General features: G+C 73.1%; 213 protein-coding genes and 1 pseudogene (2 of these 214 running past the window's edge). 81 read left to right on the forward strand and 133 right to left on the reverse strand.

What is annotated here, in order from left to right; genetic code table 11:
• Positions 1-214, reverse strand: partial view of a hypothetical protein gene (locus ACF08B_RS22355; protein WP_392318968.1) — the 5' portion only. It extends 275 nt beyond the left edge of the window; 214 of the gene's 489 nt are visible here — the first part of the coding sequence; it begins with the start codon at positions 212-214; its stop codon lies off the left edge, out of view.
• A gap of 424 nt (positions 215-638) precedes the next feature.
• Entirely contained in the window at positions 639-1595 is a 957-nt protein-coding gene (locus tag ACF08B_RS22360) for a DUF4344 domain-containing metallopeptidase (protein WP_392319251.1), read from the reverse strand.
• Positions 1596-1768: 173 nt separating this feature from the next.
• On the opposite strand from ACF08B_RS22360, the gene ACF08B_RS22365 reads away from it, so the two are divergent.
• The gene (locus ACF08B_RS22365; protein ID WP_392318969.1) at positions 1769-2242 is read left to right on the forward strand and encodes an SRPBCC family protein; all 474 of its coding nucleotides are present in this window, start codon (positions 1769-1771) and stop codon (positions 2240-2242) included.
• Positions 2243-2348: 106 nt separating this feature from the next.
• Here the strand turns inward: ACF08B_RS22365 and glpK are convergent, their stop codons facing one another.
• On the reverse strand, positions 2349-3863 hold the full coding sequence (gene glpK / locus ACF08B_RS22370) for a glycerol kinase GlpK (RefSeq protein ID WP_392318970.1): 1515 nt from the start codon (positions 3861-3863) through the stop codon (positions 2349-2351).
• Between the two features lie 42 nt (positions 3864-3905).
• Complete coding sequence (locus ACF08B_RS22375; RefSeq protein ID WP_392318971.1) at positions 3906-4673, reverse strand: IclR family transcriptional regulator; 768 nt, start codon at positions 4671-4673, stop codon at positions 3906-3908.
• 198 nt (positions 4674-4871) lie between these two features.
• Here ACF08B_RS22375 and ACF08B_RS22380 point away from each other — a divergent pair, with 198 nt between their 5' ends.
• Complete coding sequence (locus ACF08B_RS22380) at positions 4872-5297, forward strand: ATP-binding protein (RefSeq protein ID WP_392318972.1); 426 nt, start codon at positions 4872-4874, stop codon at positions 5295-5297.
• 147 nt (positions 5298-5444) lie between these two features.
• Here ACF08B_RS22380 and ACF08B_RS22385 read toward each other — a convergent pair whose 3' ends face one another.
• The 5 genes from ACF08B_RS22385 to ACF08B_RS22405 form a co-directional block, all read right to left on the reverse strand.
• Entirely contained in the window at positions 5445-6602 is a 1158-nt protein-coding gene (locus ACF08B_RS22385) for a PP2C family protein-serine/threonine phosphatase (protein ID WP_392318973.1), read from the reverse strand.
• A 118-nt stretch (positions 6603-6720) separates the two neighbouring features.
• Positions 6721-7479 carry an IclR family transcriptional regulator gene (locus tag ACF08B_RS22390; RefSeq protein WP_392318974.1) on the reverse strand — a complete coding sequence of 253 codons (759 nt, stop codon included), beginning with the start codon at positions 7477-7479 and terminating at the stop codon, positions 6721-6723.
• A gap of 195 nt (positions 7480-7674) precedes the next feature.
• Positions 7675-8139, reverse strand: coding sequence for an AAA family ATPase (locus ACF08B_RS22395; RefSeq protein WP_392318975.1), 465 nt, complete (start codon positions 8137-8139; stop codon positions 7675-7677).
• A gap of 62 nt (positions 8140-8201) precedes the next feature.
• A complete protein-coding gene (locus tag ACF08B_RS22400; RefSeq protein WP_392318976.1) occupies positions 8202-8444 on the reverse strand; it encodes a hypothetical protein in 243 nt (80 codons plus the stop codon).
• Between the two features lie 98 nt (positions 8445-8542).
• On the reverse strand, positions 8543-9346 hold the full coding sequence (locus tag ACF08B_RS22405) for a thioesterase family protein (protein WP_392318977.1): 804 nt from the start codon (positions 9344-9346) through the stop codon (positions 8543-8545).
• Positions 9347-9643: 297 nt separating this feature from the next.
• On the opposite strand from ACF08B_RS22405, the gene ACF08B_RS22410 reads away from it, so the two are divergent.
• On the forward strand, positions 9644-13396 hold the full coding sequence (locus ACF08B_RS22410; RefSeq protein WP_392318978.1) for a family 78 glycoside hydrolase catalytic domain: 3753 nt from the start codon (positions 9644-9646) through the stop codon (positions 13394-13396).
• A gap of 44 nt (positions 13397-13440) precedes the next feature.
• Here the strand turns inward: ACF08B_RS22410 and ACF08B_RS22415 are convergent, their stop codons facing one another.
• The gene (locus ACF08B_RS22415) at positions 13441-15057 is read right to left on the reverse strand and encodes an FAD-binding oxidoreductase (RefSeq protein ID WP_392318979.1); all 1617 of its coding nucleotides are present in this window, start codon (positions 15055-15057) and stop codon (positions 13441-13443) included.
• A gap of 72 nt (positions 15058-15129) precedes the next feature.
• Here ACF08B_RS22415 and ACF08B_RS22420 point away from each other — a divergent pair, with 72 nt between their 5' ends.
• Positions 15130-15726 (forward strand): TetR/AcrR family transcriptional regulator, encoded by a 597-nt coding sequence (locus ACF08B_RS22420; RefSeq protein WP_392318980.1) that lies wholly within the window; start codon positions 15130-15132, stop codon positions 15724-15726.
• 64 nt (positions 15727-15790) lie between these two features.
• Here ACF08B_RS22420 and ACF08B_RS22425 read toward each other — a convergent pair whose 3' ends face one another.
• Positions 15791-16645: an SDR family oxidoreductase gene (locus ACF08B_RS22425; protein ID WP_392318981.1), complete on the reverse strand. Its 855-nt coding sequence runs from the start codon at positions 16643-16645 to the stop codon at positions 15791-15793.
• Positions 16646-16746: 101 nt separating this feature from the next.
• Between ACF08B_RS22425 and ACF08B_RS22430 the strand changes: the two genes are divergently transcribed.
• Positions 16747-17247: a MarR family winged helix-turn-helix transcriptional regulator gene (locus tag ACF08B_RS22430; protein WP_392318982.1), complete on the forward strand. Its 501-nt coding sequence runs from the start codon at positions 16747-16749 to the stop codon at positions 17245-17247.
• Positions 17248-17543: 296 nt separating this feature from the next.
• Here ACF08B_RS22430 and ACF08B_RS22435 read toward each other — a convergent pair whose 3' ends face one another.
• A complete protein-coding gene (locus ACF08B_RS22435; RefSeq protein ID WP_392318983.1) occupies positions 17544-18767 on the reverse strand; it encodes a saccharopine dehydrogenase family protein in 1224 nt (407 codons plus the stop codon).
• A 129-nt stretch (positions 18768-18896) separates the two neighbouring features.
• Between ACF08B_RS22435 and ACF08B_RS22440 the strand changes: the two genes are divergently transcribed.
• Positions 18897-19658, forward strand: coding sequence for a TetR/AcrR family transcriptional regulator (locus ACF08B_RS22440; RefSeq protein WP_392318984.1), 762 nt, complete (start codon positions 18897-18899; stop codon positions 19656-19658).
• 98 nt (positions 19659-19756) lie between these two features.
• Positions 19757-20962, forward strand: a complete 1206-nt coding sequence (locus ACF08B_RS22445; protein ID WP_392318985.1) for a spore photoproduct lyase family protein — start codon at positions 19757-19759, stop codon at positions 20960-20962.
• A 33-nt stretch (positions 20963-20995) separates the two neighbouring features.
• Here ACF08B_RS22445 and ACF08B_RS22450 read toward each other — a convergent pair whose 3' ends face one another.
• Positions 20996-21634, reverse strand: a complete 639-nt coding sequence (locus ACF08B_RS22450) for a hypothetical protein (RefSeq protein ID WP_392318986.1) — start codon at positions 21632-21634, stop codon at positions 20996-20998.
• A 239-nt stretch (positions 21635-21873) separates the two neighbouring features.
• Between ACF08B_RS22450 and ACF08B_RS22455 the strand changes: the two genes are divergently transcribed.
• Both ACF08B_RS22455 and ACF08B_RS22460 read left to right on the forward strand, forming a co-directional pair.
• Positions 21874-22074, forward strand: a complete 201-nt coding sequence (locus ACF08B_RS22455; protein ID WP_198960451.1) for a DUF6229 family protein — start codon at positions 21874-21876, stop codon at positions 22072-22074.
• 68 nt (positions 22075-22142) lie between these two features.
• On the forward strand, positions 22143-24986 hold the full coding sequence (locus ACF08B_RS22460) for a type 2 lanthipeptide synthetase LanM family protein (protein ID WP_392318987.1): 2844 nt from the start codon (positions 22143-22145) through the stop codon (positions 24984-24986).
• A gap of 36 nt (positions 24987-25022) precedes the next feature.
• Here the strand turns inward: ACF08B_RS22460 and ACF08B_RS22465 are convergent, their stop codons facing one another.
• Both ACF08B_RS22465 and ACF08B_RS22470 read right to left on the reverse strand, forming a co-directional pair.
• Positions 25023-26771: a serine/threonine-protein kinase gene (locus ACF08B_RS22465; protein WP_392318988.1), complete on the reverse strand. Its 1749-nt coding sequence runs from the start codon at positions 26769-26771 to the stop codon at positions 25023-25025.
• Between the two features lie 246 nt (positions 26772-27017).
• Complete coding sequence (locus tag ACF08B_RS22470; protein ID WP_392318989.1) at positions 27018-28055, reverse strand: LysR family transcriptional regulator; 1038 nt, start codon at positions 28053-28055, stop codon at positions 27018-27020.
• Positions 28056-28268: 213 nt separating this feature from the next.
• Between ACF08B_RS22470 and snpA the strand changes: the two genes are divergently transcribed.
• Entirely contained in the window at positions 28269-28958 is a 690-nt protein-coding gene (gene snpA / locus ACF08B_RS22475; RefSeq protein ID WP_392318990.1) for a snapalysin, read from the forward strand.
• Between the two features lie 216 nt (positions 28959-29174).
• Here the strand turns inward: snpA and ACF08B_RS22480 are convergent, their stop codons facing one another.
• The 10 genes from ACF08B_RS22480 to ACF08B_RS22525 form a co-directional block, all read right to left on the reverse strand.
• Positions 29175-29603 (reverse strand): hypothetical protein, encoded by a 429-nt coding sequence (locus ACF08B_RS22480; protein ID WP_093480053.1) that lies wholly within the window; start codon positions 29601-29603, stop codon positions 29175-29177.
• 83 nt (positions 29604-29686) lie between these two features.
• Positions 29687-32086: a glycoside hydrolase family 65 protein gene (locus ACF08B_RS22485; protein ID WP_392318991.1), complete on the reverse strand. Its 2400-nt coding sequence runs from the start codon at positions 32084-32086 to the stop codon at positions 29687-29689.
• Positions 32083-32826: an HAD family hydrolase gene (locus tag ACF08B_RS22490; RefSeq protein ID WP_392318992.1), complete on the reverse strand. Its 744-nt coding sequence runs from the start codon at positions 32824-32826 to the stop codon at positions 32083-32085. Before ACF08B_RS22490 ends, ACF08B_RS22485 begins: the two co-directional genes overlap by 4 nt.
• 81 nt (positions 32827-32907) lie before the next feature.
• A complete protein-coding gene (locus ACF08B_RS22495) occupies positions 32908-33423 on the reverse strand; it encodes a GNAT family N-acetyltransferase (RefSeq protein ID WP_392318993.1) in 516 nt (171 codons plus the stop codon).
• A gap of 6 nt (positions 33424-33429) precedes the next feature.
• Positions 33430-33942: a cupin domain-containing protein gene (locus ACF08B_RS22500; RefSeq protein WP_392318994.1), complete on the reverse strand. Its 513-nt coding sequence runs from the start codon at positions 33940-33942 to the stop codon at positions 33430-33432.
• 93 nt (positions 33943-34035) lie between these two features.
• Positions 34036-34653: an SUKH-4 family immunity protein gene (locus ACF08B_RS22505; protein ID WP_392319252.1), complete on the reverse strand. Its 618-nt coding sequence runs from the start codon at positions 34651-34653 to the stop codon at positions 34036-34038.
• A gap of 68 nt (positions 34654-34721) precedes the next feature.
• Entirely contained in the window at positions 34722-36410 is a 1689-nt protein-coding gene (locus ACF08B_RS22510) for a nucleic acid/nucleotide deaminase domain-containing protein (protein WP_392318995.1), read from the reverse strand.
• Between the two features lie 217 nt (positions 36411-36627).
• Entirely contained in the window at positions 36628-38316 is a 1689-nt protein-coding gene (locus ACF08B_RS22515) for a hypothetical protein (protein WP_392318996.1), read from the reverse strand.
• 37 nt (positions 38317-38353) lie between these two features.
• Positions 38354-39223 carry a nucleic acid/nucleotide deaminase domain-containing protein gene (locus ACF08B_RS22520; RefSeq protein ID WP_392318997.1) on the reverse strand — a complete coding sequence of 290 codons (870 nt, stop codon included), beginning with the start codon at positions 39221-39223 and terminating at the stop codon, positions 38354-38356.
• A gap of 168 nt (positions 39224-39391) precedes the next feature.
• Positions 39392-39925 (reverse strand): GNAT family N-acetyltransferase, encoded by a 534-nt coding sequence (locus tag ACF08B_RS22525; RefSeq protein ID WP_392318998.1) that lies wholly within the window; start codon positions 39923-39925, stop codon positions 39392-39394.
• 280 nt (positions 39926-40205) lie between these two features.
• On the opposite strand from ACF08B_RS22525, the gene ACF08B_RS22530 reads away from it, so the two are divergent.
• The gene (locus ACF08B_RS22530; protein WP_392318999.1) at positions 40206-40595 is read left to right on the forward strand and encodes a hypothetical protein; all 390 of its coding nucleotides are present in this window, start codon (positions 40206-40208) and stop codon (positions 40593-40595) included.
• Between the two features lie 78 nt (positions 40596-40673).
• Here ACF08B_RS22530 and ACF08B_RS22535 read toward each other — a convergent pair whose 3' ends face one another.
• Complete coding sequence (locus tag ACF08B_RS22535; RefSeq protein WP_392319000.1) at positions 40674-41612, reverse strand: YcxB family protein; 939 nt, start codon at positions 41610-41612, stop codon at positions 40674-40676.
• 241 nt (positions 41613-41853) lie between these two features.
• Here ACF08B_RS22535 and ACF08B_RS22540 point away from each other — a divergent pair, with 241 nt between their 5' ends.
• The 3 genes from ACF08B_RS22540 to ACF08B_RS22550 are packed head-to-tail and all read left to right on the forward strand — an operon-like array spanning position 41854 to position 44173.
• Positions 41854-42102, forward strand: coding sequence for a hypothetical protein (locus ACF08B_RS22540; RefSeq protein WP_392319001.1), 249 nt, complete (start codon positions 41854-41856; stop codon positions 42100-42102).
• The gene (locus ACF08B_RS22545; protein ID WP_392319002.1) at positions 42092-42994 is read left to right on the forward strand and encodes a YihY/virulence factor BrkB family protein; all 903 of its coding nucleotides are present in this window, start codon (positions 42092-42094) and stop codon (positions 42992-42994) included. The genes ACF08B_RS22540 and ACF08B_RS22545 overlap by 11 nt, the downstream gene beginning before the upstream one ends.
• A gap of 60 nt (positions 42995-43054) precedes the next feature.
• Positions 43055-44173: an NADAR family protein gene (locus ACF08B_RS22550; protein ID WP_392319003.1), complete on the forward strand. Its 1119-nt coding sequence runs from the start codon at positions 43055-43057 to the stop codon at positions 44171-44173.
• Between the two features lie 21 nt (positions 44174-44194).
• On the opposite strand, the gene ACF08B_RS22555 is transcribed toward ACF08B_RS22550, so the two are convergent.
• A complete protein-coding gene (locus ACF08B_RS22555) occupies positions 44195-45079 on the reverse strand; it encodes an alpha/beta fold hydrolase (RefSeq protein WP_392319004.1) in 885 nt (294 codons plus the stop codon).
• The gene (locus ACF08B_RS22560; protein WP_392319005.1) at positions 45079-45828 is read right to left on the reverse strand and encodes a TetR/AcrR family transcriptional regulator; all 750 of its coding nucleotides are present in this window, start codon (positions 45826-45828) and stop codon (positions 45079-45081) included. The genes ACF08B_RS22555 and ACF08B_RS22560 overlap by 1 nt, the downstream gene beginning before the upstream one ends.
• A 134-nt stretch (positions 45829-45962) precedes the next feature.
• On the opposite strand from ACF08B_RS22560, the gene ACF08B_RS22565 reads away from it, so the two are divergent.
• The 3 genes from ACF08B_RS22565 to lpdA all read left to right on the forward strand — a co-directional run bounded on the left by ACF08B_RS22565 (position 45963) and on the right by lpdA (position 48647).
• A complete protein-coding gene (locus tag ACF08B_RS22565) occupies positions 45963-46658 on the forward strand; it encodes an HAD family hydrolase (RefSeq protein WP_392319006.1) in 696 nt (231 codons plus the stop codon).
• Positions 46639-47031, forward strand: coding sequence for a DUF4440 domain-containing protein (locus tag ACF08B_RS22570; RefSeq protein ID WP_392319007.1), 393 nt, complete (start codon positions 46639-46641; stop codon positions 47029-47031). The genes ACF08B_RS22565 and ACF08B_RS22570 overlap by 20 nt, the downstream gene beginning before the upstream one ends.
• A gap of 203 nt (positions 47032-47234) precedes the next feature.
• A complete protein-coding gene (lpdA, locus tag ACF08B_RS22575; RefSeq protein ID WP_392319253.1) occupies positions 47235-48647 on the forward strand; it encodes a dihydrolipoyl dehydrogenase in 1413 nt (470 codons plus the stop codon).
• Positions 48648-48670: 23 nt separating this feature from the next.
• Here the strand turns inward: lpdA and ACF08B_RS22580 are convergent, their stop codons facing one another.
• Together ACF08B_RS22580 and ACF08B_RS22585 are read right to left on the reverse strand one after the other, a co-directional pair.
• A complete protein-coding gene (locus ACF08B_RS22580; protein WP_392319008.1) occupies positions 48671-49288 on the reverse strand; it encodes a TOPRIM nucleotidyl transferase/hydrolase domain-containing protein in 618 nt (205 codons plus the stop codon).
• A gap of 49 nt (positions 49289-49337) precedes the next feature.
• Positions 49338-49715, reverse strand: coding sequence for a VOC family protein (locus ACF08B_RS22585; protein WP_093480022.1), 378 nt, complete (start codon positions 49713-49715; stop codon positions 49338-49340).
• 270 nt (positions 49716-49985) lie between these two features.
• Between ACF08B_RS22585 and ACF08B_RS22590 the strand changes: the two genes are divergently transcribed.
• On the forward strand, positions 49986-50795 hold the full coding sequence (locus ACF08B_RS22590) for an SGNH/GDSL hydrolase family protein (protein ID WP_392319009.1): 810 nt from the start codon (positions 49986-49988) through the stop codon (positions 50793-50795).
• 48 nt (positions 50796-50843) lie between these two features.
• Here ACF08B_RS22590 and ACF08B_RS22595 read toward each other — a convergent pair whose 3' ends face one another.
• Entirely contained in the window at positions 50844-51794 is a 951-nt protein-coding gene (locus ACF08B_RS22595; protein ID WP_392319010.1) for a LysR family transcriptional regulator, read from the reverse strand.
• Positions 51795-51888: 94 nt separating this feature from the next.
• Here ACF08B_RS22595 and mdlC point away from each other — a divergent pair, with 94 nt between their 5' ends.
• The 3 genes from mdlC (at position 51889) to ACF08B_RS22610 (ending at position 56385) form a co-directional block, all read left to right on the forward strand.
• The gene (mdlC, locus tag ACF08B_RS22600; protein ID WP_392319011.1) at positions 51889-53469 is read left to right on the forward strand and encodes a benzoylformate decarboxylase; all 1581 of its coding nucleotides are present in this window, start codon (positions 51889-51891) and stop codon (positions 53467-53469) included.
• Between the two features lie 76 nt (positions 53470-53545).
• Positions 53546-55000, forward strand: coding sequence for a benzaldehyde dehydrogenase (locus ACF08B_RS22605; protein WP_392319012.1), 1455 nt, complete (start codon positions 53546-53548; stop codon positions 54998-55000).
• A gap of 107 nt (positions 55001-55107) precedes the next feature.
• Positions 55108-56385: an MFS transporter gene (locus tag ACF08B_RS22610; protein WP_392319013.1), complete on the forward strand. Its 1278-nt coding sequence runs from the start codon at positions 55108-55110 to the stop codon at positions 56383-56385.
• 91 nt (positions 56386-56476) lie between these two features.
• Here the strand turns inward: ACF08B_RS22610 and ACF08B_RS22615 are convergent, their stop codons facing one another.
• From ACF08B_RS22615 to ACF08B_RS22630, 4 genes are all read right to left on the reverse strand, one after another.
• The gene (locus ACF08B_RS22615; protein WP_392319014.1) at positions 56477-58309 is read right to left on the reverse strand and encodes a GMC family oxidoreductase N-terminal domain-containing protein; all 1833 of its coding nucleotides are present in this window, start codon (positions 58307-58309) and stop codon (positions 56477-56479) included.
• Positions 58306-59745 carry a hypothetical protein gene (locus ACF08B_RS22620; RefSeq protein ID WP_392319015.1) on the reverse strand — a complete coding sequence of 480 codons (1440 nt, stop codon included), beginning with the start codon at positions 59743-59745 and terminating at the stop codon, positions 58306-58308. The genes ACF08B_RS22615 and ACF08B_RS22620 overlap by 4 nt, the downstream gene beginning before the upstream one ends.
• Complete coding sequence (locus tag ACF08B_RS22625) at positions 59742-60461, reverse strand: FadR/GntR family transcriptional regulator (protein WP_392319016.1); 720 nt, start codon at positions 60459-60461, stop codon at positions 59742-59744. Before ACF08B_RS22625 ends, ACF08B_RS22620 begins: the two co-directional genes overlap by 4 nt.
• 94 nt (positions 60462-60555) lie before the next feature.
• Positions 60556-61707: a permease gene (locus tag ACF08B_RS22630; RefSeq protein ID WP_392319017.1), complete on the reverse strand. Its 1152-nt coding sequence runs from the start codon at positions 61705-61707 to the stop codon at positions 60556-60558.
• Between the two features lie 194 nt (positions 61708-61901).
• Here ACF08B_RS22630 and ACF08B_RS22635 point away from each other — a divergent pair, with 194 nt between their 5' ends.
• Together ACF08B_RS22635 and ACF08B_RS22640 are read left to right on the forward strand one after the other, a co-directional pair.
• A complete protein-coding gene (locus ACF08B_RS22635) occupies positions 61902-62249 on the forward strand; it encodes a DUF1330 domain-containing protein (RefSeq protein ID WP_392319018.1) in 348 nt (115 codons plus the stop codon).
• Positions 62250-62483: 234 nt separating this feature from the next.
• Positions 62484-63221, forward strand: coding sequence for an SDR family oxidoreductase (locus tag ACF08B_RS22640; RefSeq protein WP_392319019.1), 738 nt, complete (start codon positions 62484-62486; stop codon positions 63219-63221).
• A gap of 76 nt (positions 63222-63297) precedes the next feature.
• On the opposite strand, the gene sigJ is transcribed toward ACF08B_RS22640, so the two are convergent.
• Both sigJ and ACF08B_RS22650 read right to left on the reverse strand, forming a co-directional pair.
• Positions 63298-64212: an RNA polymerase sigma factor SigJ gene (gene sigJ / locus ACF08B_RS22645; RefSeq protein WP_392319020.1), complete on the reverse strand. Its 915-nt coding sequence runs from the start codon at positions 64210-64212 to the stop codon at positions 63298-63300.
• A 128-nt stretch (positions 64213-64340) separates the two neighbouring features.
• Positions 64341-66794, reverse strand: coding sequence for a tetratricopeptide repeat protein (locus ACF08B_RS22650; RefSeq protein ID WP_392319021.1), 2454 nt, complete (start codon positions 66792-66794; stop codon positions 64341-64343).
• Between the two features lie 175 nt (positions 66795-66969).
• Here ACF08B_RS22650 and ACF08B_RS22655 point away from each other — a divergent pair, with 175 nt between their 5' ends.
• Positions 66970-67425 carry a carboxymuconolactone decarboxylase family protein gene (locus ACF08B_RS22655; protein ID WP_392319022.1) on the forward strand — a complete coding sequence of 152 codons (456 nt, stop codon included), beginning with the start codon at positions 66970-66972 and terminating at the stop codon, positions 67423-67425.
• A gap of 176 nt (positions 67426-67601) precedes the next feature.
• On the forward strand, positions 67602-67997 hold the full coding sequence (locus tag ACF08B_RS22660) for an iron chaperone (protein ID WP_392319254.1): 396 nt from the start codon (positions 67602-67604) through the stop codon (positions 67995-67997).
• Positions 67998-68071: 74 nt separating this feature from the next.
• Here ACF08B_RS22660 and ACF08B_RS22665 read toward each other — a convergent pair whose 3' ends face one another.
• Both ACF08B_RS22665 and ACF08B_RS22670 read right to left on the reverse strand, forming a co-directional pair.
• Positions 68072-68482 carry a hypothetical protein gene (locus ACF08B_RS22665; RefSeq protein ID WP_392319023.1) on the reverse strand — a complete coding sequence of 137 codons (411 nt, stop codon included), beginning with the start codon at positions 68480-68482 and terminating at the stop codon, positions 68072-68074.
• 118 nt (positions 68483-68600) lie between these two features.
• Positions 68601-69812 (reverse strand): S8 family serine peptidase, encoded by a 1212-nt coding sequence (locus ACF08B_RS22670; protein ID WP_392319024.1) that lies wholly within the window; start codon positions 69810-69812, stop codon positions 68601-68603.
• A gap of 480 nt (positions 69813-70292) precedes the next feature.
• Here ACF08B_RS22670 and ACF08B_RS22675 point away from each other — a divergent pair, with 480 nt between their 5' ends.
• Positions 70293-71444, forward strand: coding sequence for a glutathione-independent formaldehyde dehydrogenase (locus ACF08B_RS22675; RefSeq protein ID WP_093480010.1), 1152 nt, complete (start codon positions 70293-70295; stop codon positions 71442-71444).
• 91 nt (positions 71445-71535) lie between these two features.
• Here ACF08B_RS22675 and msrA read toward each other — a convergent pair whose 3' ends face one another.
• The 3 genes from msrA to ACF08B_RS22690 form a co-directional block, all read right to left on the reverse strand.
• Positions 71536-72057 (reverse strand): peptide-methionine (S)-S-oxide reductase MsrA, encoded by a 522-nt coding sequence (gene msrA, locus ACF08B_RS22680; protein ID WP_093480009.1) that lies wholly within the window; start codon positions 72055-72057, stop codon positions 71536-71538.
• 185 nt (positions 72058-72242) lie between these two features.
• Positions 72243-72962, reverse strand: coding sequence for an LmeA family phospholipid-binding protein (locus ACF08B_RS22685; RefSeq protein WP_392319025.1), 720 nt, complete (start codon positions 72960-72962; stop codon positions 72243-72245).
• Between the two features lie 40 nt (positions 72963-73002).
• Positions 73003-75207: an MMPL family transporter gene (locus ACF08B_RS22690; RefSeq protein ID WP_392319026.1), complete on the reverse strand. Its 2205-nt coding sequence runs from the start codon at positions 75205-75207 to the stop codon at positions 73003-73005.
• A 156-nt stretch (positions 75208-75363) separates the two neighbouring features.
• Here ACF08B_RS22690 and ACF08B_RS22695 point away from each other — a divergent pair, with 156 nt between their 5' ends.
• Positions 75364-75978: a TetR/AcrR family transcriptional regulator gene (locus ACF08B_RS22695; RefSeq protein ID WP_392319027.1), complete on the forward strand. Its 615-nt coding sequence runs from the start codon at positions 75364-75366 to the stop codon at positions 75976-75978.
• Between the two features lie 119 nt (positions 75979-76097).
• On the opposite strand, the gene ACF08B_RS22700 is transcribed toward ACF08B_RS22695, so the two are convergent.
• Entirely contained in the window at positions 76098-77711 is a 1614-nt protein-coding gene (locus tag ACF08B_RS22700) for a sigma-70 family RNA polymerase sigma factor (RefSeq protein WP_392319028.1), read from the reverse strand.
• 303 nt (positions 77712-78014) lie between these two features.
• Between ACF08B_RS22700 and ACF08B_RS22705 the strand changes: the two genes are divergently transcribed.
• A complete protein-coding gene (locus tag ACF08B_RS22705) occupies positions 78015-79202 on the forward strand; it encodes a PP2C family protein-serine/threonine phosphatase (RefSeq protein WP_392319029.1) in 1188 nt (395 codons plus the stop codon).
• A 25-nt stretch (positions 79203-79227) separates the two neighbouring features.
• On the opposite strand, the gene ACF08B_RS22710 is transcribed toward ACF08B_RS22705, so the two are convergent.
• From ACF08B_RS22710 to ACF08B_RS22735, 6 genes are all read right to left on the reverse strand, one after another.
• Positions 79228-80370 carry a DUF3103 family protein gene (locus tag ACF08B_RS22710; protein ID WP_392319030.1) on the reverse strand — a complete coding sequence of 381 codons (1143 nt, stop codon included), beginning with the start codon at positions 80368-80370 and terminating at the stop codon, positions 79228-79230.
• A 192-nt stretch (positions 80371-80562) separates the two neighbouring features.
• Complete coding sequence (locus ACF08B_RS22715) at positions 80563-81291, reverse strand: FadR/GntR family transcriptional regulator (protein WP_392319031.1); 729 nt, start codon at positions 81289-81291, stop codon at positions 80563-80565.
• Between the two features lie 69 nt (positions 81292-81360).
• On the reverse strand, positions 81361-82686 hold the full coding sequence (locus ACF08B_RS22720; RefSeq protein WP_392319032.1) for an FAD-dependent oxidoreductase: 1326 nt from the start codon (positions 82684-82686) through the stop codon (positions 81361-81363).
• A gap of 282 nt (positions 82687-82968) precedes the next feature.
• A complete protein-coding gene (locus ACF08B_RS22725; RefSeq protein ID WP_392319033.1) occupies positions 82969-83277 on the reverse strand; it encodes a hypothetical protein in 309 nt (102 codons plus the stop codon).
• 77 nt (positions 83278-83354) lie between these two features.
• Positions 83355-84173 (reverse strand): maleylpyruvate isomerase family mycothiol-dependent enzyme, encoded by an 819-nt coding sequence (locus ACF08B_RS22730; protein WP_392319034.1) that lies wholly within the window; start codon positions 84171-84173, stop codon positions 83355-83357.
• A 101-nt stretch (positions 84174-84274) separates the two neighbouring features.
• Positions 84275-86737 carry a SpoIIE family protein phosphatase gene (locus tag ACF08B_RS22735; RefSeq protein WP_392319035.1) on the reverse strand — a complete coding sequence of 821 codons (2463 nt, stop codon included), beginning with the start codon at positions 86735-86737 and terminating at the stop codon, positions 84275-84277.
• A 177-nt stretch (positions 86738-86914) separates the two neighbouring features.
• Here ACF08B_RS22735 and ACF08B_RS22740 point away from each other — a divergent pair, with 177 nt between their 5' ends.
• From ACF08B_RS22740 to ACF08B_RS22750, 3 genes are all read left to right on the forward strand, one after another.
• Entirely contained in the window at positions 86915-88978 is a 2064-nt protein-coding gene (locus ACF08B_RS22740) for a SpoIIE family protein phosphatase (RefSeq protein ID WP_392319036.1), read from the forward strand.
• Positions 88979-89292: 314 nt separating this feature from the next.
• A complete protein-coding gene (ctaD, locus tag ACF08B_RS22745) occupies positions 89293-91032 on the forward strand; it encodes a cytochrome c oxidase subunit I (RefSeq protein WP_392319037.1) in 1740 nt (579 codons plus the stop codon).
• Positions 91029-91406 carry a hypothetical protein gene (locus ACF08B_RS22750; RefSeq protein ID WP_392319038.1) on the forward strand — a complete coding sequence of 126 codons (378 nt, stop codon included), beginning with the start codon at positions 91029-91031 and terminating at the stop codon, positions 91404-91406. The genes ctaD and ACF08B_RS22750 overlap by 4 nt, the downstream gene beginning before the upstream one ends.
• Positions 91407-91492: 86 nt before the next feature.
• Here the strand turns inward: ACF08B_RS22750 and ACF08B_RS22755 are convergent, their stop codons facing one another.
• The gene (locus ACF08B_RS22755) at positions 91493-92425 is read right to left on the reverse strand and encodes a hypothetical protein (protein ID WP_392319039.1); all 933 of its coding nucleotides are present in this window, start codon (positions 92423-92425) and stop codon (positions 91493-91495) included.
• 220 nt (positions 92426-92645) lie between these two features.
• Here ACF08B_RS22755 and ACF08B_RS22760 point away from each other — a divergent pair, with 220 nt between their 5' ends.
• Positions 92646-94973, forward strand: a complete 2328-nt coding sequence (locus ACF08B_RS22760) for a hypothetical protein (protein WP_392319040.1) — start codon at positions 92646-92648, stop codon at positions 94971-94973.
• 136 nt (positions 94974-95109) lie between these two features.
• Positions 95110-96111 (forward strand): NAD-dependent epimerase/dehydratase family protein, encoded by a 1002-nt coding sequence (locus tag ACF08B_RS22765; RefSeq protein WP_392319041.1) that lies wholly within the window; start codon positions 95110-95112, stop codon positions 96109-96111.
• A 20-nt stretch (positions 96112-96131) separates the two neighbouring features.
• Here the strand turns inward: ACF08B_RS22765 and ACF08B_RS22770 are convergent, their stop codons facing one another.
• Entirely contained in the window at positions 96132-97241 is a 1110-nt protein-coding gene (locus ACF08B_RS22770) for a sensor histidine kinase (RefSeq protein WP_392319042.1), read from the reverse strand.
• Between the two features lie 2 nt (positions 97242-97243).
• Positions 97244-97975, reverse strand: a complete 732-nt coding sequence (locus tag ACF08B_RS22775; RefSeq protein WP_392319043.1) for a response regulator transcription factor — start codon at positions 97973-97975, stop codon at positions 97244-97246.
• A gap of 103 nt (positions 97976-98078) precedes the next feature.
• On the opposite strand from ACF08B_RS22775, the gene ACF08B_RS22780 reads away from it, so the two are divergent.
• Genes ACF08B_RS22780 through ACF08B_RS22790 form a run of 3 tightly spaced genes read left to right on the forward strand, consistent with a single transcriptional unit; the run spans position 98079 to position 100197 of the window.
• A complete protein-coding gene (locus tag ACF08B_RS22780) occupies positions 98079-98795 on the forward strand; it encodes a glycosyltransferase family 2 protein (protein ID WP_392319044.1) in 717 nt (238 codons plus the stop codon).
• Positions 98792-99409 (forward strand): DUF2064 domain-containing protein, encoded by a 618-nt coding sequence (locus ACF08B_RS22785; protein ID WP_392319045.1) that lies wholly within the window; start codon positions 98792-98794, stop codon positions 99407-99409. Before ACF08B_RS22780 ends, ACF08B_RS22785 begins: the two co-directional genes overlap by 4 nt.
• Positions 99406-100197: a class I SAM-dependent methyltransferase gene (locus ACF08B_RS22790; RefSeq protein WP_392319046.1), complete on the forward strand. Its 792-nt coding sequence runs from the start codon at positions 99406-99408 to the stop codon at positions 100195-100197. Before ACF08B_RS22785 ends, ACF08B_RS22790 begins: the two co-directional genes overlap by 4 nt.
• Positions 100198-100513: 316 nt before the next feature.
• Here ACF08B_RS22790 and ACF08B_RS22795 read toward each other — a convergent pair whose 3' ends face one another.
• Entirely contained in the window at positions 100514-101809 is a 1296-nt protein-coding gene (locus ACF08B_RS22795; protein ID WP_392319047.1) for a molybdopterin-dependent oxidoreductase, read from the reverse strand.
• Positions 101810-101922: 113 nt separating this feature from the next.
• On the opposite strand from ACF08B_RS22795, the gene ACF08B_RS22800 reads away from it, so the two are divergent.
• Positions 101923-103269 carry a hypothetical protein gene (locus tag ACF08B_RS22800; RefSeq protein ID WP_392319048.1) on the forward strand — a complete coding sequence of 449 codons (1347 nt, stop codon included), beginning with the start codon at positions 101923-101925 and terminating at the stop codon, positions 103267-103269.
• Between the two features lie 7 nt (positions 103270-103276).
• Here the strand turns inward: ACF08B_RS22800 and ACF08B_RS22805 are convergent, their stop codons facing one another.
• Positions 103277-105403, reverse strand: a complete 2127-nt coding sequence (locus ACF08B_RS22805; protein ID WP_392319049.1) for a SpoIIE family protein phosphatase — start codon at positions 105401-105403, stop codon at positions 103277-103279.
• A gap of 296 nt (positions 105404-105699) precedes the next feature.
• On the opposite strand from ACF08B_RS22805, the gene ACF08B_RS22810 reads away from it, so the two are divergent.
• Positions 105700-106548, forward strand: coding sequence for a DUF427 domain-containing protein (locus ACF08B_RS22810; RefSeq protein WP_392319050.1), 849 nt, complete (start codon positions 105700-105702; stop codon positions 106546-106548).
• Positions 106549-106592: 44 nt separating this feature from the next.
• Here ACF08B_RS22810 and ykgO read toward each other — a convergent pair whose 3' ends face one another.
• Genes ykgO through rpmG form a run of 3 tightly spaced genes read right to left on the reverse strand, consistent with a single transcriptional unit; the run spans position 106593 to position 107223 of the window.
• Complete coding sequence (gene ykgO / locus ACF08B_RS22815) at positions 106593-106715, reverse strand: type B 50S ribosomal protein L36 (protein WP_392319051.1); 123 nt, start codon at positions 106713-106715, stop codon at positions 106593-106595.
• Between the two features lie 36 nt (positions 106716-106751).
• A complete protein-coding gene (locus ACF08B_RS22820; RefSeq protein WP_392319052.1) occupies positions 106752-107012 on the reverse strand; it encodes a type B 50S ribosomal protein L31 in 261 nt (86 codons plus the stop codon).
• Positions 107013-107058: 46 nt separating this feature from the next.
• A complete protein-coding gene (rpmG, locus tag ACF08B_RS22825) occupies positions 107059-107223 on the reverse strand; it encodes a 50S ribosomal protein L33 (RefSeq protein WP_392319053.1) in 165 nt (54 codons plus the stop codon).
• 285 nt (positions 107224-107508) lie between these two features.
• Between rpmG and ACF08B_RS22830 the strand changes: the two genes are divergently transcribed.
• Positions 107509-109425, forward strand: a complete 1917-nt coding sequence (locus ACF08B_RS22830; RefSeq protein ID WP_392319054.1) for a glycoside hydrolase family 5 protein — start codon at positions 107509-107511, stop codon at positions 109423-109425.
• 36 nt (positions 109426-109461) lie between these two features.
• On the opposite strand, the gene ACF08B_RS22835 is transcribed toward ACF08B_RS22830, so the two are convergent.
• Complete coding sequence (locus ACF08B_RS22835) at positions 109462-110061, reverse strand: TetR/AcrR family transcriptional regulator (protein WP_073895670.1); 600 nt, start codon at positions 110059-110061, stop codon at positions 109462-109464.
• A 104-nt stretch (positions 110062-110165) separates the two neighbouring features.
• Here ACF08B_RS22835 and ACF08B_RS22840 point away from each other — a divergent pair, with 104 nt between their 5' ends.
• Complete coding sequence (locus ACF08B_RS22840) at positions 110166-110957, forward strand: SDR family NAD(P)-dependent oxidoreductase (protein ID WP_392319055.1); 792 nt, start codon at positions 110166-110168, stop codon at positions 110955-110957.
• Between the two features lie 30 nt (positions 110958-110987).
• Here the strand turns inward: ACF08B_RS22840 and ACF08B_RS22845 are convergent, their stop codons facing one another.
• The 3 genes from ACF08B_RS22845 to ACF08B_RS22855 all read right to left on the reverse strand — a co-directional run bounded on the left by ACF08B_RS22845 (position 110988) and on the right by ACF08B_RS22855 (position 112774).
• Complete coding sequence (locus tag ACF08B_RS22845) at positions 110988-111908, reverse strand: GNAT family N-acetyltransferase (RefSeq protein ID WP_392319056.1); 921 nt, start codon at positions 111906-111908, stop codon at positions 110988-110990.
• A gap of 51 nt (positions 111909-111959) precedes the next feature.
• On the reverse strand, positions 111960-112385 hold the full coding sequence (locus tag ACF08B_RS22850) for a DUF6003 family protein (RefSeq protein WP_392319057.1): 426 nt from the start codon (positions 112383-112385) through the stop codon (positions 111960-111962).
• 137 nt (positions 112386-112522) lie between these two features.
• Positions 112523-112774 carry a hypothetical protein gene (locus ACF08B_RS22855; protein ID WP_392319058.1) on the reverse strand — a complete coding sequence of 84 codons (252 nt, stop codon included), beginning with the start codon at positions 112772-112774 and terminating at the stop codon, positions 112523-112525.
• 153 nt (positions 112775-112927) lie between these two features.
• On the opposite strand from ACF08B_RS22855, the gene ACF08B_RS22860 reads away from it, so the two are divergent.
• The 3 genes from ACF08B_RS22860 (at position 112928) to ACF08B_RS22870 (ending at position 115283) form a co-directional block, all read left to right on the forward strand.
• Positions 112928-113794: an alpha/beta fold hydrolase gene (locus tag ACF08B_RS22860; RefSeq protein WP_392319059.1), complete on the forward strand. Its 867-nt coding sequence runs from the start codon at positions 112928-112930 to the stop codon at positions 113792-113794.
• A 128-nt stretch (positions 113795-113922) separates the two neighbouring features.
• Complete coding sequence (locus tag ACF08B_RS22865) at positions 113923-114450, forward strand: DUF2243 domain-containing protein (protein ID WP_392319255.1); 528 nt, start codon at positions 113923-113925, stop codon at positions 114448-114450.
• Positions 114450-115283: a cytochrome c oxidase assembly protein gene (locus ACF08B_RS22870; protein ID WP_392319060.1), complete on the forward strand. Its 834-nt coding sequence runs from the start codon at positions 114450-114452 to the stop codon at positions 115281-115283. Before ACF08B_RS22865 ends, ACF08B_RS22870 begins: the two co-directional genes overlap by 1 nt.
• Positions 115284-115296: 13 nt before the next feature.
• Here ACF08B_RS22870 and ACF08B_RS22875 read toward each other — a convergent pair whose 3' ends face one another.
• The 7 genes from ACF08B_RS22875 to ACF08B_RS22905 form a co-directional block, all read right to left on the reverse strand.
• Complete coding sequence (locus ACF08B_RS22875) at positions 115297-115785, reverse strand: MSMEG_6728 family protein (protein WP_392319061.1); 489 nt, start codon at positions 115783-115785, stop codon at positions 115297-115299.
• Between the two features lie 30 nt (positions 115786-115815).
• The gene (locus ACF08B_RS22880; RefSeq protein ID WP_392319062.1) at positions 115816-116049 is read right to left on the reverse strand and encodes a DUF2945 domain-containing protein; all 234 of its coding nucleotides are present in this window, start codon (positions 116047-116049) and stop codon (positions 115816-115818) included.
• A gap of 53 nt (positions 116050-116102) precedes the next feature.
• Positions 116103-116984: an SDR family oxidoreductase gene (locus ACF08B_RS22885; RefSeq protein ID WP_392319063.1), complete on the reverse strand. Its 882-nt coding sequence runs from the start codon at positions 116982-116984 to the stop codon at positions 116103-116105.
• A gap of 74 nt (positions 116985-117058) precedes the next feature.
• Positions 117059-117511, reverse strand: coding sequence for a hypothetical protein (locus tag ACF08B_RS22890; RefSeq protein WP_392319064.1), 453 nt, complete (start codon positions 117509-117511; stop codon positions 117059-117061).
• 115 nt (positions 117512-117626) lie between these two features.
• Complete coding sequence (locus ACF08B_RS22895; protein ID WP_392319065.1) at positions 117627-119246, reverse strand: phytoene desaturase family protein; 1620 nt, start codon at positions 119244-119246, stop codon at positions 117627-117629.
• A complete protein-coding gene (locus ACF08B_RS22900) occupies positions 119239-119730 on the reverse strand; it encodes an SRPBCC family protein (RefSeq protein ID WP_392319066.1) in 492 nt (163 codons plus the stop codon). The genes ACF08B_RS22895 and ACF08B_RS22900 overlap by 8 nt, the downstream gene beginning before the upstream one ends.
• Positions 119731-119844: 114 nt before the next feature.
• Complete coding sequence (locus ACF08B_RS22905; RefSeq protein ID WP_392319067.1) at positions 119845-120423, reverse strand: TetR/AcrR family transcriptional regulator; 579 nt, start codon at positions 120421-120423, stop codon at positions 119845-119847.
• Positions 120424-120509: 86 nt separating this feature from the next.
• On the opposite strand from ACF08B_RS22905, the gene ACF08B_RS22910 reads away from it, so the two are divergent.
• Positions 120510-121436: an SDR family oxidoreductase gene (locus tag ACF08B_RS22910; protein ID WP_392319068.1), complete on the forward strand. Its 927-nt coding sequence runs from the start codon at positions 120510-120512 to the stop codon at positions 121434-121436.
• Positions 121437-121670: 234 nt separating this feature from the next.
• Here ACF08B_RS22910 and ACF08B_RS22915 read toward each other — a convergent pair whose 3' ends face one another.
• The gene (locus tag ACF08B_RS22915; RefSeq protein WP_392319069.1) at positions 121671-122885 is read right to left on the reverse strand and encodes a dipeptidase; all 1215 of its coding nucleotides are present in this window, start codon (positions 122883-122885) and stop codon (positions 121671-121673) included.
• 335 nt (positions 122886-123220) lie between these two features.
• Between ACF08B_RS22915 and ACF08B_RS22920 the strand changes: the two genes are divergently transcribed.
• Positions 123221-125251, forward strand: a complete 2031-nt coding sequence (locus tag ACF08B_RS22920) for a phosphocholine-specific phospholipase C (protein ID WP_392319070.1) — start codon at positions 123221-123223, stop codon at positions 125249-125251.
• A gap of 3 nt (positions 125252-125254) precedes the next feature.
• On the opposite strand, the gene ACF08B_RS22925 is transcribed toward ACF08B_RS22920, so the two are convergent.
• The 5 genes from ACF08B_RS22925 to ACF08B_RS22945 all read right to left on the reverse strand — a co-directional run bounded on the left by ACF08B_RS22925 (position 125255) and on the right by ACF08B_RS22945 (position 128907).
• Positions 125255-126196: a MerR family transcriptional regulator gene (locus tag ACF08B_RS22925; protein WP_392319071.1), complete on the reverse strand. Its 942-nt coding sequence runs from the start codon at positions 126194-126196 to the stop codon at positions 125255-125257.
• Entirely contained in the window at positions 126193-126789 is a 597-nt protein-coding gene (locus ACF08B_RS22930) for an NADPH-dependent FMN reductase (protein WP_392319072.1), read from the reverse strand. Before ACF08B_RS22930 ends, ACF08B_RS22925 begins: the two co-directional genes overlap by 4 nt.
• Positions 126790-126793: 4 nt before the next feature.
• Complete coding sequence (locus ACF08B_RS22935; protein WP_392319073.1) at positions 126794-127174, reverse strand: hypothetical protein; 381 nt, start codon at positions 127172-127174, stop codon at positions 126794-126796.
• Positions 127175-127254: 80 nt separating this feature from the next.
• Positions 127255-127917 carry a ScbR family autoregulator-binding transcription factor gene (locus tag ACF08B_RS22940; protein ID WP_392319074.1) on the reverse strand — a complete coding sequence of 221 codons (663 nt, stop codon included), beginning with the start codon at positions 127915-127917 and terminating at the stop codon, positions 127255-127257.
• 141 nt (positions 127918-128058) lie between these two features.
• Positions 128059-128907 carry an RNA polymerase sigma factor SigF gene (locus ACF08B_RS22945; protein ID WP_392319075.1) on the reverse strand — a complete coding sequence of 283 codons (849 nt, stop codon included), beginning with the start codon at positions 128905-128907 and terminating at the stop codon, positions 128059-128061.
• Positions 128908-129137: 230 nt separating this feature from the next.
• On the opposite strand from ACF08B_RS22945, the gene ACF08B_RS22950 reads away from it, so the two are divergent.
• The 4 genes from ACF08B_RS22950 (at position 129138) to ACF08B_RS22965 (ending at position 131699) form a co-directional block, all read left to right on the forward strand.
• A complete protein-coding gene (locus ACF08B_RS22950; RefSeq protein ID WP_093479966.1) occupies positions 129138-129425 on the forward strand; it encodes a DUF4190 domain-containing protein in 288 nt (95 codons plus the stop codon).
• A gap of 157 nt (positions 129426-129582) precedes the next feature.
• Positions 129583-130452 carry a class II glutamine amidotransferase gene (locus tag ACF08B_RS22955; RefSeq protein ID WP_392319076.1) on the forward strand — a complete coding sequence of 290 codons (870 nt, stop codon included), beginning with the start codon at positions 129583-129585 and terminating at the stop codon, positions 130450-130452.
• Positions 130453-130583: 131 nt separating this feature from the next.
• Entirely contained in the window at positions 130584-131363 is a 780-nt protein-coding gene (locus ACF08B_RS22960; RefSeq protein WP_392319077.1) for a DUF1206 domain-containing protein, read from the forward strand.
• Between the two features lie 102 nt (positions 131364-131465).
• A complete protein-coding gene (locus ACF08B_RS22965; protein WP_392319078.1) occupies positions 131466-131699 on the forward strand; it encodes a hypothetical protein in 234 nt (77 codons plus the stop codon).
• A gap of 10 nt (positions 131700-131709) precedes the next feature.
• Here the strand turns inward: ACF08B_RS22965 and ACF08B_RS22970 are convergent, their stop codons facing one another.
• Positions 131710-133416, reverse strand: a complete 1707-nt coding sequence (locus tag ACF08B_RS22970) for an LCP family protein (RefSeq protein WP_392319079.1) — start codon at positions 133414-133416, stop codon at positions 131710-131712.
• Between the two features lie 208 nt (positions 133417-133624).
• On the reverse strand, positions 133625-133987 hold the full coding sequence (locus ACF08B_RS22975) for an ArsR/SmtB family transcription factor (RefSeq protein ID WP_392319080.1): 363 nt from the start codon (positions 133985-133987) through the stop codon (positions 133625-133627).
• A gap of 189 nt (positions 133988-134176) precedes the next feature.
• Between ACF08B_RS22975 and ACF08B_RS22980 the strand changes: the two genes are divergently transcribed.
• Both ACF08B_RS22980 and ACF08B_RS22985 read left to right on the forward strand, forming a co-directional pair.
• A complete protein-coding gene (locus ACF08B_RS22980) occupies positions 134177-134440 on the forward strand; it encodes a GlsB/YeaQ/YmgE family stress response membrane protein (protein WP_392319081.1) in 264 nt (87 codons plus the stop codon).
• A gap of 231 nt (positions 134441-134671) precedes the next feature.
• Positions 134672-135082, forward strand: coding sequence for a hypothetical protein (locus tag ACF08B_RS22985; protein ID WP_093479961.1), 411 nt, complete (start codon positions 134672-134674; stop codon positions 135080-135082).
• A gap of 16 nt (positions 135083-135098) precedes the next feature.
• Here the strand turns inward: ACF08B_RS22985 and ACF08B_RS22990 are convergent, their stop codons facing one another.
• Positions 135099-135944 carry an SDR family NAD(P)-dependent oxidoreductase gene (locus ACF08B_RS22990; RefSeq protein WP_392319082.1) on the reverse strand — a complete coding sequence of 282 codons (846 nt, stop codon included), beginning with the start codon at positions 135942-135944 and terminating at the stop codon, positions 135099-135101.
• 160 nt (positions 135945-136104) lie between these two features.
• Positions 136105-136557 (reverse strand): ATP-binding protein, encoded by a 453-nt coding sequence (locus ACF08B_RS22995; protein WP_392319256.1) that lies wholly within the window; start codon positions 136555-136557, stop codon positions 136105-136107.
• 198 nt (positions 136558-136755) lie between these two features.
• Between ACF08B_RS22995 and ACF08B_RS23000 the strand changes: the two genes are divergently transcribed.
• Positions 136756-137124 (forward strand): STAS domain-containing protein, encoded by a 369-nt coding sequence (locus ACF08B_RS23000; RefSeq protein ID WP_392319083.1) that lies wholly within the window; start codon positions 136756-136758, stop codon positions 137122-137124.
• 10 nt (positions 137125-137134) lie between these two features.
• On the opposite strand, the gene ACF08B_RS23005 is transcribed toward ACF08B_RS23000, so the two are convergent.
• The 6 genes from ACF08B_RS23005 to ACF08B_RS23030 all read right to left on the reverse strand — a co-directional run bounded on the left by ACF08B_RS23005 (position 137135) and on the right by ACF08B_RS23030 (position 144157).
• The gene (locus ACF08B_RS23005) at positions 137135-137950 is read right to left on the reverse strand and encodes a beta-glucanase (RefSeq protein WP_392319084.1); all 816 of its coding nucleotides are present in this window, start codon (positions 137948-137950) and stop codon (positions 137135-137137) included.
• A gap of 312 nt (positions 137951-138262) precedes the next feature.
• On the reverse strand, positions 138263-138859 hold the full coding sequence (locus tag ACF08B_RS23010; RefSeq protein ID WP_392319085.1) for a hypothetical protein: 597 nt from the start codon (positions 138857-138859) through the stop codon (positions 138263-138265).
• A gap of 293 nt (positions 138860-139152) precedes the next feature.
• The gene (locus ACF08B_RS23015; protein WP_392319086.1) at positions 139153-141537 is read right to left on the reverse strand and encodes a phosphoketolase; all 2385 of its coding nucleotides are present in this window, start codon (positions 141535-141537) and stop codon (positions 139153-139155) included.
• A gap of 261 nt (positions 141538-141798) precedes the next feature.
• The gene (locus tag ACF08B_RS23020; protein WP_392319087.1) at positions 141799-142242 is read right to left on the reverse strand and encodes a universal stress protein; all 444 of its coding nucleotides are present in this window, start codon (positions 142240-142242) and stop codon (positions 141799-141801) included.
• Positions 142243-142391: 149 nt separating this feature from the next.
• Positions 142392-143123, reverse strand: a complete 732-nt coding sequence (locus tag ACF08B_RS23025; RefSeq protein ID WP_392319088.1) for a TIGR03943 family putative permease subunit — start codon at positions 143121-143123, stop codon at positions 142392-142394.
• Positions 143120-144157: a permease gene (locus ACF08B_RS23030; protein WP_392319089.1), complete on the reverse strand. Its 1038-nt coding sequence runs from the start codon at positions 144155-144157 to the stop codon at positions 143120-143122. Before ACF08B_RS23030 ends, ACF08B_RS23025 begins: the two co-directional genes overlap by 4 nt.
• 202 nt (positions 144158-144359) lie before the next feature.
• Here ACF08B_RS23030 and ACF08B_RS23035 point away from each other — a divergent pair, with 202 nt between their 5' ends.
• The 3 genes from ACF08B_RS23035 to ACF08B_RS23045 all read left to right on the forward strand — a co-directional run bounded on the left by ACF08B_RS23035 (position 144360) and on the right by ACF08B_RS23045 (position 146165).
• Entirely contained in the window at positions 144360-145181 is an 822-nt protein-coding gene (locus ACF08B_RS23035) for a serine hydrolase (RefSeq protein ID WP_392319090.1), read from the forward strand.
• A 217-nt stretch (positions 145182-145398) separates the two neighbouring features.
• Positions 145399-145629, forward strand: coding sequence for a response regulator transcription factor (locus tag ACF08B_RS23040; RefSeq protein WP_093479954.1), 231 nt, complete (start codon positions 145399-145401; stop codon positions 145627-145629).
• Positions 145630-145751: 122 nt separating this feature from the next.
• Complete coding sequence (locus ACF08B_RS23045) at positions 145752-146165, forward strand: SRPBCC family protein (protein WP_392319091.1); 414 nt, start codon at positions 145752-145754, stop codon at positions 146163-146165.
• A gap of 62 nt (positions 146166-146227) precedes the next feature.
• Here ACF08B_RS23045 and ACF08B_RS23050 read toward each other — a convergent pair whose 3' ends face one another.
• The 17 genes from ACF08B_RS23050 to ACF08B_RS23130 all read right to left on the reverse strand — a co-directional run bounded on the left by ACF08B_RS23050 (position 146228) and on the right by ACF08B_RS23130 (position 167504).
• Positions 146228-147370, reverse strand: coding sequence for a sugar phosphate isomerase/epimerase family protein (locus tag ACF08B_RS23050; RefSeq protein ID WP_392319092.1), 1143 nt, complete (start codon positions 147368-147370; stop codon positions 146228-146230).
• A 12-nt stretch (positions 147371-147382) separates the two neighbouring features.
• The gene (locus tag ACF08B_RS23055) at positions 147383-148774 is read right to left on the reverse strand and encodes an alkaline phosphatase family protein (protein ID WP_392319093.1); all 1392 of its coding nucleotides are present in this window, start codon (positions 148772-148774) and stop codon (positions 147383-147385) included.
• Positions 148771-149940: a metabolite traffic protein EboE gene (eboE, locus tag ACF08B_RS23060; RefSeq protein ID WP_392319094.1), complete on the reverse strand. Its 1170-nt coding sequence runs from the start codon at positions 149938-149940 to the stop codon at positions 148771-148773. Before eboE ends, ACF08B_RS23055 begins: the two co-directional genes overlap by 4 nt.
• Before the next feature lie 3 nt (positions 149941-149943).
• The gene (locus ACF08B_RS23065) at positions 149944-150792 is read right to left on the reverse strand and encodes a TatD family hydrolase (protein ID WP_392319095.1); all 849 of its coding nucleotides are present in this window, start codon (positions 150790-150792) and stop codon (positions 149944-149946) included.
• Positions 150792-151391, reverse strand: coding sequence for an EboA domain-containing protein (locus tag ACF08B_RS23070; protein ID WP_392319257.1), 600 nt, complete (start codon positions 151389-151391; stop codon positions 150792-150794). The genes ACF08B_RS23065 and ACF08B_RS23070 overlap by 1 nt, the downstream gene beginning before the upstream one ends.
• An 85-nt stretch (positions 151392-151476) precedes the next feature.
• Positions 151477-152352: a sugar phosphate isomerase/epimerase family protein gene (locus ACF08B_RS23075; protein ID WP_392319096.1), complete on the reverse strand. Its 876-nt coding sequence runs from the start codon at positions 152350-152352 to the stop codon at positions 151477-151479.
• Positions 152349-153275 (reverse strand): SCO3242 family prenyltransferase, encoded by a 927-nt coding sequence (locus ACF08B_RS23080; protein WP_392319097.1) that lies wholly within the window; start codon positions 153273-153275, stop codon positions 152349-152351. The genes ACF08B_RS23075 and ACF08B_RS23080 overlap by 4 nt, the downstream gene beginning before the upstream one ends.
• Entirely contained in the window at positions 153272-154393 is a 1122-nt protein-coding gene (locus ACF08B_RS23085) for an inositol-3-phosphate synthase (protein ID WP_392319098.1), read from the reverse strand. The genes ACF08B_RS23080 and ACF08B_RS23085 overlap by 4 nt, the downstream gene beginning before the upstream one ends.
• Positions 154394-154480: 87 nt before the next feature.
• The gene (locus ACF08B_RS23090; protein WP_392319099.1) at positions 154481-155809 is read right to left on the reverse strand and encodes a ThuA domain-containing protein; all 1329 of its coding nucleotides are present in this window, start codon (positions 155807-155809) and stop codon (positions 154481-154483) included.
• A gap of 14 nt (positions 155810-155823) precedes the next feature.
• A complete protein-coding gene (locus ACF08B_RS23095) occupies positions 155824-158310 on the reverse strand; it encodes a PQQ-dependent sugar dehydrogenase (RefSeq protein ID WP_392319100.1) in 2487 nt (828 codons plus the stop codon).
• Positions 158311-158402: 92 nt separating this feature from the next.
• Entirely contained in the window at positions 158403-159401 is a 999-nt protein-coding gene (locus ACF08B_RS23100; protein WP_392319101.1) for a sugar phosphate isomerase/epimerase family protein, read from the reverse strand.
• 13 nt (positions 159402-159414) lie between these two features.
• Positions 159415-160653, reverse strand: coding sequence for a Gfo/Idh/MocA family protein (locus ACF08B_RS23105; protein ID WP_392319102.1), 1239 nt, complete (start codon positions 160651-160653; stop codon positions 159415-159417).
• 76 nt (positions 160654-160729) lie between these two features.
• Positions 160730-161770, reverse strand: a complete 1041-nt coding sequence (locus tag ACF08B_RS23110) for a substrate-binding domain-containing protein (RefSeq protein WP_392319103.1) — start codon at positions 161768-161770, stop codon at positions 160730-160732.
• Between the two features lie 16 nt (positions 161771-161786).
• Positions 161787-162806, reverse strand: coding sequence for an ABC transporter permease (locus ACF08B_RS23115; protein WP_392319104.1), 1020 nt, complete (start codon positions 162804-162806; stop codon positions 161787-161789).
• On the reverse strand, positions 162803-164320 hold the full coding sequence (locus ACF08B_RS23120; RefSeq protein WP_392319105.1) for a sugar ABC transporter ATP-binding protein: 1518 nt from the start codon (positions 164318-164320) through the stop codon (positions 162803-162805). The genes ACF08B_RS23115 and ACF08B_RS23120 overlap by 4 nt, the downstream gene beginning before the upstream one ends.
• Positions 164321-164582: 262 nt before the next feature.
• Positions 164583-165764 (reverse strand): ROK family protein, encoded by a 1182-nt coding sequence (locus ACF08B_RS23125; RefSeq protein WP_392319106.1) that lies wholly within the window; start codon positions 165762-165764, stop codon positions 164583-164585.
• Between the two features lie 201 nt (positions 165765-165965).
• Positions 165966-167504 carry a hypothetical protein gene (locus tag ACF08B_RS23130; protein ID WP_392319107.1) on the reverse strand — a complete coding sequence of 513 codons (1539 nt, stop codon included), beginning with the start codon at positions 167502-167504 and terminating at the stop codon, positions 165966-165968.
• Positions 167505-167837: 333 nt separating this feature from the next.
• On the opposite strand from ACF08B_RS23130, the gene ACF08B_RS23135 reads away from it, so the two are divergent.
• The 13 genes and pseudogenes from ACF08B_RS23135 (at position 167838) to hypA (ending at position 179760) form a co-directional block, all read left to right on the forward strand.
• Positions 167838-169457 carry an FUSC family protein gene (locus ACF08B_RS23135; RefSeq protein ID WP_392319108.1) on the forward strand — a complete coding sequence of 540 codons (1620 nt, stop codon included), beginning with the start codon at positions 167838-167840 and terminating at the stop codon, positions 169455-169457.
• Positions 169454-170674, forward strand: a complete 1221-nt coding sequence (locus tag ACF08B_RS23140) for a PP2C family protein-serine/threonine phosphatase (RefSeq protein ID WP_392319109.1) — start codon at positions 169454-169456, stop codon at positions 170672-170674. Before ACF08B_RS23135 ends, ACF08B_RS23140 begins: the two co-directional genes overlap by 4 nt.
• A 129-nt stretch (positions 170675-170803) precedes the next feature.
• Positions 170804-171427: a hypothetical protein gene (locus ACF08B_RS23145; RefSeq protein ID WP_392319110.1), complete on the forward strand. Its 624-nt coding sequence runs from the start codon at positions 170804-170806 to the stop codon at positions 171425-171427.
• A gap of 59 nt (positions 171428-171486) precedes the next feature.
• Positions 171487-172308, forward strand: coding sequence for a class I SAM-dependent methyltransferase (locus ACF08B_RS23150; protein ID WP_392319111.1), 822 nt, complete (start codon positions 171487-171489; stop codon positions 172306-172308).
• Positions 172309-172312: 4 nt separating this feature from the next.
• A pseudogene (locus tag ACF08B_RS23155) lies at positions 172313-172971 on the forward strand (M15 family metallopeptidase).
• Positions 172972-173177: 206 nt separating this feature from the next.
• Positions 173178-174719, forward strand: coding sequence for a hypothetical protein (locus tag ACF08B_RS23160; protein WP_392319112.1), 1542 nt, complete (start codon positions 173178-173180; stop codon positions 174717-174719).
• A gap of 144 nt (positions 174720-174863) precedes the next feature.
• Positions 174864-175952 (forward strand): hydrogenase expression protein HypE, encoded by a 1089-nt coding sequence (locus ACF08B_RS23165; RefSeq protein WP_392319113.1) that lies wholly within the window; start codon positions 174864-174866, stop codon positions 175950-175952.
• Positions 175953-176028: 76 nt separating this feature from the next.
• Positions 176029-177822, forward strand: coding sequence for a nickel-dependent hydrogenase large subunit (locus ACF08B_RS23170; protein WP_392319114.1), 1794 nt, complete (start codon positions 176029-176031; stop codon positions 177820-177822).
• Positions 177815-178372 (forward strand): NifU family protein, encoded by a 558-nt coding sequence (locus tag ACF08B_RS23175; protein ID WP_392319115.1) that lies wholly within the window; start codon positions 177815-177817, stop codon positions 178370-178372. Before ACF08B_RS23170 ends, ACF08B_RS23175 begins: the two co-directional genes overlap by 8 nt.
• Positions 178369-178965 (forward strand): DUF5947 family protein, encoded by a 597-nt coding sequence (locus ACF08B_RS23180; RefSeq protein ID WP_392319116.1) that lies wholly within the window; start codon positions 178369-178371, stop codon positions 178963-178965. The genes ACF08B_RS23175 and ACF08B_RS23180 overlap by 4 nt, the downstream gene beginning before the upstream one ends.
• A gap of 21 nt (positions 178966-178986) precedes the next feature.
• Positions 178987-179193 carry a hypothetical protein gene (locus ACF08B_RS23185; RefSeq protein WP_073895531.1) on the forward strand — a complete coding sequence of 69 codons (207 nt, stop codon included), beginning with the start codon at positions 178987-178989 and terminating at the stop codon, positions 179191-179193.
• 5 nt (positions 179194-179198) lie between these two features.
• Positions 179199-179411 (forward strand): hypothetical protein, encoded by a 213-nt coding sequence (locus ACF08B_RS23190; RefSeq protein ID WP_392319117.1) that lies wholly within the window; start codon positions 179199-179201, stop codon positions 179409-179411.
• Between the two features lie 7 nt (positions 179412-179418).
• Positions 179419-179760 (forward strand): hydrogenase maturation nickel metallochaperone HypA, encoded by a 342-nt coding sequence (gene hypA / locus ACF08B_RS23195; RefSeq protein ID WP_073895529.1) that lies wholly within the window; start codon positions 179419-179421, stop codon positions 179758-179760.
• A gap of 92 nt (positions 179761-179852) precedes the next feature.
• Here hypA and hypE read toward each other — a convergent pair whose 3' ends face one another.
• The 9 genes from hypE to ACF08B_RS23240 form a co-directional block, all read right to left on the reverse strand.
• A complete protein-coding gene (hypE, locus tag ACF08B_RS23200) occupies positions 179853-180953 on the reverse strand; it encodes a hydrogenase expression/formation protein HypE (protein WP_392319118.1) in 1101 nt (366 codons plus the stop codon).
• Complete coding sequence (gene hypD, locus ACF08B_RS23205) at positions 180946-182088, reverse strand: hydrogenase formation protein HypD (RefSeq protein ID WP_392319119.1); 1143 nt, start codon at positions 182086-182088, stop codon at positions 180946-180948. The genes hypE and hypD overlap by 8 nt, the downstream gene beginning before the upstream one ends.
• Positions 182085-182375, reverse strand: coding sequence for a HypC/HybG/HupF family hydrogenase formation chaperone (locus tag ACF08B_RS23210; protein ID WP_392319120.1), 291 nt, complete (start codon positions 182373-182375; stop codon positions 182085-182087). The genes hypD and ACF08B_RS23210 overlap by 4 nt, the downstream gene beginning before the upstream one ends.
• A gap of 3 nt (positions 182376-182378) precedes the next feature.
• On the reverse strand, positions 182379-184727 hold the full coding sequence (gene hypF, locus ACF08B_RS23215; RefSeq protein ID WP_392319121.1) for a carbamoyltransferase HypF: 2349 nt from the start codon (positions 184725-184727) through the stop codon (positions 182379-182381).
• Positions 184724-185449 carry a hydrogenase nickel incorporation protein HypB gene (gene hypB, locus ACF08B_RS23220; protein WP_392319122.1) on the reverse strand — a complete coding sequence of 242 codons (726 nt, stop codon included), beginning with the start codon at positions 185447-185449 and terminating at the stop codon, positions 184724-184726. The genes hypF and hypB overlap by 4 nt, the downstream gene beginning before the upstream one ends.
• Positions 185450-185510: 61 nt before the next feature.
• On the reverse strand, positions 185511-186089 hold the full coding sequence (locus ACF08B_RS23225; protein ID WP_392319123.1) for a hydrogenase maturation protease: 579 nt from the start codon (positions 186087-186089) through the stop codon (positions 185511-185513).
• Entirely contained in the window at positions 186086-187801 is a 1716-nt protein-coding gene (locus tag ACF08B_RS23230) for a hydrogenase maturation protein (protein WP_392319124.1), read from the reverse strand. The genes ACF08B_RS23225 and ACF08B_RS23230 overlap by 4 nt, the downstream gene beginning before the upstream one ends.
• 66 nt (positions 187802-187867) lie before the next feature.
• Positions 187868-188236: a hypothetical protein gene (locus tag ACF08B_RS23235; RefSeq protein WP_093479920.1), complete on the reverse strand. Its 369-nt coding sequence runs from the start codon at positions 188234-188236 to the stop codon at positions 187868-187870.
• Between the two features lie 238 nt (positions 188237-188474).
• Complete coding sequence (locus ACF08B_RS23240) at positions 188475-189002, reverse strand: hypothetical protein (RefSeq protein WP_392319125.1); 528 nt, start codon at positions 189000-189002, stop codon at positions 188475-188477.
• Positions 189003-189291: 289 nt separating this feature from the next.
• Between ACF08B_RS23240 and ACF08B_RS23245 the strand changes: the two genes are divergently transcribed.
• On the forward strand, positions 189292-189783 hold the full coding sequence (locus tag ACF08B_RS23245; RefSeq protein WP_392319126.1) for a DUF1360 domain-containing protein: 492 nt from the start codon (positions 189292-189294) through the stop codon (positions 189781-189783).
• A gap of 241 nt (positions 189784-190024) precedes the next feature.
• Positions 190025-190456 (forward strand): DUF2267 domain-containing protein, encoded by a 432-nt coding sequence (locus tag ACF08B_RS23250; protein WP_093695268.1) that lies wholly within the window; start codon positions 190025-190027, stop codon positions 190454-190456.
• Between the two features lie 81 nt (positions 190457-190537).
• Here the strand turns inward: ACF08B_RS23250 and ACF08B_RS23255 are convergent, their stop codons facing one another.
• Positions 190538-190687 (reverse strand): hypothetical protein, encoded by a 150-nt coding sequence (locus ACF08B_RS23255; protein ID WP_176985857.1) that lies wholly within the window; start codon positions 190685-190687, stop codon positions 190538-190540.
• A gap of 210 nt (positions 190688-190897) precedes the next feature.
• Here ACF08B_RS23255 and ACF08B_RS23260 point away from each other — a divergent pair, with 210 nt between their 5' ends.
• The gene (locus ACF08B_RS23260) at positions 190898-192070 is read left to right on the forward strand and encodes an AI-2E family transporter (protein ID WP_392319127.1); all 1173 of its coding nucleotides are present in this window, start codon (positions 190898-190900) and stop codon (positions 192068-192070) included.
• A gap of 44 nt (positions 192071-192114) precedes the next feature.
• Complete coding sequence (locus ACF08B_RS23265) at positions 192115-193296, forward strand: aromatic acid exporter family protein (protein ID WP_392319128.1); 1182 nt, start codon at positions 192115-192117, stop codon at positions 193294-193296.
• A gap of 10 nt (positions 193297-193306) precedes the next feature.
• On the opposite strand, the gene ACF08B_RS23270 is transcribed toward ACF08B_RS23265, so the two are convergent.
• The 6 genes from ACF08B_RS23270 to ACF08B_RS23295 all read right to left on the reverse strand — a co-directional run bounded on the left by ACF08B_RS23270 (position 193307) and on the right by ACF08B_RS23295 (position 198559).
• The gene (locus ACF08B_RS23270) at positions 193307-193969 is read right to left on the reverse strand and encodes a hypothetical protein (RefSeq protein WP_392319129.1); all 663 of its coding nucleotides are present in this window, start codon (positions 193967-193969) and stop codon (positions 193307-193309) included.
• A gap of 48 nt (positions 193970-194017) precedes the next feature.
• Complete coding sequence (locus tag ACF08B_RS23275) at positions 194018-194545, reverse strand: molybdenum cofactor biosysynthesis protein (protein WP_392319130.1); 528 nt, start codon at positions 194543-194545, stop codon at positions 194018-194020.
• 9 nt (positions 194546-194554) lie between these two features.
• Entirely contained in the window at positions 194555-195484 is a 930-nt protein-coding gene (locus tag ACF08B_RS23280) for a hypothetical protein (protein ID WP_392319131.1), read from the reverse strand.
• Between the two features lie 319 nt (positions 195485-195803).
• On the reverse strand, positions 195804-197021 hold the full coding sequence (locus tag ACF08B_RS23285) for a DUF2306 domain-containing protein (protein WP_392319132.1): 1218 nt from the start codon (positions 197019-197021) through the stop codon (positions 195804-195806).
• Between the two features lie 64 nt (positions 197022-197085).
• Entirely contained in the window at positions 197086-197616 is a 531-nt protein-coding gene (locus ACF08B_RS23290; RefSeq protein ID WP_093479912.1) for a PadR family transcriptional regulator, read from the reverse strand.
• 115 nt (positions 197617-197731) lie between these two features.
• Entirely contained in the window at positions 197732-198559 is an 828-nt protein-coding gene (locus ACF08B_RS23295) for an alpha/beta fold hydrolase (protein WP_392319133.1), read from the reverse strand.
• A 57-nt stretch (positions 198560-198616) separates the two neighbouring features.
• Here ACF08B_RS23295 and ACF08B_RS23300 point away from each other — a divergent pair, with 57 nt between their 5' ends.
• A complete protein-coding gene (locus ACF08B_RS23300; RefSeq protein WP_093695274.1) occupies positions 198617-199099 on the forward strand; it encodes a MarR family winged helix-turn-helix transcriptional regulator in 483 nt (160 codons plus the stop codon).
• 45 nt (positions 199100-199144) lie between these two features.
• On the opposite strand, the gene ACF08B_RS23305 is transcribed toward ACF08B_RS23300, so the two are convergent.
• The 11 genes from ACF08B_RS23305 to ACF08B_RS23355 form a co-directional block, all read right to left on the reverse strand.
• Positions 199145-200011, reverse strand: a complete 867-nt coding sequence (locus tag ACF08B_RS23305) for a lysozyme (RefSeq protein WP_392319134.1) — start codon at positions 200009-200011, stop codon at positions 199145-199147.
• 159 nt (positions 200012-200170) lie between these two features.
• The gene (locus tag ACF08B_RS23310; RefSeq protein ID WP_392319135.1) at positions 200171-202027 is read right to left on the reverse strand and encodes a M1 family metallopeptidase; all 1857 of its coding nucleotides are present in this window, start codon (positions 202025-202027) and stop codon (positions 200171-200173) included.
• Positions 202028-202377: 350 nt separating this feature from the next.
• Complete coding sequence (locus ACF08B_RS23315) at positions 202378-203034, reverse strand: 1,4-alpha-glucan branching protein (RefSeq protein ID WP_392319136.1); 657 nt, start codon at positions 203032-203034, stop codon at positions 202378-202380.
• 36 nt (positions 203035-203070) lie between these two features.
• On the reverse strand, positions 203071-203742 hold the full coding sequence (locus ACF08B_RS23320; RefSeq protein WP_392319137.1) for a spherulation-specific family 4 protein: 672 nt from the start codon (positions 203740-203742) through the stop codon (positions 203071-203073).
• A complete protein-coding gene (locus ACF08B_RS23325) occupies positions 203739-204644 on the reverse strand; it encodes an NAD-dependent epimerase/dehydratase family protein (RefSeq protein ID WP_392319138.1) in 906 nt (301 codons plus the stop codon). Before ACF08B_RS23325 ends, ACF08B_RS23320 begins: the two co-directional genes overlap by 4 nt.
• Positions 204645-204651: 7 nt before the next feature.
• On the reverse strand, positions 204652-205365 hold the full coding sequence (locus ACF08B_RS23330) for a nucleotidyltransferase family protein (protein ID WP_093479904.1): 714 nt from the start codon (positions 205363-205365) through the stop codon (positions 204652-204654).
• Positions 205366-205414: 49 nt separating this feature from the next.
• Positions 205415-206416, reverse strand: coding sequence for an SDR family NAD(P)-dependent oxidoreductase (locus tag ACF08B_RS23335; protein WP_392319139.1), 1002 nt, complete (start codon positions 206414-206416; stop codon positions 205415-205417).
• Between the two features lie 36 nt (positions 206417-206452).
• A complete protein-coding gene (locus ACF08B_RS23340) occupies positions 206453-207847 on the reverse strand; it encodes a hypothetical protein (protein WP_392319140.1) in 1395 nt (464 codons plus the stop codon).
• Positions 207844-209352 (reverse strand): GT4 family glycosyltransferase PelF, encoded by a 1509-nt coding sequence (pelF, locus tag ACF08B_RS23345; RefSeq protein ID WP_392319141.1) that lies wholly within the window; start codon positions 209350-209352, stop codon positions 207844-207846. The genes ACF08B_RS23340 and pelF overlap by 4 nt, the downstream gene beginning before the upstream one ends.
• Before the next feature lie 161 nt (positions 209353-209513).
• Positions 209514-209993 carry a hypothetical protein gene (locus ACF08B_RS23350; RefSeq protein ID WP_392319142.1) on the reverse strand — a complete coding sequence of 160 codons (480 nt, stop codon included), beginning with the start codon at positions 209991-209993 and terminating at the stop codon, positions 209514-209516.
• Positions 209994-210873: 880 nt separating this feature from the next.
• Positions 210874-212523: an adenosine deaminase gene (locus ACF08B_RS23355; protein WP_392319143.1), complete on the reverse strand. Its 1650-nt coding sequence runs from the start codon at positions 212521-212523 to the stop codon at positions 210874-210876.
• Between the two features lie 289 nt (positions 212524-212812).
• Here ACF08B_RS23355 and ACF08B_RS23360 point away from each other — a divergent pair, with 289 nt between their 5' ends.
• Positions 212813-213064 carry a DUF5133 domain-containing protein gene (locus tag ACF08B_RS23360; protein WP_392319144.1) on the forward strand — a complete coding sequence of 84 codons (252 nt, stop codon included), beginning with the start codon at positions 212813-212815 and terminating at the stop codon, positions 213062-213064.
• A gap of 289 nt (positions 213065-213353) precedes the next feature.
• Positions 213354-214271 (forward strand): SGNH/GDSL hydrolase family protein, encoded by a 918-nt coding sequence (locus tag ACF08B_RS23365; protein WP_392319145.1) that lies wholly within the window; start codon positions 213354-213356, stop codon positions 214269-214271.
• Between the two features lie 50 nt (positions 214272-214321).
• Here ACF08B_RS23365 and pgm read toward each other — a convergent pair whose 3' ends face one another.
• From pgm to ACF08B_RS23380, 3 genes are all read right to left on the reverse strand, one after another.
• Positions 214322-215962 (reverse strand): phosphoglucomutase (alpha-D-glucose-1,6-bisphosphate-dependent), encoded by a 1641-nt coding sequence (gene pgm / locus ACF08B_RS23370; RefSeq protein ID WP_392319146.1) that lies wholly within the window; start codon positions 215960-215962, stop codon positions 214322-214324.
• A gap of 95 nt (positions 215963-216057) precedes the next feature.
• A complete protein-coding gene (locus ACF08B_RS23375) occupies positions 216058-216894 on the reverse strand; it encodes a chitosanase (protein ID WP_392319147.1) in 837 nt (278 codons plus the stop codon).
• A gap of 147 nt (positions 216895-217041) precedes the next feature.
• On the reverse strand, positions 217042-218586 hold the full coding sequence (locus tag ACF08B_RS23380) for an MFS transporter (protein ID WP_392319148.1): 1545 nt from the start codon (positions 218584-218586) through the stop codon (positions 217042-217044).
• A gap of 179 nt (positions 218587-218765) precedes the next feature.
• On the opposite strand from ACF08B_RS23380, the gene mgrA reads away from it, so the two are divergent.
• From mgrA to ACF08B_RS23405, 5 genes are all read left to right on the forward strand, one after another.
• Complete coding sequence (mgrA, locus tag ACF08B_RS23385) at positions 218766-219809, forward strand: L-glyceraldehyde 3-phosphate reductase (protein WP_392319149.1); 1044 nt, start codon at positions 218766-218768, stop codon at positions 219807-219809.
• A 180-nt stretch (positions 219810-219989) separates the two neighbouring features.
• Positions 219990-220172, forward strand: coding sequence for a hypothetical protein (locus tag ACF08B_RS23390; RefSeq protein WP_392319150.1), 183 nt, complete (start codon positions 219990-219992; stop codon positions 220170-220172).
• Positions 220173-220290: 118 nt separating this feature from the next.
• The gene (locus tag ACF08B_RS23395; RefSeq protein WP_392319151.1) at positions 220291-220776 is read left to right on the forward strand and encodes a cation:proton antiporter regulatory subunit; all 486 of its coding nucleotides are present in this window, start codon (positions 220291-220293) and stop codon (positions 220774-220776) included.
• 5 nt (positions 220777-220781) lie between these two features.
• Positions 220782-222035, forward strand: coding sequence for a cation:proton antiporter (locus ACF08B_RS23400; protein ID WP_392319152.1), 1254 nt, complete (start codon positions 220782-220784; stop codon positions 222033-222035).
• Positions 222036-222068: 33 nt separating this feature from the next.
• Entirely contained in the window at positions 222069-222689 is a 621-nt protein-coding gene (locus ACF08B_RS23405; RefSeq protein WP_392319153.1) for a DedA family protein, read from the forward strand.
• A gap of 19 nt (positions 222690-222708) precedes the next feature.
• Here ACF08B_RS23405 and ACF08B_RS23410 read toward each other — a convergent pair whose 3' ends face one another.
• Positions 222709-223884 (reverse strand): GAF domain-containing protein, encoded by a 1176-nt coding sequence (locus ACF08B_RS23410; RefSeq protein ID WP_392319154.1) that lies wholly within the window; start codon positions 223882-223884, stop codon positions 222709-222711.
• A 433-nt stretch (positions 223885-224317) separates the two neighbouring features.
• Between ACF08B_RS23410 and sph the strand changes: the two genes are divergently transcribed.
• Positions 224318-225301: a sphingomyelin phosphodiesterase gene (gene sph, locus ACF08B_RS23415; RefSeq protein ID WP_392319155.1), complete on the forward strand. Its 984-nt coding sequence runs from the start codon at positions 224318-224320 to the stop codon at positions 225299-225301.
• Here sph and ACF08B_RS23420 read toward each other — a convergent pair.
• Positions 225298-226742 carry the 3' portion of an MFS transporter gene (locus ACF08B_RS23420; RefSeq protein WP_392319156.1) on the reverse strand. The gene runs 367 nt beyond the window's last position, so only the last 1445 of its 1812 coding nucleotides appear in the window; its start codon lies off the right edge, out of view — the gene reads right to left on this strand; the stop codon is at positions 225298-225300. The genes sph and ACF08B_RS23420 overlap by 4 nt on opposite strands.

A 226742-nucleotide genomic window follows, 5' to 3' on the forward strand; every position in this document is an offset into this window, starting at 1 on the left:
TGAGCGTGGACAGCGGCACGATCTCGCCCGGCCGGCGGCCGCGGGCAAGGCAGTCGTACATGCGTGCGCCGTCGGGTTGCCTGACCTCCGGACGAAGCAGAGACGTTGCGGCCACCAGCGATGTGTTGACCTCCTGCGCGGGGGCCGGGAAATAGGCCTCGTGCGCGAAGAGCAGGTACACCTCGCGGGTGGGCTCGTGGGCGGATGGGGTCACGGTCTCCTTCCAGCAGCCCTGGCACACGCACCGCGCCGTCTTCGGCCCGCCGCTGGACGCCGCGGTCAAACCGGCGTACCAGCGGGACGCCGGGCGCCTCCTACCGGGCCCGCTACAGCCACCTCGGTGACCTGCTGCCCGGGCAGGGCCCGCGCCGTGCGGAGACGGCGTCGCCGTTCGAGGGCCGGGAGGCGGACATCCACGCCATGGCGGCCCGCCTGCACGAGGGCGTCGCCCACTGGGCACAGCGACCGGCGCCGCTTCCTCCCGCGGCCCCGGTCCTGCCAGGCGCTGAGCGCGCACGACGCCGGGCAGGCGTCGTGCGAGGCGACGGAACCTCCGGCAGGCCTCGGCGCGTCAGGTCAGGCAGGTCCGCCCAGGACTCGCCGTGTACGAAGTGCTGTGCCCGACCGGCGAGTCGGGCTCACTGCCCGGTGCGGATCTCGTCGAGCCTGTCCGCGAGGGCCTTCGTCTCCGCGACCAGGAGCTCGTGTGCCTTCGCCCGCGCCCTGTCCCCCCGCTCCTCGAACGCCCGGGTGAAATGCGGCTGCAGCTGGGTCCACCAGCCGTAGTCCAGCATCGCCCATGCCTGCGGACACAACAGGGCACGGGTCTTCGGCAGGTAGCCCGCGCCGACCAGGGGGCCGTCGTACTTCTTCGGGTCGCTTCCCGCCAGGTGGCAGAGGAAGGTGAAGACCCGCTGCTGGGTGACGGGGTGATCGCTGGAGAGTCCCTCCAGTGTCAGTTCGCCCTCGTCACGGGCGAGTTGGTCGAAGAGGAGGGCGGCCGCCAGCGACGGGCCGGCTCCGGAGTCGTTGACGGTGGAGAAGGAGGCGAACCCGTCCGCGGCGTCCTCCTCGAGGCCGAGGTTCGCCAGTTGGAGCTGGCGCTGCAGGGCGTGCCCCAGCTCGTGGCCGAGGACGAACTGCACCGAGAGCGCGGTCAGGTCGTGGGTGTTGTACCGGGCCTGCGGAAGGACCGCGGGACGCTTGACGGTCTTGACCACCCGCCCGAGCACGCCTTCGATCTGGGTCAGGAACGCCGGGGGTACGTAGATCGTCCTGCCGTCGGGCTGGGTGACCGCGTCCGTGACCCCTGGGGGCACCTTGCCGGTGACTTTCACGGTCAGGTCGTGCGGGAGCGCGACCCGTTCGTTCACCCAGTCGGCGATTCTCTCGATCGCGCGGGCGTCCTTGATCACCGCCACGGCCCGCCGGTCCCTCGGCGCGAACGTGTCGTTCTCGTAGACGACCGAGACCCTGCCGTGCGCGTCGCCCTTGCCGTCCCCGGCGACGGCCCCGGCGGCCGCGAGGCCGGAGACGAGCACCGCCCCGGCGAGAACGGCACTCGTCGCAGCCGACCGCCCACCGTTGCACCACACGCTGATCAACCTCCGTAAAGATCCAGTTTAGGCGCTTTCGCCGGAACGGCACGAGTGACGGGAGCGGATCTCGGACCACGGTCGTCACCCTCGGCCGGCGGGGTACCCGTCGCGCGGGTCCGTCGGCACCGGCGGGCCTTCCACAGTCGCCCGGCGACAACGGAGGCACACAGATGAGCACGGTCAAAGAAGCGGTGGACGTCGACGTCCCGGTCCACACGGCCTACAACCAGTGGACGCAGTTCGAGCAGTTCCCGCAGTTCATGGAAGGCGTCGAGGAGGTAAGGCAGCTCGACGACCGGCACAACCACTGGACCACGAAGATCGGCGGAATACGGCGGGAGTTCGACACCGAGATCGTCGATCAGCTTCCCGACGAACGCATCACCTGGCGCACCACCAGCGGGGACACCAGCCAGCGGGGCATGGTCCACTTCGAGCGGCTGGACGACAACCACACCAGGGTGGAGCTGGTGATGGAGGTGCAGTCCGGCGGGGCGGCGGAGAAGGCCGCGGACATGCTCGGCACGATCGACCGGCGCGTCAAGGGAGACATGAAGCGGTTCAAGCGGTACATCGAGGAGCGCGGGGCGGAGTCCGGTGCCTGGCGTGGCCGGATCCAGCCCGGAGACGCGGGTCCTCACTGACCGCTCCGAGCATCACGGGTGCACGGTCGCCCCGGCGGTCCAGGTGGTCGCCGGGGCGGTCGTACGTCCGCAGGCGGGTGCAGGAGAGCCCGGCCGTGGGGACGCGTCACGGGGTTCGTGGCTGTCTCACCCAGTCCAGGGACCGTTCCACGGCTCGTTGCCAGTTCTCGTACTCGTACTCCCGCCGGCCGGGTTCCATCGCGGGCAGCCATTGCGCGGCCCGGTGCCAGTTGCGGCGCAGTACTTCGAGGTCCGGCCAGTAGCCGGCGGCGAGGCCCGCGGCGTAGGCGGCGCCGAGGGAGACAGTCTCGGCGACCATCGGACGGACCACGGGGACGTCGAGCACGTCGGCGACGAACTGCATGAGCAGGTTGTCCGCCGTCATCCCGCCGTCGACCTTGAGCTGCTTCAGCGCGACCGAGGAGTCCGCGTTCATGGCGTCGACGACCTCACGGGTCTGCCAGCCCGTGGCCTCCAGGACGGCTCGGGCCAGATGGCCCTTGGTGATGTACGAGGTGAGGCCGACGATGACGCCTCGCGCGTCGCTGCGCCAGCGGGGTGCGAACAGGCCGGAGAAGGCGGGCACGATGTAGCAGCCGCCGTTGTCGTCGACGGTCCGGGCGAGGGTCTCGATCTCGGGCGCGCTGCTGATCAGGCCGAGGCGGTCGCGGAACCACTGGACGAGGGAGCCGGTCACGGCGATCGATCCCTCCAGGGCGTAGACCGGCGCCTGGTCCCCGATCTTGTACGCGACGGTCGTGAGGAGTCCGTGCCGGGACCGGATGAGTTCCGTGCCGGTGTTGAGCAGCAGGAAGCTGCCCGTTCCGTACGTGCACTTGGCCTCGCCCGGGGAGAAGCAGGTCTGGCCGAAGAGGGCGGCCTGCTGGTCGCCGAGGGCCGCGGTGATGAGGACGCCCGGGAGCAGCGAGCGTGCCTCGCCGTAGATCTCGGCCGACGGTCTGATCTCGGGCAGCATCGGACGGGGCACGCCGAAGAGCGCCAGCAGTTCGTCGTCCCAGGTGAGGGTGCGGATGTTCATCAGCATGGTGCGACTGGCGTTGGTGGCGTCGGTGATGTGCAGTCCGCCGTCGGGACCTCCGGTGAGGTTCCAGATCAGCCAGCTCTCCATCGTCCCGAACAGCACCTCGCCGTCCCGTGCGCGCTCCAGCAGCCCTTTGACGTTGTCGAACAGCCAGCGCAGCCGTAGCGCCGAGAAGTAGGTGGAGGGCACCAGGCTGCAACGTTCCATGAAGTACTCGTCGCCGGGGTCCCGCCGGAGCTCGTCCACCAGGGACGCGGTGCGGGTGTCCTGCCAGACGATCGCCCTGCCGATCGGGGCGCCCGTCCGCCGGTCCCAGACCACGGCGGTCTCCCGCTGGTTGGCGAGTCCGACGGCGGCGATGCGGTCCGCCTCGACACCCACGACGGACAGCGCTTCGGGGACCACGCGTTGCAGGTTGTGCCAGATCTCGACGGCGTCGTGCTCGACCCAGCCCGGCCGGGGGAAGTGCTGCTGGTGTTCGTGCTGGGCGACCGACACCAGCCGCCCGCGGTGGTCGAAGAGAATGCATCGGGTGGAATTGGTGCCCTGATCGATGGACATTACGTACCGTTCCACCATGATCGGTCTGCCTCCTGGCGGTCGGGGACGAGCGGGCCGGGCCTACCAGCGGGCGGCGCCCAGCTCTCTGGAGATCGCCCGTGCGGCCTCACGGAGCAGGGTGATCAGACTCGACCGGGGGTGACCCTGGCTGTCGCAGATCCTCTCCACCGGGCCGGACAGGCCGATGGCGCCGACGACGAGGCCGCCGTGCCCGCGGATCGGCGCGGCGAGCCCCGCCTCCCCCATGCTCATTTCCTGGATCTCGGCGGCCCATCCGACTTCCCGGACCTCCGTCAGGGCCCGGCCGAGCTGCTCCGGCAGGACCAGGGTGTGCCGCGTGTACGCCTCCAGCTCCACGTCCTTGGCCGGCTCCACGGACGTGGTCCCGTAGGCCAGCAGTACTTTGCCGAGCGACGAGGCGTGCATCGGCAGCAGTGAGCCCACGTCCAGGGTCTGGAGGGTGTCGTCCGGCCGGAAGACGTGGTGGATGACGAGGACCTCGCCCTCCAGCGGGGTGCCCAGGCGTACGGCCTCCCCGCTGCGGGCGGCCAGGGCGTCGGCCCAGTTGATCGAGCGGGACCTGAGCTCGTTGACGTCCAGGTAGCTGGTGCCGAGGTGCAGGAGGGCGGCTCCGAGCTGGTACTTCCCGGTCGCCGCGTCCCGCTCGACGAAGTCCACGTGCTGCAGGGTGCGCAGGATGCCGTAGGCCGTGCCCTTCGCCAGACCGAGGGACGCCGCGACCTCACCGAGCCCGAGGCGGCGCGGTCCCCCGGCGAGCAGACGCAGGATCGCCGCCGCCCGTTCGATCGACTGGACCGGTCCGGCCATGAAGCGAGCCTATTACTGCCGGGAGGGGTTCGCCGGTCGTGGATGACGGCGGTTTCGTTACTTCCGAAATGCGGTGTTCGGTAATGCCGACCATCGTTCATTGACCGCCGGCGTTCCACTTCCTAGCGTGCATACAGGTCGGCATCCTGCCTCGGCCCGGCGCCCCCTCACCGGGGCGGTGATCACCCAGGAGACAACATGGCGATACAGCTGGATACGCTGGTTCGGGAGGCATGCGAGCATGTCTGTCCGCTGCCGCACGTCGCCGGGGCCGTCTCGGCCGTTCGCCGACGCGTGGGCGCGGTCCTCGCCGAATGGAACGTGTCCCCCGAGATCGTCGAGGACTCGCTCCTCGTGGTGTCGGAACTGGTCACCAACGCGCTGATCCACGCCGTACCCCCGGCCGCACTGCGGCTGTCGTGGGTCCGGCTCGACGGTTCCGGCACGCTGCGTGTCGAGGTCACCGACGCGGGGCCCGCCCTCCCGGCGGGCCAGCCCGGACTGGGCCTCGACCCGGACGAGCACGGGCGCGGTGAGGAGATCGTGCACGCGCTCGCCGCGCGGCACGGGATACGCGCCCACGCGGGAGGCTTCAGCCGATGGGCGGACCTCGTCACACACTGACCCCCGAACCAGCCGGCCGGGCCCTACGATCCCCAGGGCCCGGCCGGCTTCTTCATGCCGGCTGCCCTGCCTCGGCTCGGCCTTCCCGGCCGGTCACGCACAGGGTGCCGGTCACGCGCAGGGTGCCGGTCACGCGCAGGGTGCCGGTCAGGCGCAGGCTGCCGCTTGCGGCACGGGCTCCTTGCGCAGCAGAAGCAGAGCCGCGTCGTCGTGGAGGCGGCCGCCCACGTGCGCCAGCAGCTCGTTGTGCAGCCCGGTGAGGGTGCGGGCCGGATCGTCGGAGACGTGCCGGGCCAGGCCGTCGGCGAGCGGATAGAACTCGCGGGCGTGGTCGCGGGCCTCGGTGACCCCGTCGGTGTACAGCAGCAGCTGGTCCCCGTCGGCCAGGGACAGGCGCTGGAGGCGCGGCGCCTCGCCGGACAGGGCGCGCAGCCCGAGCGGCGGAGCGGGATGGGTGGGGTGCACCGCGTCGACCTCGCCGGAGGGGGATACCCGCAGCGGGGGTCCGTGTCCACAGTTGACCACTTCCAGTTCGCCGGGGCGCGGGTAACCGGCGACCACCGCGGTGACGAAGTCGTCGGTGCCGAGGTTGCGCGCGAGGCTCCGCTCGATCCTGCCGACGACGGCGAGGAGGTCGGGTTCGTCGTAGGCGGCCTCGCGGAAGACACCGAGCACGAGCGCCGCGGTGCCCACGGCCGGCAGCCCCTTGCCCCGCACGTCGCCGACGATCAGCCGGACCCCGTACGGCGTGGGCACCAGGGCGTAGAGATCACCGCCGATGCGCGCCTCCGCCGCCGCGGCGCTGTAGCGGACCGCCACCTGGAAGGGACCCACGGTCTCCGGGACGGGCGCCAGCAGGGCCTGCTGGGCGGCCTCCGCCACCGAGCGGACGGCGGCGAGCACACGTTCCCGGCGCCGCCGCAGCGCGCTGGCCAGGCAGCTGGCCAGGGTGACGGCCAACAGGGCCACGAGCAGTGCCGACAGTTCGCGGCCGGGAAGGCCGTCACTGCCGAGCGCGACGCCCAGGGCGGCGGCGAGCAGGCCGACGAGGAGGACACCGCGCGGCCCGTTCGTGGCGGCCGCCAGCGCGGGCCCGACGACCAGCACCGGGAGGAAGATCATCCCGGCGCCGCCGACGGCGTCCACGATCGCGATGCCGACCACGACCAGCACCGGCAGCAACGGCAGGCCGGCGGCGAGCTGCGGGGCGGCCCGCCCTCGCAGCCAGGAACCGGACCTGCCCACCTCGTTGCCGAACGGCCACCCGGGGCGGTGGCCGTGACCATGGTCTCGGGTGTGGCTCATGGGTCCGCGCGATCCTCACCTGTACGACGGACACCTCCCGGAATGCGAGAGGTGTTCCCGAAATGTCCGTGTACTCAAGCAAACGGGTTCGGGTGAGGTGCTCACAAGGAGCGGGATTTCAGATAGTGAGCGAGAGGCTCCTGGTGACGCGGTCCGCGGTGGGGAGCAGACGGGACCGGATCTCCGGCAGCCGGGAGTGCTGCTCCACGGGCAGCGAGACGCCGAGCGAGCCGAGCGTGTCCCCGCAGTACACGGGTACGGCGACGCACACCGTACCGAGTGCGTACTCCTCCAGGTCGGTGACGGCCGGGGCCAGGGGGGACTCCTCGATCCTGCGGAGCAGTTCCGGGAGGCTGGTGATCGTCCGCGGGGTGAGGTCGGGGAGGTGGTGCCTGGACAGATAGTCCCGGCGGGACTCCTCGTCCAGCTCGCGGAGCACGGACTTGCCGAGGGCGGTGGCGTGCCCGGCGTCCTCGAACCCCACCCAGAGGTCGACGCGGGGCGCCCGGGGGCCGTCGACGATCTCGGCGACCCTGATCTCGCCCTCCTCGTAGAACGTGAGGTAGGTCGCGGTCGCCAGTTCGTCGCGCAACGCGGCGAGGGCGGGGCGGACGCGGCTGAGCAGCGCCTGATCGCGTCCCGCGACGTGCAGGGCCTGCAGTTTGTCGCCCAGGACGAAGCCGCCGTCAGCGAGTTTGCGCACGTATCCGTCGTGGACCAGCGTGCGCAGCAGGTGGTACGCGGTGGCCAGGGGCAGCCCCGTCTCGCGCGCCAGCTGCTTGGCCGGCGCACCGTTCTCGTGCGCGCTCACCGCTTCCAGCAGGCGAAAGGCGCGCTGTACGGAACTGATGAGCGTGGGGCCGTCCTGACCGCCCATGACACCAGCCTGCGCCGGGCACCGCGCACTGGCAAGACACGCCGATCGCCTCGGGTGCGTCGCCGCCGGACACGGGGAGCCTCGTTCCGGCCGACGCGCGGGGACGCCCCCGTCGACCGGCGCCGACAGCCTCTCCCTGTCCGCGGCGGCGCCTCTGTGCCGACAACGGAGGCTCCCGGCCGCCGGCCGGGAGCCTCAGGGCTCCTCCGGCGCATGTACCTGGAAGCCTCCCCGTCCGTCGAACCGGACGTCGTACACCGCGTCGAAGCCGTCGGCCGGCGTGGGCCGGCGCAGGCGTCGTAGCGTGGCGTGGACGCCGATGTCGGGCACCCGGGCGCGTCCGGTGCGCGCGGCGTTGCGGCGCAGCGAGCCCGCGAGGTCGGGCGGGAACCAGTAGGCGCTGACCGAGGCGCCGTGGGCGCGGGCAGCGGCCAGCAACGGGTCCCACTCCTCCGGTGAGGGGTTGGTGTTGTCGACCACCACGGACCGCCCTGCCGCGAGCGCCTCCGTCACGAGCCGCATCTGCCGCTTCTGCTTGTGCCGGGCCGATCGCGGGAAGGCGTCCTTGCCGACCCGCACGTGCCCGTCGCGAAGGCACCGCTCGTAGAAGGTGGACTTCCCCGACGCCTGCAGGCCGACGAACACCACCAGTTCAGCCACCGCGCCCAGCCCTCCCCTTCCGGCCCCGGCCGCCCGCGGAAGAGCCGGGCCGCCGCCCCCGGCTACTCGACGGCCGGATCCTCCTGCGCGCACCGCACCGCCCGCTGCACCTCACGCTCCACGTCCGTCCGGCCGGCGCCCGTGGCCTCGGCGTGCGCGCCGATCGCCGCCTGTACGGCGTCCTGCGCGGCGCGCCAGCGACGCACCTGCGCCTCGTACTCGTCACCGGTCAGGCCCGCCAGACGAGCGCGCGCCGCCTCGGCGGTGCACTCCAACGCGATCAGCTCATCGGGGATGTCTGCCACGTACCCGAGCCTACGCGTCCGGCGTGGCCCGCCGCCCGTCGAAGCCACCGCCCGGGCGGCACCCTTCCGGGCGGGCCGGACCGGCCCACCCGGCCGCCTCAGCCGCGGGCGGCCACGTACAGACTCTGGGTGCTGCGGCCGAGCGGGCCCTTCTCGTCGTGCAGCGCCGATTCGGCGAGGCCGATGCCCGCGCCGTCCACCATCGTCCGTGCGTCCAGGCAGACCCACTCACCCTCGGGGTGGCGGTGCAGGCCGACGGTGAGGTCGGCGTTGACGAAGACATAGCGGTGGAAGTCGAGCGCGGCGCTGACGCCGTTGCCCGAGTCGGCAGCGGTGAGCACCCGGCTGAGGGGCTTGATCTCCTCGCCCGCGACCAACGGGACCCGCATGCGCATCCAGGCCGTGGCCGGGCCCGCCTCCAGGAACGACCCGGCGGCGAAACGCACCTCCATGGCCGTGTGGTAGCCCTGGTCCCACGGAACGGGGAAGAACGCCTTCGCGGGCGCGGCTTCGGGCCCGGGCACCCGGCGGCCCGGCGACACCTCCGGCACCGAGCCCGGCACGCTCTTCATCAGCAGGGCCGTCGCCCGCATCACCTCCGGGCCGCCGTCGGGTGCGACCGCGGCCTCGACGAGTTCGACGCTGCGCCCGGCACGCAGGACCCGCGTGGTCACGGTCAGCGGACGGATCGGGACCGGGCGCGTGATCTCGTAGGTGAGCCTGGTGATCCGCATGTCCGGCCGGGCGCCCGGCCGTTCGTCGACGGCCAGGGCGAGCAGGGCGGCCGGGGGACCCGCGTGCTGGGAGTCCGCGTCCCAGGGACCCCGCGTGCAAGCGGTGGGAGAAAACCGGTCGGCGGCTTCCCGTACGTAGAAGGCCTCGGCCTCCGGCACCGGCGTCATGGCGGTTCCTCCCTGTCGCGTGGATCATCCGTCGCCCATATTACTAAGCGCTTGCTCATCGCGGCAGGGGAAGCGGCGACGCGGTCACCCACGCCGGTGCGCCCGGACCGCACTTCCGCCGTCACCCGCGTCCGCCCCGCCCGCAGTCGCCAGGAACCGGCTGGAAAGCTACGGTCGCCCACCTTGACGGACCACCGACAACTCCCCTAGTTTGCGACCGCATCGCCGTTTTGAAACGTTTCAATGCCTCTCGTGGCCCCACTCAGCTCCGCCCCGCCCGAGTGAAGGAGTACTCCGTTGGCCGGTCAGCCCACACCCCCCGCACCGGACGCGTCCGCCCCGAAGGACCGACAGCCGCTCAGCCGGCGCCACTTCCTCGGCACGGGATCGGCACTGGCCGTGGGTGCCCTCACCGCCGGAGCCTTCGGCGCGCTCTCGGGTCGCGCCCAGGCGGCCGCGGACCCGTCGGACGCCGAACCCGTCGCCCTGTCCCCCGCTCGCTGGATCTGGTACCCGGAAGGGGATCCGCGCAGCGACGCTCCCACCGGGCATCGCTACTTCCGCACCCGGTTCACCGTCGCCGAGGGCGAGGTGACCGACGCCCAGCTCGTCGTCACGGGGGACGACACGGTCGATGTGTGGCTCAACGGAAAGCCGCTGGCCGCCTCCCCCCGAGTGGCCGACTCCTGGCGGAACTCCCTGTACGTGGACCTGCGTCCCGCCGTGACGGCCGGTACCAACACCCTCGCGCTGGCATGCCGGAATCAAGGCGGGCCGGCCGGCGTCATCGGGCGGGTGCGGGTCCAGACCGCCGGCGGCACGGCCGACGTCGTCACCGACGCCCGCTGGTCGGCCGCCAGGACGGTGACCGAGGGGTGGGAGCAGCCCGGCTCCGGCGACGACGGCTGGTCCGCCGCCCGGGACCTGGGCGCCTACGGCATCGCCCCCTGGTACTCCGCCGTGGCCGCTCCCGACCTCTCGGGCGCGTCACCGCTGAGCGTGGCCGCCCGCACCGTGGAGCACCGCACGCGTCCGCTCGGCGTCGACGCCGCGCAGCCGCGGTTCGGCTGGCAACTCGACTCGACGGCACCGCAGCAGCGGCAGGCGGCGTACCAGATCCAGGTCTCGTCGACGGCCGACGGCACGGGCGACGTGTGGGACAGCGGCCGTGTCGCGTCCGACCGGCAGGTCGACCTCGCCTACGCGGGTGGGCACCTCGCGGGCCTGACCCGCTACTTCTGGCGGGTACGCGTGTGGGACACCCGGGGCCGGGCGAGCGCCTGGAGCGACCGCCAGTGGTTCGAGACCGGGCTGCCGGCGGCCGGTGACGAGTGGCGGGCCGCGTTCATCGGCCGGCCTCCGGGACCGGACCTGTCGGGAGCCGCGTGGATCTGGTACCCGGAGGGTGACCCCGGGGCGGGGCGCCCCGTCGAGACCCGGTACTTCCGGCGCACCTTCACGGTGACGGGCCCGCCGGCCGGCGCCACGCTGATCGTGACCGGTGACGACACGGCGGACGTCTGGGTCAACGGAGTGCTGGTGAGCGCATCGACACGCGTGACCGACTCGTGGAGGAGCGCCGCACTCGTCGATGTCACCGCCCAACTCACCAGTGGCGCCAACACGATCGCGATCGCGAGCCGGAACTCGAGCCAGTCCCCTGCCGGTCTGATCGCCAAGCTGACGGTGACCGGCGGTCCCACCGTGGTGACGGACGGCTCGTGGAAGTCGTACCAGGACGCGCCGTCCGGCTGGGAGGGCACGGGATACGACGACCGGAGCTGGCCGGCCGTACGGGTGGTCGCGTCCTACGGCGGTGGGCCGTGGGGGTCGAACGTGCGTGTCGTGCGGCCCGCGCCGCTCCTGCGGGGAACCTTCACCGTGCGCAGACCGGTGGCGTCCGCGCGGCTGCTGGCGACGGCGCTCGGGCTGCACGAGACCCGGCTCAACGGTGCGAGGGTGGGCGACGACGTGCTCGCCCCCGGCTGGACCGACTACACCAAGCGTGTGCAGTACCGGGTCTTCGACGTCACCGAGCGGATCCGCCAGGGGAGGAACGCGCTCGGCGCCTGGCTGGGCAACGGCTGGTACTCCGGCAGCCTGGGCTTCGCCGGCAGCCAGCGGTACGGCACACAGCCCTGGTACTCGGCGCAGTTGCTCCTCACCTTCACCGACGGCACCACCCAGTGGGTGACGACCGACGGCAGCTGGAGGACGACGACCGGGGCCATCACCGCGGACGATCTGTACCAGGGCGAGTCCTACGACGCCCGTCTGCACGTCGACGGCTGGGACGCGGCCGACTTCGACGACAGCGGCTGGGCCCCCGCGACGGTACGGGACGGGGCCGCGCCCCACCTGGTCGCCCAGGTGGACAACGGGGTCACCGTGCAGCACGAGTTCCGTACCGTGTCGGTCACCCAGCCGAAGACCGGGGTGTGGATCTTCGACCTGGGGCAGAACTTCACGGGCTGGAACCGCATTTCGGTCCGCGGGGCCGCCGGTACGACGGTCACCGTCCGGCACGGCGAGGTGCTCGACCACGACGGCACGCTCTACACGGCCAACCTGCGCGCCGCCCAGGCCACCGACCGGTTCACCCTCGCCGGCACCGGGGACGTGGAGACGTACGAGCCCCGGTTCACGGTCCACGGCTACCGGTACGTCGAACTCACCGGCCTGCCCGAGGGGTTCACACCCGACGAGTCGACCGTCACCGGTCGCGCGGTGTGGACGGACGCGGGACAGCCGGGCTCGTTCCAGACCTCCGAGCCCCTGCTCGACCGGCTCCAGCACAACATCGTGTGGGGCGAGCGCAGCAACATGCTCTCCATCCCGACCGACTGCCCCCAGCGGGACGAACGTCTGGGCTGGACGGGCGACATCGCCGCGTTCTGCGCGACGTCCACGTTCAACCTGGACACCCACACCTTCCTCGCCAAGTTCGCGGACGACCTGGTGGACGCCCAGCAGTCCAACGGCGCCTTCACCGATGTCGCTCCCGCGGTGATCAACGGTTCGGGCACCGCCGGCTGGGGCGACGCGGGCACGATCATCCCCTACACGCTGTGGCAGCGCTTCGGCGACCTCACCGTCGTCGACCGGCACTTCCCGGCCATGGCGAAGTGGGTGGACTACCTGCGCGGCACCGCCGGCAGTGACCTGATACGCAATCAGCAGACCTACGGCGACTGGCTCAACGTCAACGACAACACCGCCCAGGACCTCATCTGCACGGCCTTCTTCGCCCGGTCGGCCCGGCTGGTCGCGCACATGGCCGCCGCCACCGGCCGCAAGGCCGAGGCCACGTCGTACGGGCGGCTCGCCGACCAGGTGGCGGCCGCCTTCAGTGCCCGTTTCGTCTCCGGCGACGGCACGGTGCGCGGCAACACCCAGACCGGCTATGTGCTGGCCCTGGCCTTCGAACTGCTCCCGGCGTCCCTGGTCCAGCCGGCCGCGGACAAGCTGGCCGCCAAGGTCACCGCGAGCGGCGGGCACCTCAGCGTGGGCTTCCTCGGCGTCGAGAACCTGCTGCCCGTGCTGGCCGACCACGGGCACGCCGACACCGCGTACCGCATCCTGCTGCAACGCGGCTTTCCCGGCTGGGGCTACATGATCGACCACGGTGCCACCACGATCTGGGAGCGCTGGGACGGCATCCGTGCCGACGGCTCCTTCAACGATCCGGGCATGAACTCGTTCAACCACTACGGCCTGGGCTCGGTCGGTGACTTCCTCTACCGGTACGTCGGCGGACTCGGCCCCGCGAGCCCCGGCTACGCCTCCCTGCGCATCGCTCCACGGCCGGGCGGGGGGCTCACCTCCGCCGACTGCACCTACGACACGCCCTTCGGCACCGCGGCGAGCACCTGGTCGGTGACCGGCACCCAGCTCACCCTGCGGGTGACGGTGCCGGCCAACACCTTCGCCGCGGTCACGGTCCCCACGTCCCGACCGCAGTCGGTCACAGCCCCCGCCCAGGCCGTCCCGACGGGTTCGGCGACCTATCACGTGCCCGCGGGCAGCTACACCTTCACCGCACCGGTCTGACCGGACCGGCACCGGACCGGCACGGCGCGCTTCCCACGGCCGGCTCACGGGGTCGGCAGCAGCACACCGGGATTGAGGACGCCGGCCGGGTCGAGGGCGGTCTTGGTGGCCGTCAGTGCCGCGGCGAAGGGGCCGGGGCGCTGGCGGTCGTACCAGGGGCGGTGGTCGCGGCCGACCGCGTGGTGGTGGGTGATCGTGCCGCCGTGCGTCTCGATCGCCTCGGACACCGCCGCCTTGATGTGGTCCCACTGGCTCACCATGCTCCCCCAGCGGCCGGGGGCGTACACGCCGAAGTACGGCGCCGGTCCGTCCGGATAGACGTGGGTGAACCGGCAGGTGACCACGCCGGTGCCGGTGACCTCGTACATGGCCTGCCGGGCCGCCTCGGTGACCGCCCGGTGAAGTGCGTCGAACCTGTCCCACGTGCACGCCGTCTCGAACGTCTCGGCGATCACCGCGTGACGGGCCATCGCGTCGCGCTGGTAGGGCATGCGCAGGAACGACGAGCGCCAGTTCTCCGCCGCGGACCCGGCGCCGGAGGGGCCGTCCGGCTCTCCCCCGGCGTGGCCGGGCACCTCGCCCGAGGTGACGCCCGACGGCAGACCGCCGTGGTCACGGCAGAGTTCCAGGGCCCGCTCCAGTCGGGCGTGGACCGGGTGGTCCGCCGACTCGAAGGCGAGGACGAGCAGCCCGCCGCCGACGTCCGCGCCCGCGTTGAGCAGGGCCTCGGCCGCGTCGAGGAGGCGGCAGTTCGCCGGGTTCAGCCCGCTCTGCGCGATCGCCCGGGTGGCGGCCACCGCCGCCGCGTACTCGCCGAACCGGACCGACGCCCTGGCGCGCCACCGAGGGCGTCGCTGCACCCGCATCCACGCCTCGGTGATGACGCCCAGCGTGCCCTCGCTACCGAGGAAGAGGCGGTCCGGTGACGGTCCCGCGCCGGAGCCGGGCAGCCGCCGCGACGCGCTGACCCCGCTCGGCGTGACCACGCGCATCGACTCGACCAGGTCGTCGATGTGCGTGTACAGCGTCGCGTAGTGCCCGCCGGCGCGCGTGGCGAGCCAACCGCCGAGCGTGGAGAACTCGAAGGACTGCGGGAAGTGCCGCAGGGTCAGCCCGTGGGGGCGCAGCTGGTCCTCCAGCCGCGGGCCGAACACGCCTGCCTGGATACGGGCGGCCCGGCTCGTCCGGTCGATCTCCACCACCTGGTCCAGTCGTTCCAGGTCCACGGTGACCACGCCGGGGCGGCCGTCGAAGCGCGGCTCGACCCCGCCGACCACCGAACTGCCCCCGCCGAACGGGATCACGGCGATGCCCTCGCGCGTGCACCAGTCGAGGAGGTCGACCACGTCGCGCTCGTCGCGCGGCCGTGCCACGAGGTCCGGCACATGGCGCAGGTCGCCCTGGAGGTTGCGCACCACGTCCCGGAACGCCTTGCCGTGCGCGTGGGCCGCCCGGTCGCGCGGGTCGGCGGAGCACAGGCCGGCCAGGGAGGCGGGCGGGGTCACCCGGGGCTCGGGCAGGCCGAGCGAGGCGATGTCCGGTGGCTCGTGATCCGTCAGTTCCCCCGGCATCAGCATGCGCGCCCGTTCGAGCAGCGCCTCGAGTTCGGCGCCCTTCACCGCGTCCTCGACCTTGCCCCAGCCCCACCACGACCGCGTCATGACACACCACTCCCGCCAATTGACCCATGGGTAAATTACTGTGCGGTCATATCGTGGGGTAGGATCGGGCCCATGGGCAAGGCCGGAACGAAGGGCGTCTCCCGCGCCGACCGGGAGCGACAGATCGTCGACGTGGCGCTGGAGGAGTTCGGCAGCAAGGGCTACACGGGGGTGTCCGTCGCGGCCGTCGCGCTGCGCGCGGGGATCTCCAAGCCGCTGGTGTACAGCTACTTCGACTCCAAGGACGGCCTGTACCTCGCCTGCGTCCACCGGGTGGGCGGCCTGCTGGTGGACGCCGTGGCCGCCGCCGGGACGCGCAGCGGATCGGCGCAGCACGCGCTGGACACGCTGTCCGCGATCTTCACCGCGGTCGAGGACTGCCGGTACGCCTGGGCGGTGCTCTACGACCCGGCCCTGCCGCCGGCCGGTGAGACGCGCGACGCCGTGCAGTTCTACCGCGGGCGCCTCGCGGCCATGGGTGCGGCCGGCGCGGCGGGCCTCCTCAGCCACGCCGGGCACGACGATCCGCTCGACCACCAGCTCCTCGACCACGTCTGGCAGTACACGGTGGCGGCGGTGATGCGCTGGTGGTCCGACCACCCGGACCAGAGCGCGGCCGAGATGACGGCCCGCTGCGCCCGCCTGCTCACCTCGCTGGGCGCCGGCTGACCCGCGCGTCCCGGCGCCGGAACCGGCGCCGCGACCGGGCCCGGTCGGGCGAGTGCGCGACCGGTCAGCCGACCCAGGAACCCGTGAGGGCCTGCACCGCGGAGCCGTCGACGTCGGCCAGCTTGGTGCCGACGAAGGCACGGGCCCAGTCGGTGGTCTGGATCCGGAAGGCGGGCCGCTCGGCGTCGAGGGCCTCCATGACCGCCTCCGCCGCACCGGCCGGGGTCTGCGCGGTGCCGTCCAGGAACTGCTCCACGGTGCGGTCGATGTAGTGGCGCAGCGCGTCGGTGTACGCGCCGGCGTCGATACCGGCTTCGAGGTCGACGCCGATGTTGTTCACGAACTCGGTCGCCACGGCGCCGGGTTCCACGACGGACACGCTCACACCGAGCGTCCCGGCGACGGGGGCCAGGCTCTCCATGTAGCCCTCGACGGCGAACTTGGCTGCGCAGTAGGCCTCGTTGAACGGCTGGCCGACGACACCGCCGACGCTGGTGACGGTGATCAGGCGGCCGCCGACGGCGCGCAGGTGCGGCAGCGCGGCCTTGGAGACGCTGAGCACACCGAAGAAGTTGACCTCCATCACCTTGCGGACGTCCGCGAGGGAGTCGTTCTCCAGGGTGCCCAGGTGGCCGGCGCCCGCGTTGTTGACGACGGCGTCCAGGCGGCCGTAGTCGGCGATCACACCGTCGATCGCGGCGGCGACCGAGGTCTCGTCGGTGACGTCGAGGCGGCGGATGTCGAGCTCCACGCCCGCTTCGGCGGCGGCCTTGCGCAGCGCGTCGGCGCGGGTGGTGTCGCGGAGGGTGGCGACCGTGCGCCAGCCCGCCCGGGCGGCGGCCACGGCGGCGGCCAGGCCGATACCGGAGGAGGTACCGGTGATGAGGACGGTGCGGTCGGTGCGGGGGGTGGCGGACATGGGGGGCCTTTCGAGCGATCGGAAGCACGCTCGTTTATGTGCGTGCACACACAACATAGCCTTATGTGTGTGCACACGCAACCCCGCCTATACTGCGACGCATGCCGAAGAAGCTGCCCCAGGCCGAGATGCCCGCCGCCGACTACGCCTTCTACGGGCTCGTCTGGGCCGGCACCGTGATGACCGAACGCGTCGACCGGGCCCTCACCAAGGCGCACGACCTCCCGGTGTCCTGGTTCGAGGTCATGCTCTGGCTGGCCTCCAGCCCCGATCCGGTGCCCGCGTCCGTCCTCGGCAACAGCACCATGCTCAGCCGCAGCCAGGTCTCGCGGGTGGTCGACGCCCTCCAGGCCCGCGGCCTCGTCAGCCGCACCCCGTCCGCGCGTGACGCACGGTCGGTCGAGATCTCGCTGACCGACGAGGGCCACGGCCTCTTCGAGCGGGCCGACGCCACCCGCCGTGAGGTCCTGGCGCCGGTGTTCACCGATCTCCTCGACGAGCACGACCTGGAGGCGCTCGGCACGGTGTGGCGCAAACTCAAGGCGGACAAGGAGCGGCTGGCACAGGACCCGGTGACCGGGCCCGCCGAGCGGCGCCGGTGAACCGCGCCGACAAATGAGGTGCCCCGCGGGGCGGCCGCGCCCTAGGGTGGTGCTCGTTCAGGTGCGCAGGCAGCGGCTACTTCGCCTGCACAGCGGGAAACGCGGGTTCGAATCCCGTCGCCGGCTTCCTGCCGGTGTCGTCCAGCGGCCCAGGACACCTCAGCCGCCGCCGACCTCGATCTCTGAACGGCTACGGCAGCAGCCGCCCGCCCGGGGCATACCCGGCGGGCGGCTTCGTCGTCCCTGCGCCCTCGCCCTCACCCCTCCGGTGGCGGCGTGGACCGCGGAGCCGGACCTCAGCCCTGCTCGCGCAGGCCCCAGGGAGTGCCGTACTCGGCGAGCAGGTCGAGGAACGGGCGGGGCGGCAGGGCCTCGGGGCCGAGGACTCCCTTGCCCGACCAGGCGCCGGTGGCGAGGAGTTCGAGGGCGACGACCGGATTCACCGCGGTCTGCCAGACCACGGCCTGGGAGCCGTACTCGTCCATCGACCACTGGTTGTCGACCACGTGGTAGAGGTACACCTCGCGGGGAGCGCCGTCCTTCGTGCCCTTCACCCAGGTGCCGGCACACGTCTTGCCGGTCATGCGGTCGCCCAGGGTGGCCGGGTCCGGCAGGCAGGCGGCGACCACGTCCCGCGGGGAGACCCGCACGGTCCCGCCCCCGCCCGGGACGCCGACCTTCGCGGTGGAGTCCAGGCCCAGCTCGTGGAGGGTCTTCAGCTTGGCGATGAAGTCGTCGCCGAGGCCGTACTTGAACGTCACCCGCCGGGCGTCCACCCAGCGCGGGATGAGCAGCACCTCCTCGTGCTCCACGTTCACGCACTCGACCGGGCCGATGCCCTCGGGGAAGTCGAAGACCTCCGGTTCGCTGAACGGCGCGGTGGTGAACCAGCCCCGGTCCCTCTCGTAGACCACCGGCGGGTTCAGGCACTCCTCGATGGTGGTCCAGATGCTGAAGGAAGGGGCGAAGTCATAGCCCTCGACGGTCAGGTTGGCCCCGTCACGGACGCCGATCTCCTCGATCTCGTCGAAGAGTTCGTCGGCGGCGTACCGGGCGAAGACATCGGACAGCCCGGGTTCCACCCCCATGCCGACCAGCGCCAGCCGGCCCGACTCCGCCCAGCGGCCGGCCAGTTCGAATTGGTCGTCGCCCAGCTTGACGCCGCACTCCTCGTACGGGCGCTCGGCGTGCGGGGCGGACAGCGACATGGCCATGTCGACGTAGTGCGCGCCCGTCGCGAGCGCCGCGCGGAACAGGGGCATCACGAATCGCGGGTCGGTCGCGTTGAGCAGGACGTCGCAGCGCTCCTCCGCGAGCAGCCGGCGCACCCCGTCCTCGTCCGAGGCGTCCAGGCGCCGGGCGCTGAAGCGGTCTCCCCGCTCCTTCAGCGCGGCGACGGCCGCCTCGGCCCGGCTCAGGTCGTAGTCCGCCACGACCATGTGGGTCAGGAAGCCGCGGCGGGCCGCGATCCGGGTGACGGCGGTTCCGACACCGCCCGCGCCCACGAGAAGTACTCGCATGTCCGACACCTTTCTCCGTAAGGCACCCGCCTTTGCGGGACGCCCCGATGCAACGGGACCGCCCAAGGTAAAGTCAACTGCGTTGGCATAAGGAGCGCCGCCGTGGCGCGCCGAGGAGGAGTGGTCCGCATGGCCAAGCAGGTGGTGTCCGAGGCGGCGCGGCGCAGGCGCCGGCCGACCCAGCAGGGCACGGTGCTGTCCGAGGCGCTGATCGTGCGGACCGCGCTGCGGGTGCTGCGCGAACACGGCAGCGCCGGCCTGACCGCGCGCCGGCTGGGCACCGCGCTCGGCGCGGACCCGAGCACCCTGTACCGCTACTTCGGCGGTATGGACGACCTGACCCGGGCCATCGGCGAGGAGCTGATGGGGCGGGCGCTGGACAGCTGGACCGCCACCGGCGCGTGGCGCGCGGACCTGCGTGCCCTCGGGCTCGCCATCCACTCCGCGTACCTCGCCCACCCGCACGCCGCCGCCCTGACCGCGAGCCGGGTGACGGGCCGGCCCCGGGAGATCGCGGTCGACGAGACGATCCTGGGCATCCTGCGCTCCGCGGGCTTCCCCGACCCCGCCGCCGTCCGGCTCTACCACGCCTTCATCGACCTGAGTCTGGCCTTCGTGGCCCTCGACGCCGGAGCGCTCGCCCTGACGGAGGAGGCCCGTGCGGCGGACGAGGACATGTGGACCTCCACCTATGCCCGGCTCCCCGCCGAGAGCTACCCGCACATCGCCGCGACCGCCTCCCTGCTGGCCGCGCGCATGCCGCACAGCGCCTACCCGACCGTCCTGGACACCCTGCTGGAGAGCGCCGCCGCGCAACTGGCCCCGGCACGGTCCGCGGGCACCGCCCGTGGCCGGTCCGCCCGGCCGGACGGACCGGCCGACGGCAGGTGAGCAGGGCGCGCGCCGCGGGTCGGCGCGCCGCCTCACGTACGGTGGGTACTTGGACCTGATTCAGGCCATTCCTCCTCCCAGCCCGAGCGGAGCAGCCGATGCCGTATCCCGCCGCCGGACCGGACGGCGACTCCGACGCCCTGTTCGGTCTCGACGCGCTGGCCGGTGCCGCCACGCCCGACCGGAACGGCAGGACCCCGGCGCGCCTGCCGGAGGGCCGTCCCCCGTTCCGCGACTCGCCCGCGGCGCGCCGTCTGCTGCCGGTGCGGCACATCTACGCGGAGCCCGCGGCCGCGGCGTCCCCGCGCGGCCGCGAGATCCTCGCCCGGTTCCCGGCAGCGAACGTCGTGGAGGTGGACTCCCACTGGCGCATCCCGGGGCTGCACGGCAACGAGGGCAACGTCGAGCGCTGGGTGCGGGTGAAGGGCGAGACCCTCGTCCTGGGTGAGCGGAAGTCGCTGACCACACGGCCGAACGGACGGTCCGCCGACTGGATCGCACCCGGCGCCTCCAACGGATGCGCGATGGCCTGCGCCTACTGCTACGTGCCGCGCCGCAAGGGGTACGCGAACCCCGTCACCGTCTTCACCAACATCGACCGGATCATCGCCCACCTGGGGCGGCACATCGCACGCCAGGGCCCCAAGCGGGAGCCCAACCAGTGCGACGAGACGGCCTGGGTCTACGACGTGGGGGAGAACGGCGACTGCTCCGTGGACGCGCTGATCTGCGACAACACCGCGGACCTGGTGCACGCCTTCCGCCAGTGGCCGACCGCGAAGGCCTCTTTCGCCACCAAGTACGTCAACCCCGACCTGCTGGCGCTGGACCCGCGGGGCCGGACGCGTATCCGGTTCTCGGTGATGCCCGCCGAGGACTCGCGGCTGCTGGACGTGCGCACCTCACCGGTGGGCGAGCGGATCGCCGCCGCGGCGGATTTCCTGGACGCGGGCTACGAGGTCCACTTCAACCTCTCGCCCGTCGTCCTGCGCCCCGGCTGGCAGGAGGCGTGGGCCCAGGTGCTGCGGCAGCTCGACGACGTCCTGCCGGACCGGGTCACACAGCAGGCGGCCGCCGAAGTGATCATGCTGACCCACAACCGGGAACTGCACGAGGTCAACCTCGGCTGGCATCCACGCGCCGAGGAGGTGCTGTGGCAGCCGGGCCTTCAGGAGGCGAAACGCTCCGAGAACGGGGCGGTGAACGTCCGGTACGACCACCGCGTCAAAGCGGAGGCCGTACGGACCCTGCGCGCCCTGGTCGCGGCCCACGCGCCGTGGCTTCGCATTCGCTACGCCTTCTGACCGCCCCGACGAAGGGCGGAGCGGACGGGCCGGTCAGTACCGCTGGGCCTTGGCCAGTCGAGGGGTGAGATTCTGCTCGGACTGCTGGTGGCTGAAGACGATGGGCTGTTCCTTCTTCCCGGGTTCGAGGTTCTCGGCGCCGGTGTACCTGGTCTCCACGACGTGGTGGTCCGCGTCCTCGAAGTCGATCTGCACGGCGTAGGACGCCTTCTGGCTCGTCTTGTTGGTGATGGTCACCAGCACGGCGAGCACTCCCCCGGTCTGCGCCTTGGGAATGCCGGTCATGCCGACGTCGGACACCGCGTTGCCGCTGCCCTCGACCCCCTTGAGCGCGTTCTGGGCCGCCTGGGTCCTGCGCTCGAACTCGGCCGACACCGAGGCCTCGAACTCCTCGGCGCGAGCCGACGCCGAGGAGGCGGCCGCCGAGACCGACTCCCGGGCGGAGGCGATGGCCGACGACGCGGAGGAGGCCAGCGCCGAGGGGGGCGCCCCGCTGAACGACGCCGTGTCCGGGGCGGTGGGCGTCGCGCTGGCGGTGGAGCCGGTGCCACCGCCGCCGTTGCCGCAACCGGTGAGTACGCCCGCTGCCGCGAGGCAGCAACACGTCAAGGTGATCGATGCCAGGGAACGAGGACGAACGCTGTGGAGGCCGGTCCGGCAGTGGGAGGGCATGCGGTCTTCCTTGCAGGTGGGGAACGTGCACGAGGAGATCTTGGACTCATCGTCGGTGCTGCCGGGCCGCCGCGCGAGTCGGACTGGTGCCACCGGACGCCCCTCCCCCGTCCCAGCAGCCCCGGCCAACCCTTGGACCACCGCACGACAGTGGCTTGATTGATCGGCTGACGGGCCGTCGAACACGGCGATACTCGGGCTGGGCGAACCGCCCTCACTCGCGAATTCGGAGGCCACCCATGTCTCAGAACAGTGTGCGCACGGCCGCGGTGCTCGAAGCCTGGTTGTCGGGCGCCGAGACCGCGTACGGCGAGCTCAACCCCGCCGGCCCGCTGTACGTCGGCGGCACCGCCGCGGAGGCCGCGCTCACCGACCCGAGCGACTCCCTGTACGGCTTCTGCTCCAGCCCGAGCGGGTCGCGCGGCAGCTGGTGCTGCTGACCTCTCGTGTTTTCCCGGCACGCGTCCGACGGGGCGCGTGCCGTCCGAAGAGACAGGGAGGGTGGAGGGTGAACGCATCGGCACCGGGCGGCGGCGAACGGGCGGAGTGGTTCGACGGTCCCGTGCGCGGCATCGCGCGCCCGTGGCGGGAGGGCCTGGCCCGGCGGCTTGCGGCCGTGACCGCACTGCACGGGGAGGAGCGGGACGTCCTGCTGGAGGCCGGGCACACCGCACTGCTCGACTCGCTGCACGCGAAGCTCACCCGGCTGTTCCTCGTCGAACTGCACGCCCTGCGCATGGCTCAGGGTGTCCCGGACAGCGGGCGGTCCGGAGCGCCGGACACCGCCACCTGGAACGCGTTCATCGAACAGGCCGGCGCGGAGGGCTACCTGGACAAGCTGGCCGGCCGCTACCCGAGCCTCGGGCGGCGTATCGCCGTCGTCGCCCGGATGTCGGTGGCGGCCACGGCCGCCCTCGCCGAACGCCTCGCCGCCGACCGCGACCTGCTCGCGCCGCTGCTCGGCGCACCCGCGGGCCGCCTGAGGGCCGTCACCTTCGGGGCGGGCGACAGCCACGGGGGCGGCCTGACCGTCAGCCGGGTCGACCTCACCGGCGGAACGGTCATGTACAAGCCACGCCGGTCGGAGGTGGACGTCGCCCTCGGCGCGCTGCTGGAGGAGCTGTTCGCGGACTTCCCCGACGCGCCCCCGCGCAACGAACGGATCCGGGTGCCCCGCACCCTCCCGCGCGAGGGCTACGGATGGGCCGAGTTCGTGGAGCACCGCTACTGCGCGGACGACACGGAACTCGCCGTCTTCTACCGCAACATGGGGCACTGGCTCGCCGTGCTCCGCTTCACCGGTGGCACCGACATGCACGCCGAGAACATGATCGCGGCGGGTCCGGTGCCGGTGATCGTGGACGCCGAGACGCTCTTCGACGCCCCCGCCCCCTTCCCGCCCAGCGGCCGCGGGGACGCGGTCGACCTGGCGGCGGCGGCCATCCGCCGGACCGTGCTGCGCACCGGACTGCTGCCCGTGCGGGGCACCGGATTCGCGCTGGGCGGGGTGGACATCTCCGGCGTGGGCGCGCTGCCCGGCCAGCAGCCGCTGATCCCCCACCCGGTGATCGCCGAGGGCGGCACGGCGGCGGCCCGCTTCGAGGTGGACCTGGTGGCGATGCCCACGGCGGGCAACCACCCGAGCCCCACCCCCGTGCTGAGCACGTACTGGGACCGGATCCTGGACGGCTTCCAGGAGATGACCGCCCATCTGCGGCGCGGCGAGGTGGACCCGCTCGGGCTGCTGCACCGCTTCGAAGGGGCCCGCGTGCGGCGGATCCGGCGGCCCACCCAGGCCTACGTCGACATCGGCCGGATGCTGTGGCACCCGGCGTCGCTGCACGACGAGGACACGGCCGTGGAACGGGCCCGGGACATCCTGCGGCGCAACGCCGAGGTGCTGCCGGGCGCGCCGACGGACACCGGGACCATCGACGGCGAGATCGCCGACCTGCTGGCCGGTGACGTGCCGATGTTCGGCTTCACCGTGGACGCGACCGTCGTACGGACCACCGTCGAGGACTGGCGCACCGCCGACTTCGCGCTGGAGGAGTCGGTGATCCAGGACGCCCTGGTGGGCGCGTACCTCAACGAGCGTTCGCTGCCCGCACGGGTGCGGGCCGCCGCCGAACGACCGCACGCCCGTGACCGGGAGCCGCGCCGGCGGCGGCTGGCCGCGGCGATGGTGCGCCGGCTGTGCGACGGGGCGGTGCGCGGCGCGGACGGCACGGTCACCTGGATCAGCCCGGTCTTCACGCCGGCGGGCTGGTCCATCAGGGTGCTGCCCGCCGACCTCTACACCGGGCAGGGCGGGGTGACGCTCACGCTCGCGGAGTACGTGCACGAGGTCCGCGCCGGCCGGGCGGACGACGTGGCGGGCGTCGAGGAGACCTTCGAGGGCGCGCTGCGCGTGCTGATCGGCACCGAGGACCGGACACCCACTCCGTCGGCGGGGGCGTTCAGCGGGGCCGCGTCGCAGGTGTGGACGTGGCTGGCGCTGCACCGGGTGCTCGACGAGCCGTGGCCGCTGGCGCGGGCCGCCGAACGGGCCGTACTGCTCGAAGGGCGCCTCGTCGACGACGACGTCGAGGTGGATCTCCTCAACGGGGCCGCCGGTGGCATCGTCCCGCTGCTCGGCCTGGCCGAGGCCACCGGCCAGGAGCGCTGGCTGTCCGTCGCCGCGCACATCGGCCGCCGGCTGATCCGGCTGGCCGCCGTCGACTCCGGCGGCGCCCGCTGGACGACCCGGCTGAACCCCGAGGGCATCGGCGGGTTCGCGCACGGCGCCACCGGCATCGGCTGGGCGCTGGCCCGGCTCGCGCTCAGCGGGGCCGGTACCCCCGCGGAGCGGCGGGCCTGGCGGCACATCGCCGAGCGGGCCTTCGACTTCCAGGAGTCCCTGTGGCAGCCCGGCGAGGGCAACTGGCTCGACATCCGCGACGGTGCCGAGGAGGACTTCTTCACCAGCTGGTGCCACGGCAGCGCGGGCATCGGCATCGGCATGCTCGACCTGCACCGGCGCACGGGCGAGCCGGCCCACCTCGACATGGCCCGCCGGGCCGCCCGTGCCTGTGCCGCCGAGGGCTTCGGCTGGAGCCACACCCTGTGCCACGGCGACCTCGGCCTCTGGCGGTTCCTCACGTCCATGAGCGGTGACGGCGCCGACGACCTCGGCACCCCCGACGACCTGGACGGTGAGATCCTCACCGGTCTGGAACAGCGCGGTCCCGTCGGCGGGCTGGCCCGCGAGGCGTTCTCCCCGAGCCTGATGTCGGGACTCTCGGGCGTCGTGCACAGCCTGCTGTGCATGCACCGGTCGGCGTCCCTGCCCGATCCCCTGCTCCTCGACTGATCCGCGCCGGCGCGGGGCGCCCGGCCCTGGCGCCCCTCAGTCGTCGGCGGGCATCACCCGTACGACCTTCCCCTTGCGGTCCGCCTGGAGGTAGCCGGTGCCGTAGTCGTCGCTCAGGTACACGGCCATGCCGTCGGGGGTGCCGAAGGCGTCGTCCGCCAGTTCCAGCACCAGGTAGCGCGATTTGGGATGGTCGACGTTCAGCTTCCTCCCGGCCTCGCGGATCAGCGCCGGGACCGCGTCCCAGTCGAATCCGTCGAGGGTGATGGCGGCGTCGCCGGGGAACAGTTTCGAGTGGATGATGCTCTCCTCCACGCCCTGCCCGGGACGGTAGGTGTACGAGTCGTACTTGGTGTCGCTGCCCTTCACCATCACGTCGGCGGAGACGTACTCCGGGTACACCGTGAGACCTCCGAAGCGGTCCCGGCCCGTCGCCTTCTTGATCGCCTCGACGGCGGTGCGGATGCCGTCCGGGGTCAGCAGGCTCTTTCCACCCGTCTTCTCGTTGCCGGCCGGAGAGGCGGAGACCCGTGCCGATCCGGACGGTGTCGCCGCCCCGGTGGTGGCGTCGGCGGAGTGCGAGGACCCCGACCCGGTGGAGGAGTCGTGGGTGCCGCCGTGCGGCCGCAGCGTCCACATGAGGGTGCCGGCGAGCGCCACTCCCGCGACCGGCACGGTCACCAACGTCCAGCGCCGGCCGCGTCCGCGGCGTACGGGCATGGTCGTCGACCCGGGCCGCGCGTCCGCGGGACCCGGTGCCACCGTGTGCCCCGCGCTGTCGTACGGCCCCGGGAGCATCACGGGCGCCGGGCCGAAGCCGTCCGCCGCCGTGGCGTGGCCGGGACCCGGCACACCGGGAGTCACCGTCGCCGGAGCGGAGAGCGGTGGGACGACGGGCGGGGGCCGCAGCTGGTACGAGGTCGGCGGTGCCCCGGCGTCGCGGGCCGCGGCCGCCAGCATCCGCTCCAGTTCCTGGGCGCCGGGACGTGCGGCGGGGTCGCGGACGAGGACCCGGGCCAGGACGTCGGTCAGCGCGCCGGCGTGGACCGGCGGCGGGATGTCCTCGCTGATGACGGCCGCGAGGGTCGCCAACGTCGAACCCCTGCGCAGCGGATGCCGGCCTTCCACTGCGGTGTAGAGCATCATGCCCAGCGACCACAGGTCGGAGGCGGGCCCGCCGTCGTGGCCCGAGACGCGTTCCGGGGCCATGTAGTCGGGTGTGCCGATCACCGATCCGGTCGCGGTGAGCGCCGTGGACTCGCGGATCGCCGCGATGCCGAAGTCGGTGAGCACCGGGCGCCCGTCGGGTCGCAGGAGCACGTTGGCGGGTTTCACGTCACGGTGCTGGATGCCCGCGGCGTGCGCCGCGCTCAGGGCCGCCAGCACCTCCCGTCCGAGCAGTGCCGCCTCCCTCGGATCCATCGGCCCGCGGGCGAGGCGATCGGCCAGGGAGCCGCCGGTGACGAGCTCCATCACGATCCAGGGGAAGCCGCCCGTGCCGCCGTCGACGATGTGGTGGATCGTCACCACGTTGGGGTGGTCCACCCGGGCCAGGGCGCGGGCCTCCCGCAGGACCCGTTCCCGCAGCTGCCGCGCCGCCTCCGGGTCGTACTCCGCGAGGTCGGGGTCGGCCGGCCGGACCTCCTTGACGGCCACGTGCCGGTGCAGCATCAGGTCGCGGGCCAGCCAGACCATGCCCATACCGCCGCCACCGAGCCGTTTCTCCAGCTCGAAGCGCCCGTCCACAACCCGTCTACCGCTGGTGTCGCTGCCCGCATCGCTCATGCGCGGGAGCATAGTTGTCCCCGCCGACACCCGGGGCACGGGCCTCGTGGCCCGGCGCACGGTCGCCCTGCGGCGCCCGCGTCACCGGCTGCTCGGTCGCGTCCGTCGGTGCCCGTCACCGCGTTCCGCGGCGCCGCGGCGCCTCGGCGAAGGACCGCACGAAGGACTCGGAGACGTCGCAGACCGGCTGGAGGACCCCGGCGACGGAGGACGTGCATACCATCCGGACGAGCGCCGGCTCGACGATCAGCAGTGGGCGCTGGGAGCCGCCGGCCTCGCGGACGCCTGCGCCGGACAGCCCGGTCTTCGTCGGCCGAGCGGGGGCTCGGCGGCGCGGTCGAGCGGTACGAGCGGCACGCGTGCCCGTTCCAGCCACTCCCGGTAGGCCGGAGCGTCGCGGGCCACCGTCCAGTACGACTCCTCCAACTCCTGGTAGACGTCGTCCAGTTCGGCCTCCGTACGGGCCGCGAGCAGGAGGCGTACGCCGATCGGGTCGCCCTCCAGGGGGCGGATCGCGAGGTCGGGACGGGGGTGTGCGGTGGGCTGGCTCACCGTGACCACCTCGCCGGTGGCGGCCAGCGAGTACGCGGTGAGGTAGTCGCCGTGCAGCATCTCCGACTCCAGTCCCGCCGCGCGCAGTGCCCGGCACAGGGCGTCCCACTCCCCGTCGACCGTGGAATCGACCATCCAGCGGTCGCCGGCCAGGTCGGCGAGCGGTACCTGCCGACGGGCCGCCGCCGGGTGGTCCGCCGCGAGCGTGACGAACTGCGGCTCGCGCTCGACGAGGACGCGCAGGCTGAGCCCGGGCGGGATGCGCAGCGGACTGCCCTCGACCTCGTGCACGAACGCTATGTCGAGCCGTCCCGCGGCGACCATGCCGAGCAGGAAGTTGGCGGAGACGTTCATCTGGAGGGTGGGTTCGATCCGTGGGACCCGGGCCCGCAGCAGACGTAACCAGCCCGGGATGGCCCGGCTCGCCGTGGCGCCGATGCGCAGCTGAAAGCCCCCGGCGGCGCGGGCGGCCGCCGCCCGGGTCTCCGTGACGATCGCGGCGAACTCCGCCACCAGGGGCCTGGCGCGGCTGAGCACCGCGAGCCCCAGCGGCGTCGGCCGGCAGCCGGTCCGGGCGCGCACGAAGAGCGGGGCGCCCAGCGCATGCTCGATGCGTCGCAGCTGCGTGCTCAACGAGGGCTGTGCCAGGCCGAGTTGCCGTGCCGCCTTGTGCAGACTGCCGGTGTCGGCGATGGCACAGAGAACGCGCAGGTGCCTCACCTCCAACTCCATGGAGGGAGCGTAGGGCGGAGCGGGTCGGTACACCAGATGTTCAAGTTCCAACGAATCCGGACGAGTCGGCCGAGCCGGGCGGCACGAGTGTCGAGCCGGCCGCCGATAGCACCGCGCTATCCCCAACTGCCATCATCCGCACCGCCGTTGGACTGAAGGAGACTCCAGGGCAACCGATCGTTCAACCCCACAGGACGAGAAGGAGCCCCCCACATGGCTTCGTTCCCCATGCCCAACCGGCCGAAGAACTCCAGGAGACTTCTGGCCCTCGCGCTCGGCCTGGGCCTGGCCTCCGCCGCGCTCGGCACCGCGGCGCCGGCGAGTGCCCGGAGCACCGCCGAGGCCCCGGCCCGCACCTTGGCCGCCGGCTACGTCGGTTCGGCCGAGAACTCCGGCAACAAAGCGTTCTTCGACGCCGTTCTGAAGTCGGTGGCGAAGCGGCAGGCCGCCCAGCCCTCCCTGAAGGTGGTGACCGTCTACTACAACGCCTCCCAGGCGCCGAGCTTCCGCTCCCAGATATCGAGCGCCGCCTCCATCTGGAACAGCTCCGTGTCGAACGTCAAGCTCCAGGCGACCTCGGGCGGCGCGGACTTCGCCTACTACGAGGGCAACGACTCGCGTGGCTCGTACGCGTCGACCAACGGCCACGGCAGCGGCTACATCTTCCTGGACTACGCGCAGAACCGGCAGTACGACTCGATCCGTGTCGCCGCCCACGAGACCGGTCACGTGCTGGGGCTGCCCGACCACTACAGCGGCCCGTGCAGCGAGCTGATGTCGGGTGGCGGCCCCGGCCCGTCCTGCACCAACCGGTACCCGAACTCCACGGAGCGCGCCCGCGTCAACCAGCTCTGGGTGAACGGTCTCGCCAAGGCCGTCGCGCGGCTGAGCAAGACCGGCTGACCCCGGGGGACGAGGCGGACCGGCCCCGGCACCCACCGGTCCGCCCGCTCGGTCCGGACCGCGGCGCCGACCGCGGTCCGTACCGCCGCCGCAGGAACGGCCGGGGCCGGCCCACCGCCGTCTGGTGCGACGGGGATGGGCCGGCCCTGGTGCGTCCGGAAGTGCGGGCGTGTCCTGTTCCACCGGTGGACATGTCGGACCGCGTCCGTGGACAGGTCAGAAACGTCCGCTGGTGAGGCGGGTGAGCGGCCCGTGCGTCTGACGCTCGGCCCGTCGCCCCATCGCATAGGACGCGGCGGTCCACGCGGTGAGACCCGCGCCCACACCGGCGGCGATCACCTTGCGGTGGGCGATGACCGTCCAGGCCGTCTTGGCCGTGGCCGCGACCTGGCCGGAGGCCGTGATCAACGCCTGCCGGCCCGATTCGACGCCCTGGGCCGCCGTACGGGCGGCCGCGCTCGTCGCCCCGGCCGCACGCTCGGTGCCGGCCTTCGCGGCCGACACGGCACCGTCGGTGGTCGTCACGGCCTTCTTCGCCGCCCGGCCGGCCGGTGCCGTCGCCTTGTCCGCCGTCCGCCGCGCCTTGGACGCGCTCTCGCGCACCGCCGCGGACTTCCGGCTCGAGTCATCGTTCGATTCAGTCATGGACTTCGCGTTGCCCACACCCGGCGGAACAAACGTGGCACCGCCGAGCCGGCCCGGTATGCCACCTCTTGCTCCCCTCCGGGCTACTCCTGTGTCTCCGGCCGGAGTTGTTCCTCCTCGGTGGCGAGGCCGGCGGGGCGGCGGCCACGCGGCTGCTGCGGCTCGGGACGGACGGTGGCGGGCGGCACCGGGCGCTCCACCGTTGCTCCGGCGGTCACGGTGAGCGGCTCCCCGTGGTGCAGCAGCTCCAGTGGTTCGCCCTCCACCAGTCGGTAGCGCACATGGGTGGGCCCGATGTCCACCTTGAGCCGGCGGCCGCGCATCAGCACGGTGAACGCCACTCGGGAGAGCGCTTCGGGCAGGCGGGGCGAGAAGCCGAGCAGGTTCGGCCTGCCGTCCTCGCCGATGTGCCGGCGCATGCCCCCGAAGCCGGCGACCAGCGCGATCCACGTCCCGGCCAGCGACGCGATGTGCAGACCGTCGCGGGTGTTGTGCTCCAGGTCGTCGAGGTCCATCAACGCGGCCTCGCCCAGGTAGGCGTAGGCCAGACGCAGGTGCCCGGTCTCGGCGGCGAGCACCGCCTGGCAGCAGGCGGACAGCGAGGAGTCACGGACGGTCAGCGCGTCGTAGTAGGCGAAGTTGCGTGCCTTCTGCTCCTCGGTGAAGGCGTTCGGGAACTCCATCATCGCCAGGACCACGTCGGCCTGCTTGACGACTTGCTTCCGGTACAGGTCGAAGTAGGGGTAGTGCAGCAGGAGCGGGTAGTTCTCGGGCGGGGTCGCCTCGAAGTCCCAGCGCTGGAAGTGGGTGTAGCCGGCGGACTGTTCGTGGACGCCGAGGGTCTCGTTGTACGGCATGGCCATGCGGGCCGCGGCGTCCCGCCAGACGGCGGTCTCCTCGTCGTCGACCCCGAGCTCCGCGGCCCGGTCCGGATGGCGCGCGGCCGCGTCCGCCGCGGCCACCAGGTTCTGCCGGGCCATCAGGTTGGTGTACAGGTTGTCCCGCGCGATGGCGCTGTACTCGTCGGGTCCGGTGACCCCGTCGATGTGGAAGACGCCCGCGGCGTCGTGGTGACCCAGGGAGCGCCACAGCCGGGCGGTGTCCACGAGGAGGTCGAGTCCCTCGTCCCGGTCGAACTCCTCGTCCCCGCTGGCCATGACGTAGCGGACCGCGGCGTTGGCGATGTCCGCGTTGACGTGGAAGGCGGCCGTCCCGGCCGGCCAGTAGGCGGAGCACTCGGCGCCCTCGATCGTCCGCCAGGGGAACACCGACCCGGCGAGCCCCAGTTGGCGGGCGCGTTCGCGTGCCGCCGGCAGCGTTCCGTGCCGCCATCGCAGTGCCGACGCCACGGCCTCCGGTGCGGTGAACGTCAGCAGCGGCAGGACGTAGGACTCGGTGTCCCAGAAGGAGTGCCCGTCGTAGCCGGTTCCGGTCAGCCCCTTGGCGGGGATGGCCCGGTTCTCCCCGCGGGCCGCGGCCTGGAGCACGTGGAAGAGGGCGAACCGCACCGCCTGCTGGATCTGCGCGTCGCCCTCCACCTCGACGTCCGCGCCTGCCCAGAACCGGTCCAGGTAGGCGCGCTGCGCGGCGACCAGCCCGTCCCAGCCGGTGCTGACCGCGGCCGCCACCGCCCCGTCGACCTGATCGTGCACGGCCGGCAGGGAACGCTCCCCGGACCAGCCGTAGGCCACGAACTTGACCAGCCGCAGCGGCTGCCCGGGCTCCAGGTCGGCGGTCACCGTCAGACGGCTGACGTCGGGCTCGCACTGGGCCGTCCAGTGGGTGCTCCCGGGACCCTCGACGAGATGGTCGGCCGCCGCTCCGACCCGCAGCGCGCTGGCCTCGGTGCGGTGCACGAGCCGGAGGCGGGTGTCCTGCGCGAAGTACTCCTCGCCGCCGAGCGGTGACCTGGTGGCGGCGGCGACCCGTGGATCGCCCGTGATGCTGGGCAGTTGTTCGTTGGCGACGAGTTCGGACTGGACGGCGACGCTCGCCGGTCCGTCGACCGGCTCGACCTCGTAGACCACGGCGGCCACCGCCCGCTGGGCGAAGGACACCAGTCGCCGCGAGGTGATCCGGACGGTCCGGCCGCCGGGTGAGGTCCATCGTGCGGTCCGGCTGAGCACACCGGTCCGGAAGTCCAGGACGCGCTCGTGCTCCAGCAGTTGGCCGTAGCGCAGGTCGCAGGGGTGGTCGTCCACCAGCAGCCGGATGATCTTGCCGTCGGTGACGTTGATCATCGTCTGGCCGGACTCGGGATATCCGTAGCCCGCTTCGGCGTACGGCAGCGGGTGCTGTTCGTGGACGCCGTTGAGGTAGGCGCCGGGCAGCCCGTGGGGCTCGCCCTCGTCGAGGTTTCCGCGCCAGCCGATGTGCCCGTTGGACAGGGCGAACACGGATTCGCTCTGGGCGAGCACCTCCAGGTTCAGCTCGGTCTCGCGCAGGCACCACGGCTCGACCGTGAAGCTGGGATGTGTGATCACCGCGACTCCAGGAGTTCCGCCAGGTCACGGACCACCACGTCCGCCCCGTGGGCCCGCAACTGCTCCGCCTGGCCGACCCGGTCGACCCCGACGACGACACCGAACCGTCCCGCCCGTCCGGCCTCGACGCCGGCCAGCGCGTCCTCGAAGACCGCGGCCGCGTCCGGCTCCGTGTCCAGTCCGCGTGCCGCCTCCAGATAGGTGTCCGGGGCGGGTTTGCCGCGCAGCCGGCGGTCGCGGGCCACGACGCCGTCGATGCGCTCGTCGAACAGGTCCTCGATACCGGCCGCCGCCAGGACGTCCCGGCAGTTCGCGCTGGACGACACCACCGCGCAGCGCAGCCCGGCCTCGCGTACCGCGTGCACGAAGCGGACCGACCCCTCGTAGGGCTCCACCCCGACCTCGCGGATCCGTCGGAGCACCAGGGCGTTCTTGCGCGTCCCCAGACCGTTGACGGTCTCCGACTCCGGGGGGTCGTCCGGCGATCCCTCGGGCAGGTGCACCCCGCGCGCGGCGAGGAAGGTGCGCACCCCGTCCTCGCGGGGCCGTCCGTCCACGTACTCGTCGTAGTCGTCGACCGCGTCGAAGGGCACGAACGGCGCACCCTCGCGGGCCGCGCGCTCGCGGAGATAGCCGTCGAACATCTCCTTCCAGGCGGCCGCGTGCACCTTCGCCGTCTGGGTGAGCACCCCGTCGAGGTCGAACAGGCAGGCCCGGATGTGGGGAGGTAGCCGTAGCATGCCGTCGAGGCTAGGAGGTGCCGGCGTCCGACGGCGGGGCGACACCGTCCGGCGGGCGGGAAGGCACCCGCTCGGTCCACGTCAGGGCGACGGAGCCGGGACCTCGCCGAGCGTGCGCAGATACGTCAGACCGGGATGGCCTGACAGGCGTGTCTCGCCGACGACGGCGAACCCCGCCTTGGCCAGTACGGCCTGGGACGCCGCGTTGCCGAGTGTGGTCGCCGCGCGCAGGTGGGTGAGTCCGTACCGGCCCGCGGCCCGGTGACAGAGTTCCCGCACGGCCCAGGTGGCCAGGCCCCGGCCCGCGGCCCGTTCGGCGATCCGGTACCCGAGGTCGGCACCGCCGTCCGCCACGTCCACGAGATTGATCCGCCCCAGCACCTCGCCCTCGCCGCCGAGCAGGACGTGGAAGTAGCAGATGCCGGACTCCTGCTCGGCGAGCAGAGCATGGAGCCGTTCGTCGAACCGGGTGAAGAAGTCGTCCCCGCGGTCGGGAACGGATCTCGCGAAGTAGGCCCGGTTCTCGCGTTCGAAGGTGAGGAGTGCGGGGGCGTGGCCCGGGTGGAGCAGCCGTATCTGCGGCAGGGACTGGGTCATGGGAGATCAGGACGTGGCGGGCTCGGTCTCGGACCGTGCCGAGGGTACGGGGTGGGAGGTGGTCCGGTGGCGGCCGCGGAACTCGGCGAGCAGTTCGTCGGTCGCTTCGGCTCCGGCGCTCAGGGCCGCGTGCACCTCGCGGAAGTAGTTCTCGTAGCCGGCCGGGGTGTAGAGACAGAGGGCGCGCGCGACGACCGGTCCCGCGTTGCGGAAGCCGTGCGGGGTGCCGCGGGTGGCGGCGAGGAGGTGGCCGGGGCCCGCGGTCACCTCTCCGTCCCCGGTGTGCAGGGTCAGCTCGCCTTCGAGGACGTAGAAGTACTCGTCGTGTCCCTCGTGCACGTGGGGCCTGGCTCCGACGGTGCCCGGGGCGAGAGCGAACTCCTCGAAGGCGAAGCGCCCGCCCGTGTGCTCCCCGGTGAGCCGGAAGAAGTGCGCGACACCGGCGACGTCGATGAGCTCACCGTCCGACGGACGGCGCAGCAGCGGAGCGGTCGGCAGCCGGGAGGGATCATCGGTCATGTCGGCATTGTGGCGCAGCGCGGGTCGGCGGTCAGTCGAATTATCAGGAGGCTCGCGCATCGAGGTGACCCCTCCGGCGCCGCCCTCGGGCGATCACCCGTAGAGCGAGCGGGCTCCCGGGCTGTTTCCCTTGAAGCGCTGGCCCGCGGCGATCTCCTCGCCGACCACCGACCAGACCGTCTCGTCGTCCTGGAAGGGGAGCGGGTCGGTGCGGCTCGTCTCCTGGCCGATGCGCTCGACCTCGCCCTCCAGGCGCTCGAAGTCGGCTTCCTCGTCGCCGTCGTCGCCGCTGAAGGTGAACTCCTCCAGCAGGCGCTGGAACCGCAGGGTGACCTGGACGAGGGAGGAGACGTCCGTGTGGAGTTCCCGCACGGTCTCGTCGTCGGCGTCGAAGGCGTGCACCGTGCCGGAACCGGGGTCCAGGGCGAGGTGGGCGTTGAGCAGCCAGCCGATGACGGGCCATTCGCCCGCGTCCTCCGCCGCGTCCTCGAAGTCCTCGACGTCGACGACGTCCTGGACGAGGGGCAGCCGACCGGAGTCCTCGTCGGGCTCACGCAGGTGGAGCGTCCCGGTGGGGACGCCGACGGTCTGCAGGAGGCGCGCGCCCTCCGTGTCCGCGGCGGAGGGCGGGAAGGCGGTGGCGGGCACGGTCGCGAGCCGGTCCTCGCCGAAGATGGCGGCGAGTTCACTGCGGGTGACGTCGAAAAGCACGGGCAGAACTCCGAAGTCGGCGGCGCCACGGACGCCGTAGGACATTCAATGGATTCTTGAATGGATTCTCAGGGGACGAACTTGTTGTCCGAGGGCAAGAGGTTCATCACTGTATCAGTGCGGCCGCCGGAGACACCGTGCTGGTCCCACTGGTCGTGCAGCCATTTGACATAGGCGCGGTGCTCCCGGTCCTTCTTGTATTTACTGAGCTCTTCGCCGTTCGAACCCTTTTCGGACTGGTCGTATTTCGAACTGTGGGTGACCTGGAGGTCGTCGGGGAATTCCCTCGCGAGATATTTGTCGCATTTGGGATTCTTCTGGCAGGGCTCACGTTCCGTGTACAGCTCGCGGACGTTGCCCTCGTGCCCGTTCTTGATCAGCGGGTGTCCGATGGAACGTTCGGAGTGGGCCTCACCGCTGGCGCCGACCAGGATGAAACGGTTCCCCTTGCCGTCGTCGTGCAGCGCCGAGGCGTAGTTGCCGCCGGGCACGTAGGAATCGGGGCGCTCGGTGCGGTTGGCATAGCGGCCGAGCTGGGCCGCGCGAGCCAGGTCGGTGGAACCGGGCGCGACCTTCGTGGAATTGACCGTGCCGTTGGCGGGCTTGCCCTTGCGCTGCTTCTCGCCCTTGTTGTTCCACGGGTACCAGGCCTTGTTGCCGAGTACGTCGTTCACTCCGGACGAGTCGGTGTGATGGACGGGGCTGGTGGTCCCGTCGTGGTGCAACTGACGGATCGAACCGTCGTCGCTGAGCAGGTACATGGGCGTGTCGTCGTCGTGCTTGGCCTTCTTGACGTCGACCTTTTCGGCCTCGTCGCCGACATCGTGGTCCTTGCGCTTCTGGTGCCGGGAGGCGGCCTTCACACGGTCCGGGATGGTGTCGGTGACGTGGTCGCTGACCTTCTTGGCGGCCTTCTCCATGCCGTCGATGGCATCTTCCAGAATGCCGTCGAACGCCTTGGTGAAGACGTCCTTGCCCTTGGTCCTGCCGAAGGTGTGCTTCGACTTGCCCAGATGGATCCGGGACTGGCTGCCCAGGTCGCTGCCCTGGCGCGAGACATGGCCGGCGCCGTCCTCGAACTCGACGTGGTCGATGACCGTCTTCTTGCCCCCGCTGCCGGAGCCGCCGCTGTCGGAGTCGCCCGCCGAGGCCAGTTGCATACCGCCCGGGTTGTCACCGGGGTTGAAGGCGCCCTCGGCAAGGTCGAGGACCATGTCCGAGACGAGCTGCTGGAGTTTGCCGGTGACGGGCTCGGTGACCTTCGCGATGAGCGCGTCGACTATCTGGTCGACCGCCTCGTCGACGAGCCGCTTCACGATGGTGCGCATCAACGCGATCTCACCGGCGGCAGCCGCGGCGGAGAGGCCCAGGGTCACCGGGGCGGCGGCGAGTTCGGCCACGATGGTCCCGGCCAGTACGGCGAGTTCGACACCCGCTTTGACCTTCATGCCGCGGATGATCTGGCCGACCCCGTCACAGGCGTCCGCGAACAGCCGCGCCGCCTCGGGGATCTTCTCCAGGTGGTTGACCTTCACGTGCGACCAGTGCTTCTGCATGGACTCGACGGCCCAGCCCTCGGAGGAGGAGAGGATGCGGGTCACGGCTTTGTGCGCGTTGCCACCGTTGCCCTCGAACTGATCGGCGAAGTCCCGCATGGACGTCGCCATCTCGAAGTAGTCGTCCTCGTCGACGTTGGGCCAGTTGACCCCGATGAGGTCGAGTGCCTCGTCGATGATGCTCGGCAGTACCAGCCCCATGGCCGCGCGCTCCGTCCCCCGTCGACACTTGCGTCTCCCGCTCCCCCCAGCAAAGGAGAACGTTGTCAGGTACACAAGGGTAAACCGGCCGTGTCACGACTTCGTGACAAGGGTCCCATCCGACGGTGACGGCAACGGAGTTGACCGGGACTCACACGGATACGGAATGCAACGAGCTGCAACCGCGGGGCGGTGGTCGTTCACCGCGTGGCGGCCGTCACCGCCCGCGCAGCCGCAGGAGTGCCTCGTCCGTCCCCACCACCAGGTCCGCTTCCGCCGTGAAGGCGAGGGCATGGGCCCTGCTGCCGGGGTGGAAGGTGCGCAGCCTGTCGTCGTCCAGGGCCCGGTGTTCGACGAGACCGTCGGCCCAGGCGATCGCGAGGACGAGCCCGGCGTCGGCCGTCGCCACCGCCACCGCGTCGACGGCGCAGTTGCGGGCGGCCACCGGCTCGGGCATGGCGTCGGTGTGGGGGGCCCAGGCGCGTACGGTGCCGTCGGCGCCGCCCGTGTACAGCAGGAGGACGGTGTCGCCCGCCGCGGAGACGGGCAGGGCGGTGCCGGCGACCGCGGTGACGCGCCCCCGGTGCAGGGTGGCGGTGCGCGGCTCGGCGCCGGCGGTCACCACGTGCACCGTCCCGGCGGCGTCACCGAGGACGACCCGGCCCCCGGCGCCGGTCAGCGCGGTGACCGTCTCCCGCTGACGCTGTGTGTACTCCTGTACGGCCGCGAGCAGTCGCTCCTGCGCGGAGGGGCCGTCGTCGAGGAGGGCGGCGAGGCCCTTGGGCTTCGCGGACTCGGCGGCGCGCTGGGTGTGCAGGAGGCCGTGCTCGTCGAGGACGGTGACGGTGCCGTCGCCGTGCTCGGCGGTGGCGCGGACGCCGGGCGCGGGGTGCGGCAGGCGGCCGGTGGAGCGGGCGCTCTCCGCGTCGAGGACGCGCACGGTGCCCTGATGGTCGGCGACGACGAGCTGCCCGGCCAGGGGGCCGGTACCCGCCGCCAGGGCGCGCACCGGACCGGGCCACGGTGGCGTGACGTCGCCGCGCACCCGGTGCCGGACGAGGGTCCAGGAGGCGTCTCGGGCAGCGGAGTCGAGGGCGGCGGCCAGTCGTGGGTCACCGGCGTCGCCGAGGGCGGCGCGCAGGACCAGGGCGCGTTCGGCGGCCGGCTGCTCACGGGTCAGGGAGGCACCGGCACGCAGCCAGGCGGCGCGCAGTCCGCCGTGGCTCTTCTGGGAGCGTTCGTACGCGGTGGCCACGCTCCAGGGATCGGCGGCGCAGACCGAGACGGGGTCGTCCAGGTCGAACGGAGCCTCCTGCCCCGGGTCCTGTTCCGCGCGCCCGGCCGGCTCCACGGGGTGGGCCGCGTCCCAGGAACGGCGGCGGGCCTCGTCGGTCCACTGCGGCTCGTCCAGGTCCATGCGGGCGCAGGGCCCGGCGGTGAGCGCCTGCTCCCATCGCGTACCGGAGCGGACCTCGACGAGCACCCGGACATGGTCCAACGCGGCGAGTCGCAGGACGAGTTCGATGACGGAATCGGGCTGCTCGGCGGAGTGCAGTTCGGGCAGCGCGATGACCGTGCGGCGCCGGTCGGCGGCGAGCGCGGCCACCAGGTCGCCCGGGGAGCGTGCGGCGATCGACAGCTGGTCGCCGAGCATCCAGGCGGTCGTGGTCGCGGTCTGGCCGGGCAGCGGCACGAAGCCGTGGATGCGGCGTTCGCCGACGGTGCCGGGCCGGGTGCCGTGGCCGATCAGCCAGGCGAGGAGCCGCGACTTGCCGCTGCCCTCGGCGCCGGTGACGACAGCGAGGCCCGGGGCGCCGGGATCGCCGAGCCAGGAGAGCAGGGCGGCCGCGGCGGGCTCCCGCCCGAAAGCGGGCCGGGACCAGCGCGGGGCGGGATCCGCGGTCATGGACCGGCCTGCGCTCCCGCGGCGCCCGGGCGGCGCGTCACTGCCGGGCCTGCTGTGCGGCATGGGTGATGAGTTCCTTGAGGCCTTCTTCGCGGGACTCCGCGGTGGTGCCGTAGTCGAAGCTGTGCGTGAACTCCGCGTGCGGGAGGACGGCCTGCAGCCAGGCGGCGCAGTAGTGGCCGGGCATCATGCACGGTTCGAGTTCGCAGTAGACGCGGCGGACCTGCTCGGGCTCCACCCCGGCGGACGAGAGCTGCTGCCACAGCTGCTCCTCGGGGTGCAGGCGGCCAGGACCGGTCTGGGCGGTGACGATCTGCTTCGAGCCGTCCTCGCCGACGTACTCGAAGGCCGACGAGAAGGGGAAGTTGAGGGTGTGGCGGATGTCGTCGAGCACCCGCGACCACCAGTTCTCCCGGTCGGCGACGGCCTCCGGGTCGATCTGCCGGATCTCCCGGACCAGTGCGGCGAACGCCTCGGCGGCGGACCGGAGTCCGTCCGAGGCGGCGATGACCGGCAGGGCCCGGTCCAGGACGGCGGCGCAGTGGGTGAAGGCGGCGACGTCCGAGCTGACGAACAGGGCGGGTTCGCCGCGACCGAGGAAGAGGGCCTGCACGGAGCCGTCGGTGCGGACGCACAGGTCCGCCAGCCGGTCGGTGCCGATGCGCACCCACTCCGCCCAGTCACCCTGCAGGGCGACGCCATGGTGACCGGTGTACATCCCGAGGGTCGGCCCGTCGGTGTCGTCCGCCGCGATGAAGTACGGGCCGACGTGCAGCGGCACACCGACCTGCGCGAGGTGGGTACGGGCCGAGGCCGGCACGGTTCCGTAGGAGGCGGGCACACTGATGCGGCGCAGCCCCTGGGGGCCGAACTGCGCGACGGCGGGGTCCGAGGGGAGCTCGGGCATCACAGACCTCTCACGGTGGTGGACTTGCCTGCTCCACCCTATGCGCAGGCGGGGATTCACTCACGGTGGGGACCGTCGGCCGCGGGCAAGGCCCGCTCGGCGATCCTCGCTTCGGCCGGTCCAGGGCCTGTCGTTCGGACCAGGCCGGCATGATCCGAACGACACGACCTAGGCCTGGAACTCGGTGAGATCGATGGCGTGGACGCGCAGCGGGTAGCCGTGGACCGGGTGTGCCGCCTCCCGCTCGGGCTCCATGCCGAGCTTGCGGATGACGTTCTCGGAGGCGTTGTCCCCGACGCGGTCGATGGCGATGACACGGTCCAGGCCGCGGTCCTGAAGGGCGAACTCCAGCGTGGCGTGCGCGGCTTCGGAGGCGTACCCCTGGCCCCAGTACTGTGAGCCGAGCCGCCAGCTGATCGCCACCGCGGGCATCACTTCCGGCAGGAACTCGGGCACGGACAGTCCCGTGAAACCGATCAGTTCGCCCGAGGCCAGCAGTTCGACGGCGAAAAGTCCGAAGCCTTCCTCGTCCCACTCCTCCTCCCACAACTCGATGGCCTCGGCCGTCTGGTCCAGGTCGCGCACCGAGCCGTCGTCGATCCAGCGCATGACCCGCGGGTCCGCGTTGATGTCCGCCATCGGCACGAGGTCGTCGTCGTGCCAGCGTCGGAGGAGGAGGCGGGGTGTACGGATCTCGGTCATGTGCCCATCCTGCCGAAGGCGGACGCCGCATCGGTAATCCGGTTCGGTGATCCGGCCTGGTGCGGGCTCCTCCCGGGCACCGGCCGGCGGTGTGGCGGCAGCGACGAGGAACCGGACATTCCCGCGCTCGGAACGGGCCACGAGGGAACGCTCCGGGCGTTTTCGATCTCCTTTCACGCGGGCCGACCGCGACCGGTCGGCTCGAGATCGCGCCGCAGACGCGGGAGAGGAAGGGTTCCGCCGTGAACCGTCGCCGCACGGCCTTCGCCGCGCGGACAGGGTGGGAGCCGAACCGACCGCTCCGCCGGCCGACGGCGTACGCCAGGCCGTCGAGAGCTACCTCACCGCTCTCAACGCCCACAGCGCGACCGGCCTGATCCGCATCGGCGGCGTGGCGGACGAGGCCTGGTCGAGACGAGAAGCAACGAGAATCCTCGCAGCCAGGCGCGGCCGAGGATGGAAGATCGGCGACTTGGACGTCGCGCACGAGATGGGCCCGCACACCGCCAGCGCCCGTCTGGCCGCCACGGACGAGGCCGGCAGGCCGATGACCGCCACCTTCACGGTGACCCGGGACGGGGGGACGTGGCACCTCGTGGTCTTCTCCGGGCAGCCCCACCCACCGGGCAGGACCCCGGCGTCGACCGAGCGACCGACCGGCTCCCCGTAGGCGCCGGAACGCGCGGCGCGCGGCGGCCTCGGTGGGGCGACGTGCGCGCGGCCAAGGAGGCGATCCTCCGCCGGCCCCTCAGGAGTCGTAGCAGACGTAGGCGCCCTCGGGCCCCTGGGTGATCCTGGCCGAGCCCCAGCAGTGGAGCATCGGTCCGACGCGGTACAGGGCGGCGCCGCCCGCCAGCAGGACGACGGCGGCGAGCGCGGCGGTCACGAGCCGCATGGTCCGCATCCGGCGTACGAGCCACCCCGCCCCTACGACCGCGAGGGTCCCCAGCGCCAGCATGACCGCCGACACCGGGGCGGTGTTGTGCTGGATCCCGGGAAAACGGTCCGGGTCCGCGGCCCGCTGGACGGCGGCGAAGGCGAGGAAGAACAGCAGCAGCCCGAGCAGCAGGAGTCCCACGGAGCCGGTCCCGCGGCCGACGGCCCCGCGCCGGCTCCGCGGGCTGCCGGACGCCGCGGCATCGTCCGCCCGCACGAGCCGCCGGTCGAGGACCGCGCGCAGCCGGTCCACCTCCTCCGGGTCCGCCACGGCCCGCTTGGGCAGGACGACGAATCCGACGGCGGACCTGTCGGCGCTGAGCAGCACGAACAGTTCCGGCGTCTCGGCATAGCGCGCGTAGAGGTGCCAGTCATGGCGGGCCGAGCTGTGCGCGGTGGTGAGCCGGAGCCCGGTGCCGTCGACGCTGCACCGGATGTCCCCCTGCCGTTCGGCGAGCCGGTGGAGACGGCGCGCCTTCACCCACGGCACGGCGGTCATGAAGGCGACGAAGGCCACCACGCCCGCGTACAGCGGCCACGGTGTGTCCCGGTGGCCGGAGCCGGCCGCCGACAGCAGGGCACCCACGGTCGTGATCGCCAGCGTCCAGGCCATCACCACGCGCCGGAACCGTCCCGCGCCGGTGCTCCGCGCGCGTGCCCGCAGCGCGGACGCCAGATCGCCGACGGTCGGCCGGTAGGCCAGCTCCACCGATCTCTCGGCAACCGCATCCGTCTCCCGGCCCTCGGCCATGTCCCCTCCCGGTTCGGTGATCCACCGGATCGTAGAGGCACGGATCGGTTCGGCATCGGCGGTGCGCGGTCCTGCACCGCGTCTCCTCTCTCCTCTCGCGGACCGATCACCCCGCGCGGTGGTGGGCCGGGTGATTTCGGGGAAGGTGCGTCACAGCCCGCCGCCGGCCGGTGTCCGTCGAAGTGAAGCCCATGGTGGCCCCCGCGCGTGTGGCACGGGTGCCCGGGGAGAGGAAGTGCGCATGACCACCCAGCGGAGACCACCGGAATCCCATGCTCCCCCGGCCGGCTCCCGTCCCCGGCCGGCGGCGGGCGAGCCGGCGGTGGAAATCGTCGAGGCCGCGGACATCACGGCACGGGAGACGACCCGGGACCGCGGCACAGGCGGCGCGCTCGCCGCGGAGGCCGAACACTCCGCCGCCGCGCCGCACACCCTCGACGTCCGCCCGGCCTCCAGCCACTCCTCCCTCGGGATGCCGCATGTCCGCTGAGTCACCACCGGCCCGGCGGCCGCGCAGCGCCGGCCGCCACTTCCCCCGGGCCGCCCGCTCGTGGTGGCCGGCCCTGCGCCGGACCCCGGTGCGGATGTGGAACGACGACATCACCGACTACGCGGCGGCCTTGACGTACTACGCCATCCTGGCGGTACTGCCGGCGCTGCTCGTCACCGTCCTCGCTTTCGGGCTGATCAGCCCCGGCACCGCCGAACAGTTCGTCGCCCACGTCACCCACTACGCTCCGGGCCAGTCCGGCGCCGAACTGCACGGCGTCCTCGGTCGCATGCTCGCCCGGCAGTCGGCCGCGTGGACCCTGCTGGCCGCCGGCGCCGCGAGCGCCCTGTGGTCGGCCTGCAGCTATCTGGCGGTCTTCCGCCGGGCCCTGCACCGCATGCACCGCATGCCCGACCGCCGCTCGCCCTGGCGCAAGGCCCCCCGCATCGTGGCCACCGCCCTGATCCTGCTCACCCTGCTCGTCCTCAGCGCCCTGGTGCTGATGCTGAGCGGGCCGATCGCCCAGGACGTGGGCCGCCTGCTGCATCTGGACCACACCGTGCCGCTGATCTGGAGCATCGCCCGCTGGCCGTTGCTGCTGTGCCTCGTGGCCGTCCTGGTGGTCGTCGTCTTCCACACCGGCCCCGCCGCGGCCCGCCGCGGCCGCAACAGCCTGCCCGGCGGCGGCCTGGCCGCCGCCCTGTGGCTGACCGTCTCCGCCGGTTTCGCCCTGTACACCAGTCTGCTGGGCGCCTACAGCCGCCTGTACGGCTCCCTCGCGGGCGTCGTCGTCTTCCTCATCTGGCTGTGGCTGTCCAACCTCGCCCTGCTCGCCGGTGCGCAGTTCACCGCCGAGCTGAACAGCCGGAACGTCCCGCGTGCGGACGGCTGACCGGCGTACCGGCAGAGAAAACGAAGGGAACCCCGGCCGCCGCTGCGACACAATCACGGCATGATCGGAAAGCGGAACACCTATCGCGTCGCGGACGGTGTCCGCATACCCGGGACCTGGCGGCACGCCTTCATCCGCAACGGGAGCCACTTCCTGACCGACCTCTTCATCTACGCCGACGGACTCGTCGACTGCTGGGGGCTGGTCACCCTCGAGGAGTTCGAGGAGAAGGTCCGGTCCGGGTGGGTCGCCACGACCCTGCCGGACGGTGCCAGGGGATCCGCGCACGGCCTGGCGACCTGGAGGTTCGGTGAGCCCCGCGGTCGGCTCAGCCCCGAACTGCTGGTCGCCGAAGTCCGCGACACCGTCGACCGGCTCAACGGGCGCCCCGACTCGACGGGCCGCTGCCTGGCCGCCGTCGACGTCTTCCTCGCCGATCCGACGGAGGAGAACCGGGCCGCGGCACGCGCCGCGTTCCTGGCCGTCCCCGCCTCGCGGCGGCGGTACGCGCTGGGCGACATGGACAGCAAGGACTGGCCGCTGCGGACGCTGGTGGCGGGGCCCGGAGGGCGGACCTACCTGCCGAACGACCCGCCGGTCACACAGGAGGCCTACGACCGGGCCCTCGCGTACTTCGAGGAGCGGGCCCGCCGGAGGGCCGAGCTGCGAGCGCGCGACGCAGCGGACGGTCCGGCGGCGCCGCTTGCCCCCGCGGTCCACCTCGACGACTCCTGTCCGGACCAGCCGGTGCCCGACCCGGGCCGACTCGGCCTGCGCAACGACTACCCCGCCCCGATCACCGTGGGGAAGGTCGGCCACCCCTCGGTCACCCACGCCTACTGGGCCCTGTCGGTCGCTCAGCCGGAGACCGCCGTGGCGGTGTCGGCGGCGGACACCGCTGCCGCGGCACGCGGGATCGCGGCCGAGGCACCGCGCCGCGAGGGGTGGGAGCAGGCCCGCGTCGCCGTGATGACCAGGCTGCTGCACGCCAAGTTCGCTCAGCATCCCGCGCTGGCCGACATCCTGCTGGCGACGGGCGACGCCACGGTGATCTACGACGACGTCCACTCGGCCTTCTGGGGTGACAACGGCGGCCGGGGCCGCAACTGGACCGGTCGTCTCCTCGAACTCGTCCGCTCCGAACTACGCATGCGGCGAACCGGGTTGTCCGGGCTGTAGGCAGCCCGCGCCCCCCGTCCCTCAGGCCGCGAGGAAGTCGAGGAGATGACCGGCGACCTCGTCCGGGGCCTCGACCTGCGGGTAGTGGCCCACCGCGGGCGGCCCGGCCAGTTCCGCCACGGTCGCGGACGGCATGCGGCGCCGGACACGGTCGAGGACATGGGCGCCGCTGATCGGGTCGGCCGGCCCCCAGAGGAACAGCGTGGGGCCAAAGTAGCCTTCGAGCGCCCGGACCCAGCGCGCCTCGTGCGTGCGGCGCTCGTCGATGTAGCGCAGCAGCCGCGGAGCCAGCAGGCGGCCCCCGTCCCGGCGGACGCTCTCCCACATGGTGTGCAGATCCTCGGGCGGGACGGGGCGGCCCAGCACCTGGCCCATCGTCGCCCGGAACCCGCGTTCGGTGACGGCGTGGGCAAGGAGCGGCCCGAACGGTCCGTGCAGCAACCGCTGCACCCGCACGGGCCGGTGCAGGTCCGGGTAGAGGCCGCCGTTCAGCCAGGCCATGCGGGTGATCCGGCCGGGGTCGCGGGCCAGCAGCTCCTGCGCCACGCTCACGCCGTAGTCGTGGGCGACGAGCGCCGTGTCGCCGATGCCGAGGCCGCTCCAGAGGGCCTCCACCAGGTCGGCCTGCTCCAGCACCGAGTAGGTGTGCCGGCGCGGTTTGTCGCTGTGGCCGAACCCGAGGAGGTCGAAGGTGGTGACCCGGTACCCGTGCGCCGCCAGCCGGGGCACGGTCGGCGACCAGTCGTGGGAGGAGGTGGGGAAGCCGTGCACCAGTGTCACCGGCGGACCGTCGGCCGGACCGTCCTGGCGGACGAACAGCGTGTGCCGTCCCGCCCGCCCCTCGACGGTCGTACGGCTTCCCCCGGCGGCCCACTGGTCGCCGGTGGGCATGGCGGTCCTGGGCATCAGTGGCTCTCCCGTGTTCCGGCGATGCCGTCCAGGAGGCACCGCAGACCGAAGTCGAACTCGCCGTCGCCGTCCACGCCGTTGAGCAGCGCCGCATGGGCGGTGACCAGAGGATGTGTCCGCGCGGGCAGCGACGTGAACAGGCCGGTCATGGCCGCGCGTTCACCGGGGGTCCGGGCCGCTCCCCCGGTGTCCAGGAGCACGGCGCCGACGACGTAGTGCGTGACCGTGAGGTAGATCCGTACCGCGCTCTGCGCGGACCAGCCCGCCTCGGTCAGCAGCCGGAGGCCGTGTTCGCGGGCGCGCAGGGCATGGGGCCCCAGCAGTTGTCCCCGGGTCAACAGGGGCACCAGGGCGCGGTGGGCAAGCAGCACACGCCGGTACTCCCGGGCCCCGGCCGCCGTCCGGGCACGCCAGTCGGCGGCTGAGCCGGAGTCCGGCAGGGCGATCTCCCCCAGCATGTGATCGAGCAATTCCACGAGCAGTGCCTCACGGCTCGGGACGTGCCGGTACAGAGAGGTGTGCCGCAGCCCCATCCGCTCGCCCACGGCGCGCATCGTCAGAGCGTCCAGGCCCTGCTCATCGGCGATGCGCAGCGAGGCGTCCATGATCGCGCCGAGCGTGATGCCGCCGGCCCGGGACCGCTGTCGCGCCCGGACGGCGTACCGCTCGCCCCACCAGGCCGCCGAGCCCACCGGGGCCCTCTGCTCGCTCGGCGGCTCGTGCCGTGGGTTCGGCTGCTCGGGCATCCATCCGCTCACAGGTCCAGGGAGTATGCGTCCACCGGACGCACAGTACGCGTCCAGTGGACGCGTCACAAGGGAGGCGTGGATCCGGGGATCGGCCGGCTCCGCTCGACCGCCCCGCCTGACATGATCAAGGAGTGACCGGTGAGACCGCGCGGCCCGACCGCGCCAAGTACGTACTGTTCGACGTCGACGGCACGTTGATCGACGCGGTGAGCAACCAGCGTCGGGTATGGGCGACATGGGCGCGGCGGTACGGGCTGGACGCGGACGAGGTCCACCAAGTGGCGTTGCGCACCCGTCCGCTGGAGACCTTCGCCCAGGTCGCCCCCGACCGGGACCCGCAGGAGTGCCTGGCGGCTCTGCACGACCTGGAGGACGACGACGTCCGGACCGGCGTCTACACGGCCTTCGACGGCGCGGCCGAGTTGCTGCGCGGACTGCCACCGCGGTGCTGGGCGCTGGTGACCTCGAACTACGCGCACCGCGTACGGGGCCGGTTCCGGCGGACCGGGCTGCCGATGCCGGAGTTGATCGTGGACGCGGCCGCCGTCGAGGAGGGCAAGCCGTCTCCGGTGCCGTACCTGCGGGCCGCCGAGCTGCTGGGCGCCGCGCCGCGGGACTGTCTGGTCATCGAGGACGCCCCGTCCGGAGTGCGGTCCGGACGGGAGGCGGGCATGACGGTGTGGGGCGTGAACACCACCGTCGCGGTGGAGGGCGTGCACCGCCACTTCCGCAGCCTGCGCGAGGCGGCCCCGCACATCCTGTCCTTCACGGAACACCGCCGACCGACACGACCGCAGGAGCAGGCGCATGCGCACCGCACAGGATGACGTGGCCGAGGCGATCCAGGGTGAGCTGCGGCTCATGGACCCTCGGGTACGGGTGTCCCGGGATCTGGCCGGGCGGCTGCTGGACCCCGAGTTCGTGGAGGTCGGAGCCTCGGGCCGGCGTTGGACCTACGAGCAGATGCTCGCCGCGCTGCCCGAGATGTCCGGCACCACCGAGGACGGGCCACGGTACGAGCCGTCGCGCATGACCGGTGCCGTACTGGCTCCGGGGCTGGTGCATCTCACCTACGAGACGACGATCGCCGGCAGGCGGGCGCGCCGCAGTTCGCTGTGGCGCAGGGGCGACGGGGAGGCCGGCTGGCGGATGTACTACCACCAGGCCACACCCGTCCCGCCCGGGACCGAGTGGTCGTAGCGGTGCGGCAGACGCTCGGCGGGCTGTCGGCGGCGCAGAAGGTGGAGGCCGCCGAGAAGGGCCGCGGACGCACGGGTAGAGTCCATGATCGCCGATCGGACCCGCCGCTCGCCGGCGTCGTTCGATCGGTCGACTCCGGGCCGGAGCCAGGGGCACCGGTCCTCGACCGCGGCGGCATGCGCCCCGAAGAGGAGGCATCGATGATGGACGAGCAGGACGACCACTTCGACGTGGTGGTGCTCGGCGCCGGTCCCGGCGGCTACGTCGCCGCGATCCGCGCCGCCCAGCTCGGCAAGCGCGTCGCCGTCGTCGAGCGGAAGTACTGGGGCGGTGTCTGCCTGAACGTGGGCTGCATCCCCACCAAGGCCCTGCTGCGCAACGCGGAACTGGCGCACATCTTCACCCGCGAGGCGAAGACCTTCGGCATCCGCGTCGACGGAGAGGTGTCCTTCGACTACGGCGAGGCGTTCCGCCGCAGCCGCAAGGTCGCCGACGGCCGGGTCAAGGGCGTCCACTACCTGATGAAGAAGAACCGCATCACGGAGATCGACGGACACGGCACGTTCCTCGACGCGCACACCCTCCAGGTCTCCGGCTTCGAGGGCGACACGCGCACCATCGGATTCGACCACTGCATCATCGCCACCGGCGCCACGCCCAAGCTGCTGCCCGGCACCCGCCGCACCGCGCGCGTGGTCACCTACGAGGAGCAGATCCTCGCCGAGGACCTCCCGGAGTCGATCGTCATCGCGGGCGCGGGCGCGATCGGCGTCGAGTTCGCCTACGTCCTGCACAACTACGGCGTGAAGGTCACGATCGTCGAGTTCCTGGACCGCCTCGCCCCGCTGGAGGACGCCGAGGTCTCCGCCGAACTCGCCAAGCAGTACCGCAGGTTGGGTATCGAGACGCTCACCTCCACGCGCGTCGACGCCATCGACGAGTCGGGCCCCCGGGTCCGGGTCACGGTCACCGGCAAGGACGGCGCCCAGCAGGTCCTGGAGGCCGACAAGGTCCTCCAGGCGATCGGTTTCGCCCCCAACGTGACCGGTTACGGCCTGGAGAACACCGGCGTACAGGTCACCGATCGCGGCGCGATCGAGGTCGACGGCCGCTGCCGTACGAACGTCCCGCACCTCTACGCCATCGGCGACGTCACCGCGAAGCTGATGCTCGCGCACGCGGCCGAGGCGATGGGCGTGATCGCCGCCGAGACGCTCGCGGACGCCGAGACCATGGAACTCGACTACGCGATGATCCCGCGCGCCACGTACTGCCAGCCGCAGATCGCCAGCTTCGGCTACACCGAGGCGCAGGCGCGCGAACGCGGCTACGACGTCAAGGTGGCGAAGTTCCCGTTCACCGCGAACGCCAAGGCGCACGGACTGGGCGACGCCACCGGCTTCGTGAAGCTGATCAGCGACGCGAAGTACGGCGAGCTGATCGGCGGGCACCTCATCGGCCCCGATGTCACCGAGCTGCTGCCCGAACTGACGCTGGCACAGCAGTGGGACCTCACCGTCCACGAGGTCGCCCGCAACGTCCACGCCCACCCGACGCTCGGCGAGGCCGTCAAGGAGGCGCTCCACGGCCTGGCGGGCCACATGATCAACATGTGACGTGCCCGTGCCCGCGCCGTCCCTCAGAGGCTGCTGAGCAGTGCGTCGAGCGGGGCGGGCACCTGGTCGGGGTCGAGGGCCTCGACCAGGACGCGGCCGTAGTGGATCTTGCGGCCCTTCTTCGTGCCGAGGAAGCGCCGCAACTGCTGCCGGGAGGTGCGGCCTTGCTGGGCGGGCTGACGCAGGAACGTCTGCAGGGCTCGCTCGTCCCCCTCCGCCCCGATCAGCTCCGCCACCCGTGTCACGCCGAGTGCGCGGATGAGCTCGTCCTCCAGGTCGGCCGCGCAGACGAAGAATTCCTGCCGCGCCACATCGGCCCGCTCCCAGCCGCGGGCGTAGTAGCGGCGCTCGGCCTCGTCGCACAGTCCGGTGAGGCGCAGGCCCAGACCGGGCGGTCCGAGGAGGCCGGCGAAGCGGCCGACGTTCATCGCGCCGCCCATCGACAGGACGCAGATTCCCTCGGCCGCCGGGTTCCGGCCACGGCGTGCGGCGAGAGCGCTCACCGCCGCGACGTCGCTCGGCCCTTCCAGGAGTACGACCGCCCGGACGGACAGCCGCGCGGCCAGCTCCCGTGCGGGGTCGCCGGGAGCACCGGCCGCCCACGCCGTGACCGCGTCCCGGAACTCCCCCATGTCAGCCATGGGACGAGTGTTCGCTCTCGCCGGGTGTCACGCCAGGGAATTTCCGAGCTCAGTCCGTGGCGCGTTCCGCGGCGCTGCGTTCCACGCAGAACTCGTTGCCCTCGGGGTCCCGCAGTGTCACCCAGCCGGTGCCGTCGGGCCTGCGGTGGTCGCCCTGGAGCGTGGCGCCGAGTTCGAGCAGGCGCTCGACCTCCTCGTCCCGGGTGCGGTCCTGGGGCTGGAGGTCCCAGTGCACGCGGTTCTTCACGGTCTTGCGGTCGTCGACCCTGACGAACAGCAAGGTGGCTGCCGGGGTCGTGACCAGCGCTTCGGGATCGCCCGGGAAGTCGTCGTCGGCGAGCGAGCCGTCCAGGGCCCTGGCCCAGAAGTCCCCGAGGGTGTAGGGGTCGGCGGCGTCGATGGTGATGTGGCGGATCAAGGAGGTCATGGCCGGTAATCCGATCATGAACACCTGGCGCCGTCCAGGGGATTCCGGCAACCCGCTGGCACACTCGACGCACGCGCGGGTACCGCCGAACGGGTGACGGCTCACCGGGTGAACTCCGGCGGGACGGGGATGTCCGTCGCCGGGGGTGCGCCGAGGCGGTTTCCCCGGCCGTGCCGGGTGGCCGCATCATCACCGGTGTTCGGCAACAGGGTCACGGAGCGTGGCCGGTCAGGTCGGGCCGAGCGGTCCGGACCGCGCTATCAGGGGGGTATGAGACAGTCCCGCACAGCGTCCCGCGTGTCCTCGGTCCTCCTCGCCGCCGTGTGCACCCTCGCCGGTCCGGCGACCGCGCGTCCGGCGCCCGGCCCGGCAGCCCTGGCCTACGTGGCGCTCGGCGACTCCTACTCGTCGGGTGTCGGGGCCGGCGACTACCTCTCCGCCGGGCTGTCCTGCCTGCGCAGCACCCGGTCGTACCCCGCCCTGTGGGCCGCGGCCCACGCGCCGTCCTCGTTCAGCTTCACCGCGTGCAACGGCGCGCACGCCGACGACGTGCTGAACAAGCAACTCGGCCCGCTGGGGCCGCGCACCGGGCTGGTCAGCCTCACGGTCGGCGGCAGTGACTCGGGCTTCGCGAGGGTCATGGCCACCTGCGCGCTGCCCGGCCGGACCGCGTGCCTGTCCGCCATCACCGCGGCCCGCTCGTTCGTGCAGGGCACCCTGCCGGGCCGTCTCGACGTGCTGTACTCGGCCATCAGGGGCAAGGCGCCGGCCGCGCGTGTCGTGGTGCTCGGCTACCCGCACTTCTATCAGCTCCACGGCGGCTGTTCGCGCGGTCTCCAGGACGTGGAGCGGGGAGCCCTGAACGACGCCGTGGACGGCCTGAACGCGGTGATCGCCGCCCGTGCGGTCGCCCACGGGTTCACGTTCGCGGACGCCCGGACCGCCTTCGCCGGGCACGAGATCTGTTCGGCGAACCCGTGGATGCGCAGCGTCGACTGGCTGGATCCCATGCAGTCGTACCACCCGACGGCCCCCGGGCAGTCCCTCGGCTATCTGCCCCTGCTCAGCGGCGCGGTGTGAGTCCCGCGCCGCGCGCCCCGCTGTGTCCGCGCGCGAGGGGTGCGCGGGTCAGCGGATCCCGGCGTCGGTCAGCGGGCCGGGCGGCAGCTGTGCCGGGCTGACCCGTTCGCCCAGCACCTCGGCCATGAACTGGACCAGCCAGCGCTGGGACGGACTGCGCGACGCCTCGTGCCGGGCGTAGAGCGCGACCTCGATCGGCTCGGTCTCGAACGGGAGCCGTACCAGCCGAAGCCTCCGGGAGGCGGTGAAGACCTCGCCGACGTACTCGGGGACGATCGCGATCAGATCGGTGCCCTCCAGCAGGTACGGCAGCATCGTGAAGCGCGTGGCGTCCACGGCCACGCGGTCCAGGAGGCCGTGCGTGGCGAGCACCGACCCCGGCAGGACATGTCCGCTGGGCCCGTACACGGAGGCGTGGTGTTCGGCCGCGAGCTCGGCGAGGGTGACGGACGCACCGCGGACGCGGGGGTGGTCGGCGGCCACCATGCCGACGTAGCGCTCGTGGAAGAGCGGGATGCGCACGGTGCGGTGGGAGTTGAGCACGGGCGTCGCCACGAAGGCGTCGAGTTCGCCGCGGCGCAGCTGGCTCTCGGCCTCGTCCACGTCCAGCGGACGGACGGTGAACGACGCCCGGGGCGCGCGCTCCCGGGCGGCCGCCACCAGCCGCGGCAGCAGGGTCACCTCGCCGAGGTCGGAGAGGCCGACGGTGAAGCGGCCCGCCATGGTCCGGGGATCGAAGGCGTCGCCCTGGCGGATCGCTCCGTCGATGCCGGCGAGGGCCCGCTGCAAGGGCTCGTAGAGACGGCGGGCGCCAGCGGTGGGAGTCAGACCCCGGCCGGTGCGGTGGAAGAGCTCGTCGTCGAAGTGACGGCGCAGCTTGGCCAGGCTGTAGCTGACGGTGGGCTGGGTGACGTGGAGGGTCTCGGCGGTGGCGGTGACGCTGCCGGTCTCGTAGAGCAGCACGAACACGCGCGCGAGGTTCAGATCGAAGCTGCCCATATCGACGGAGTCTATATCGCGGCCCGCCAACATCTATTGGTGCCCATGTCGTGGGCTCCCTAGCGTGTGCTGCGTCACGTCGAAAGGAACGCCAGTGCCGTCCGTGCGCCGCATCTCCCACGAGTTCCTGGCACGTCAGGGGCTCACCACCGTCTTCGGCAACCCGGGCTCGAACGAGCTGCCCTTCCTCGCCGAACTGCCGGACGGATTCCGCTATGTGCTGGGTCTGCACGAGGGCGCCGTCGTGGGCATGGCCGACGGCTACGCCCAGGCCACCGGCCGCCCGGTGCTGGTGAACCTGCACGCCGCGTCCGGGTCCGGCAACGCGATGGGCGCGCTGACGAACGCGGTGTCCTCCCGCACGCCCCTGGTGATCGTGGCCGGTCAGCAGGTGCGGCCGGCCATCGGTCCGGAGGCCAACCTCGCCAACGTCGACGCTCCCTCGCTGATGAAGCCGCTCGTCGGCTGGGCCGGCGAACCGGCGTGTGCGCAGGACGTGCCCCGGGCGCTGGCGCAGGCGGTCTTCGAGGCGCGGCTGCAGCGCAGGCCGACGTATCTGTCGGTGCCGTACGACGACTGGGCGGCCGATGCCGGTGAGAACGCGCCGGCCGTGCTGGACCGTCAGGTGCAGCACGCCGGGGTGCCCGGCGGTGACCAGGGGCGCCGGCTGGCCGAGGCGGTCGTCGGCGCGCGGCGGCCGGCACTCGTCCTGGGCGGCGACATCGACTCCGCCGGGCTGTTCGACGACGCGGTGCGGCTGGCCGAGCGGCTGGGCGGGCCGGTGTGGGCGGCGCCGTCGCTGTTCCGGCTCCCCTTCCCCAACCGCCACCCGCTCTTCCAGGGCGTGCTGCCCGCCGGTATCGAGCCGGTCTCCCGGGCGTTCGAGGGGCACGACCTGGTGCTGGTGCTCGGGGCCCCGGTGTTCCGCTACCACGAGCACCTGCCCGGGCGGTACCTGCCGGAGGGCACCCGGCTCATCCAGGTGACGGAGGACGCCTCCGCCGCCGCGCGGGCGCCGATGGGCGAGGCCCTGGTCGCCGATCCCGCGGCGGTGATCGAGCTGCTGATGAAGGCGCTCGACGCGCCCGGGTCGCCGGCCGGCGACTACCGTCCCGTGCCGGCGCCGCCGGCCTCGGACGGAGCGCGGCTGCATCCCGAGGAGGTCTTCGCCGCCCTGCGGGACGAGATGCCCGCCGACACGGCCTACGTGGTGGAGTCGACCTCGACGAACTCCTCGTGGTGGCGCCAGATGGACCTGCGACGCCCCGGCTCCTACTACTTCCCGGCGGCCGGCGGCCTCGGTTTCGGGCTGCCGGGCGCGGTCGGTGTCGCCATGGCCCAGCCCGGCCGGCCGGTCGTGGGAGTGATCGGGGACGGCTCGGCGAACTACGGGATCACCGCGCTGTGGACGGCCGCCCGGCACCAGGTGCCGCTCACCGTGGTGCTGCTGCGCAACGGGACGTACGGGGCGCTGCGCTGGTTCGGCGGCCTGCTCGGTGTACCGGACGCACCGGGCCTGGACATTCCCGGTCTGGACTTCACCCGCATCGCGGAAGGCTACGGCGTGCGGGCCCAACAGGTGCACGGCGTGGCGCAGTTGCGTGCCGTGCTCGCCGAACGCCCGGACGGCCCGCGGCTCGTACAGGTCGACACGGCGCTCACCACACCCGCCTGACCACGCTCTGCCGCACGGTCCCGTACCGCCCCTCCCCCGCAGAACTCGTCACCGCCCGGTGACGGAAGGGAAATCGATGACACTCCTGGACAGCGACGTCTGGAGCAAGAAGTTCCTCAGCGACGGATGGCAGGACGCCACCCGCGAGCAACCGGTGACCGAACCGGCGACCGGTGACCGGCTCGGCACCGTGGGCCTGGCCACGCCCGAGGACGTCGGGCGTGCCGCCGCCCGCGCGGCCGAGGCCCAGCGGGCCTGGGCGGCCACCCCGCCGCAGCGGCGGGCCGCCGTACTGCGGCGCGCGGGCGAGCTCTTCACCGAGCACGCCGCCGAGTTCGAGGACTGGCTGGTCCGGGAGGCGGGATCCGTACGGGCCAAGGCCGGCTTCGAGGTGGGGCTGGCCCAGGGCGAGTGCTTCGAGTGCGCGGCCCTGCCGACGCATCCGCAGGGTGACGTCCTCACCTCCGACGACGCGCGCTGGTCGTTCGCCCGGCGCCGCCCGGCCGGCGTGGTGAGCGTGATCGCGCCGTTCAACTTCCCGCTCGTCCTCGCTCTGCGCTCGGTCGCCCCCGCCCTGGCCCTGGGCAACGCGGTGCTGCTCAAGCCCGATCCGCGCACCGCGGTCAGCGGTGGTGTCGTCATCGCGCGCGTCTTCGAGGAGGCCGGGCTGCCCGCCGGGCTGCTCCACCTGCTGCCGGGCGACGGCTCGGTCGGACAGGCGGTCGTCGAGGTCCCCGAGGTACGCGTCGTCTCCTTCACCGGGTCGACCCCGGTCGGACGGGCGATCGGCGAGCGGGCGGGCCGGCTGCTCAAGCGGGCGCACCTCGAACTCGGCAGGAACAACGCCCTGGTGGTGCTGCCCGGGGCGGACGTGCGCAAGGCCGCCGCCGCCGGTGCGTTCGGCTCGTACCTGCACCAGGGCCAGATCTGCATGACGACCGGCCGTCACCTCGTGCACGAGTCGCTGCTCGACGAGTACACCGCCGTGCTGGCCGAGAAGGCGCGGGCGCTGCCGGTCGGTGACCCGGCGCGGGAGGACGTCGCGCTCGGCCCGATCATCGACCGGAGGCAGCTGGAGCGGGTGCACGGCATCGTCACGGACAGCGTCGCGGCGGGCGCCACCCTGGCCGCGGGCGGCGAGATCGTGGGCGCCGGGTACCGTGCCACCGTACTGACCGGCCTCACCGCCGACATGCCCGCGTGGCGCGAGGAGATCTTCGGTCCCGTCGCGCCCGTCATCGGCTTCTCCACCGTGGAGGAGGCCGCCGGCCTCGTGAACGACTGCGAGTACGGACTGTCCGTCGGCATCCTCGGTGACGTCGGTACGGCCATGAAGCTGGCCGACCGGATCGACTCCGGCAAGATCCACATCAACGAGCAGACCGTCGCCGACGAGCCCAACGCCCCCTTCGGCGGGGTCAAGGCGTCCGGTACCGGATCCCGGTTCGGCGGAGCCGCCGCCAACGTCGAGGCCTTCACCGAGACGCAGTGGCTGACCGTCCGCCCGGAGATCGCCGACTACCCGTTCTGAGCGGTCCGTTCCGACGGTTCGCCCCCGACGCCCGCTTCCGAAGCGCCCGTTCGGAACAGCGTTCCCCACCTCCATCTCCCGTAGCCGCTCCAGGGGGGAAATCCACCATGTCTTCCGTCGCCCCGTCCCACACCTCCGGCACCGCCGCAGGGACCGGCACCGCCGCACGCAGCGTCTGGACGGTGGTCCTGTGCTGGATCACCGTCCTGCTCGAGGGGTACGACCTCGTCGTCCTCGGCGCGATCATCCCGACCCTGCTCAAGACCCATCACCTCGGCATGACGGCCGGGGACGCGACCACCGTCGCCACGCTGTCGCTCGTGGGCGTCGCCATCGGCGCCGTACTGGTCGGACCGCTCGCCGACCGGCTCGGACGGCGTCTGCTGCTCATCGGCTCGGTGGTGCTGTTCTCGGTCTTCACGATCCTGGTGCCGCTCGCCGGTTCCGTCACGGTGTTCGCCGTGCTCCGCCTGGCAGCCGGTGTGGGACTCGGTGCCTGCATGCCCGTGTCGCTCACGATGATGGCCGAGCACATGCCCGCCGAACGCCGGGCCCGCGCCAGCACCCTGACCATGACCGGCTACCACACCGGTGCCGTGATCACCTCCCTGCTCGCCCTCCAGGTGACCGACGACTGGCAGGTCCTCTTCTACGTCCTCGGTGCCGCCGGACTGGTGATCGCCGTCGTCCAGTGGTTCCGGCTGCCGGAGTCGGCGGCGTTCGTCCGCGCCAAGGAAGCCACCGGCACCCGCCGTGTGCCGTTCACCGAACTGCTGAAGCCCGCCTACCTCCGCGCGGGCGTCGGCATCTGGGTCGCCTCCTTCATGGGCCTGCTGCTGGTCTACGGCCTCAACACCTGGCTGCCCAAGCTGATGAACGACGCCGGCTACCCCGTCCCGACGGCCGTCACCCAGCTGCTGATCCTGAACGTCGGCGGAGTGGCCGGCCTGGTGCTGGGCGGATTCGTCGCCGACCGGCGCGGGATCAAGCTCACCACGCTCGGCTGGTTCGCGGTCTCGGTGGTCATGCTGGCCGCCCTCGGCGTCAGGATGGGCAGCGACCTGCTGCTCGACACCGTCGTCTTCCTCACCGGTGTGTTCGTCTTCTCCGCGCAGGTGCTCGTGTACGCCTACGTGACGAACTACTACCCGGTGTCCGTCCGGGGCACCGCGCTCGGCTCGGCGTCCGGTATCGGCCGCATCGGCTCCATCGTCGGCCCGTCGATCACGGGTGCGCTGGTCAACGCCGGGATCGGGCACCCGTGGGGCTTCTACTTCTTCGCCGCCGTGGCCGCCCTCGCCTGTCTGGCCGTCCTCACCCTGCCGGCCCATGCCCGCGGCACGGCACAGGAGGCCGTACCGGAGACCGTCGAACCCGCCGTCTGACCCGGTCGCTCCCGGGAGAGCCGGCCGGGCCGCCCTGTCACCGTCCCGCTCCGGCGGGACCGTGACAGGGCGCGCCCGCCCGGCCCGTGGCTCAACGGCCGGTGTGCGCCTCGGTGATCGCCAGCGCCGCTGCCATGATGGTCACCTGCGGGTTCACCTGCGGGCAGCTGGGGAGAGCCGAGGCGTCGGCGACGAGCACCCCCCGCACACCGCGCAGGCGGCCCTCCGGGTCGGCCGGGCAGCGCTGCGGGTCCGCGCCCGCGGCGACCGTGCCGGTGGGGTGGTACGCCGTCAGATGCAGTTGCCGCGCGCCGGTACCGGCGAGGACGGTGTCCAGATCCGCGAGGCTGCCCACCCGGGGCGTGGCCGGAATGCCGGTGAGCACTTCCTCGGCGCCTGCGGCGAACAGCAGCTCGCCCATGGCGCGTACGGCGTGCATCAGCCGGCCGGCGTCCCGGCGGTCCAGGTCGTAGCGGAGCAGGGTGCGGTCGCGCCCGAGGACCCGGCCCGAGGGACGGTCGGCGATCATCGCGCCGAGCGTGGCGAGCCGGTCGGCGCCCTCCAGTTCGCGGCGCAGCTCGGCTCCCAGTCCGGGGAGGACGAAGGAGCCCATCCCGGGCGGGGTGGCGGTGGCCTCGATGAGGACGCCCCGCGCGTGGTGCTCCTCCACTCCGACGCTCTGCAGCACGCCCTTCCACGCGGTGACCGGTTCGGCGAAGCGTCCGGCGACGCTCGTGGCCGGGTGGACGCTGAGGTTGTGACCCAGGCGCGGGTGCCGGCCGAGTCCGGAGCGGCGCAGGAGCTGGGGGGACTGCAGGGCGCCCGCGGCGACGACGACGAGCGGCGCGAGGATCTCGAACCCGCCGCCGTCCCGGCGTACCCGCACGCCCGCCGCCCGCGGGCCGCCGGGCCGGTCCGCGTCGACGAGGACGCGCTCGGCCCGCGCCCCGGTGACGATGCGTGCTCCCGCGGCGCAGGCGTCGGGCAGTACGGAGAGCTGGACGCTCTGTTTGGCGCCGGTGGGGCAGCCCACGACGCACTGGCAGGAGCCCTGGCAGCCCGGCGCGTTGCGGCGCAGGGGGGCTGCCCGCCAGCCGAGTTCCCGGGCTCCGGCGAGCGTCAGACGGCCGTTGTCGCCGAGGACGTCGAGAGGCTGGACGGCCACCTTCAGCGCGCGCTCGGCCTCGTCCAGGTACCGGTCGAAGCCGTCGGCGAGCGTGAACCCGAAGTCCTTGCTCCAGCGGGTCAGGACATGGTCCGGAGTGCGGTAGCAGGTACCGGAGTTGACCACGGTCGTACCGCCGACGGCGCGGCCCACCGGCAGCAGCAGGGGCGGGACTCCGACGGCGACGGTCGCTCCGCCGTCGCGGTACAGCTCGGTGAACCGGTCCAGGGGCGGGCGCCGGCCGAACGACTCGGTGCTGTGGTGCCGGCCCTCTTCGAGGACGACCACGTCCAGCCCCACGCGGGCCAGGGTCCGGGCGGCCGTCGCCCCGCCCGCGCCCGAGCCGATGACCACCGCGTCGGCGGTGGAGCGGGCGGGCCAGTCGGACGCGGGCGTCAGGTCGAGGGGCGGGTCCGCGCGCGGGACGGCGCGCGGGGAGGGACCGTCCTGGAGCATCCGCTCGGTGCCGGCCGCCATCAGGACGGGCACCTTGAGCACGTCCAGCAGCGGCTGGAGGCCGGGGCGCGCGGCCAGTTCCGCCAGCACGGACTCCCTTTCGGGGGCGGTGAGGGCACTCAGGGGGCGGCCGGTGCGCACGACGGCGTAGGCGTCCATGCCGCGCGCCGCCGCCCGGACGCCGGCCCGCGCGGCGAACGGCAGAGCGGCGAGCGTCGTCTCCAGCCGGGCGGGGACGCGGCGGGTCCAGTCGGCGCCTCCGTCGTCGGCGATGAGGGCGGACACGAGTCCGGCGAGGCTCATCGGGTGCCCACCTCCGCGTGGGCGGTTCCGTCGAGGGTCCACTCGGCCTCGGTGCGCCAGCCGCCGAACCACCACCGTTCCAGCAGGACGTGCGCGTCGGCACGCTCGCTGTTGCGGCACGTCGCGTGCCGGCCGTCGGGGTCGGTGTAGTCGAGCGCGAGGGTGCGGTCCGCGGGCTGGGTGACCTCGACCCGGACCCGGCGCAGCCCGCTGCGGCCGACGACGGTCCAGGTGGGCAGGGCGATGTCGGCACGGAAGCGTCCCGCTCCGGCCCAGCCGGCCGCGGGCCGCTCGGCCCGGCGGGGCCAGGTGCGACCGTGCCGACGCAGCCGGAGGAAGACCAGCGGAGGAAGCCGGCGCAGGCCGGGGCGCATGGAGACGGCGGCGACGATCTCCAGGACGTCTCCCCCGCCGAGGTCGGCGTGCAGCCAGGCCCAGCGGCGGGCGTTGCCGTGCCCGTAGATGCGCGCCGACGCGCCCGGTGCCGCGCTCAGCGTGAGGGTCTCGCCGTCGTGGGTGAACGTGCCGTCGTAGCGGGCGCGCGCGGCGGGGAGCATCTGGGCGGCCGGCAGCAGCGGGCGGCGCCAGGCCCAGCGGGGGAAGGTGAACAGCGGGCTGTCGGTGGGCTTTTCGGCGAGGTCCCAGCGCAGTGCGCCGCCGTCCGCCGAGCCGGAGAGGCGCCCGGGCCGCACCTCGACTCCGTCGGCGCCGAACCCGGTCTCCCGGGGGCTCCACCCGGTGGGGCCGAAGCGGGCGTGCCGCACCGGACCGTCCTTGGGGAAGAGCGCGGCCCAGCCGTGCGCGTACGGCTCGGATCCGTCGTCGGGGGCGGTCAGCTCGTGGTGCAGCCACAGCCCCGCGCCCGTGGCCGGGTCGGTGACGGTGGTGTACCAGACCTCGGTGCGTCCCGGTTCCCCGCGCCAGCGCGGCCGGAGGAACTCGGCGGGGTCCTCCCGCCTGGGGAACCGGAATCCGGCGAGGAAGGGGAGGAGCCGGGTGGCGAGGGGGAAGCGCAGGGTGCCGGTGCCGATCCGCACGCCGTCCTCGAGGAGGGTGTACGGCAGGACGGTCATGGAGGTCACGGGCCTGCGCGCGGTGACGGACTTCCAGCCGTCGAGGGTGAGCCGGCGGCCGTCGACGGTGAAGTCGAGGCGATAGCGGATACGGCGCCGGGCGACTGGCGAGATCTCCAACTCGCCCTGGACGTCCGGGTCGTCGGCCCATCCGGCGACGCGTATCCGGCCGGTGGCGCGGGCCTCGGTCGTGCCGAGGGGCCGTAGCACCCGGTCGGCCGAGACGGTCAGGTCGAGGCGGGCCCGCCGGGTCCGGTCCTCGCCGTCGAGCCGCAGGGTGCCGAGCATCGTCTCGCTGAAGACCGTGCCGCGGGCGGGCGAGCCACGGTGCCCGGCCGGGGGCGTGGAGGTGCCGGTGCTCATGCGAGACCCTCCAGCATGATCCGCTCGGTGACGGTCAGATAGTGTTCGGCGGCCCGCCGGGCGGCCGCCGCGTCACCGGCCGTCACCGCGTCGACCACGGGTTCCAGTCGCTCGTGGGCCACCTGGGGGTCCGTGAACGGGGCCCTGAGCGCGGCACGCACCGGCAGGTAGGCGTTGAAGAGGGTGTTGGTCAGCAGGACGTAGACGCGGTTGCCGGTGGCGCGGGCCAGGGCGCGGTGGACCTCGATGTCCGCGAGCTGCACGGCGTCCGCGTCCACCGCGCCGCCCACGGCCGCCAACCGGGCGCGCAGTTCCCGCCGTTGCCGGTCGGTCGCCCGGAGTGCGGCGCGCTCCGCCATCAAGGCGCCGACACCGCGCCGTACTTCGAAGACCTCGCCGATCCAGTCGGGGCTGTGCCGTACGAGCATGGGCAGCAGGTCGGCGCCGCCCAGGCGCAGGTAGTCCCGTACACGGGTGCCGACGCCGTGCCGGGTCTCCAGCAGCCCTGCCTGCGTCAGACGGCCGAACGCGTGCTTGAGGGTGGTGCGGGTGACGCCGTATCCGTCGGCGAGCGTGCGTTCCGGGGGCAGGTACGTGCCCGCCGGATGGCGTCCGTCGAGGATGTCCTCCCGCAGTCGGCCCTCCAGGACGTCCACGATGGTCTCTCGGGGCAGTGCCTCCACGCCGTCCTCCCAGTGGCTCAGTGGATGAGCCACTGAACCAGTGCGGCGCGGTGGAGTCAATGGGCACGGCACGGCCGGTCCGGCCCCGCGTGGTGTGAACTGGGCGCGTTCCGGCGGGGATCGGCCCTCAGTGATGTCCGCCGCCCGGGTCCGGCGCACCGCTCATCATGCGGAGCATGGCCGCCCCGCCGGTCCGCAGGAACCGGACCACGAGCACGGCGGCGAGGGCGAGAAAGACGATGTTGAGCCAGGTGGTGTAGTTCCAGCTGACGCCTTCCATGGGGACCTTCGCGTCGGCCTGGTCCGGGATCAGCCCGAGGCCGCCGAAGACGAACTCCACGAAGTACCCCGCGAGAACCATCGCGACGTAGAAGGTGCCGAGGAGGAAGACCGCCATCCTGCGGCCGTAGTACTTCCGGTAGATGTTCAGGATCGGCAGGATCAGCAGGTCGGCGAAGATGAACGCGACCACGCCGCCGAAGCTGATCCCTCCCTGCCACAGCACCACCGCCAGTGGCACGTTGCCGATGGAGCACACGAACGAGGCGATCGCCACCACCGGACCGATGAGGGGTCCCCACAGTTTGGCGGCGAGAGGATGTCCCTCGAAGAAGAAGGCGCGCCAGAACGCGTCGGGCACCCAGGCGGCGACGGCACCGGCGATGAGCAGGCCGACGGCCAGGTCGCGCAGGATGGCCGCCCACTCCATGACGAACACGTGGCTGGTGGCGGTGAAGCCCTCGCGGGAGAACAGGCGCCCGGTGAAGGAGCCGCCGCGCCGCACGGACATGTCCATCGCGGCGTGCCCCTCCATCGACCCGGCGAGACCCTGTTCCGCCTGCTCGCGCGCCTGCCGCAGCAGCGGCTCGCGCAGGAACAGCCGGAACAGGAGGGCCAGCACGAGGATCATCACGGGGCCGCCGACAAACTCGGCCGCGGTGAACTGCCAGCCCATCAGGAGCGCCAGGATGACGCCCAGTTCGAGGACCAGGTTGGTGGAGGCGATCTCGAAGGCCATGGCGGCGGTGAAGTTCGCGCCCTTGCGGAACAGCGAACGGGCGAGCGCCACGGCGGCGTAGGAGCAGGAGGAGGACGCCGCTCCCAGACCGGCGGAGACGGCGAGGGTGCGGGGCCGGTCGTCGCCGAGCAGTGAGACGACGGTGGACTTGCGGACCACGGCCTGGACGACGGCGGACAGGGTGAACCCCAGGACGAGGGCCCAGGTGATCTCCCAGGTCATGGACCCGGTGATCGACAGTGCGTGCAGTACGGCGTGCATCCTCGCAGCCTCCCGTTCGGGGCACCGCGCGCGGGCGAAGGACACGCCGCCGCCGGGAGACGGCGGGGACCGGCGTTCGCCGCTGACCGGTGCACCGCCGGGCGGCCGGCCGCTTACCCCAAAAGTAATCGCCCCCGCGTCCCGCCCGATGGCACGATCATCGACGTCAGACGCCGACCGGCCGGAAGGATGCCATGACCGCCTACGTGATAGGCCACCTGCGGGAGGCCGCCCCGCACCCGGAGATCGCCGAGTACATCGCCCGGATCACCGCGACCTTCGAACCGTACGGCGGCCGGTTCCTCGTGCACGGCGCACAGCACGAGGTGAAGGAGGGCGCCTGGCCGGGGCACGTCGTGGTGATCGGCTTCCCGTCGATGACCGAGGCGCGGGCGTGGTGGGACTCGGACGCCTACCGGGCGATAGCGCCGCTGCGCTCGCGCCACATCGAGGGCGACATCGTCTTCGTACCGGGAGTCGCCGAGGACTACGACGCGACGGCCACCGCCAAGGCCATGCTGGAGGCCCTCCCCCACCGGTGACCGGCCGCCACGCCGGCTGGCACGGCCCGACGCGCGGCCACAGACTGGAAAGGCGCGCGGCGGGCCGTGGCACCGAGCGGCCCCGCGTCGCCGTGGCGGGCGGGACCCGCGTCACCTCGGCTGTCACAGACCCGGCAGCTGTCCTGTCTTGTTGATGTGCGGGTTCCCGCACCGGATCCGGTGAGGCTTCACCGGTGTCCGTCAGCCAAGCCGGATCAACGGATGGAGACAGTGATGAAGATCGTGGTTGTCGGCGGTACGGGGCTCATCGGCTCGCAGGTGGTCGCGCTGTTGCGCGGTCGGGGTCACGAGGCGGTGGCGGCCTCTCCCTCCTCGGGCGTCAACGCGCTCACCGGCGAGGGTCTGGCGGACGCCCTCAAGGGCGCGGACGTGGTCGTGGACGTGTCGAACTCCCCGTCCTTCGACGCCGAGCCGGCGCTGGACTTCTTCACCCGGTCGGGGCAGAACCTCGGCGCGGCGGAGCAGGAGGCGGGTGTCCGTCACCATGTGGCGCTCTCCATCGTCGGCGTCGACCAGGTGCCGGACTACGGCTACTACCGGGCCAAGGTCGCCCAGGAGGAAGCCGTCCGGGGCAGTGGCGTCCCGTACAGCATCGTGCGCGCCACCCAGTTCTTCGAGTTCGTCGCTCCGGTGATGGACATGACCAGCGAGGGCGGGGAGGTGCGACTGCCCTCCCTCCGGCTGCGTCCGATCGCCTCCGCCGATGTCGCCGCGGCCGTGGCCGAGGCGGCGCTGGCCGAACCGTCGAACGGCGTGCGCAACATCGCCGGACCCGAGGTGCACGGGCTCGACCGGCTCGGTGAGATCACCCTGGAGGTGAAGCCCGACGGCCGTACCGTCGTCACCGACGAGACGGCAGGGCTGTTCGCGGGGATGCCCGACGTGCTCACCGGCGACGACACGGTGGACGTCGTGACCACCCGCTACGAGGACTGGCTCAAGCGGAACTGACCCTCGGGCCGGGGGTACGGCACGCGTCCACGGACCACACGTGCGCGCGTGCCGCCCTTCGGCACGGCCCTTCTTGCTACGGCTGCCCGGTGAGCCTGTGTGCCGACCGCTCGTACGCCCGTAGCTTGTCGGGCGCCAGCACCCAGTAGAGCCCGTCGATCCCGTCCGGGCCCACGGTGACGCTCACCAGGGCGACGGCGGCTCCGTCCTGGGCGAGCAGCACGGCGGGCCGGCCGTTCGCCTCGACCACGTCGTACACGGCCCGTGGGAAGAACTTCCGCGCGAACGAGCTGACCCTCGCCACCCGCGCTGCTCCCCCGACCTCCAGGCGTGCCACACCGCGCATGCCGTTGCCGTCCGCGTACGCCACGACGTCCGCCGAGAGCACGTTCTCGAGTGCGGCCACGTCACCGTGGCGTGCGGCGGCGACGAACGCGTCCAGCAGGCGCCGGTGCTGGGCGGTGTCGACGGGTGCGCGGCGCTCGGCGGCCAGGTGTTTGCGGGCCCGGCTGACGATCTGCCGGGTGTTGGCCTGACTCAGTTGCAGGATGCCGGCGATCTCGTCGTAGGCGTAGGCGAACGCCTCGCGCAGGACGTAGGCCGCCCGCTCCACGGGATTCAAACGCTGCAGGACGAGCAGCACGGCCAGTTCCAGGGCCTCGCCGCGCTCCGCGCCGACCTGCGGATCCACGCTGGTGTCCACGGGTTCGGGCAGCCACGGCCCCACGTAGGCCTCACGGCGGACCCGTGCCGACCGGGCCACGTTGACCGCCAGTCGGGTGGCGATCCTCGCCAGGTACGCCCCGGGGTCGAGCACCACGCTCCGGTCGGTGCCCTGCCAGCGGACCCACACGTCCTGCACCACGTCCTCGGCCTCGGACACGCTGCCCAGGACGCGGTAGGCGATGCCGAACAGCCGTGGCCGCAGCCGCTCGAACGCGTCCGCCGCCGCCCGCAGCGAGTCGCCGGTGAGGGGCTGTCGCTCGTCCATGGTGCCGATGCCTCCGCGGGTCGCCCCGGTGCCCTCGCGGTGGTGTGCCTGCGGCGCGGGGAGGGCCCGCCGTGATCCTACGGCGGCCCTGTCGCCGGGGCGCGCGGTACCGGGACCCGCCGTCCGGGTCAGGACCCGGATTCGGGTCCCCGCAGGACGGCCCGGGCCGCCGCGCGGTGCTCGGCGGCCCCGGCCGGGTCCGTGCCGTCGAGCACGACCGCGATGCCTTCGTGGGCGAGCGCTTGCGCGTACCGGTTGCCGAGCCCCGGAGCCAGTTCCAGCGCCTGCCGGTGCAGCCGCAGCGCCTCCTCGGGCAGACCGGCGAGGCGACAGGTCTCGCCGTAACCGTACAAGTAGTGGATCTTCCAGTGTTCCTCGAACAACTCGTCCAGCAGCGCGAACGCCGCCCGGTGGCTGGCCAGTGCCTCCTCGTAGCGGCCCATCCGGCGCAGTGCCACGCCCAGGCTGTTCAGGCACCACGCCTGGTTGTCGAGGTGCCCGTCCTCGCGGGCGATCGCCAGCGCCTGCCGCAGGTGCCCCGCGGCCTCGTCCGGTTCCTCGTGGGCGATGGCGACCCCAAGCGTGATCCGGGCGGTCAGGGCGGGCGGCCAGCCGGGGTCGTCGTGCGGCAGGCTCAGCACCTCGCGCGCCAGCCGTGCCGCCTCCGTACGGTGACCCAGCTGGAGCATCGCCCAGGCCTCGGAGGCGGCCGCGTGCGCGGCGCCCGTGGGGCAGCCCGCCTGCTCGAACAGCTTGCCCGCCAGACGGAAGAGGTCGAGCGGCTCCTCGACGTGCCCCGTGTCCCAGCTCAGATAGCCGCGGCGCAGGGCCAGCTCGGCCTCCGCCCGCACGTCCCCGGCCCGGGACAGCCGGAGTCCGGCCGCCTCGTAGGACGCGGCGGCCTCGGCCGTCCGGCCCGCGTTGTACCGGGCGAAGCCGAGATCGCTGTGCGCCTCGGCCAGTCGCAGCGGGTCCCCGAGGCGTTCGGCGGCGGCGAGCGACCGTTCGAAGAGGACGTTCAGGTGTGTCGTGCCGCAGCGCCGCGCGAAGTAGGCGCGCAGGAACCGCGGCAGCTCGCTCACATGCGCGTCGGCGCCGACGGCGGCCGCCGTCTCGAAGGCGGCGATCAGGTTGCCGTACTCCCCGACGAACCAGTCGAAGGCGGCGTTCCTGTCCGCGAACCGCGGCAGCGCGGCCGGGGGCCGGCCCGCCGCGACCGCACGGCCCGCCGACAGGAACGGCATCGCGGCGTCGGCGGCGGCCGCCGCGTGCACGTAGTAGTCGAGGACCCGGCCCAGTGCCCGTTCGCGCTCGGCCGCGGGGTCCTGCTCCGCCGACGCCCGCCGCGCGTGCTGGTGCACCAGGTCGTGCAGCCGGTAGCGGTCCGGGGTGGGCTGCTGGACGAGGTGCGCGTCGACCAGGTCCTCCAGCATGTCCTGCGCGCTGTGCAGGGGCACGTCCGCCAGCGCCGCCGCCACGTACGCGTCGAAGGTCGCTCCGGGCAGCAGGGCGAGCATCCTGAACAGCCGGGCCCGGGACCGGTTCAGCTGGCGTACGGACATGGCGAACGCGGTGTCGAACTCGCTCGCGCCCTGCGCCAGCCGCTCGACGAGGATGCCCACGGTCCATCCGGGCCGGTGCCGCAGCCGGGCCGCCGCGAGGCGCAGGGCCAGCGGCAGCCGGCCGCACAGCCGCAGCACCTCGGCGGCCGCCTCCGGCTCGCGGGCCAGTCTGCCGTCGGGGCCGCCCGGGTCGCCGCTCGCCCGCGCCAGCAGCTCCGCGCTCTCCCGCGGGGTCAGCACGTCGAGGGAGACCGGCGGCACCTCGTCCAGACCGAGGAGCCGGTTGCGGCTCGTGATCAGGGCGACGGACGGACCGGCGCCGGGCAGCAGCGGGCGGACCTGATCGGCGTCGGCGGCGTTGTCGAGGACCACGACGACCCGTCGGCGGGCCAGCTCCGACCGCCAGCAGGCGGCCAGCTGCTCGATCCCCTCCCGAGGGACCCGCTCGGACGGCACGTCGAGCGCGCCGAGCAGCATCCGCAGGGCGGAGTCCGGGTCGAGCGGGGGCCGGCCCTCGGTGAAACCGTGCAGGTCCACGTAGAGCTGGGCGTCCGGGAAGCCGACGGCGAGGCGGTGCGCGGCGTGCACCACCAGGCAGGTCTTACCGACGCCCGCCATGCCGTCGACGGACACCACCCGGTGGCTGTCGACCGCGGCGAGCAGCTCGGCGAGCCGCTCCTCGCGTCCGGTGAAGTCGGGGACGTCGCGCGGCAGGTCGTTGCGCGGCACCGGCCGCACCTGGCGGCTGCTCTTCGGCGGCGCCGGCAGCGGGTTCGACGTCCGTTCCCACAGCGGGCGCAGCGGACGCGGGTCGCGCCGGACGAGACGGCAGAGGGCGACGACCGCGGGCCACGGCGGCACGGTCTGCCCGTTGAGATAGCGGGACAGTGAGGAGGAGCTGAGGCCGGTGTCCCGGGCGAGGGCCCGTACCCCGAGCCCGGAGAGTTCCTGGAGCAGGCGCAACCGGGCCGCCAGTTCCTCCAGTGGGTCCGTCTGGGTGTTCCGCTCGTGCGCGTCCACGTTCCCCCGCCTCCCCGTCCCGTGACGGCGCAAGTCTTCCCAGCCAAGTCCCGGCTGGTCAAGGCTGTTTCAGCTGTCCCACGGTGTCCCGTCGCCATGGTCGTGGGGCACCGGCCGGGCTGTCATGGAGTCACGCCCCGCCGCAACGGGGCACCGACCCGAGAGAGGGAGACCGATGCAGTCTCGTATGCAGAACCCCGCCGTCGTCCTGTCCGACGCGATGCGCCCCATTCAGGAGATCTTCAAGGCCGTGCACTCCGGTGGCGTGGACGGGCGGACGCTGGAGCTGGTGCATCTGCGGGTGAGCCAGATCAACGGCTGCAGCGCGTGTGTCGACGCCGGGGCCAAGTCCGCCCGCAAGGCGGGGGTGGACGACGAGCGGCTGGCGACGGTCGCCGCCTGGCGTGAGGCGCCGTACTTCAGCGACGAGGAGCGTGCGGCCCTCGCCCTCGCCGAGGCCGCGACGCGGCTGGCCGACCGTCCCGACCCGGTGAGCGACGAGGTCTGGGACACGGCCGCCACCTACTACGACGAGAAGCAGCTCGCCGCGATCGTGCTGATGATCGGCGTCACCAACCTGTTCAACCGGCTCAACGCCACGACCCGCCAGATCGCTGGCGCCTGGGGCTGACCGGTACGGCGGCGGCGATGCCGCCGTACCCGCCCGCAAGGCGGTCGCCTCGGCACCTGAACGCCCTGAAGTCGTATCCCACCAGCAGCAGTCCGGGAGGACGCACCGTGAAGAACGCACAGCAGCCGGCCGCTACCGCCACGTCCGGGGGATTCACGGACGAGGAACGCGCCGCGATGAAGGCGCGTGCCCGGGAGGTCGGCCCGGCCGCACGCAGAGGATCGAAGGCGGACCGCGCGGCGGCGGACGAGGCGGCCGTCCTGGCGAAGATCGCCGAGATGCGGGACTCGGACCGGGCCATGGCCGAGCGGCTCCACGCCGTCGTCAAGGCGCACGCGCCCGGCCTCGCGCCGAAGCTCTGGTACGGGATGCCCGCGTACGCCGAGGACGGCAAGGTCGTCTGCTTCTTCCAGAGCGCGCAGAAGTTCGGCACCAGGTACGCGACGCTCGGCTTCAGCGACAGGGCCCGCCTCGACGACGGCACCATGTGGCCGGCCGCGTACGCCCTGAGGGAACTGACCGCTGCCGACGAGGCGAGGATCGGCGCGCTGGTACGCCGGGCGGTGAGCTGAGACCGGTGCACGGGAGCCCCCGACGGGCGGCCGCCGGCCGGTCCACGTGGGCCGGTCGGGCGAAGGGCCGCCGCTCAGAGCCGGATGCGCGAGGAGAACACGCCGAGACCGGCGGAGGCGGCCTCCCGCCACACGCGCAGGGGGCCGTCGAGGAGTTGCCGGGGATCCTCGTCCCCCGGCCAGTCGCCGATCCGGGCCAGTGCCCGGGTTCGTTCCTCGCCGGCCAGGGCGAGGACCGCTTCGACACGGGGCAGGCGGTGGCGTACGGCGGCGGCGCTCAGTACGGCGTCGCCGGCCCAGCCGGGCAGCGTCCCGGCGCGCTCGGGGCCGAGTCCGTGGAAGAGGGCGGCCACGGGATTGTCCTTGCGGATCGCCGCGGCGAACGGTGCGACGCGTGCGTCGAACCGGTCCCACCAGGCGAGGACGTGGAGTGCGCCGTCCTCGTCGTCGAGCGCCCCTATGACCCAGAATCCGGACGATCCCATACCGGGCACCCCTCTCTCGTCCCCGGCCCCGGTGGCCCCGCGCCCCGGCGACGCCGCCCGTTACGCAGGGGCGGCACCACCGGGTCACGGGGTCCGGTCGGTCGGGTGGGAAGGGAACCTACTCGATGACCTTGAGCAGCTTGTTGGCCGTGCCGCTGCTCGGGTTGGTGATCTTGTCGGCGGTCGCACCCCCGGTGAGGGCGGAGGCGACCTGGGCCGGGGTGGCGTCCGGGTGCCCGGCCAGGTAGACGGCGGCGGCACCCGTGACGTGGGGGGTGGCCATCGAGGTGCCGGAGATCGTCTTGGTGCCCTCGTCGCTGTCGTTCCAGTCGGAGGTGATGTCAGAGCCGGGGGCGTACAGGTCCACCGTCTTGCCGAAGTTGGAGAAGTCCGACTGGGCGTCGTCCTTGGTGCTGGACGCGACCGTGATGGCCTCGGGGACTCTCGCCGGGGAGCTCTGGCCGGCGTCCGCGGACTCGTTGCCGGCGGCGACCGCGAACGTCACGCCCGAGGCGATGGCCTTGCCGACCGCCGCGTCGAGGGCCTGGTCGACGCCTCCGCCGAGGCTCATGTTGGCGACGGACGGACCCTTGTGGTTCTTGGTCACCCAGTCGATGCCGGCGACGACCTGCTCGGTGGTGCCGGAGCCGTTGTCGTCGAGGACCCTGACCGCGACGATCTTGGCCTTCTTGGCCACACCGTGGGCCGTACCGGCGATGGTTCCGGCCACGTGGGTGCCGTGACCGTTGCCGTCGTCGGCGGTGTCGTCCTTGTCGACCGCGTCGAACCCGTAGGCGGCACGGCCGCCGAAGTCCTTGTGGCTGATGCGTACGCCGGTGTCGATGACGTACGCGGTCACCCCCTCGCCGCCCTTGTCGGGGTAGGTGTACTTGCCGTCGCCCGCGGTGTCCTTCTGGTCGATGCGGTCCAGCCCCCAGGACGGCGGCTTGTCCTGGGTGGCGTCGATGTGGAACTTCTTGTTCTGCACCACCGTGGCGACCGCGGGGTCGGCGGCCAGGCGCCTGGCCTCCGTCTCGCTGAGGCTGTCCGCGGAGAACCCGTTGACCGACGAGCCGTAGGTCCGGCTGATCTGGCCGCCGTACTCCTGGGCCAGGTCCTGCTTCTCGGCGCCCGAGGTCTTCTGGTCCAGCAGGACGATGTAGCTGCCGGACACGGCTCCTTCGGCGTTCAGGCCGTAGACCACGCCTTCCGCGGGCTGGTCCGCCTGCGCGGCGGGGGTCACGTACAGGGCGGTGCCCGCGACGGTTGCGGCGGCCGCGATCGCGGTGACGGTCTTGGCCCTGCCTATGCGTTTGTGATGCGCCGTCAAGAGGGGTCTCCTCGTGCTGTGTGTGGGGGGATTCGCGCGAGCAGCGACGTCCTGCTCGCGCCATGGAGCGTGCCTACTTGTCGCGAGCAGATCAATCCCCGCATCCCGCGACGGCGGCCCGGCCGAGGCCGATCTCCACAGGACTCGCGCATCCACGAGGCAACCCGCACGCGTTCGCGCAGCCCGTCGCGTTGGTTGAATCACCAAGGAACGATCAAGAAAAGTCCGTGACCATTCCTTCACCGGCCGTCCACGGAGGGACGCGCTCCGGCACGCGAATTCGCACTCGTGTACGACACTGAGGGTGTGTGCCCGTATGGGTTGCAACCCCTGTCCCGGGGTCGTTAGCTGGTAAGTACCGGCGGTGAAACGAGCGCATGGGGGCCACGGCATGGACCGCGGGCCCACGCCCACTGTGCGTCCCCCGGGCAGCGGCCTTTCCACCGCCGTCGTCCAGCGCCAGCCGCGGAGGTGGTCCAGGTGAAAGCCGTCGTCTACGAAAAGCCGTTCAGCGTGACGGTGAGGGACGTCGATGATCCGCAGATCCAGCACCCGAACGACGTGCTGGTGAGGGTCACGTCGACCGCGATATGCGGTTCCGATCTGCACATGTACGAGGGCCGCACCGCAGCGGAGGCCGGCATCGTCTTCGGGCACGAGAACCTCGGCATCGTCGAGGAGGTCGGCAGCGGTGTGACCTCCTTGTCCCAGGGTGACCGCGTGGTCATGCCGTTCAACGTGGCCTGCGGGTTCTGCAAGAACTGCCTCGCCGGGAAGACCGGGTTCTGTCTGACGGTCAATCCGGGCTTCGCCGGCGGAGCCTACGGCTATGTCGCGATGGGCCCCTACAAGGGCGGCCAGGCAGAGCTGCTGCGGGTGCCGTTCGCGGACTTCAACTGCTTGAAGCTGCCGCCGGGCGACGAATTCGAGACCGACTTCGTGCTGCTCGCCGACATCTTCCCGACCGGGTACCACGGATGCGAACTCGCCCAGGTCACCCCGGGTGAGAGCGTGGCCGTCTACGGCGCGGGCCCTGTGGGTCTGATGGCCGCCTACTCCGCGCTGCTGCGGGGCGCGTCGAAGGTGTTCTCCGTGGACCGCGTGCCCGAGCGGCTCGCCAAGGCGGAGGAGATCGGGGCGATCCCCATCGACTTCACCAAGGGCGACCCGGCCGAACAGATCAGGGAACAGACAGGAGGCGAGGGAACCGACAAGGGCGTGGACGCCGTCGGCTACCAGGCCCAGTCGCACGACACGAGCCACGAGGAACCGGCCATCGTCCTCAACGAACTCGTCATGACGGTCCGGCCCACCGGCATGCTCGGCATACCGGGTCTGTACGTGCCCTCCGACCCGGGCGGACCCGACGAGCACGCCAAGCAGGGCCAGCTGCTGGTCTCGATCGGCAAGATGTTCGAGAAGGGCCAGCAGATGGGCACCGGTCAGTGCAACGTCAAGCGGTACAACCGCCAGTTGCGCGACATGATCATCGCCGGGCGGGCCAAGCCCAGCTTCGTGGTCTCCCACGAGCTGCCGCTGGAGGACGCCCCGTTGGCGTACGAGAAGTTCGACAAGCGGATCGAGGGCTACACCAAGGTGGTGCTGCACCCGGGTCACGCACTCGCCGCGTGAGGCGGTCGTGACGTCCGCATGACGCGGAAGGTCCCGGCGCACGGGGTGCGCCGGGACCTTCTCGGCAGGTGCCCGAAAGGGCGGCCGGGCCTCAGTTCGTGGCGGACGGAGTGCGGCGCGGCAGCTTCCAGTTCGGGCGCGGGAAGTGGCAGGTGTACCCGTTGGGGTAGCGCTCCAGGTAGTCCTGGTGCTCGGGCTCCGCCTCCCAGAAGTCGCCCACCGGCTCGACCTCCGTGACGACCTTGCCCGGCCACAGACCGCTCGCCTCGACGTCCGCGATCGTGTCCACGGCGACGCGGTGCTGCTCCTCGTCGGTGTAGTAGACGGCGGACCGGTAGCTTCGCCCGAGGTCGTTGCCCTGGCGGTCCCGCGTCGTCGGGTCGTGGATCTGGAAGAAGAACTCCAGGATGTCACGGTAGCTCGTGGCCGTGGGATCGAAGAGGATCTCGATGGCCTCGGCATGGTCGCCGTGGTTGCGGTACGTGGCGTTCGGCGTGTCACCGCCGCTGTAGCCGACGCGCGTGCCCACGACACCCGGCTGCTTGCGGATCAGGTCCTGCATCCCCCAGAAACAACCGCCCGCCAGCACGGCTCGCTCGGTTCCCACTGTCATCGGTCGCTCCCTCACGCTCGACCCACGGTCCGGCGCGCTCGTCGGCGTGCCGGCCCCACGGTCACTCGGCCTCTTACTGTCCACGAGCGGCCGGTCGACGGCCGCTCACGACACATTCTGCAACCGGGGATCGGCGCGTTTGATTCCCGGTCGCCGCCCCTCGGGTGGCCCTTTCCGCCCAGGTGTCAGGCGGCCTTTCCGTCTCCCTTCGGCGTGGGGCCCGCGGCTATCGAGAAGTCCAGGGCGAGGCCGTCGCCGGTGGCGTGGGCGGAGGTCAGCGCGACCCCGCGGGGCAGTCCGGTGACGGCGACCGTGCGGGGCTTCAGCCGGTCCCTGAGCCCGGACGCGGCCGGCAGGGCGTCGAGGTCGTCGACCGGCACGTTCCGGCCGAGGACACCGACCGTGGTGGGTGTGATGGTGAAGGCGTCGGACGTGGTGGACACCTTCGCCCGCACGGTGACCGGCAGCCCCAGGGTCCCGACGCTGCCGCCGAGGACCAGGTCCCCGTCCCGGCCGCCGGCCGTCAGCCCGTCGCCGAGCGCCCCCAGGCGCCGGGTCACCTGGTCGTATCCGACGGTGGCGGTGGCCGTGCCGCCGGCGCTGCGGCCGTCCGTCGTGACGTCCTTCAGCCGGACGGTCACGTCCATCACGGCGTGCTGGCGGTGCACGCCCTCGGCGCTCACCTCCACGTCACCGACGTCTCCGCCGAGGGTGCGCAGTCCGGCGAGCGAGGTGGTGAGGTCGACGTGCACCGGCCCGTCGGGGCGCAGACTGCGCGACGCCCGGTCGGCGACCTTCGCCTCGGTCCGGTGCTCGACGAGGAGATCGGTCGCGCAGACGACGGCGGCCAGTGTCGCGGCGGCCGCGACCAGGGTGAGGGTCCTGCCTCGGCGGTTGAGGATCACGTGGGTTCTGCTCCGGTTCGGTCGGGTGGATGCGGGACGGTCAGGCGTGCACGTGCGGCAGGAGCCGGTCGAGCCGGCGGGGTATCCACCAGTTCGCCCTGCCCATGAGGAACATGGCCGACGGCACCAGGACCAGCCTGACCACCGTCGCGTCGACGATCACACTGATCGCCAGTCCCAGCGCGAGCATCTTCACGACCACGGTGGGCGAGGCGGTGAACGACAGGAACACCGCGGTCATGATGAAGGCGGCGGCCGAGATGACACGCGCCGTCGAGGACAGCCCCTCCCCCACGGAGAGCCTGTTGTCGCCGGTGCGGTTCCAGGCTTCCGCGATCCGGGACAGCAGGAAGATCTCGTAGTCCATGGACAGTCCGAAGACGATGGCGAACATCATCATCGGGACGTACGACTCGATGGGCACCGGCTCGGACAGGCCCAGCAGCGAGTCCCCCCAGCCCCATTGGAAGACCGCCACGAGCACGCCGTAGGAAGCGGCCGTGGTGAGCAGGTTGAGGACGACGGCCTTGAGAGGGATCACCACACTGCGGAAGACGGTCGTCAGCAGCAGGAAGGCCAGGACCAGGACGATGCCGATGACGAGGGGCAGCCGCTCGCCGATGGTGGCGCGGAAGTCCGCCTGGCCGGCCACACTGCCGGTCGGAAAGGCCTTCGCTCCCGTGCCGTCGAGGGCCTTCGGGAGCGTCCGCCCGGACAGGGTGTCGAGCAGGGCGCCGGTCTCCTGGTCCTGCGGGCCGGTGGCCGGGGTGACCGTGGCGGCGAGGACCTTTCCGTCCGGGCTCGCTCTGACGGGGCTCACGGACGCGACGCCGTGGGTGCCCCGCAGGGCGGCGGTCAGGTCCTGGGAGATCCGGTCGGCGGGTGTCGTCGCCCGGCTCACGTCGACGACGACGAGGACGGGTCCGTTCGCCCCCGGTCCGAAGCCCGGCCCGTCGGCCCGCGCGATCCAGTCGTACGCCGTACGCGTGCTGCTGCCGGCCCGGTCCGCGCCGGCGTCGACGTGGCCGAGGCGCATCGACAGCAGGGGCACGGAGCACACGCCCAGGACCGTGAGGCCGACGACCAGGAAGGTCCACGGGCGCCGGGAGACGAGTGCGGCGTAGCGGTGCCAGCCGTCGCGCGCTCCCGTGCTCTCGGCCACCGGGCGGCGCACCCGCAGCCGGTCGATGCGCCGGCCGACCAGTCCCAGGGCGGCCGGGACCAGGGTGAGGGCGGCAGCGGCGGTCACGACGACGGCGAGGGTGGCCGCCAGCCCGATCTTCCCGATGAAGGTCAGTCCGCAGGCGTAGAGGCTCAGCATGGCGACGGCCACGGTCAGGGCGGCGATGAGCACGGCACGTCCGCTGGTGTGGGCGGTGCGCGCCGCGGCCTCGACCGGGTCGCGCCCCTCGATGAGGTCCTGCCGGAAGCGCGTGGTCAGGAACAGGGCGTAGTCGATGCCGACGCCGAGGCCGATCATGCCCGCGAGGGTCGTGGCGGAGGTGGCGAAGGAGAGGGTGGCGGCGACGACGCCCACGATGCCGAGACCGACACCGACGCTGATCAGGGCGGTGACCAGGGGCAGCAGCGCGGCGAGGACACTGCCGAAGGCCAGCAGCAGGATGACGAGGGCGGTGGCGACACCCACACCCTCGCTGAGCTTGTCGTCGGCCGGTTCCCGCACCACCTGTTCGAGGTCGCCGCCGTACGCGACGCCCAGCCCCGCCGCCCGGGCGGGCTCCGTCGCCTCGTCCAGCCGCGCGGTGTAGCCGTGACCGAGGCTCTTCAGCTGCTCGTCGAAGGAGACGGTGGTGTGGGCGGTACGCCCGTCGTCGCTGGTCACCAGCGCGGAGGCGGCAGTGACGTGCGGCAGGTCGCGCAGCTCGGCCAGGGTCCGGTCCACGGCGGACCGCCGGTCGCCCACGGTGCCGGAGCCGGTGTGGAAGACGACCTTGCCGTTGGGCCTGCCCGCGTCGGGCAGGGACCGGGCCAGGAGGTCGGCACCGGTGTGGGAGGGGGTGCCGGGCAGGCTGACCTGATCGCTGAAGGTGGGGGCGGCCAGGTGCCGTCCGGCAAGGGCCGCGGCGAGGACCAGCAGCCAGCCGGCGATGACGGCCGCGGGGTGCCGGGCGCAGAAGGCGCCGAGGCGGCCGAGGCGGCCGGGCGCGGGCTCGGGTCCGGCCGGTGGACGCGGACCGGCGGGCGCTTCGGCCGGCGCCGGGAGATGGGGCGAGGAACGGGGCACCGTGGCCTCCAGAGGAAAGTGTCACGACTGACGCGAACTCTAGAGAAGAAATGGCACGCATGACAATTGGCATGGATGACATATGGCGGATGCCGGGTCGTCGACGTGACACGCGTGCCGATTGACAGTCGCGACAGCATGGCGGAGGCTCGCCCCATGCCGAACGAGATCGCCCCCGCCGGACTGCGCGAGCGCAAGAAGGTGGAGACGCGGCGACTGCTGCTGGAGGGAGCCGCGCGCCTGTTCCGGGAGCGGGGCTTCGAGGCCACGACGGTCGCGGACATCGCCGCTCACGCGAACGTCTCGGTGCGCACGTTCTTCCGCTACTTCGAGAGCAAGGAAGCGCTGCTGCTGCCCGACGGCGTCGAGATCTTCGCGTACGTGGAGAACGCCCTGGCCGGGCGCCCGGCGGACGAGGAGCCCCTGGACGCGGTGTGCAACGCCCTGCTGGAGGCGGCCGAACCGTTCGCGGCCTCCACCCTGACCGCCCTCAGCCATCCACTGGAGGACATCGAGAACGTCGTCACGGCCCGCCTCGTGCAGGCCTTCTCCGACTTCGAGGAGCGGCTGACCGCCCTGGTCCGGCGCCGGCTCCCGCCGGACGCTCCGGACGCCGACCTGGAGGCGGCCGTGATCGCGTGCGCCGCCCTGTCCGCGGTACGTGCCGTTCTGCGGACGCGCCGGGCACGCCGCGCGACCGGCCCGTCGGACACGGGGCCGGCGACCCTGCTGCGGGCCTTCCGCATCCTGCGGGGGATCGGCACCCCGTAGCGGGGCGGGCGGCGGCCGGTCTCCCGGCCCCTCGCGTGGGCCGGGGTCCCGCGCGGCACGGTGCACCGCCTCCGGTGTCCGTGTCCGCGTCGGCCCCCGTCGCCGTCAGACCGCGGGCGTCACATCCGGGTACCGAAGTCCTGGGTCCACCACGGACCGCCCGCGCCCTTGTGGACGCCCACGCCGATGTTCTTGAAGGAGCAGTTGAGGATGTTCGCGCGGTGGCCGGGACTGTTCATCCAGGACTCCATCACGGAGGCGGCGGTCTGCTGCCCCTGCGCGATGTTCTCGCCCTCCGTGGACCAGCGGTAGCCCGTCGCGGTGATGCGCTGCCCCGGGTCGGCGCCGTCGGGGTTGGTGTGGTCGAAGAAGCCGCGCGCGGCCATGTCGTCGGAGTGGTTCTGGGCCGCCTTCTCCAGCTGCGGGTCCTCGGTGAGCGGACCACAGCCGGCGCTCGCGCGCTCCTTGTTCACCAGCGCGACCACCTGCGCGACCGTGCCCGACGGGGCCGGCTGGGACTGCGGTGTACCGGCCGGCGCGGGAGCCTGCGGGGTGGAACGCCGGGGCGCGGGCGTCGTCTTCTTCGGGGAGGGGCTCGGTGACTTGGAGGCGCGTGGCTTCTTCGACTTCGAGGCGGAGGGCGACGGTGACGCCGAGGCCGAGGGCGAACTCTTCTCGGGGCTGGGCGCCGAGAGGTCCACTATGGGGGTGGCTTCCGCGCGCTCGGCGGTCGTACCACCGGCGCCGTCACCGGAGTCCGTGCCGAAGTACCAGAAGCCGCCGCCGGCGACGCAGGCCGCCACGACGGCGGCGCTGACGGCCCGGCGCCGCATGCGCCGCCGGCGCAGCGACTCGGTGCGGGAGGCCGCGCGGCCCTGGCCCGGGCCCGTACCGGCGGACGCGCCGAGCGGGGTCGCGGAACCGGCGGCGGCCATCCCGCCGGTGGTGGAGCGCACGCTCGCGAGCAGGGCGGACGAGACTCCGACCAGCGCCAGTCCGGCCAGCAGCCCCTCCGCGGGCATCAGTCCGGACCACAGGCCGGAGCAGTGCACGCACTCGCGGGCGTGCCTGGCTATTCGCTTGCGCCACAGCGCCGAGGGCAGGCCGTCCCAGGACGCGAGCACGACCCGGAGCTCCTCGCACTGGGGCCGCGCGTCGAGCGCCCGTACCACCACGCGGGCGGCCTCGAGCTGCGCCTTCATCCGCTGCACACGGACGGCGGTGTGCTGGGTCGACAGGTCCAGGGCGGCGGCGACCTCGGTCCGGGTCAGCTCGCCGGCGCACTCCAGCCACCACAGCGACAGCAGACCGCGGTCGTCCGGCTCCAGCCAGCGCGTCGCGCGCGCCGTCTCCTGGCGCTGCCCGGAGAGCTGGAGCTGCATCACCGTCAGGTCCACGAAGTCGGCGCCCGGGTCCGCCAGTTCCTGGGCCTCGTCCACGGCGCCCGGGGCGTTCTGCCGGTCCTGCCAGTGCGTGCGCACCTGGTTCATGGCGATCGCGACGAGCCAGGAGCGGAAGCGCTCCGGAGTCCGCAGCCCGTCCAGGCCGTGCAGGGCGCGCAGCATGGTCTCCTGCACCACGTCGTCGACGTCCACCGAGCCGTTCAGCGCCCGCCCGACGATGTTGTAGACCAGCGGGAGGTACGCGTTGACCAGGGCGTCCTGGGCCTGCGTGTCCCCCTCTCGCGCGGCGATCACCAACGCCGCCGACCCCGCCCCGTGCTGTGCGCTCATCAAATGCTTCCCGTCCTCGACGCCGAACGATTGTGTCCGATGCCTGGGAGACCGCCGGGGGCGCCCCGGATAACACTTGTTCGAAAACTCGCCTCAGGAATTTCCGGCCGGGCCGAGCCCGGCACGGTGGGCCGTGGTCCGGTGACGCAAGGTGAGGACGCGAGGGCGTGTGTTCGCCATCAGGACACCTGTTCGTCACCTACTCTCGGTTGCCCCTCACCTAGGGTGGCGCCTGTGTCGGAAGGTCACGAGCCGCTCGGTGGGCGGGCGACGGTGCCGCCGACCGGGCCCGATCGCAGGCCCGTGTCCGGAGCAGGCGCCCCGTCCCGGCTGGCCGCCCTGCGCGCCGCCGCCTCGCGCATCGGCACCACGCTCGACGAGAACACCACGTGCGCGGAGCTGACCCGTGAGGTCGCCGGGCAGGTGGGAGGTGCCGCGGCGGTGCTGCGCCTCGGCCGCCGTGCCGGTTCGCGATACGAGGCGGTCGTCGGCAATCCGGCGCTGCTGCCCGGCCTTCCGTGGGCCGAGGGGGTGGCCAGGGGCGCGGCCGGGACCGCGGGCAGCGGGCTCGGGCACCCGGTGGCGGGCCATGCCGGCCAGGTGCTCTGCGTGCCGGTGGTCGCGGGCGGCCGCTGCTACGGCGCACTGGTCGGCGCCCGGGACACGGCCCCGTTCACCGCGGCGGAGGCCGAGGTGCTGGCGTTCCTCACCGAGCACGCCGCCTCCCACGTGCGGCACGCCCGGGAGCACGACGCGGTGAGTGCCATCGTCGGCAAGCTCCAGCGTGCGCTGCTGTCGGAACCCGGGCGGCCGCACCCCAACCTGGACGTGGCCACCCGCTATCTCCCCGTGGGGCAGAGCACGCTGATCGGCGGCGACTGGTGCGAGACCGTCCGGCTGCACTTCGGCCGCACGCTCCTCGTGGTCGGCGATGTGATGGGGCACGGTTTGGAGGCCGCCGTCGACATGACGGCCTACCGTTCGGCCCTGCGCTACATAGCCTCCGCCGACCTGCCCCCGCACCGTGTGCTGCGCCAGCTCGACGCGCTGGCCGCCGGGGAGCCGGAACGCCGGCCCGCGACCTGCCTCATCGCCCAGGTCGACCCCAATCGCGGACAGGTGACCTTCGCCTCCGCCGGTCATCTGCCCCCGGCGGTCACGGACGAGCGGGGCCGCACCTCCCTGTTGCCGGTTCCGGTCGGCCCGCCGCTGGGCACCGGTCTCGGCGGTTACGAGCCGGCCACCTACCGGCTGGACCCCTCGCAGACCCTCGTGCTCTTCACCGACGGACTCGTCGAGCGCCGCGGCGAGGACATCGACCACTCGCTCGGCCGGCTGGCCGGCGTCCGTTTCCGCCCCGCCTCACCGGTGGAGGACGTCCTCGACACGGTGCTCGCCCGCCTCGACGCCCGGCACGCGGAGGACGACGTGGCGGTTCTGGCCGTCCGGCTGCGCGACCGCGGCGCGCACCCGGACGGCTCGGCGCCCTGAGCCCGCGGCCGGGCGGGGACGAGCGTCAGAACTGCTCGACGAAGTACGGTTCCACGGTCATCCAGCCGTTGCCCGCGGCTCCGTCGAGCCGGCCCGTGGAGTTCCTGGACAGGGTGTACCAGGACTCCACGTAGTCGGGGTCGTCGGTGAACCAGGAGTCCGGCATCGCGCTCAGCACCGCGTTCACCAGGGGGATGTACGCCCCCTGGTCGGTGACGGTGAGCAGGGCGGTGGTGAGGGCCTGGGCCAGCGCCTTGTAGTTGGTGCCGTCGTCGTCCTCCATCATGACGACGTCGGCCAGGTTGTACTTGTAGCTGGACCAGTTCACCAGGATCTGGTTCGGGTGGTAGACGGTGCCGTCGTCGTCCAGGTACGGCATGTCGACCGAGTCGACGCGGGCCTTGCCGTCCGGCCCGAAGCCGGTCACCAGGGCGAACATCTCGGCGCCGCCCTTGAACCAGGGCTCCTCGTCGTCGTTCACCTCGACGGCCGTGACCTTGGTGGCCCACCAGCCGGCCGCACCGGCTCCGTTCGCGGCCCGGTCCCGCGGGGCGGCGAGTCCCTTGTCGGCGAGGGCCCCGCGCAGCACCGCCAGTCCGGCGCGGTGGGCCTTGGAGACGTCGATGTCCAGGACGTAGAGGGGCCGGTCGGGGACCCGGGTGGCGTCCACGGCGTGCGCGCGGCCCTGGCTGTCGTAGGCCGTGATGGTCCTGGTGCGCTCGTCGGCCGCCGCGACGGCGACCCACGGCGTGGCGCCGACTTCGAGACGCGCGCGCATGGAGGGTGCGCCGAGGCGTACGCGCAGCAGGGACCCGGTCGTCGCGGGCAGTCCCTTGAGGGCGGCGATGCGCCGGTCCGCGGTGGTGACCGCGGCCTCGAGCCGCTCGCCCGCGGGGTCCGCGGTCCGGGCGGCCAGGGCCCGCAGGTCCACCTCCAATGTGCCGAGCGCGGCCGTGCGCACCTGCTCCCGCCACTCGGGCGCGGCCAGCGAGGAGGACAGGGACCGTGCGATCCGGTCCTCGACGTCGTGGACCTGGGCGTGCCGCGTCACGGTGGCCGGGCGCGCCGGGTTCGGTGCGGTCGAGGCGATGGCGGGCTGGGCCGTGCCGATGACGGCGGCCAGCGTCATGCCGATCAGGGCGCCGCGCCGCTTGCTGGGTCTGCTCACCGTGCTCCTTGTGTTGTGTCGGCCGCCGCACCGCGGGGACGGGTACGGCGTGTGGGGGGTCGGCGATGCCGTCTTGATTTGGCGCGCGCATGACAATCAGGCGGTCAGCCGCACGCTCGCCGCTGCGACGGCGACCGCGGCCGGGAAACGGTCCCGGCCCGTCGCGGGAACGTGGTCGACGGGGGCGATCCGCTAGCCGGGGTGGCCGCCCGCGTCCCTGCGCCGGGCCGGCTTCAGCGAGTTCAGCATGAGCTCCTCGGTGGTGCGCAGGTACGTCTCGGCCGCACCTCGCGCCTCCTCGGCCCGGCCCTCAACCACCGCGCGCACGACGGGTGCGAGCCGCGCCGCCGCCCCGGCCGCGTCCTCGAAGGGGGACCGCAGGGCACCCCGCACCGGGAGATAGGCGTTGAAGAGCGTGTTGGTGAGCAGCAGATAGACCCGGTTGCCGGTGGCCCGGGCCAGTTCGCGGTGCACCTCCACGTCGGCGAGCTGGGTGGCGTCGGCGTCCGGCGCCTCGGCCACCCTGCGCAGCAGCTCTTCGAGCGACCTGGCCTGCCGTGCCGTGCGCCGGGCGGCGGCCCGGCCGGCGATCAGCGCGCCGATGTGCCGCCGCACCTCGAAGACCTCCCGCAGCCAGGCGGAGTCCTGCGTGGCCAGCATCGGGAGCAGGTCGGCACCGCCGAGCCGCAGGTAGTCCAGCACGGAGGTGCCGACGCCGTGCCGGGTGCTGAGCAGCCCGGCCTTCTCCAGCCGGGTCAGCGCGTGCTTCAGGGTGGTGCGCGTGACGCCGTATCCGGCCGCCAGCTCCCGTTCGGGAGGGAGCAGGGAGCCGGGCCGGTGGGTACCGCCGAGGATGTCCTCGCGCAGCCGGTCCTCGAGCAGGTCGACCACGGATCGGCGGGGAAGGCTTTCGACGGCCACGCGGGGTCTCCGATGCGTCGGGGCGGCGGTCCGGCGGTTCACCGGAGGGCGACTCGGTGGTTCAGTGGCTCAGCCACGGCGCCAGTGAAGCAGCTGCCCGCGGACGCCGTCAATGCCCTGGAAAACATGCGGAGTTGACCGAATCCTCGCCATGGGGCGGCCGCTTCGCACCGCCTCCTGGGGCGGACGTTCACGGAGTGCGCCGTACGCGATGAAGTAGGCGGGCAGGCGCCGCGTCCAGGGCATCCCGGCGATCAGCCGCCCGACACGCCGGGCGCGCTTCGCACTGCCGAGGGGCGGCCGGCCCTGCAGGACAGGAGCGATGAAGCGGGCGTGCGCCGTCCGCTGGAGCGCCTGCGTGGCGACCGTGGTGAATCCGCGCCGGCGCTGCACCCCGCGCACGTCACGCAGGCTCACCCGTCCGCGCAGGAGCGGCCCGGCCAGGATGCGGGCGGTGGCCACGGCGTCCTGGACCGCGAGGTTGATGCCGATGCCGAACACCGGGGACATGGCGTGCGCGGCGTCGCCGATGCACAGCAGGCCCGGCCGGTGCCAGCGACGCAGCCGGTCCAGGCGTACGTCGAGCAGCTTGACGTCGTCCCACGAGGTGAGCGCGCCGGTGCGGCCGGCGATCCAGGGGACGGCGGCGGTGAAGTCGGCCAGGAAGCGCGGGAGTCCGGCGGCGCGGCGCTCGGCGTCGGTGCCCTTGGGGATGAGCGCGGCGCACTGCCAGTAGTCCCCGCGGTCGATCATCGCGGTCAGGAAGCGGTCGCCGGCTCCGCCGAAGAGTCCGCGCGGGTCGCTCTCGTGCCGCGGGAGCCGGAACCACCAGGCGTCCATCGGGCAGGGGAAGCCGCGCAGTCCGAGTTCCGGCCGCAGGCGTGCCAGTGATCCGCGGCCGTCGCAGGCGACGGTGAGGAGGGCCCGCAGTTCTCCCGTGCGGCCGTCCGCCGTCCGGTAGCGCACACCGCTCACGCGTCCCGACTCGGTGAGGAACGAGGTCGCCTCGGTGTTCATCCGCAGCTCGAAGCCCGGCTCACGGCGGGCCTCGTCCGCGAGCAGGTCCAGCAGGTCCCACTGGGGCACCATCGCCACGTAGTTGTACGGACCGCGCAGGACGGCGAGGTCGGCGACCGTGACCGCCGAGCGGCCGGCGCCGACGGGCAACTGGACGGTGCGCACCCGGCGCTGCGGCAACCGGGCGAAGCGTTCGGCCAGCCCCAGGTCGTCGAGCAGCGCCAGGGTGGAGGGGTGGACGGTGTCACCGCGGAAGTCGCGCAGGAAGTCGGCGTGCTTCTCCAGCACCGTCACGGCGACGCCGGCCCGGGCCAGCAGCAGGGCGAGCACCATGCCCGCGGGGCCGCCTCCCACGACACAGCATGTGGTGCGTTCCATGTCGGCCCTGCCCTTCGGGGAGAGCAGAAATTCATCGGTCGATGAATATCGTACGCCTCCCGGCGGGCGTCCGGCGACCCGCTCCCCCACCTGCGGCAACGGCGCGTCCGCGGGCGGGCTCAGGCCGACTCGCGCACCACCGCAGCAGGAGCGAGGGCGGCGGGTGCCGGCGGACGTGGTGATCGGTTTCCCGCCTGCTCGCCTCGGGGACGCACACGACCCCGTCCCCGGTCGTGTCGTATCCCTGAGGGCCGAGGCGCCGTCGGCCGGACCGTCCGGCGGTCAGACCGGATGCCCCTGCGCCGCGAGCCAGCGGTGGACGCACTCCTTGTCCGCGGGCGTGATGCGCGCGGGGCCCTCGACCTCCGGGCCCTCGTCCTCGTTGAAGGCCGTGTCGGTGACCCGCGCGGTCACCCAGGTGGCCAGGTCCTGCGCGCACTCGCCGCCCAGCGTGCCGTTCCGCCAGCCCTCCCGGGCCCGGCGGGCGGCGCCGGGATCATGGCGTTCCGTCTCCTCGAGCCAGACGGGCACCAACCGGTCCACCACCTGCCGGTCGGAGGGGAAAGGCTCCTGCCGCTCCTGTGCTGCCATGCCGCCCGGGTTTCCCGCGGGCGGACGGCTGACACCCCGGCGGCGCACCCGGCGGTCGAGAGCACCGACCGCGCTGCTCAGAAGGCCGTGTGGGCGACCCATCGGTCGAGGACCCCGGTGTCACCGGTGACATCGAGGGCGGGGTCCCCGTACGGCAGCCGGCCGTAGAGGAACAGCAGCACATCCGCCGCCCGCCCGCGCACCGCCACGGTGTGCGAGGCGGCCGCGGCCGCCTCGCCGTCGGCCGGGGGCAGCAGGCGAAAACCGTCCGGGTCCAGCCGTACCAGCCACTCCTCGACGACCCCGTCCGCGGCGTCCGCGCACCGGAAGGCGACGGTCTCGCCGTCGCCGCGCAGCTTGTCCACGTCGGGCGCGAAGAGACCGGCGTAGGGGAGGTTGACGAGGAACTCGTCCACGCCGTCGGCGGCCAGGGCCGGGTCGACGTCGGGCGTCCGGCCGACGGCGCGCTCCGCGTCCGTGCGGTGGACCAGGGTCTCGAAGAGCATCCTGCGGGCCCAGAACCGGGCGTGCTGGTCCTCGCCCCACGCCCACATCACGGCCAGGGGGTCCGTGGCCTCGAACACGTCCGCCACGCCGGGGGCACCCGCCGCCACCCAGGCCGGACGGTCGCGCACGTCGTCCGGCAGCCCCAGGTCCACCTCGCGGCTGCGCGGCGGCTCCTGCACCCGCCGGGTCAGGAGTACGGAGAACCAGCGCTGCACCGCCCCCACATGGACGGTGAGGTCGGCCAGGGTCCAGTCCGGGCAGGAGGGCACGGCGGTCGCCGGGTCGGCGCCCGCGACCGTTTCGGCGAAGCGGCGGGTCTCGCGTGCCACGGCCTCGCGGTAGGTGTCGTACGGCAGCGGGTGTCCTGCCCTGCTCGTCGTCGTTGCCATCGGTGCCGCCGTTCCTGTCCTCGAACCGTGCTTCGTCGCGCCCAGTGTGGCTGCTGGAGTCCACTCGAAGGCAAATTCGGGCCGGTCCGCCGCCCACGGTCTCAGGGGATCTCCTGCTCGGCCCAGATGATCTTTCCGTCCCCGGTGTACCGGACACCCCAGCGGTGGGAGAGCTGGGCCACCAGGAACAGGCCGCGACCGCCCTCGTCGGTGCTCCGGGCGTGCCTCAGGCGGGGAGCCGTGCTGCTGGCGTCGGAGACCTCGCAGGTCAGCCGGACGTCGCGCAGGAGCCGTAGCCGAATGGGCAGGGCGGCGTACCGGATGGCGTTGGTGACCAGCTCGCTCACGATGAGCTCCGTCGTCATGGCGAGTTCCCCCAGGCCCCAGTCCTCGACCTGGCGGATGGCCCGGGTCCGGAGATCGCCCACGGCGGCCGGGTCGGGGGGCACCTCCCAGGTGGCGAGCCGGTCGGCGCCGAGGCCGTGGGTACGGGCCAGCAGCAGGGCGATGTCGTCGGGCTGCGGCACGGGGACGAGTTCGTGCACGGCGGACGCGCAGAGCGTGCCCAGGTTGTGCCCGGTGCGCGCGAGGACCGCGCCGAGCCGGGACATGCCCCGCTCCACGTCCTGGTCGCCGCCCTCGATGAGGCCGTCGGTGTAGAGGCCGAAGAGGCTGTTCTCGGCCAGTTCGATCTCGGTCGCCTCGAACGCCATGCCGCCGAGCCCCAGCGGGGGTCCGGCGGGGATCTCCGGAAAGTAGGCGTGTCCGCCGGGGGCGACGACGACGGGGGGCGGATGCCCGGCCCGGGCCATCTCGCAGCGTCTGGTGACGGGGTCGTAGACGGCGTAGAGACAGGTCGCGCCGATGAAGGTGGTCGTGCTGCGTTCTCCGGAGCCGGCGGCGTTCTCCTCGTCGCTCAGCCGCAGCACCAGGTCGTCGAGGTGGGCGAGGAGTTCGTCGGGGGGCAGCTCCATGTCGGCCAGTGTCTGGACGGCGGTGCGCAGCCTGCCCATGCTCGCCGCCGCGGCGATGCCGTGGCCCACCACGTCCCCGATGACGAGCCCCATGCGGCCGCCGGACAGGGGGATCACGTCGAACCAGTCGCCGCCTACGCCGCCCGTCGGATCCGCGGGCAGGTAGGACGAGGCGACCTCCAGGGCCGTGCCTCCGGACAGGGCGGGCGGCAGCAGACTGCGCTGCAGCGTCACCGCCGCCATGTGCTCCCGGGTGTAGCGGCGGGCGTTGTCGACGCAGACCGCCGCCCGTGCGACCAGCTCGCGGGCCAGCAGGACGTCGTCGGGCCCGAAGGGGACGGGGTTGAGCGACCGGGCGAAGGTGGTGAGTCCGAGGGCGGTGTTCCGGGCCCGCATCGGCGCCGCGATCATCGTGTGCAGGCCGAACTCGCGGATGCGTTCCGCCCGCACGGGCTCCTCCGTGGCCCACAGGGCGTCCGACGGGTCGAGGACCGGGATGAGCCTCGGCTCTCCGCTGATCAGCATGTTCACGTCGCGGGGCGGTGGGAGGAAGCCGACCTCCTCGCCGATGCGGGCCACGGCTTCGGGGCAGCCCGCCCGCACCGACTGCATGCCGGCACGGCGCATCGCCGGGGTGGCCGGAGGGGGTCCCGCGTCGGTCAGCCACGCTCCGTGCCCCTCGGTGCTGAGGACGGGTTCCAGCAGGTCGACGACGACGAAGTCCGCGAAGCGGGGGACGGCGAAGTCGGCGAGTTCCTGGGCCGTCCGCAGCACGTCGAGGGTCGTGCCGATGCTGGTGCCGGCCTCGTTGACGAGCGTCAGCAGCTGCCGGGCGGTCCAGCGCTCGGTGATGTCCTGGACCAGGTAGCAGATGCCGCTGGCGGCGCCGTCGGCGTCCACCAGCGGGAAGAACGACGTGGAGAAGGCGTGCCGGCGGTGCGGGTCGGCCCAGCTCCATCCCGCGTACTCGTAGTCGGTCACCGGCACTCCGGTCGCCAGGGCCTTGCGCATCAGCCCTTCCAGGGCCTCCGCCTGCAGTCCGGGCAGCACGTCGCTCACCCTGCGGCCGAGCCGCTGCTCACGGGGGACGCCGCCGAACTGCTCCAGGGTGTCGTTCAGCCACACGTAGCGCAGGTCCTGGTCCATGACGGCCATGCCGACCGGCAGGCGGGTCAGGAATCCGTCGAGGACGGACCGGGCGACCGTCCACTGCGGTCGCTGCTCACGCGCCGACACCAGGAAGCACTCGTCCGCGCCGATCCGGAAGGACGCCGAGACCAGGAGGTGGACGTCGAGGCAGCGGCCGTCCCGGTGCCGTACGGCGATCAGCCCGCTCCAGCCGTGACCGGCGCGGCACCGTTCGGCGACGGCCGCGGCTCGCAGGGGATCGTCGGGCATGGCCAGCAGGTGCGCGGCGGAGCCGCCGACGACCTCCCGTGCCGGGTAGCCGAGCAGTGCCTCGGCGCTCAGGGTCCAGCCGAGCACGACCCCGTTCGGCGCGATCACCGCGGCCGCGTCGCTGGACGCGTCGAAGAGGTCACCCGGTCCCGCGGACGTGGATGCGGAGATACCCTTTCGCGGAGATTCCATCATGTAGACCCTTACACCACAATGGTCTTATTTATGCACGCTATGGGCTTAATGTTGGCCATCAGTGCGCCCCGGCGGTGCCGGGTGGACCATGGGGGTACCGGCCCTCAGCACATACCCGCACGGCCGTGCCGGCAGCGACCGCGAGACCGGCCGGCCGGTGGAGGTGGATCCGGGATGGCAGTGGAATCCTTCGAGACCGGCCACGAGGACGAGCGGCCCGAGCTGCCGCGGCCGACCGGTCTGCTGGATGTGCTCAGCGTGGCCGCGGTGGCCCTGGACACCCGCGGGCGCGTGGTCTTCTGGACGCCGCAGGCCGAGGACCTCTTCGGTTACACGGCGGAGGAGGCCCTCGGCGAGAACGCGACGCGCCTGCTCGTGCGTCCCGAGCATCTGCAGGCCGTGTCGAGCCTGTTCACGGAGGTGCTGGAGACCGGCCGCGGCTGGGCCGGCGCCTTCCCCGTGCGACACAAGGACGGCAGCACCCGGCTGACGGAGTTCCGCACCATGCGGCTGCTGGACGACCTCGGGGACGCCTACGCCCTGGGCATCGCGGCGGACCACACCCTGCTCCAGCGCGTCGAGACGGATCTGGCGCTGTGCGAGCAGCTGGTGAACCAGTCCCCCATCGGCCTCGCCCTCCTCGACCCCGACCTGCGCTACCTGCTGGTCAACCCGGCGCTGGAACGCATCGACGGCATCCCCGCCGAGGACCACACCGGCCGCCATCTGCGGGAGACCCTGCCGTTCCCGGACGTCGACACCGTCGAATCGGCCCTGCGCCAGGTGCTCACCACCGGCACGCCCCTCATCGACCAGTACCACGTGGGCCGTCCGCCCGCCGATCCCGAGCACGATCACGCCTGGTCGCTCTCCTTCTACCGGCTGGCGGACCCCGGCGGCCGGATCCTCGGCGCGGCCGTCTCGGTCGTCGACGTCACCGAACGGCACCGCGCGGCGGCCGAGGCCGACCGGGCGCGACGGCGCCTGGCACTCATCGCCGAGGCCTCGACGCGGGTCGGCACCACCCTGGACGTGCAGCAGACCGCCGACGAGCTGGCGGAGATCGCCGCTCCGGCGCTGGCCGACGTGGTCGCCGTGGACGTCCTCGACTCCGCGCTGGCCTGCCGCCGCATCCGCAAGCCCGACAACGGCCCCGAGCTCTTCCGGGCGCTCGCCCTGAAGGCCGCCCACCCCACCGTCGCCGAGCGCGCCGCCGACCCGCCCGGCGATCTCGCCACGTACGACGGCGACCGTCTCGTCACCCTGTGCGTGCACACCGGCCGGCCGGTGCTGGTCCGCCACGTCGGGGCACAGGACCTGCCGCGCATCGCCCGGGACGCAGAGGCCGGGGCGTTGCTGGCCCGGGCCGGCGTCCACTCGTACCTCGCGGTACCGCTGATCGCGCACGGCGAGGTGATCGGCGCCCTCGATCTCAAACGCACCCGCAATCCGGCGCCGTTCGACGACGACGACGTGGTCCTGGCCGGTGAACTCGCCGGCCGGGCCGCGGTGGCCATCGACAACGCCCGCTGGTTCCAGAGCGTCCGCAACACCGCGCTGACCCTCCAGCGCAGTCTGCTGCCCGACCACTCGACGCACCACACGGGCCTGGAGGTCGCCTCCCGTTACCAGCCCGCGCAGGCCACCAGCGAGGTCGGCGGCGACTGGTACGACGTCATCTCGCTGGCCGACGACAAGACCGCCCTGGTGGTCGGCGACGTCATGGGCAACGGGATCGACGCCGCCGCCACCATGGGCCGGCTGCGCACCGCCACCTGCGCCTACGCTGAGCTCGACCTGGCTCCCGCCGAGGTGCTCCAGCACCTGGACAAGGTCACCTGCGACCTCGAGCACTACATCGTCACCTGCCTGTACGCGGTGTACGACCCTCGTACCAGGCGGTGCACCATCGCCAACGCCGGACACATGCCGCCCGCCCTCGTCCGGGGCGACTCCCCCACGCTCCTCGATCTGCCCGCCGCTGCCCCGCTCGGCGTCGGCGGCATCGCCTTCGAGGCCACCTCGTTCGAACTGCTCCCCGGTGACCTGCTGGTCCTCTACACCGACGGTCTGGTCGAGACCCGTCAGCACCCCATAGACGACCGTCTCGACGTCCTGCTGAGCTTCCTGGACGAGCCCCGGCGCCCGTTGGAGGAGACCTGCGACCTCCTCCTCTACGGCCTGCGCCACCCCGACGACCACGACGACGTGGCCCTCCTCATCGCCCGCGCGCTGTAGAGGGCGGGGCGGGGCGGTCGTGATGCGCGGGGCCCTCTCGGACCCCCGAGGCGCCGTCGCCGCGCAGCACGATCAGCCGGGGCTGTCCGGTGTCCGCTCTCGTCCTCCGCAGCGTGCCGGCGCCCTGGCTCGCCGTGTGGGCGGCGCGTGAGCGGCGGTCGTCGCACGGCCGACGCGCCGGATACTCCAGTCGGGTTGGACTGTCATGCCGAAGGGTGCAATTCGGCCGCTCCACGCCGCCATCCGGCCCCCGGCCCGGAAAGGATGGCGGCTTACGCACGATGTGAACCGCGAGCATCTGGAGACACCTTCTTGTGAGCATCCTCAACGACCCCCACGGTGCCGCGGCAGCCGAGGACTCGTACGAGAACGAGCTGCCCATCAAGCGGAGGCAGCCCGGGAACGTCGTGGTGAGGTGGCTGACGACCACCGACCACAAGACGATCGGCACGCTCTATCTGGGCACGTCGTTCGCCTTCTTCCTGATCGGCGGCGTGATGGCGCTGATCATGCGCGCCGAGCTGGCCCGCCCGGGTATCCAGATCGTCTCCAACGAGCAGTACAACCAGCTGTTCACGATGCACGGCACCGTGATGCTGCTGATGTTCGCGACGCCGTTGTTCGCCGGCTTCACGAACTGGATCATGCCGCTGCAGATCGGCGCGCCCGACGTGGCGTTCCCGCGGCTGAACATGTTCGCCTACTGGCTCTACCTGTTCGGCTCCTCCATCGCGGTCGGTGGCTTCCTCACCCCGCAGGGCGCGGCCGACTTCGGCTGGTTCGCCTACTCCCCGCTGTCGGACGTCGTCCGCAGCCCGGGTCTCGGCTCGGATCTGTGGATCATGGGTCTGGCCTTCTCCGGCTTCGGCACCATCCTCGGCGCCGTCAACTTCATCACCACGATCATCTGCATGCGCGCTCCCGGCATGACGATGTTCCGCATGCCGATCTTCGTATGGAACGTGCTGCTGACGGCCGTCCTGGTCCTGCTGGCCTTCCCGGTCCTCGCGGCCGCGCTGTTCGCCCTGGAGGCGGACCGCAAGTTCGGCGCCCACGTCTTCGACGCCGCCAACGGCGGCGCCCTGCTGTGGCAACACCTCTTCTGGTTCTTCGGCCACCCGGAGGTGTACATCATCGCGCTGCCGTTCTTCGGCATCGTCACCGAGATCATCCCGGTCTTCTCCCGCAAGCCGATCTTCGGCTACATGGGCCTCGTCGCGGCGACCATCGCGATCGCCGGTCTGTCCGTGACGGTGTGGGCCCACCACATGTACGTCACCGGCGGAGTGCTGCTGCCGTTCTTCTCCTTCATGACGTTCCTCATCGCCGTACCCACGGGCGTGAAGTTCTTCAACTGGATCGGCACCATGTGGAAGGGAAGCATCTCCTTCGAGACACCGATGCTGTGGGCGGTCGGCTTCCTCGTCACCTTCCTCTTCGGTGGTCTGACCGGTGTCATCCTGGCCTCGCCGCCGATGGACTTCCACGTCTCCGACTCGTACTTCGTGGTGGCGCACTTCCACTACGTCGTCTTCGGCACCGTCGTCTTCGCGATGTTCGCCGGCTTCCACTTCTGGTGGCCCAAGTTCAGCGGCCGGATGCTGGACGAGCGGCTCGGGAAGATGTGCTTCTGGACGCTGTTCATCGGCTTCCACGGCACCTTCCTGGTGCAGCACTGGCTCGGCGCCGAGGGCATGCCGCGCCGGTACGCCGACTACCTGGCGACCGACGGCTTCACCGCCCTGAACACCGTCTCCACGATCAGCTCGTTCCTGCTCGGCCTGTCGATCCTGCCGTTCCTCTACAACGTGTGGAAGACGGGCCGGTACGGCAAGATGGTCGGCGTGGACGACCCGTGGGGCTACGGCCGTTCGCTGGAGTGGGCGACCTCCTGCCCGCCACCGCGGCACAACTTCGTCACCCTGCCGCGGATCCGCAGCGAATCCCCGGCCTTCGACCTGCACCACCCCGAGATCGCCGAGTTCGAGCACGAGGCGAACCTCGCCAGGCGCGACGCCGTGGACACCCACGGACCGGAAAGCGGCCGGTCTTGACGTCGCCACGCGGTCAGGGGGCCCCGCCGGACCGGAGCAGCGGGGAACTCGCCAACGAGGTCGAGGGATTCCTCCTCCTGCAAGCGGAACGGGAGCAGGCGCAGCGCGAGGCCGAAGCCCTCTGCGCGCGCCTGCCCTGGCTCACCACCGGGCAGGCCGAGGACCTGACGCGCCACTACACCGAGCAGCGTCTCGGGCTGACCCGGCAGGCCCTGCAGGCGTTCACCGACCGCGCGGGGCGCCTGCGCGGCGAGTACGAGGCCCGGTACGCAGACCTGCGCCGCACCCTGCTCCGACGGCACGCCGTATGGGCGTGTCTTCTGCTCGCCTCCTCGATCACCGTCAGCACCGGTGCCGCCTGGCTGACCCGCTGACGCGACCGGTGCCGGCTCCGGCCCGCGCCCGCGGTCGCAGCGGGGTGGTGCGGCGGGAGCCGGTCCTCCGCACCCCGGCGTCGCGGCTACACGTCGGCGATGATCTTCGTCAGGTGGTAGGCGGTGCCGTAGCGGACGACGCCCCGGAGTATCCCCAGGGGGTCGCGGGGGGCGGCCTTGCGCTTGTGGGGCTGGTGCGTGAAGGGGATGCCGGACCAGGGGTTCTCCGCGTGGTGGTGGCTGCCGCGCGGGGCGTCCGGCTCGATCGCCCAGTACACCCAGGTGCTGTCGTGGTGACGGCAGAGGACCTGCCCCAGGTACCAGACGGCGCCCTGGAGGAAGGGTCCCTCCCGGTCGGCGTCGAAGTCGGCGAGGGTTCCGTAGCGGGCGCGCAGCCGCTGTTCCAGCACGTCCAGGCCGGCGGCGGTGAAGTCGCCGTCCCCCGGGCCGTCGGATCCGAACAGTCGGTGCGCCCACTCCGGGTGGGCCTCCTCCCGCTCGGCGAGCCACAGTTGCAGCCATGCGTCCGCCGGCTGGGGGCCGATCGGGTCCAGCGGTGAGCGTTCCTTGTGCGGCTCCCAGCCCGGTACGGCACGGCGCCGCTCGGACACGGCGTCGGCGAGCTGGTCACGCTCACGCGTCAGCACCTCGCCGGAGCCTTCGGCGAGGGCGACGTCGACGAGGGTGCCGACGGACAGCGGGGGCAGGCCGAGGTCGGGGTCGGGGCTGACGAGCGGATCGCCGTCCTCGCCTCCCGTCGCGGGATCGATGTCCCATCGGCCGCCGCAGACGTCCATGAGCACTTCCCCGATGTACGCGGTGGCGGCACGGCGGAAGGCGTCGTCGTGCTCACCGTCGAGCAGGGCCTGCTCCAGAACGGCCAGGGAGCCGGGCGAGTAGTCGAAGGGGAAGTCGGCGGGCAGATGCACCTGTTCGAGCCGTGCGGCGAGCACCTGCAGATCGTCGAGCCAGCGGTCGAGGAGGGTCGCGTGGGTGGGCGTGGCCGGATCGGTGGTCATGGGTGGGAAGCGTAGGCCGAAGCGGCGCGGGGGTTCCCAGCGGTCCTGGAGATCCTGTGGTTGTTGTGCGTCGCGGCTGTGCATCTCCGGTGGGTGACGGGGCGTCAGAGGTTAATGTGCTGGAAAAGGCGGTGGCATCAACGGGGGCCATGCACCGCCCGGTTGACCTTCCTCGCCCTGCGCACAGGGGTTCAGACCTGCCCCCACGAGGGACACAACCATGCATTCTGCGATACGCGTGCGCGGCCTGGCCGCACTGCGCGCGGCGGCCGTCGTGCTCGGCGCGACCGTACTGGTGGCCGGTCCGCTGCCCGGGCTTCACGACAGCGCCGACGCGGCACCACCGAAGCCGATGCTGGGCCGCTGTATGGACAAGTACGGCACGAGTCCGACGCCGCCACCGGCGTACCGGCTGCCCGGCTACAAGCCGGCCGGGCCGAACCAGTGGAAGACGCCGAACGCCGAGGACCGCTTCTACTCCTACGACAACCTCGCCAAGGGCTTCGAGGCCCTCACCGATCCGGGCGTGATCGGCCTTCCCGAGGGCGACAGCCCGAAGAAGTACGCGTGGGGCACTCCGGAGAACGCGGTCGCCACCTGGAAGGAGAAACAGGCCGGCGCGAAACCCTACGAGGGTTCGTTCAACGAGTGGCTGAACAACGTCTACTCCCGGAACGAGGGCAACAACAAGCGGGGGAACGCCTTCGAGTCGGAGGTCGTGAAGTACTTCGACCTCGGTGGCGTGGACTGGATCTGCCAGAAGAACCTGCGCGACCTCAACCCCGGCCTCTACAAGGACCTCGAGCGGACGCTCGGCAAGGACGTGATGAAGGACGGCCGGGTCTTCGACGCGGTCAACCAGCGCACACGGACCGTCTACGAGATCAAGTCCGGGATCGGTTACGACGCCCGGCAGCTGAAGATCGACGCGGAGCTGGTCCGCCGGGGCTGGAAGGTCGTCTACATCAACGGGCAGGAGCCCGACGCGAAGACGGTCCAGAAGTACGGCTCCGCCGGGGTGAAGTACTACCGGCACTCCGCCACCCCGAATCCGCGGTACACCGTCGGGAAGTACACCCCGAAGAGCAACCAGTTGATGACGCCGGACCCGAACCGGCCCTCCTTCGGGTCGGGCGGTGACATGGCGCGCAGGTCGGCGCCCACGCCCGAGGACGCCCGGCGGCAGAGCGAGCGGGCCCGCGGGCTGATCCGGCAGCCGGGCAACAGCCTGCGCAGCCCGGGCGGTGTCGACTTCTCGACACTGGACATCTCCTACGTCGGGCAGACGAAGACGGGGAACCTCTCCTACGCCTTCAGCGCGAAGAACACCGACGAGGAGACCGCGCCCGGCTACGGCGGCGCGGAGAAGGCCCAGCTGATCTCGGACGCCTTCTTCACCTGGCTCGCTCTGACGCCGGACCACTTCTGGGTCAACCTCAACCCGGACGACCCTGACACGATCATGAAGGCGCCGTTCGACAGGACCGACGCCGGCCGTGTCCTGCTCGAGGCCGACATGGAGATGAAGCACGACTTCGGTCGCGCGGAAGACCCGAAGACGGACGCCGGGAAGCGGTTCTGGGAGGGGATCAGCAAGGTCGACGGCAGGCCCTGCATGGGCTCCACCCGGAACTGGATCACCCCGAAGAAGGCCGAGGTCCGCATCGAGGACGACGGCGCCTACATTCTCAGCGCCCCGTTGGAGGTCCAGACCGTCGCCCAGGACTACAGCACGCCCGGCCCCGGCGGCGGCATGCCCTGCACCCTGACCAAGGAGCAGACGGCCCACAACATGGACGTCTACCGGCAGACGGTACTGCCGGTGGTGGAGAAGCAGATCAACGAGGACGCCAAGTACGCCGATCTGCGCCGCGTGTACAAGGCCCGCATCGCCGCGGAGTACGTCCGCCAGACCGTGGCCCGCGACCCGAAGGCCTTCGGCGGCTCGTTCGGCGGGATCATCGACAGCGACCAGGTGAAGCGCTGGCCGCTGCGCGGCAAGAACGCGGGCTGGGACAAGATGACCGTGTGGAAGGAGATGAAGCGGTCGTACACCGAGGGCGACTTCAAGTACGAGATCCCCGTGGGCGGCGAGGTCTGGGTGTACACGGTCGGTGGCGTCGACATGACCAAGCAGCCGCAGCGCAAGGTCGGCCGGGCCCGCTTCCGTGCCGAGAAGCCCAACCTGCCTTCCGTGACCAGGGGTTCGCGCAACGAGGCGCTCGGCTACCAGGCGACCGGCACGACCGTGATGGGCGGCGACAACAGCGGCCGGTCCGGTGGCGGCAGGCCCAACCCGAAGCCGACCCCGACCGGCAGGCCCACCGCCGAGCCGACCGGCACACCGGCGCCCACCACCAGCACCCCGGCACCGGCGCCGTCCGGCGACGGCGGCCACGGCACGTCGCCCACCGGAGGCAGTGACCAGGGCGGCAGCATGGCCGACACCGGCACCCAGGTACTGGCCGTCGCCGGGATCGCCGCCGCCCTCCTCGTCGCGGGAACGGCGCTCGTCCGGCTCAGGCGCCGCCGCGGCAGCCGCGACTGACCGACGCCGGGCACGCCCGCGAAAGGCCCCCGCACCCCTGGTCGGCAGGGGTGCGGGGGCCGGGTACCTCTTACGGAGTCGTGACGTGGCGGCCCGGCGCCCGTGTTCCCGGCGCTGCCCGCCCTAGCGTGGCCCCATGCGCGTACTGGTCACCGGCGGTGCCGGGTTCATCGGGTCCCATGTGGTGGAGGCACTGCGGGCGGGCGGTCACGAACCGCTCGTGTACGACGTCCGGGAGGATCCCGGCGCGGACGTCCGGGACCCGTCGGCCGTCGCCACGGCCCTCGCCGGTGTGGACGCCGTGTGCCACCAGGCGGCGATGGTCGGCCTCGGCGACGGGGTCGCCGACGCGGCGGAGTACGTCTCGCGCAACGACCTGGGTACGGCCGTACTGGTCGCCGCCATGGCCGAAGCGGGCGTGCGGCACCTCGTGCTCGCCGGTTCGATGGTCGTCTACGGAGAGGGCGGGTACGCGTGCGCGCGGCACGGTGCCGTACGGCCGGGTCCGCGGGCCGTGGCCGACCTGGACGCGGGGCGGTTCGAGCCGCGATGCCCGGAGTGCGGGCGGGACCTCGCCCCCGGCCTGGTCGGCGAACAGGCCCCCGCCGACCCCCGGAACGTGTACGCGGCGACCAAACTGGCCCAGGAGCACCTGGTGGCCGCCTGGGCCCGGTGCACGGGCGGGTCGGCCGTGTCGCTGAGGTACCACAACGTGTACGGCCCCCGGATGCCGCGCGACACCCCCTATGCCGGGGTCGCGTCCTTCTTCCGCTCGGCGCTCGCCCGCGGGCAGGCGCCCCGGGTGTTCGAGGACGGACGGCAGCGACGGGACTTCGTGCACGTGCGGGACGTGGCCGCGGCGAACGTGGCGGCGCTGGAGGCGGAGACCGAGCCGGGGGCCCTCACGGCCTACAACACCGGCAGCGGGGATCCGCGTACCGTCGGGGAGATGGCGTCGGCGCTGTCCGCCGCGTGCGGGGGGCCGGAACCGGTGGTCACCGGGGAGTACCGGCTCGGCGACGTGCGGCACATCACCGCGGACTCCTCACGGCTGCGGACCGCGCTGGGCTGGCTGCCGGAGGTCGGATTCGCCGAGGGCATGAGGGAGTTCGCGCGGGCCGGCCTGCGCGAGGAGTGAGTCGGGGGGCGCGGTGCGGGTCAGGGCGCGGCCGGGAGGATCACCTCGAAGCGGCAGCCGCCGGGGATGTTGCGGACGGTCGCGTGGCCCTCGTGCGCCTCCACGATGCCCCGGACGATGGCGAGGCCGAGGCCCGCGCCCGCGGGCGGCGTCCGGGCGTCGCTGCCGCGCCAGCCGGTGTCGAAGACGCGCGGCAGATCCTCCTCGGGGATGCCGCCGCAGCCGTCCGTGACGGACAGCAGCACGCCGTCGCCGGTGCGTTCGGCGGCGACCGCGACGGTGCCGTCGGAGGGGGTGCGGCGGATGGCGTTCACGAGCAGGTTGCCGAGCACACGGCTCATCTCCTTGCCGTCCACCTCGACCGGCACCGGCTCGACCCGGTCGCCCACCAGGCGCACCCCGTGCTCCCTGGCCAGCGGGTCGACTCCGGCCAGGGCGTCGCCGACCAGGTCGTACAGGGAGATCCGGGAGGGGGTGAGCGGGAGGGTGCCCGCGTGGATGCGGGAGAGTTCGAAGAGGTCGCCGACCATGTCGTTGAGCCGTTCGACCTCCGTGCGCATCTGCCTCAGGTAGCGGCCGGGGTCGGCGGCCACACCGTCCTCCAGCGCCTCCGACATGGCGCGCAGGCCCGCCAGCGGGGTGCGCAGATCGTGCGAGATCCAGGCGACGAGCTCCCGCCTGGACGTCTCCAGCGTCCGCTCCCGCTCGCGGGACTCGGCGAGCCTGGCGCTGGTCGCGGCCAACTCCCGTCCGAGCGCGTCCAGTTCGGCGGTGGCCGGGCCGTCGGGGGCCGCGAAGGTCCCTCCGTCGCCGAACGAGCGTGCGGCCAGGGCGAGTTCGTGGCTGCGGGCCACGACCCAGCGGCCCAGCAGCAGGGCGGTGGCCAGGGAGACGACGGCCGCCATCGCGACGACCGTGGTGACGACGCTCAGGTCGTGCGGCGAGAGGAACATCGCCCAGGCGACGGCGAGGGTTCCGGAGAGCATCGCGACCACTCCGACCGCCGCGACCACGGTGAGCGAGGCGGTGAGCGAGCGCCGGCGGATCAGGCGCAGCACCGCCGCTCCGGCCAGTCCGGTGGCGGCGGCGCCGGCGAAGGCGTACAGGGCGATGAGGAGGGTGTCGCGCATGGTCAGTTCACCGCCCCGGCGGCCTCGAAGCGGTAGCCGACGCCCCACACGGTCTGGATCAGACGGGGCCGGGCCGGGTCGTCCTCGACCTTGCCGCGCAGCCTGCGGACGTGGACGGTGACGGTGGACAGGTCGCCGAAGTCCCAGCCCCAGACCTCGCGCATCAGGTCCTCGCGGCTGTAGGCACGGCCGGGATGCCGCAGGAAGAAGACGAGCAGGTCGAACTCTCGCAGGGTGAGGCCGAGTTCCCGGCCGTTCTTGGTGGCGCGGCGGGCGTCCGGGTCGACCGACAGGCCGGCCGCGGCGAGCGGTTGCCCGGTGGTGGCGGGGCGGCTGCGGCGCAGTACCGACTCGACGCGCAGGACGAGTTCCCGGGGGCTGAACGGTTTGGTGACGTAGTCGTCGGCGCCGACCTCCAGGCCGAGGATGCGGTCGTCCTCGTCGCCTCGGGCGGTGAGCATGATGACCGGCACGGGGCCGTGGGCCCGGATCCGGCGGCAGACCTCCAGGCCGTCCATGCCGGGCAGCATGAGGTCGAGCACGACGAGGTCGGGCAGGCGCGCGGCGGCGTGGGTGAGGGCCGTCGGGCCGTCGCCGGCCCGGTCGACCGCGTAGCCGGCGCGATGGAGGTAGCCGGTGACGACCTCGGCGACGGTGGGGTCGTCGTCGACGACCAGGACCCGGGCCGGAGCGTCGGCGGCCGCGGCCCCGTGGGGCTCGTGCTGCTGGTGCATGGCTCCAGCCTCGCACCGCGCGCTGCCCTTCGCGGGCCCCCGCGGGCGGCGTCCGTGTTTCGTAAGGATCAGCTGTCCCTTATGCCCGATTCTGCTTCGTAGGGTGGAAAGCGTGACGACCACTCCCACGGACGTCGACGTGGTGCTGCCCTGCCTGAACGAGGCCGAGGCCCTGCCCTGGGTGCTCGCCCGGATTCCGGCCGGCTGGCGCGCCGTCGTCGTCGACAACGGTTCCACCGACGGCTCGGCCGAGGTCGCCCGCGCGCTCGGCGCCACCGTGGTGCACGAGCCGCGGCGCGGCTTCGGCGCCGCCTGCCACGCCGGGCTGACCGCGGCCAGCGCCGACCTCGTCTGCTTCTGCGACTGCGACGCCTCCCTCGACCCCTCGCTGCTCGTCCCCTTCGTCCGGGAGGTCAACGAGGGCGGCGCCGACCTGGTCCTCGGGCGGCGACGCCCCCGGGGCAGGGGTGCCTGGCCGGTCCACGCGCGGGCCGGCAACCTCGCCCTGGCGCGGATGCTGCGCCGCCGTACCGGCCTGCGCCTGCACGACCTGGGGCCGCTGCGTGCCGCCCGCCGTGAGCCGCTGCTCGCGCTCGGCCTCACCGACCGGCGCAGCGGCTACCCGCTGCAGATGGTCGTGCGCGCGGCCGACGCGGGCTGGCGGATCGCCGAGCACGACGTGCCCTACCTCCCGCGCACCGGTACGTCCAAGGTGACCGGCACCTGGCGCGGCACCTGGCAGGCCGTGCGGGACATGCGCCGGGTCCTGGCCGACGCACCGGTCCCCGGGGCCGGCGCCGACCGGAGGGCCGTACGGTGACCACCCTGCTCGTCATCGCCAAGGAACCGCGTCCGGGACGCGTCAAGACCCGGCTCACCCCGCCGTTCTCCCCCGAGGAGGCGGCACAGCTGGCGGAGGCGGCCCTCGCCGACACGCTGCACGCCGTGGCGGCCGCGCCCGCGTCCCGGCGCGTCCTCGTCCTCGACGGGTCCCCGGGGCCTTGGCTGCCGCCCGGATTCGAGGTCGTCCCGCAGTGCGCGGGCGGGCTGGACGAGCGGCTGGCGGACGCCTTCGCGCACTGTCCCGGCCCCGCCCTCCTCATCGGCATGGACACTCCGCAGGTGACGCCGGAACTGCTGACGGTGGACCTCGCGGACTGCGACGCCTGTCTGGGCCCGGCGGAGGACGGCGGCTTCTGGGCCCTGGGCCTGGCCGATCCCGATCCGGCGCTGCTGCGGGGTGTGCCCATGTCGACCCCGGTGACGGGCGCCCTGCAGCGGGAGCGGCTGGTCGCCGCCGGGCTGCGGGTGCGCGACCTGCCCACGCTGCGGGACGTCGACGTCGCCGCCGACGCCCGCGCCGTGGCGGCGCTCGCCCCGCACGGCCGGTTCGCCGCGCGGCTGGCCCGCTGCGCGCCCGTGGCGCGGCGATGAGCGCCCCGCCCGCCGCCCGGCACGCGTGGGCGGCCGCAGACCCGTACGCGGCGGCGCTGCGCACCGGCCGGGGCCCGCTGTTCCTGCGCCGCGCGGACGGCTGGCTGCTGCCGCTGGAGGTGGAGCGCTGGTGCGCCCGCGCGGACGCGACCGACCGGGCGGTGCTGGACCGGTGCGAGGGCGCGGTGCTCGACGTCGGCTGCGGGCCGGGCCGGCTGGTCGTGGAACTCGCCGACCGTGGCCGTACCGTGCTCGGGATCGACGTCAGCGAGGCGGCCGTCGAACACACCGTGGGACGGTTGGCGCCGCCCACGTCCGGGGAGGACGCGGCACGGGCGCTGCGCCGCTCGGTGTTCGAGCCGCTGCCCGGCGAGGGCCGCTGGGACACCGTCCTGCTGATGGACGGCAACGTCGGCATCGGCGGGAATCCGCCGGTCCTGCTGGAGCGCGTGGCCGGCCTCCTGCGGCCGGGCGGGCTGCTGATCGCCGAGACCGTGCCGGCGAACGTGGACGAACGCACCGAAGTGCAGGTGGTCGACGCCGTCGGTGCCTTACGGGCCGACGGGGTCCCGTTCTCCTGGGCCCGCCTCGGCACCCCGGCCCTGCTCCGCCACGGGCGCAGGGCCGGCTGGCGGCGCGTCGCTCAGTGGGAGGCGGGCGGCAGGTGCTTCGCCGCCCTGCGCACCCGCAGCGCCAGCAGCAGCGCGGAGCCGCCGAAGAGCGCGGCGGTGATCAGCAGCCAGCGCGCCAGGAAGCCGTCCGGGGACAGCCCGGTGGCCGTCCGGTAACGCTCGCTCACCATCCCGCTGATCAGTGGGAACCAGACGAGGAGCAGCAGGCCCGACAGCACGGCCGGGACGCGCACGTACGGCGTCCGGGCGCGCCGTCCGCCGGCGTCGAGGCCGCGCATCACCGCCCGGTCCGCCGCCGTGTACAGCGGCAGCAGGACGAGGTCGTGCAGCAGCGCGGCACCGACGATCCACAGCGCCACCCCCCGCCAGTCCCCGGCGAGCAGTCGTACTCCGGCGTAGGCGGCGAGCGCGAACGAGCAGGCGAGCAGCAGCAGTTGGAGAGGGCTGCCGAGGGGCAGCGGGCGGCGCGGCATCACAGGTCTCCGAAGGTGAGTCGGGCCACCCACTTGGTGTTCATCACGCCGGGTGCGGCGGGCACGATGATCCGCGCCGGGTGGCCGTGGTCGGGTGACAGTTCCTCGCCGTTGACGTACAGGGCGAGCAGGGAGCGCGGGTCGGCCGTCTGGTTGGCGCGCAGGGCGGCGCGGCGGAAGGCGCCGTGCCGTTGCAGGGACTCCACGAACACGTCCGGCGGATCGCCGTCGTACCCGACGAGTGCCGCGAGGTCGCGCAGTCGTACGCCGCGCCACCACTGGTCGGCGGTCGACCAGCCCTCCACGCAGGCGATGGGCAGTGACGAGCTGTGCTGCGGCAGTCGGAGCAGCTCGGCACGGCTGAGCCGGACGGTGCCGGTGCGGCCGGTGACGACCAGCCGCCAGACGTCGTCGTGGGTGTCGGCCGGGGTGATCCCGGCGTAGCGGGCCGTCTTGTTGATCTGGAAGCCGTTCGGACCGCCGCCCGGATCCGCCGTGCCGTGCGGGGCGAGCAGGGCCGTACGGCGGAAGGGGCCGCCGAGGCTCTGGCCGACGGTGGTCAGGAACAGCAGCAGCGAGCCGCCGCCGACCAGCGCGAGCGCGCCGCGCCGGGAGACCGTGGGCGGATCGGGTCGCGGGGACACCAGGGAGTCCGCCGCCGGGTCGGACGGCGCCGGAGCGTCCGCCGCCGCGGTGTCCGGCCGTTCCGGGAAGGCGCCCTCCCGCATCCGCAGCCGTACGGCGCGCACGGCGGTCGGCGCCTTCAGCACCGCGTGGGCCACGAACGCGGCGAAGAACACCCAGGCCCCGTAGAAGTGCAGCGGGTAGAAGGAGCCGGGGAAGACGTAGGCGAGCTGGATGTTGAGCACTCCGGTCGTGAACTCGAACAGGCCGCCGCCGACCAGGAGCAACAGGGAGATCCGCTCCAGCGCGTGCGCCACGGAGCGGGCCGGCGGCAGCGCGAAGAGCCTCGGCACGACCGACCACAGCTTGGCCAGCAGCACGGGGACCAGGGTGATGCCGAGCGTGACGTGCACGCCCTGGGTGAACCGGTACAGCCATACCGGGCCGGTCGGCCAGGCGAAGAGGTAGAAGCCGAGGAGGCCCTTGTCCGGGGTCTGGTCGTTCACCGGGGCGAGGTCCGGGTTGTAGGCGGCGTACGACACCAGGCCGGTCACGAACAGCACGGTGATGCCGACGAGCAGGACGAGGCCGAGCACGGAGGTGAACCACGGGCCGCGCAGGGGGCTGCGCCAGAAACCGGGGGACGTGGGAAGCCGGGGATGGTCGCGCATGTCCCGACGGTAGGCCGGGAAGCCCCCGAGAACCGGTGCGCGACCCGTGACGAAACGCTGACGTCCGGCCCGGACGGCGGTCTGCCGCCGCTCCCCCGGCCTAGCGTGTGGGCGTGACCCGCTCCCTGCGCCGCGACCTGTACGCCGCCGGTGCCGCCGCCCTGCTCGTGACGGCGGCCGTACTGATCGGCCGCCACATCCAGGACACCCGCCACACCCTGTTCGTGCACTGGCCCCCGGTGCTCGCCGAGTGGGATCCGCACGTCGGCCCCGGCACTCCGGCGGCCCTGGCGGTCGCCGCCGCCACCGTCGTGTACGGCCCGCCGCTCGCGGCCCGGCTGCCGTGGCGAGGGGTGCTGGCCGCCGCGTGGGCGGCGTGCGCGGCCTGGATCGTGTCGCTCGCGCTGGTCGACGGCTGGCAGCGGGGCGTCGCGGACCGGCTCACCACCCGCAACGAGTACCTGCGCGTCATCGACCGGTTCGGCGACATCCCGGCCACCCTGCGGGACTTCACCCACCACATCGTCAGCGGCACCCCCGACCCCTGGCCCGCGCACGTGGCCGGTCATCCGCCGGGCGCCACACTGACCTTCGTCCTGCTCGACCGGATCGGGCTGCGCGGCGGCGGCTGGGCCGGGATGTGGTGCGTGGTGGTCGGCGCGACCGGCTGCGTGGCGGTGCTCGTCGCGGTCCGGGCCCTGGCCGACGAGTCATGGGCGCGGCGGGCCGCCCCCTTCCTGGTGCTGGCCCCGGCCGCCGTGTGGCAGGGCGCCTCCGCGGACGCCTACTTCGGGGCCGTCGCCGCATGGGCCGTGGCCCTGCTCGCGCTCGCGCTGACCCGCCGGTCCCTCGCCTGCGCGGCCGGCTCCGGACTGCTGTTCGGTCTGACCTGCTACCTCTCCTACGGCCTGACGCTCTTCGCGCTGATCGGCGCGGCGGTTGTGGTGCTCGGCCGGGACGGGCTGCGACGGCGCCCGGCCCTGCTGCTGCCGCTGGTGGCCGGACTGGCCGTGGTCCCCGTCGTGTTCGCCCTCGCCGGGTTCGACTGGTGGACGGCCTACCACCTGCTGATCACCCGCTACTACCAGGGCGTGGGCGGCAAACGCCCCTACGGCTACTGGGTGTGGGCCAACCTGGCCTGCACCGTGCTCATCACCGGCCTCGCCACGGCGGCGGGCCTGCGCCGCACCGCGACGGTCCTGCTCACCCGTCGCGGCGGCACCGCACCCGACGGGGCCGCCGCGCGGACGCGTCTCGCCGTCCTCGTGGCGGCCGCCCTGGCCGCCCTGCTGGTCGCCGATCTGTCCGGGATGAGCAAGGCGGAGACGGAACGCATCTGGCTGCCGTTCGCCCTGTGGCTGCTCCCGGCGTGCGCCTTCCTGTCCCACCCCCGTGCCTGGCTGACCGCGCAGGCCGTCCTCGCCCTGCTCCTCAACCACCTTCTGCTGACCGGATGGTGAACCACCGTCAGGGAGTCCGGCCCGCCGCCTCGTGCAGCACGAGCAGCGCGATGTCGTCGGTGCGCCGGGCACGGGAACCCGCCTGGCCCACCACGCCGTCGATGAGGGCGTCCAGGTCCCGGTGGTCGGCGTGGGCCAGATGGCGTGCGAGAGCGGCGATCGAGTCGTCGAGGTCGACGTCCGGCCGCTCGATGAGGCCGTCGGTGTAGAAGGTGAGCATCAGCCCCGGGGTGAGCGGGATCTCCGTCACCGGGTAGACGGCCTCGGGGTCCACGCCCAGGAGCGGTCCGGGCGGCACGTCGAGCGGGCCGGTGTCGTGTGCGGACCGGCGCGCGATCGGCGGCGGGTGTCCGGCGCTGGCCAGGGTGACCCGGCGGCCGGCGAGGTCGAGGTGGGCGTACAGGCAGCTGGTGAACAGGTCGGGGCCGAGATCGCCGAGGAGCCGGTTGGTTCCGGCGAGCACCTGGTCCGGTGCGGTGCCGAGGGCGGAGTGGGCGTGGACGGCGGTGCGCACCTGCCCCATGAGAGCGGCGGCCGCGGTGTCGTGGCCCTGGACGTCGCCGATGACGGCGGCGACGGCCGTGTCCCCGAGCGGGATGAGGTCGTAGAAGTCGCCGCCGATGTCCATGCCCCGGGTGGCGGGCAGATAGCGGGCGGCGACCCGCAGTCCGGGGATCGCGGGCAGGGCGCGCGGGAGCAGCGCCTGCTGGAGGCCGTGGGCGAGCTCGTGTTTCGTGTCGTACAGGCGGGCCCGGTCGAGGGCGTGGGCGACGAGGCCGGCGAGCGAGGTCATGACGGCGCGGTCCTCGGCCGGGAACTCGTGGGGCCGGTCGTAGGACAGGATGCAGCAGCCGACGGGACGGCCGGAGACGACGAGGGGCAGGAAGGCCCAGGCCTCCTTCCGGCTGATCATCGAGGCTTCCGGGTGGGCGCGCCGCATCTCCTCCGGGGTGGAGAAGAACGCCGGGACGCCGGTGCCGATGGCCCGGCCGGCGGGGGTGAACCCGGTGTCGACGGGCAGGCCGTCGAGACGCTCGATGGTGCGCGGGTCGTAGCCGCGGTGGCCGATGATCCGCAGGCGGCCGGCGTCGGCCGTCGACAGCACGAGCGCCTGGGCACCGAACGCGGGCATGATCTGGTCGGCGACGAGGTCGACGACGTCCTGGACCCCGACGACCTCGGTCAGCGCGGCGGCCAGGTGCGTGAGCTGGTAGAGCCGCCCCGCGCGCGCCGGGGTGACACTCCGGCCGGAGAGGCGGGGTGCCGGGGTGGGCGGGGTGTCCGCACCGCTGGGGACGATCCGGATGCTGATGCCGCTGGCGTCGGGGAAGAGGTGGAAGTCCAGCCAGCCGTCCGGTGGGCGGCACGCCGTGAAGACGACGGGCCGGCGGCTGATCACGGCGGCGCGGTAGCGGTCCTCGTAGGCGGGGTCGTCGAGCCAGCGCAGGGAGTTCCACGGCAGGGTGCCCAGCAGGTCGCCGGCCTCCTTGCCCAGCAGCTGGCAGGCGCCGGAGCTGAGGTAGGTGAAGCGCCCTTCGAGATCCAGGGCGCAGCTGCCGCCGGGCAGCCGTTCGACGAAGTCCGCGGCGGCCAGCTCCGGGCTCGCCGACCGGTGCCCCGAGCCGGCGGGGAGCACGCGCGGCCGGTCGCCGGGGGTCGCGAGGGACCCGTCCTCGACGGCTTCCTCCAGCAGCCTGGCCAGCCGGCCGCAGCTGGACGCGATGTTCCCGCGCTCCCGCTGGGTCATGTACGCCGGGCGCGTGGCCGGCCACATGAGCAGCAGCACGCCCCAGCGACGCACGCCGGTCACCGGCGCGGCGGCCAGCACCAGCGGGTACGGCAGTGCCATGGCGGTGCGCGGATAGGCGCGGGCCAGCTCCTCCTGACTGCCCAGCCACACCATCCGCTCCTCACGTACCGCCGCGGCCACCGGCGCCGGAGCGGTCACCGGGATCCTCGTCCACGGCGCGGCGAACTCGGCCGGGGCTCCGCACAGGACGTCGAGCAGCAGTTGCTGCCCGTCGGGGGCCAGCAGGTAGAGGGCACCGATGGAGGCACCCGTGCGGCGCACCGTCTCGGCGAAGGCCGCGTCCCGCGCCTGCGCGTTCCTGGGCGAATCGACCGCTCCGGTCACGCGGCACCTCCAGCCCGTGGGGACGGCTCACGGCGATGTCATACGACTCGTCTTCCCGCGACGCGCGAAACGACCCCACCGCACATGCCCGACCTCGCTCATACGGGGACGCTACGCCCCGGTGCCGTGCTCGGCACGCGGTCCCGCACGGACGGTCCGGGGCCCCCGGGCACCGCCCGCGGCCGGTCCGGAGAGGACCGGGAAGCCCCCGACCGGCGGGGGACGACGGGCGGACCCCGCCGGCCGTCGTCCGCCGCCGGAGTCGCCCGCGCACCCGGGGAGAGGGAGAATCCGGCATGACCACACCGAGCACCGCCCAGTCTCCGCGCAGCACTCCTCAGGGGCTCCGCTGGGAGCCCAGCGCACGATGGGTCCGCGGCCGGAAGGGCGACGTCACGGTCGTCGACAGCCGTCGTCCCGTCCTCGTGTGGGAGCCGGACATCCCCGTGCCGCTGTACGCCTTTCCGCGCGACGAGGTCCGCATGGACCTGCTGCGCCCGGCGGGGAACCCGCGCACCGGCGCCCACACCGGCTCGACGGTCTTCTACGACCTCCTGATCGGCGGCGAGCTGCTGGAGAACGCGGCCTGGACGTTCCCGGCGGCCGACCTGGCCGGGCACATCGCCTTCGAGTGGTTCCGGCGTACCGGCAGGGGGCTCGACCACTGGTACGAGGAGGAAGAGGAGATCTTCGTGCACCCGCGGGACCCGTACAGGCGCGTGGACGCCCTGCCGAGCAGCCGGCACGTGCGGATCGAGATCGGCGGCACCGTCGTGGCCGACACCGGCCGTCCGGTCCTCCTGTTCGAGACGGGGCTGCCCACCCGCTACTACACCCCGCGCGAGGACGTCCGCCTGGACCTGTTCGAGCCCACCGAGCACCGGACGGGCTGCCCCTACAAGGGCACCGCCGCGTACTGGTCCTGGCGCGGCGAGGGGGACGTCCCCGCCGACATCGTGTGGAGCTACGCCGAGCCCCTGCCGGCGGCCGGCGCCGTCAGGGGGCTGCTCGCGTTCTACAACGAGGCGGTCGACATCACCGTGGACGGCGAGCTCCTCGATCGTCCGGTCACGCCCTTCACGCCCACGCTGTCCTCCGGAACGGGGCGCCTACGGCGCACGGGGAACGGCCCCGGCCGGCGGTGAGCCGGCCGGGGCCGTGCGGGTGCGTGGCCGTCGGGGGAGCCGTGTCAGCCCTGGCGGGCCTTGAGGCGGGGGTTCTTCTTGTTGACCACGAAGACCACGCCACGGCGGCGTACCACCTGGGCGCCGGGCTGGGACTTCAGGGAGCGCAGGGAGTTGCGCACCTTCATGGCTGGGCCTCCTCGTGCTGGGGGGTCACGGCGTGATCAGCCGCGGAGCGCCGCCTGGCGGCCGTATCGCCGCTCGAAGCGCTCGACGCGGCCGGCGCTGTCCACGACCCGCGCCCTGCCGGTGTAGACGGGGTGGCCGGCCGACGAGATCTCCACGTCGATGAGCGGGTAGGTGATTCCGTCCCGCCACTCGATCGTCTTCGACGCGGTCGCGGTCGAGCGGGTCAGGAACAGGGCGTCGGCGGCGCGGTCGCGGAAGACGACCGGCCGGGACTCGGGGTGGATGCCGGGCCTCATGGGTGTTGCCTCCTGGTGGCCGCCGCCGGGGGGGCGGCGGCGTGGGTCAGCGTTCCTCGCGGAAGGGGACGTGCTTGCCGGCGACCGGGTCGAACTTGCGCAGGACAAGCCGGTCGGGGTGGCTCTGACGGTTCTTGCGGGTCACGTACGTGACGCCGGTCCCGGCCGTCGACGTGAGCCTGACTACGGGACGCAGAGTGCTGCGGGCCATGGGGTTCTCCCTTCATCCGGACCCCGGATTGACCGGGTCATGTCACACATACCCGGAACACCACACCTTGCCGTGTCATTCCCGGTGGGTGCCCGGCCCCGCGAGGTCCACCGGCCACAACCGGAAGGGGCCCACACCTATTCCCGGCCTCTCCGGGCGAGCGCGCGGGCGCGCTCGCGCCCTTCCCTCGGCGCGGGCCGTGGTGGAGACTCCGCTCAGCCGGGGGCCGCACCGCCCCTCCGGCCACCGTGCGCTCCCCCACCCCCACGTCCGAGGGCTGCCCTTATGCCGATCGCACCTGCCGGCCTCCGCCTGGCCTGTACAGCCGCGGGACTCGTGCTCGTCGCCGCCACCGCCACCACGGCGGGCGCCGCACCGTCACCACCCGCCCGCGCCGCGCACACCGCCGCGGCGTCGGACCCCGGCACCTGGTCGGCGCCCCTGTCGACCCGGGGCCGCTACATCGTCGACAGCCGGGGCGACCGCTTCCGGCTGAGGGCGGCCAACTGGGACGGCGCACAGGGGTCCTGGACCGGCAGTGGCAGCGCCTCGGACCCCGCCAACCACCACGCGGGCCAGGACTCCCACGGCATACCCCTCGGTCTCGACCGTGTCTCTCTGCCGCAACTGATGACCGACTTCCACGAGTTGGGCATCAACACCGTCCGCCTGCCGTTCTCCAACGAGATGATCCACAGCACCACACCCGTCCCCGACGCCGCCGTGGCCGCCAACCCCCGACTCCGCGGCAGGACGCCGCTGGAGGTCTACGACGCCGTGGTCGAGGCGCTCGACCGGAGCGGGTTCGCCGTGATCCTCAACAACCACACCAACACCTCGCGCTGGTGCTGCGGCGTCGACGGCAACGAACGGTGGAACAGCGGCCAGTCCACGCGGACGTGGGCCGACGACTGGGTCTACATGGCCCGGCGCTACGCCGGCGTGCCCCGCGTCGTCGGCGCCGACCTCTACAACGAGGTCCGGCGCGACGTGCTGGACGACCCGAACTGGGGCATGGGCGACGCCCACGACTGGTACGCCGCGGCCCAGGAGGCCGGCGACCGCATCCTCACCGAGGCCGACCCCAGGCTGCTCATCGTCGTCGAAGGCATCAACTGGACCGGCATCCCCGTGGACGGACTCCCCCACGGCAGGCCCGTCCTCACGCCCGCCCGCACCCTGTCCCACACCCTGGTCGACGCCCACAAGCTGGTCTACTCGGCCCATTTCTACGGCTACACCGGCCCCCACCACAGCGGCGCCACCGGCATCGGCGAGACCCACGACGCCCGCTACCAGGACCTGAACCGCGACCAGCTGTACGCGACCCTGGAGGACGAGGCGTTCTTCGTCGAGGAGACCGGCCGGCACTACACCGCGCCCGTCTGGATCAGCGAGTTCGGCATCGGCTCCGGTGAGACGAACCAGGCTGCCCGCACCTGGTTCACGAACATCACCGACTACTTCGCCGACCACGACACCGACTTCGCCTACTGGCCGCTGGTGGGCCACGCGGGACATGACGACTGGGCGCTGCTGCGCTACGACGGCGCCGGTCACCGCTCCGGCGTCCTCGACGCGGACGACTGGCGCGGTGCGGCCTGGCGGCACCTCGGGGAGACCGCGGGCAGGACCGGCCCCGTGGCCCCCGTACCCGTGTGGCGGATGCTCGCCGTCGACCACGGTGACGCGGTGGAGTCCCTGCGCGTCCGCGCCACGGGCGACTGGGACCCGGGGGCGCACAAGGCCGCCTGCCCGGACGGACTGCGGCTCGTCGGCCTCAGCCACACCCGTGGCCGCGGCCTGTGCACCGACAGCGGCACGGACGACCTCCGCTCCCCCACCGGCGGCCAGACGGTCGTCACCGACGAACGCCACGTTCCCTCCGGCGGCGACTGGGCCTCCGGGTACACCAAGCTCCAGTGCCCCGCGGGCGGCTTCCTCGCCGGCTACAGCGTGCGCGGCGAGCGCGTGTCGGCGGCGCTGTGCGTGCCCGGCCGCGCTCCCCTGGCGGGTGCGGGGCGCACCGTGTGGTTCGACCGGTCGGACAACCGGCCCGCCGACGCGGCGGGCGGCGACTTCGCCCAGGGCGACTACAAGGGGCAGTGCGCAGCCGACGAGTACGCCGCCGGCATCGCCTTCACCACGAGGTTCGGCAGCAGGCCTGGCCCCGACGCACTGCTGTGCCGCCGGCTGCCCTGACGCGGCGGCGACCGGGCCGGGGCCGCGCCGTCGCCGTCACGCCGGCCGGTCCTGGCCGGGCAGCCGGTCGCCGGCCCCGCGGACGAGCAGCAGCAGGGCGTCGACCAGGTCGTCGGCGGGGCTGCCCGTGGCCAGCCGCCGCAGCTGCAGGCCCATCACCAGGGCGACCGTGGTGGCCGCCAGGCGTTCCGCGTCCGGGACGCCGAGCGCGGTGAGGATCCGGGTGGCGAGGCGGTCGTAGGCATGGAACGCCTCGGCCGCCGCCTCCCGGAGCCGCTCGTCGCGCCCCGAGTGGATGTACAGCTCGAAGGGGGCGAGATGGGCGCTGTCGAACACCGTGCCGCAGGCGACCTGGCCGGCCAGGGAGGCGGCGTCCTCGATGGCGATGCCCTCCGTCTGGCACTGGTCGGCCAACTCGGTGAAGTGCCGCGCCTCTTCGCGCACGAAGTGCAGCAGGCTCTCCCGCAACAGGTCGTGCTGGGTCTCGAAGTGGTAGGTGACCGAACCCAGTGACACTCCGGCTTCCTTGGCGATCCGCCGGTTGGTGACCGCCGCGACTCCGTCCTCACCGATGATCCGCAGCACGGCTTGGATAATGCGCTGGCGCGTCGGGGCGGCGAGGGCGGCGTTCTGCATGCCGCTCATTGTTCCATCAGCACCCGGCCGCCCCGACGGACCGGTGGACAGCTCCGCCCGCCCTGCATATTGTTCGTTCGAACGAACAGACATGGAGGATGGCCGTGCACATTGCCGGGGCAACAGTTCTGCTCACCGGAGTCACCGGGGGCATCGGAAGCGCACTCGCCGCCGGGCTGTCGGACCGCGGCGCGCGTCTGATACTCACCGGGCGCCGCAAGGAGGCTCTCGAACCCCTCGCAGAGCGGTACGGCGCGCGCACGGTCCTGGCCGACCTGGCCGACCCCGACGACGTGCGGCGCCTCGCCGAGGAGGCGGCCGGCACGGACATACTCGTCGCCAACGCGGCCCTCCCGTCCAGCGGCGACGTGCTGGACTACACCCCGGAGCAGATCGACCGGGCGTTCGCGGTGAACCTGCGGGCCCCCGCGGTCCTCGCCCGGCTGCTGGCGCCCTCGATGGTCGCCGCCGGACGCGGGCACATCTGCTTCGTCGGATCTCTGTCGGGCATGGCCGCCACCAAGTCGTCGACCATGTACAACGCCTCGAAGTTCGGACTCCGCGGCTTCTCGCTGGCCTTCCGCCAGGATCTGCACGGCACGGGGGTCGGCGTCTCGATCGTGCAGCCGGGATTCGTGCGCGACCTGGGGATGTTCGCGAAGACGGGCTCACCGACGCCGGGCGGCGTCCGCACCGTGTCGCCGGACCGCGTGGTCAGGGGCGTGGCACGGGCGATCGAGCGGGACGTCGCCGAACTCAACGTGGCGCCGCTGGAGTTGCGGTTCCTCACGAAGGTCGCGTCGCAGTTCCCCGGATTCGCGGAGCGTGTGCAGCGGCTCGCCGGTGCGGACCGGACCGTGGACACGATCGTGGCCGCCCAGCGCGCGAGCCGCTGACGGCCGATGCCGACGGCTGGTCAGGCCGGGTCACACCACGATGAGCGCCTTGCTGTAGACCGTGGAGCTGCGCCGCACCGTCATGCCGATCCCCTCGTAGAGCGCGAGCGCGCCGGTGTCGGTGTGGGTCCACAGCGTGCAGGACCGCTTCCCCCGGTCGTGGAAGGTGCGGAACGCCTCGTGCAACAGCGCGCGGGCGATCCCCCGGCCGCGTTGGTCCCGCCGTACCGCGACCCGCTCGACGTATCCCTCGTCGCTGCCGGGATCGTCCTCGCACAGCACGACGCCGACCAGCTCGCCGTCCGCGAAGGCCAGCGGTGACGCGGCCGGTGCGAACGTCGCGCGTTCTACGGTGAGCCGGGCCCACTCGGGATAGCTCTTGCGCCGCTGCTGCCATTCGTCGAACGCGTCCTCCGTGACCTGGTACGCCGCCTGTTCGTCACCGGGCCGGAAGGGCCGCAGCGTGATTCCCGACGGTGGCCCGGGCACCGCCGCACCGGCGGCCAGGCCGATCTCCAGCAGCCACTCGGTGACGAGCGGGAAGTAGCCTCCGGCCCGCAGCAGCGCGCTCGCCCCGGAGTCGCTGTCCGGGACCGACTGGGACAGGCGGTCGTTCCCCAGGCACCGGGCGCGTACCTCCGCCCAGTCGAGCAGCGCGCCGCCGAGACCCCGCGCCCGGTGCCCGGGGTGGACGTCGATCCGGGCCCGGCGCCCCTTCACCCAGCCCCAGCCGGCCGGTTCGCCGCCGGCGTCGTGTACGAGCACCGCCTCGGCGGCCGGATCCGTGTCCGGCACGCCGAGATCGGCGGCGATGCGGTCGAAGTCGGTCACCGCGCGGCCGTGCAGGTCCCGCTCGCAGGCGGTGACCAGGCGCTGGACGGTGTGCGCGTCGGCCGGGCCCGCCGGCCGGGCCCGGTAGCCGCGTGGCAGCCGCTCCTGCAGATCGGACATGAGGTGAACCCTCCGTCATCCCGGCCGCCCTGTCGACCGTACCGAGGTGCGTCAGCGGTGGGCGGCGGCCGTCACCGCGGCGAGATCCTCGCCGGTGAGCCGGGCGATCCGGTGCGGTGTGACACCGGCGGCCAGGGCCCGTGCGAGCAGTTCGTCGCGGCCGTCGGCGCAGTCCCGGTAGGCGAGCAGATCGTTCTCCACGGCGGCGACCGTCTCCGGGGCCCTGCGGTGGCGCAGCCGGCTCAGCTCCTCGTCGCTCAGCGGAACGGGCAGCCGCTCCGCGTCGCCGGGGATGTCGTCCGTGTCCTCGGGGGCCACCACCCGCAGGCACGGGGAGGTGGCCGGCGCACCCTGGGCGTGCAGCCAGGCCCGCACCGAGGCCGTCTCCATGCACGACAGTTCGCTCAGGGCGGGCACCGGGACGCCCAGCGGCGAGTCCGGGTCCTCCACGAGGAACAGGTAGGCGTCATCGGTCATCAGCGACTCCTCGTCACATTTCGTCGGCGCGTCGCCGCGGCACAACTCGTCGGTCCGTCGCCGTCCCGCATACCCCGTCCGTGCCGGGGTACGGCCCACCGGTGCCACCGCCCTCGGCGCACCGGCGCGTCGCGCGGTCAGCGGACCACCGGCACCGCTCCGGGAGCGGCCGGAAGCGTGGCGTGTCCGCCGTGGCCACAGTGCACGATCCGGTCGCCCAGGCCGATCCTGTCCGCCTCGTTCAGGAACGCGGACAGCGGCGAGCGCATCACCGTGTAGTCGTGGTGGTGCACGGGGGTCAGCGGGCCGTGGCGCAGCAGGACGGTCGCGTTGCCGATGAAGTGGAGGTCGACCGCGTCGCCGGCGGGGTCGGCGTGGTTCCCGGACATGGTCGGCCGCCCTTCGCCCGAGGCTCGGGCACCGGCGCCGCCGCCCGGACCGGTGCGCTCTACGCCGGACGGGGTACCCCTCGCCGGGCGGTGCCACGCGAGCCGAGGCGTCGCGTCGCGGTGTGCGGGGCAGACAGGACGGAGGGCCGGTTCGTGTTCGAGGGGTTCGAGGCCGGGTGGGTACGGACGGACGGCGCGTCGATCTTCGTGCGCCACGGCGGCGAGGGTCCGCCGGTGGTACTGCTGCACGGACATCCGCGGACGTCGGCGACCTGGCACCGGGTCGCCCCGCTCCTCGTCCGCCGCGGCTTCACCGTCGTCTGTCCCGACCTGCGGGGCTACGGCAGGTCCCGGGGCCCGGAGCCGGCGCCCGACCACGCGGGGTACGCCAAACGCGCCGTCGCCGGCGATGTCGTAGCCGTGCTGCGCGAGCTCGGCCACGACCGGTTCGCGCTCGCCGGCCACGACCGCGGGGGCCCGGTGGCGCTCCGGCTGGCGCTGGACCATCCCGGCGCGGTGTCCCGGGTGGCCCTGATCGACTGCCTGCCGCTGAGCGAGCACCTCTCCCGGATCACGGCGGAGTTCGCCACACGGTGGTGGCACTGGTTCTTCTTCGCCCAGCCGGACGTCCCCGAGCGCGTCATCAACGCCGATCCGGACAGCTGGTACCGCGGCGATCCGCGGACCATGGGGCGGGAGAACCACGCCGAGTGGCGGCAGGCCGTCCGCGACCCCCGGGTCGTCCGGGCCATGCTGGAGGACTACCGGGCCGGCCTGACGATCGACCGGCGGCACGAGGAGGCGGACCGGGCCGCAGGGGCGCGGATCCGGTGTCCGGCCCTGGTCCTGTGGTCCGAGCGGGACGACCTGGAGGAGCTGTACGGCGACCCGGTCGCCATCTGGCGGCGCTGGGCCGTCGACGTCCGCGGCCATGGCATCGACTCCGGGCACCACGTGGCCGAACAGGCCCCCGGGGAACTCGCGTCCGCGCTGGGCGACTTCTTCGCGGAAGCCGGGTGAGGACGCCCGGCCCCGTCGGCATATGGCCGAGGATGCTGCGGCGGTGGGGGCGGGGAACTGGTAATTCCTCTTGAGGACGGCCGACTTCGACGAAGAAGAGGGGCAGGGCGACCAGCGTGAGCGGAACCATGGTGGAGAGCACGCCGACGAGTCTGCGGTCACCGGGGATCGTGCTGGGGGTGGGGCTCGGGGGCTTCGCGGACGGCATCCTCCTGCATCAGCTTCTCCAGTGGCACCACATGCTCACCAGCACCAACCACGACCGCATCGGGGTGCGGTACTACGACCCGCACACCGTCTCCGGTCTGCGGATGAACACCGTGTGGGACGGTGTCTTCCACACCGTGTGCTGGATCGCCGTGCTCACCGGCCTCGCGATCCTGTACTCCCGGGTGACGGCCGGACGGCGCCAGGTGTGGACCTCGCGGGTCCTGTGGGGCTGGATCCTGGTCGGCTGGGGCGTCTTCAACCTGGTCGAAGGCGTCCTCGACCACCAGATCCTGGGCATCCACCACGTCCGCGGCGGACCCCACCAGGTGTGGTGGGACATCGGCTTCCTCGTCCTCGGGGCGCTGCTCGTCGCGGGCGGCCGGTTCCTCGCGCGCGGGGGGCGACCCGCCGGACCGGTGGCCGGCGGTACCGGACGGACCGCCTGATGCATCCGGGCACCCCGCACATGCACCACCCCACGGGCGGCGCCCCGCTGGAGTCGGTGCTGGCCGCCCTGGTCCTGCTGCTCTGGGCCGCCGGCTATCTGTACCTGGCCCGGCTCGCGCGGCTGCGGAACCCGGTGCGGGGCTGGAGCCGCCGGCGTACCGCCTGCTTCCTGTCCGGGCTGTTCCTGCTGGCCGTCGCGCTGCTGCCGCCCGTGGCGCCGTGGGCGCACGGCGACTTCCGCGGGCACATGGCGCAGCATCTGCTCATCGGGATGTACGCCCCGCTCGCCCTGGTGCTGGGCGCTCCGGTCACCCTGCTGCTGCGGGTGCTGCCTGCGCCCCGAGCGCGCCGGCTGACCGGCGTCCTGCACGGCCGCCCGGCCCGGTTCCTCGCCCACCCGGCCGTCGGCCTGGTGCTGTCGACGGGCAGTCTCGCGGTCCTGTACTTCACCCCGCTCTACAACGCCGCCATGGACCGTCCGGCCGGCCACTGGCTGCTGCACGTCCATTTCCTGCTGTCGGGCTGCCTGTTCGCCCATGCCGTCGCCGGGCCGGACCCGGCTCCGGGCCGTCCGGGCGTCCGGACCCGGCTCGTCCTCCTCGGCTGCGCCATCGCCGTGCACTCGGTCGTCGCGCAGCTGATGTACGGCGGCTTCTGGGTCGACGTCCACGCTCCGGTCCCCGAGGTACAGGGCGGCGCGGAGATCATGTACTACGGGGGTGACATCGCCGAACTCCTCCTCGCCGCGGCCCTGGTCACCACCTGGCGCCCCGCGCCCCGCGCGCGCCCGGCAGCCGGGCCGCGGGCCGCCCGCGACCCGGCACGGGCCTGAGGCCGCGTGCCGGTCAGCCGTCCACGGTGGCCTCCCCGCGTTCCCGGTCGGATCCGGGCCACACGTACGGCAGATCGTCCGGCACGCCGGGGAATTCGTCGGCGTAGACGTCGCGGTCCTTGCGGACGAGCGCGGACTGGTGACTGCGGTGGAAGCCCTCGTCGCCGAGCCAGGGCGGCAGCTCACCCGCGGCCGCCAGGTCGTCCTGCCCGCGCACGGGCGAGCCCGGGCGGCTGTGGGCGAACCCGGCGACCAGCGAGGCGGCACAGCTGTCCTGGTGGCCCTGCTCCCGCCACACCCGGCAGACCTCCAGGCCGTACCGGACCAGTGCCTCCTCGTACCCGCTCCACATGCGCACGGCCGGGTGTCTGCGCCAGCCGTATCCCGGCACGGTCAGTCCGCGCAGGACCTGGAGGGCCTCGACCCGCTGTTTGCCCAGGCGGCGGCGGTCCAGAAGCAGTGCGGAGCGCCGGAAGTCGGGATCGGGCAGGAACGTCTGCATGGTGGCCGTCCTACCTGGGTGTCGTGGGGTTCACCGCCGGCGCAGGGCGGAGGGCTTGTGCACGGCGGTGTTGCCGGACTTGTCGCTGCGCACCTCGTACTGCGGCTCCTCGGGGGAGGCGTCGACCTCGCGCCCGGCGGCCTCGGTGCGCTTGGTGATCTTGCGCTCGACCTTTCCTTCGGCGGTCGAACCGTGGCTGTTCCAGGCCACCTTGTCGCCCTTGCGGAACGTGTCGCCCGACGTGCGCTGTGACTTCTTGGCCATGGTGTCTTCCTTCCTTGCCCGATGTCTCCCCGGCCCCGGACGGGGCAGGGGGGTCAGGTGGCGCGTCCCGTCGCCGCGCGGTCGGCCTCGCCCCCGGCGCCGAGCAGCCCGGTGGGGACGAGCGGTTCCCCGGCTTCCAGCCGGGCCAGTTCACGGCGGGACAGGCGCAGGACCAGTGGGGGCAGCACCGCCCGTACCGGTTGCACCAGACGCAGCCACGGCGGCGCGTACACGGCGGTGCGCCGGCGTTCCAGCCCGCGTACGAGACGACCGACGACGGTCTCGGCGCTGTACACCCGCCGGGCGGGGGGCGGCATGTGGGCGCGGAGTTCACGCAGTGCGGCCTGCCGGTCACCGTCGCGCACCATGTCGGTGTCGGTCCAGTTGACGTAGGCGATGCCCACGCCGACACCCCGGTGGGCGACCTCGGCCCGCAGCGCGTGCGCGAAGGCCTCCACGCCGGCCTTGGAGGCGCAGTAGGCGCTCATTAACGGGGCGGCGCCGAGGGAGGCGAGGGAGGCGACCTGGAGGTAGTAGCCCGCGGTGGCGTACAGGTCGGGCAGGAACACCCGCGCCGTCTGCGCGCTGCCGGTGAGGTTGACGTCGATCACCCGCCGCCAGTCGGCGGGGTCGGTCGCGTCGAACGGGCCCGCCTCCGCGATGCCCGCGTTGGCGATCACCGCCGACGGCGGACCGAGCCGGGCGCGCACCTCGCGCGCGGCCGCCTCCAGCGCGGGCAGGTCGGTCACGTCGGCGCCGAGTGCCAGGGCGGGCGCGGGAAGGCTCGCGGCGACCTCCTCCAGGAGGTCCTTCTCGTGGCCGAGGAGTGCCGTGCCGGCTCCCCGCGCCGCCAGCTCGCGGGCGAGCGCGGCACCGATGCCGCGTGCGGCACCGGTCACCACGACCGTCCGGTTCTTCAGGGGGCTGCTGCGCACGGGAGGGCCTTTCTGTCCTGCGGACCGGTCACCGGTCACCGGGCGTGCCCGCGGAGGCGGGCGTCCGGCACGGTTCACCACTCGGTGGCGCCGGGCAGCGCCGAGTGGTCCGGATGACCGGCGGTACGGCGGGCTTCCTTCATCTCCGCCTCGTACAGGTGGTCCCGGCCCTGGGCGAGTTCGTCGACCGCGCTGCGTTCGAGTTCGCGGAACGGCCGGTAGTAGGTGTCGTCGTAGGCCTCGACGATCTGGAACGTCCAGTGGCCGGGGACGACGTTGCGGCCGAGGATCTCGGACTGGACCTTGTCGGCCCACTCGGGATGGCCGGCCTCCCTCAGCAGTCGTACCGCCCGGTCCAGTTCCAGGTCGGCTCCGCCGGTCAGCTGGTGGAAGCTGTAGAGATGGCCGCGGGCCCGCTCGGTGGTCTCCAGTGCCTTGGACAGGGATCCGAGGGCCTCGACGGTCTTGTCGCTGACGCCGTCGGGCCGCCGGTGCCGGCGGTCGGGTCCGTCCTGGTGCTCGCTCATGGCGCTCCCTTGGTGCGGTGGCCGGGGTACCGGCCCGTGGGACTCGGTGCGTACCGCCTCTGTGCACCTCTTCTCGCTGTGTCGGATGTCCGGATGCGCCGGCCGGAACGGCCGGTCAGACCGGGTGCCCGGTCCGGTCGCGGCGGCTGAGCAGACGCTGGGCGCGGACCAGTCCGGGTGCCCGGTGCGCGCGCAGTGCGGCGCGGGCGGCGTTGGCGCCCGGGGCACCGTGCACACCGCCGCCCGGGTGCGCGCCGGCCGAGGCCAGGAAGAGTCCCGCCACCGGAGTCTCCGGGCGGCCGGTGCCGGGTACCGGCCGGAAGACGAGCTGCTGGTGCATGGCGGTCGTACCGCCGTTGATGGCGCCGCCGCGGAGGTTGGCGTCCAGTTCCTGGAGGGTGGGCGGGGCGAGGACGCGGCGGGCGCGGATGCGGGAGCGGAACCCGGGGGCGAACCGCTCGACCTGCCGTTCGACGCGGTCCGCCATGCGCTCCCGGTCCGTGGGTCCCCAGTCGCCGGTGATGCCCTCGTCACCGGCGTCCGACCGGATGTCGTGCGGGACATGGGTGTAGGCCCAGGCGGACTCGGTGCCCCGGGGGGAACGGGCGGGGTCGGACAGGGTCATCTGGCCGAACAGGGCGAAGGGGCGGTCGGGTACCTGGTGCATGGCGATCTGCGCGGCGAAGCGGGTCAGCTCGTCCATGCCGTCGGCCAGGTGGACGGTCCCGGCCCGGCGGGCCTGCTCGGCCTGCCACGGCACCGGCCCGTCCAGTGCCCAGTCGACCTTGTAGGTGGCGAAGTCCCACTGGAAGCGCCGCAGGTCCTCCATGAGTTGCGCCGGCACGTGCTCGGGTCCGACGAGTTCGCGGTAGAGGACGGGTACGGCCACGTCGGCGAGCACGGCCCTGCGGGCGGGCACCGTCTCCCCGCCGGCGGTCCGCACCCCCACGGCCCGTCCGTCGCGTACGGCGACGGCGGCCACGCGCTGCCCGCAGCGCACCTCTCCCCCGTGCGCGGCCAGACGCCGCACCAGCGCCTCGGTGAGGGCGCCGGAGCCGCCGACCGGCACGGGGAAGCCGTACGTCTGTCCGAGCATCGACATCAGCCAGCCGAAACCACCGCTGCCCGCCGACTCGGGGGTCAGGTCCGCGTGCAGCGCGTTGCCCGCCAGCAGCAGCCGGCCGCCCTCGCCGCGGAACTCCTCCTCGCCCAGCCGGCGCACCGGCAGGACCAGGGAGCGTGCGGTGCGCAGACCGCCCGCGGCCCGCAGTCTCAGGGCCAGCCGGGTGGTCGCCCGGACCGGCGGGAACGGGGTGAACAGGGCGCCCAGCAGATCCGAGCGGATGGTGTCCCACAGGTCCCACAGGCGCCGCCAGGCCGCTCCGTCGCCGGGCGCGAACGCCTCCAGCGAGTCGGCGGTGGTGTCGATGTGCCGGTCCAGGACGGCGCACCGGCCGTCGCTCAGGGGATGCGCCAGCACGTGCGGCGCGTGGCTCCAGCGCAGCCCGTGGTCCTGAAGGCGGAGCGCGGACAGGATCGGGGAGGCGGCCGCCAGCGGGTAGAAGGAGCTGAAGAGGTCGTTGACGAAGTCCGGGTCGACACCCCGGTCGTGGCGGACCGCGCCGCCCGGCTCCGGCTGCTCCTCCAGGACCTGGACGCTCCATCCGGCGTCGGCCAGCAGGTTCGCTGCCACGAGTCCGTTGGGGCCCGCCCCGATCACCACGGCGTCAGGCATGGCGGGCCCCTCCGCTGCGCGGCAGGCGCCGGGCGGCCCGCCCCCGGTCGCGTTCCCCGTCCTCGCACGCTCTGGCGAGGCGGGCGAGCATGGCGCGGTGGCGCAGCTGTATCAGCGCTTCGAAGCCGACGTTGTGCAGGGCCCCGCCGGCCCCCTGGAGGGGGTGTTCGTCGACGATGACCAGGCAGTGCTCGCCCCACTCGCGCAGTTCGATCGCGATGCGGGCCGTGCCGAGGATGCCCGCGTGGGCCTCCAGTTCCAGGAGGGAGCCCTCCTCGCAGTGCCGTACGACGGTCTCGTTGCCCACCCGGAACGGGCCGAGCCGTACCTGGTAGCCGATCGACGCCTCCCGCTCCGGCCACCGGCCGAGCCTGGGGGACGCGGACGACGTGCCCACCACCCATTCCGAGTACCTGCTGCCGTCGGCGAGGACCTCCCACACCGCTGCGGGGCTGGCTTTGATCAGGCGATGACGTACGGCCACGAACGCCTCCGGTCTCACGGGCTCGGGTCGGAACCCCGGCCGAGTGCCCCGGACACCCTCGCCCCAACCCGCGCAACCGGCCCTGGTCGGGGCCGGGGAGGCCGAGCGGCAGCGTCAGTGGCCGGCCCCGTGTCCGGCCGTCACCGCCTTCAGCTCGGCGAGTGACGCCCGCAGCAGGCTCGCCATCTCCCCCTCTTGGGCCGCCGCGATCCAGCGTTCGAAGCCGACCTTGAACACGGCCACCCCCGCCTCGGCGGCGAGGCTCGCGGCCGGCTCGGTGACCCCGCGGCCACGCAGGGCGCCGGCGACCGCGGCCGACATCGAGGCGAGTTTGATCAGCTCGCGCTCCTGGAGTTCCGGGTTGGCCACGACCACGGCGTGCCGTCGGCGCGCGTGCTCCCACCGGTCGGCGAACGCCCCGGAGACCGCGTCGAGGCCCGCCGCCAGCGCGTCGACCGGTGCCGCCCCCTCCGGAGCGTCGGCCACCGCCCGCACGAAGAGGTCCTGCAGCTCACCCGAGCCGGCGAAGAGCACCTCGCGCTTGTCGGCGTAGTGCCGGAAGAAGGTGCGCTCGGTCAGGCCGGCCCGCTTGGCGATCTCCGCCACGGTGGTCTGTTCGTACCCGTGCTCGCTGTAGAGCTCCAACGCCGCTTCCGCCAGGCGCCCCCGCGCGTTCGGCTCCCATCTGCCCATGGGCCGATCGTACGCGATGACAGTGCCTGACATCAGGGGTAGGGTCGATGACAGTAACTGACATCGAATGGTCCGGGAGCTTTCCCATGCGCATTTTCGTGACCGGCGCGTCCGGCTGGATCGGATCCGCCGTCGTTCCCCAGCTCATCGGCGCGGGCCACCGGGTCGTCGGGCTGGCCCGCTCCGACACCTCCGCCGCCGCGCTCACCGCGGCCGGGGCGGAGGTGGTCCGCGGCACCGTCGACGATCTGGACGTCCTGCGGGGCGCGGCCGCCGCGTCGGACGGCGTGATCCATCTCGCCTTCAAGCACGACATCGCCTTCACCGGCGACTTCCAGGGCGCCGCCGAGGCCGACCGCCGGGCCGTGGACGTCTTCGGGGAGGCTCTCGCCGGCACAGACCGCCCCCTCGTCATCGCCTCCGGCGTGGTCGGCCTCGTGCCGGGGCGGGTGGCGACCGAGCGGGACCGGCCGACCGTCGACGGCTCACCCGTCTCGATCCGGTCGGCCACCGCGCAGGCGGCGCTCGACCTCGCCTCAAGGGGCGTGCGTTCCTCCGTGGTGCGGCTCTCTCCCACGTGCCACGGCGAGGGCGACCACGGCTTCATGGCGGCCCTGGTCGCGATCGCCCGCGCCAAGGGGGTGTCCGGCTACATCGGCGACGACGCCAACCGCTGGCCGGCCGTCCACCGTCTCGACGCCGCCCGGTTGTTCCCCCTCGCCGTCGAGAAGGCGCCCGCCGGATCGGTGCTGCACGCGGTGGCCGAGGAGGGTGTGGCGATCCGTGACGTCGCCGAGGTGATCGGGCGTCACCTCGGCCTGCCGGTCGCCTCCGTGACCCCGGAGGCCGCGCCGGAGCACTTCACCTGGCTGAGCGGCTTCCTGGGCACCGACGTCCCGGTGTCCGGCAGGCTGACCCGCGAGCTCCTGGGCTGGGAGCCGACCCGCCCGGGCCTCCTGGCCGACCTCGACGCGGGCCACTACTTCCGGGCACCCGCCACCACGGGCGCCTGACCGACGGGAGGGCCCGCTCCGCCACGGAAGGCGTGCGGCACCGAACGACCGTCGACGACGCAGCCGCGTCCACCGGGCGGTGGGCAGCCTCGGAGCCGGCGGGGGCCCCGACACGCTTACCGCTTCGGCCACTTGCTCACCGCAGGGGGCCGTCGGCCACAGCGGCTCGGTCGGGCGGTGGGCAGCCTCGGAGCCGGCGGGGGCCCCGACACGCGTACCGCTTCGGCCACTTGCTCACCGCAGGGGGGCCGTCGGCCACAGCGGCTCGGTCGCCGCATCCTCGGCCGCCCGCAGCACCCGCAGGACGTTGCGTCCGGTGAGGGCCTCCAGTTCGGTCCGGGACCAGCCCCGGCCGGCGAGTTCCCCGAGCAGCACCGGGTAGCCGGAGACGTCGGCGAGGCCGGCCGGCTGATGGTCGACGCCGTCGTAGTCCCCGCCGAGGCCGATGTGGTCGACGCCTGCCACGTCGCGGGCGTGTTCCACGTGGTCGGCGACCTCGGCCACGGTCACCTCGGGCCGCGGATGCGCCTCCAGCCAGCGGCTCAGGCGGTCGTCGGAGGATGTGTCGAACAGGTCCGCGTGCTCCTCGGCGACCGCCGCCGGGTCCTCGCCGGGGCGAGGCGCACGCGGCCACCGCCACGCGTCGGCGGCGAGCCCGAGGCGTTCGCGCTCCGCCTGCAACTCCTCGGCCCACGAGCTGACTCGCGCCGATATGAAGTAGGGCACGAAGGTCAGCTGGATGACCCCGCCGTTGTCCCGGAGGAGTTCGAGAACCGGGTCGGTGACGTTGCGCGGATGGTCGTTGAGCGCCCGGGCCGACGAGTGGCTGAACAGCACCGGCGCGGTCGAGGCGGCGAGGGCCGCACGCTGGGTGGACTCGGCGACGTGCGAGAGGTCGACGAGGATCCCGGTGCGGTTGAGGTCGGCGACGATCGCGCGCCCCGTGTCGTCGAGGCCGCCCACACCGGGCTCGTCGGTGGCCGAGTCGGCCCAGGAGGTGTTGTCGTTGTGTGTCAGGGTCACATAGCGCACCCCGAGCCGCGCGTACGACCGCAGCACGCCCGGCGACTCCGCGAGGCTGTGGCCGCCCTCCACACCCAGCAGCGAGGCGATCCGGCCGTCGGCGAAGGACTTCTCGACGTCGGCGGCGGTGTAGGCGATGCGCAGGGCGTCCGGGTAGCGGGCGACGAGCCGGTACACGGCGTCGATCTGTTCCAGGGTCGCCACGACCGCCTCGGGCTCGGGCAGTTCGGAGGAGACGTACACGGACCAGAACTGTGCGCCGACGCCTCCCGCGCGCAACCGGGGCAGATCGGTGTGCAGATCGGGCCGGCCGTCCGCGAGGCCCTCGACGCTGTAGCCGGAACGGGCGCGCAGGGCCACCGGCAGATCGTTGTGACCGTCGACGACGGGCGTGCTCCGCAGGGCTTCGGCTACGACATCGGTCATGGACTCGGACTCCTTCGTCGACGGAAACGGTCTGCCGGCGCGCCCGGCCGAACTCGTGCGGGGGTGGGGCGGCCACCGCCGCCGTGTGCGCTCCTCCCCCGCGTGCCGCCCGGTGCCCGGGCGGCGGCGCCGGACCCGGTGATCCTGCCCCGGCGGGGCGCGGCCACACGGCCCGCAACTCCCGCCGGGCGAAGGCCGCCCCGGGCCGCCGGCCGGCGGCGTGAAGCGGACGCCCTTCTTCATCCCTGTGTCATCGCGCGTTATGGACCCTGACCCTCGCCCCGGGCACCTTGGCGATGTGCCGCTGGGGCACCCCTGAGACGAGGACGGGGCGAATGACACCGATCAGCCGAAGAGGCTTCGTGGGGCTCGGCGCTTCCATGGCAGCGGGTGTGACGCTCGGCGCCGGCTCGCGTACGGCGGCTGCCGCACCTGCGACGGCGACGACGACCGGCACGATCAAGGACGTTCGGCACGTGGTGATCCTCATGCAGGAGAACCGCAGCTTCGACCACTACTTCGGCCGCCTGAAGGGTGTCCGCGGCTTCGACGACCGCAGTGGCATCACCCTGAACGGCGGATACAGCGTCTTCAACCAGCCCAACGGTACGGGCCGCCAGTACCCGTGGAAGCTCAGCGCGACCCCGCCCGCGGGCGGCAAGGACGGCGAGACGCTCGCACAGTGCAACGGCGACCTGCCCCACTCGTGGTCCTCGCAGCACTCCGCCTGGAACAAGGGCCGGATGGACAACTGGGTCGCGGGTGTCGGCAACGTCCGCTCCCTCGGCCACCTCGACCGGTCCGACATACCGTTCCACTACGCCCTCGCCGACAACTACACGATCTGCGACGCCTACTTCTGCTCCACGCTCAGCGCCACCGGCCCCAACCGCACCTACCTGTGGAGCGGCAAGGTCGACCAGTCCAGCTACGACGGCGGCGACGAGTCCGGCCTGACCTGGCAGAACTACGCCGAGGCCCTGCAGAGCGCCGGAGTGACCTGGAAGGTCTACCAGAACGCGGCGGACAACTACGGCGACAACGGCTGCGCCTACTTCAAGACCTTCGCGAGCGCCAGGCCGGGCAGTGCGCTGTACGACCGGGGCATGTCCTCCGTACCGAGGGCCACCGGCTCGACCCCGGACGACATCGCCGCCGCGATCAGGGCGGACGTCGTCGCGGGCACCCTCCCGCAGGTCTCCTGGGTCGTCCCCAACCAGGCCTTCTCCGAGCACCCCTACGCCCCGCCCGGCGACGGCGCCCACTTCGTCGGCCTCGTCTACCAGGCCCTCGCGGCCGACCAGGACGTCTTCGACTCGACGGTGCTCTTCCTCAACTACGACGAGAACGACGGCTTCTTCGACCACGTGCCCCCGCCGGCGCCTCCCGCCGGTACGGCCGGTGAGTTCCTCAACGGGGTGCCGTACGGTTTCGGCTTCCGCGTCCCCATGATCGTCGTGTCGCCGTGGACCCGCGGCGGCTGGGTCTCCTCGGAGGTGTTCGAGCACACCTCGGTGCTGCGCTTCCTGGAGACCTGGACGAGCGCGCTCGGCACCCCCGCCACGTGCCCCAACATCAGCGACTGGCGCCGCAGGGTGAGCGGCGACCTCACCGGGGTCTTCGACTTCGCCCGTCCGGTGTACGGCCCGGTGACCCTGCCGGCGACCGGTGTCCTCGGCATGAGCACCTGCGGTCCCCTGCCGAACCCGGTGCCCACGAACAACGCCCTGCCCGCCCAGGAGAGCGGCACGCGCCCGGCGCGTGCGCTGCCGTACCAGCCGAACGGCCGGCTGGACCGCCTGGAGTTCGGGGCCGCCGGGAAGATCACCGCCTGGTTCACCATGTCCAACCAGGGCGCGCCGGCGTCCCGGGCGGCACACTTCTCCCTCCATCCGGGCGCCTACCGGGACACCACGCCCTGGCAGTACACCGTCGACGCGGGCGGCACCGCCTCCGACTGGTTCTCCATCGGCGCGGGCTACGGCGACGGCAGGTACGACCTGACGATGCTCGGCCCGAACCGTTTCCTGCGGCGCTTCAAGGGCGACGCGACCAAGGCGGGCAAGGGGGCCGAGGTGAGCACCCGTTACGCCGTGGAGCCCGGCACCGGAAAGCCGGCGGTGTACGTCAGGATGACCAACTCGGGTTCGGCGTCGGTGAAGTTCACCATCACCTCGAACCACTACCGCAGCGACGGCCCGTGGACGTACACCGTCGCCGCGGGTGCCTCCGCGGAGGACTTCTTCAACGCCGTCGCGTACCAGAACGGCTGGTACGACTTCACGGTGACCGTCGACTCCGACGCCACCTGGTCGCGGCGGTTGACCGGGCACCTGGAGACGGGCGCGACGAGTGTGAGCGGCTGACCTTCACCGGGCCGTCCGGACGCTCAGGGCTTCGACGGCCCAGTCGACCACCGGTCCGAGGGGCTGCGGCGCGGGCCAGCCGTTGACCACGGCGAGCAGGTGGACGTACCGGTCCCGCCGCGGATCCCTCGCGGCCCGGAGCCGGTGAAGGAGCCACGCGGGCAGCCGGGCGTCGTCGGGACGGCCCACGGCGGCCGCGCAGCGCGAGGTCAGCGCGGCCACGACGGGGTCGGCCCGCGGTGATGCGGGGTCGACCCCCGAGGCGAGGGCCGGCGCCACCGCGTCGCGGGCCAGGGCCACGACGTCCGGCCGCGGGGGTCCGGCGGTGCCGCCCCCCTGTCCGGCCGCGAGCTCGTCCAGCAGGCGCCGGAGGCCGGAGCGGAACCCCGGGTCCGTGGACATCTCCGCCAGCTCCACCCAGGCCGCGACCTGCTCCTCCGTGGGGCGGTCGGGGAGTTCAGGGGTCAGGGAGCGCCGGATCCCGGTGCTTCCCGGGTGGGGCGGTGCGCCGTCGAAGACCGCGCCCAGGAAGTCGTCCACCAGGCGGTGTCGCTCCGCCTCGGACAGGGTGGCGAGCCGGTGCATGCGTTCCATCCCCTCGATCGTGGGTTCCCCGGTGGCCGCCGCCGCGGTCAGCACCGCACGCCGCAGCCGCAACCCCGTGATCTGCACGTCGAGGGCGGCGGCGTGCTCCGTGGCGACCTGGCCGAGCGTGAGTTCCTGGTCCACGACCCGGCGGACCGCGTCGAGGCCGAGGCCGAGGTCGCGCAGTGTCCGGACGAACGCCAGGCGCGCCACGGCGTCCTGGCCGTAGCGGCGGTAGCCGGCCGGGGTGCGGTCGGCCGGCGGCACGATGCCGCGGTCCGAGTAGAACCGGATCGCCTTGACGGTGAGCCCGGTGCGCCGGGCCAGTTCGCCTATCGAGTACAGGGTTGGGCCGTTCATGCCTCCAGCTTGGTGTCTCCCCCTGCGGGAGACTCAAGCGCGCCGGGTCGGCGGGCGGACGCGCCGGCCAGCAGCTCGAGGACGGCGCGGAGCCGCCGGCGGGCCTCCTCGTCGGTGATGAGGCCGTCCGGGCCGACCATGCCCCGGTCCACCGGGACCCGGACGCAGGCCGCCTCCACGATGTCGGCGCCGGTGTAGCCCAGAACGGACCGCAGTGTGGCCTCGGCGCCCTGCCCGCGGCCCGGAGCCGCCGCGTTGACCCACCCGGCGGGTTTGTCGCAGATCTCGGTGCCGCCGACGGTCCAGTCCAGCAGATTCTTGAACGACCCCGGCAGCGTGCCCGCGTACTCGGGCGTGCAGACGAGGACCGCGTCCGCCCGCTCGATCGCCGCCCGCAGTTCGGCCACCGAAGGGGGCAGGGGGTCGTTGTCGTCGTCGGGATTGAAGTGCGGAAGCCCGGCGAGGCCGTCGTAGAACGAAGTGGCGACCCCGGCGGAGGGACCCACGGCCTGCGCGGTACGCAGCACGGTCTCGTTGGTCGACCCGGCCCGCAGGCTCCCCGACAGCAGCAGGATCATCGGCAGTGAACTCACCCGATCAACCTACCTCGGAGCCCCACACCCGGTCGGACCTCGCGACGACTGCCCTGAGTTCGCGCGCCGAGCGGGCCGGGAGGGCGCGCATCACGGTGTCGAGGAGCGCACGCGCCTCCCGGGGATCACCGCCGCAGCAGTCCCCGTGCGTGCTGCCCCACTCGTGGTCCTGCCACAACAGGCGCTCGGGGGTCTGGACGTAGTCCTTCCACAGGCGCACGGCCGTGGCGACCTCTCCCGGTCCCCAGTGGGTCCGCGCGCGTTCGAGGCGGTCGATCTCACCCAGCGCACCGCGGGACAGACCGTCGATCACCGTCGTCCTGGCGTGCGTCCGGTACCGCCGGGGAAGGGCGGTCCGGACCTCTCCCGGCCGTCTACGCGGCACGGGCCTTTCGTATCGTGGTCATGCCGCACATGATGACACCGGAGCCCACGGCGCCTCCATGGATTTTCCGGCCGGGTGGGTCAGCCGGTGGCGGTCGCGAGGGCCTTCGGCCTTCGCCGTACCTCGGCGAGTACCCGGGCGCCCCGGTCGGGGGCGGTGTCGAGGCGCCCGAGGACGGACGGCGCCGCGATCGCGGGAAGCAGGTGGTTGAAGAGCGCCGACATCCGCGCGTCCAGATCGGTCCAGCCCGCCACGCCCTGGGAGACGAACTGGACCCCGATCCAGGCGCCGAGGAAGACCTGGGCGGACTCCTCCGGGACGACGTGCGAGAGCACCTCGCCGCGCTCCTTGGCCTCTTCCAGCACACGGGCGGTCAGTTCGGCCCAGGCCGGCCAGGCGCTGCCGAAGACGTCGCGTCCCTGGAGGTCCGCGGAGAGCCGGACCCCGGCGAGCAGCATGGGCTCCTGCGGCAGGCGCTTGGCCAGGGTCATGCCGGCGTCCACCCACTCCTGCAACTTCAGTTCGCGGGGCAGGTGGTACTCGGTGGTGATCTGCTCCTGGAGCACGCCCTGGGCGAGGGCCGCCTTGGAGTCGAAGTGGAAGTACAGGGCGCCCTTGGTGACGCCGGCCCGCTGGAGGATCTCGGCGATCGTGGCCGCCGCGTACCCGCGCTCCGCGAAGACGGCCGCCGCGGCTTCCAGAACAGCGCGTCGGGTCCGGACAGCTCGCTCCTGCTGAGCCATCGACCCTCCTCAAGCTGAAGATTAAACCAACCAGCTCGTACCATACCGCACGGCGATACGGCAAGGAGGCCGCGGTGACAGGGCCACCGCGGCCTCCTCGGAGCCTTCGCCGTACGCCCGGTCCGCGACCGGGGGACGGTCTCACCGGGTCGTCAGCATGCCTTCCCGGAGCCGCTTCAGGGTGCGCGACAGCAGACGCGACACATGCATCTGGGAGACGCCCAGGCGTTCGCCGATCTGCGCCTGGGTCATCTCCTCGACGAAGCGGAGATGCAGGATCAGGCGGTCCCGCTCGGGCAGTTCGGCGATCATCGGGGCCAGCGCGTGGAAGTCCTCGACCAGTTCCAGCGCGGTGTCCTCGGTCCCGAGGAAGTCCTGCAGCGCCGTCTCCCCGTCCTCGCTGCTGTTGATGGCCGCGTCGAGGGAGGCGGAGTTGTAGCCGTTCGCCGCGAGGCGGGCCTCGACGACCTCGTCCTCGGACAGGCACATCAGCTCGGACAGCTCCTTGACCGTGGGGGTACGGCCCAGGCGGCTGCGCAGCTCCTCGGTCGCGCGGGCCAGCTGGACGCGGGCCTCCTGCAGGCGCCGGGGCACGTGCACGGCCCAGGACGTGTCGCGGAAGAACCGCTTGATCTCGCCCACGATGTACGGCACCGCGAAGGAGGTGAACTCCACCTCACGGGACAGCTCGAACCGGTCGATCGCCTTGATCAGACCGATCATGCCGACCTGGACGATGTCCTCCATCTCCTCCGCACCCCGGCTGCGGAACCGCGCCGCCGCGAAACGGACGAGGGACATGTTCATCTCGATCAGCGTGTTGCGCGCGTACTGGAACTCGGGCGTCCCCTCCTCCAGCACCGCGAGCTGGTCGAAGAACACCTTGGACAGCGCCCGCGCGTCCCGGGGAGCCACGCTCGACGGGTCGACGAGTTCCGGCAACTCGGCTGCCGTTCGCGTGTCCTGACCCGCCACGGTCTGCGTCGTCATGGTGTTCCCCTCCCGGATGGGTCCGTGTCTGCGGTGTTGTCAACGACACGCCGCGTACCCGCACAGTCGCCATGCATGCCTGTCCCGGCCGAGATCGACGGCGGCCCGGCGGCTCCACCGGAAGAATCCGGCCGACATGCGGGCGGGCAAAGAGGGCATCCGGTTGGTCAAGCGAAAACCAAGAAATGTGGGGGCCGTTCGGCCCGACAACCGTCAACACTGGAGTTGTCATGACGAGTTACGGCAGTCACTCTGCCAGTTCCTCCCGTTCGGGCACCAACGGTCTGGCGATCGCGAGCCTGTGCTGCGGCATCGTCGGGCTCTTCATCCTGAACATCGTCCTCGGCCCGCTGGCGATCGTCTTCGGCGCCGTGGCCCGACGGCAGGCGGCGGTGAAGAACGGCGCGGGCATGGCGAAGGCCGGCATCGTCCTCGGCATCGTCGACGTGGTGCTGTGGCTGGTGCTGTTCTCCGTCGCCGCGCACAACGGCGGATTCAGCTGGCACGTGGGCGGCTGACGCCCGACCGGGCACGTCGTACGGGGTGCGGTCCACCTGCGCAGGTGGGCCGCGCCCCGGCGTATGGGCGGCACCGCCCGCGCGGAGCGCCGCGCCACGTGCGGGGCGGCGCCGGGCGCGCGACGATGGTCGTACCGCGGCGACGAAGGAGGACACCGTGTGCCGCCTTTTCGGGCTGAGCAGCTCCCCCTTGCGCACACCCGCCACGTTCTGGCTGCTGGACGCCCCCGACAGCCTCAGTGCGCAGAGTCACCGCGAACCCGACGGCACCGGTCTGGGGTTCTTCGCCCCGGACGGGACGCCCGAGGTGCACAAGGCACCGATCGCCGCCTACGAGGACCGCGCGTTCGCGCGGGAGGCCCGGCAGGTGGAGTCGGCCACCTTCATCGCCCACATCCGCTTCGCCTCGACCGGCGGCCTGGACGTCCGCAACACCCATCCCTTCGAGCAGCAGGGGCGGCTGCTCGCGCACAACGGCGTGATCGAGGGGCTGGACGAACTCGACCGCCATCTCGGCGACGACCTCTCCCTGGTGCAGGGCGACACCGACTCCGAGCGCTTCTTCGCCCTGGTGACCCGGGAGATCGCGGCGAACAGCGGCGACGTGTCCGCCGGGATCGCCGCGGCGGCCCGCTGGACCGCAGGCAATCTGCCCCTGTACGCCCTCAACATCATTCTCGTCACCCCGAGTGAACTGTGGGCTCTGCGCTATCCCGCCACGCACGAGCTGTACGTCCTCCGGCGGCCGGCGGGCGGACATCACGGCTCGCGGCATCTCGACCACACCGGCAGTCACGGCCGGATGCGTGTGCACTCGCCGGGTCTGGGCGATCGTCCCGCCGTCGTCGTGGCCAGCGAGCCCATGGACGAGAACCCGCACTGGCGGCTCATGGAGCCCGGCGAACTGCTGCACGTCGACGAGCACCTGCACACCACGTCCCGTCTCGTCCTGCCCGACCCGCCCGCCCATCCCCTCACCCTCGCCGACCTGCGCCCCACCGCGGCGGCCTCCCAGCGGACGGGGTAGCGCGGCGGGCCCGGCCGCAGGCCCCGGGCAGGTGTCGGACCGGGAGCCGGGGGCATCGGCGAAGTATGGGGACACAGTCTTGGGCACTGCATGGACGGTTTCGGGCCCGCCGGGCGGCCGACAGCACGGCGATGGCGGTGGCGGCCCGGTCGGGATTCGCGGCACGCGGGCTGATCTACGTACTCGTGGGAGTCATCGCGCTCCAGATCGCCTTCGCCGGGGACGGCGGCGGGCAGCAGGCCGACCGCGGCGGTGCCCTCGGCGAGCTGGCCGACAAGCCGTTCGGGTCGGTACTGCTGTGGGTCGTGGGCGTCGCGCTCGCCGGCATGGGGCTGTGGCGCCTGTCGGAGGCCGTGTTCGGCGGGACGGGACCGGACGGTTCCAAGCTGTCGAAGCGCGCGGCCAACGCCGGCCGGTTCGTGTTCTACGCCTTCCTGTCGTACTCGGTGCTGAGTTACGCGGCCGGGGCCCGGGGCAGCGGCAGCGGCTCCTCGGACAAGCAGTCCGACGACGTCACCGCCATGGCGCTCAAGTGGCCGGCGGGCCAGTGGCTCGTCGGTGTGGCAGGGCTCGTCGTGGTGGGCGCCGGCCTGTGGATCGCGTTCCGGGCGGTGCAGCGGAAGTTCCGGGAGGACCTGCGTACCGGGGAGATGTCGAAGCGGACCAGGCAGGTGACCGACTTCCTGGGCGTCACGGGCGGGTCGGCGCGCGGCCTCGTCTTCGCGGTGGCCGGCGTCTTCGCCGTCGTCGCGGCCGTCCAGCACCGGCCGGGCAAGGCCAAGGGCATGGACGACACCCTGCGCGCGTTCCGGGATCTGCCCGCCGGTCCCTGGCTGCTCGCCCTGATCGCGCTCGGTCTGGCCGCGTTCGGGCTCTTCTCGTGGTGCAACGCGCGCTGGCGGAAGATCTGAGCCGACGGCCCGGCCTCGGGTCCGCGGACGCGGAGACTTGGCCGTCCGGGACGTGATCCGGCTCACCGGGCGGAGACTTGCGCAACCTCTAAACTGTCGGCCGTGGAGACGACCGAAGTGACCGGCTGGCAGATCGCGGTGCTCGACGGAGGGCCCGCGCACGGACTGCGGATGAAGGTCTCCGACCGGCCGCGCACGATCCAGGTGAGCTGCCCCTGCCAGGTGGAGGGCGCGTCCGTCGAGGGCATGCGCGCGGAAGCGGTGTACGTCTACCGCCGCGACTACACCGTCACCGAGGAGCCCCTGCGCTACGGCTTCGACATCGCCAGTCCCTGACCGGCCCGGCTCACTCGTCGGAGTCGGGCTTGCTCCGTGCCGCCGCGTACGCCTGCGACGGCGTCATCGAGACCCCGTTCAGGGAGACCGTCCGGTAGGGACTGACCTTGGCGCACGTCTTGGCCTCGGCCGCCGTGGAGGCGTGTGCGTGGGAGACCGCGGCCTCGGTGTCGGCGGGCGCGGGTGAGGAGCCGCCGGGATAGCCGGTGCCGTTCGGCCAGTCGCTGCCGATCACGAGGATCAGGCCGGTGCCGGCCCCCTCCCTCAGATGGGACGCGGGCAGTCCCAGGGCCTCGCCGACCGTCCGGGCGGCGTCCTTGCGACCGGGGCCGTAGGTGAGGGTGGTGGTCGTCGCGGGGCTCGGGGCGTTGGCCGTGGTGGCGGAGCTGAAGCCCTGGTCGACGAGGGCGGCGGCGACGGCGGAGGCGCGGCCGGTGATCGAGGTGCCGTTCTCCACCGTCACGGCGATCTCCGACGCGGGCACCGGCGAGGCGGTCGCCCCGGCCTTCGCGGTCGCGGACGCCGCCCCGGACTTCTTGCCGGACCCGGTGGTCAGGGACTGGTCGCCGGCGATGGTCGAGAACAGGGTCTTCGCTCCCGGGCCCACCACCAGGCGGTTGTCGTCGGCCGGGTCCGGGGCCGTCTGCATGGTCGTGAAGGTCATCCGCTTGGTGGGGACCTTGTTCACGTCGTCGGCCAGCGCGATCAGCTTCTTCACCGTGCCCAGGCCGTCGTCCACGGTCAGCGCCTTGGTGGCGGCGTCGGCGAGGGAGTAGACCGCGGTGGGGTCGGTGAGCGTGCCGGCGCTCTTGAACTTGCGCATCATCGCGCTGAGGAAGATGTGCTGCGAGAGGGTCCGGCCCAGGTCGCTGCCGTCGCCGAAGCCGTGCCGGGAGCGGACGAACTCCAGGGCCGCGACTCCCTTGAGGGTGTGGGTCCCCTTGGACAGCTTCAGGTGGGAGTAGGTGTCGTAGACGTCGTCGCTGACGCACACGGAGACCCCGCCGACCGCGTCGGACATCTTGACGACGCCCGAGAAGTCGAGCTTCACGAAGTGGTCGATGGGGATGCCGGTGAGCTGGTGCACGGTGGCCACCTGGCAGGCGGGGCCGTACTGCAGCGCGCTGTTGATCTGCCCGTAGTAGCCGTTCGTCGCCTGGCCCGTCTCCCGGTCCTTGCAGGCCGGGACCTTCGTCATGGTGTCGCGCGGGATGCTCATCACGGTGGCGTTGGAACGGTCCGCGGATATGTGCATCACCATCTGCACGTCGGCGTTGCTTCCGGTCTGCACGCCGGTGGTCCGGCAGCCGCCGCCCAGCTTGCAGTCGGTCTTGCTGGTCCGCCCGTCGGAGCCCATGACCAGGATGTTGATCGGGGTGCGGCCGAACGCGTCGGCCTTCTCCGTGCCGCCCTTGCCGTCGAGCGAGACGCTGTGGATGTTGCCGTTCAGGTGCTCGTAGAACCACCAGCCCGCGCCCGCGGTGAGCACGACCAGTACGGACAGGCATATCGCGAGGACCTTCAGGATCCGCCTGCCCCGGCCCGCCCGACGGCCGCGGTGGGGCCGCCGGCCGCCGGCGGAGCGGGCGGCGAGCCGGGCCGCGGCCCGGCCGCCGGAGGGCCTCGGCCCGTCGGAACCGGTCGTACGCTGTCCGGGCACCCGCGCGCCACGGCTGCGCGTGACCTGACCGGAAGGACCGTCCCACGGGTCGCTCATCTGCACTCCCAGGAACGGTCGGGCCCGTCGGGCCGGGCCGTCCGGTGGGCGGACGGGAACGCGCGGCGGTGTGCGGGCAGGTGAAGGGGCGGTTCACCTCGGTTGCGTAGTTGCGCAATCTAACAAACCCGTGGCGCGAACCGTACAGATCCACACGCAATTCACAGGTGAGGCATCTCATGCGCGCCGCGCCGCCGAGCAGGTGGTCTCAGGCTCCGGTCCCGCGCAGCCGGTCCGCTCCCGCGGTGCGGTGGCGCGGCCGTGCCGTCAGCTGACGGACCATGACCCGGACCAGGGTGACGACGTCCGGATCGTCGACGTAGTACACCTGCCGGCGGCCCTCGCGGCGGGAGCGTACGAGGCCGGCGAGTCTGAGTTTCGCCAGGTGCTGGCTGACGGCGGGCAGGGCTCCGCCCACCCGGTCGGCCAGATGCGTGACGTCGCTCTCGCCCTGCGACAGGGCCCACATCAGGTGCAGGCGGGCCGCTGAGGCGAGCAGGCCGAACGCCGCGGCGGCATCCGACAGCACCTCGGCGGGCGGATCCTCGAAGCCGGTGCCGTCGTCCGTCACGGTTCCCTCCCGTCCACGCTCGTCACCGTCGGGGCACACACGCTCACCAAGTGTAGGCGCGGCCTTGGGGGTCCCTCCGGCGGGGTGTCACCTCCGGACGGACGGCGCGGACCGCGGCCCCCGTGAGCGTGCCGCGATGTCGAGCGGGCACACGTATGCCATCTACGACGAAGGGGTGGCCTGCCAGCCATGGAGATATCCGGGATCATCAGCGCACTCGTCATCGGTATCGTGATCGGTGTCCTGGGACGGCTCGTCGTCCCCGGCCGTCAGCACATCGGCATTCTCTGGACGATCGTGGTCGGCATCGTCGCCGCCTTCATCGGAACCGCCGTCGCGGCCGGACTCGGTGTCGCCGACACCAAGGGCGTCGACTGGATCGAGTGGCTCATCCAGATCGCCCTCGCGGCGCTCGGCGTGGCCGCCCTGAGCCGGGTCCAGGTGCGGAACTGAGGGCGCCCGCCGGGACGCGGCCCGTCGTCGGCCGGCACAGCCCGAACCCCCGCCGGAGAAGAGGATCCGGCGGGGGTTCCCGCATGTGCGGCCCCTCCGGTTCTTTTCACCCCTAAGGGTGAATCGATGGATGGATGTCCGGACTCCTCCCGCCTCGTGCGGTGTCCTGAGGAACGCGGCCACCTCGCGCCGCTTCGGGTCCGGCCGTACCAGGACAGGGGGGCGGAAGGTATGCGGCTCTTCGTTCTGTGCGCTTGGCTGCTGACCGCGGGTCTGGGCGGCTACCTGGCCGCCGTGTGGATCCGCCACGGCGGGCTGCGCCAGCGCACACCGGGTGTGACACGGCTGCCGTTGTGGCTCGTGCTGGGCCATGTGGCCCTTGCCGTGACCGGCCTCGCCGCCTGGACCGCCTATGTCGTGGGCGGGGTGCGCAGTTCGGCCTGGGCGGCCTGTGCGGTGGTGCTGATCGTCGCCGCGTTCGGCTTCATGATGCTGCTGCGCTGGCTGCCGAGTTCCGGTCGCCATTCGCAGGGCGGTGCCACGGCGGAACGGCACTTCCCGCTCACGGCGGTGGTCGCCCACGGCACCACGGCCGGCGCCACCGTGCTGCTCGTCCTGCTCGTCGTCCTGCGCAGGATGTGACCGCGCGGGGCCGTGCTCAGCCGCCGATGTCCGAGGGCGCCACGGTGCGGTAGCGAGGGGCGAGGGACCGCCCGGAGCCCTCGCGCAGGGCGAGTTCCGCGGCGGCGAGACGATCCACGGCCGCCGCCTCTCGCAGACCGGGCACGCACACCGCCTCGCCGGAGTCGAGCGCGGCCAGGGACGCGGTGACGACGTCGGACGCCGCCATCCCGCCGTCGTCGTGGACCCGTTCCGCGCCCGGTACGGGAGCGTCGCCCGACGTGAGGTGGAACTCGGTGGCGGTGAGACCGGGGCAGACGACCTGGACGTGCAGCGGCGTGCCGGCGAGTTCGGCGGCCAGGGTCCTGGTGAACGTCACCAGGTAGCCCTTGGTGCCTCCGTAGACGGCCCGGTGCGGCAGGGGGCCGGGGGTCAGGTCCCCCGCGAACGCCAGCAGCGAGGCGACGTTGACGACCGTGCCCCGGCCGCGCGCCAGCATGCCCGGGACGGCCGCGCGCGCCAGCACCGTGGGCACCACGACGTTCACGTGGAGCACCTTGGTGAGCAGGGCCGCGTCGACCTCGGCGAACGGCCCGTACCCGTTGATCCCGGCGTTGTTCACCAGCAGGGTCACGTCGTCGGCGGCGGCTCGCGCCTCGACGCGGGCGAGATCGGCGGGCCGGGCGAGGTCGGCGACCAGCGTCTGAACGGCCGCTCCCGTGTGTTCGCGCAGCCGGTCCGCGAGCGCGGTGAGCCGTTCGGCCCGCCGGGCCACCAGGGCGAGGTCCCAGCCGCGCTCGGCCAGTTGCCGGGCGTACTCGGCGCCGATGCCCGACGACGCTCCGGTCACCAGGGCCGTGCCGGGTGTCTGGTCCCAGGTCATCGACCCGCTCCTTCCCTCGACGGCGCGACGGCGCGTCCCGGACGTGATGCCGGGGCGGCCTTCGTCGCGCTGCCGGGTTTCCGGCACCGGCGCGGGCGAAACCACGCCCGCACGCCGGGCGCTCCCGGGCCGGCGTGCCGTTTCCGCCGTGCCGCGTCCGTCAGTGGGCGGCGCTGTCGCCGACGTCCCGGACGGGGTCGTCCCAGAGGGCGATGCGGGCGGTGATGCGCTTGCCGACCGGTTCCCGCCGTACCTCGAAGCCCTGGACGACGGCCATCACGATCTCCAGACCGTGCTGGCCCACCCGGCCCGGGTCGGCGGCCCTGGCCACCGGCAGGACGGGATCACTGTCCCAGACCTCCGTCTCCACCGCGCCGTCGGCGATGCGCAGGACCAGCAGCACCGGTCCGGGCGCGTACTTGCAGGCGTTGGTGACCAGCTCGCTGACGACGAGCTGGGTCAGATCCATGGTGCGGGCCGTCACCGGCACCCCGTGGGCCGCCTGCGCGCGGGCGAGGAACACCCCCGCCCGGTCGCGGGCCCGTGCGATGCACCCGCCGTCGCCGCCGTCCAGCTCCACCGCCAGCTGCAACGGCTCGCGGCGCGGCCCCAAGAGCCCCTCACCGAGGGAACCCGATTCCTTCCGGACATACTTCGTCACCCCGTTCACAGAGCCGCGTGTACCCGGGTTCCCGGTCCGCACGCCTGCCGATCGAGGACGGGTCCGTCAGGCATCCTCCGCGCGATCCTGGGCAGCCAGGGGGGAGGGGGAAGCTGTGGTCAAGGATCGTCGAGCGTTGTCGAGGAACGCGTGGCAGACACTGCACACATATACGAAGCAGCCGAACCGGACGGGCTGTCGATCAGCCGTGCCGTCGTCGATGGCGTCGCCGTCGTGACGCTGGCCGGTGAGATCGACCACCACACCTCGGGTCTGCTCCGCCAGGCCCTGGCGCCCGACCCTCCGGGGACGGCCCGTACGGTCGCGGACTTCGCCGGTGTCGCCTTCATGGACTCCAGCGGCATCAACGTCCTCATCGGCGCCCACCAGGCCCATGATCCCGGCGGGTGGCTGCGGCTGGCCGGCGTCCGCAGGCCCGTCCTGCGGACCCTGGAGATCGTCGGCCTCACCACGCTCATCGACTGCTACCCGGACGTGCGGGAGGCGATGGCGGCCTGATCCGGCCCGCTCATCCGGTCGCGTCGTCCAGGGCGGCCGCGTCCCCGCCGGCGGCGGGCGGCGGCACGGCCGGCGGGTCCCCGCTCTCGGTGTGCGCCGTCCCGTGGGACTTCCCCCCGGCCGGCGCGGGACGGCGTACGAGGAGGCCGCTCACCTCGTACGACATCTCGCGCGTCCCGGGAGCGGGCGCCGGGTGGTAGCGGCCCGCGCACACCGAAAGGTTGACGATGAGGTACGCGTGCCAGCGACGGCCCACCCCGCGCCGGTCCGCGAAGACCCGGGTGCCGTTCACCCACCAGACGACGGACTCGGCCCCGAACTCGGTCCTCAGGTCGATCCAGGCACCGGGCCGTACGGCGTCGCTGCGGAAGGCGGAGCCGGTGTCGCGCACATGGTTGCCGAATTCCAGCAGGTCCGGATTGTCCGGGTGGTACTCGAAGACGTCGATCTCCTGGTCGCCGTCGCGCCAGGTCCAGATCGCCGGCCACGCCCCGACCTCGCGGGGCAGCCGCACCCGGGCCTCCAGCACGTCTCCCGAGCGGACCATGAACGACTGGTCGCTGCCCTCGGTGGTCAGCAGCCCCGTGTTCCACCTGCCGTCCCGTCTGCGTACGGCCCGGAAGAGGCCCGTGCGGCAGTAGGAGGGGTCGGTCACGAGGTAGTCCAGTTTGTCGTCGTCCGGGTTCACCGGGCCGCCGCCGGGATAGGCCCATGAGCGGCCCTCCACCCACTGCTCGGTGGAGGCGAAGTCCGCCGTGAAGACGACGTCGGTCGGGGACGGGGTGCGCGGAGCCGGGAACGGGCTGCCCGGATGCGGTTGCTGCATGCCGTGTTTCTCACCGGCTGCCTTCCGGTCATGCGCCGACACTCCGGCCGGCCCTCGGGAACCACCCCTTCGAGGGACGGCGCACCGAAGGGGGGCGGGGTCGCGGGACCCGGCCGTGCGCCCCTGGTGCCCGAGCCGATTCCGTGGTGTGCTGGTGGTGGCGGGAAGGACCCGAAACAGACGCGGGGAAGCGGCCGGGAGCCGCGCACCGCGCAATCAGGATCCGCGAGAAGCGGATGGCCCTTCCCGCCCTCCCCTGTCCGCACGGCCCGGCGCACGGCGTCGCCTCCCGGCCCGGGCGGGTACCGTCGCTCAGGCTCCGCTCGGGGTCCCCCAGCGCGGCCCGATCCGCTTCCACTCCTCGTCCCACTCGGCCATGCGCCGGCGGATGAGCCGGTTGCGCACGACCCAGCCCGCGGCCCAGACGGCGGCGGCGGCCGACGGGGCGACGATGGCACCGGTGAGGGCCGCCTGGGCGTCGGCCGCGGACCCGGTCACGGGGGCGGGCACGACGTGGTCCGAGCGGTTGGCCCACACCGTCAGCCGGCTCCCGGCGGGGGCGCCCGGGAAGACCTTGGCCCGGTCGGTGTGCACCGAGCCGTCGGGGTCGGTCCAGCGCACGGCCGCCCAGACCCGCCCGTCGTCGTACCCGGTCGAGGACGGCGGGGTCCGCGCCGCGTCGTCGGTCAGCACGGCCGACACCGAGTGCAGCTGGGCCCGGCGCGCGGCGAACGCCGCGTCGGAGGACTGTGCCGCCAGGATGCCGGCGAGGGCCCCTCCGACGAGGACGAGCACCCACGTGGCCAGGACGATCCAGGCCTCGACGACGTCGCTGTGGCGTTTGAGCGGGTTGCGGCGCCATCGCCACAGCCGTACCGGGGTGACCGTTGTGGGAGGTGTCCGGGTCATCGTCACCGCCTCCTCTCGTGCGCCGGCGGCCACGCCTCGGGGCGTACCCGTGCGCTCGGCGTCCGGCGCGCCCGGACCGGGGTCCGGGTGCCGGGGCGGCCGGCCGGCGCGCACCGCGCGCCCGCTTCGCCCGGCACGAAACCCGCGAGGCGGACGGCGAGCGGCACCGGGACGGTCTCCCGGCTTCGGCCACCGAGGGTCACTACACCATCGTGCACCTCCCCCCGGATCCCGGCCGTCCGAGAGAGCGGTCGCAGGGAACGGACGGTCCCGGCGGCCGGCGCGCGATGCGCTCAGCCCTCCCAGGTCCAGTCCGCGACCTCGGGCAGATCGGTGCCGTGGGCGCGGATCCACGCCTGGTGCCGGGTCCGTGCGTCCGCCATGGCCTGGCGTACGGCGGCGGCCCGCACCGCGAGCCCGGGCACCCGGTCGATGACGTCCATGACCAGCCGGTAGCGGTCGAGGTCGTTGCGTACGACCATGTCGAACGGCGTGGTGGTGGTGCCCGACTCCTTGTATCCGCGCACGTGCAGGTTGCCGTGCCCGATGCGGCGGTAGGCGAGGCGGTGGATCAGCCACGGATAGCCGTGGTAGGCGAAGATCACCGGCTTGTCGGCGGTGAAGAGGCCGTCGTACTCGAAGTCGCTCATGCCGTGCGGGTGGTCGTCGCGCGGCAGCAGCCGGGTCATGTCGACCACGTTGACCACCCGCACCGCGAGGCCGGGCAGGTGGCGGCGCAGCAGTTGGGCGGCGGCCAGCACCTCCTGCGTGGGCACGTCACCGGCGCAGGCGAGGACCACGTCGGGTGCGCCGCCGTTCTCGGTGCCGGCCCATTCCCAGATTCCGGCGCCGCGCGCGCAGTGGTCGCGGGCCTGCTCCATCGTCAGCCAGTCGAAGCAGGGCTGCTTGCCGGCCACGATCACGTTGACGTAGTCGCGGCTGCGGAGCGCGTGATCGGCGACCGACAGCAGGGTGTTGGCGTCCGGCGGCAGGTAGACGCGGACCACCTCGGGGCTCTTGTTGAGGACGTGGTCGACGAATCCGGGGTCCTGGTGGGAGAAGCCGTTGTGGTCCTGGCGCCAGACGTGGGAGGTCAGCAGGTAGTTGAGCGAGGCGACGGGAGCCCGCCAGGACAGGGTGCGCGAGGTCTTCAGCCACTTGATGTGCTGGTTGACCATCGAGTCGACGATGTGCACGAACGCCTCGTAGCAGGAGAACAGCCCGTGCCGTCCGGTCAGCAGATAGCCCTCCAGCCAGCCCTGGCAGAGGTGTTCGGAGAGGATCTCCAGCACCCGGCCGTGCCGGTCGAGATGTTCGTCCACGGGGAGCGTCGCCGCCTGCCAGGCCTTGCCGCTGGCCTCGAAGACGGCCTGGAGCCGGTTGGAGGCGGTCTCGTCGGGGCCGACGAGCCGGAAGTCCCGGCTCTCCCGGGTGTCCGCCATGACCTGCCGCAGGAGCGAGCCGAGGACCCGGGTGGGCTCGTGCAGGGTCGTGCCCGGTTTGTCGACGGGTACGGCGAAGTCGTCGAGGGACGGGATCGGCAGGGCGCGGACGAGCAGGCCGCCGTTGGCGTGCGGGCTCGCCCCGAGCCGTTTGACCCCCTCGGGCACGCAGGCGACGACGTCGGGGCCGGGCCGTCCGTCGGGTCCGAACAGCTCCTCCGGCCGGTAGGACCGCAGCCACTGCTCCAGTTGTCGGAGGTGGGCCGGGTTGTCGCGGACACCGGCCAGCGGGACCTGGTGGGCGCGCCAGGTGCCCTCGACCGGTACGCCGTCGACCTCGGCGGGGCCGGTCCAGCCCTTGGGGGTGCGCAGGACGATCATCGGCCAGGCCGCGCGCTCGGCGGTCCCCTCCGCCCGGGCGGCGCGCTGCGTGCGCGCGATGCGGTCCAGGGACTCGTCGAGGGCGGCCGCGAGGGCGCGGTGCACCTCGGCCGGGTCGTCGCCCTCGACGTACAGGGGGTCGTGGCCGTACCCCCGGAGCAGCGCGTCGAGCTCGTCCTCGGGGAGCCGGGACAGCACGGTCGGGTTGGCGATCTTGTAGCCGTTCAGGTGCAGGATCGGCAGCACGGCTCCGTCGTGCGCCGGGTCGAGGAACTTGTTGGAGTGCCAGGACGTGGCGAGCGGGCCGGTCTCCGCCTCACCGTCGCCGATGACGCAGGCCACCAGCAGGTCGGGGTTGTCGAAGGCGGCGCCGTAGGCGTGCGCGAGGGAGTAGCCGAGTTCGCCTCCCTCGTGGATCGAGCCGGGCGTCTCGGGGGCCACGTGGCTGGGCACCCCGCCGGGGAAGGAGAACTGCCGGAACAGCCGTCCCATGCCGGCCGCGTCCCGGGACACGTCCGGGTACGTCTCGCTGTAGCTGCCCTCCAGCCAGGAGCCCGCCAGGACGGCCGGTCCCCCGTGTCCCGGCCCCCACACGCACAGCACGTCCAGGTCACGCGCCTTGATCACACGGTTGAGGTGCGTGTACACGAGGTTGAGGCCGGGTGAGGTGCCCCAGTGGCCGAGCAGCCGGGGCTTGATGTGCTCGGCTCGCAGCGGTTCGGTCAGCAGCGGGTTGGCCATGAGGTAGATCTGGCCGGCGGCCAGGTAGTTGGCGGCGCGCCAGTGCGCGTCCAGGGTGCGCAGTTCCTCGTCGGTGAGTGCGGGGGCGTCCGGGTGGACGGCCTTCTCGGTCATGGGAACTCCGATGGTGGTCGGCAGGTCGGGCGGGCTCCGGGTGCGACGGCGAGCGGCGGGTCGTCTGTCGCGGTACCCCGGGCGGGCGTGGTCTCCACCTCCCGGACGGGCGGTCGGGTTCCAGCGTGGTGGCGCGGTGGCGGCCGGGCGAGGGACCGGTGGTCCCCGGCCGGGGCCGACCGGCCCCTCAGCGGCGACGGTGCGCCGGAACGACGTCCGGGGCGGGGCCGGGTGGCCGGCCGCCGGGCGGGCGGCGCCGGGTCACGAGGCCGGGGCGCGCACGATCACGACCGGGCAGCTCGCGTGCTGCGAGACGTGCTGGCTGACCGAGCCGAGCAGCGCGCGGGCGAAGCCGCCCCGGCCCCGGCTGCCGACGACCACGACCTCGGCGCCCTCGGCGGCCCGCAGCAGCACCTCGGCGGGGTTGCCGTGGGCCACATGGGTACTGACCGAGGCCGCCCGCTGCCCGCCGAGCACCTCGGTCAGTTCGCGCGTCATCCGCTGCCGGGCCTCGTCCACGTCGATGTCCGTGTCGACGGCCGGTGCCGACCATCCGTACAGCCCCGGCAGCTCCCAGGCGGTGACCGCGTCCACGGTGCCCCCGACGAGGGCGGCGTAGCGTACGGCCCAGCGCAGCGCCTCGTACGAGGACGGCGAGCCGTCGACGCCCACCACGATCCGCGGCTGGGAGACTTCCCTGTCCATGTGTGCCACCTCTCCTGCGGCAAGGGCGCCGGCCCGCGCGTTGTTCCCTCCTTCCACGCTGCCCGCGGTGCGGCCGTACCGCCAGAAATGAGCGGCCGGGGGCATGATGGCGGCGGCCTCCCGCGGACGGCGCGCATCCGCGGCCGGGGTCAGGACGGCCGGAGCGGCAGGTCGTCGGTGTAGGCGTTCACCGGCTGGGTGACGGGCCGGGCGTCCCGGACGTCGAGTGCCGCCGGGGCGGTCCTCGTGCCGAGGGTGCCCCGGGGGTGCCAGGTCCCGGTCACGGCGAGCCAGGTGTCGGCCGCGGGCACCTCGCCGCCGTACATGCGCACCTTCACCGTCTGGGAGTCGGCGGCGCAGCAGCTGAAGATGATCCGCGTGAGGTACCAGCCGTCGTCCCCGGCCGGACTGGCGAACCCGGTCAGCTGGACGGTGCGGCCGGCGATGGCCCTGCTGCGGTCCTGCTGGACGCGCTTGGTGAAGTCCGTGAGGGTCAGCGGCAGGGGTGAGCCGGCGGGCAGCGGGGCGAATCCCCGCTGCACGGTGATCGGCTTGTCGCTCGCGCGTGCGGCGGTGTACGCGCCGGGCGCGGGCGGGGCGTAGAAAAGCAGGCTCACGGCCGGGAGGAACAGCAGCCAGGCGACGCGCGGGGTTCCGGTGTGGTCGTGGCCGTGCTCGTGGCCGGCGGCCGCCGCGGTCTGCTGCCATCCCCGGACGGCGGCTCCCGCCACGCCGAGGACCAGCAGGACCAGCCCGGAGACGATCAGCAGGGGGCGCAGTCCGGCCTTCACGTAGCGCAGGTAGGTGTCGGTGAGGAGGGTGGCGTGCAGCAGACCGAGGCCGGTCAGTGTCAGGAGCATGGTCTGCACGGGGCGTCTCACAGCAGTACGCCTCCGATCAGGGCGCTCGCGGTGACCGCGACCACGGTGGTCGCGGCGCAGAACCGCCAGGCGAAGGCACGTCCGAAGGTGCCGGCCTGGAGGGCGATGAGCTTCAGGTCGACCATCGGGCCGACGACCAGGAACGCGAGCCGGGCGGTGGGCGAGAAGCCGGTGAGGGAGGCCGCGACGAACGCGTCGGCCTCCGAGCAGACGGCCAGCAGCACGGCGAGTGCCGCGAGGAAGAGCACCGACAGCCAGGCGGATCCGGAGAAGGTGTCGAGGACGGAGCGGGGCACGGCGACGTTGAAGGTGGCCGCGGCCATGGCGCCCAGCACGAGGAAGCCGCCGGCGTTCAGGAAGTCGTGCTGGAAGCCGAGCCGGAACTCGGTCAGGCGGCTGTGGCCGTGCCGGTGGCCGGTGTGCCGGTGACGTACGAGGGGCCGCAGCCACTCCTCCTTGCCGAGCCAGAGCCACAGCCAGCCCATGGCGGCGGCGGTGCCGAGCGAGGCGAGCAGCCGGGCGGCGACCATGGCGGGGCTGCCCGGGAACGCCACGGCGGTGGCGGTCAGCACGACCGGGTTGATGGCCGGCGCGGACAGCAGGAACGCGAAGGCGGCGGCCGGTGTCACGCCCCGGCGGATCAGGCTGTCGGCGACCGGTACGGAGGCGCACTCGCAGCCCGGCAGCACCGCGCCCGCGACTCCCGCGACCGGCACCGCGAGGGCGGGCCGCTTCGGCAGCACCCGGGTGAACAGGTCGGCCGGCACGAACGCGTTGATGGCGCCGGACAGGGCGGTGCCGAGGAGGAGGAAGGGCAGGGCCTGGACGGTGATGGCCAGGCAGACGGTGCGCCATGCCTGCACCGCGGGCTGGTCCAGCCAGCGGGCGCCCGCGAGGAGCAGGACGGCCGTGGCACCGGCCGCGAGCACGAGGGCCGCGCCGAACGGCCACGGGCGGATGCGGCGCAGGGGCGGGGCGACGGGTACGACCGCCACACCCTCGGCCACACCGACCAACTCATCCGATTTGTCCATCATCACTCCGGATGTCGGTGTCCGGGCGACGATATGCGAGGGCAACCATCCGGCCGCGCGTACACGCCGCCGCGCACGGGCGAGCACCCCAATGCGCGACCGGCGACCCGGACGGTGGCTCTTCTCACAATCCGGTGCGAACAGGGTCGGAAGTGATGGCGGCCACGTCACCGGAGGCGCATTTTGTCTACGTTCAGGAGCCATGTCGTACCCCTCCCCCACCTCGCGCTCCGCGGCCGGCACGCTCCTGGCCTCGACGGCGGCACTGCTCTCCCTCGGCCTGGTGGCACCCGCGACGGCGGCGGCCGCCACCGGCTCCGGCACGGCCGGCAAGGAGCAGGCGCCGCACACCACGACGGCCGTGCTCGACCTGGACGGCGCGGGCCGCACCCCCGTGATCCACGGGGAGGAGCGGGTGTACGACACCGCCAGCATCGTCAAGGTCGACATCCTCGCGGCCCTGCTGCTCGAGGCGCAGGACGCGGGACGGCATCTGACGGCCGCGGAACGGAAACTCGCCGAGCCGATGATCCGGCGCAGCGACAACGCGGCGGCCAACGCCCTGTGGCGCGCGATCGGCCGGGCCCCCGGCCTGGCCGCGGCCAACAAGCGCCTCGGACTGACCGAGACGACCGGCGGGTCGGGCACGAGGTGGGGACTGACGAAGACGACGGCGGGCGACCAGATACGGCTGCTCCGCGCCGTCTTCGACGACGCCGGAACCGCGAAGAAGGGCCGCGGCAGCCTGGACGCGCAGTCCCGGACCTATGTCCGCACCCTGATGAACAAGGTCGTGCCCGAGCAGACCTGGGGGATCTCGGCGTACCCGGGGTCCGGCGCCCGTCAGGCGCTGAAGAACGGCTGGCTGCAGCGCAACACCACCGGCCTGTGGGACGTCAACAGCATCGGCCAGGTCACCGTGAAGGGGCACCGGTACCTCGTGGCGGCCCTGTCCAACGGCAGCGCGTCCATGAGCGACGGGGTCTCCCTGGTGGAACGGGCGGTACGCGACGCCGCGGCGTGACGGCGGCCCGGCACGGGCGCAGGTGAACACAGGGGCGGGGAGGTGGTTCAAACCACCTCCCCGCCCCTGTGACGCGCCTGTGACAGTCGGCGGACATCCTCATGAAGTCGGGCGCGCAATCTATTGAAACAAGGGCAAAACGCCCTAAACGGTCAGAGACCTCCCCGCTGTCCCGCAAGCGCAGCGACCCCCGAGCCGCCCGCCGGAGGAACCCCCCATGAGCGCCACTCTCACCCTTCCGCAGACCGAAGCCCCCGCCCCCGAGCTGGCTCCGCGCGAGCGGGAGACGCTCCGGCACATCGCCGCCGGCCGCACCTACCTGCAGACGGCCCGCCACATGGGACTCTCCAAGCACACCGTCGACGCCTACCTGCGCCGCATCCGGGCCAAGCTCAACATCACCAACACCGCCGAGCTGACCCGTGTGGCGATCGCGCTGGGCCTGTGACGGGCCCGGCGGCGACGACCGGCCGCTCCCGCGTCCCGTTCGCGAAGGATGCCGACTTTTCGGTGGCTCCCGACTGGGCACGCGGTCGGGGTACGACTTCCGACCGGAGGGGCGGTACGGCCATGGCCGAGTACGAACGTTCCCGCACGATGCCCGCACAGCCCGAGCACGTCTTCGACCAGGCGGCCAACACCTCCCAGCTCGACGCCTGGCTGCCCGACGCGCTGCACGTGGACGCGGTGGACCCGCCCGCCGTCACCGTGCACGAGGACCGGTCCGGGGAGGACATGGCGGCCCTGCTGCGGGCCCGGCCGGACCAGATGCGCCTGGAGTGGGGCACCCGGGAGCAGGGCAGCTACACCGGCTGGCTGCAGGTCGCGGGCATCGGCAGCGGTGCCAGCGAGGTGACCGTCCACCTGTCCTTCTTCGAGGCCGGCCACGACCCGGGCGAGCAGGCGGTCAACGACGCGCTCGACGGCAGCCTGCGCCGCCTGGAGGAACAGGTGCGCATCCGGACCGACCACGCGGCCGGCTGAGCGAAGGGTGCGAGTGCCTCCCCGGGATCGCCGGGGAGGCACTCGTGTGCCGGGCTGCGCCGCTAGCGGCGCAGCGCGGCCAGGTTGCGGTAGCCGATCGCCGCGTGCTCCAGGGACTGCCCCGGGCTGGTGGAGCTGGGGGCGTTGTCCTGCTCGACCATCGGGTTGTGGTAGTTGCGGTGGCCCACGCGGGAGAAGAACGTCCGGTAGTCGATGACACCGGTGCCGAACGGAACCATGTCGTAGCCCATGCCGTTCGTCGCGTTGACGACGCCGTCCTTGGCGTGGAAGAGCGGGTAGCGCTTGTCGTGGCGGGTGACGAGGCCCGCCGGGTCGAAGATGTTCGTCTGCGTCGAGCCGTCGTGGGCGGTGTAGGTGCGGAACTTGTACTGGGCCACGTGCGCCCAGAAGATGTCCATCTCCAGCCAGACCAGCTTCGGGTCGGTGATGGAGAGGAAGTACTCCAGCTTGCGGATGCCGGAGCTGCGGGTCGGCCGGCCCTGGGCGTCGAGCGGGCCGCCGTCGAGGAGGAAGCCGTAGGCGGCGTCGTGGTTGTGGGTGTACAGCTTGAGGCCGGCGCGGCGGGCCAGCTCGCCGAGGGCGTGCCACTTGTCGGCGGCCACGTCCCAGTCCGCCTGGTAGGCGCTGCCGGTGGGGTCGCCGCCGGTGCCCACGTGGGCCATGCCGAGGATGTTGGCGATCTCCAGGTGCTTCTTGAAGGTGTCCAGGTCGGTGCTGCTCAGCGGCCAGGAACCGGGGATGAAGCCGTGGTTGCCCTGGGCCCGCAGCCCGTAGTCGTCGAGCCAGCGGCGCAGCTGCTTCGCGCCCTCGACGGACTCCAGGTTCGCCCCGCCGGGCGCGTTGGCGTGCTGGCCGTAGCCGGCGAACTCGACCTGCCGGTAGCCGAACCGGGCGAGCTGTTCGAACACCTCCCGGAAGCCGGACGGCAGCGACGTGGACTGCGGGTCGCGGCCGATGGCGTCGCGGACGGTGTACAGGATGATGCCGCGCCTGTCGGCCGGGACGAGGACCTGCCCGTTGCCGTGCTCATCGCCCGGCTGGGGAGCGGCCTGGACGGGGCTCGCGCCGAAGGCGGGTGCGGCGATCGCGCCCGCCGCGACGGCGGTGCAGGTGCTCAGGAAGCGACGGCGGCCGATGCCGAGAGTGCGGCGCAGCTGGTCGTCGGTGTCAGGCGTGTTGTTCACGGGTGCCTTCCTTCACAGGTGTTCGGTGCGGAGACCGGCGAGGTGGAGCAGGAGCGGTTTCACGTCGGTGGCCGCGATGCGGTCGCCGACGGCGCGGGGGGTGGAGCACAGGAGGAGCGGACCGTCGTCTTCGCTCGAGGGGAGGCGGCCGTGGCTGCCCCGGACCGGTGAGGGATCGAGGGGCACGACCGCCATGCGGTAGCGCAGGCCGAGCTTCTTGCGGGCGAGCGCGGTGGCCGCCTTGACCTTGACGTACGGGTCGTGGGGGTCCATGAACAGCTCGACCGGGTCGTAGCCGGGCTTGCGGTGGATCTCCACGAGCCGTGCGAAGTCGGGGGCGCGGGCGTCGTCCAGCCAGTAGTAGTACGTGAACCAGGCGTCCGGTTCGGCGACGGCGACCAGTTCACCGGAGCGCGGATGGTCCAGGTGGTGGGCCTTCTTGCCCTCGTCGTCGAGGAGTTGCTCGATGCCGGGCAGCCCGTCGAGGGCGGCGCGGGTGGCGGCCAGGTCCTCGGGCCGGCGCACGTAGACGTGGGCGATCTGGTGGTCGGCGACGGCGAAGGCGCGGGAGGCCATCGGATCGAGGTACTCCATGCCGTCCTGGGTGTGCACCTCCAGCAGGCCCGCCCGGCGCAGCGCGCGGTTGATGTCGACGGGCCTGCTGACGCGGGTGATGCCGTACTCGGACAGGGCGACGACGGTACGGCCCTCCGCGCGTGCCTCGTCGAGCAGCGGAGCCAGCGCCGTGTCCAGGTCGGTGGCGGCCCGCAGGGAGCGCGGGTCGTCGGGGCCGTAGCGCTGGAGGTCGTAGTCGAGGTGCGGGAGGTAGCAGAGCGCCAGGTCGGGGTGGCGGCTGCGCAGGATGTGCCGGGTGGCGTCGATGATCCACCGGCTGGAGACCAGGTCGGCGCCCGGCCCCCAGAACCGGAAGAGGGGGAACGTGCCCAGTTTTCCCGTGAGTTCGTCGTGCAGGGCGGGCGGCCTGGTGTAGCAGTCGGGTTCCTTGCGGCCGTCCGCGTAGTAGACGGGGCGCGGGGTGACGGTGATGTCGGTGTCGGCGCCCATGGCGTACCACCAGCAGATGTTGGCGACCGTGTAGCCGGGGTGGGCGCGGCGGGCCGCGTCCCAGACCTTGTCGCCGGCGACGAGGCCGTTGTGCTGGCGCCACAGCAGGACGTCCCCGAGCTCGCGGAAGTACCAGCCGTTGCCGACGATGCCGTGCTCGCCGGGCAGGGTCCCGGTGAGGAAGGTGGACTGGGCGGCGCAGGTGACGGCGGGCAGGACGGTGCCGAGGTGGGCCCGGGAGCCGGTGTCGGCGAGCGCCGTGAGGTGCGGCATGTGGGCGAGGAGCCGGGGGGTCAGGCCGACGACGTCGAGGACCAGCAGCGGGGTGGGTCCGGTCATGGCAGCTCCTTCAGGCCCAGGTCGGTCAGCAGGTCGCGGGCGAGGGCGAGTTCGGCGGCGATGCCGTCGGCGAGCCGGTCCCGGCCGCGGGGGCGCAGGCCGGGCGGGAGCGCCTGCCAGGTGTACGTCTCGACCTCCAGGTGGCGGGTGAGGGGGCGGGGTCCGCCGACGAGGCGGGTGAGCGCGTCGCGGAGCACCGGGAGGGTGGCGGTCAGCGGCCCGGCGGGGTCGGCGTGCAGGGGGACGTGGAAGTGGGCGCGCCACGGTGCCGTCGTGGGGAGGGCGTCGCCGTTCAGGGCCTCGGGCAGGTCGTCGGTGCCGCGCAGGCCGGTGGGCGTGGCGGTGCGGGTCTGGTGCAGGAAGCGGGGCTCGGCGAACGCGGCGAGCGCGGCGCGGACGCCGGGCCGGCCGGGGTGTTCGGCGTGCAGGGCGGCCGACAGCTGGGACTTCACGACGGGGATCCCTGCGGTGGCGAGGGCGTCCAGCGCGGTCCGCGGGTCCTCGAAGGACGTGGCGAGGTGGCAGGTGTCGACGCACACGCCGATGCGGGGGTGGTGCACGGCGGTGAGCGGGGCCAGGGCGTCGTGGGTGCTCTCCACGGTGCAGCCGGGCTCGGGTTCCAGGCCGACGCGGATCGAGCGGCCGGTCAGCTCCGCCAACGCGTCCAGGCGGGCACCGAGGGTGCGCAGGGCCTCGTGGCCCGTGCGGGCGCGCTCGGCGGTCCAGGTGGTGCGCCAGCCGAGCGGCAGGGTCGAGACGCTGCCCTCGGTGACGTCGTCGGGCAGCAGCCCGCCGAGGATCCGGGCCAGCGCGGTGGTGTACTCCAGGCGCTCGGGATCCGCCCAGTCCGGCCGGTACACCCGGTACTTGACCTCGTCGGAGCCGAAGCCCTCGTAGGGGAACCCGTTGAGGGTGACGACCTCCAGGCCGCGCCGGTCGAGTTCGCCGCGCAGCGTGCGCAGCGCGGACGGGTCGGTGTCCACGGCGCGCGCGGCGTCGTGGGCGAGCCACAGGCCGATGCCGAGGCGGTCGCGGCCGAGCCGGCGGCGTACCGGCTCGCAGTGGTCGCGCAGTTGGGCGAGGACGCCGTCGAGGGTCTCGGCGGGGTGGACGTTCGTGCAGTAGGCGAGGTGGACGGTCGTGCCGTCCGGGTGCCGGAAGCGCATCGCTCACTCCCCGCCGCGGGCGAGGGAGTTGCCCTCGTGGGTGGCGTCCGGCGGGGACACGTCGAGGTCCAGACGTCCGCTGAGCCCGTAGAAGGCGACCGGGTTGCGCCACAGGACCCGGTCGACGTCGTCCGCGGTGAATCCCTCGGCCAGCATCAGGTCGGCCACCGCACGCGTCTTCAGCGGATCGCTGCGGCCCCAGTCGGCGGCGGAGTTGACGAGCACCTTCTCCGGCCCGTGCGAGCGCAGGATCTCCACCATCCGCCGCTCGTCCATCTTGGTGTCGGGGTAGACGGAGAAGCCCAGCCAGCAGCCGCTGTCCTTGGCCTCCCCGACGGTCGTCTCGTTGAGGTGGTCGACCAGGACCCGGTCCATCGGCAGCGCGGACTCGCGGACGACGTCCAGGGTGCGGCGCAGGCCCGCGAGCTTGTCGCGGTGCGGGGTGTGCACGAGGGCGGGCAGGCCGTGGTCGGCGGCGAGCTGGAGCTGCGCCGCGAGGGCCTTGTCCTCGGCGGGGGTCATCGAGTCGTAGCCGATCTCACCGACCGCGACGACCTGGTCCTTGACGAGATAGCGGGGCAGTTCGTCCAGGAGGGGGGCGCAGCGCGGGTCGTTGGCCTCCTTCGGGTTGAGGGCGAGCGTGCAGTGGTGGGCGATGCCGTGCTGGGCGGCGCGGAACGGCTCCCAGCCGAGCAGGGAGTCGAAGTAGTCGAGGAAGGAGGCGGGTGAGGTGCGGGGCTGGCCGAGCCAGAAGGAGGGCTCCACCAGCGCGCGGATGCCGGCGGCCCGCATGGCCTCGTAGTCGTCGGTGGTCCGGGAGGTCATGTGGATGTGGGGGTCGAACAGGCGCATCAGGACTCCTTGCGGGTCTCCGCGCCGGCCAGGGCCAGCACGCGGTACAGGCCGCTGGGGACGGGACGGTCGGCCGCGGTGCGTTCGGCCGCGAAGTCGGTGAGCATCCGGGCGAGTTCGGCGTCGGCGCGGGCCCGCTCGGCGAGGCCGGCCACCGCGTCGACGGGGACGCCGGTGAACAGGCACTTGAGGACGGCGTGCCGCCAGCCGTGGCCGTCCAGGTGGCGGGCCGCGTAGGGGCCGACGGCGGCGGCGATCAGCCGGGTGTCGTTGGTGCGCAGGGCGTCCTCGACCAGGGGGAGCGCGTCCGGTCCGGGCACGAGGTGGGGCAGGACGAGCAGGACGGCCCGGCGCTCGGCGGCGGTGCCCTGCCGGTAGACGCGGGTGAGGGCGGTGGTGTCGGCGCCGGCCGCGTGCAGGATGAGGACGCGGGCGGCGTCGGCGTGCCCGCTGCCGCAGCGGCGCCCGGCCTCCGCGAGCCGCAGTTCCCACACGGTGATCGGGCCGTGTCCGCCGGGATGGTCGGCGGCTTCGGCCAGGGCCCGCCGGTACCACTCGCGGGCGGCCCGGTCGGGGTGGGCGTCGAGGTGGTCGCGCAGGGCGCCGAGGGAGGGCGACGCCGCGACGGTCGCGTAGGTCACGGTGTGCTCCCTTCGGCGGTGGCGCGGTCCCGGTGGAGTGCTGTCACGACGCGCTCCCTTCCGGTACGGGAACGGGACGGGCGGCGGCGCGGCGGAGGAACGGCAGTGAGGTCCGCGCGTGGTGGGGGCCGGCGTGGGAGTGGCGGGGCAGTTCCACGACCGTGAGGCCCTGGTAGCCGGTGGCGTCGAGGGCCGCGAGGACCGGCGGGAAGTCGATCTCGCCCTCCCCGAACGGGAGGTGGTCGTGGACTCCGCGCCGCATGTCCTCGATCTGGACGTGCCGGAGCCAGGGCGCGGCCGCGCGCACGCAGTCCTCGGGCGCCAGGGGTTCCAGGCACTGGCAGTGGCCGATGTCGAGGGTGAGGCCGAGGGCGGGTGGGTCGCCGAGGAGGCCGCGCAGGTGGTGGAAGTCCGCGAGGGTGGCGAGGAGGTGGCCGGGCTCGGGTTCGACGGCGAGCGGGACGCCGGCGGTGCCCGCGGCCTCCAGGACGGGGGTGAGGGACGCGGTGAGCCGCTGCCATGCCGTGGCCGGTTCGTCCACCGTGGGCGGAACGATTCCGCTGAAGCAGTGCACGGCCCGCGCGCCGAGGTCCGCCGCCACCCGTACGGCCCGCAGGAGCAGGTCGGCGCGGCGGGCGCGGGCCTCCGGGTCCGGGTCGAGCAGGGAGGGCCCGTGCTTGCGGCGCGGGTCGAGGACGTAGCGGGCGCCGGTCTCCACGGTGACGTCGAGGCCCAGCTCGGCCAGCCGCTTCGCGACCCGGCGGGTGCGGCCGGCGAGGCCCGGGGCGAGCGGGTCGAGGTGCATGTGGTCGAGGGTCAGGCCGACGCCGTCGTAGCCGAGGTCGGCGAGCAGGGCGAGGGCGTCGTCCAGCCGCAGGTCGGTGAGGCCGTTGGTGCCGTACCCGAAACGGAGGGTCATGTGACGCTCACCTTTCTGGAGAACCGCGCCGCGAGCGGGGCGAGCGCGGCGGTGCACAGCGCGGCGACGGGGGCGCCGGCGCGGGCGCAGAGGGCGGCCTGGAGGGGGATGGTCGCGCGGATGCCGCCGGCGACGGCTCGCTGGGTGAGCTGGGGTGAGGGGTGGAGAGCGGCGTGGAGGTAGGGGCGGGCGGCCAGGGCCGTGTAGGCGGCGGTGAGCACGCTGCCGAGCGGGGGCCGGCCCGTCCGTGGCCGGGCGCCGGCGCTGCCCGGCAGACCGGGGGTGGGTGCGGCACCCCGGCCCGCCGGGAGTTCACGGGCGAGCAGGAGCCCGAGGGTGCCCGACATGGTCAGTGCGGCGAGCGGCGGCAGTGCGGATCCCCCGGTGGTCTCGTGGCGGGAGACCGCGGTCAGGGCCAGGGTGTGGGCGCTCAGCAGCGCGGCGGAGGGCAGGGCCCGGCGCACCGCCCCCCGCGCCGGCCCGCTGGCCGCCGCGCCGAGCAGCAGGTCGAGACCGCGGGCCGCCGCCATCGCCACGGGTCCGGCCGGAGTGCGTTTGAGGACCAGGTCGTACGCCCACACGGTCGCCGCGAGCGGCGTCGCGACGGCGAGGGCGGGGCGGCCGGCGCGGGCGGCGAGGGCCAGGCCCGCCGCGGTGAGCGCACCGGCCGCGGCGAGGGCGGCAGCGGGGCGGACACGGCCGGAGGGCAGGGGCCGGTGCGGTCGCTCGACGGCGTCCTCCTCCCGGTCGGCCCAGTCGTTGAGCGCCATGCCGGCCTCGTAGAGGCAGAGGGAGGAGCCGGCCGCCAGCAGGGTGCGGCCGGCCGGCCGGCCCGGTACCGCCGCCGCCCCGGCCAGCACGTCACCGGGCACGGTGAACAGCGCGGGCAGACGCAGCAGTTCGGCCCAGGCCCGGGCGCTCACGCGGCCTCCCGCAGCCGCCGCCCGAACCGCACGAGCGCCGCGTACTGTTCCGCGAGCGCCGAAGGCGCCTGACCCACCGGGTCCTTGAAGTAGAAGCCGAGATCGGTCAGGGGCCCGCGGACGCCCGACTCCTGTGCGCGGAGGGTCAGTCGGGCCAGGTCCAGGACCAGGGGCGCCGCCAGGGCCGAGTCGCAGCCCTGCCAGGTGGTCTGCAGGACCATGCGGGTGCCGAGGAACCCGTCGAAGGCGATGTGGTCCCAGGCGGTCTTCCAGTCGCCGAGCGCCGGTACGTCGTCGATGTGGACCTCTCCCTCGGGGCTGCCGCCGAGGGTGTCGGTGAGGACGCGTTCCTTGCCGGCGTTCTTGGCGGCGGCGGCCGCGGGATCGGCGAGTGCCGCGCCGTCGCCGCCACCCAGCAGGTTGGTGCCGGACCAGGCGCGCACGTCCAGCGCCCGCTGCGCGAACATCGGTCCGAGGACCGAGCGCAGCAGGGTCTGGCCGGTCTTGCCGTCCCGGCCGGCGTACGGCACACCGCTCGCCGCGGCGGCTTCGGCCAGTGCCGGGTGGTGCAGTCCCGTCGACGGGGTGAAGTTGACGTAGCCGCAGCCGGCGCGCAGGGCCGCCGCCGCGTACAGCGAACTCGGCGGCAGGGCCGTGCAGTCGGCGGCCGGCTCGGTGGAGGCCACGTTCACGACGACGGCCCGCTCCAGGCCACCGCGCCGTACGAAGTCCTGGATGTCGGCGGTGAAGGCGGCGATCAGCCGCTCGGTGCTCCGGGTGTCACCCGGGGCCGGTCCGCCCGGCCGTATCTCCGCGTCGGCCGCGGCGAGTTCGGCCGCCACGGCCGCGGGGAGGCCGTGCGGCAGGACGCCGCCCGCGGCCAGCTCCTCCGCCCGTTTGGGCAGCGGGCAGTCCATCGTGTCGTGGCCGCCGAAGACCAGCGACGTGAGGGCCGGCAGACCGCTGTCGGCGAACGGGGGCGTCTCGGTGACCATGCCGGTGGGCGGGCGCAGGCCCGCCGCCACGGCGGCGCAGCCGGCCACGGCGGTGGTGGCGACGGAGCCGCGGGCACCGATCAGCCACACTCCCACGCGGGTGCGGGGAAGGGACGCGGACATGGGCAGCCTCCTTGACGGGCGCGAGCCCCGGGTGAGTGGGGGACCAGGACGGCGGGCGGGGGTCCGGCGTCCCCCGCCCGCCGCCGCTCACCTGCCCTTGGCGGGCAGTTCCTTGATCCGGATGTCGCGGAAGGACACGTCGTCACCGGTTCCGTGGTTCTGGATGCCGATGTGTCCGTCGCGCAGGCTCCGGGCCGGATCGGTGTTGGTGAAATCGTTGATCTTCACGCCGTTGAGCCAGACGCGCAGGCGTTCGCCCTGCACCCGGATCTCGTACGTGTTCCACTCCCCCGGCGGGTTCAGCGCACGGTCGCGCTTCTTCAGGTCGGCGGACCGGAAGCCGTAGACGGCCCCGGTGGTCTTCTCGGGTACGTCGGTGGCGTCGATCTGGATCTCGTAACCGTTGTCGACCGCCGACCAGGGGTCGTCCGAGGGCGGGAAGCCCACGAACACCCCGGAGTTGTCGTCGCCGGCGGCCTTCCAGTCGAGCTTGAGCGAGTACGAGCCGAAGCTCGACGGGGTGTACCAGAGCAGCCCCAGTCCCCCGGTCGACGTGAGCGTGCCGTCGTCGGAGAGGGTGAAGCCGCCCGGGCCCGCCTGTCGCCAGCCGTCCAGGGAGGTGCCGTCGAAGAGCGGCCGGTAGCCGTTCTCGGGCCGGCAGTCGGCCTGGGTGTCGCCGACGGCCCAGCGGATGCCGCCCAGCAGGTGCTGCCGGAAGGCGGGGTCGGCGTAGGACTCCTTGGTGTGGCCGCCCCCGGTGTAGAAGGCGCGGCCGCCCTGGTAGTCCTGGCACCAGGCGATCGGATGGTCGCCGTTCATGGTGCCGCCGGTGTAGGACGTCTCGTCCAGGGAGGCCAGGACGTGGGCGCGGTCGCGCGGGTCGGAGCGGTAGTTGTACCACTCGTCCGTGCGGTCCCAGGTCCGTCCCAGGTGCGAGGTCGCCGGGTGGGCGCGGTCCTCCACGTTCACCGTGGCCGGCTGGATCGCCGGGTGGTTCTGGAACCAGGCGCCCGCGAGGCCGCCGTAGAACGCCCAGTCGTACTCGGTGTCGGCGGCCGCGTGGACACCCACGTAACCTCCGCCGTGCCGGATGTACCCCTCGAACGCGTCCTGCTGGGCGGCGTCGAGGACGTCACCGGTGGTCGACAGGAAGACCACGGCGTCGTAGCGCTTCAGGTTCTTGCCGGTGAAGGCGCCCGCGTCCTCGGTGGCGTCGACGGTGAAGCCGTTCGCCCGGCCGAGCTGCCGGACGGCCTCGACGCCCTCGGGGATGGAGTCGTGCCGGAAGCCCGCGGTCTTGGAGAAGACCAGGACGCGCTTGGTGTGGGCCGGGTCCGACACGGCGGGTGCGGTCACACAGCCGAGGAGCAGGGCGGCACCGAGCACCGCGGTGGTGATTCTGCCCGTTGGTCGCATGGTGTGCCCTCCTCTCAGCCGGTGGTGAAGGTGAAGTCGTCCAGGTCGAACAGGGCACCGCTGCCGCCCTTGAAGACCAGGTAGAGGGTGGTGGTGCCGCGCGGTGCGCGGGACAGGCCGGCGGTGACGTCCTGGTAGGTGTCCGGGCCGCCGGTCACGGGCACGGTGGCCTTGCCCAGCAGGGTGCCGGTCGCGGATCCGGCGCGTACCTCGAGGGTGCCGCCGGCGCCGCCGGAGGCGATGCGCGCGGTGATCTTCTTGGCGTCGGACAGGACGTACGGGGTGAAGGAGATCCAGTCGCCGTTGTGGATGTCGCCGACCACCTTGGCGCCGTGGGCGCTGCTGCGGGCGGTCACCGTGACGCCGGAGGAGTCGCCGAAGTTCTCGGCCTGGCGGTGGCGGGGCTCGAGGACGCTGCGGGCGTGCGTGGTGAGCGCTTCCTGGCCGCCGCCCCCGCCGTCGGTGTACTGGGCGTCGAGGACACCGAAGATGTTCGCGTCCTCGTCGTGGCCGCCGTCGGCGCTGGTCTGGATGGTGCCGGAGCAGCCCTGGGCGGAGGTCAGCGGGTGGCCGTGGGTGTCGTGGCCGAGGATGAAGTTGACGGTGACCTTGGAGCAGTCGACCGCCCCGCCGTCCTCGGGGTCGGTGACCTTCACCTTGAACGGAACGGCGTCACCGAAGCTGAACAGCTGCCCGTCCTGCGGGAGTTCCAGGGTGACCTTGGGTGCGGTGTTGCCGACGACGACCCGGACGCTCGCGCTGCCGGTCCGGCCGGTCGTGTCCTTGGCGGTCACCGTGGCCGTGTAGGTGCCGTTCTTCCTGTACTTGTGGGTGGGGTCGGCCGCGGTCGAGGTGGCGCCGTCGCCGAAGTCCCAGCTGTAGGTGAGGGCGTCGCCGTCCTGGTCGCTGGTGCCGGCCGAGGAGAAGGCCACCTTCAGCGGCGCCTGTCCGGAGGTGCGGTCCGCGGCGGCCTGGGCCACCGGGGAGTGGCCGTCGGTGGCGTTCTCGATGCGGAACAGGCCCGAGTTGTCGTCGCCGCCGAACCAGGACGTGCCGTAGTCCAGCACGTAGAGGGCGCCGTCGGGGCCGAAGGCCATGTCCATCACCTGGGTGCCGCTCCAGGGGACGTCCTTGATCGACTGGACCTTGCCGTCGGCGTCGCTGCTGATGCGCTTGATCCAGCGGCGGCCGAACTCACCGGCGAAGAAGTCGCCGTCGTAGGTCTCGGGGAACTTCACGGGCGAGTCGAGCGCGGGGTCGTAGTGGTAGACCGGGCCGCCCATCGGGGACTCGGAGCCGTCGCCGAACTCGGGTACGGACGGGCCGTTGTACGGGATCCAGGCGGGCTGGGCCGGGGGCAGGTCGGTGAGGCCGGTGTTGTGCGGCGAGTCGTTCTTCGGCGCGGAGCAGTCGAACGTGGCGCCGGAGGTCTTCGTCGCGAAGTCGTAGTCGACGTAGGGGTCGTTGGCGCCGGTGCAGTACGGCCAGCCGAAGTTGCCGGCCTTGGTCACGCGGGCGAACTCGACCTGGCCGGCCGGGCCGCGGCCGGGGTTGGCAGCGCCGGCATCGGGGCCGTAGTCGCCGACGTAGACGATGCCGGTCTTCTTGTCGACGCTGAACCGGAACGGGTTGCGGAAGCCCATGGCGTAGATCTCGGGCCGCGTCTTGGCGGTGCCGGGCGCGAAGAGGTTGCCGTCCGGGATGGAGTACGAGCCGTCGGCGTCGACCTTGATGCGCAGGATCTTGCCGCGCAGGTCGTTGGTGTTGCCCGCGGTGCGCTGGGCGTCGAACCCGGGGTTGCGGTCGGCGCGCTCGTCCAGCGGGCTGTAGCCGTCGGACTGGAAGGGGTTGGAGTCGTCACCGGTCGACAGGTACAGGTTGCCGTCCGCGTCGAAGTCGATGTCACCGCCGACGTGGCAGCACAGGCCGCGCGTGGTGGACACGTCGAGGATCTTCTTCTCACTGGCCTTGTCGAGGGTGCCGTCGGTGTTCAGCACGAAGCGGGAGAGCCGGTTCACGCCGTCGAAGGGCGCGAAGTCGGCGGCGGTGCCGGTCTCCGGGGCGTCGCCCGCCGGCGTGTTCAGCGGCGGGGCGTAGTAGAGGTAGATGAAGCGGTTCCGGGCGAAGTCCGGGTCGACGCCGACACCTTGCAGGCCCTCCTCGTCGTGCGAGTAGACGTCGAGCTTGCCGGCGACGCGGGTGTTGCCCGCGGCGTCCGTCAGGCGCAGCTCGCCGTCGCGGGAGGTGTGCAGGACCGAGCGGTCGGGGAGGACGGCGAGCGACATCGGCTCGCCGACCTCCGCCTCCCCCTTGGCGAGGGTGACCTGCTGGAAGTCCTCCGTCGCCGCGGCGGCGTCCTGGCCGGTGACGGCTGCGCCGGCCTGGGGGGTGGTCAGGGTGAGGGTGGCGCCCGCGAGCAGGGCACCGCTGAGCAGGGCGAGCGACTTGCGCAGGCGTGTTCTGCGGGTTCCGGTGCGGTTGGTGCGGTCGTTCCCGTGCACGAATGGCCTCCAGAGAGGGGCTGGTTGTACGGGGTGGGTGCGTACGCCGGGATGCGCCGTCATCCCGGAGCCGTGACGAGCCGACGTGTGCGTCAGCTGGAGAAGGCCGCGTCGAACGAGGCCGACGGCGGCTCGAAGTCGTAGGTCCGCAGGCGGGCGAGGGCCTCGGGGGCGCCCTGGAGCCGGTCCATGCCGGCGTCCTCCCACTCCACGGATACGGGTCCGCGGTAGTCGATGGAGCGCAGCATGCGGAAGACGTCCTCCCAGGGCACGTCGCCGTGTCCGGCCGAGACGAAGTCCCAGCCGCGGCGCGGGTCGCCCCAGGGCAGGTGGGAGCCTAGGCGGCCGTTGCGGCCGTCGAGGCGCTTGCGGGCTTCCTTGCAGTCCACGTGGTAGATCCGGTCGCGGAAGTCCCAGAGGAAGCCGACCGGGTCGAGGTCCTGCCACACGAAGTGGGAGGGGTCGAAGTTCAGGCCGAAGGCGGGCCGGTGGTCCACGGCCTCGAGGGCGCGGTGGGTGGTCCAGTAGTCGTAGGCGATCTCGCTCGGGTGGACCTCGTGGGCGAACCGTACCCCCTCGGTGTCGAAGACGTCGAGGATCGGGTTCCAGCGCTCGGCGAAGTCCTCGTAGCCGCGCTCGATCATGGATTCGGGGGCCGGCGGGAACATGGCGACCAGGTGCCAGATCGCGGAGCCGGTGAAGCCGATGACGGTGTCGACGCCGAACGCGGCGGCCGCGCGGGCGGTGTCCTTGATCCGCTCCGCTGCGCGGCGCCGTACGCCCTCGGGCTCGCCGTCGGCCCAGATGTCGGCGGGGAGGATGGCCCGGTGGCGTTCGTCGATGATGGCGTCGCAGACGGCCTGGCCGACGAGGTGGTTGGAGATCGCCCAGCACTTCAGGCCGTACTTGTCGAGGAGCTGGTGGCGGGACGCGAGGTAGCCGGGGTCGGCGAGTGCCCTGTCGACCTCGAAGTGGTCGCCCCAGCAGGCGAGTTCGAGTCCGTCGTAACCGAAGTCACGGGCGAGGCGGCACACCTCCTCCAGGGGCAGGTCGGCCCACTGACCGGTGAACAGGGTGAACGGGCGGGGCATGTGACGGGCCTCCTCAGTCCGCGACGGACGTGTAGACGGAGTTCTTCTCGGCGCTCTCCTCCACCGCCGCGAGGACACGCTGGACGTGGAGTCCGTCGGCGAAGGAGGGGTCGGGGCGGCGGCCCTCGTCGATGGCGTGCACGAGGTCGCGGGCCTGGTGGACGAAGGTGTGCTCGTAGCCGAGGCCGTGGCCCGGCGGCCACCAGGCGGCCATGTAGGGGTGGTCGGGTTCGGTGACGAGGATGCGGCGGAAGCCGGCCTCCGCCCCCGGCTCCGTGGCGTCGTGGAACCACAGCTCGTTCAGCCGCTCCAGGTCGAAGGAGAGCGAGCCGCGTTCCCCGTTGAGTTCGATGCGCAGGGCGTTCTTGCGGCCGGTGGCGTACCGGGTGGCCTCGAAGGAGGCCAGGGCGCCGGAGGCGAACCGGCCGGTGAACAGGGCGGCGTCGTCCACGGTGACCGTGCCCGTGCCCGCCGCCGGCATCGCCGTCAGCCCGCTGCCCGCGCCGCCCGGCAGCGGCCGCTCCCGGACGAAGGTCTCCGTCAGCGCAGACACCCCGGCCAGCCGCTCCCCCGCGAGGTACTGGGCGAGGTCGACGATGTGGGCGCCCAGGTCGCCGAGCGATCCGGAGCCCGCGTGTTCCTTGCGCAGCCGCCAGGTCAGCGGGAAGGCGGGGTCGACCAGCCAGTCCTGGAGGTATGTCACCCGGACGTGCCGCAGGGTGCCGAGCCGGCCGTCGGCGACCATCCGGCGGGCGAGCGCGGTGGCCGGCACCCGCCGGTAGTTGAAGCCGACCATGGCCAGCTGCCCCCGACCGTACGCCTCCTCGGCCGCCCGTGTCATCGTCTCGGCCTCGGCGGCCGAGTTCGCGAGCGGCTTCTCGCACAGGACGTGCTTGCCGGCGGCCAGCGCGGCGAGCGCGATCTCCGCGTGGCTGTCCCCGGGCGTGCAGATGTCCACGAGGTCGACGTCTTCCCGGGCGATCAGCGCACGCCAGTCGGTCTCGACGGCCGCCCAGCCGTGCCGGTCGGCCGCCGTCCGCGCCGCCACGCCGTCCCGGCCGCACAGCACCGCCAGAACGGGCTGCCGGGGCAGGTCGAAGACGCGTCCCGCGGTACGCCACCCCTGCGAGTGGGCGGCGCCCATGAAGGCGTATCCGACCATGCCGACACGCAACGGGGGCTTCCCGGCGCTCGGTTCCGTCTTCGGTTCCGTCTTCGGTTCCGCCGACGGCTGCGGCTGCGGCTGTTCCATGCGCTCGTCCTCCTGTTGGTCGTGGCGCGGTAGGGGGCTTACGTCCTCGCGCGGTGGGGGGTGCGGGCGGGACCGGTCACCGGAAGCCGGTGGACATGTACTGGTCGACGTTGGTCTTGTCGACGACGGCCGAGTAGAGCGTGATCGACGCCGGGATCTCGAACTCGGCGAGGCCGCCGACACCCTTGCCCTGGCCGAGGGCGCGGGCGAGGTCGATCGCGGAGGCGGCCATCGTGGGCGGGTACAGGACGGTCGCCTTCAGTACGCCGCTGTCCTGCTTGATCGCCTGGAAGGCGGACAGCGCGCCGGCTCCGCCGACCATCAGGAAGTCGTCCCGGCCGGCCTGCTGGATGGCCCGGAGCGCGCCCACGCCCTGGTCGTCGTCATGGTTCCACAGGGCGTCGAACGTGGACTGGGCCTGGAGCAGTTGCGCCATCTTGGCCTGGCCGGACTCGACCGTGAACTCGGCGGCCTGGCGGGCCACCTTCTTGATGTTGGGGTAGTTCTTCAGGGCGTCGTCGAAGCCCTGGGTGCGCTGCTTGGTCAGCTCCAGGTTGTCCAGTCCGGCGAGTTCGACGACCCGGGCGTTGGGCTTGTCCTTGAGCTTCTCGCCGATGTACCGGCCGGCGTTCAGGCCCATGCCGTAGTTGTCGCCGCCGATCCAGCAGCGGTAGGCCTGCGCGGAGTTGAAGATGCGGTCGAGGTTGACGACCGGGATGCCGGCGCGCATCGCCTTGAGGCCGACCTGGGTGAGCGCCTTGCCGTCGGCGGGCAGCACGACCAGGACGTCGACCTTCTTGTTGATGAGGGTCTCGATCTGGCCGATCTGCTGGGCGGTGTCGTTGGAGCCCTCGGTGATCTCCAGGGAGACGTCCGAGTACTTCTTGGCCCGGCTCTTGGCGTTGTCGTTGATGGCGTTCAGCCAGCCGTGGTCGGCCTGGGGGCCGGCGAAGCCGATGGTGACGTGCTTGCCGGGCTTGTCGTCGGCGGCCGGCTGCTCGTTCGCGGCGGCCTTGCCGTCGTCGGTGTCGTTGCTGGTGCAAGCCGTGAGCAGGGCTCCCGCGGAGACCGCCGCGGTCCCGAAGAGCAGTCCTCTGCGACTGGTGATGTGCGACATGGCGGTGAACCCTTTCTCAGGTCGTGCTCGCGGTACGGCGCTGGACCAGGACGGCGGCGACGATGATCGCGCCCTTGGCGATCTGCTGCACGTCGCTCTGGAGGTTGTTCAGGGCGAAGATGTTGGTGATCGTGGTGAAGATCAGGACGCCGAGCACGGAGCCGGTGATCGTGCCGCGACCCCCGCTGAGCAGGGTGCCGCCGATGATCGCGGCCGCGATGGCGTCGAGTTCGTAGAGGTTGCCGTTGGTGTTCTGGCCGGAGCCGGAGAGCACGATCAGCAGGAAGGCGGCGATGCCGCAGCACAGTCCGGAGAGCAGGTAGAGGTAGAGCCGCTGGCGGCGGACGTCGATGCCGGCGAGCCGGGCGGCCTCGGAGTTGCCGCCGACGGCGACGGTGCGCCGGCCGAAGGTGGTGCGGTTGAGCAGGAGCCAGCCGACGATCGTCACGATCGCGAACACCAGGACCAGCGGCGGGACACCGAGCACGTAGGAGTCGCGCTCGCCGAGCCCGAGGATGGCGTCGATGCTGACGATCTGTGTCTTGCCGTCCGTGATCTGGAGGGCGAGACCGCGCGCCGAGGCCAGCATGGCGAGGGTGGCGATGAAGGGGACCATCCCGCCGTAGGCGATGAGCAGGCCGTTGACCAGTCCGCAGCCGAGGCCGACGAGCATCGCGGTGAACAGGATGCCCGCGAAGCCGTACTCCTGGGTGGCGACGGTGGTCGCCCAGACGGAGGCGAGGGCCACGATGGCGCCGACCGAGAGGTCGATGCCGCCGGAGGTGATGACGAAGGTCATGCCGACGGTGACCACGCCGATCACCGACGCCTGGGTGAGGACGAGTTGCAGGTTCCGGGTGTCGAGGAACTCGTCGGGCTTGGTGACGCCCCCGATGACGACGAGCGCGGCGAGCACGCCGAGCAACGACAGGGTGCGGACGTCGGCGCGGGCCAGCAGGCCGCGCCAGGCGGGAAGCCCGCCGGTCGGCACTGTCCTGCCGGTGGTGTCCCGGGGCGGGGAGACGGGCTGCGTCATGACGCCGGGCTTCCTTCCATGACGAGATCGAGGACACGGTGTTCATCCAGCTCCCGGGCCGGGGCCGTGTGCACGACCCGGCCCTCCCGGAGCACGAGCACGCGGTCGGCGAGGCCGAGCACCTCGGGCACCTCGCTGGAGACGAGGAGCACGGCGAGGCCCTGATCCGCGAGGCGGCGGACCACCGCGTACAGTTCCGCGCGGGCGCCGACGTCGACGCCGCGGGTGGGTTCGTCCAGCAGCAGCACCCGGCAGCCGCGCAGCAGCCAGCGGGCGAGCACGGCCTTCTGCTGGTTGCCGCCGGACAGGGTGCGTACGGGCACCTCCGGGTTGTCGGGCCGCAGCGACAGTTCACGGACCGCGGCCCGTGCCGCGCCCCGTTCGGCCCGCCGGTCGACCCAGCCGGCCCGTGCGAAACGGGCGAGGGAGGACACCGAGACGTTGCGGGTGACGGACTCCAGCATCAGCAGTGCCTGCGCCTTGCGCTCCTCGGGCGCGAGCCCGAGTCCGGCACGGACGGCCGAGCGGACACTTCCGGGGCGCAACGTCCGCCCTTCCACGGTGACTTGGCCCGCCGTGGGCCTGCGCGCGCCGTAGATGGTCTCCAGGATCTCCGAGCGCCCGGAGCCGACCAGTCCGGCGAGCCCGACGATCTCCCCCGGTCGCAGGTCGAGGTCGAGCGGCGCGAACTCGCCCTCGCGGGCCAGGCCCCGGACCTCGAGCACCGGCGGGGCGTCGGGGGTGTGCGCGGGACGCCCGGGGAAGACGTACTCGACGTTGCGGCCGGTCATCAGGGCGACGACGGCCCGGGTCGGGGTGGTCTTGGCGGGCAGTCCCCCCGCGACCGCCCGCCCGTCCTTGAGCACGGTCACCCGGTCGCCGATGCGCCGGATCTCCTCCAGCCGGTGCGAGATGTAGACGACGGCGACCCCGTCGGCGGTGAGGTCCCCCACGATCCGGAAGAGGTTGTCCACCTCGTCGGGGTCGAGCGCGGCGGACGGCTCGTCCATGACGATGAGCCGTACGTCGTGCGACAGGGCGCGTGCCATCGACACGATCTGCTGCTGGGCGGCCGACAACTCCCCGACCAGCCGGGCCGGATCGATCTCCGGGTGGCCGAGCCGCTTGAGGAGGGCACCCGTCGACGTCCGCGCGGTCTTCGCCCGTACGACGAAGCCGGCGGCCGTCGGCTCGTGGCCGAGGTGGACGTTCTCCGCCACCGACAGGTGCTCCACCAGGTCGAGTTCCTGGTAGATGGTGGCGATGCCGAGCCGCATGGCGGCGATGGGCGAGCGCAGGGTGACCGGCTCGCCGCGCCAGTGGATGGTGCCGCCGTCGGGCTGGTGGGCACCGGCCAGCACCTTGATCAGGGTGGACTTTCCGGCGCCGTTCTGGCCGAGCAGGCAGTGCACTTCACCGGCCTGGACGTCGAGGTCGACGCCGTCCAGGGCGCGGACGCCGGGGAACGACTTGGTGATCCCGGACATGCTGAGCAGGGGTGGTTCTGGTGCCATGTGGTTCCCCTCGGCGGGCGTGCGGGCCGGTTGCAGGGCGTGCTGCGCCCGCGGGCCGGCGGGCGTTCACCGGCTCGGAAGGCAGCGCGGAGCTGGGCGGAGCAGGGCAGGGCGGAGCGGGGCTTGTGCGGGCAGGGCGGAGCCGGGCGTCGTGCGGGGGCGCGGGCAGCGGTGTTACACGAGTCAGTGGGCGTGCTGAACGGGCGTGGCGTGCGCTGACGAGGACGTGTTCGGTTGGCGGCCGCTCGGGCCGGCTTGTGGGCTACGCGGGTGAGAACAGGTGGTCGCTGATCAGCCGGGCCGCACCGGTCACACCGGCGCTGGGGCCCAACTCCCCCAGAACGATGGGCAGATTGCCGGTCGCCAGCGGCAGGGACTGGCGGTAGACCTGGGACCGGATCGCGGCGAGCAGAGTGTGGCCGAGGCCGGTCACCCCGCCGCCGATCACCACCAGGCCGGGGTTGAAGAAGGACACGAGTCCGGCGATGACCTGGCCGACGTGGGTGCCTCCCTCGCGGATCAGGTCGAGCGCGGTGGCGTCGCCCGCCGCCGCGGCCGCGGCGACGTCCACGGCGGACAGGGTGCCGTTCGCCTCCAGACGTGCCGCCAGCTCGGCGGACAGCCCCTGCCCGGCCGCCTGCACCGCGTCTCTCGCGAGCGCGGCACCGCTGAAGTGGGCCTCCAGACACCCCCGGTTGCCGCAGGCGCAGGGCCTGCCGTCGGGTACGGCCTGGATGTGGCCGATGTCCCCGGCGCTGCCGGTGGTGCCGCGGTGGACCCGGCCACCGACCACGATGCCGCAGCCGATACCGGTGCCGATCTTGACGCAGAGGAAGTCCGCCGTGGTCCGGGCGACTCCGGCGTGCTGCTCCCCCATCGCCATGAGGTTCACGTCGTTGTCGACCATGACCGGGCAGCCGAGCTCCTGGCTGAGCGCCTCCCGCACGGGGAAGCCGTCCCAGCCGGGCATGATCGGCGGGGCGACCGGCACACCTTCGGGGAAGCGGACCGGGCCGGGGACGCCGATGCCGGCGCCGTCGAATCCCTCGGCGAGCCCGGTGGCCTTCAACTTACCGGCCATGTCCAGGACTTGCTCGAAGACCGCGACCGGCCCCTCCCGGACGTCCATCGGCTGGTTGAGATGGCCGAGGATCTCCAGTTCGGCGTTGGTGACGGCGACGTCGACCGAGGTCGCGCCGATGTCGACACCGAGGAACCGCAGCTCCGGGTTGAGCCTGACGTTGTGGGAGCGGCGGCCGCCGCGGGAGGCGGCGAGGCCGTCGGCCACCACCAGACCCGTCTCCAGCAGCCGGTCCACCTCCACGGCCAGCTTGGACCTGGAGAGGTCGATCCGATCACCCAGTTGGGCCCGGGAGTTGGGCCCCCCGTCACGCAGCAGCTTCAACAGCCGGGCCTGGTGCGTGTTCGCCGGTCGTGCCGTCATGCGTCTCACGTGCCCCTCCCCGCCAGTTTTCGGCCACCAGTGTCGGGCTTTCGTAGGGAACGTAGCAGTGACCGCCGAACCTGGGAAGAAGTCGCGCATGGATTCCCGCAGACTTTTTCCTCTCCCGGGACAAAGTAACTGTGCGCGGAACGGCGGGAGTCGGGCACACCGCCGCCGCTCAGGCTCTCGGTGTGCCCCGACTCAGTAGCCGGAGCCCAGACCCCGGGTCGTGTAGGCGCACTCCGTGTAGATGTAGCCGGACCGGATCTTGGCCGTGTCCGAGGCCGGCGTCGCGGTGCTCGTGCCGTGCGGCTTGTGCACGAAGTACGTGGTGCCGACGGGGAGGTCGATGGTGCGCTGCGGGTAGTGCCTGCCGCTGTCGCTGCACGGCTTGAAGCCGACGATCAGCGTGCTCGAGAGCGAGTACGCCTTGCAGCCGCCGCAGCCCTTGAGGGTGAAGCTGCCGGTGACCGGACCGGTGTAGAGGACGGTGATGTCGTCCGGGCTGTCGTTCTTGACCGTGACGGAGATGCTGCCGCCGGAGGCCGCGGTGGGGAGCTTCTTGCCGGCCGCCGGGAGCGTCTGGGCCACCTCGGCCGCTATGGCGATCTTCTTGGCCCGGTCCCGCTTCCCGCCGTGCGCGTTGTCGGAGACGTACTGCTCCATGGTCTTCTGCGCCGCGTCGAAGTCACCGTCCTGGTACTGGTCCACCCCGCACGCGTACGCCCCCGCGGCGCCGCTCTTCTCCGCGCGCCCGGCGGACTTCCCCAGGCCGCCGTCCGCGTCCTGCGCGGCCTTGGACAGGTCGCCGATCCGGGTGCTCAGGTCGTGCAGCCGCGCGACGGCCGAGCAGGGTTCGTCCCCGCCCACGTCCTTCTGCGCCTTCGCCACGGCCGAGTCGACGGCGGGGGCGACCTTGGCCGCGGGCCCGGAGCGCGGGAAGGTGTCCAGGAGATCGCCGAAGCGCGTCACCCAGTCCGCCTCCCCGGCGTCCAGGCGCTGCGACCCGCACTCGTACAGCGATGTCGCGAGCCGCTCGTCCGGCCACCGGGCGAGCGATCCGAGGCGTTCCTCCGGCATGGTGCGGGGCACCGTGCGCAGGTACTGGAGGGGCTCCACGGCGTCGCAGTAGTCCTGGTGGCCGTAGGCCGCGCCCACCGTCGTGTAGTAGGTCCGCAGACTGCCGGGGACCCGGTGGGCCGCGCGGGATCCGGGGTGGCCGACGGCGAGGTCGCGGTAGACCTCCAGGGCCGACCGGTAGTCCGGCACGGCGGTGCTGAACGGGTGCCGTCCGGCGGCCGCCACCCGGTCGTCGGCGCGGTCCAGCCGGTCCAGGAGCGCCTGTTCCACGGCTTCGTCGTGGGCGTCCTCGTACCAGAGCGCACCACCCGCCGGTACGGCCAGCAGCACGACGCCCAGGAGGAGCGCGAGCGGGGCGCGGCCCGGCCGGGACAGCGCGGTCCGCAGTCCGACGAACCCGCCGTGGACGGCCGCCAGCAGCAGGAAGGCGGCGTAGGCGACGAGCGCGGCCCCCGGGGCGCCGTCGGCGTCGGCGGGCAGCACGGCGAGCAGCAGGGCGGCGGTCGCCACCCAGCAGGCGGCCATCGGCAGCCGGCGCCGTACCAGCGCGTAGCCCAGACCGAGACCGCTCAGGTTGAGCAGCGCGACCGCGACGGCCCGCAGGGCGTCCGGCGGCGCGGGCGGCGGGGCCGACGGCATGGGCGGTGGGCTAGGCGGCATGGGCGGCACCGGTGGCCCGGAGTAACCCGGGCCGGGACCGTACGGATTTTCGGACATGATGGCTCCCCCCCACCGACCGCGCCCCCCATGACCGCGGACGAGCAGTGTACGGGCGTCGGCGCGCACCCGACAGAGACCCGAACAGCGGCTCGGTCATTGATGTTTGAACAGGTGGCGCACCCGAGGCGAGGGTCGCCGCCAGTCGCCGGCCTTACACATTTCTTATTTGCCACTTGCCCCATTTGTCCGATTATCCTGGGCGGCTTGCCGGGCCTTCCGGGGCCCGCGACCGCGAAGACGGACCGCACGGCGACGGAAGGAGGCGGACGAGGCATGCAGGGCGTACGGGTGTCCGCGATCACGGCCCGGATCGCACGGGTCGGCTGCGCCGAAGCCGGACGGGCGACGGTGGCGGCGGGCCTGACCTGGCAGACGTGTGCGGCCCTCCTGCACACTCCCGATCCGTACGCGGGCGCCGTCGCGGCGCTGCTCATCGTGGAGACGACGGTGGTCCGCACCGTCGGCGCGGCCCTGCGCTACGCCGCAGGCTGCCTGCTCGGGGTGCTCGTCGCCGTCCCCGGCGCGCTGTACGTGGAGCCCGCCATGCTGGGACTGGGCTTCGTCGTGTTCGCCTCGGTGCTGTTGGCCCGGCAGGGGTTCCTCGGGCACTACGGGCTGCATGTGCCCACGACCGCCCTGATCACCTACGCCCTCGTCCGCGGCCGGCACTCCGGCGAGCTGACCTCCCACCTCGCGGAGATCGTCGTGGGCATCGCGTTCGGTCTGGCGTGCAGCGCGCTGCTGTGCCCCACCGTGCGCGTCCGGTCCGCCGAGCGGGCCCTGGAGGATCTGCGCGTGCTGATCGCCCGGCACCTCGACGGCCTCGCCGACGCGGCCGTACGGCGGGAGCGGCCCCGGAAGGTTCTCGGCACGACCTGGGAGGACGACCTGGACACGGCACTCACGCGCGCCCGCGCCGCCGTCGACGAGGCGCACGAGAGCATGCGGTGGAACGTCCGGCCCACGGCCAGGCGCCGCCGCTGGCACCTGGACCGCAGGGTCCTGGAGACGCTGACGGACGTGGCCGGGCGGGTGGCGGCGACGGGCCGGCTCCTGGACACCCACCCGTCCGCGGCGGGCGTCCCGCGCCCGGCGTCCGCCGCATCGGGCGCGGACGCCGGCTTCAGCCCCGCGCACGGGGGCGTCACCGGCCGCACCTCCGACAGCCCCGACCGGGTACGGGCGGCCGCGCCCGAGCGCGGCACGGGAAGCCCCGGCCACCCCGGCCACCCGGGCCCCGGGAACACCGGAGCGACCGAGAAGCGGGGCACCGGGCGCGTTCCGACGAGCACCGTCCCAGGCGTGCGGCACATCCCAGCAAGCACCGGCCCAGGCGAGGGGCACGACCCGGCGAGCACCGGCCCAGACGAGGCGCACGTCCCAGCGAGCACCGGCCCAAGCCAGCCGGCCGCTCCCGGGCGCGCCCCGGGCAGCCCCGGTCCGGCACACACCGGCGCCCCCGTCCACGGGGACCCCGCGTCAGCCGTGTGCCCGGGGCGCGCGGGCCCCGGAACAACCGCGACCCGCGGCCCCCACACGCACCCCGCAGCGCTGGACCGCTTCAGTCCCGGCCACCCGGCCGTCGCCGGCGGTCACGGCACCGCCGCCGTCCTGGCGGGGCCGTACGCGCGGCTGCTGCGAACGACCGCGCTGTGCGTCTACTCCTGCCGGGGCGGGCGGCCGCACCCCGCGCTGCCCGCCGCGCGGCGGGCCGTCGCCCGGCTCGGCGCTCCCGCCGCCGAGCCGACGGGCGCCGACGCCGAGGACCGGCGTCTGCTCCGCCATCTGGACCAGGCCCTGACCCGCCTCTCCGCACCGGCGCCCGCGCCACCCGCCCGGCCCGCCCGGCCCCGCCGGACGTCCACCCCGCTACGGACCTCACTGCGACGATGACCTCACACACCCGGATCCCCGGTCCCTCCCACCCCGAGACCACCGAGGCCCAACACCCCGCCGGGCCGCCCGCGCACGCCCGCCGGCCCGGCGCACGCCCCCGTGCCCACCGCCCCGTCGCCGCACGCGCTCTGCCGGCCGCGGCGCCCGTGCTGCTCATGGTGGTCGTCGCCCTCACCGATCTGCTCACACCGGACTGGCTGCACGTCTCGCCGGTCATGGCGGCCGTTCCGGTCCTGGCGGCCGTACTGCTGCCGTGGCGGGCGACGGCGGTGCTGGCCGGCGCCGCCGTCGGGGTGACCGCCCTGCTCCAGTGGGACGCCGGGCAGTGCGGCCGTCCGGACTCGGACGTCGTCCTCGGCACCCTGCTGGTGGTCGGGCTCACCTCGCTCGCCGCCTGCTCCCTGCGGCAGCGCCGGGAACGCCAGCTCCATCAGGTCCGCTCCGTCGCGGAGACCGCGCAGCGCGCGCTGATGCACCCGCTGCCCCGCCGCCTCGGCACGCTGGCCCTGCGCGGCGTGTACCTGCCGGCCGAGTCGGAGGCGCGGATCGGCGGCGACTTCTACGAGGCACTGCACACGCCGTTCGGACCGCGCGTCCTGATGGGCGACGTCCGCGGCAAGGGGCTGCCGGCCGTCGGCGCGTCGGCGGCCCTGCTCGGCGCTTTCCGTGAACTGGCCCACCGCGAGCCCTCGTTGACCACGGTGGCGGAGGAACTGGACGAGCGGGCCCGGCGCCAGATAGCCGCGGTGGACGGAACCTCGGACGATCGCAAGGGGGACGGGACGGGCGCCCTGTTCACGGAGCGGTTCGCGACCGCGCTGCTGGTGGAGTTCCCGCCCGGTGAGGACCTGGCCCGGATCGTGCACTGCGGGCACCCCGAGCCGTACGTCGTGCACGCGGGCGAGGTGCGGCCCTTCGAGCCCGCACAGCCGGGCGCGCCGCTCGGCCTCGGTGACCTGCTGGGCGCGCGGCCCGTCGCCGAGACCGTGCCGTTCGTGCCGGGCGACCGCCTGGTGCTGTACACCGACGGGTTCATCGAGGCCCGCGACCGCCGTGGCCGCTTCTACGACCTGGCCGCGCACCTGCGCGCGCACGCCACCCGCCCGCTGGACGCCATGGTGGCCGGGCTGCGCCGCGGTCTCCTGCACCATGTCCACGGCGACCTCGACGACGACGCGGCCCTGGTGACGGTGGAGCGCCTGGCCGAGCCCTAGGGACACCGGGGCGGGGCCCTGGTCCGCGGACCACCCGATCCGGTGACAGCGCCCTAGGACGCCCTCCGCCCGGCACGGGACCGTCGTACGCTCACCCCGCTTCGCCACCTGAACGACCCTGGGGGAACCATGAGCCGCCGAACGCTCGCCTGCGCCGTCGCCGTCGTCGCCGTCCTCGCGACGGCCACCGCGTGCAAGTCGGCCGACACGACCGGAAGCAGCGGCAGCACCTCCGCCGCGACGTCCACCGGTGACAGCAAGGCCGGCGGCGACAGCAGGACCGTGCCCGATTTCGTCGGTATGGGTTTGCAGTCCGCCCAGGACGCGGCCCAGGCCGCCGGTTTCCACCGCCTCACGTCCCACGACTCCCTCGGCCGGGCACGCATGCAGATCCTGGACCGCGACTGGAAGGTGTGCGCGCAGAACGTCGCAGCGGGCACCGTCCGGGCCACGGACACCGAACTGGACTTCGGCGCCGTCAAGCTCGACGAGACGTGCCCCGCGCACGACCAGGCCGCTTCCCCGGCCGCCGGCGGGACCATGCCCGACTTCCGCGGCAAGAGCGTGAAGGCCGCCCGCCAGGCACTCGACAGCGGCACCTCGATCACCGTGGACGACGCCACGGGCGCGAGCCGTTTCGTGCTCATCGAGTCGAACTGGCAGGTCTGCACGCAGAAACCGGCCGCGGGGACGAAGCTGACCGGGCAGCCGGTCGCCTTCGACGCGGTCAAGTACGGGGAATCCTGCCCGTAGACGCGGACGAGCACCGGGTCCCGTTCCCCGTCGTGCGGCCCGCGCCGTAGGTTGGGCGGATGACGACCACCGCAGCGCAAGAAGCCTTTCTGCAGGCCTTCCACGCCGAGCGGCCGGCGGTGACCGCGGAGGCGTTCGGCGGCGGCCGCACCCCGGACGGCAGATCCAGCTATCAACTCCTGTGCGACCGGGTGGCCGGACGCGGGCGGGTGCTGGACCTGGGCTGCGGTGACGGCCTGCTGCTCGAGTTGCTGGCCCGCGAGAACGGACGACAGCTCGCGGGGCTCGACCTGTCTGCGCAGTCTCTGGCGCTGGCACGGCGTCGACCGGCGCTGTCCGGGGCCGCATTGGCGGAGGGAAGGGCGCAGACGCTCCCCTTCGCCGACGGCAGCTTCGACGCCTGCGTCTCCCACCTGGCGCTGATGCTGATGGGAGAGATCGAGCAGGTCGTGGCGGAGGTCGCCCGGGTCCTGTCACCCGGAGGAGTTCTGGCGTGCGTCCTCGGAGGCGGCGCCGTCGGCGGGGAGGCGTACGAGCGGTTCCTCGGGCTGTTGCGTCGCACGATCGAGGAGGCGCCCGCCTCGCAGCGCATCCCTGCGCTGGGTGACCGAAGGACGCGGAGCCGCGAGGGACTCGACGAGGTGCTCGCGCCGGCGGGCTTCGCCGCGGTCGACTGGGAGACCGTTCCCATCGACTTGGGCGGTCCGGTGGCACAGGTGTGGGCCGCCGTCTCCGGCTTCTACGACCTCGGCCCGCTCGACAGGGCGGCCGTGGAGCGCCTGCGGACCGCCTTCCTCGCCGAGGTCCGCGCCATCACGGCGCCCGACGGGACCGTCCCCTGCGCCTTCCGGATCCACGTCGCCACGGCACGGATGCGGTGAACCCATGACCGCGGACGGCATCGTGCTCATGTCCGATCCGAGGATCGCGGCCGTTCCGGTCGTCGACTGCGGCGAACCGCTCGTCGACGTCCGCCGCGACGGCTCCCTCGCCGTCGATCCCCGACGCGCGGAGGAATCAGGGGCGTTCGCGCGTCTGCGGGAAGGAGTCCTCACCCGGCTGCTCGCCGCGCAGTCGCTGTCGCCGGACGGCCTGCGGCTGCTGTTCGTCGAGGGGTACCGGCCGCCCGCGCTGCAACGCGCCTACTTCGAGCGGTACGCCGGCCGGCTGCGCGCCGAGCATCCGGACCGGCCCGCCACGCGGGTGCGCGACGCCGCGAGCCGGTACGTGTCACCGCCGGAGATCGCCCCGCACAGCGCGGGCGCGGCGGTGGACCTCACCCTCGTCTCCGCCGACGGACACGAACTCGACATGGGCAGCGAGCTAACGCCGGTCCGGAGGACAGCGGCGGCGCCTGCTGCACGGACGCCCCCGGTATCGGTGCCGGGGCCCGCGCCGGCCGACGGCTGCTCGCCACGGCGCTGACCTCCGCCGGCCTGGTGAACTATCCCCCCGAGTGGTGGCACTGGTCCTACGGCGACCGCTACTGGGCCCTCGCCACCGGCACCGGCCACGCCCGGTACGGACCGCGCCCGCTCGGCTGACACCGTGCACCCCCGGCACCCGTCCCTCACGGGCTCCGCCGCCGGAGGCTTCCGCACCGCACCCCGCCGACGGGTGCGTTCCCCCAGGTCCCGCCGTCCCGTTTCCCCTGACCGGCCCAATGTCGGTGCGCCGGAGGGGCGAGGCTCCGTGACGGGTGTGACCGTGGTGGAAGGGATGCGCGGTGCATCGGTGACGAGGAGGCGGCATGGCGGACCACGTCGGCATGGGGGGCACGGCGAGCGCGGTGGTGGACGACGCCGACGCGTCGTACGGCCCCTCGGGCGTTCGCGTCGATCAGCTGAGCGCCGTCGCCGACGCCGTGCTGTACGAGGGCTACCTGCTCTACCCGTACCGCCGGTCCTCGCCGAAGAACCGGGTCCGCTGGCAGTTCGGGGTACTGCTGCCCCGGGACTGGGTGGAGCGGGACGGGCCGGTGACGCCCGGGCTCTCCGGGTCGGCGGACTCGTGGTACCAGGAGACGCAGGTCCTGCTGCGGGTCCGGCGCGAGGACGCGGTCGTACGGGTGCGCGTGCGGTACCTCCAGATGCAGGACAAGCAGGTGGAGGCGGCCGACGGGAGCGGCGGGCACCGCCCGGTCGAGTCCCTGCGCACGGACGACGGCGTCACCCATCTGTCGTTCGAGGAAGCGGTGCCGCGCGAGACCGAACTGGTCCTGCCCTTGGCGGAGTTGCTGCGCCGCGGCGGTTCCGTCGCCGTCGGCGCACCCGCCGGTACGGAGTACGCGCCCCTTCCCGCCGGGGCGGGGCGGACGGTACGCCGCCGCCGGGAGCTGCGCGCCGTCACGACGGCCGTGGCCGAGCCCGTCGCGCCGGACCTCTACCGGCTGCGGGTGCGCACCGAGAACACCGGGGAGGTCCCGGACCCCCGGGCGCTGCGCGGTGAGGCCCTGCGGAACGCGCTGATCGCCACGCACACCCTGCTGGGCGGGGACGGCGCGGAGTTCGTGTCCCTCGTCGATCCGCCCGCGGACCTCGCCGTGCACGCCCGCGGCTGCCGCAACGCGTTCACGTTCCCCGTACTCGGCGGTGCGTCGCGGGACGGCGGGACGAGCACGGTGCTGCTGTCCGCCCCGATCATCCTGCCCGACTTTCCGCAGGTCGCTCCGGAGAGCCCGGGCGATCTGCACGACGCGGCGGAGATCGACGAGATCCTGACGCTGCGCACGATGCTGCTGACCGACGAGGAGAAGGCCGAGGCGCGGGCCACCGATCCGCGGGCCGCGGACATCCTCGACCGCGTGGACACCATGCCGCCCGAGGTGTTCGCCCGGCTGCACGGCACCATCCGCTCGATGGCGGCCGTGCGTCCGGCGGCCGCCCAGCGGCCCGCCTGGTGGCAGGAGGGCGGTGACGAGGGGCTCTCCCCGGCGACCGACACGGTGGACGTCGACGGGGTGCCGGTCGGCGGCGGCAGCCGGGTGCGGCTGCGTCCGCGCACGCGGGGCGCCGACGCCCAGGACATGTTCCTGGACGGGCGGACCGCACAGGTCGCCGCGGTCTTCCACGACGTGGACGGCAGCGTGCGCCTGGCCGTCACCGTGGACGACGATCCGGCCGCCGAACTGCACGACTGGTACGGCCGCTACCACTACTTCCGGCCCGACGAGGTCGAACCGATCGACCGCGCCGGCACGTCCGGTCCGGTGCAGCCGCCCCGGCCGCACGCCCCGCGGCCCGCGCGTCCGGCCGACCGGCCGGTCAGGGGGCGGCCCGATGGACGCCTCTGAGGGGCCGCCCGGCCGGCGCGCGCCGGGCCCACCGGGCCGAACGCGCCCGAACGCCACCGGCGGAACCCCCACACCGACCCTCGCGGCCCCGTCGGCCGCGGCCCACTCCCCGAATCGAGACCGGCTGCAACGGAGGCCGCAGAGATGACCACACAGAGCGGTAGAACCGAAGTCCAGGGCGAGCCCGGCGGCAACGGCGCCCGGGAGGGGTTCGACGAGATCACCATCCTGTGGATCTCGGAGGGCATGAGCTGCGACGGCGACACCGTGTCGCTGACCGCCGCGGGCCAGCCGTCCATCGAGGACGTGGTGCTCGGGCTCATCCCCGGCCTGCCGAAGGTGAACCTCGTCAACAAGGTCCTGTCGCCGAGCCTGGGCGGAGAGGACTTCCTCGCCCCGTACCGGGCGGCGGCCCGTGGTGAGCTGGAGCCGTTCATCCTCGTCATCGAGGGCTCGATCCCGAACCAGAACATCATCGAGGGCGACGGCTACTGGACGTCGTTCGGCAACGACCCGGAGACGGGTGAGCCGCAGACGCTGAACTCGTGGATCGACGACCTCGCGCCCCGGGCCTGGGCGGTGGTCGCCGCCGGGACCTGCGCGACCTTCGGCGGCATCCACGCCATGGCGGGCAACCCGACCGGCTGCATGGGTCTCGCGGACTACCTGGGCTGGGAGTTCAAGGCCCGCTCGGGCCTCCCGGTCGTCAACGTGCCCGGCTGCCCCATCCAGCCGGAGAACTTCATGGAGACCCTGGTCTGGGTGCTCCAGCACGCGGCCGGGACCGCTCCCCCGCCGCCGCTGGACCACATGCTGCGGCCGCAGTGGCTGTTCGGGAAGACGGTCCACGAGGGCTGCGACCGGGGCTCCTACTACGAGCAGGGCGATTTCGCCAAGGACTACAACTCCCCCAAGTGCCAGGTGAAGGTGGGCTGCTGGGGTCCGGTCGTCAACTGCAACGTGCCCAAGCGCGGCTGGATGGCCGGCATCGGCGGCTGCCCGAACGTCGGCGGCATCTGCATCGGCTGCACCATGCCGAGCTTCCCCGACGCCTTCATGCCGTTCATGGACGAGCCTCCGGGCGGCACGCTGTCGTCGATGGTGATCAGGCCGTACGGGGCGGTCATCCGCCGGCTGCGCGGGCTGACCAACGACATGGTGAACCACGAGCCCAAGTGGCGCCACAACAAGCGCAAGCTGACCAGCGGTTACGACCCGCACTGGCGCGCGTGAACCCGCCGGTGACCGCGCACGTCCCGCATTCCGCCATCACACCGCCGAACCCGAACAGCGAGGGGCAGTACCGCAGATGACCACCACCGAGTCCCGGCAAGCAGGACGCAAACCCGCCCAGATCGTGGACATGTCCTGGGATCCGATCACCCGGATCATCGGCAACCTGGGCATCTACACGAAGATCGACTTCGCCAACCGGGAAGTCGTGGAGTGCCACAGCACCTCGTCGCTGTTCCGCGGCTACTCGGTGTTCATGAAGGGCAAGGACCCGCGCGACGCCGGGTTCATCACCTCGCGGATCTGCGGCATCTGCGGCGACAACCACACCACCTGCTCCAACTACGCCCAGCAGATGGCCTACGGGGTCAAGCCGCCGAAGCTGGCCGAGCACATCACCAACCTGGGCGAGGCGGCGGAGTACATCTTCGACCACACGATCTTCCAGGACAACCTGGTCTTCGTGGACTTCTGCGAGGCGATGGTCAAGGCCACCAACCCGAGTGTGCTGGCCCGCGCCGAGCGCACCGACGCCCCCCGCGGGGACGTCCACGGCTACCGGACCATCGCCGACATCATGAAGGCCTTCAACCCCTTCGAGGGCGAGGTCTACAAGGAGGCGCTGAAGGTCAGCCGGATCACCCGGGAGATGTTCTGCCTGATGGAGGGGCGGCACGTGCACCCCTCCACGCTGTACCCGGGCGGGGTCGGCACGATGCCGCAGCCGAGCACCTTCACCGACTACCTCAGCCGGCTGATGCGCGTCATCGACTTCATCAAGAAGGCGGTGGCGATGAACGACGACGTCTTCGACTTCTTCTACGAGGCCCTGCCGGGCTACGAGGAGGTCGGCAAGCGCCGCATCCTCCTCGGCTGCTGGGGCGCCTTCCAGAACCCGGACGTCGTCGACTACCGCTACGCGACGATGAACGAGTGGGGCCGGGCGATGTACGTCACCCCGGGTGTCATCGTGGACGGCAAGCTGGTCACCAACAACCTGATCGACATCAACCTCGGCCTGCGCATCATGCTGGGCAGCTCCTTCTACGAGGACTGGGTCAACGAGGACCCCTTCGTCACCCACGACCCGCTCGGCAACCCCGTCGACATGCGCCACCCGTGGAACCAGACCACGGTCCCGGTGCCGCAGAAGCGGGACTTCGAGGGCAACTACAGCTGGGTGATGAGCCCGCGCTGGTACCACCAGGAGACCGGCGAGCACCTCGCCCTGGACACCGGCGGCGGCCCCCTCGCCCGGCTCTGGTCGACCGCGCTGAGCGGCATCGTCGACACGCCGTACGTGAAGGCGACCGGCGGCGGCATCCGCATCACCCTGCCCAAGGGCGAGAAGCTGCCGGAGACGACCCTGGAGTGGCGCATCCCGAAGTGGAGCAACACCCTCGAACGGGACCGCGCCCGGCCGTACTTCATCGCGTACGCCGCCGCCATGGCCCTGCAGTTCCTGGAGGAGGCCATGGGGATGCTCAAGACCGGCGACACGAAGGTGTTCGAGAACTTCGAGGTGCCGGACGAGTCGATCGGCTGCGGCTTCCACGAGGCCGTGCGCGGTGTCCTCTCGCACCACCTGGTGATCCGCGACAAGAAGATCGCCAACTACCACCCGTACCCGCCCACCCCGTGGAACGCCAGCCCGCGGGACATCTACGGCACGCCGGGCCCGTACGAGGACGCCGTCCAGGGCCAGCCGATCTTCGAGGAGAACGGGCCCGACGACTTCAAGGGCGTCGACATCATGCGGACCGTCCGCAGCTTCGACCCCTGTCTGCCGTGCGGTGTCCACATGTACATGGGCAAGGGAAAGACCCTGACCACCGTGCACTCGCCGACGTACGGGGCCAACCATGGCTGACACCGCCGTGCGGCTGCCCGACCCGGCGGTGGAGGCGCGGCTCGCCCGTCTCGACGAGGTGCTGGCCGGCCTGGAGGCCGGCCCCGGTCCCGCGCTGGAGGCGGTGCGGCTGCTGACCGAGGTCTACGGCGAGGCCCTCGCCCGGGTCCTGGACCACGCGGACGAGCGGCTGGGCAGCCTCCTCACCGGTGACGAGCTGCTCGGGCACCTGATGGTGCTGCACGAGATCCACCCGGAGCCGGCGGAGACCCGCGCCGCCCGTGCGGTCGAGAAGCTGCGGCCCGCGGTGCGCGAGCGCGGCGGCGACCTGGAGTGGGCCGGCGTCGACGGACAGGTGGCGCGGGTGCGGCTGAGCACCGGCGGCTGCGGTTCCGGGTGCGGCGGCGGCTCGTCGGACGTCCTGGAGGCGGTCCGCGCCGCGGTGCTGGCCGTCGCCCCCGAGCTGACCTCGGTGGAGACGGTGCCGGAGTCCGCCGACCGCAAGGCGGCGCCCGCGTTCGTACCGCTGAGCACGATCAAGAAACGGGCCGTGCCCCAGGAGACGCGGTGACGGCGGACGGGGCGCTCGCCCGGGTGATCCGCTCCGCCGCCGACCGGGCGGCATGGGCGGAGGCCGAGGTCTGCGAGCTGTGCGCCGCCCCCGTGGCCCCGGAACACCCCCATCTGTACGACACCGGCGCCGCCGAGGTGCGGTGTGTGTGCGGACCCTGCTCGGTGCTCTTCGCCGACGACGGCGCGGGCGAGGGCCGCTACCGGATCGTGCCCCGGCGGCGGCTGCGGCTGCCCCCGGTCGACACGGGGGTGCTGGGCGTCCCGGTGGGGCTGGTGTTCTTCGTGCCGCGCTCCGACGGCACGGTCACCGCGCAGGGGCCGAGCCCGGCCGGGGCCATGCGCTGGGAGGTGGACGCGGCTGCCTGGCAGCGGCTGGCCGCCTCGGTTCCGCAGCTCGCCGCGATGACGCCCGACGTGGAGGCGCTGCTGGTGAACACCGCGCGCGGCAACGACGAACACTGGCTGGTGCCGGTCGACGACTGCTACCGGATGGTCGCCCTGGTCCGCCGCGAGTGGCGGGGCCTCTCCGGTGGCGGGCGGGTCTGGCCGGCCGTAGAACAGTTCTTCAGAGAGCTGACCGAGCGGTCATAGGGATCCGGAAGGAGATCGGACATGGGCAGCATCCGAGTGGGCCGCCCCCAGGCCAAGCCCGACATGCCCTCCCACGTGCGCGGACTGCACCAGGGGAACAAGGGCCCGTACCAGCACCAGACCGGACACCACGAGGACGGCAGCTCCGACGCGCGCCGCTCCACCGGCATCCACTGGAAACGGCATGACGCGCTGGTGAAGGACATGCCGAACATCTCACCCGGATGAGCCGGATGAGACAGCAGAAAGTGACCGTCATGGACATGGGCAAGAGAAGAAGATCCACGCGTTCGGGCCTTTCGGGACGCCAGCTGGTCGTGGCCCAGGCCGCGGTGGTCGGCAGCCTCGTCGCGGCCCTGTTCCTCCGGGAACTCCCGGGCATCATGCGGGAGTTGCGTATCTACCGGATGACCGGGGGCCTGCGCGCCGGTCACCGGTACCCGTGAGGCCGGCGTGCACGAACTGTCGATCGCGACCGCGATCGTGGAGCAGGCCGGGGAGATCGCCCGGGCGGACGGCGCCGGCGACGTCGCGTCGGTGACCGTCCGGGTCGGGGAGCTGGCGGGTGTGGTGCCGGACGCGCTGCACTTCGCCTTCGAGGTGGCCCGCGACGGTACGGCCCTCGCGGCGGCCCGGCTCGTGGTCGAGCAGGTGCCCGCCCAGGCCTGGTGCGGCGAGTGCGCCGAGGAGTTCGCCGTCGGCATGCCGCCGTTCTTCTGGTGCCCCCGCTGCGACCGTCCCTCGCAGGAACTGCGCAGCGGACGTGAACTGGAGATCACCGGCGTCGAGACCTGACGTGTCCGGTCCGGTGCGAACGCGACCGGCCCCGCCTCCGCGGCGGGGCCGGTCGCGTTCGGCTTCCGGGTCCGGTCGGCAGATGCGTCCGGTCAGCAGATGCGGGGCAGCTGCTCGCCCAGCGGCAGGTCCAGCACCCGGGTGCCGCCGAGACCGGTGGCGACGACCACCATGCCGGGGTGGTCGGCCACGCACTCCCCGATGAGGGTCGCGCCCGCGCCGTGCGGGTGGGCGCGCATGGCCGCGAGGACGGCCTCGGCGTGCTCCGGGGGAACGAAGGCGACCAGCCGTCCCTCGTTGGCGACGTACAGCGGGTCCAGACCGAGGAAGCCGCAGGCGTTCGCGACCTCGTCCGGGACGGGAACGGCACGCTCGCGCAACCGCACTCCGGTGCCGGAGGCGCGGGCGATCTCGTTGAGGGACGCGCCGAGGCCGCCCCGGGTGGGGTCGCGCAGGACGTGGATGTCCTTGGTGACCGCCAGCATGGCCGCGACCAGGTCCCCGAGGGGCGCGGTGTCGGAGGCGATCTCGACCCCGAACTCCAGGCCTTCGCGCACACTCATGATGGCCACGCCGTGCAGGCCGATCGGGCCGCTCACGATGACGGCGTCGCCCGGCCGGGCGCGCTGCGGGCGGATGTCGACCCCGTCGGGCACGAGACCGACGCCCGCGGTGGTGACGTAGACGCCGTCGCCGTGCCCGGACTCCACGACCTTGGTGTCGCCGGTGGCGACGGTGACGCCGGCCGCCCGGGCCGCCGCGCCGACGGCACGTGCGACGCGCGCCACGACGGCCAGTTCGACGCCCTCCTCCAGGATGAAGGCGGTGGACAGGTACGCGGGCCGGGCGCCGCTCATCGCGAGGTCGTTGACGGTACCGTTGACGGCCAGGTCGCCGAGGCTGCCGCCGGGGAAGAACAGCGGCCGTACGACGTAGGAGTCGGTGGAGAAGGCCAGGCGCGCGCCGCCCAGGTCGAGGACCGCCGAGTCGGCGAGGGCGGCCAGGGTGGGGTTGCCGTAGGCGGGCGCGAAGACCTGCTCGACCAGTTCGGCGGACAGGGCGCCGCCTCCGCCGTGGCCCATGACGACGACCGGCTGGTCGCGCAGGGGCGCCGGGCAGGTCCAGTCCGCCGGGTCGACGGGTGCTTCGGGCTCGGCCGCCGCGTGGGGGGCTTCGGTGGCGAGGTCAGCCAACGGGGTTCATCTCCTCCTGCGGGATACGGGATCCCTGCGGTGCCGGGGCGTTCATGCGGCGGTACAGGTAGTAGGCGGCGCAGGCGCCCTCGCTGGAGACCATGGTGGCGCCGAGCGGGGTGCGCGGGGTGCAGGCCTTGCCGAACGCCTCGCACTCGGTCGGCTTGATCAGCCCCTGCAGGACCTCGCCGGCTCTGCACACGGCGGGCTCCTCGGTGCGGATGCCGGTCACGTCGAAGCGGTGCTCGGCGTCGAAGGCGCGGAAGGCGTCGGTCAGCCGCCAGCCGCTGGCCGGGATGCGGCCGATGCCGCGCCAGTTGCGGTCGGTCACCTCGAACACCTCCTCGATCATGCGGACGGCGGCCGGGTTGCCCTGGTCGCGTACGGCACGCGGGTAGGCGTTCTCCACCCGGTGCTCGCCGCGCTCCAGCTGGTGCACGGCGCGGCGGATGCCTTCGAGGATGTCCAGCGGCTCGAATCCGGTCACGACGACCGGTACGCGGTGCTTCTCGGCCAGGTCCGGGTACTCGGCGGTGCCCATCACGCTGCACACGTGGCCGGCGGCCAGGAAGCCCTGCACCCGGCAGCTGGGGGCGGTCATGATGGCCTCGATCGCCGGGGGGACCCGGACGTGGGAGACGAGCAGGGTGAAGTTGTCCAGGCCGAGCCGGCGGGCCTGGTGCACGGCCATGGCGTTGGCGGGGGCCGTGGTCTCGAAGCCGATGGCGAAGAACACGACCTGGCGGTCCGGGTTTTTGCGGGCGAGTTCGAGGGCGTCGAGCGGCGAGTACACCACGCGGACGTCACCGCCCTCGCCCTTGACCCGGAACAGGTCGCGGTCGGTGCCCGGCACGCGGAGCATGTCGCCGAAGGAGCAGAAGATCACGTCGGGGCGGGCGGCGATCTCCAGGGCCTTGTCGATGACGTCGAGCGGGGTGACGCACACCGGGCACCCGGGACCGTGGATCAACTCCACCTCCTCGGGCAGGAGCTGGTCGATGCCGTGCCGGATGATGGAGTGGGTCTGACCGCCGCAGACCTCCATCAGCGCCCAGGGCCGGGTGACCGTGGCGCGGATCTCGTCCAGCAGCCGGCGTGCCAGCTCGGGGTCGTTGAACTCGTCGATGTACTTCACCGGGTCTCACTTCCGCTCTCCTGCCGGGACGCCTGCTCCCAGGCGTCCCCGAACTCCTCCTCCAGCAGCCCCAGTTGCTCGAACAGTTCCAGGGACGCCCGGGCGGACTCCTCGTCCAGTCGCTGCAGGGCGAACCCGACGTGGACGATCACGTACTCCCCCACCTGGATGTCGGCGAGGTACTCCAGGCACGCCTGCTTCTGCACTCCGCCGAAGTCGATCATCCCGGTGAGCGGGTCGGCGCTGTGGTCGATGGACACGACCTTGCCGGGCACTGCCAGACACATGGGTCACTCCGTCTCGTGGTTGGTTGCTGTTCCCGCGACCATCAGCTGGCCGAGCGCCAGCCCGCCGTCGTTGGGCGGTACCTCGCCGTGCCGCAGCACCGTGAAGTCCTCCCGGGTGAGCAGGGCGGTGCACTCCTCCTCCAGCAGGGCGTTGACGAAGACACCCCCGGTGAGCGCGACGGTGGTCAGGCCGGTCGCCGTACGGGCCCGGCGGCAGATCTCGGTGACGGCCCGCGCGACGCCGCGGTGGAAGCGGGCCGCGAGGACGGCGGCGGGGGTGCCGCGGGACTGGTCGTCCAGCAGCGCGGCCAGGGCGGGCGCCGGGTCGATCTCGCCGCGCGTCCCTAAACCGAAGGGATGGGCCACCGCGTCGTCGCCCGCCGCCTCCAGCGCCGCCGCCTCCAGCTCCATCGCGGCCTGGGCCTCGTATCCCGCGCGGTGGCAGACACCCACCAGGGAGGACACCGCGTCGAAGAGCCGGCCCATGCTGGAGGTCGGGACGCAGGCCGCCTGGCGTTCCAGCTGCTTTCGCAGCACGGCTTTCTCGACGTCCGAGCAGGCCATGACGCTGGGCAGGGCGGGGGTCCACGGCAGCCCGGCCGCCCAGAGCCGGGCGAGCGCCAGCCGGCACGGGTTGGCCACGCCCGCGTCGCCGCCGGGCAGCGGGGCGGGGGTCAGATGGGCGAAGCGCCGGTAGCCGGTGTAGTCGGCGAGCAGGATCTCGCCACCCCACACCGTGCGGTCGTCGCCGTACCCGGTGCCGTCGAAGGCGACGCCGATCACGGGCGTGGTGCCGTCGAGGCCGTGCTCGGCCATCGCGGAGGCCACGTGGGCGTGGTGGTGCTGGACCAGGACCGGGGCGCCGGCGCCGAGCCGGCTCGCGCTTCTGCGGGCCCGGGCGGTCGAGTGGTATCCGGGGTGCCGGTCGGCGGCCACCAGGCGCGGGGTGACCCCGGTGAGGCGGGCCAGGTGCCGCTCGGCCCGGTCGGCGGCCTCGAGGGTGGCGAGTTCGCCCATGTCCCCGATGTGCGGCCCGAACCAGGCGTGTTCGCCCTCGCCCAGGCAGAGGACGTTCTTGAGGTCGCCGCCGGCCGCGAGGGTGGGCCGGACGGGGACCGGCAGCCGCAGCGGGCGGGGCACGTAGCCGCGGGAGCGGCGCACCACCTGTTCGGTGCCGTCGGGACGGATCCGGAGCAGGGAGTCGTCGCAGGGCGAGGCGATCGGCCGGTCGTGGGTGAGCCAGGCGTCGGCGAGGCCGGCCAGCCGGGTCAGCGCCTCGGTGTCGTCGGTGACGATGGGTTCACCGGAGCGGTTGCCGCTGGTCATGACCAGCGCCCGGGGGCCGGGGGGATCGCCGGGCAGTCCGAACAGCAGGGTGTGGACGGGGGTGTAGGGCAGCAGGACGCCGAGGTGCGGGCTGCCCGGGCAGACCTGCTCGGCGAGGCGGAGGCCGTCCGGGGGTGTGCGGCGGCGCAGCAGGACGATGGGGCGGCGGGCGCCGGTGAGGGCGGCCCGTTCCGCGTCGGAGAGCAGCGCGATCCGCTCGGCCGTGGCCAGGTCGGCGCACATCACCGCGAAGGCCTTGCCGCCCCGCTCCTTGCGGTCGCGCAGGGCCCCGACGGCCCGGGCGTCGGTGGCGTCGCAGGCCAGGTGGTAGCCGCCGACCCCCTTGACGGCGACGATCCGTCCGGCGGCCAGCAGCGCGCGGGCGGTGGCGATCGCCTCTCCGTCCCGGGCGGGGCGGGCGCCGCTGCCGTCGGCCGGGGTCAGGGCGAGCCGCGGCCCGCAGTCGGGGCAGGCGACGGGCTGGGCGTGGAAACGCCGGTCGGCGGGGTCGCCGTACTCGCGTGCGCACGGGGGGCACATCGGGAAGCCGGCCATGGTCGTGACGGCGCGGTCGTACGGCATGCCGGTGGCGACGGTGAACCGGGGGCCGCAGTGGGTGCAGGTGATGAAGGGGTGCCGGTGGCGGCGGTCGGCCGGGTCGGACAGCTCGGACAGGCAGTCGGCGCAGGTCGCGGTGTCGGGTGGGAGCTGGGTGCGGCCCGGGGACCGCTCGGTGGTGCGGATGGTGAAGGTGCCGCTCTCGCCGGTGGCGGGCAGGTCCTCGCCGGCGACCGCGGTCACGGCCGCGAGGGGCGGCGGCTGCTCGGCGAGCAGGGCGCAGAACCGGTCCACCTCGCCGGCCGGGCCCTCCACCTCGATGAGCACCCCGTCACCGGTGTTGCCGACGAATCCGGCGAGGGAGAGCCCGGCGGCCAGGCGGTGCACGTGCGGGCGGAAGCCGACGCCCTGCACGGTGCCGCGCACGGTGAGCCGGCGGCGCACCGGGCCGGTGACGGGGGCGGTCACGCGACGGGGGCGGACGCGGGGTGGTGGTGGCCGTGGGGGTGGGGGGCGAGGGGCGGTCGGTGCGGCGGGGCGCCGTCGCGGGCGGCGAGGGCGCGCTCCAGCAGGATGTCGACGCCGTCCCCGGTGCGGGCGCAGGACCGGACGATCTCCACGCCCGGGTTGACCCCCTGGACGTTCGCCCGGAAGGCGGTCTCGTCGAAGCCGGCCGGCTCGGCCAGGTCGGTCTTGGTGACGACGACCAGGTGGGCCGAGCCGAACGCGGTGGGGTACTTCAGGGGTTTGTCCTCGCCCTCGGTGACCGCCATCAGGACGACCCGCAGGGTCTCGCCGAGGTCGTAGGCGGCCGGGCAGACGAGGTTGCCGACGTTCTCCACGAAGAGCACGGCGGTGTCCGCCGGCAGCCAGCCGTCCAGCCGGGTGCGGACCTGCCGTGCTTCCAGATGGCAGAGCCCGTCGGTGAGCAGCTGCTGGACGGGGGCGCCGGAGCGGGCCAGCCGGACCGCGTCGTTCTCGGTGGCGAGGTCCGCGGTGAGCGCGGCCACGGGGAGGCCGCGCTCGACCGCGAGGGCCAGCGTCCGGCCGAGGAGTTCGGTCTTGCCGCTGCCGGGGCTCGACAGCAGGTTCACCAGGGTGACGCCCTGCCGGGCCAGGTCGCCGCGCAGGTCGGCGGCCAGGTCGTCGTTCTTCGCCAGTACGGCCTGTTTGACGTCGGACCCGCACATGGGCGCTGCTCCTCGCAAGGTCGGTGAGGGGGTCCGGGCCGCGTCGCGTGGGGCCCGGGGTTCACCGATTCTCGACGCCGCCGGGCGCTGCGCCGGGCAGCGCAGCCGGACGCGGGGTGCCGGATTCCACCGGGCGGCCCAATGGGGGCAGGGGTCCGGCGGGGTCGGCCAGCAGGGCGGGGACCAGTGAGTGGAGCGCGTCCACGGCCCGGTCGACGGCTGCCCGCACCGGTGCGCTGAGCCCGGGCAGGAGATCGTCGTCGCTCGGCAGCAGCTCGGGTTCGCAGGCCAGTACCAGGACCCGGGGCAGGGGCTCGTCGCCCAGGTGCGTGGCCAGGGCGAGGACCTTCGCCGGGTCCATGCCGTGGGCCTCGGGCGGGACGGTGCCGTCGGGGGGTTCGGCCTCGATCAGGGAGAGGGTGCCGGGTGGGTGCCCGCGCCGGGCGGCGTCGACCAGGAGTGCGGTGGGGTAGCCGTCCAGCAGGGCGTAGGCGAGGTCCATGCCGCGGATGCCGTAGTCGTGCACACGGGCCTCGGGCGGCAGCGGGCGGTGTTCGAGGGCGCGGATCACCTCGGGGCCGAACGCGTCGTCGGCGAGGAAGATGTTGCCGACGCCGGCGACCAGCAGCCGGGGCGTCATCGGAGGTCCCCGAAGGGGATGTCGAGGGGGCGCGCCGAGCCGTCGGGCGTCTTGCGGACGAAGGCCGAGCGCAGGGTGTGGTAGGCGGCCATGGGGTCGAAGAAGGTGTGGTGCATGCGGGCCATCTCGGCCTTCCGGTGGTCGGCGAGGGGGCGTTCCCGTTCGTCGGCGGCGCGGGCGGCCGCCTTGGCGGTGATGCGCCGGTCCAGGTCGGGCGCGGCGGCGAGGCCGGCGGCGAGTCGCTCCACCTCGGCCGCGAAGTCCCGCGGTGCGGCCGGTAGGAGGCGGTCGGCGAGTCCGAGCCGTTCGGCGGTCGCGGCGCTGACCGGCAACGCCTCGGTGGTCAGCCGCTCGGCCTGCTCGGGGCCGACCCGGCGGGGCAGGGAGTACGTCCAGAACTCGGAGCCGTACAGGCCCATGCGCCGGTAGTGCGGGTTGAGGACGGTGCCGGTGCGGCACCAGACCTGGTCGGCGGCGAGGGCCAGCATGGCGCCGCCCGCGGCCGCGTTCCCGGCGAGGGCGGCCACGACGAGCCGGTCGGTGGTGCGCAGCACCGCCTCGACGAGGTCGTCCATGGCGTTGAGGTTGGCCCACGACTCCCGGGCCGGGTCCAGGGCGGCCTCGATGACGTTCAGGTGGATGCCGTTGGAGAAGAAGTCGCGCGCTCCGCCGAGGACGAGCACCCGGGTGGGGCGGGTGAGGGCGTACTCGTACGCGGCGAGCAGCCGGCGGCAGTGCAGGGTGCTCATCGCGCCGCCGGGGAACGAGAAGCCGAGGAAGCCGACCTCGCCGTGCTGCCGGTAGCGGATGTCGGTCCAGGTGCGCCGGCCGGCGGGCAGTTCGAAGGGGACCGGGTCCTCCGCGAGCCGCGGGACGCGCTCGCCCGTGATGTCGGCGAGGACGGCCGCGGCCGGGCGGCGGAAGGGCGCGGGGTCGCCGGACTTCTTGCGGGGGCGCAGTTCCGGGATCCAGACCGCGCCGTCCCGGGTGGCGCGGCAGACGGCGCCGGCGCGCTGGGCGAGCAGGTCGCCGGGGCGGCCGCGCAGCCGGTCCTCCGGGTGACCGCCGTGCAGGAACATCTCCCGGCCGAGGAGTTCGTCCAGGACGCCGGGCTGGGAGTCGGCGCCGCGGAGCTTGCGCAGCACGGTCGCGGTGTCGTCGTGCGCCCAGTCGATGCGCCGCCGCTCCTGCCGGAAGGCGTCGCGCCAGACGACGTCGACGGACTCGTGGCTCTGCGGGAGGGGCTTGTGGGCGCCTTCGGCGTAGCGCCGTACGGCGGTCAGGACGGCGGTGACGGCGGCGTCGGAGGCCTCGTTGCGGTAGAGGTCGCTCTTGCCGACCGGGGGTGCGGGGAAGGACTCGGCCGCCCAGATCGGGCCGGCGTCCATCGCGGCCTCGGCCTGGAGCACGGTCACGCCCCACTGGGGTGCCTCTTCGGCGATGGCCCAGTCCAGCGAGGACGGGCCGCGGTCACCGGGCGGACCCGGGTGCACGATCAGGCAGGTGTGCTCCCGCCAGAGGTCCTCCGGCAGGGCGGTCTTGAGCATCGGCGCGACGACCAGTTCCGGCCGCAGTTCGCGTACGGCGGCGCGGACCGGGTCGGGGCCGTGCGAGGCGAGGACGACATCCACGTGGTGCCCGTGGTCCGAGAGTTCGGCGTACAGGCGCTGGGTGAGGCTGTTGAACGCGCTGGCGACGAGCAGAATGTCCATGACACGGCATGTTCGTCCCTGTTCCGGATGCCCGGAAGGACCCCGGCGGCGTTTCGCCCGCGCCGCTCAGGTCTCTTCCTCCATCCGGATCGCATTGCGCAGATCCTCGAACGCCTGGCTCCGCACGTCCGGGTGTGCCGCCAGCAGGGCCCCGGCGATCGCGTCGAGCTTGCGCTGGATGGCGTGCTCGGCGCGCATCTCGGCGTTCTTGAGCAGGGCGAGGAGCAGCAGGGTCACCGCGGTCATGGACTCGCCGGCGAGCAGCAGCACCTCCAGCCGCAGGTGCGCGGCATGGGCCGCGACGAAGAAGCCGACGAGGAGCAGGCAGAAGGCGAAGAAGGCCGGGGAGCTGGTGAAGTTGGAGGCGTACTCGGCGAACTGCTCGAACCGGCCGCGGCGCGCGCCACCACGATGCACGGGATTCTTGAACGTCATGGCCGAGCCATACCCCTCGGCGGCCGGCCCGTCGGCCGCCGTCCGGGCGGCGTAGGGGCCCGTACGGAACGCGCACGGGCGCGCCCGGCCCGCCGTCCGCATCCGGATGCGCGGCCCGCCGTACGACGCGTCCGCGTGAGGGGCCTGGTTCCGGCGGCGTCGGACGTCCGACGCCCGGGTCCGCCGTTCGCGCCCCGGCGCCTACGGCGACGGGGTCGCGTACCGCGGGGTGCGACGGTCAGGCGGCGAGGGCGCGGCCCTGGCCGAGCCGGTCGAGCAGCTGCTCGTGGTGCAGGTCGGCCACGGGGGCGAGGAGGTCGGGGTGGCGCAGCAGGGCGGCGGCGCGGCGGTCGCCGTCGTCGGGGTCGACCAGCCGCCGGAACTCGGCCGGGCCGGCCGAGGGGTGCTCGCCCTCGGCGAGGGCGTCGACGGCGAGCCCCGCCAGCTCCGGGTCGGTGAGCAGGCCGGCCGCCCAGCTGACCACGACCTCGTCCACCCAGGTGCGCCAGGCCCAGTCCTCGGCGCACTGGGTGCCGCGCTGCTCGGCTCCGGTGATCCAGTCGAGGCGGTCGGCGCCGCCCGGTCCTGCCATGGTGACGAGGGCCGCGTCGATCTCGGTCGGGTACCGCAGCCAGGCCGCGACGGTCACCGCCTGACGGGCCTGCGCCTCGCACAGGGCGGAGGCCAGCGCACCGCCCGACGACGGGTAGGAGACCGTCAGCCAGCGTGCCGTCGCGGCGATGAGGGAGGACAGGTCGTTCAGCAAGGCCGGGCCGTCCGGGGGGCGAGGGAACAGGGGGCTGTCACGCAACGGTAGCCCGCCGCCCGCTGCCCCCGGGAGGGAGTGCGAACCAGGTCATATGTGGCATCGCCCACGTCCCGGCCCACGCCGGTGCGTGCGCGGGGCCGCCCGGGGGTGAGGCCAGGACCGGTTCGGCCCGAGGCCCGCTCCCGTGCGTGCGCGAGGCCGCCGGGGCACGTGTCGCCCCCTCACCCCGGGGAACTCGGTGCGCGCCCGTGGCAGGACCGCGTGACGAGGAGGTCAGGGAGGTCTCATGACGACGGTGACCGCGCAGTACGACGACCAGGGCGATGTCCCGCTGGGGGGCTATGCCGCCCTCGCCTCCGTGTTCGCGGCGAGCGCCGGCACCTTCGCGGTGCTGGCCCGGCGCCGGGGCGTACGGCTGCCGGAGGAGGTGCCGCCGTGGGACGTCGCGCTGCTGGGTGCGGGGACGTACAAGGCGTCGCGGGTGCTGACCCGGGACAAGATCACCAGTTTCCTCCGGGCGCCCTTCACGCGACGCGCGGGCGACGGCGAGGCGAGCGAGGTCATGGACGAACCGCGGGGCAGCGGGTTCCGGCGTGCCGTCGGCGACCTGGTGTCCTGCCCGTTCTGTACGGCGGCATGGGCCGCCGGTGCCCTGGTCGCCTCCTACACGGCCTCTCCGCGGCTCACCCGCCTGGTCTGCGCGGGGCTCGGCGCCGTGACGGTGGCGGACTGGCTGCAGTACGCGTGGACGTGGACGCAGCAGACGGCCGAGGACTGAGCACGCCGGGCGCCTTCCGGTGGGCCGCCGCCCAGGGACCCGGTCCGGTCGGCGCCACGGCACGCGAGGGCCGGTGGAGAAGTGCCCCGGCCCGCGACGCCACCCGGCCCCCGGGGTACTCGGTCGGCGCGCGGCCTCCGGGCCGCCCCGGCGGGGCCGGACACGCCGCGCGGAGAGGGCAGCCCGGCGGGATTCTTGACGTATCGCGCCGAGAGGACCTCCTGACGAAGGGACCGGCCTCATGCATCACGACGAGATGATCGGAAAGGTGCAGGTGCTCGCCCACCTGCCCGACCGGGGTTCTGCCGAGCGGGCCGCCCATGCGGTCGTGAGCACACTGTCGGAACGGCTTCCGTCCGGACTGGCCCGCCATGTGGCCGCCCAGCTGCCGCCCGACATGGGAGCGGCGATGCGGGAGGCGGCCGACGCCGCGGACGCCGCCGGGGCCGACTCCGGTACGGCCGGTGAACGGTTCGGGCTGACCGCCTTCGCCGGACGCATCGCCGACCGGGCGGGCACCGACGAGGACACCGCGCTGGAGGAGGCCGCCGCCGTGCTGGAGGTGCTCGACGCCGCCCTCGCCCCCGAACTGACCGAACGCATGGCGGGCGCGCTGCCCGCGGACATCCGCGTACTGCTGCCGACGGAACGGGCCGCCGAGGAGCTGGGCTGAGCGGATCCGGGCTGAGTGCGGCCGGGCTGAGTGAGGCCGGGTCGGGCAGGCCGTACAGGACCCGGCGGCCGGACCCGTCGGTCAGTGGCGGCCCGGCTTCATGCGGTGCCGTCGACGGGGCCGCGCGTGCCGGGACCTCGGGGGCCGGACGACCCACCGGTCCTCGACCTGGTCCAGTCCGTACAGCAGGATGCCGAGGACGGGAAGCAGCAGAACCGCGATGACTGTCACTGGAGGCTCTCCCCTCCGTGCCGACTACCCCCTCCGAGTGCCCTGACCACGCATCTCCACCCCCGGCCGTTGTGAAGTTCCTGTGCGCGAGCGGCCCCCGGCGACCTGCACCCGCGCGGGCGCACACCACGGGCCCCCGCTCCCGCCCTGTGCTTACGGTTCTCCGGAGGCGACCGAGCGTCCCGGGAGGGCGAACAGGCGGGAGCAGCGGTGGGCGATGCGCGTCGGCGGGCGGCAGGGCCGGGAGGGGGACGCCCGGCGGCGGGCCCGGTGCTGGGCAGCCGCCCCGGACACTCCGTACGGCTCCCCGTTCCGCACCGCACCGAGCCGCCCGTGCCACGGGCCGAGCGGACGGTGCCGTGGCTGCGGATCGCCGCCGCCTACTCGTGGCGGCTCATCCTCGTCGGCATCGTCGTCTACGGCGTCTTCAGCGTCCTCGGCCGCTTCCAGCTCATCGCCGTGGCCCTGTTCCTCGCACTGGTCGTGACGTCCGTCCTGCGCCCGCCGACGGACCTGATCAACCGGGTGCTGCCCAGGTCGCTGAGCGTCGCCGTGGCCCTGGTCGGCAGTCTGATGGTGCTGTTCGCCCTGCTCGCCCTCGTGGGCAACGCGGTGGCGGGCGAGTCGTCCCGGCTGGCGGGCGACTTCCGCGGCGGTGTGCACCGGATCGAGCAGTGGCTGCAGGGGCCGCCGTTCCGGCTCGGGCCCGGCAAGCTCTCCGATCTCCAGCAGCAGCTGACGCACTACGTCTCCGCGCACCGGTCGGACCTGCTCAGCAACGCCGTCAGCGGTCTCGGCCGGGTGGTCGAGGTGGCCACGGGGGCGGTGCTCGCGCTGTTCGCCTCGGTCTTCTTCCTCCATTCCGGCGAGCGGCTGTGGGCCTGGGCGCGCGACCACCTGCTGCCGAGCGGAGCCCGAACTCGCTGGGACCGGGCCGGGAGGGCGGCCTGGCGGACCTTCGCCGGGTACACGCGCGGCATCATCATCGTCGCCGCCACCAACGCCGTGCTGGTGGGTGTGGCCCTGCTCGTGCTCCGGGTACCGCTCGCGCTGCCGCTGGCCCTGCTGGAGTTCTTCGCCGCTTTCGTCCCGCTCGTGGGTTCGCCGGTGGCGCTCGGGGTCGCCACGATCGTCGCGCTGGCGGGGCGGGGGCCGCTCACGGCCCTGGCCGTGCTGGTGCTCATCGTCGTGATCGGCCAGCTCGAAGGACATGTGCTGCATCCGCTGGTGCTGAGCTGGGCCGTGCGGCTGCACCCGCTGGTCGTCGCGGTGTCGGTGATCGGGGGCAGCGTCCTCGCCGGTGTCATCGGCGCCGTGGTGGCCGTCCCGTTCGTCTCCGTGGTCTGGGCGGTGCTGAGCGCCCTGCGCACGGCGCCTCCGTGACGGTGACGTGCCGCAGCCGCACCCCTCCTGTGCAGGAACTCTGCATGGAGGGTGCGCTGGGTGGCACCCGGGGCGGTGTGCGTGGGATACGAGTGAGCGGACAGGCGCTGTGGCGTGATGTGACGGCCGCGGCGCAGGGTGTGCGCCGGGCCTGGGCGGGCCCGTGCCGGGAGCGGGATCTGGTCGTCCAGGCGGCGAAGGCGGCGCTGGCCGCCTGGCTGGCCTGGGCGGTGGCGGGCTGGTGGCTGCACGCCCCGGTGGCGTTCGTCGCGCCGTGGGTGGCGGTCGTCCTGGTGGAGTCGACCGTGTACCGGTCGATCGCGCACGGACTCCAGCAACTGGCGGCGATCGCGGCGGGCACGGTCGTGGCCACCGCGATCGGGCTGCTGGTGCACGACACGGTCGTCGCGATGGCGGTGGTGCTGCCCCTGGCCCTGCTGCTGGGCCAGTGGGGCCGGCTGGGCAGCCAGGGCATCTACGCGGCCACCGGCGCTCTGTTCGTCCTGACCAACGGCGCCGTCACGGTCACCACCTCCGCGGCCCGGCTCGGCGAGGCCCTGTTCGGGGCGGTGGTGGGCATCGTCGTCAACGCGCTGATCCGGCCGCCGCTGTACCTGCGGGACAGCGAGGCCGTGCTCCAGGACGCGACCGAGGAGGCCCACGACATCCTGCGGGCGGTGGCGGACGGGCTGGCGGAGGACCGCTGGGACACCGAGGAGGCCGGCGTCTGGCACGAACGGGCCCTGCGGCTGCACCGGCTCGTGGAACAGGCCCACTCGACCGTCGAGTGGAGCCGGGAGAGCCTGCGCGGCAACCTGCGGCACCGCCACCGGGGCCCCGTCCCGCCGGTGGGCAAGGAGTACGACGACGCCGTCCTGGTGCTGGACTACGCCGCGGTGCACACCGCGGGGGTCACCCGGACGGTGCTGGAGGCCGCTGCCGAGGACCGTCCGGCGCGCCGCCCGCACCCGGATCTCGCGCGCCACTACGCGGAGTTCCTGTACCGGTCCGCCCGCGCCCTGCGCGCCTACGGCCGGAGCCGGTTCGACGACAAGTGCGAGGACGAACTGCGCGACGCGGTGGCGGACCTGCGGGCCACGCTGCAGGACCTGCGCCGGGACCTGGCCCGGTCCGCGACGGGCGACCCCGACGAGCTCGCCACCTACGGCGCGCTGCTCGCGCAGGCCCACCGGCTGGCCGACCAGCTGATCGCCTCGGGGACCTGACCCCGGCGACTCAGTCGACGGTGGTGGAGGCGAGGACGTCGTGGAGGTCCTCGACGACCGCCGGATCCGGCTCGCCGGTGACGACACCCAGCAGGAAGGAGGTGCGGCCGCCGCGGGCGGTCAGCAGGGTCATCTCCAGCCGGCCGCCGGTGTCTCCGGTGACGCGCAGGACGGCGGTGTGCGCCGGCCGGCCGTCGACGACCGTGCTGTGCGACTCCTCCAGGGTGGCCGGCCGGTCCGGGAAGAAGAACCCGGCGTTGGAGCGGGCGGCGGCCTCCGTGGTGCGGCGCAGGTCGGCGCGGGACACCGGCCGGCCCGCGCGGCCCGCGAGCACGGTGGCACCGGTGGTGGCGGCCGCGCCGTGGTCCTTGCCGGGGATCTGCGTGATCTGCGAGGAGAAGGCGTCGATCAGGTCGCGGTCCTTGGCCGGGTCGTGCTTCCAGCCGTCCGGGACGCCGTAGGAGAGTCCGGCCCGGGTGTCCGTGACCCGGGGGCGGCCCGCCAGCGGGCCGGACTCCCCGCCACGGGTCGACCAGAGGGCCGCCGCACCGCACGCGACGACGAGGAGCAGCGCCACGAGTCCGCCGACCGACGCGCGGCGCGCCCGGGAAGGCGTGGGCCGAGGGGCGAAGTCCGGGCGGGGCGGGTACGTCGGCGGGGAAGGCGTTGTCATGCCCTCAGCTTCGCGAACCGAGGGAGCGGGGCGCCTGAGTAGCCGTACTCATCCGCTCGTGCGTCGTGTCCCCGGGGCCGGGGCAGGTTCCCGTACGCCGAACACGGCCGGTCCCACCGCGAGGACGCCGTCGGTCAGCGGCCGGCAGCGGACTCCCCCACCGCCGCGCAGGGCGCGCTGCGCGCCGGGGCCGACGGTGGTGTCCATCCAGGCGCACGGCCGGGCCGCGCTGCGCACCGCCAGGTCGACCGGACCCGAGCCGCAGTCGAGGTAGACGGTCGCACCGATGTAGGCGTCGATGTCGACGCCGCGCAGCAGGACGTTGCGCCGGGTCCGCAGCAGGTCCGCCCCGTGCGGGCCCGGTCGCGGGATCCGTTCGGCGGCCATGAGGGTGATCGACGCGTTGCGATGGGCGGGGTGGTTGAAGTACCGGTCCCCGACGATGCCCAGTCCCGCACGCACCTCGGCGGTGCCGACCAGCTCGCCGGGCGACAGCTCGGGCATGCCGTCGCCGGGCCGGCCCGCCAGCCGGTGCACCGGGGAGACCAGCAGCTGGAGGATTTCGACGTGCGGCACGCGTCGAGCCTAACCGGCGTTCCCCAGGGCCCGGCCGCCGGTGGCGCCCCGCACCAGGAAGTGGCCGCTCGCCCCGGCCGCCAGCAGTCCGGCCACCATGGCGGCCAGGCCCAGCCCCGGCCCGGAGGACCAGTTGACGTGAGGGGTCCGGGCGGCCAGTACGACGGCCATGGCCAGGGCCGTGCAGGGCAGGGACAGCAGGGCCGCGCGGGTGCGGTCGAGGTCGTCCTCGGCGAGGGAGCCGAGGACGCCCACGCCCAGGGCGAGGGCCCAGACACCGAGGGCCTGCGCGTCCACCCGGTTGGTGTGCCAGGGGACGAAGTCGGCCCAGAAACCGGGCCGCACGAGCAGTCCGGTACCTATGCCGAGCCAGGAGGAACCGAGCACCGCGAGCGGCGGCTTCGCCCAGCCGGGCAGCGGGGTGGTCCGCGGTACGGCGGGCCCGGAGCGGGTGAGGGCCTGCCCGGCCAGGGAGACGGCCGCCGCCACGCACAGCAGACCGAGGGTGAGCAGCCAGCCGAGGCTGAACAGCACGGAGACGATCGGGCCGCCGTGGCCGATGTACAGCCGGGGTGTGTTGAGCAGGCTGACCGCGAACAGGCCGGTCAGCACCACGGCCAGGGGCAGGACGAGCGTGCGGGCCTCCTGCCAGGTGGTGGCGCGGGCGACGGCGAACAGCGCGGGCGCGGTGCCCAGCATGCCCGCGCCGACCAGTCCCGGGGTGAGCGGTTCCGGTGACGGCCAGGCGCCGAGGACGTGCCCGGTCAGGGCGACGACGGTGAGGACTCCGCCGACGAGGAGGTTGACGACCGCGACGGCGACGGCCAGCAGCGCCACCCCGGCCGACAGGGGCCGGCCGGGCGGGAGCGCGGGGAGGGCGACCGCGGGCGGGTCCTCGGAGCCCGGACTCGGTACGGCGGGCTCGGTCGGGTGGGCCATGGCGGGTTCCGTTTCCGAGAGTGGGCGGACGGGTCGGACGGGTTCGTCGATCGGGGGCCGGGGAGGCGGCGGGAGCATCCGGGCGAGGTCAGTGATCGGGGACCGAGGATGCGACCGGCGGGCCGGGGGTGCGGCGGACGGGTCGGGGGTGCGCCGGGCGGGTCGGGGCGGGCTCATTGATCGGGGGCCGAAGGTGCGGCGAGCGGACCGGGCAGGTTCGCCGACCGGTGGCCAGAGGTGCGGCAAGCGGATCCGGGCGGGCTCACCGACCGGAATCCGAACGGACCCGGCACTGCTGCCGGCGCGCGCCCGGCACCGGTCATGCCACCGGGGCCGTCGCCCGGGGCGTGGCCGGCGGGGCGGGCAGGGCGCGCCGGGTGACCTCGCGCGCGTGCATCAGGCGCAGGCTCACGACGAGGGTGGCCGCGAAGGCCGTCATGCCGCAGCCGACGGCGACGCCGGAGGTGAGCGCGGTGAACCGGCCGAGCCGCAGGCTGTGTTCGAGGACGGCGACCGCACCGGCGGACAGCACGGGCGCCAGACACAGCCCGACGAGCTGGATGCGCCACTCCTCGCGCGCCCAGGGACGGCCCGCCCGGCCCGCGCGCCGTGCGCCGAGCGCCATGACCGCGTACGCCACGGCGTAGGGGATCAGGTAGCCCGCCAGCAGCCGTAGGCCGGCCGCGCCGTACAGGGAGAGGGCGCGCACGATCCACACCAGGGCGGCCGCCCCGGCCAGATGGGCCCCGACGGTCACGGGCAGCGGGGCCCAGGAGCGGCCGAGGCCCTCGACGGTGTCCCGACGGTCCCGGGCGCGGGAGGCGAGCAGCGCGCCGAACACGACGAGCGACCCCAGGTGCATGATCGCCACCCGGTTGATCTCCGTCATCGGCAGACCGGGCAGCACCGCGGGGAGCGCGCCCCACTCGATGCGCAGCAACGGCGCGGTGAGCAGGTAGCCGTAGCACAGGAGCAGCCAGCGCTGGTGCAGGTCGGGGAAGCCGCCCACGGCCGCGAGGATGCCGAAGGTGACGCTCAGGACCGTGCCTACGAGGATCGTGGCGAGGACGATCCAGAAGGCGGTGCCGCTGAAGGCGTCCTCGGGCGCGGTGCGGGCCAGGTAGAGGCCGGCGCCCGCCATGGACGCGTAGACGGTCACCGCGAACAGGACGCCGAGTGCGCGGTGCAGGCGTACCCGGCGGCGTGCGGCGGTCAGCAGCTGCGCGGGGCCGAGCAGCATGAGCAGTCCGCCGAGCACCGAGTGCACGATCATCGGGATCAGGCTGTGCCGGTACGGGGCGACCCGGGTCGCCAGCGCGTCGGCGACGTACCGGGGCGAGACCAGCTGCCCGAGCAGCCACTCGCCGGGCGCGGGCGCACCGGGGCGTGCGTACGACCACAGTTCGGTCATCGCGATGGGCGCGTACCAGAGGCACACGACCGTCACGGACACCGCTGCGGCTCGCCGCCAGGTGCTCGTCGTCCACGGGCGCACGGCGACCCCCTGTTCGTCGGCGGCTCGGCCCGCCGTTCTCACCGAACCCCGATAGTCTTTTCTGGACTATCGGGGTTACCGACGGTAGAGCCGACCGGCGGCGAGGTCAACGGTCCGGCGCGCGTTCGTCCCGTCGGCCGACCCACTCCCAGAACTCGGTCATCATCCGCTCGTAGCGGATGCCGAACTCGAGCGCCTCCCGCTGTCCGGGGGTCAGCAACGTGCCGACACTCTCGGCCAGTTCCTCGTACTCCCCCAACGTCCGCCGGTGCTCGCCGAGTTGGCCGGGGACGAGGGCCTCGGGGTCGGCGCCGAACCACAGTTTGAGGATGCCGCGTTCACGGGCCTCGACCGGGACGAACTCGGGGTCGTCGAGCCAGTCGCGCAGGGCCCTTCTGCCCTGCTCGGTCAGAGTCAGCACCCGGCGGTTGCGCCCGCTCTCCTGCCGGACCTGGGCCAGCAGCCCGGCCGCGAGGAGCCGGTCGCACTGCGCGTAGACCTGCGCGTGCGGCACGGACCAGAAGGGCGCGACGGTACGGCCGGCCTCCACCTTCACGTCGTAGGCGCTGGCCTCCCCGAGTTTGTCGATGACGCCGAGGACCAGGTAGGACGAGGTGGTCAGCCGCAGGTCAGCCATGGTGCCGACGGTACCGCCCCCCGGACCTCACGGAGAAAGGGCCCGGCGGACAACGGTTTTGCGGGGATACACGGAGACCTGGTGCGCCCATCCCGCTCTCGTCGCCACCGTCCGGCTACGGCAACTTCTCGAGGAACGCGGCCAGTTCGGCGTTGAAACGCTCCGGGTTCTCCATGTTCGGGTAGTGCGCCGCGTCCGGGACCGTCACGCTGCGGGCGCCCGGGACGAGTTCGGTCAGCCGGGCGGCCATGGCGAGGTGGTCGGCGGAGTCCAGGGCGCCGTTGACGGCGATGAGGGGAACCTCGATGCCGGGCACGCGCTCCCAGGTCCGCGTGACGGGCACATGATGGTCGGGCTCGCCCGGAGCGTGCTTGCCCAGGGTGCCGAGGCCCGTCTCCCGGAGCAGGCGCACCACTTCGGGGTCGACGTCGGCCACGCCCCGGTGCGGGCCGGCGGCCCACCTCACGTACGCGTCGGCCCAACCTGCCAGGTCGCCGGCGGCCAGGGCGGCCTGCTGGGCGCCCGCCACCTCCAGCACCCACGGGTCCTTGAAGACGGGCTCACTGGTGCCGACCCCGCTGACCACGACCGCGCGGACCAGCTCGGGGTACTCCAGCGCGCAGTCGACGGCGATGCCGCCGCCCATGCAGAGTCCGACGAGCACGGCCGGCGCGGCGTCGAGACCCCGGAGCAGCGCGGCGAGGTCGTCGACCTGCCGGAAGGGCGAGGTCGCGTTGTCGGAGGCGCCGTGGCCGCGGGCGTCCCAGGCGATGACGCGGTGGCTCGGCGCGAAGGCCCGTAGCTGCTCCTCCCACATGCGGTGATCGGTGAAGCCGCCGTGCAGGAGGACGAGGGGGGTTCCGGTACCGGCCTCGCGGTAGGCGAGGCAGCCGTCGGCGGTCCGGAGCGAACGGACGGGCGTGGAGGCCAGATCGAGACTCATGACAACCAAGGTGTCATTTTTTGCGCACGTTGGCAACCAAGGTGTCATCCTGTTCCCATGAAGGACGACCGCAGTACCCACGCCGAACCGTCCCGGGACGAGCTGGCCGACCGCCTCACCGAGGTCTTCGACCTGGTCGGGCCGCTCTACCGGCGGGTGCACCGCAAGGTGGAGCAGGCCGCGCCGATCGAGGGTCTGTCGGTCGGTGTGCGCGCCGTGCTCGATCTGCTGCGCACCGGCGGGCCGATGACGGTCCCGCAGATGGGCCGGGCGCAGGCACTCAGCCGGCAGTTCGTGCAGCGCATGGTGAACGACGCGGCCGCTCAGGGTCTGGTGGAGAGCATCCCGAACCCCGCGCACCGCCGGTCGTCGCTGATCCGGCTCACCGACCCGGGCCTGACGGCGATCGGGGCGGTACGCGGCCGCGAGCACGAGCTGCTGCGGAAGGTGGGCGGCGACCTGACCATGGGGGACGTGGAAGCGTGTCTGCGCGTACTCGGCGCGATGCACGCGCTGTTCGAGGACGTGGACGTCGACTGAGGGTCGACCGAGGGGGCGGATCAGGGGCCGCGGACGCGCTACGGGTCAGTCGCCGGCGAAGTCGCGGAGTTCCTCCAGGGCGCCGTTGAACCGGTCGTGGTCGCCGACCGTCTTCCCGGTGGAGGTGTACTGCCACATCGTGTACGACGACCAGCCGGAGGGCAGCGTCCCCGGTGCGGAGGCGTAGCGGGCGACCCACAGCGGATTGGTCTTGCCGAAGCCGTCGTAGTCGCCGGTGCAGTCGGTCCACCAGCTGGTGGCCGTGTAGATGACCGCGTCCCTGCCGGTGCGGTCCTTGTAGCGGTTCAGGAAGTCGCGGATCCAGGTGACCATCCCGCTCTTGGACTTGCCGTAGCAGGCGTCGCCGTAGGGGTTCCACTCGATGTCCAGGACGCCGGGCAGGGTCCTGCCGTCCTTGGTCCAGCCGCCGCCGTGGTCGACGAAGTAGTCCGCCTGGGTGGCGCCGCCGGTCGTGTCCGGGGTCGCGAAGTGGTAGGCGCCGCGGACCATGCCGACGTCGTAGGCGCCGTCGTACTGCTGCTTGAAGTAGGGGTTGGTGTAGTAGGTCCCCTCCGACGCCTTCGTGTAGGCCCACTTGGTGCTGCTGTCCCACAGCGTCGGCCAGTCGACGTCGCGCTGGTGACTGGAGACGTCGACACCCTCGGTCTGGGTGGCGCGCGTGGCGGTGAGCGGGGTGTCGGTGCCGAGGGGGGCGTCGGAATCGTCGCCGGCCCCGTCGTGGGCGAGGACGCCCACGCCCATGTAGGCGCTGCCCCGCACGGGTATCTCCGGGGCGTCGGGGCCGGTGCCGGCCAGGGCGGACGGAGCGGGCAGGGTGAGGAGGAGGCCGGTCAGGGCTGCCGTGAGGGCCAGGCGTGAGCGGCTGCGGCGGAGGCGTATGGGTGATCGCACGTGTCCATCTGACCCGGGGTCGGTCGGCACCGCACTCCGGGTTCCGCCCAACGAAGCCATCCTGGTGCGTGTTTGGTCCATCCGGGTGGCTCCGGCCGGCCGGAGGAGGGCACGGGTGCCCGTCTCCGGCCGGCCGTCGCCGAGGCGGCCGCCGAAGGGTCAGCCGTCGATGCGGTGTGTGCTCCAGAAGGAGGTGAGGTCCGTGCTCGTGGCGGCCTGGGCGGCCGCCTTGAACTCGGCGGTGGTGGACACGCCGTACCAGTGGGCGGTCGCGTAGTCCTTCAGCAGCTTGGCCATGGCGGTGTCGCCGAGGACGCGCCGCAGGTCGTGCAGGGCGCACTTGCCGTAGCCGTAGACGACGGTGGAGTAGCGCGAGGAGTGGGCGTCCCAGTAGGCCATCGGGTTGGTGATCTTCTCGGCGCTCGAGGCCCAGGAGACGCTGCTCCAGCAGTTGGTGCCGGTCTTGCCGAGAGCGAGGTCGGTGGCGTAGTCGGTGAACGCCTCGTCCAGCCAGGGGCTGTTGTACTCGTCGTCACCGACGATGCCGTACCACCACTGGTGGCCGATCTCGTGGGTGAGGGCGGTGGTGCTGACGAGGTCCAGGACGAACCCGGGGTACTCCATCCCGCCGAACCAGTAGTTGTTGTCGATGACGGCGTCCAGCTCGCCGTACGGGTAGGCGCCGAAGCGGGCCGCGTGGGCGTCGACGGCGCTCTTGGCGGTGCTGAGCATCGACTGGGCGCTGGAGGAGCTGATGCCGGTGACGGAGTAGATGTTCACCGGGACACCGCCGGGCGAGGTACCGGAGATCTTGGTGAAGGGCCCGGCCCCCCAGGCGAAGTCGCGGACCTTGCTCGCGGTGGCCGTGGTGACCGTACGGCCGCTCGTGCCCGGGGTGTCGGTGGAGGTACCGGTGGCCGGGACGAGCAGGGTGCTCGGGTGGTCGAGGGTCACCTTGAAGTCGGCGGCCAGGGAGTAGAAGGACTCACCGTTGTTGGTGTAGGGGTCCAGGTGCCAGCCGGCGCCGTCGCGGACCGCGAGGACGGGCAGCGCGTTGCCGATGAAGCTGAAGGCGCCGTCGTGGCCGAAGCGGTCGGCGCCGCTCGGCACGGTGATGCCGAGGTCGAAGCCGATCGTGGCGCTCTGGCCCTGGGCGAGCGGGGCCGGCAGGGTGATCTTCAGGGCGGTGCAGGACACGGAGAGGTCGCCGGCGGTGCCGCCGGTGACGTTGCTGACCTTGATCGGCATCGAGCCGCAGGTGCCGTGGTAGTTGTCCCACAGCCGCAGGTAGAGCTCGCCGAGCGCGGTGGCGGAGGCGTTGGTGAAGGTCACGCTCTCGTGCCCGGTCCAGACGGTGCCGCTCGTGTCGCTGCTCAGGTTCACGGTGTACGAGGGGGCCGCCGGGGTGCGGGTGGAGTCGCCGGGCGGAGGCGTGGTGCCGCCGGAGGTGTCGAGGGCGACGTCGTCCAGGACGAAACTCGTCTGGAGGCTGGAGTCCTCGGTGCCGGTGAAGGACAGGCTGACGGTCTGCCCGGCGTACGACGACACGTCGATCGACTTCTGTACGTAGCCGGTGTTCTTGTCGAGGTTCGAGTAGGTGGCCAGCGTCGTGCTGCCGATCTTGGCCGTCAGCTTGTCGTAGGCGACGGACGTGGTCCGCTCGGCCGTGTCGATGTGCAGCCAGAAGGTGAGGGTGGCGGTGCTGCACCCCGCCGGGACGGTGACGCTCTGGGTGAGGGTGTCGGTGTGGGTGCTGCCGACTCCGTCCAGCCAGGCGTAGGAGCTGCCGCCGTGGGCGGTCTGCCCGGAACGGCTGGTGACGACGGTGGAGGAGGACGCGGTCCACGGTGAAGTACCGCTCTCGAAACCGCCGTTGGTGACCACCTGCGCCGGGGTGCAGGCGGCGGGGGCCGTGTCCGGCCGGGCGACGGCGGGAGTGCCGGGAAGCACGAGGGCGGCCACCGCGGCGACGGTGAGGGCACCGATGCCGAGGGCCTTGTGGGGGGTCGATCTCACACGCTACTCCTTTGCGGCGGCCGGGATCCCGGCCTGCTCGAAGGCCACCCGGCCGGCTGGGGTGCGCCGGGGCGGCCGTGGACGGTGCTTGCGCGATCGCAGTGCGGAGGAGCTGCCGCGCCCTCCTGGGGTCAGGGCGGCGGCTGCCGAAAGAGTGACAGATTTGACCGGTCCATGCCAGATGTCTCCGACGGTTCGGCGGGGACGGGAAGCGGAAGGCGCACCCGCGGATCGACACCGTCCGGCACGGAGGAACACGCCCATGGGCCGCGGCGCGGCTGTCGCCACCGGGGGGGCGCCGCCCGCCGTTTCGGTGACGGCGGGCGGCGGGGCGCGTCGGGGGTTTTCCGTCAGCGCGTGCGCAGGGTCATGAAGACCGCGCGCAGGCGGGTGTCCGCCGGGCCGCTCCAGCCGGAGGCGACATGGCCGAGGGCTCCCTGCGGCGGCGCGGGCGGGTTCTCGGCGACGGGGAGGAGGACACGGTGGACGTGCAGGGTCGAACCGCCCGGCGCGGGAAGGCGGGTGCCCTCCTCGTCGTCCACCGGCTCGGGCGCGAAGCCCGCCGGGGCGAGCGGCGCGCCCGTGCAGGAGCGGGTCACCTCGTGGTCGGGGGTGTCGGTGATGCTCTGGGCCATCGCCTGCGCCCCGCCCGCGAGAAGCGACAGCAACTCCGTGACCAGCACCGGGTCGTGGCAGCCGTCGTAGGTCCAGCGCTTGCCCAGCACGCCGTGCTCCATCGTGCCGACGAGGGCGTGCTCGGCGCCCTCCAGCGGGGCACCCCGGTAGGTGAGCGGCACCAGGTAGGCGGTCCGCTCGGGGCCCGACGTGTCGGTGACCACCAGGAACTCGATGCCCACCTCGCCCTCGGGATCGTCCAGCCGGAAGCCGCCGGACCTCTCCAGCACGGGCGCGGCCGTACCGCCGCGGTACCAGGGGCGGGTGGGCAGCCAGTCGGTGAGCAGCTCGACCTTCGTGGGCTTGACGGTGGTGCGGTGGATCAGGGCCATGCGGCGGTTCCTCCCGTTGCGCTCCTGCGGTGAGGCTCAGCCTTCCACACCCTCCCCACCCGTCAGCGCGGGACTCAACCCCGCCCAGGGATTGGGCGGTTCGCCCGTCACCGGACCGCACACCGCCGCGCCCCGCTCGCGCGCGGTGCGCACGGCGAGCGGGACGAGGACCTCCGGCACGCCGTACACCAGGTGGCAGAACCGGTCCGCCGGATGGCGCGCGGTCCACTCCGGCCGGGTGAACGCCGAGACGTACGTGCTCCAGTGCCCCTCGAAGGTGACGGTCAGGTCCGCGAGCCGGGTGTATCCGGGCGCGGGGTGGACGCCCGGGTTGAGGACCACCGTGCCCACCCCGAGCCGGCGCAGGTCCCGGACCAGGTGCCGGCAGGCGGGCAGCCCGGCCGTGGTCGCGGTGACCCGGTCGAGGAAGCAGCCGTCCGCCGCGTACCAGGCCTGGTGGCGGCGCGCGTCCTCGGTGATCGCCGCCCGGTCCCGTACGCCGTAGTCGGTGTCGACGTAGCCCAGCAGGCGGGCGCCCGCCGCGCGCAGGGAGCGGGCGGCCGCCGCGAACGCGGGGTCCGGGGTGGTGCCCGGGCCGCTCGCCGGGTTGAGGACGACCGCGTAGGTCCGGGTGGCCGCGGTGATCAGCCGGTGCCAGGCGCCGGGATCCTCGGCCGGATGCACGTACAGCGGTATCAGCAGGCTCACGCCACCCGCCCGTTCTCCACCGTGGCCGCCCACAGCGCGTCGAGGGAGTCGTCGAGACCGTGGACGGGCCGCCAGCCGAGCGCCCGTTCGGCGGCGGTGATGTCGGAGCACTGCCACGACACCCGCGCGGAACGGGCCGAGCCGCCCGTGCTCTCCTCCAACCGCCCCAGGAAGCCGGCCCGATGCGCGAGTCCGTGCACCAACTCCCGTACGGGGACGGCCACTCCCCCGCCGATGTTGAGCACCGACGGCAGGTGCCCCGGGGTGGTGACCGCGCGGGCGACCGCCCCGGCGAGGTCGCGCACGTCGACGAAGTCGCGGTACGCGGAGAGGTCTCCCAGCCGCAGCACCGCGCCGGGGTCCGCGCCGGCCGAGCGGAGCAGCAGGGCCATCCGGCCGGGCAGGCTCGCCCGCGGCGCGCCGGCGCCGACCGGGTTGCCGACCCGCAGCACCACGCCGTCCAGGGCGGCGGAGGTCACCGCGAGCGTGCCCGCCAGCTTCGTCGCGCCGTACGGGGTGACCGGCCGGGCGGGTGCGGACTCGGTGACCGGCTCGTCCGGGGTGCCGGGGCCGTACTCGGCGGCCGAGCCGAGATGCACCAGCCGGGCCGTGGGGGCCGCCTCGCGGAGCGCGGCGCAGAGCGCGGCCGGGCCGCGGGCGTTGACCTCGGCCAGGTTCACCGCGTCGCCGCCGGTGGCACCCGCACAGTTGACCACGGCGTCGGGCGCGGCCGCCGCCAGGGTCCGCACGAGCTGCTCCGGCCGGTCGGTGGCGAGGTCGGCACGGAACCCGGCGACGTCGGAGCGGCCGGCGGTGAGGATCCGCGCGCCCGGGAGGGCGCGCAGCCGGTCGGCCACGTGGCGGCCCAGATATCCGGTGCCGCCCAGGACAAGAATGCGCATGCGGGACTCAGGCTCCCTTGAGCAGCAGGGACTTGCGGCTGGTGAACTCGGCGTTGGCCCGGTCGTAGTCGTCCGGGCGGCCGATGTCGAGCCAGTAGCCGTCGAACTCGTAGGCGTGCGGCGGGTTCTGGGCGCGGAGCAGGTCGAGGACCAGTTCGTCGAAGCCCAGCGGCAGTCCCGGGGTGTAGTCGTCGAGGGTGGTGCGGCTGAGACCGTAGACGCCCATGGAGACGCGGTAGTCCATGCTCGGCTTCTCGGTGAAGGCGACGACCCGGCTCGCGTCGGTGGTGAGGACGCCGAAGTCGATGTGCACCTTGCGCGCGTACGTGGCGATGGTCAGCGGTGCGCCGGACCGTCCGTGCCGGCGCAGGACGTCGGCGTAGTCGAGGTCGGTGAGGACGTCGCCGTTCATGACCAGGAACTCCTCGGGCAGCCGGTCCCGGAGGTTGAGGAGCGGGCCCATCGTGCCGAGCGGGCTCTCCTCGGTGGCGTAGTCGATGCTCATGCCCCACTGCGAGCCGTCGCCGACGTAGGCGCGGATGATCTCGCCGAGGTGGCCTATCGCGATGGTGCAGCGGTCGAATCCCGCCGCCGAGAGCTGGCGCAGCACGATCTCCAGGATGGCGTGCTGGTCGCCGATGGGAACGAGTGGCTTGGGCAGCGCGGTGGTGTAGGGGCGCAGCCGGACGCCCTTGCCTCCCGCCAGGATCACAGCGTGCATGGGGCTCCTCCTTCGTTGACGCAAGGACACGGGGGACGTGCCGGACGGGTCAGATGTTGTAGATGCCGGTCTTGTAGCGGGCCAGGTTGGCCGGGTCGCGGAAGAACTCCACGGTGTGCGCGAGGCCCTGCTCCAGGGTGTGCGCGGGCTGCCAGCCGGTGGCCGCGGACAGCCGGCCGGCGTCGGCGACCAGCCGCATCACCTCGGAGGCGGCGGGCCGGATGCGCTCGGGGTCCTCGCGGACGTCGAGGGCGGTGTCCATCACCTTGCCGATCAGCGCGACCAGGTCGCCGACCGAGATCTCACCGCCCGTACCGGCGTTGAAGGTGCGGCCGACGACCTGTTCGCCGGGCGCGGTGCCGACGGCCAGGAAGGCCCGCGCGGTGTCCTTGACGAAGGTGAAGTCGCGGGTGGGCCTCAGATCGCCCAGGGTGAGGGTGCGCTCCCCCGCCGCGACCTGGCCGATGACGGTCGGGATGACCGCCCGCATGGACTGGCGGGGGCCGTAGGTGTTGAACGGGCGCAGGGTGACCACGGGGGTGCCGAAACTGGCGTGGTAGCTGTCGGTCAGCCGGTCCCCGCCGGCCTTCGAAGCGGCGTACGGGGACTGGGTGTTGACGGGGTGGTCCTCGGTGATCGGCACGGTCAGCGCGGTGCCGTAGGTCTCGCTGGTCGAGGTGTGCACGAGCCGGGGGGTGCCGAGGGCGCGCACGGCTTCCAGCACGTTGAGGGTGCCGGTGACGTTGGTCTCCACATAGCTGTGCGGGGCCTGGTAGGAGTACGGGATCGCGATCAGGGCGGCCAGGTGGTACGCGGTGTCGGCGCCTTCGAGGAGCCCGCGGACCGAGCCGGGATCACGGACGTCGCCGAGGACGATCTCCACCTGGTCGAGGACGTCCGGGGCCAGGGACTCCAGCCAGCCGTAGGAGGAGAAGGAGTTGTACTGGGCCATGGCTCTGACCCGGTGTCCGGAGGCCACCAGGGCCTCGGTGAGGTGGGAGCCGATGAAGCCGTCGGCTCCGGTGACGGCGGCGAGCGGTGCGGAGGTCAACTGACAGGTCCTTACGGTCGGTGTTTCGACGGGGCTTCAGGCGTGGCGGGCGGGGCGGCCGAGCAGCCGCAGCGCGCACGCCACGAGACAGAGGGCGGCGGCGCCGCAGCACAGCGGCAGTGCGGCGGCCGGACCCGGGGGCAGATGAAGCAGCGTGATCGCGCCGGCGGCGCCCGCGGCGGCCAGACAGATCGCGGCCGGTGGCCAGGCGGTTCCGAACGCCTGGAGCAGGAGCGCGGTCCACAGGGTGGCGGCGAGCGGGAGCAGGCCGGCCGGGGTGGCGCCGGTGAGGTGGGCGGCGGGCAGCAGCGGGACGAGGTACGCCAGCAGGCACAGGGCGAGGACGGCCGCCGAGCGCAGGAGGAATCCGGCGGGCGTGGCGGTCGCGCGGAGGGCCGCGACGGACAGGCCCCGGTAGCGGTACAGCAGCCATTCCGCCGGTCCCATGCTGACGGTCAGCGCGATCACCGCGTACGGCTCCCGGTGCCCCTCCAGCAGCACGAGCAGACCCGCGGCCAGCCCGAACAGCCCGTACGGCAGGGACCGCAGCAGCGGTGGCCGCCCGCCCTCCGCGGCCGGAGTGGTGAGGGGACCGCGCAGCGCGTGGCCGGTGACGGCGAGCGTGGCGCCCAGCGCCAGCAGGGTCAGCCCGGCGCGCGGCAGGGTGCCGGGTTCCCACCAGGGCAGTACGACGGCGCCCGCGACGAGCGGGGTGAGCGCGGCGAGCAGCAGCCGCTCCCGGGCCAGCACGAGCAGGACGCCGGCCGCCGCGAGGTACAGCGACTGCGCCGCCGCGGCGAGGACCACCGGAGCGCCGCCCGCTACGGGGACGGCGGTGGCCGTGGCGAGTCCCGCGCCGAGGGGCGCGCCGGTCAGCAGGGTGCGGGCGGCCTCCCTGGGGCCGGTCGTCATCCGCAGGTGGGCGCGGTGGCCGAGGCCCTGCCCCCACGCCCAGGAGACGAGGCCCGCGGCGACGAGCGCGGTGGCGTGCCGTCCGGGGTGCCACAGGGGTGCGGTCAGCAGATAGGCCAGTCCGGGGAGGGCGAACAGGACGCCGCGCAGCAGGCAGCGGACGTGGTCCGGGCGCCAGGGGTCGGCCGCTCGCGCCGGTTCCGGGAAGGTGCGGGGCACCCGCTCGTGGAGGGCGGTGGCGAGGGAGAAGAGGCCGGGGTGGCCGTAGTGCTCCCGTATCCGGTCGGCGGTCAGGCCTTCGGCCTCCAGCAGGGCCGCGACCTCGTAGGGGTGGACGGCGGGGCCGACGCGGTCGGCGAGTTCGGCGGCCAGCCGGCTCACCTCCTCCTCGTCGGGGCCCTGGCCGGGCAGGCGCAGGGTCAGGGTGCGGTCGTCGCGGAGCGCGGGCGGCTCGGCGAGCCGCAGCGCGAGGGTGTCCTGTTCGGGGCCGCCGGGTTCGAGGGCCATGGGCCCGCTCATCCGGCCAGGCTCCCCGCCGCGATCCGGAGGTCCCGCTCCTGGCCGGTGGCCGTGAACGGCTCGGTGTGCGCGGCCAGTTCGAGGTAGATCGAGCGGAAGGTGTCGATGGTCCGCCGCAGGGTGAACTGCTCGATCACACGCAGCCGGGCGGCCTCCCCCATCGCCCTGCGCCGTTCGCCGGCGCGCAGCAGTTGCAGTGCCGCCGCGGCCATGCGCGCGGGGTCGCGGGGCGGCACCACGAGGCCCGTGTCGCCGACGGCCTCCCGTACGCCGCCCACGTCGGTGGAGACCGTCGCCCTGCCGCAGGACATGGCCTCGATCAGGGTGAACGGGAAGCCCTCGCTGATGCTGGAGAGCATCACGACGTTCCCGGCCGCGTAGGCGTCCTTGATGTCGTCGACCCGCCCCTCGAAGGTGACGGCGTCCGCGTGGCCCAGTTCGGCCGCCAGCGCCTCGCAGCGCTCGCGGTACGCCTCCCCGCCGCGCGGGGTGCCGCCGAACAGCCGCAGCCGGGCCTCGGGGATCTCGGCGCGGACCAGGCCGAAGGCGCGTACGAGGGTCTCCAGGTCCTTGATCGGGTCGACCCGGCCGGCCCAGCTGAGCGTGGGCACGTCGGGTTCGGGGCCGGCCGCAGGGAACGCCGCGGGGTCCACGCCGTTGTAGACGGTGCGGATCGCCTGCGGGTCGGCGCCGCCCTGTTCCTCCCAGAGCCGGTTGTAGCGGTTGCCGGGGGTGATCAGGGCGGCCCGGCGGTAGCTCTCCTCGGCCAGCAGCCGGAAGAAGCCGAGCAGGGCCGCCTTGACCGGCCAGCGGTAGGGGGCGGTGCGGTAGCCGAGGTAGCGCTCGCGCAGGTAGACGCCGTGCTCGGTGAGCAGCAGCGGTACCTCGTACCGGTCCAGTCCGGCGAGGCCGGGCAGGACCGCGACACCCCCGCTGACCGCGTGGGCCACCCCGTGACGGGGCGGCGGCGCGGCCAGTGGGCGCAGTGCGTGTTCGAGCAGGGCGGTGGTGGTGACCGCGTCGTGCAGGGTGGGCCGGGCCTCGCGGACCGCCAGTCCCGGGCGGTTCCACACGGCGGCGAGGATGGCGACGGCCCGATCGCCGCGCAGGAACGGGCTGAGCGTGCCGTCGGCCGCGGCCCGGGCCAGGGCGTACAGCGCGGGCGCGAACTCGTCCTCGGTGTGCGGATCGAGAAGGGCGGTCAGGAAGCGTTCGTAGGCGGCGGCGAGCCGGTTGCGGGAGCGTCCGCGGGGCGGGCGGCCGTCCGGTGGCGCTCCCCACATGGGGACGGTGAGCACGTCGTGGACATGGGCGGGCAGGTCCCACACGACGGGTTCGCGCCCGGTGCCGGTGACGGCGATGACGTCGAAGTCGAGGTCGGGCATGCCCTGGACGAGTTGGTCGCACCAGACGCTGACGCCGCCGTGACTGTGCGGATAGGTGCCTTCGGTGAGCAGGGTGACGTGCGCGGCGCCATGGCGGCGCGCGCCGGGATGAACATGCATGGCTGTTGTGCTCCACGGCCGAGGTGTGGGGTGGTCGTGTGGGCGCCGGCAGCGATCGGGCGGCCGGGATCCGGGCCAGTGCGTCCCGTGTCGGGAGCGACCGGGCGGGCCCTGGGATCGGTGCGCTGATCAGTTGTCGGGCGCGTACGGGACCGGTGCGGTCACGCCCTTCGGGCCTTCGGTGCGGGTGCCGGGACGGTGGCGGCCTCGGGTGTGGCCGTGGCGGCGGGCGGCAGGAGGCGGGTGGGCCCGCTGCCGTGGAAGGCGGTCCGGCCGGGCCGTTCGCCCGGGTGGGCGCGGCCGGGGACGGTCGCGGCCGGGTTGCCGCCGGGTGGGACGGCGGTGCGGCGCGTCGCCCCGGTCCGGCCGTCGGCGGTGTCCGTGCGGCGGACGACGTCGGGGGTGGGGCGGTCGGAGTGGGCGAGGCCGGACCGGGTGGGGCGGGCCGTCGCGTACGGCGTGCCGGTGGCGCCGGGTCCGCCTGCCGTGGTCTCGGTGGCCGGGCCGCCGTCGCTCACTTCCGCAACTCCGCGGCCGGCTCGCGGCGCGCCGGTGTCGGCCTGCGCCGGACCGGCCTGGCGGCCGAGCGCGGCGTCGAGCACGCCCACCGTCGGCACGGTGGTGCGTAAGGTCCGCTGCATGCGGTGAAGTCCCCTCCCCGGGCAGGGGTGAGCGCGCTCCCGTGGAGCGGACGCACCCCTTGCGCGACGCCGGCGTTCCCCCTCAGAAGCCGGTCGTCGACGCATCCGTCGCGTCACATGGTGATGGCTCTGTGTAGCTTTTGTGGGCGTCGGACGAAAGCTGACGGAAAAGTGCAGCTGTCCGGAGGCGTCCCGAAGCAACCCGTAGAGCCTGATTTCCCGCGGCCGGCGCGACGGCCGTGAGGGACGGCGGACGACGAACCGCTGGTCCGGCCGCCGAACGGGGACCGAGAGGGCAACGTCGGTCCGTCGGGCGGGACTTCGGTGATCGACTGCCGGGATCGGCTGCCGCGAGAAGGGCGATTTTCAGCCACCGAATTACGGAATCAAGCCTTCCGCCGGACGCGGGGCGCGCCCGTCCCGGGCACGTCGTGCCGACGGGCGGCTCGGCAGGGCAGTGGCGGTTCGGGTGGCGAAGGGGGGCGGGAGGGAAGCGCCCGCGCCGGGCCGTGGGAGCGCCCCGCCGGGACGGCCCCGTCACCCTCCGAACGTGCGTTCCACCTCGGCGTCTTCGGGCTCGCGCGGGCGTGTCGCCCGCAGCCGGACGGCGGCACCGGATGCCGCGTCGGCCCCGCACCGGGCCTCCCGGAGCACGGTGCGGGCACGGCTCCGCGACGGCCCGCGAGCGCGGCGGTACCGGTGCGGGCGAAGCAGGACCGCGTCGACGGAACGGGGGCTACCGGTTGTGCTGTTGGTTGGTTCTTGGCCACAGGCCCGCGGTCTACCGATAGCCCCTCGACGGCCTGCTCCCGCCTCCTCGAACATGACGGTGGGCCGGGGCGGGCCGCTGTCGGCCCGCCCCGGCCCACCGGCCGCGAGCTCAGTGCGCCTTGCGGGTGTGCGCCTGCTCGAAGGCGGCGAAGGCGGCCTCCTGACGCCATTCGAGCCGGGCCCTGGGGCTGTCCACGAGGAGGTGCCGGCAGGCCGCCCCGCGCACGGGCAGGCCCGGACGTTCCCCGCGGCAGGCCGCCACCGGCCGGTAGCCGTCGGCGGTGGGGTTGCCCCGCCACAGGTCGGCGCCGGGCAGGAAGCCGTACGCCAGCGAGGCTCGGGCCAGGTCCTTCAGCTCGGGATAGCCGAGCCCGTAGGTACCGGCGGCGTACTGGTACTCGTGGGCGATGTCGATACGGGACACACCGGGGTCGTCGGTGGCGAGGACGACCGGGACGCCGTAGCGGCGGTAGGTGGTGAAGGGGTGGTCGGCGCCCTTGACGCCGAGGATCTGGGCGTTGCTGGAGAAGGGCACCTCGACGGCGATCCGGCGGGCCGCCATGGTGCGCGCGGTCTGCTGCCAGTCGTCCTCGTGGACGAGGTCCACGCCGTGTCCGACGCGGTCGGTGCGGGCGACCCGCACGGCCTCCCGGATGTGGAACCGGAGATCTTCGGGTTTGACCAGACCCGGCCACAACTCGCCCGCGTGCAGGCTGACATGGGCTTTCGGGTACTGGGTGCGCAGGTAGCCGACCATGCGCATCTGCAGACTGTAGTCCCGCAGGGAGCTGTCCCAGTCCTCGGGCTGGACCAGGTTGACCGCGACGAAGCGCGGATCGGCCTCGGCCAGCCGCATGCCCAGGGCGAGCTGCGTGAAGACGCGTTCCGGCGAACTGCCGCGCGACGCCTGGGAGATCCAGCGGACGACGAGACCGCAGGCCGGCCGGGCCTGCGGGGTTCCGCAGTGCTCGGCGGCGCGGAACTCGGCGTCGCCGTCGTCGGCCTCCTTGCGCGCGTCGGCGACGAGCCCGTCCAGCCTGCCGCCCGCGAGCAGCTTGCGGTGCAGGGCGGCGAGGTCGTCGTCCCAGCCGACCTCGGCGGCGAGGTTCCTCGCTCCGTCGGAGGCGGGGGTGACCATCGTCTCGAGGTAGAACTGGTTGTCGCGTACGACGGTGTCGGCGACGTTCGCGAGGAGCTTGCCCCGGTGCCGCCAGGTGACCTCGCCGAACTTGCCGAAGGTGTCGAAGAAGTGGTCGTGGCCGCTCCGGCCGGGCGGGAAGTCCTCCATGGACCAGGCGCGGACGAGGGCGTCGTGGAAGGCGCGGTCCGTACGCGCGTCGGCGGCGGGGCGGGTGCCCGTGCCGCAGGGTGGGGCGACGGCGGTCAGGGTGGCGGTGTCGACGCACAGCCCGTCCTCGGCGGCCAGTTCGATCAGATACTCCGTGGACACCGCGCCGGACAGGTGGTTGTGCAGGTCCCCGCCCTTGGGCAGCTGCCGGAAGAAGTCGCGCAGGGCCGCGGGCCGGTCGTGCACGGACCGGAGGTAGGCGTCGGTGCGCGCCTCCGCGACCGTGACCGGCCGGGGCGCGAGCGCGGCGGGCCGGACGTCCGGGCGCGCCGGTCGTGCGGCGGCGGGCAGGGCGGACACCAGCGAAAGGACACTGAGGGTGCCGAGCGCGGCGGGAACGACCCGGCGGCGCACGGCCCTTCGACGTTGCAGAGTCACAGGGGCATGATCGGGGACGGAGCAGGGCCGCATCGTTTCTCCCGGTGGGCGTCGGCCCGAGAGCACCCGACCGGGTGACCTGCGGCTCGGGCGGACAGGTGTACCGCCGCCCTCCGCGGCCCCGCCGGGCCGGCACCGCGCCGCCCCGGCGCGTGCACGTACGCCCAGGAGCCGCGCACCGGCAGCCGGAAGGCGTCCTGCCGAGGCCGGAGAGGACCGTGGGATCCGGGATGCATGCGGGACGCGGCGGCGGGTATTCGCGCTGCGACTTCGCACCACGGCGAGGCATGGCAAGACGGCAAGACACCAGGAGGCGGCTCCCATGCTGATGGCACACCCCGCGGTACTCGAGGACCTCATCGCCCAGTACGAGGCCCTGTCACTGCTCGGGGCCGAGGAGAGCACACCGCAGGCACGGCAGCGGCTCGCCGACATCTCCTACTCGCTGTGCGTCGCCACCGGCACCAAGGACGTGGACATGGCCGTCATCGCGGCCCGCCACCGCCTGTCCGGGGCCCGCCCGGAGGACGACTCCCTGGTCCGGCCGGCCGGCGCGGCGGAACCCGCGGCCTGAGCGCACCGGGAGGGGCACACCGGCCGGCACCTGGACCGCCGGTGTGCCCCTCCGTACCGGCGGTCCACCTCCCCGGACCGCCGGTGTGCCGCCCCGCGCCGCACGGGACGCCGCCACCCGCCCGGCGGCCGACCGCTCCACCACCCGGTCGCCGCCACCCCCTCGAAGTCGTTGCGTCCCGCTTCTGGTCGGCAAGACCTACCGGACGGTATACAGACCCAGTCGAACGCGCGGGGGCCGCACTGCGGTGCCGCCCGTGTGCGATGTACCGGGCTCAGGGGGAGGATCCATGGCGAACGACACACGTCCGGCGGGCGGGGCGAGAAGCCGGCGGCGGGCCACCGTACTGGGAGCGGCCCTGGGCGGCTGCGCCCTGGTCGCGACCGCCGCGGTGCCGGCCGCCGCGCACCCCGTCGGCCACGGCCGGCAGACCGGCTACGTCGCCCTCGGCGACTCCTACACCTCGGGGCCCGGCATTCCGCAGCAGGTGGACGCCGACTGCGCGCGCTCCGACCACAACTACCCCTCCCTCGTGGCGGCACAGCGGCGGGTGACCAGCTTCACGGACGTCAGCTGCGGCGGGGCCACGACGGCGGAGATGTGGCAGGCACAGGGCACCAACGGGCCCCAACTCGACGCGCTGCGACGGGACACGGACCTGGTCACACTCCAGATCGGCGGCAACGACGTCGGCTTCGGCTCCATCATCGGCACCTGCGCGCGCCTCGGCGTCCAGGACCCGGCGGGCAACCCGTGCGAGCGCTCCTACAAGGCGGCGGGCTACGACCAGTTGGCCCTCGCGATCCTGCGGACCGCGCCGAAGGTGGACCGGGTGCTGCGGGCCGTGCACGCGCGGGCGCCGCACGCACGGGTGGTCGTCGTCGGCTACCCGGACCTGCTCCCCGACGACGGCAGCGGCTGCTTCCCGCAGGTGCCCTTCGCGCAGAAGGACTTCCCCTATCTGCGGGACACCGAGAAGCGGCTGAACCTGATGCTGCGCGTGGTGGCCGGCGTGAACCGCGCCGAGTACGTCGACACCTATCGCCCCACGGCCGGCCACGACATGTGCAAGGCGCCCGCCGACCGCTGGATCGAACCGCTGCAGCCCGCCTCCCCCGCCGCTCCGGCCCACCCCAACGCCAAGGGCGAGGCGGCGATGGCGACGGCGGTGCTGGACCGGCTGGACGGGGGCCGCGGGCGCGGCTGACGGCCGGGCGGCCTCCGTGCCCTCGGGACGGAGGCCGCCGTACGGTTCGCTCAGCCGCCGAGCGCCCCCAGCACCACCGCCTGGGCCTCCTCCTGCACCCGGGCGAGGTGCTCGGGGCCGAGGAAAGACTCGGCGTACACCTTGTAGACGTCCTCGGTGCCCGAGGGGCGGGCCGCGAACCAGGCGTTCTCGGTGCCGACCTTGATGCCGCCGATGGCGGCCCCGTTGCCGGGCGCCTCGGTGAGGACGGAGGTGACGGCCTCGCCGGCCAGCGTGTCCGCGGTGACCTGGGCCGGTGACAACTTGCCCAGCAGGGCCTTCTGTTCACGGGTCGCGGGAGCGTCGATGCGGGCGTAGGCGGGCTCGCCGAAACGGGTGGTCAGGTCGGCGTAGTGCTCGGACGGGGTGCGGTCGGTCACCGCCGTGATCTCGGAGGCGAGCAGGGCCAGGATGATGCCGTCCTTGTCGGTGGTCCACACCGAGCCGTCCCGGCGGAGGAAGGACGCGCCGGCCGACTCCTCGCCGCCGAAGCCCAGGGCGCCGCTGACGAGACCGTCCACGAACCACTTGAACCCGACCGGCACTTCCACCAGTTGCCGGCCGAGGTCGGCGGCGACCCGGTCGATCATCGTGGAGGAGACGAGGGTCTTGCCGATGCCCGCCTCGGCGGGCCACCGCTCGCGGTTCCGGTAGAGGTAGGAGATGGCGACGGCGAGGTAGTGGTTGGGGTTCATCAGGCCCGCGTCCGGGGTGACGATGCCGTGCCGGTCGGCGTCGGCGTCGTTGCCGGTGGCGATGCGGAAGCGGTCGCGCTGCTCGATGAGGGAGGCCATCGCGTACGGCGACGAGCAGTCCATGCGGATCTGGCCGTCCCAGTCCAGCGTCATGAACCGCCAGGTGGGGTCGGTGTGCGGATTGACCACCGTGAGGTCGATGCGGTGCTGTTCGGCGATCCGCCCCCAGTAGGCGACGGAGGCGCCGCCGAGCGGGTCGGCGCCGATGCGGACGCCGGCCGCGCGGATCGCGTCCAGGTCGAGCACGCTCGGCAGGTCGCCGACGTACGCGCCGAGGAAGTCGTACCGGCCGGTCGTGTCGGCGGCGAGCGCGCGGGTGTACGGCAGACGGTGTACGTCCTTCAGGCCGTCCGCGATGATCTGGTTGGCGCGGTCCTGGATCCAGGAGGTGGCGTCGGAGGCCGCCGGGCCGCCGCTCGGGGGGTTGTACTTGAAACCGCCGTCGGCCGGCGGGTTGTGCGAGGGGGTGACGACCACCCCGTCCGCCAGGCCCGAGGTGCGGCCCCGGTTGTACGTGAGGATCGCGTGCGAGACGGCCGGGGTGGGCGTGTAGCCGTCCTCGCTGTCGACGAGGACGGTGACGCCGTTGGCGGCGAACACCTCCAGCGCGGTGACCTTCGCGGGCTCCGACAGGGCATGGCTGTCGGCGCCCAGGAAGAGGGGGCCGTCGGTGCCCTGGTCCGCGCGGTACTCGCAGATGGCCTGGCTGGTGGCGGCGATGTGGTCCTCGTTGAACGCGGTCGCCAGGGACGAACCCCGGTGCCCCGAGGTACCGAACGCCACTCGCTGGGCCGGGTCGGCCGGGTCCGGGTGCAGGGCGTAGTACGCGGTGACCAGCCGGGCCACGTCGACAAGGTCCTCGGGACCGGCCGGCCGGCCGGCTCGCTCGTGCGGCATGAGTTTCGTTCCTCCGCATCGGTGGGCTCGTTCGCTCACCACCCATCTTTCCCCGTCAGGGGCGCACCGTGCGAGTGCGCCCCTCCGGCGGGGAATCAGCCGATGTGGTAGCTGTCGCCGTACACCTTCCAGTCGAGCGGGGTGTTCAGGTCGAGGTTGCCCTTGCGCAGGAAGACCCGCTGCTCGGTGTCGACGCGGCTGGTGTCGCTGTGCGCCTCCTCCTGCTTCATCGCCCACACCCGGGCGTCGAGGAAGGCGTTCAGGTACGTCGTCTCGTTGCCGCCCTGGGCCGGGGGCACGGCGCTGCGCAGGGCGCGCCTGCGTATGTTGCGGAAGCTGGTCGGGTCGTCGCCGTCACCGTGCATGACGATGGCGTCGTAGTAGATGAACTGACCCAGCGCGCGCAGCGAGTCGGCCTTGCCCTGGGCGACGGCGGGGTCGAAGTAGACGCGGTCGCGTTCGTCGTTCTGGGCCTGCTGGAAGGCGCCGTCCTGGGCCGCCTTGCGCCAGTCCCCCGGGTAGGCGGGGTCCAGGCCGGAGTGCGAGTCGCTGCCGTTGACGCGGCGCAGGGCGGGCAGGTACTTGGCGAGGACGTTGCCCGGCTTGCGGTCGGTGTAGAGCCGCACCAGGTCCAGCATGTCACCGGTGCCGGAGCAGAAGCCGATGATGCCGGCCGTGTAGCCGCGGCCGTCGCCGATGTCCTCGATGTACTTGTACTGGGCCTTCCAGTCGAGCGAGGAGTTCTCCGCGCTCGACACGAGCTTCATGGCGGTCTCCTTCTTCGCCGGGTCGTCGAGGCCCGGGGCGGCCGGCGGCGCCGCGGCGGCGCTCCGGCCTGCGAGCAGGGCGCCGGAGGCGACGGCGCCGAGCACGGCGACGAAGGTCCGGCGGGCGAGGGCGGGGGTGGCTGTTTCGCGGTCTGCGTGCACCACAGGGACTCCAAGTGGGAGTGGGGGGTGGGGAGTTGGTCCGAACCGCACTGGTAGGAAAGTTTCCTATCAAATCCAGTGCGGGCCGGTAACCCGGCACGCGTGAAGTTCGTAGGATCGAACAGCTCCCCCAGGGGCCCGCCCCGCGGCTCAGCCGTGTCGCGCCTTCTCCCGCTCCTGCGCGAAGGCGTACAACTCCTTGGAAGTGGTGATCAGTTCGCGCCGCTCCTCACGCGAGCCGACCATCGGCTGCGAGCCCTTCAGCGGGACCTGGGCGCTCTCGGGGAGGAACTTGACGGTCAGCAGGCCGATGACGCCCGCCAGCATCAGGTAGTAGGCCGGCATCAGGTCGTCGCCCGTGGCGCCGACCAGCGCGGCGGTGACCAGGGGGGTGGTGCCGCCGAACGCGGCGACGGCGATGTTGAAGCCGATGCCCATGGCCGCGTACCGGACCGCGGTCGGGAAGAGGGCGGGCAGGGTGGCCGCGCTGGGTGCCGCGAAACAGGCCAGCAGGGTGGACAGGATGAGCACCCCGAGGATCGGCGGCCAGGTGCCCTGCGCCTTGATCAGCAGGAAGGCCGGCACGGCCAGCACGATCATCGCCGCGGCGGCGACGGCGTACAGCGGCCGCCGGCCGACGCGGTCGCTGAGCCGGCCGAGGAAGGTGATCAGGACGACGATCCACACCATGCCGACGAGCACCAGGAGGTCCGCGGAGCCGCTGGAGCGGTGCAGGGTCTCGGTCTGGTACGTCGGCAGGTAGCCCGTGACCATGTAGTTGGTGACGTTGTAGAGCAGGACCAGGCCCATGCAGATCAGCAGCGGCCGCCAGTGGTTCCTGATGATGTCCTTGAACTCGCTGCCGGCCGACTCCTGCGCGAGGGACTTCTCGTGCTCGTCCAGCTGCTGCTGGAAGGCCGGGGACTCCTCCAGCTTGAGCCGCATGTAGAGACCGATCACACCGAGCGGCCCGGCGATCAGGAAGGGGACGCGCCAGCCCCAGGAGAGCATCTGGCCGTCCGTCAGCGTCAGGTTCAGCACGGTGACCAGGGCCGAGCCGAGGGCGTAGCCGACGAAGGTGCCGAAGTCGAGCCAGCTGGACAGGAAGCCCCGCCTGCGGTCCGGCGAGTACTCGGCGACGAACGTGGTCGCGCCGCCGTATTCGCCGCCCGTCGAGAACCCCTGGACCATCCGGGCCAGCAGGAGCAGCACGGGCGCGGCGATGCCGATCGTGGAGTAGCCGGGGATGACGCCGATGGCGAAGGTGCCCACCGCCATCATGATCATGGTGGTGGCGAGCACCTTCTGCCGGCCGATCCGGTCGCCCAGCGGCCCGAAGACCAGCCCGCCGAGGGGCCGTACGACGAAGGCGGCGGCGAAGGTCGCGAAGGAGGAGATGACCTGGGCGGCGGGCGAGGCGCCCGGGAAGAACACCTTGCCGATCGTGGCGGCCAGGTAGCTGTAGACGCCGAAGTCGAACCACTCCATGCAGTTGCCGAGCGCGGAGGCGCCCACGGCACGCCGGAGCAGCGGGGGCTCGACGACCTGCACGTCGTCCTTGCGGAAGGCCCCCTTGTTGCGGCGGAGCCTGCGGGTCAGTTCCTCCCGCACCTGACGCGGCAACCGCGCGACCGCACCCGACGCCCGCGGCGTGTCGCCCGTCCGCCGTTCACCGTCGGCCGTCGCACCGTTCACGAGCGCCTCCCGCGTCTCTCGCGCCATTGATCACCGCCTGCCCCGGCGGCCGATTAAGAAACGGAAGCACTCAATCCCATCCAGGACGGCGGTTGGACTTGCCCGGGCGGCAGGGAGCAGGGTGGACGGATCCTCCGCACACGGAGGAATCCCCTACGGCACCACCCGGAGAAGACCCGATGACGTACGTCGCGGACCCCGCTCGCTACGACGGCACCATGCGCTACCGGCGCACCGGCCGCTCGGGACTGGACCTGCCGGTCCTGTCGCTGGGCTACTGGCACAACTTCGGCGACGACCGCCCGTTCGAGGCGCAGCGCGAGATCGCCCTGCGCGCCTTCGACCTCGGGATCACCCACCACGACCTGGCCAACAACTACGGCCCCCCGTACGGCTCGGCCGAGGTCAACTTCGGGCGGCTCATGAAGCAGGACCTGGCGCCCCACCGGGACGAACTGGTGGTCTCCACCAAGGCCGGCTGGGACATGTGGCCCGGCCCCTACGGACAGGGCGGCGGTTCCCGCAAGTACGTGCTGGCCTCGCTGGACCAGTCGCTGCGCCGGATGGGCGTGGACTACGTGGACATCTTCTACTCCCACCGGCTGGACGCGAGCACGCCGCTGGAGGAGACCATGGGCGCGCTCGACACCGCCGTCCGCCAGGGCAAGGCCCTCTACGTCGGCATCTCGTCCTACGACGCCGAGCGCACCCGGCAGGCGGCGGCGATCCTGCGGGACCTCGGCACTCCCCTGCTGATCCACCAGCCGTCGTACAGCATGCTCAACCGCTGGGTCGAGACCGACGGTCTGCTGGACGCGGCGCAGGAGGAGGGCTTCGGGGTGATCGGCTTCACCGCGCTGGCCCAGGGCCTGCTGACCGGCCGCTACCTCGACGGCCTGCCCGAGGACTCGCGGGCCGCTCAGGGGAAGTCCTTCGACCCGGCCTGGCTCACGGACGACATGCGGCGGCGGCTGCGCGCCCTGAACGACATCGCGGCCCGGCGCGGGCAGACCCTCGCCCAGCTGGCGCTGGCCTGGGCACTTCGCGACGAGCGGGTGACCTCCCTGGTCATCGGCGCCTCGCGCACCGAGCAGCTGGAACAGAACGTGGCCGCGCTGGAGAACCTCGACTTCAGCACCGAGGAACTCGCCGAGATCGACAAGTACGCCACCGAGGGCGGCGTGGACCTGTGGCGGGAGGCCCGGCTCGGCACTCTCGGATGATCGGCACTCGGTGCCGGTTCAGGCTGGACCCACCGGCACCGAGTGACACCGGGGTCTAGACATAAGGAAAAAGTAGGACATAATGGAGGCAGCTCGGACAGCGTTGTCAGCGCGTCCTTCGCCCCTCTCCCCCGTCTTTCCCCGGCGTTCGTCCCGCGACTTCGAGGAGCCGCTCACCGCATGGCGTACGGAGCCCACCGCAGTCCCCTCATGCCTCCCCGTCCCGACCTGATCCTCGCCCGCGACTGCGAGCAGTGCCTCGGGTGGGGCACCGTCGTCACGCGCGACGGGGACCACGAACTGTGCCGCACCTGCCAGCCCGGCGCCCTGGACGACGAGGGCAGTTCGGCGCCCGGACTCTGACACCTCCCTGCCCCACCGTGCCCGACCCGGGACCTGCACACCCGCGTTCACCCGCGCCAGGTTAGGGTTCCGGTAATGGTTTCACCAAGAAACCGTCAAGACGGGCAGGGGGGCAGCCGTGGGCGCCGCACGCACGAGCAGTACGCCGTTGCCGGGCATCGGGGTCCGGTACGACCTCACCACCCGGGAGGACCGCCGTGTGTCGGTGGTGGCCCACCGCGACGGATCGCGAACACTGAGCGCCTACCGCCGCGACGATCCCGACGCCTGTGCGCTCTCCGTGCGCCTCACCGGCGGTGAGGCGGAGGCACTGGTGGACGCGCTGAAGCCCACGCACCACAGCCCCACCCTGCTCTCCACGACGGAACTGGGTCTGGTCGCCGAGCGGATCGAACTGTCCTCGGCGTCCTACTGGAACGGCCGGCTGCTCGGCGACACCCGCATGCGCACCGAGACCGGCGTGTCGATCGTGGCCGTGCTGCGCCGCGCCGAAGCCATCCCCTCCCCCGGCCCCGGATTCCGGCTGGCCGGCGGCGACACGCTCATCGTGATCGGCACCCGCGAGGGCACCGACGCCGCCGCCGCGATCCTCGGCCGGGAGTGATCCGGATGCATTCCTCCGCGGTCTTCCTGATCGAGTTCGGCGCCATCATCCTCGGCCTCGGCCTGCTGGGCCGGCTCGCCGCACGCCTGCGCTTCTCGCCGATCCCGCTCTACCTGCTGGCCGGCCTGGCCTTCGGCGAGGGCGGGCTGCTGCCGCTCGGCACCAGTGAGGAGTTCGTGGCGATCGGCGCCGAGATCGGCGTGATCCTGCTGCTGCTCATGCTGGGTCTGGAGTACACGGCCAGCGATCTGGTCTCCAACCTCCGCACCCAGTACCCGGCCGGACTCGTCGACGCCGCCCTCAACGCCCTGCCCGGTGCCGCCATGGCCCTGCTGCTCGGCTGGGGCCCGATCGCGGCCGTCGTCCTGGCCGGCATCACCTGGATCTCCTCCTCCGGTGTCATCGCCAAGGTCCTCGGCGACCTCGGCCGGATCGGCAACCGGGAGACACCCGTGATCCTCAGCATCCTGGTGCTGGAGGACCTGTCGATGGCCGTCTACCTGCCGGTCGTCACCGCGCTCCTGGCCGGGACCGGCTTCGCCGCCGGCAGCGTCACGCTGGCCATCGCCCTCGGCGTGGCCGGCCTGGTGCTGCTGCTGGCGGTGCGCTTCGGCCGCCACATCTCCCGCTTCGTCTCCACCGACGACCCGGAGAAGCTGCTGCTGGTGGTGCTCGGCCTGACCCTGGTGGTCGCCGGTGTGGCGCAGCAGTTGCAGGTGTCGGCGGCCGTGGGCGCCTTCCTCGTGGGCATCGCCCTGTCCGGGGAGGTCGCCGAGGGCGCCCACCACCTTCTCGCCCCCCTCCGGGACCTGTTCGCGGCCGTCTTCTTCGTCTTCTTCGGGCTGCACACCGACCCCGCGAGCATCCCGCCGGTGCTGCTGCCCGCGCTCGCGCTGGCCGTGGTCACCACCCTCACGAAGATCGCCACGGGCTACTGGGCGGCCCGCCGTGCGGGTGTCTCGGCCAAGGGCCGGTGGCGGGCGGGCGGCACCCTGGTCGCACGCGGCGAGTTCTCCATCGTCATCGCCGGACTCGCCGTCACCGCCGGCATCGACTCCGATCTCGGCCCGCTGGCCACCGCGTACGTCCTGATCCTGGTCGTCCTCGGCCCGTTGACCGCCCGCTGGACCGAGCCGCTGGCCCGGCTGCTGACCGGCCGGCGGACCGTGCCCGGGGCCCTCGGAGCCGGCGGCGGTGAAGTTCCGGCCCACGACCCGGCCCCGGCGGTGCGCGACCAGGACCCGGCCGGCCGGCCCTGACCCGGCGCCGAGCGCCCGCCGTACCGTGGAGGCATGTCGACTCCGCTCCCCGGACCGCTGGCCCATCTGGCGCCGCTGCTCGGTCACTACGGCTACTGGGCCGTCGGGGCCGTGGTCCTCGTGGAGGACTTCGGGGTGCCCGCGCCCGGCGAGACGATCCTCCTCGCGGCGGGGGTCTACGCGGGCGCCGGGCGGCTCAGCATCGTGGCTGTGGCCGTCATCGCCTTCACCGCGGCCGTCGTCGGGGACAACATCGGGTACCTGATCGGCCGGTCCGGCGGGCGGGCCTTCGTGCACCGCTGGGGCCGTTACGTCTTCCTGACGCCCAAGCGGTTCGCGGCCGCCGAGGCGTTCTTCGGCCGGCACGGCGGCAAGATCGTGACCGTGGCCCGGTTCATCGAGGGCCTGCGCCAGGCCAACGGCATCATCGCGGGCACCACGGGTATGCGCTGGCGGCGCTTCCTCGCCTTCAACGCCCTCGGCGCCGCCCTGTGGGTCGGCCTGTGGGCCACCCTGGCCTACCTGGTGGGCGACCACATCACCGCCGTCTACGACGAGATCCGGCGCTACCAGCTCTATGTCGTCGCCGCCCTCGCCGCACTGCTCGCCGCCCTCGTCGTACGGCACCTCGTACGACGGCGGCGCGAGCCCTGACCGGCTCGGCGTCCCCCGCTCAACCGCCCGCCGCACCGAGTGCGTGCACACGCTCCAGGGCGTCCTGCACCACGGTCCGCCGGTACCAGGACCGCCAGGCGGCCAGGTCCCGGGCCAGGCCGTGGACGGCGTCCCGCTGGCCGGCGGACAGCCAGGCGCCCGGTTCCGACCGGTGAACGGAGAGCACGCCGGTGCACTCGCCGCGGTCCGTCATCATGGGCGCGCTGTGCACCGCGCGGATGCCCGCCCCCAGGGCCGCCCGCCCGACGGGGTGGCCGGCCAGGTCCGGCTCGGCGGCCACGTCGGGGACGGTCACGGGCCGGCCCGCGGCCCAGGCGCGTGCGCACACCGCGGGCGGTCCGAGAACCAGGGCCAGGCAGTCCCGGTAGGCCGGGTCCAGCCCGTGGTGGGCCTCCAGCACGAGCGCCTCGTCCTGCACCCGGTCGGTCAGATGGATCTCGGCCGCGTCGGCGTCCGCCATGGTCACCGCTCGGTAGACGGCGGCCTTGAGCACCTGCAGACGGTCCCGCGCGTCCAGCCGGTCGGCGGTCAGCAGGGCGACGGAGGGCGGCGGGACGTGCCGGCGCCCCGGGAACCAGTCCCCCCGGGCCGGCGGCGGCGGAGCCGTCACCACGGCGGAGGCCAGCACCCGCAGCGGCACGTTGTGGTGCTGCGAGCCGGCGCGCAGCACGGCGAAGGCGGCGGCCGGTCCGGACAGCCCGTACCGGGCGATCAGGATGCCCTGGGCGATCCCGATGAGCCCACTGGTGCGGGCCTTGGCACGGAGCCCGTAGACCTCGCTGGACGTCTCCTGCACCGGCGCGTACCGGCCGCCGCCCTCGGCCCGCGTCGCATCACCGGCGCCGCGCACGGTGGCGAGGGCGCCCTCCAGGTCGGGGCAGAGACGGACGCCCGGCAGGGGCGACAGGGAGAGCACGGTGCGGACCAGGGGGGTGGCGCCGATGACCAGGACGGGTGCGTCGGTGCGGTGCCGGGTGCGGGCGGCCAGCGTTCCCACCGTGGCGCTGCTCACCTGGACCACGCCGGACAGGTCCAGGACGAGTGGCAGGCCCCGCTCGTCGGCGCCCTTCAGCCGCAGGTCCAGCTCGCGGCCGAAGGCCCCGGCCCCCTGGGCGTCGAGGGTCCCCCACAGTCGCAGCACCACCGCCCGATCCGTGACCGGTTGCACGGTCACCAGGGGACCTCGCGTCACAGGGCATCACCCGCGGACTTCGCACGCTCTCACACGGCACACCGGGATCAGTGAGCGGCCACGGTCGGCCGGCCGCCTCCTGACCGTTTCTGCTCCCACCTTCTTCCCTGGTGCCTCCCCATGGCAAGCAGCCGCCCCCGGCCGGTTCGCCCGCCGCGTGACCGGAGGCGTGTCGGGGTCGTGCACACCCGCTCGGCGGGCGCACACTGGTGGACAGGCCGGCCGTCTTCTGGCCGTCGGTCCGGGGCTCCTCCGGTTCGGACATGTGCTGGGGGAGCTTCGAGATGTCGGACTCCCTGATTCCTCGGCCGTGCGCCATTCGGTGCGTGCCTGGGTGTTACCTGTGGGTAATCGCAGATGGTTTGATGTGCGGCGCCACTCAGCTCTTCATCGACTCCATCGACAGGGAGATCCAGTGACGCCCTTCGCACCGCGCCGCGCCCTCGCCGCGGCCGTGCTCGCCCTCGCCCTGCCCGCGGCGGCGCTCGCCGGCACGGCCACGGCGGAGGCCGCCGAACCCGCACCGGCCGTGCGGGTTCTGACGTACAACACCTTCCTCATGAGCAAGAACCTGTACCCGAACTGGGGTCAGGACCACCGCGCCGCGGAGATACCGAAGGCGTCCTTCTTCCAGGGCAACGACGTGGTCGTCCTCCAGGAGGCCTTCGACAACTCCTCGTCGGACGCGCTGAAGAGCGCCGCCGCGGCCCAGTACCCGTACCAGACCCCGGTGGTGGGGCGCGCCCGCACCGGCTGGGACGCCACGGGCGGGGCGTACTCGTCGGCCACGCCCGAGGACGGCGGGGTCACCGTGCTGAGCAAGTGGCCGATCCTGCACAAGGAGCAGTACGTCTACAAGGACGCCTGCGGCGCGGACTGGTGGTCCAACAAGGGCTTCGCCTATGTGGTGTTGAACGTCGGCGGCAGCAAGGTGCACGTCATCGGGACGCACGCGCAGTCGACGGACTCCGGCTGCGGCGCGGGCGAGGCGGCACTGGACCGCAGCCGGCAGTTCAAGGCGATCGACGCGTTCCTGGACGCGAAGAACATTCCCGCGGACGAGGAGGTCCTGGTCGCGGGCGACCTCAACGTGGACTCACGCAGCGCCGAGTACGCCTCGATGCTCGCCGACGCGGACCTGGTCGGGGCCGACGCGCGGACGGGGCATCCGTACTCCTTCGACACGCAGGAGAACTCCATCGCCCACGACCGCTACCCGGACGATCCGCGCGAGGACCTGGACTACGTCCTCAGCCGGGCCGGCCATGCCCGGCCGGCCGGCTGGCGCAACGAGGTCGTGCAGGAGCGGTCGGCGCCCTGGACGGTGAGCAGCTGGGGTACGTCGTACACGTACACCAACCTCTCGGACCACTATCCACTGCGGGCGTACGCCGGCTAGGGAGTGGTGCGTGCGGGCCGGTCCCCGGCGGAGCGGTCCGGACCGCCGCGCCGGGGGTCGTCGTCGGCGCGCTCGTGGCCGCCCCGCAGGGCGGAGGCGAGCGCGGCGACGAGGGCCATCGCCGCGGCGACACCGAACACGATGCTCAGCCCGTGGTGGAAGGGGCCGGAGACCAGTTCCGGGAAGAAGCGGTGACCGGTCAGGCCCGCGCGCTGGGCCGCGGTCAGCCGGTCGAGCGTGCCGCCGGTGCCCAGGAGGTGGCCGATGGGGTTGTCGCCGAGGAAGGTCGCGAACAGGGTGCCGACCGGCGGCAGTGAGGCCGCCTCGTGGGCGGCGCCGGCGGGCACGCCGTGCGCCCGGAGCCCGCCGCTCAGCGTCGACGGGAGGGTGGCGGCCAGCCCGGAGACCATGAGGGAGAAGAAGACACCGATGGACAGGGCCGTGCCCGAGTTCTGGAAGGTGGACCGCATCCCGGAGGCCACGCCCCGGTAGCGGGCCGGCACGCTGCCCATGATCGAGGAGGTGTTGGGCGAGGAGAACATGCCCTGGCCGAGGCCGCTGAGCAGCAGCAGCGCGGCGAAGGCGCCGTAGTCGAAGTTCACCGGCAGCGCGAGCAGTCCGAGGAAGGACCCGGCGACCAGGACGAGTCCGGCCGTGGAGAAGACACGGGCGCCGAACCGGTCCGACAGGTAGCCCGAGACGGGTCCGGCGATCAGGAAGCCCAGGGTGAGGGGCAGCATGAAGATGCCCGCCCACAGCGGGGTGTCCTCGAAGTCGTAGCCGTGCAGGGGCAGCCAGATGCCCTGGAGCCAGATGATGAGCATGAACTGCAGGCCGCCCCGGGCGATCGCGGTGAGCAGGGCGGCGAGGTTGCCCGCGGCGAACGCCCGCACCCGGAACAGGGACAGCCGGAACATGGGGTCCGCGACCCGGCTCTCGACGAAGCAGAACACCAGCAGCAGGAACGCACCGCCGAACAGCCCGGTCAGCACCCAGGGGTTGGTCCAGCCGGTGGGGTGGCCGCCGTAGGGCTGGATGCCGTAGGTGATGCCCGCGAGCAGGATGCCCGCGCCCGAGGCGAAGGTGAGATTGCCGAGCCAGTCGATCCGGCCGCGTCCGCCGGCCGCGGTCTCCCTGAGGCTCAGGTACGACCAGACGGTGCCGGTGATGCTGACCGGGACGCTCACCCAGAACACCGCCCGCCAGTCGACGGCGGCGAGCAGACCGCCGGCGAGGAGGCCGAGGAACTGTCCGGCGAGGGCGGTGATCTGGTTGATACCGAGGGCCGTGCCCCGCTGCCGGGCCGGGAAGGCGTCGGTGAGGATGGCGGCCGAGTTGGCGGTGAGCATGGATCCGCCGAAGGCCTGCACGATGCGCCACAGGATCAGCCAGAGCGCTCCCGCACCGGCCCGGAACGGGTCGAGGGACAGCGCGACGGAGG

Source organism: Streptomyces sp. NPDC015139 (genome assembly GCF_043079785.1).
GTDB lineage: Bacteria > Actinomycetota > Actinomycetes > Streptomycetales > Streptomycetaceae > Streptomyces > Streptomyces albidocamelliae.

Coding starts and splice junctions, on each gene's coding strand:
- ACF08B_RS22365 (WP_392318969.1), top strand. CDS start 1,769: ATGAGCACGGTCAAAGAAGCGGTGGACGTCGACGTCCCGGTCCACACG.
- glpK (WP_392318970.1), bottom strand. CDS start 3,863: ATGGTGGAACGGTACGTAATGTCCATCGATCAGGGCACCAATTCCACC.
- ACF08B_RS22375 (WP_392318971.1), bottom strand. CDS start 4,673: ATGGCCGGACCGGTCCAGTCGATCGAACGGGCGGCGGCGATCCTGCGT.
- ACF08B_RS22380 (WP_392318972.1), top strand. CDS start 4,872: ATGGCGATACAGCTGGATACGCTGGTTCGGGAGGCATGCGAGCATGTC.
- ACF08B_RS22385 (WP_392318973.1), bottom strand. CDS start 6,602: ATGAGCCACACCCGAGACCATGGTCACGGCCACCGCCCCGGGTGGCCG.
- ACF08B_RS22390 (WP_392318974.1), bottom strand. CDS start 7,479: ATGGGCGGTCAGGACGGCCCCACGCTCATCAGTTCCGTACAGCGCGCC.
- ACF08B_RS22405 (WP_392318977.1), bottom strand. CDS start 9,346: ATGACGCCGGTGCCGGAGGCCGAGGCCTTCTACGTACGGGAAGCCGCC.
- ACF08B_RS22415 (WP_392318979.1), bottom strand. CDS start 15,057: ATGACGCGGTCGTGGTGGGGCTGGGGCAAGGTCGAGGACGCGGTGAAG.
- ACF08B_RS22420 (WP_392318980.1), top strand. CDS start 15,130: ATGGGCAAGGCCGGAACGAAGGGCGTCTCCCGCGCCGACCGGGAGCGA.
- ACF08B_RS22425 (WP_392318981.1), bottom strand. CDS start 16,645: ATGTCCGCCACCCCCCGCACCGACCGCACCGTCCTCATCACCGGTACC.
- ACF08B_RS22430 (WP_392318982.1), top strand. CDS start 16,747: ATGCCGAAGAAGCTGCCCCAGGCCGAGATGCCCGCCGCCGACTACGCC.
- ACF08B_RS22435 (WP_392318983.1), bottom strand. CDS start 18,767: ATGCGAGTACTTCTCGTGGGCGCGGGCGGTGTCGGAACCGCCGTCACC.
- ACF08B_RS22440 (WP_392318984.1), top strand. CDS start 18,897: ATGGCCAAGCAGGTGGTGTCCGAGGCGGCGCGGCGCAGGCGCCGGCCG.
- ACF08B_RS22445 (WP_392318985.1), top strand. CDS start 19,757: ATGCCGTATCCCGCCGCCGGACCGGACGGCGACTCCGACGCCCTGTTC.
- ACF08B_RS22450 (WP_392318986.1), bottom strand. CDS start 21,634: ATGCCCTCCCACTGCCGGACCGGCCTCCACAGCGTTCGTCCTCGTTCC.
- ACF08B_RS22455 (WP_198960451.1), top strand. CDS start 21,874: ATGTCTCAGAACAGTGTGCGCACGGCCGCGGTGCTCGAAGCCTGGTTG.
- ACF08B_RS22465 (WP_392318988.1), bottom strand. CDS start 26,771: ATGAGCGATGCGGGCAGCGACACCAGCGGTAGACGGGTTGTGGACGGG.
- ACF08B_RS22470 (WP_392318989.1), bottom strand. CDS start 28,055: ATGGAGTTGGAGGTGAGGCACCTGCGCGTTCTCTGTGCCATCGCCGAC.
- snpA (WP_392318990.1), top strand. CDS start 28,269: ATGGCTTCGTTCCCCATGCCCAACCGGCCGAAGAACTCCAGGAGACTT.
- ACF08B_RS22480 (WP_093480053.1), bottom strand. CDS start 29,603: ATGACTGAATCGAACGATGACTCGAGCCGGAAGTCCGCGGCGGTGCGC.
- ACF08B_RS22490 (WP_392318992.1), bottom strand. CDS start 32,826: ATGCTACGGCTACCTCCCCACATCCGGGCCTGCCTGTTCGACCTCGAC.
- ACF08B_RS22495 (WP_392318993.1), bottom strand. CDS start 33,423: ATGACCCAGTCCCTGCCGCAGATACGGCTGCTCCACCCGGGCCACGCC.
- ACF08B_RS22500 (WP_392318994.1), bottom strand. CDS start 33,942: ATGACCGATGATCCCTCCCGGCTGCCGACCGCTCCGCTGCTGCGCCGT.
- ACF08B_RS22510 (WP_392318995.1), bottom strand. CDS start 36,410: ATGGGGCTGGTACTGCCGAGCATCATCGACGAGGCACTCGACCTCATC.
- ACF08B_RS22515 (WP_392318996.1), bottom strand. CDS start 38,316: ATGACCGCGGATCCCGCCCCGCGCTGGTCCCGGCCCGCTTTCGGGCGG.
- ACF08B_RS22520 (WP_392318997.1), bottom strand. CDS start 39,223: ATGCCCGAGCTCCCCTCGGACCCCGCCGTCGCGCAGTTCGGCCCCCAG.
- ACF08B_RS22525 (WP_392318998.1), bottom strand. CDS start 39,925: ATGACCGAGATCCGTACACCCCGCCTCCTCCTCCGACGCTGGCACGAC.
- ACF08B_RS22535 (WP_392319000.1), bottom strand. CDS start 41,612: ATGGCCGAGGGCCGGGAGACGGATGCGGTTGCCGAGAGATCGGTGGAG.
- ACF08B_RS22540 (WP_392319001.1), top strand. CDS start 41,854: ATGACCACCCAGCGGAGACCACCGGAATCCCATGCTCCCCCGGCCGGC.
- ACF08B_RS22545 (WP_392319002.1), top strand. CDS start 42,092: ATGTCCGCTGAGTCACCACCGGCCCGGCGGCCGCGCAGCGCCGGCCGC.
- ACF08B_RS22550 (WP_392319003.1), top strand. CDS start 43,055: ATGATCGGAAAGCGGAACACCTATCGCGTCGCGGACGGTGTCCGCATA.
- ACF08B_RS22555 (WP_392319004.1), bottom strand. CDS start 45,079: ATGCCCAGGACCGCCATGCCCACCGGCGACCAGTGGGCCGCCGGGGGA.
- ACF08B_RS22560 (WP_392319005.1), bottom strand. CDS start 45,828: ATGCCCGAGCAGCCGAACCCACGGCACGAGCCGCCGAGCGAGCAGAGG.
- ACF08B_RS22570 (WP_392319007.1), top strand. CDS start 46,639: ATGCGCACCGCACAGGATGACGTGGCCGAGGCGATCCAGGGTGAGCTG.
- lpdA (WP_392319253.1), top strand. CDS start 47,235: ATGGACGAGCAGGACGACCACTTCGACGTGGTGGTGCTCGGCGCCGGT.
- ACF08B_RS22580 (WP_392319008.1), bottom strand. CDS start 49,288: ATGGCTGACATGGGGGAGTTCCGGGACGCGGTCACGGCGTGGGCGGCC.
- ACF08B_RS22585 (WP_093480022.1), bottom strand. CDS start 49,715: ATGACCTCCTTGATCCGCCACATCACCATCGACGCCGCCGACCCCTAC.
- ACF08B_RS22590 (WP_392319009.1), top strand. CDS start 49,986: ATGAGACAGTCCCGCACAGCGTCCCGCGTGTCCTCGGTCCTCCTCGCC.
- ACF08B_RS22595 (WP_392319010.1), bottom strand. CDS start 51,794: ATGGGCAGCTTCGATCTGAACCTCGCGCGCGTGTTCGTGCTGCTCTAC.
- ACF08B_RS22605 (WP_392319012.1), top strand. CDS start 53,546: ATGACACTCCTGGACAGCGACGTCTGGAGCAAGAAGTTCCTCAGCGAC.
- ACF08B_RS22610 (WP_392319013.1), top strand. CDS start 55,108: ATGTCTTCCGTCGCCCCGTCCCACACCTCCGGCACCGCCGCAGGGACC.
- ACF08B_RS22615 (WP_392319014.1), bottom strand. CDS start 58,309: ATGAGCCTCGCCGGACTCGTGTCCGCCCTCATCGCCGACGACGGAGGC.
- ACF08B_RS22620 (WP_392319015.1), bottom strand. CDS start 59,745: ATGAGCACCGGCACCTCCACGCCCCCGGCCGGGCACCGTGGCTCGCCC.
- ACF08B_RS22630 (WP_392319017.1), bottom strand. CDS start 61,707: ATGCACGCCGTACTGCACGCACTGTCGATCACCGGGTCCATGACCTGG.
- ACF08B_RS22635 (WP_392319018.1), top strand. CDS start 61,902: ATGACCGCCTACGTGATAGGCCACCTGCGGGAGGCCGCCCCGCACCCG.
- ACF08B_RS22640 (WP_392319019.1), top strand. CDS start 62,484: ATGAAGATCGTGGTTGTCGGCGGTACGGGGCTCATCGGCTCGCAGGTG.
- sigJ (WP_392319020.1), bottom strand. CDS start 64,212: ATGGACGAGCGACAGCCCCTCACCGGCGACTCGCTGCGGGCGGCGGCG.
- ACF08B_RS22655 (WP_392319022.1), top strand. CDS start 66,970: ATGCAGTCTCGTATGCAGAACCCCGCCGTCGTCCTGTCCGACGCGATG.
- ACF08B_RS22660 (WP_392319254.1), top strand. CDS start 67,602: ATGAAGGCGCGTGCCCGGGAGGTCGGCCCGGCCGCACGCAGAGGATCG.
- ACF08B_RS22665 (WP_392319023.1), bottom strand. CDS start 68,482: ATGGGATCGTCCGGATTCTGGGTCATAGGGGCGCTCGACGACGAGGAC.
- msrA (WP_093480009.1), bottom strand. CDS start 72,057: ATGACAGTGGGAACCGAGCGAGCCGTGCTGGCGGGCGGTTGTTTCTGG.
- ACF08B_RS22695 (WP_392319027.1), top strand. CDS start 75,364: ATGCCGAACGAGATCGCCCCCGCCGGACTGCGCGAGCGCAAGAAGGTG.
- ACF08B_RS22700 (WP_392319028.1), bottom strand. CDS start 77,711: ATGAGCGCACAGCACGGGGCGGGGTCGGCGGCGTTGGTGATCGCCGCG.
- ACF08B_RS22720 (WP_392319032.1), bottom strand. CDS start 82,686: ATGGAACGCACCACATGCTGTGTCGTGGGAGGCGGCCCCGCGGGCATG.
- ACF08B_RS22725 (WP_392319033.1), bottom strand. CDS start 83,277: ATGGCAGCACAGGAGCGGCAGGAGCCTTTCCCCTCCGACCGGCAGGTG.
- ACF08B_RS22730 (WP_392319034.1), bottom strand. CDS start 84,173: ATGGCAACGACGACGAGCAGGGCAGGACACCCGCTGCCGTACGACACC.
- ACF08B_RS22735 (WP_392319035.1), bottom strand. CDS start 86,737: ATGGAATCTCCGCGAAAGGGTATCTCCGCATCCACGTCCGCGGGACCG.
- ACF08B_RS22740 (WP_392319036.1), top strand. CDS start 86,915: ATGGCAGTGGAATCCTTCGAGACCGGCCACGAGGACGAGCGGCCCGAG.
- ACF08B_RS22755 (WP_392319039.1), bottom strand. CDS start 92,425: ATGACCACCGATCCGGCCACGCCCACCCACGCGACCCTCCTCGACCGC.
- ACF08B_RS22760 (WP_392319040.1), top strand. CDS start 92,646: ATGCATTCTGCGATACGCGTGCGCGGCCTGGCCGCACTGCGCGCGGCG.
- ACF08B_RS22765 (WP_392319041.1), top strand. CDS start 95,110: ATGCGCGTACTGGTCACCGGCGGTGCCGGGTTCATCGGGTCCCATGTG.
- ACF08B_RS22770 (WP_392319042.1), bottom strand. CDS start 97,241: ATGCGCGACACCCTCCTCATCGCCCTGTACGCCTTCGCCGGCGCCGCC.
- ACF08B_RS22775 (WP_392319043.1), bottom strand. CDS start 97,975: ATGCACCAGCAGCACGAGCCCCACGGGGCCGCGGCCGCCGACGCTCCG.
- ACF08B_RS22790 (WP_392319046.1), top strand. CDS start 99,406: ATGAGCGCCCCGCCCGCCGCCCGGCACGCGTGGGCGGCCGCAGACCCG.
- ACF08B_RS22795 (WP_392319047.1), bottom strand. CDS start 101,809: ATGCGCGACCATCCCCGGCTTCCCACGTCCCCCGGTTTCTGGCGCAGC.
- ACF08B_RS22810 (WP_392319050.1), top strand. CDS start 105,700: ATGACCACACCGAGCACCGCCCAGTCTCCGCGCAGCACTCCTCAGGGG.
- ykgO (WP_392319051.1), bottom strand. CDS start 106,715: ATGAAGGTGCGCAACTCCCTGCGCTCCCTGAAGTCCCAGCCCGGCGCC.
- ACF08B_RS22820 (WP_392319052.1), bottom strand. CDS start 107,012: ATGAGGCCCGGCATCCACCCCGAGTCCCGGCCGGTCGTCTTCCGCGAC.
- rpmG (WP_392319053.1), bottom strand. CDS start 107,223: ATGGCCCGCAGCACTCTGCGTCCCGTAGTCAGGCTCACGTCGACGGCC.
- ACF08B_RS22830 (WP_392319054.1), top strand. CDS start 107,509: ATGCCGATCGCACCTGCCGGCCTCCGCCTGGCCTGTACAGCCGCGGGA.
- ACF08B_RS22835 (WP_073895670.1), bottom strand. CDS start 110,061: ATGCAGAACGCCGCCCTCGCCGCCCCGACGCGCCAGCGCATTATCCAA.
- ACF08B_RS22845 (WP_392319056.1), bottom strand. CDS start 111,908: ATGTCCGATCTGCAGGAGCGGCTGCCACGCGGCTACCGGGCCCGGCCG.
- ACF08B_RS22850 (WP_392319057.1), bottom strand. CDS start 112,385: ATGACCGATGACGCCTACCTGTTCCTCGTGGAGGACCCGGACTCGCCG.
- ACF08B_RS22855 (WP_392319058.1), bottom strand. CDS start 112,774: ATGTCCGGGAACCACGCCGACCCCGCCGGCGACGCGGTCGACCTCCAC.
- ACF08B_RS22865 (WP_392319255.1), top strand. CDS start 113,923: ATGGTGGAGAGCACGCCGACGAGTCTGCGGTCACCGGGGATCGTGCTG.
- ACF08B_RS22870 (WP_392319060.1), top strand. CDS start 114,450: ATGCATCCGGGCACCCCGCACATGCACCACCCCACGGGCGGCGCCCCG.
- ACF08B_RS22875 (WP_392319061.1), bottom strand. CDS start 115,785: ATGCAGACGTTCCTGCCCGATCCCGACTTCCGGCGCTCCGCACTGCTT.
- ACF08B_RS22880 (WP_392319062.1), bottom strand. CDS start 116,049: ATGGCCAAGAAGTCACAGCGCACGTCGGGCGACACGTTCCGCAAGGGC.
- ACF08B_RS22890 (WP_392319064.1), bottom strand. CDS start 117,511: ATGAGCGAGCACCAGGACGGACCCGACCGCCGGCACCGGCGGCCCGAC.
- ACF08B_RS22895 (WP_392319065.1), bottom strand. CDS start 119,246: ATGCCTGACGCCGTGGTGATCGGGGCGGGCCCCAACGGACTCGTGGCA.
- ACF08B_RS22905 (WP_392319067.1), bottom strand. CDS start 120,423: ATGGGCAGATGGGAGCCGAACGCGCGGGGGCGCCTGGCGGAAGCGGCG.
- ACF08B_RS22910 (WP_392319068.1), top strand. CDS start 120,510: ATGCGCATTTTCGTGACCGGCGCGTCCGGCTGGATCGGATCCGCCGTC.
- ACF08B_RS22915 (WP_392319069.1), bottom strand. CDS start 122,885: ATGACCGATGTCGTAGCCGAAGCCCTGCGGAGCACGCCCGTCGTCGAC.
- ACF08B_RS22920 (WP_392319070.1), top strand. CDS start 123,221: ATGACACCGATCAGCCGAAGAGGCTTCGTGGGGCTCGGCGCTTCCATG.
- ACF08B_RS22925 (WP_392319071.1), bottom strand. CDS start 126,196: ATGAACGGCCCAACCCTGTACTCGATAGGCGAACTGGCCCGGCGCACC.
- ACF08B_RS22940 (WP_392319074.1), bottom strand. CDS start 127,917: ATGGCTCAGCAGGAGCGAGCTGTCCGGACCCGACGCGCTGTTCTGGAA.
- ACF08B_RS22945 (WP_392319075.1), bottom strand. CDS start 128,907: ATGACGACGCAGACCGTGGCGGGTCAGGACACGCGAACGGCAGCCGAG.
- ACF08B_RS22950 (WP_093479966.1), top strand. CDS start 129,138: ATGACGAGTTACGGCAGTCACTCTGCCAGTTCCTCCCGTTCGGGCACC.
- ACF08B_RS22960 (WP_392319077.1), top strand. CDS start 130,584: ATGGCGGTGGCGGCCCGGTCGGGATTCGCGGCACGCGGGCTGATCTAC.
- ACF08B_RS22970 (WP_392319079.1), bottom strand. CDS start 133,416: ATGAGCGACCCGTGGGACGGTCCTTCCGGTCAGGTCACGCGCAGCCGT.
- ACF08B_RS22980 (WP_392319081.1), top strand. CDS start 134,177: ATGGAGATATCCGGGATCATCAGCGCACTCGTCATCGGTATCGTGATC.
- ACF08B_RS22985 (WP_093479961.1), top strand. CDS start 134,672: ATGCGGCTCTTCGTTCTGTGCGCTTGGCTGCTGACCGCGGGTCTGGGC.
- ACF08B_RS22990 (WP_392319082.1), bottom strand. CDS start 135,944: ATGACCTGGGACCAGACACCCGGCACGGCCCTGGTGACCGGAGCGTCG.
- ACF08B_RS23005 (WP_392319084.1), bottom strand. CDS start 137,950: ATGCAGCAACCGCATCCGGGCAGCCCGTTCCCGGCTCCGCGCACCCCG.
- ACF08B_RS23010 (WP_392319085.1), bottom strand. CDS start 138,859: ATGACCCGGACACCTCCCACAACGGTCACCCCGGTACGGCTGTGGCGA.
- ACF08B_RS23015 (WP_392319086.1), bottom strand. CDS start 141,537: ATGACCGAGAAGGCCGTCCACCCGGACGCCCCCGCACTCACCGACGAG.
- ACF08B_RS23020 (WP_392319087.1), bottom strand. CDS start 142,242: ATGGACAGGGAAGTCTCCCAGCCGCGGATCGTGGTGGGCGTCGACGGC.
- ACF08B_RS23030 (WP_392319089.1), bottom strand. CDS start 144,157: ATGGACAAATCGGATGAGTTGGTCGGTGTGGCCGAGGGTGTGGCGGTC.
- ACF08B_RS23035 (WP_392319090.1), top strand. CDS start 144,360: ATGTCGTACCCCTCCCCCACCTCGCGCTCCGCGGCCGGCACGCTCCTG.
- ACF08B_RS23040 (WP_093479954.1), top strand. CDS start 145,399: ATGAGCGCCACTCTCACCCTTCCGCAGACCGAAGCCCCCGCCCCCGAG.
- ACF08B_RS23045 (WP_392319091.1), top strand. CDS start 145,752: ATGGCCGAGTACGAACGTTCCCGCACGATGCCCGCACAGCCCGAGCAC.
- ACF08B_RS23055 (WP_392319093.1), bottom strand. CDS start 148,774: ATGACCGGACCCACCCCGCTGCTGGTCCTCGACGTCGTCGGCCTGACC.
- eboE (WP_392319094.1), bottom strand. CDS start 149,940: ATGCGCTTCCGGCACCCGGACGGCACGACCGTCCACCTCGCCTACTGC.
- ACF08B_RS23065 (WP_392319095.1), bottom strand. CDS start 150,792: ATGCGCCTGTTCGACCCCCACATCCACATGACCTCCCGGACCACCGAC.
- ACF08B_RS23075 (WP_392319096.1), bottom strand. CDS start 152,352: ATGACCCTCCGTTTCGGGTACGGCACCAACGGCCTCACCGACCTGCGG.
- ACF08B_RS23085 (WP_392319098.1), bottom strand. CDS start 154,393: ATGTCCGCGTCCCTTCCCCGCACCCGCGTGGGAGTGTGGCTGATCGGT.
- ACF08B_RS23090 (WP_392319099.1), bottom strand. CDS start 155,809: ATGCGACCAACGGGCAGAATCACCACCGCGGTGCTCGGTGCCGCCCTG.
- ACF08B_RS23100 (WP_392319101.1), bottom strand. CDS start 159,401: ATGCCCCGCCCGTTCACCCTGTTCACCGGTCAGTGGGCCGACCTGCCC.
- ACF08B_RS23105 (WP_392319102.1), bottom strand. CDS start 160,653: ATGGAACAGCCGCAGCCGCAGCCGTCGGCGGAACCGAAGACGGAACCG.
- ACF08B_RS23110 (WP_392319103.1), bottom strand. CDS start 161,770: ATGTCGCACATCACCAGTCGCAGAGGACTGCTCTTCGGGACCGCGGCG.
- ACF08B_RS23115 (WP_392319104.1), bottom strand. CDS start 162,806: ATGACGCAGCCCGTCTCCCCGCCCCGGGACACCACCGGCAGGACAGTG.
- ACF08B_RS23120 (WP_392319105.1), bottom strand. CDS start 164,320: ATGGCACCAGAACCACCCCTGCTCAGCATGTCCGGGATCACCAAGTCG.
- ACF08B_RS23125 (WP_392319106.1), bottom strand. CDS start 165,764: ATGACGGCACGACCGGCGAACACGCACCAGGCCCGGCTGTTGAAGCTG.
- ACF08B_RS23130 (WP_392319107.1), bottom strand. CDS start 167,504: ATGCCGCCTAGCCCACCGCCCATGCCGTCGGCCCCGCCGCCCGCGCCG.
- ACF08B_RS23135 (WP_392319108.1), top strand. CDS start 167,838: ATGCAGGGCGTACGGGTGTCCGCGATCACGGCCCGGATCGCACGGGTC.
- ACF08B_RS23140 (WP_392319109.1), top strand. CDS start 169,454: ATGACCTCACACACCCGGATCCCCGGTCCCTCCCACCCCGAGACCACC.
- ACF08B_RS23145 (WP_392319110.1), top strand. CDS start 170,804: ATGAGCCGCCGAACGCTCGCCTGCGCCGTCGCCGTCGTCGCCGTCCTC.
- ACF08B_RS23150 (WP_392319111.1), top strand. CDS start 171,487: ATGACGACCACCGCAGCGCAAGAAGCCTTTCTGCAGGCCTTCCACGCC.
- ACF08B_RS23160 (WP_392319112.1), top strand. CDS start 173,178: ATGGCGGACCACGTCGGCATGGGGGGCACGGCGAGCGCGGTGGTGGAC.
- ACF08B_RS23165 (WP_392319113.1), top strand. CDS start 174,864: ATGACCACACAGAGCGGTAGAACCGAAGTCCAGGGCGAGCCCGGCGGC.
- ACF08B_RS23170 (WP_392319114.1), top strand. CDS start 176,029: ATGACCACCACCGAGTCCCGGCAAGCAGGACGCAAACCCGCCCAGATC.
- ACF08B_RS23175 (WP_392319115.1), top strand. CDS start 177,815: ATGGCTGACACCGCCGTGCGGCTGCCCGACCCGGCGGTGGAGGCGCGG.
- ACF08B_RS23185 (WP_073895531.1), top strand. CDS start 178,987: ATGGGCAGCATCCGAGTGGGCCGCCCCCAGGCCAAGCCCGACATGCCC.
- ACF08B_RS23190 (WP_392319117.1), top strand. CDS start 179,199: ATGAGACAGCAGAAAGTGACCGTCATGGACATGGGCAAGAGAAGAAGA.
- ACF08B_RS23210 (WP_392319120.1), bottom strand. CDS start 182,375: ATGTGTCTGGCAGTGCCCGGCAAGGTCGTGTCCATCGACCACAGCGCC.
- hypB (WP_392319122.1), bottom strand. CDS start 185,449: ATGTGCGGGTCCGACGTCAAACAGGCCGTACTGGCGAAGAACGACGAC.
- ACF08B_RS23225 (WP_392319123.1), bottom strand. CDS start 186,089: ATGACGCCCCGGCTGCTGGTCGCCGGCGTCGGCAACATCTTCCTCGCC.
- ACF08B_RS23230 (WP_392319124.1), bottom strand. CDS start 187,801: ATGGACATTCTGCTCGTCGCCAGCGCGTTCAACAGCCTCACCCAGCGC.
- ACF08B_RS23235 (WP_093479920.1), bottom strand. CDS start 188,236: ATGACGTTCAAGAATCCCGTGCATCGTGGTGGCGCGCGCCGCGGCCGG.
- ACF08B_RS23245 (WP_392319126.1), top strand. CDS start 189,292: ATGACGACGGTGACCGCGCAGTACGACGACCAGGGCGATGTCCCGCTG.
- ACF08B_RS23250 (WP_093695268.1), top strand. CDS start 190,025: ATGCATCACGACGAGATGATCGGAAAGGTGCAGGTGCTCGCCCACCTG.
- ACF08B_RS23265 (WP_392319128.1), top strand. CDS start 192,115: ATGGAGGGTGCGCTGGGTGGCACCCGGGGCGGTGTGCGTGGGATACGA.
- ACF08B_RS23270 (WP_392319129.1), bottom strand. CDS start 193,969: ATGACAACGCCTTCCCCGCCGACGTACCCGCCCCGCCCGGACTTCGCC.
- ACF08B_RS23280 (WP_392319131.1), bottom strand. CDS start 195,484: ATGGCCCACCCGACCGAGCCCGCCGTACCGAGTCCGGGCTCCGAGGAC.
- ACF08B_RS23290 (WP_093479912.1), bottom strand. CDS start 197,616: ATGGCTGACCTGCGGCTGACCACCTCGTCCTACCTGGTCCTCGGCGTC.
- ACF08B_RS23295 (WP_392319133.1), bottom strand. CDS start 198,559: ATGAGTCTCGATCTGGCCTCCACGCCCGTCCGTTCGCTCCGGACCGCC.
- ACF08B_RS23300 (WP_093695274.1), top strand. CDS start 198,617: ATGAAGGACGACCGCAGTACCCACGCCGAACCGTCCCGGGACGAGCTG.
- ACF08B_RS23315 (WP_392319136.1), bottom strand. CDS start 203,034: ATGGCCCTGATCCACCGCACCACCGTCAAGCCCACGAAGGTCGAGCTG.
- ACF08B_RS23325 (WP_392319138.1), bottom strand. CDS start 204,644: ATGCGCATTCTTGTCCTGGGCGGCACCGGATATCTGGGCCGCCACGTG.
- ACF08B_RS23330 (WP_093479904.1), bottom strand. CDS start 205,365: ATGCACGCTGTGATCCTGGCGGGAGGCAAGGGCGTCCGGCTGCGCCCC.
- ACF08B_RS23340 (WP_392319140.1), bottom strand. CDS start 207,847: ATGAGCGGGCCCATGGCCCTCGAACCCGGCGGCCCCGAACAGGACACC.
- pelF (WP_392319141.1), bottom strand. CDS start 209,352: ATGCATGTTCATCCCGGCGCGCGCCGCCATGGCGCCGCGCACGTCACC.
- ACF08B_RS23350 (WP_392319142.1), bottom strand. CDS start 209,993: ATGCAGCGGACCTTACGCACCACCGTGCCGACGGTGGGCGTGCTCGAC.
- ACF08B_RS23355 (WP_392319143.1), bottom strand. CDS start 212,523: ATGCGGCCCTGCTCCGTCCCCGATCATGCCCCTGTGACTCTGCAACGT.
- ACF08B_RS23360 (WP_392319144.1), top strand. CDS start 212,813: ATGCTGATGGCACACCCCGCGGTACTCGAGGACCTCATCGCCCAGTAC.
- ACF08B_RS23365 (WP_392319145.1), top strand. CDS start 213,354: ATGGCGAACGACACACGTCCGGCGGGCGGGGCGAGAAGCCGGCGGCGG.
- pgm (WP_392319146.1), bottom strand. CDS start 215,962: ATGCCGCACGAGCGAGCCGGCCGGCCGGCCGGTCCCGAGGACCTTGTC.
- mgrA (WP_392319149.1), top strand. CDS start 218,766: ATGACGTACGTCGCGGACCCCGCTCGCTACGACGGCACCATGCGCTAC.
- ACF08B_RS23390 (WP_392319150.1), top strand. CDS start 219,990: ATGGCGTACGGAGCCCACCGCAGTCCCCTCATGCCTCCCCGTCCCGAC.
- ACF08B_RS23400 (WP_392319152.1), top strand. CDS start 220,782: ATGCATTCCTCCGCGGTCTTCCTGATCGAGTTCGGCGCCATCATCCTC.
- ACF08B_RS23405 (WP_392319153.1), top strand. CDS start 222,069: ATGTCGACTCCGCTCCCCGGACCGCTGGCCCATCTGGCGCCGCTGCTC.